Annotated in this window: 187 protein-coding genes and 8 pseudogenes (1 of these 195 cut by a window edge); 79 read left to right on the plus strand and 116 right to left on the minus strand. The window is 61.6% G+C overall.

All coding sequences use genetic code 11. The annotated features are described in order from the left end of the window. The 6 genes from KW062_RS13985 to KW062_RS14010 all read right to left on the minus strand — a co-directional run. Positions 1 to 79, minus strand: partial view of a hypothetical protein gene (locus KW062_RS13985; protein ID WP_218424846.1) — the start only. 425 nt of this gene lie to the left of the window's left edge; 79 of the gene's 504 nt are visible here — the first part of the coding sequence; its start codon is at positions 77 to 79; the stop codon falls past the left edge of the window. Between the two features lie 10 nt (positions 80 to 89). Continuing rightward, positions 90 to 734, minus strand: a complete 645-nt coding sequence (locus tag KW062_RS13990; protein ID WP_218424848.1) for an RHS repeat-associated core domain-containing protein — start codon at positions 732 to 734, stop codon at positions 90 to 92. A 66-nt stretch (positions 735 to 800) separates the two neighbouring features. Next, on the minus strand, positions 801 to 965 hold the full coding sequence (locus tag KW062_RS13995; protein ID WP_218424850.1) for a hypothetical protein: 165 nt from the start codon (positions 963 to 965) through the stop codon (positions 801 to 803). Beyond that, on the minus strand, positions 959 to 1,546 hold the full coding sequence (locus KW062_RS14000) for a hypothetical protein (RefSeq protein ID WP_218424866.1): 588 nt from the start codon (positions 1,544 to 1,546) through the stop codon (positions 959 to 961). The genes KW062_RS13995 and KW062_RS14000 overlap by 7 nt, the downstream gene beginning before the upstream one ends. Continuing rightward, positions 1,449 to 2,744 (minus strand): RHS repeat protein, encoded by a 1,296-nt coding sequence (locus tag KW062_RS14005; RefSeq protein ID WP_218424852.1) that lies wholly within the window; start codon positions 2,742 to 2,744, stop codon positions 1,449 to 1,451. Before KW062_RS14005 ends, KW062_RS14000 begins: the two co-directional genes overlap by 98 nt. After that, the gene (locus KW062_RS14010; protein WP_218424853.1) at positions 2,635 to 3,693 is read right to left on the minus strand and encodes a hypothetical protein; all 1,059 of its coding nucleotides are present in this window, start codon (positions 3,691 to 3,693) and stop codon (positions 2,635 to 2,637) included. Before KW062_RS14010 ends, KW062_RS14005 begins: the two co-directional genes overlap by 110 nt. Positions 3,694 to 3,706: 13 nt before the next feature. Between KW062_RS14010 and KW062_RS14015 the strand changes: the two genes are divergently transcribed. Next, complete coding sequence (locus tag KW062_RS14015; protein ID WP_218424855.1) at positions 3,707 to 4,186, plus strand: hypothetical protein; 480 nt, start codon at positions 3,707 to 3,709, stop codon at positions 4,184 to 4,186. Positions 4,187 to 4,566: 380 nt separating this feature from the next. Here the strand turns inward: KW062_RS14015 and KW062_RS14020 are convergent, their stop codons facing one another. Together KW062_RS14020 and KW062_RS14025 are read right to left on the minus strand one after the other, a co-directional pair. Continuing rightward, the gene (locus tag KW062_RS14020; protein WP_105756106.1) at positions 4,567 to 5,085 is read right to left on the minus strand and encodes a hypothetical protein; all 519 of its coding nucleotides are present in this window, start codon (positions 5,083 to 5,085) and stop codon (positions 4,567 to 4,569) included. A gap of 164 nt (positions 5,086 to 5,249) precedes the next feature. Next, positions 5,250 to 5,627, minus strand: a complete 378-nt coding sequence (locus tag KW062_RS14025) for a hypothetical protein (RefSeq protein ID WP_105756105.1) — start codon at positions 5,625 to 5,627, stop codon at positions 5,250 to 5,252. A 203-nt stretch (positions 5,628 to 5,830) separates the two neighbouring features. Between KW062_RS14025 and KW062_RS14030 the strand changes: the two genes are divergently transcribed. The 5 genes from KW062_RS14030 (at position 5,831) to KW062_RS29270 (ending at position 17,981) form a co-directional block, all read left to right on the plus strand. After that, entirely contained in the window at positions 5,831 to 7,636 is a 1,806-nt protein-coding gene (locus tag KW062_RS14030; RefSeq protein WP_105756104.1) for a hypothetical protein, read from the plus strand. Between the two features lie 101 nt (positions 7,637 to 7,737). Beyond that, positions 7,738 to 10,122 (plus strand): hypothetical protein, encoded by a 2,385-nt coding sequence (locus tag KW062_RS14035; RefSeq protein ID WP_105756103.1) that lies wholly within the window; start codon positions 7,738 to 7,740, stop codon positions 10,120 to 10,122. Positions 10,123 to 10,182: 60 nt separating this feature from the next. Beyond that, the gene (locus KW062_RS14040; RefSeq protein ID WP_105756102.1) at positions 10,183 to 13,071 is read left to right on the plus strand and encodes a hypothetical protein; all 2,889 of its coding nucleotides are present in this window, start codon (positions 10,183 to 10,185) and stop codon (positions 13,069 to 13,071) included. 90 nt (positions 13,072 to 13,161) lie between these two features. Beyond that, a complete protein-coding gene (locus KW062_RS14045; RefSeq protein ID WP_218424857.1) occupies positions 13,162 to 17,094 on the plus strand; it encodes an RHS repeat protein in 3,933 nt (1,310 codons plus the stop codon). Further along, entirely contained in the window at positions 17,094 to 17,981 is an 888-nt protein-coding gene (locus KW062_RS29270; protein ID WP_105756100.1) for an RHS repeat-associated core domain-containing protein, read from the plus strand. Before KW062_RS14045 ends, KW062_RS29270 begins: the two co-directional genes overlap by 1 nt. A 72-nt stretch (positions 17,982 to 18,053) precedes the next feature. On the opposite strand, the gene KW062_RS14055 is transcribed toward KW062_RS29270, so the two are convergent. The 10 genes from KW062_RS14055 to KW062_RS14100 form a co-directional block, all read right to left on the minus strand. Beyond that, positions 18,054 to 18,803, minus strand: a complete 750-nt coding sequence (locus tag KW062_RS14055) for a response regulator transcription factor (protein ID WP_105756099.1) — start codon at positions 18,801 to 18,803, stop codon at positions 18,054 to 18,056. Between the two features lie 51 nt (positions 18,804 to 18,854). After that, positions 18,855 to 19,139, minus strand: coding sequence for a helix-turn-helix domain-containing protein (locus KW062_RS14060; protein WP_105756101.1), 285 nt, complete (start codon positions 19,137 to 19,139; stop codon positions 18,855 to 18,857). 436 nt (positions 19,140 to 19,575) lie between these two features. Next, the gene (locus tag KW062_RS14065; protein WP_105756098.1) at positions 19,576 to 20,550 is read right to left on the minus strand and encodes an NAD(P)-dependent oxidoreductase; all 975 of its coding nucleotides are present in this window, start codon (positions 20,548 to 20,550) and stop codon (positions 19,576 to 19,578) included. A gap of 21 nt (positions 20,551 to 20,571) precedes the next feature. After that, the gene (locus tag KW062_RS14070; RefSeq protein ID WP_105756097.1) at positions 20,572 to 21,867 is read right to left on the minus strand and encodes an MFS transporter; all 1,296 of its coding nucleotides are present in this window, start codon (positions 21,865 to 21,867) and stop codon (positions 20,572 to 20,574) included. A gap of 65 nt (positions 21,868 to 21,932) precedes the next feature. Further along, on the minus strand, positions 21,933 to 22,904 hold the full coding sequence (locus KW062_RS14075; protein WP_105756096.1) for a sugar kinase: 972 nt from the start codon (positions 22,902 to 22,904) through the stop codon (positions 21,933 to 21,935). After that, on the minus strand, positions 22,897 to 23,679 hold the full coding sequence (locus tag KW062_RS14080) for a sugar phosphate isomerase/epimerase family protein (protein WP_105756095.1): 783 nt from the start codon (positions 23,677 to 23,679) through the stop codon (positions 22,897 to 22,899). Before KW062_RS14080 ends, KW062_RS14075 begins: the two co-directional genes overlap by 8 nt. Positions 23,680 to 23,778: 99 nt before the next feature. Then, on the minus strand, positions 23,779 to 24,804 hold the full coding sequence (locus KW062_RS14085) for a LacI family DNA-binding transcriptional regulator (protein ID WP_105756094.1): 1,026 nt from the start codon (positions 24,802 to 24,804) through the stop codon (positions 23,779 to 23,781). A 112-nt stretch (positions 24,805 to 24,916) separates the two neighbouring features. Beyond that, on the minus strand, positions 24,917 to 25,558 hold the full coding sequence (locus tag KW062_RS14090) for a DUF1345 domain-containing protein (RefSeq protein WP_218424859.1): 642 nt from the start codon (positions 25,556 to 25,558) through the stop codon (positions 24,917 to 24,919). Between the two features lie 144 nt (positions 25,559 to 25,702). Next, positions 25,703 to 28,792, minus strand: coding sequence for an efflux RND transporter permease subunit (locus KW062_RS14095; protein WP_105756051.1), 3,090 nt, complete (start codon positions 28,790 to 28,792; stop codon positions 25,703 to 25,705). A gap of 16 nt (positions 28,793 to 28,808) precedes the next feature. Then, a complete protein-coding gene (locus tag KW062_RS14100; protein WP_105756050.1) occupies positions 28,809 to 29,966 on the minus strand; it encodes an efflux RND transporter periplasmic adaptor subunit in 1,158 nt (385 codons plus the stop codon). A gap of 229 nt (positions 29,967 to 30,195) precedes the next feature. On the opposite strand from KW062_RS14100, the gene KW062_RS14105 reads away from it, so the two are divergent. Together KW062_RS14105 and KW062_RS14110 are read left to right on the plus strand one after the other, a co-directional pair. After that, complete coding sequence (locus tag KW062_RS14105) at positions 30,196 to 30,897, plus strand: response regulator transcription factor (protein WP_027620746.1); 702 nt, start codon at positions 30,196 to 30,198, stop codon at positions 30,895 to 30,897. Positions 30,898 to 30,901: 4 nt separating this feature from the next. After that, positions 30,902 to 32,203 carry an ATP-binding protein gene (locus KW062_RS14110; protein WP_105756049.1) on the plus strand — a complete coding sequence of 434 codons (1,302 nt, stop codon included), beginning with the start codon at positions 30,902 to 30,904 and terminating at the stop codon, positions 32,201 to 32,203. A 23-nt stretch (positions 32,204 to 32,226) separates the two neighbouring features. On the opposite strand, the gene KW062_RS14115 is transcribed toward KW062_RS14110, so the two are convergent. The 12 genes from KW062_RS14115 to KW062_RS14170 form a co-directional block, all read right to left on the minus strand. Beyond that, positions 32,227 to 32,997, minus strand: a complete 771-nt coding sequence (locus tag KW062_RS14115; protein ID WP_027620748.1) for an anti-sigma factor family protein — start codon at positions 32,995 to 32,997, stop codon at positions 32,227 to 32,229. After that, complete coding sequence (locus KW062_RS14120; RefSeq protein ID WP_177327290.1) at positions 32,994 to 33,491, minus strand: RNA polymerase sigma factor; 498 nt, start codon at positions 33,489 to 33,491, stop codon at positions 32,994 to 32,996. The genes KW062_RS14115 and KW062_RS14120 overlap by 4 nt, the downstream gene beginning before the upstream one ends. 60 nt (positions 33,492 to 33,551) lie before the next feature. Then, positions 33,552 to 34,094, minus strand: coding sequence for a tetratricopeptide repeat protein (locus KW062_RS14125; RefSeq protein ID WP_027620750.1), 543 nt, complete (start codon positions 34,092 to 34,094; stop codon positions 33,552 to 33,554). Positions 34,095 to 34,172: 78 nt separating this feature from the next. After that, entirely contained in the window at positions 34,173 to 35,564 is a 1,392-nt protein-coding gene (locus KW062_RS14130; protein ID WP_105756048.1) for an amidohydrolase family protein, read from the minus strand. Between the two features lie 27 nt (positions 35,565 to 35,591). Further along, the gene (locus tag KW062_RS14135) at positions 35,592 to 36,947 is read right to left on the minus strand and encodes a nucleobase:cation symporter-2 family protein (protein ID WP_105756047.1); all 1,356 of its coding nucleotides are present in this window, start codon (positions 36,945 to 36,947) and stop codon (positions 35,592 to 35,594) included. Positions 36,948 to 37,030: 83 nt separating this feature from the next. Beyond that, on the minus strand, positions 37,031 to 38,083 hold the full coding sequence (locus KW062_RS14140; RefSeq protein WP_027620753.1) for a CobW family GTP-binding protein: 1,053 nt from the start codon (positions 38,081 to 38,083) through the stop codon (positions 37,031 to 37,033). A gap of 64 nt (positions 38,084 to 38,147) precedes the next feature. Next, positions 38,148 to 38,834 (minus strand): UbiX family flavin prenyltransferase, encoded by a 687-nt coding sequence (locus KW062_RS14145; protein ID WP_027620754.1) that lies wholly within the window; start codon positions 38,832 to 38,834, stop codon positions 38,148 to 38,150. Then, positions 38,831 to 40,216 (minus strand): UbiD family decarboxylase, encoded by a 1,386-nt coding sequence (locus KW062_RS14150; RefSeq protein WP_105756046.1) that lies wholly within the window; start codon positions 40,214 to 40,216, stop codon positions 38,831 to 38,833. Before KW062_RS14150 ends, KW062_RS14145 begins: the two co-directional genes overlap by 4 nt. Positions 40,217 to 40,376: 160 nt before the next feature. Next, positions 40,377 to 41,282: an amidohydrolase family protein gene (locus KW062_RS14155; protein ID WP_027620756.1), complete on the minus strand. Its 906-nt coding sequence runs from the start codon at positions 41,280 to 41,282 to the stop codon at positions 40,377 to 40,379. A 4-nt stretch (positions 41,283 to 41,286) separates the two neighbouring features. After that, positions 41,287 to 42,216, minus strand: coding sequence for an amidohydrolase family protein (locus tag KW062_RS14160; RefSeq protein ID WP_027620757.1), 930 nt, complete (start codon positions 42,214 to 42,216; stop codon positions 41,287 to 41,289). 284 nt (positions 42,217 to 42,500) lie between these two features. Beyond that, positions 42,501 to 43,760, minus strand: a complete 1,260-nt coding sequence (locus KW062_RS14165) for an IS256 family transposase (protein ID WP_105756142.1) — start codon at positions 43,758 to 43,760, stop codon at positions 42,501 to 42,503. 142 nt (positions 43,761 to 43,902) lie between these two features. Beyond that, the gene (locus KW062_RS14170; RefSeq protein WP_105756045.1) at positions 43,903 to 44,790 is read right to left on the minus strand and encodes a LysR substrate-binding domain-containing protein; all 888 of its coding nucleotides are present in this window, start codon (positions 44,788 to 44,790) and stop codon (positions 43,903 to 43,905) included. Between the two features lie 119 nt (positions 44,791 to 44,909). Here KW062_RS14170 and KW062_RS14175 point away from each other — a divergent pair, with 119 nt between their 5' ends. From KW062_RS14175 to KW062_RS14200, 6 genes are all read left to right on the plus strand, one after another. Continuing rightward, on the plus strand, positions 44,910 to 45,374 hold the full coding sequence (locus tag KW062_RS14175; protein ID WP_027620759.1) for a (2Fe-2S)-binding protein: 465 nt from the start codon (positions 44,910 to 44,912) through the stop codon (positions 45,372 to 45,374). Then, on the plus strand, positions 45,374 to 47,578 hold the full coding sequence (locus KW062_RS14180) for a xanthine dehydrogenase family protein molybdopterin-binding subunit (protein ID WP_105756044.1): 2,205 nt from the start codon (positions 45,374 to 45,376) through the stop codon (positions 47,576 to 47,578). Before KW062_RS14175 ends, KW062_RS14180 begins: the two co-directional genes overlap by 1 nt. Before the next feature lie 6 nt (positions 47,579 to 47,584). Further along, on the plus strand, positions 47,585 to 48,493 hold the full coding sequence (locus tag KW062_RS14185) for a LysR substrate-binding domain-containing protein (protein WP_105756043.1): 909 nt from the start codon (positions 47,585 to 47,587) through the stop codon (positions 48,491 to 48,493). Between the two features lie 72 nt (positions 48,494 to 48,565). After that, positions 48,566 to 50,062: a helix-turn-helix transcriptional regulator gene (locus KW062_RS14190; protein WP_105756042.1), complete on the plus strand. Its 1,497-nt coding sequence runs from the start codon at positions 48,566 to 48,568 to the stop codon at positions 50,060 to 50,062. Between the two features lie 121 nt (positions 50,063 to 50,183). Beyond that, positions 50,184 to 50,444 carry a DUF1652 domain-containing protein gene (locus KW062_RS14195; protein WP_081786426.1) on the plus strand — a complete coding sequence of 87 codons (261 nt, stop codon included), beginning with the start codon at positions 50,184 to 50,186 and terminating at the stop codon, positions 50,442 to 50,444. 106 nt (positions 50,445 to 50,550) lie between these two features. After that, positions 50,551 to 50,751, plus strand: coding sequence for a hypothetical protein (locus KW062_RS14200; RefSeq protein WP_027620764.1), 201 nt, complete (start codon positions 50,551 to 50,553; stop codon positions 50,749 to 50,751). Here KW062_RS14200 and KW062_RS14205 read toward each other — a convergent pair. Both KW062_RS14205 and KW062_RS14210 read right to left on the minus strand, forming a co-directional pair. Next, a complete protein-coding gene (locus tag KW062_RS14205; protein ID WP_105756041.1) occupies positions 50,741 to 52,138 on the minus strand; it encodes a sensor histidine kinase in 1,398 nt (465 codons plus the stop codon). The genes KW062_RS14200 and KW062_RS14205 overlap by 11 nt on opposite strands. Then, the gene (locus KW062_RS14210) at positions 52,116 to 52,799 is read right to left on the minus strand and encodes a response regulator transcription factor (protein WP_027620766.1); all 684 of its coding nucleotides are present in this window, start codon (positions 52,797 to 52,799) and stop codon (positions 52,116 to 52,118) included. The genes KW062_RS14205 and KW062_RS14210 overlap by 23 nt, the downstream gene beginning before the upstream one ends. A 336-nt stretch (positions 52,800 to 53,135) precedes the next feature. On the opposite strand from KW062_RS14210, the gene KW062_RS14215 reads away from it, so the two are divergent. From KW062_RS14215 to nudC, 3 genes are all read left to right on the plus strand, one after another. Continuing rightward, positions 53,136 to 54,077 carry a hypothetical protein gene (locus tag KW062_RS14215; RefSeq protein WP_105756040.1) on the plus strand — a complete coding sequence of 314 codons (942 nt, stop codon included), beginning with the start codon at positions 53,136 to 53,138 and terminating at the stop codon, positions 54,075 to 54,077. A gap of 239 nt (positions 54,078 to 54,316) precedes the next feature. Continuing rightward, entirely contained in the window at positions 54,317 to 55,129 is an 813-nt protein-coding gene (locus tag KW062_RS14220) for a crotonase/enoyl-CoA hydratase family protein (protein WP_027620768.1), read from the plus strand. 6 nt (positions 55,130 to 55,135) lie between these two features. After that, the gene (gene nudC, locus KW062_RS14225) at positions 55,136 to 55,966 is read left to right on the plus strand and encodes an NAD(+) diphosphatase (protein WP_027620769.1); all 831 of its coding nucleotides are present in this window, start codon (positions 55,136 to 55,138) and stop codon (positions 55,964 to 55,966) included. Here nudC and KW062_RS14230 read toward each other — a convergent pair. The 12 genes from KW062_RS14230 to KW062_RS14285 all read right to left on the minus strand — a co-directional run bounded on the left by KW062_RS14230 (position 55,934) and on the right by KW062_RS14285 (position 69,649). Continuing rightward, positions 55,934 to 56,713, minus strand: coding sequence for a TSUP family transporter (locus tag KW062_RS14230; protein WP_027620770.1), 780 nt, complete (start codon positions 56,711 to 56,713; stop codon positions 55,934 to 55,936). The genes nudC and KW062_RS14230 overlap by 33 nt on opposite strands. Before the next feature lie 88 nt (positions 56,714 to 56,801). Continuing rightward, positions 56,802 to 57,740, minus strand: coding sequence for a helix-turn-helix domain-containing protein (locus tag KW062_RS14235; protein WP_105756039.1), 939 nt, complete (start codon positions 57,738 to 57,740; stop codon positions 56,802 to 56,804). Positions 57,741 to 57,827: 87 nt separating this feature from the next. Next, positions 57,828 to 58,328, minus strand: a complete 501-nt coding sequence (locus KW062_RS14240) for an outer membrane beta-barrel protein (protein ID WP_027620772.1) — start codon at positions 58,326 to 58,328, stop codon at positions 57,828 to 57,830. Between the two features lie 94 nt (positions 58,329 to 58,422). Beyond that, positions 58,423 to 58,902 carry an EAL domain-containing protein gene (locus KW062_RS14245; protein ID WP_105756038.1) on the minus strand — a complete coding sequence of 160 codons (480 nt, stop codon included), beginning with the start codon at positions 58,900 to 58,902 and terminating at the stop codon, positions 58,423 to 58,425. A gap of 245 nt (positions 58,903 to 59,147) precedes the next feature. Continuing rightward, on the minus strand, positions 59,148 to 59,630 hold the full coding sequence (locus KW062_RS14250) for a hypothetical protein (RefSeq protein ID WP_256351095.1): 483 nt from the start codon (positions 59,628 to 59,630) through the stop codon (positions 59,148 to 59,150). After that, positions 59,627 to 60,415, minus strand: coding sequence for a winged helix-turn-helix domain-containing protein (locus tag KW062_RS14255; protein WP_105756036.1), 789 nt, complete (start codon positions 60,413 to 60,415; stop codon positions 59,627 to 59,629). Before KW062_RS14255 ends, KW062_RS14250 begins: the two co-directional genes overlap by 4 nt. A 91-nt stretch (positions 60,416 to 60,506) precedes the next feature. Beyond that, on the minus strand, positions 60,507 to 61,187 hold the full coding sequence (locus KW062_RS14260) for a DUF3313 domain-containing protein (RefSeq protein ID WP_051550601.1): 681 nt from the start codon (positions 61,185 to 61,187) through the stop codon (positions 60,507 to 60,509). A 225-nt stretch (positions 61,188 to 61,412) separates the two neighbouring features. Continuing rightward, positions 61,413 to 62,312 carry a bestrophin family protein gene (locus KW062_RS14265; RefSeq protein ID WP_105755187.1) on the minus strand — a complete coding sequence of 300 codons (900 nt, stop codon included), beginning with the start codon at positions 62,310 to 62,312 and terminating at the stop codon, positions 61,413 to 61,415. A gap of 322 nt (positions 62,313 to 62,634) precedes the next feature. After that, positions 62,635 to 64,056 (minus strand): efflux transporter outer membrane subunit, encoded by a 1,422-nt coding sequence (locus KW062_RS14270; protein WP_027620778.1) that lies wholly within the window; start codon positions 64,054 to 64,056, stop codon positions 62,635 to 62,637. Continuing rightward, positions 64,053 to 67,232 carry an efflux RND transporter permease subunit gene (locus KW062_RS14275; RefSeq protein WP_027620779.1) on the minus strand — a complete coding sequence of 1,060 codons (3,180 nt, stop codon included), beginning with the start codon at positions 67,230 to 67,232 and terminating at the stop codon, positions 64,053 to 64,055. Before KW062_RS14275 ends, KW062_RS14270 begins: the two co-directional genes overlap by 4 nt. Before the next feature lie 15 nt (positions 67,233 to 67,247). Then, positions 67,248 to 68,501, minus strand: a complete 1,254-nt coding sequence (gene mexE / locus KW062_RS14280) for a multidrug efflux RND transporter periplasmic adaptor subunit MexE (RefSeq protein ID WP_027620780.1) — start codon at positions 68,499 to 68,501, stop codon at positions 67,248 to 67,250. A gap of 170 nt (positions 68,502 to 68,671) precedes the next feature. Next, positions 68,672 to 69,649, minus strand: a complete 978-nt coding sequence (locus tag KW062_RS14285) for a LysR family transcriptional regulator (RefSeq protein ID WP_027620781.1) — start codon at positions 69,647 to 69,649, stop codon at positions 68,672 to 68,674. A 158-nt stretch (positions 69,650 to 69,807) separates the two neighbouring features. Here KW062_RS14285 and KW062_RS14290 point away from each other — a divergent pair, with 158 nt between their 5' ends. From KW062_RS14290 to KW062_RS14310, 5 genes are all read left to right on the plus strand, one after another. After that, positions 69,808 to 71,118 (plus strand): MFS transporter, encoded by a 1,311-nt coding sequence (locus tag KW062_RS14290; protein WP_027620782.1) that lies wholly within the window; start codon positions 69,808 to 69,810, stop codon positions 71,116 to 71,118. Then, positions 71,118 to 71,870 carry a class II aldolase/adducin family protein gene (locus KW062_RS14295; protein ID WP_027620783.1) on the plus strand — a complete coding sequence of 251 codons (753 nt, stop codon included), beginning with the start codon at positions 71,118 to 71,120 and terminating at the stop codon, positions 71,868 to 71,870. The genes KW062_RS14290 and KW062_RS14295 overlap by 1 nt, the downstream gene beginning before the upstream one ends. Positions 71,871 to 71,872: 2 nt before the next feature. After that, complete coding sequence (locus KW062_RS14300) at positions 71,873 to 72,805, plus strand: 2-hydroxyacid dehydrogenase (protein ID WP_105755236.1); 933 nt, start codon at positions 71,873 to 71,875, stop codon at positions 72,803 to 72,805. Between the two features lie 72 nt (positions 72,806 to 72,877). Next, positions 72,878 to 73,900: a histone deacetylase family protein gene (locus KW062_RS14305; protein ID WP_105755188.1), complete on the plus strand. Its 1,023-nt coding sequence runs from the start codon at positions 72,878 to 72,880 to the stop codon at positions 73,898 to 73,900. 178 nt (positions 73,901 to 74,078) lie between these two features. Continuing rightward, positions 74,079 to 75,416, plus strand: coding sequence for an OprD family porin (locus tag KW062_RS14310; protein WP_051550602.1), 1,338 nt, complete (start codon positions 74,079 to 74,081; stop codon positions 75,414 to 75,416). 81 nt (positions 75,417 to 75,497) lie between these two features. Here KW062_RS14310 and KW062_RS14315 read toward each other — a convergent pair whose 3' ends face one another. Continuing rightward, a complete protein-coding gene (locus KW062_RS14315; RefSeq protein WP_105755189.1) occupies positions 75,498 to 76,538 on the minus strand; it encodes a LacI family DNA-binding transcriptional regulator in 1,041 nt (346 codons plus the stop codon). A 206-nt stretch (positions 76,539 to 76,744) separates the two neighbouring features. Between KW062_RS14315 and KW062_RS14320 the strand changes: the two genes are divergently transcribed. The 4 genes from KW062_RS14320 to KW062_RS14335 are packed head-to-tail and all read left to right on the plus strand — an operon-like array spanning position 76,745 to position 82,347. After that, positions 76,745 to 78,970: a TonB-dependent receptor gene (locus KW062_RS14320; RefSeq protein ID WP_105755190.1), complete on the plus strand. Its 2,226-nt coding sequence runs from the start codon at positions 76,745 to 76,747 to the stop codon at positions 78,968 to 78,970. 2 nt (positions 78,971 to 78,972) lie between these two features. Beyond that, a complete protein-coding gene (locus KW062_RS14325; protein ID WP_105755191.1) occupies positions 78,973 to 80,304 on the plus strand; it encodes an LLM class flavin-dependent oxidoreductase in 1,332 nt (443 codons plus the stop codon). Between the two features lie 19 nt (positions 80,305 to 80,323). Beyond that, positions 80,324 to 81,361 carry an L-glyceraldehyde 3-phosphate reductase gene (gene mgrA, locus KW062_RS14330; protein ID WP_105755192.1) on the plus strand — a complete coding sequence of 346 codons (1,038 nt, stop codon included), beginning with the start codon at positions 80,324 to 80,326 and terminating at the stop codon, positions 81,359 to 81,361. 47 nt (positions 81,362 to 81,408) lie between these two features. Further along, the gene (locus tag KW062_RS14335) at positions 81,409 to 82,347 is read left to right on the plus strand and encodes an aliphatic sulfonate ABC transporter substrate-binding protein (RefSeq protein WP_033866473.1); all 939 of its coding nucleotides are present in this window, start codon (positions 81,409 to 81,411) and stop codon (positions 82,345 to 82,347) included. Between the two features lie 16 nt (positions 82,348 to 82,363). Here the strand turns inward: KW062_RS14335 and ribBA are convergent, their stop codons facing one another. Continuing rightward, positions 82,364 to 83,473 carry a bifunctional 3,4-dihydroxy-2-butanone-4-phosphate synthase/GTP cyclohydrolase II gene (gene ribBA, locus KW062_RS14340; protein ID WP_027620792.1) on the minus strand — a complete coding sequence of 370 codons (1,110 nt, stop codon included), beginning with the start codon at positions 83,471 to 83,473 and terminating at the stop codon, positions 82,364 to 82,366. A gap of 69 nt (positions 83,474 to 83,542) precedes the next feature. On the opposite strand from ribBA, the gene KW062_RS14345 reads away from it, so the two are divergent. After that, positions 83,543 to 83,839 carry a DUF1330 domain-containing protein gene (locus KW062_RS14345; protein WP_027620793.1) on the plus strand — a complete coding sequence of 99 codons (297 nt, stop codon included), beginning with the start codon at positions 83,543 to 83,545 and terminating at the stop codon, positions 83,837 to 83,839. A 119-nt stretch (positions 83,840 to 83,958) separates the two neighbouring features. On the opposite strand, the gene KW062_RS14350 is transcribed toward KW062_RS14345, so the two are convergent. The 8 genes from KW062_RS14350 to KW062_RS14385 form a co-directional block, all read right to left on the minus strand. After that, positions 83,959 to 84,522 carry an NUDIX hydrolase gene (locus KW062_RS14350; protein ID WP_027620794.1) on the minus strand — a complete coding sequence of 188 codons (564 nt, stop codon included), beginning with the start codon at positions 84,520 to 84,522 and terminating at the stop codon, positions 83,959 to 83,961. Between the two features lie 2 nt (positions 84,523 to 84,524). Beyond that, entirely contained in the window at positions 84,525 to 85,277 is a 753-nt protein-coding gene (locus KW062_RS14355; RefSeq protein WP_027620795.1) for a GntR family transcriptional regulator, read from the minus strand. Between the two features lie 74 nt (positions 85,278 to 85,351). Continuing rightward, on the minus strand, positions 85,352 to 85,741 hold the full coding sequence (locus tag KW062_RS14360; RefSeq protein ID WP_027620796.1) for a carboxymuconolactone decarboxylase family protein: 390 nt from the start codon (positions 85,739 to 85,741) through the stop codon (positions 85,352 to 85,354). Between the two features lie 59 nt (positions 85,742 to 85,800). Further along, entirely contained in the window at positions 85,801 to 87,252 is a 1,452-nt protein-coding gene (locus KW062_RS14365) for an NAD-dependent succinate-semialdehyde dehydrogenase (RefSeq protein ID WP_027620797.1), read from the minus strand. 93 nt (positions 87,253 to 87,345) lie between these two features. Further along, entirely contained in the window at positions 87,346 to 87,831 is a 486-nt protein-coding gene (locus KW062_RS14370) for a flavin reductase family protein (RefSeq protein WP_027620798.1), read from the minus strand. Positions 87,832 to 87,843: 12 nt separating this feature from the next. Further along, positions 87,844 to 89,325 carry an aldehyde dehydrogenase gene (locus KW062_RS14375; RefSeq protein WP_105755193.1) on the minus strand — a complete coding sequence of 494 codons (1,482 nt, stop codon included), beginning with the start codon at positions 89,323 to 89,325 and terminating at the stop codon, positions 87,844 to 87,846. Then, a complete protein-coding gene (locus tag KW062_RS14380) occupies positions 89,322 to 90,155 on the minus strand; it encodes an alpha/beta fold hydrolase (protein WP_027620800.1) in 834 nt (277 codons plus the stop codon). Before KW062_RS14380 ends, KW062_RS14375 begins: the two co-directional genes overlap by 4 nt. A 42-nt stretch (positions 90,156 to 90,197) precedes the next feature. Further along, a complete protein-coding gene (locus tag KW062_RS14385) occupies positions 90,198 to 90,788 on the minus strand; it encodes an amino acid synthesis family protein (protein ID WP_027620801.1) in 591 nt (196 codons plus the stop codon). 312 nt (positions 90,789 to 91,100) lie between these two features. Here KW062_RS14385 and KW062_RS14390 point away from each other — a divergent pair, with 312 nt between their 5' ends. Then, positions 91,101 to 93,227, plus strand: coding sequence for a TonB-dependent siderophore receptor (locus KW062_RS14390; protein ID WP_177433268.1), 2,127 nt, complete (start codon positions 91,101 to 91,103; stop codon positions 93,225 to 93,227). A 141-nt stretch (positions 93,228 to 93,368) separates the two neighbouring features. On the opposite strand, the pseudogene KW062_RS28925 reads toward KW062_RS14390, so the two are convergent. Continuing rightward, positions 93,369 to 93,455, minus strand: a pseudogene (locus KW062_RS28925) (outer membrane lipoprotein carrier protein LolA); the annotation flags it as partial. Positions 93,456 to 93,990: 535 nt separating this feature from the next. On the opposite strand from KW062_RS28925, the gene KW062_RS14395 reads away from it, so the two are divergent. Then, positions 93,991 to 94,854, plus strand: a complete 864-nt coding sequence (locus KW062_RS14395; RefSeq protein WP_105755196.1) for a DMT family transporter — start codon at positions 93,991 to 93,993, stop codon at positions 94,852 to 94,854. Between the two features lie 49 nt (positions 94,855 to 94,903). Next, positions 94,904 to 95,446 (plus strand): DinB family protein, encoded by a 543-nt coding sequence (locus tag KW062_RS14400; protein WP_105755197.1) that lies wholly within the window; start codon positions 94,904 to 94,906, stop codon positions 95,444 to 95,446. Here the strand turns inward: KW062_RS14400 and KW062_RS14405 are convergent. Continuing rightward, the gene (locus tag KW062_RS14405) at positions 95,443 to 96,234 is read right to left on the minus strand and encodes an SDR family NAD(P)-dependent oxidoreductase (protein WP_105755198.1); all 792 of its coding nucleotides are present in this window, start codon (positions 96,232 to 96,234) and stop codon (positions 95,443 to 95,445) included. The genes KW062_RS14400 and KW062_RS14405 overlap by 4 nt on opposite strands. Before the next feature lie 314 nt (positions 96,235 to 96,548). On the opposite strand from KW062_RS14405, the gene KW062_RS14410 reads away from it, so the two are divergent. The 5 genes from KW062_RS14410 to KW062_RS14430 all read left to right on the plus strand — a co-directional run bounded on the left by KW062_RS14410 (position 96,549) and on the right by KW062_RS14430 (position 102,469). Further along, positions 96,549 to 97,799: an OprD family outer membrane porin gene (locus tag KW062_RS14410; RefSeq protein ID WP_027620806.1), complete on the plus strand. Its 1,251-nt coding sequence runs from the start codon at positions 96,549 to 96,551 to the stop codon at positions 97,797 to 97,799. A gap of 55 nt (positions 97,800 to 97,854) precedes the next feature. After that, a complete protein-coding gene (locus KW062_RS14415) occupies positions 97,855 to 99,210 on the plus strand; it encodes a spinster family MFS transporter (RefSeq protein ID WP_027620807.1) in 1,356 nt (451 codons plus the stop codon). An 83-nt stretch (positions 99,211 to 99,293) separates the two neighbouring features. Continuing rightward, a complete protein-coding gene (locus KW062_RS14420; protein ID WP_105755199.1) occupies positions 99,294 to 100,268 on the plus strand; it encodes an AraC family transcriptional regulator in 975 nt (324 codons plus the stop codon). 96 nt (positions 100,269 to 100,364) lie between these two features. Next, complete coding sequence (locus tag KW062_RS14425) at positions 100,365 to 101,474, plus strand: NAD/NADP-dependent octopine/nopaline dehydrogenase family protein (protein WP_105755200.1); 1,110 nt, start codon at positions 100,365 to 100,367, stop codon at positions 101,472 to 101,474. Next, positions 101,471 to 102,469 carry a 3-hydroxybutyryl-CoA dehydrogenase gene (locus KW062_RS14430; protein ID WP_105755201.1) on the plus strand — a complete coding sequence of 333 codons (999 nt, stop codon included), beginning with the start codon at positions 101,471 to 101,473 and terminating at the stop codon, positions 102,467 to 102,469. Before KW062_RS14425 ends, KW062_RS14430 begins: the two co-directional genes overlap by 4 nt. 190 nt (positions 102,470 to 102,659) lie before the next feature. Here the strand turns inward: KW062_RS14430 and KW062_RS14435 are convergent, their stop codons facing one another. Further along, positions 102,660 to 104,225, minus strand: coding sequence for an arylsulfatase (locus KW062_RS14435; protein WP_105755202.1), 1,566 nt, complete (start codon positions 104,223 to 104,225; stop codon positions 102,660 to 102,662). 336 nt (positions 104,226 to 104,561) lie between these two features. After that, positions 104,562 to 105,701, minus strand: coding sequence for a sensor histidine kinase (locus KW062_RS14440; protein ID WP_105755203.1), 1,140 nt, complete (start codon positions 105,699 to 105,701; stop codon positions 104,562 to 104,564). Positions 105,702 to 105,876: 175 nt separating this feature from the next. Between KW062_RS14440 and KW062_RS14445 the strand changes: the two genes are divergently transcribed. Further along, positions 105,877 to 106,254, plus strand: a complete 378-nt coding sequence (locus tag KW062_RS14445; protein ID WP_105755204.1) for a response regulator — start codon at positions 105,877 to 105,879, stop codon at positions 106,252 to 106,254. Positions 106,255 to 106,574: 320 nt separating this feature from the next. Here the strand turns inward: KW062_RS14445 and KW062_RS14450 are convergent, their stop codons facing one another. From KW062_RS14450 to KW062_RS14460, 3 genes are all read right to left on the minus strand, one after another. Then, the gene (locus tag KW062_RS14450) at positions 106,575 to 107,300 is read right to left on the minus strand and encodes a Crp/Fnr family transcriptional regulator (RefSeq protein ID WP_105755206.1); all 726 of its coding nucleotides are present in this window, start codon (positions 107,298 to 107,300) and stop codon (positions 106,575 to 106,577) included. 76 nt (positions 107,301 to 107,376) lie between these two features. After that, complete coding sequence (locus KW062_RS14455; RefSeq protein WP_105755207.1) at positions 107,377 to 116,031, minus strand: GH36-type glycosyl hydrolase domain-containing protein; 8,655 nt, start codon at positions 116,029 to 116,031, stop codon at positions 107,377 to 107,379. A gap of 245 nt (positions 116,032 to 116,276) precedes the next feature. Continuing rightward, entirely contained in the window at positions 116,277 to 117,122 is an 846-nt protein-coding gene (locus KW062_RS14460) for an SDR family NAD(P)-dependent oxidoreductase (RefSeq protein ID WP_105755208.1), read from the minus strand. 148 nt (positions 117,123 to 117,270) lie between these two features. Between KW062_RS14460 and KW062_RS14465 the strand changes: the two genes are divergently transcribed. Continuing rightward, positions 117,271 to 118,185, plus strand: coding sequence for a LysR family transcriptional regulator (locus KW062_RS14465; protein WP_105755209.1), 915 nt, complete (start codon positions 117,271 to 117,273; stop codon positions 118,183 to 118,185). Between the two features lie 3 nt (positions 118,186 to 118,188). On the opposite strand, the gene KW062_RS14470 is transcribed toward KW062_RS14465, so the two are convergent. Next, the gene (locus tag KW062_RS14470) at positions 118,189 to 118,356 is read right to left on the minus strand and encodes a DUF2986 domain-containing protein (protein WP_081786420.1); all 168 of its coding nucleotides are present in this window, start codon (positions 118,354 to 118,356) and stop codon (positions 118,189 to 118,191) included. A gap of 143 nt (positions 118,357 to 118,499) precedes the next feature. On the opposite strand from KW062_RS14470, the gene KW062_RS14475 reads away from it, so the two are divergent. From KW062_RS14475 to KW062_RS14520, 10 genes are all read left to right on the plus strand, one after another. After that, on the plus strand, positions 118,500 to 120,227 hold the full coding sequence (locus tag KW062_RS14475) for a sensor histidine kinase (RefSeq protein ID WP_027620814.1): 1,728 nt from the start codon (positions 118,500 to 118,502) through the stop codon (positions 120,225 to 120,227). 7 nt (positions 120,228 to 120,234) lie between these two features. After that, positions 120,235 to 121,581: a sigma-54-dependent transcriptional regulator gene (locus tag KW062_RS14480; protein ID WP_105755210.1), complete on the plus strand. Its 1,347-nt coding sequence runs from the start codon at positions 120,235 to 120,237 to the stop codon at positions 121,579 to 121,581. Positions 121,582 to 121,810: 229 nt separating this feature from the next. After that, positions 121,811 to 123,127 (plus strand): ABC transporter substrate-binding protein, encoded by a 1,317-nt coding sequence (locus KW062_RS14485; RefSeq protein ID WP_105755211.1) that lies wholly within the window; start codon positions 121,811 to 121,813, stop codon positions 123,125 to 123,127. A 27-nt stretch (positions 123,128 to 123,154) separates the two neighbouring features. Further along, on the plus strand, positions 123,155 to 124,489 hold the full coding sequence (locus KW062_RS14490; protein WP_105755212.1) for an ABC transporter substrate-binding protein: 1,335 nt from the start codon (positions 123,155 to 123,157) through the stop codon (positions 124,487 to 124,489). A gap of 67 nt (positions 124,490 to 124,556) precedes the next feature. Next, on the plus strand, positions 124,557 to 125,456 hold the full coding sequence (locus KW062_RS14495; protein ID WP_027620818.1) for a branched-chain amino acid ABC transporter permease: 900 nt from the start codon (positions 124,557 to 124,559) through the stop codon (positions 125,454 to 125,456). After that, entirely contained in the window at positions 125,456 to 126,415 is a 960-nt protein-coding gene (locus KW062_RS14500; protein WP_033866474.1) for a branched-chain amino acid ABC transporter permease, read from the plus strand. The genes KW062_RS14495 and KW062_RS14500 overlap by 1 nt, the downstream gene beginning before the upstream one ends. Next, positions 126,412 to 127,182 carry an ABC transporter ATP-binding protein gene (locus KW062_RS14505; RefSeq protein WP_105755213.1) on the plus strand — a complete coding sequence of 257 codons (771 nt, stop codon included), beginning with the start codon at positions 126,412 to 126,414 and terminating at the stop codon, positions 127,180 to 127,182. Before KW062_RS14500 ends, KW062_RS14505 begins: the two co-directional genes overlap by 4 nt. Next, on the plus strand, positions 127,179 to 127,826 hold the full coding sequence (locus KW062_RS14510; RefSeq protein ID WP_105755214.1) for an ATP-binding cassette domain-containing protein: 648 nt from the start codon (positions 127,179 to 127,181) through the stop codon (positions 127,824 to 127,826). Before KW062_RS14505 ends, KW062_RS14510 begins: the two co-directional genes overlap by 4 nt. Positions 127,827 to 127,831: 5 nt before the next feature. Continuing rightward, positions 127,832 to 128,986 (plus strand): iron-containing alcohol dehydrogenase, encoded by a 1,155-nt coding sequence (locus KW062_RS14515; RefSeq protein ID WP_105755215.1) that lies wholly within the window; start codon positions 127,832 to 127,834, stop codon positions 128,984 to 128,986. Between the two features lie 10 nt (positions 128,987 to 128,996). Next, a complete protein-coding gene (locus tag KW062_RS14520; protein ID WP_105755216.1) occupies positions 128,997 to 130,151 on the plus strand; it encodes an iron-containing alcohol dehydrogenase in 1,155 nt (384 codons plus the stop codon). A gap of 59 nt (positions 130,152 to 130,210) precedes the next feature. Here KW062_RS14520 and KW062_RS14525 read toward each other — a convergent pair whose 3' ends face one another. The 4 genes from KW062_RS14525 to KW062_RS14540 form a co-directional block, all read right to left on the minus strand. Further along, entirely contained in the window at positions 130,211 to 130,657 is a 447-nt protein-coding gene (locus tag KW062_RS14525) for an RES family NAD+ phosphorylase (RefSeq protein ID WP_105755217.1), read from the minus strand. Next, a complete protein-coding gene (locus tag KW062_RS14530) occupies positions 130,654 to 131,103 on the minus strand; it encodes an antitoxin Xre/MbcA/ParS toxin-binding domain-containing protein (protein ID WP_105755218.1) in 450 nt (149 codons plus the stop codon). The genes KW062_RS14525 and KW062_RS14530 overlap by 4 nt, the downstream gene beginning before the upstream one ends. Positions 131,104 to 131,209: 106 nt before the next feature. Beyond that, the gene (gfa, locus tag KW062_RS14535) at positions 131,210 to 131,788 is read right to left on the minus strand and encodes an S-(hydroxymethyl)glutathione synthase (protein WP_105755219.1); all 579 of its coding nucleotides are present in this window, start codon (positions 131,786 to 131,788) and stop codon (positions 131,210 to 131,212) included. Between the two features lie 106 nt (positions 131,789 to 131,894). Continuing rightward, a complete protein-coding gene (locus tag KW062_RS14540; protein WP_105755220.1) occupies positions 131,895 to 132,923 on the minus strand; it encodes an ABC transporter substrate-binding protein in 1,029 nt (342 codons plus the stop codon). 124 nt (positions 132,924 to 133,047) lie between these two features. Between KW062_RS14540 and KW062_RS14545 the strand changes: the two genes are divergently transcribed. Continuing rightward, the gene (locus KW062_RS14545; RefSeq protein ID WP_105755221.1) at positions 133,048 to 133,974 is read left to right on the plus strand and encodes a LysR substrate-binding domain-containing protein; all 927 of its coding nucleotides are present in this window, start codon (positions 133,048 to 133,050) and stop codon (positions 133,972 to 133,974) included. A gap of 84 nt (positions 133,975 to 134,058) precedes the next feature. Beyond that, entirely contained in the window at positions 134,059 to 135,255 is a 1,197-nt protein-coding gene (locus KW062_RS14550) for an alpha-hydroxy acid oxidase (RefSeq protein ID WP_105755222.1), read from the plus strand. Positions 135,256 to 135,626: 371 nt separating this feature from the next. Here the strand turns inward: KW062_RS14550 and KW062_RS28930 are convergent, their stop codons facing one another. After that, complete coding sequence (locus KW062_RS28930) at positions 135,627 to 135,842, minus strand: hypothetical protein (RefSeq protein ID WP_256350763.1); 216 nt, start codon at positions 135,840 to 135,842, stop codon at positions 135,627 to 135,629. 417 nt (positions 135,843 to 136,259) lie between these two features. On the opposite strand from KW062_RS28930, the gene KW062_RS14555 reads away from it, so the two are divergent. Together KW062_RS14555 and KW062_RS14560 are read left to right on the plus strand one after the other, a co-directional pair. Continuing rightward, the gene (locus KW062_RS14555) at positions 136,260 to 140,765 is read left to right on the plus strand and encodes a RecQ family ATP-dependent DNA helicase (protein WP_256350764.1); all 4,506 of its coding nucleotides are present in this window, start codon (positions 136,260 to 136,262) and stop codon (positions 140,763 to 140,765) included. Between the two features lie 155 nt (positions 140,766 to 140,920). Beyond that, positions 140,921 to 141,652 (plus strand): lytic transglycosylase domain-containing protein, encoded by a 732-nt coding sequence (locus KW062_RS14560; protein WP_105755224.1) that lies wholly within the window; start codon positions 140,921 to 140,923, stop codon positions 141,650 to 141,652. A 7-nt stretch (positions 141,653 to 141,659) separates the two neighbouring features. Here the strand turns inward: KW062_RS14560 and KW062_RS14565 are convergent, their stop codons facing one another. From KW062_RS14565 to KW062_RS14575, 3 genes are all read right to left on the minus strand, one after another. Beyond that, positions 141,660 to 142,121, minus strand: a complete 462-nt coding sequence (locus KW062_RS14565) for a hypothetical protein (protein WP_027620830.1) — start codon at positions 142,119 to 142,121, stop codon at positions 141,660 to 141,662. Between the two features lie 74 nt (positions 142,122 to 142,195). Further along, complete coding sequence (locus KW062_RS14570; RefSeq protein ID WP_027620831.1) at positions 142,196 to 142,759, minus strand: hypothetical protein; 564 nt, start codon at positions 142,757 to 142,759, stop codon at positions 142,196 to 142,198. Between the two features lie 219 nt (positions 142,760 to 142,978). After that, positions 142,979 to 144,205: an MFS transporter gene (locus tag KW062_RS14575; protein ID WP_105755237.1), complete on the minus strand. Its 1,227-nt coding sequence runs from the start codon at positions 144,203 to 144,205 to the stop codon at positions 142,979 to 142,981. A 240-nt stretch (positions 144,206 to 144,445) separates the two neighbouring features. On the opposite strand from KW062_RS14575, the gene KW062_RS14580 reads away from it, so the two are divergent. Next, on the plus strand, positions 144,446 to 145,162 hold the full coding sequence (locus KW062_RS14580) for an SAM-dependent methyltransferase (protein WP_105755225.1): 717 nt from the start codon (positions 144,446 to 144,448) through the stop codon (positions 145,160 to 145,162). A gap of 183 nt (positions 145,163 to 145,345) precedes the next feature. Here KW062_RS14580 and KW062_RS14585 read toward each other — a convergent pair whose 3' ends face one another. Together KW062_RS14585 and KW062_RS14590 are read right to left on the minus strand one after the other, a co-directional pair. Further along, positions 145,346 to 146,374, minus strand: coding sequence for an NADP-dependent oxidoreductase (locus KW062_RS14585; protein WP_105755238.1), 1,029 nt, complete (start codon positions 146,372 to 146,374; stop codon positions 145,346 to 145,348). A 64-nt stretch (positions 146,375 to 146,438) separates the two neighbouring features. Next, positions 146,439 to 147,227, minus strand: coding sequence for an SDR family NAD(P)-dependent oxidoreductase (locus KW062_RS14590; RefSeq protein WP_027620835.1), 789 nt, complete (start codon positions 147,225 to 147,227; stop codon positions 146,439 to 146,441). 157 nt (positions 147,228 to 147,384) lie between these two features. Between KW062_RS14590 and KW062_RS14595 the strand changes: the two genes are divergently transcribed. From KW062_RS14595 to KW062_RS14615, 5 genes and pseudogenes are all read left to right on the plus strand, one after another. After that, positions 147,385 to 147,960 (plus strand): TetR family transcriptional regulator, encoded by a 576-nt coding sequence (locus KW062_RS14595; RefSeq protein WP_027620836.1) that lies wholly within the window; start codon positions 147,385 to 147,387, stop codon positions 147,958 to 147,960. A gap of 146 nt (positions 147,961 to 148,106) precedes the next feature. Continuing rightward, positions 148,107 to 148,463: pseudogene (locus KW062_RS14600) on the plus strand (M20/M25/M40 family metallo-hydrolase); the annotation flags it as partial. 268 nt (positions 148,464 to 148,731) lie between these two features. Continuing rightward, positions 148,732 to 149,241 (plus strand): sigma-70 family RNA polymerase sigma factor, encoded by a 510-nt coding sequence (locus tag KW062_RS14605; protein WP_027620842.1) that lies wholly within the window; start codon positions 148,732 to 148,734, stop codon positions 149,239 to 149,241. A 16-nt stretch (positions 149,242 to 149,257) separates the two neighbouring features. Further along, a complete protein-coding gene (locus KW062_RS14610) occupies positions 149,258 to 150,193 on the plus strand; it encodes a FecR domain-containing protein (protein ID WP_105755226.1) in 936 nt (311 codons plus the stop codon). Positions 150,194 to 150,308: 115 nt separating this feature from the next. Continuing rightward, positions 150,309 to 152,795 (plus strand): TonB-dependent siderophore receptor, encoded by a 2,487-nt coding sequence (locus KW062_RS14615; RefSeq protein ID WP_105755227.1) that lies wholly within the window; start codon positions 150,309 to 150,311, stop codon positions 152,793 to 152,795. Positions 152,796 to 152,839: 44 nt separating this feature from the next. On the opposite strand, the gene KW062_RS14620 is transcribed toward KW062_RS14615, so the two are convergent. The 5 genes and pseudogenes from KW062_RS14620 to KW062_RS14640 form a co-directional block, all read right to left on the minus strand. Next, on the minus strand, positions 152,840 to 154,693 hold the full coding sequence (locus KW062_RS14620; RefSeq protein ID WP_105755228.1) for an ABC transporter ATP-binding protein: 1,854 nt from the start codon (positions 154,691 to 154,693) through the stop codon (positions 152,840 to 152,842). A gap of 214 nt (positions 154,694 to 154,907) precedes the next feature. Beyond that, the gene (locus KW062_RS14625; RefSeq protein WP_105755229.1) at positions 154,908 to 155,096 is read right to left on the minus strand and encodes a DUF1289 domain-containing protein; all 189 of its coding nucleotides are present in this window, start codon (positions 155,094 to 155,096) and stop codon (positions 154,908 to 154,910) included. Positions 155,097 to 155,098: 2 nt separating this feature from the next. Further along, on the minus strand, positions 155,099 to 155,455 hold the full coding sequence (locus KW062_RS14630) for a hypothetical protein (protein WP_105755230.1): 357 nt from the start codon (positions 155,453 to 155,455) through the stop codon (positions 155,099 to 155,101). 52 nt (positions 155,456 to 155,507) lie between these two features. Further along, a pseudogene (locus KW062_RS14635) lies at positions 155,508 to 155,627 on the minus strand (cation transporter); the annotation flags it as partial. 34 nt (positions 155,628 to 155,661) lie between these two features. Next, positions 155,662 to 156,174, minus strand: coding sequence for a PaaI family thioesterase (locus KW062_RS14640; RefSeq protein WP_105755231.1), 513 nt, complete (start codon positions 156,172 to 156,174; stop codon positions 155,662 to 155,664). Between the two features lie 171 nt (positions 156,175 to 156,345). Here KW062_RS14640 and KW062_RS14645 point away from each other — a divergent pair, with 171 nt between their 5' ends. Beyond that, positions 156,346 to 156,933, plus strand: a complete 588-nt coding sequence (locus KW062_RS14645) for a LysE family translocator (protein WP_105755232.1) — start codon at positions 156,346 to 156,348, stop codon at positions 156,931 to 156,933. A gap of 9 nt (positions 156,934 to 156,942) precedes the next feature. Here KW062_RS14645 and KW062_RS14650 read toward each other — a convergent pair whose 3' ends face one another. From KW062_RS14650 to KW062_RS14665, 4 genes are all read right to left on the minus strand, one after another. Beyond that, positions 156,943 to 157,782, minus strand: coding sequence for an AraC family transcriptional regulator (locus KW062_RS14650; RefSeq protein ID WP_105755233.1), 840 nt, complete (start codon positions 157,780 to 157,782; stop codon positions 156,943 to 156,945). A gap of 124 nt (positions 157,783 to 157,906) precedes the next feature. After that, positions 157,907 to 160,390, minus strand: a complete 2,484-nt coding sequence (locus tag KW062_RS14655; protein WP_177433269.1) for a TonB-dependent siderophore receptor — start codon at positions 160,388 to 160,390, stop codon at positions 157,907 to 157,909. A 114-nt stretch (positions 160,391 to 160,504) separates the two neighbouring features. Continuing rightward, on the minus strand, positions 160,505 to 161,491 hold the full coding sequence (locus tag KW062_RS14660) for a FecR domain-containing protein (RefSeq protein ID WP_105755234.1): 987 nt from the start codon (positions 161,489 to 161,491) through the stop codon (positions 160,505 to 160,507). Between the two features lie 6 nt (positions 161,492 to 161,497). Next, positions 161,498 to 162,022 carry a sigma-70 family RNA polymerase sigma factor gene (locus KW062_RS14665; protein ID WP_027620853.1) on the minus strand — a complete coding sequence of 175 codons (525 nt, stop codon included), beginning with the start codon at positions 162,020 to 162,022 and terminating at the stop codon, positions 161,498 to 161,500. 248 nt (positions 162,023 to 162,270) lie between these two features. On the opposite strand from KW062_RS14665, the gene KW062_RS14670 reads away from it, so the two are divergent. From KW062_RS14670 to KW062_RS14680, 3 genes and pseudogenes are all read left to right on the plus strand, one after another. After that, positions 162,271 to 162,732, plus strand: a complete 462-nt coding sequence (locus tag KW062_RS14670; protein WP_027620854.1) for a (2Fe-2S)-binding protein — start codon at positions 162,271 to 162,273, stop codon at positions 162,730 to 162,732. Positions 162,733 to 162,734: 2 nt separating this feature from the next. Beyond that, positions 162,735 to 164,903, plus strand: coding sequence for a xanthine dehydrogenase family protein molybdopterin-binding subunit (locus KW062_RS14675; protein ID WP_027620855.1), 2,169 nt, complete (start codon positions 162,735 to 162,737; stop codon positions 164,901 to 164,903). A gap of 1 nt (position 164,904) precedes the next feature. Next, positions 164,905 to 165,477, plus strand: a pseudogene (locus KW062_RS14680) (hypothetical protein); the annotation flags it as partial. An 85-nt stretch (positions 165,478 to 165,562) separates the two neighbouring features. On the opposite strand, the gene KW062_RS14685 reads toward KW062_RS14680, so the two are convergent. From KW062_RS14685 to KW062_RS14710, 6 genes and pseudogenes are all read right to left on the minus strand, one after another. Beyond that, a complete protein-coding gene (locus tag KW062_RS14685; protein ID WP_105754128.1) occupies positions 165,563 to 167,515 on the minus strand; it encodes a DNA topoisomerase III in 1,953 nt (650 codons plus the stop codon). Positions 167,516 to 167,581: 66 nt separating this feature from the next. Then, positions 167,582 to 167,854, minus strand: coding sequence for a hypothetical protein (locus tag KW062_RS14690; protein WP_105754129.1), 273 nt, complete (start codon positions 167,852 to 167,854; stop codon positions 167,582 to 167,584). A gap of 81 nt (positions 167,855 to 167,935) precedes the next feature. Then, on the minus strand, positions 167,936 to 170,650 hold the full coding sequence (gene mgtA, locus KW062_RS14695; protein ID WP_105754130.1) for a magnesium-translocating P-type ATPase: 2,715 nt from the start codon (positions 170,648 to 170,650) through the stop codon (positions 167,936 to 167,938). A 276-nt stretch (positions 170,651 to 170,926) separates the two neighbouring features. Next, positions 170,927 to 171,205 (minus strand): hypothetical protein, encoded by a 279-nt coding sequence (locus KW062_RS14700; RefSeq protein ID WP_081786423.1) that lies wholly within the window; start codon positions 171,203 to 171,205, stop codon positions 170,927 to 170,929. Positions 171,206 to 171,695: 490 nt separating this feature from the next. Next, positions 171,696 to 173,318, minus strand: a complete 1,623-nt coding sequence (locus KW062_RS14705) for an MFS transporter (protein WP_027620861.1) — start codon at positions 173,316 to 173,318, stop codon at positions 171,696 to 171,698. A 181-nt stretch (positions 173,319 to 173,499) separates the two neighbouring features. Further along, positions 173,500 to 175,095 (minus strand): annotated as a pseudogene (locus KW062_RS14710) (GMC family oxidoreductase); the annotation flags it as partial. 133 nt (positions 175,096 to 175,228) lie between these two features. Between KW062_RS14710 and KW062_RS14715 the strand changes: the two are divergent. Next, a complete protein-coding gene (locus KW062_RS14715) occupies positions 175,229 to 176,122 on the plus strand; it encodes a LysR family transcriptional regulator (RefSeq protein WP_027620862.1) in 894 nt (297 codons plus the stop codon). Here the strand turns inward: KW062_RS14715 and KW062_RS14720 are convergent. Together KW062_RS14720 and KW062_RS14725 are read right to left on the minus strand one after the other, a co-directional pair. Beyond that, complete coding sequence (locus KW062_RS14720; protein WP_105754131.1) at positions 176,119 to 177,219, minus strand: DNA alkylation repair protein; 1,101 nt, start codon at positions 177,217 to 177,219, stop codon at positions 176,119 to 176,121. The two genes, KW062_RS14715 and KW062_RS14720, sit on opposite strands and share 4 nt — an antisense overlap. Before the next feature lie 25 nt (positions 177,220 to 177,244). After that, positions 177,245 to 179,056 carry a monovalent cation:proton antiporter-2 (CPA2) family protein gene (locus KW062_RS14725; RefSeq protein WP_105754132.1) on the minus strand — a complete coding sequence of 604 codons (1,812 nt, stop codon included), beginning with the start codon at positions 179,054 to 179,056 and terminating at the stop codon, positions 177,245 to 177,247. A 148-nt stretch (positions 179,057 to 179,204) separates the two neighbouring features. Between KW062_RS14725 and KW062_RS14730 the strand changes: the two are divergent. Both KW062_RS14730 and KW062_RS14735 read left to right on the plus strand, forming a co-directional pair. Continuing rightward, positions 179,205 to 179,390: pseudogene (locus KW062_RS14730) on the plus strand (FKBP-type peptidyl-prolyl cis-trans isomerase); the annotation flags it as partial. Positions 179,391 to 179,955: 565 nt separating this feature from the next. Next, the gene (locus KW062_RS14735; RefSeq protein ID WP_146118209.1) at positions 179,956 to 180,540 is read left to right on the plus strand and encodes a hypothetical protein; all 585 of its coding nucleotides are present in this window, start codon (positions 179,956 to 179,958) and stop codon (positions 180,538 to 180,540) included. Positions 180,541 to 180,711: 171 nt separating this feature from the next. Here the strand turns inward: KW062_RS14735 and KW062_RS14740 are convergent, their stop codons facing one another. Both KW062_RS14740 and KW062_RS14745 read right to left on the minus strand, forming a co-directional pair. Beyond that, positions 180,712 to 181,482 carry a hypothetical protein gene (locus KW062_RS14740; protein ID WP_105754134.1) on the minus strand — a complete coding sequence of 257 codons (771 nt, stop codon included), beginning with the start codon at positions 181,480 to 181,482 and terminating at the stop codon, positions 180,712 to 180,714. 12 nt (positions 181,483 to 181,494) lie between these two features. Further along, positions 181,495 to 181,758, minus strand: a complete 264-nt coding sequence (locus tag KW062_RS14745) for a hypothetical protein (RefSeq protein ID WP_105754135.1) — start codon at positions 181,756 to 181,758, stop codon at positions 181,495 to 181,497. Positions 181,759 to 182,005: 247 nt separating this feature from the next. On the opposite strand from KW062_RS14745, the gene KW062_RS14750 reads away from it, so the two are divergent. The 3 genes and pseudogenes from KW062_RS14750 to KW062_RS14760 all read left to right on the plus strand — a co-directional run. Beyond that, positions 182,006 to 182,524 (plus strand): hypothetical protein, encoded by a 519-nt coding sequence (locus tag KW062_RS14750; RefSeq protein ID WP_146118210.1) that lies wholly within the window; start codon positions 182,006 to 182,008, stop codon positions 182,522 to 182,524. Between the two features lie 77 nt (positions 182,525 to 182,601). Then, positions 182,602 to 183,393 carry a metal-binding protein gene (locus KW062_RS14755; RefSeq protein WP_256350768.1) on the plus strand — a complete coding sequence of 264 codons (792 nt, stop codon included), beginning with the start codon at positions 182,602 to 182,604 and terminating at the stop codon, positions 183,391 to 183,393. 233 nt (positions 183,394 to 183,626) lie between these two features. Then, a pseudogene (locus KW062_RS14760) lies at positions 183,627 to 183,782 on the plus strand (FKBP-type peptidyl-prolyl cis-trans isomerase); the annotation flags it as partial. 16 nt (positions 183,783 to 183,798) lie between these two features. Here KW062_RS14760 and KW062_RS14765 read toward each other — a convergent pair. Next, positions 183,799 to 184,407 (minus strand): LysE family translocator, encoded by a 609-nt coding sequence (locus KW062_RS14765; protein WP_027620866.1) that lies wholly within the window; start codon positions 184,405 to 184,407, stop codon positions 183,799 to 183,801. Positions 184,408 to 184,511: 104 nt separating this feature from the next. Here KW062_RS14765 and KW062_RS14770 point away from each other — a divergent pair, with 104 nt between their 5' ends. After that, positions 184,512 to 185,432 carry a LysR substrate-binding domain-containing protein gene (locus tag KW062_RS14770; protein WP_105754138.1) on the plus strand — a complete coding sequence of 307 codons (921 nt, stop codon included), beginning with the start codon at positions 184,512 to 184,514 and terminating at the stop codon, positions 185,430 to 185,432. 56 nt (positions 185,433 to 185,488) lie between these two features. On the opposite strand, the gene KW062_RS14775 is transcribed toward KW062_RS14770, so the two are convergent. The 5 genes from KW062_RS14775 to KW062_RS14795 form a co-directional block, all read right to left on the minus strand. After that, positions 185,489 to 186,508 (minus strand): branched-chain amino acid aminotransferase, encoded by a 1,020-nt coding sequence (locus KW062_RS14775; protein WP_027620868.1) that lies wholly within the window; start codon positions 186,506 to 186,508, stop codon positions 185,489 to 185,491. Positions 186,509 to 186,751: 243 nt separating this feature from the next. Then, positions 186,752 to 188,134 (minus strand): dihydrolipoyl dehydrogenase, encoded by a 1,383-nt coding sequence (gene lpdA, locus KW062_RS14780; RefSeq protein ID WP_105754139.1) that lies wholly within the window; start codon positions 188,132 to 188,134, stop codon positions 186,752 to 186,754. 3 nt (positions 188,135 to 188,137) lie between these two features. Beyond that, entirely contained in the window at positions 188,138 to 189,421 is a 1,284-nt protein-coding gene (locus KW062_RS14785) for a dihydrolipoamide acetyltransferase family protein (RefSeq protein ID WP_027620870.1), read from the minus strand. Then, entirely contained in the window at positions 189,422 to 190,480 is a 1,059-nt protein-coding gene (locus tag KW062_RS14790) for an alpha-ketoacid dehydrogenase subunit beta (RefSeq protein ID WP_027620871.1), read from the minus strand. A gap of 1 nt (position 190,481) precedes the next feature. Continuing rightward, on the minus strand, positions 190,482 to 191,717 hold the full coding sequence (locus KW062_RS14795; RefSeq protein WP_105754140.1) for a 3-methyl-2-oxobutanoate dehydrogenase (2-methylpropanoyl-transferring) subunit alpha: 1,236 nt from the start codon (positions 191,715 to 191,717) through the stop codon (positions 190,482 to 190,484). Positions 191,718 to 191,903: 186 nt separating this feature from the next. Here KW062_RS14795 and bkdR point away from each other — a divergent pair, with 186 nt between their 5' ends. Beyond that, a complete protein-coding gene (gene bkdR, locus KW062_RS14800; RefSeq protein WP_027620873.1) occupies positions 191,904 to 192,392 on the plus strand; it encodes a Bkd operon transcriptional regulator BkdR in 489 nt (162 codons plus the stop codon). 12 nt (positions 192,393 to 192,404) lie between these two features. Here bkdR and KW062_RS14805 read toward each other — a convergent pair whose 3' ends face one another. Then, the gene (locus tag KW062_RS14805) at positions 192,405 to 193,262 is read right to left on the minus strand and encodes a tyrosinase family protein (RefSeq protein WP_027620874.1); all 858 of its coding nucleotides are present in this window, start codon (positions 193,260 to 193,262) and stop codon (positions 192,405 to 192,407) included. Between the two features lie 125 nt (positions 193,263 to 193,387). After that, entirely contained in the window at positions 193,388 to 194,251 is an 864-nt protein-coding gene (locus KW062_RS14810; protein ID WP_105754141.1) for an MBL fold metallo-hydrolase, read from the minus strand. A gap of 161 nt (positions 194,252 to 194,412) precedes the next feature. Between KW062_RS14810 and KW062_RS14815 the strand changes: the two genes are divergently transcribed. The 5 genes from KW062_RS14815 to KW062_RS14835 all read left to right on the plus strand — a co-directional run bounded on the left by KW062_RS14815 (position 194,413) and on the right by KW062_RS14835 (position 201,452). Continuing rightward, positions 194,413 to 195,219, plus strand: a complete 807-nt coding sequence (locus KW062_RS14815; RefSeq protein WP_027620876.1) for a sulfite exporter TauE/SafE family protein — start codon at positions 194,413 to 194,415, stop codon at positions 195,217 to 195,219. A 196-nt stretch (positions 195,220 to 195,415) separates the two neighbouring features. Next, positions 195,416 to 196,600 carry a porin gene (locus KW062_RS14820; protein ID WP_027620877.1) on the plus strand — a complete coding sequence of 395 codons (1,185 nt, stop codon included), beginning with the start codon at positions 195,416 to 195,418 and terminating at the stop codon, positions 196,598 to 196,600. Between the two features lie 270 nt (positions 196,601 to 196,870). Then, complete coding sequence (gene nosP, locus KW062_RS14825; protein ID WP_027620878.1) at positions 196,871 to 198,034, plus strand: nitric oxide-sensing protein NosP; 1,164 nt, start codon at positions 196,871 to 196,873, stop codon at positions 198,032 to 198,034. Further along, positions 197,964 to 200,597: a hybrid sensor histidine kinase/response regulator NahK/ErcS' gene (gene nahK / locus KW062_RS14830; RefSeq protein ID WP_081786424.1), complete on the plus strand. Its 2,634-nt coding sequence runs from the start codon at positions 197,964 to 197,966 to the stop codon at positions 200,595 to 200,597. The genes nosP and nahK overlap by 71 nt, the downstream gene beginning before the upstream one ends. Before the next feature lie 108 nt (positions 200,598 to 200,705). Beyond that, entirely contained in the window at positions 200,706 to 201,452 is a 747-nt protein-coding gene (locus KW062_RS14835) for an SDR family oxidoreductase (protein WP_027620880.1), read from the plus strand. Here the strand turns inward: KW062_RS14835 and mapR are convergent. The 3 genes from mapR to KW062_RS14850 form a co-directional block, all read right to left on the minus strand. Further along, positions 201,449 to 202,858: a GntR family transcriptional regulator MpaR gene (mapR, locus tag KW062_RS14840; RefSeq protein WP_105754142.1), complete on the minus strand. Its 1,410-nt coding sequence runs from the start codon at positions 202,856 to 202,858 to the stop codon at positions 201,449 to 201,451. The two genes, KW062_RS14835 and mapR, sit on opposite strands and share 4 nt — an antisense overlap. A gap of 120 nt (positions 202,859 to 202,978) precedes the next feature. Continuing rightward, on the minus strand, positions 202,979 to 204,391 hold the full coding sequence (ccoG, locus tag KW062_RS14845; protein ID WP_105754143.1) for a cytochrome c oxidase accessory protein CcoG: 1,413 nt from the start codon (positions 204,389 to 204,391) through the stop codon (positions 202,979 to 202,981). Between the two features lie 195 nt (positions 204,392 to 204,586). Next, positions 204,587 to 204,820, minus strand: a complete 234-nt coding sequence (locus KW062_RS14850; protein ID WP_027620883.1) for a DUF3203 family protein — start codon at positions 204,818 to 204,820, stop codon at positions 204,587 to 204,589. Positions 204,821 to 204,940: 120 nt separating this feature from the next. On the opposite strand from KW062_RS14850, the gene KW062_RS14855 reads away from it, so the two are divergent. Further along, positions 204,941 to 205,438, plus strand: a complete 498-nt coding sequence (locus tag KW062_RS14855; RefSeq protein ID WP_027620884.1) for an MgtC/SapB family protein — start codon at positions 204,941 to 204,943, stop codon at positions 205,436 to 205,438. Positions 205,439 to 205,482: 44 nt separating this feature from the next. Here the strand turns inward: KW062_RS14855 and KW062_RS14860 are convergent, their stop codons facing one another. Further along, complete coding sequence (locus tag KW062_RS14860) at positions 205,483 to 205,644, minus strand: hypothetical protein (RefSeq protein ID WP_177327291.1); 162 nt, start codon at positions 205,642 to 205,644, stop codon at positions 205,483 to 205,485. 188 nt (positions 205,645 to 205,832) lie between these two features. Here KW062_RS14860 and KW062_RS14865 point away from each other — a divergent pair, with 188 nt between their 5' ends. From KW062_RS14865 to glgB, 3 genes are all read left to right on the plus strand, one after another. Beyond that, positions 205,833 to 207,842, plus strand: a complete 2,010-nt coding sequence (locus tag KW062_RS14865; protein ID WP_105754144.1) for an alpha-1,4-glucan--maltose-1-phosphate maltosyltransferase — start codon at positions 205,833 to 205,835, stop codon at positions 207,840 to 207,842. Positions 207,843 to 208,060: 218 nt separating this feature from the next. Continuing rightward, complete coding sequence (gene treS / locus KW062_RS14870; protein WP_105754145.1) at positions 208,061 to 211,402, plus strand: maltose alpha-D-glucosyltransferase; 3,342 nt, start codon at positions 208,061 to 208,063, stop codon at positions 211,400 to 211,402. Continuing rightward, positions 211,399 to 213,615: a 1,4-alpha-glucan branching protein GlgB gene (gene glgB / locus KW062_RS14875; RefSeq protein WP_105754146.1), complete on the plus strand. Its 2,217-nt coding sequence runs from the start codon at positions 211,399 to 211,401 to the stop codon at positions 213,613 to 213,615. Before treS ends, glgB begins: the two co-directional genes overlap by 4 nt. 88 nt (positions 213,616 to 213,703) lie before the next feature. On the opposite strand, the gene KW062_RS14880 is transcribed toward glgB, so the two are convergent. The 11 genes and pseudogenes from KW062_RS14880 to KW062_RS14930 all read right to left on the minus strand — a co-directional run. Then, the gene (locus KW062_RS14880) at positions 213,704 to 214,774 is read right to left on the minus strand and encodes an autotransporter domain-containing protein (RefSeq protein WP_105754147.1); all 1,071 of its coding nucleotides are present in this window, start codon (positions 214,772 to 214,774) and stop codon (positions 213,704 to 213,706) included. Between the two features lie 329 nt (positions 214,775 to 215,103). After that, positions 215,104 to 215,904, minus strand: coding sequence for an endonuclease/exonuclease/phosphatase family protein (locus KW062_RS14885; RefSeq protein WP_177433244.1), 801 nt, complete (start codon positions 215,902 to 215,904; stop codon positions 215,104 to 215,106). A gap of 93 nt (positions 215,905 to 215,997) precedes the next feature. Then, entirely contained in the window at positions 215,998 to 218,160 is a 2,163-nt protein-coding gene (gene glgX / locus KW062_RS14890) for a glycogen debranching protein GlgX (protein ID WP_027620890.1), read from the minus strand. A gap of 60 nt (positions 218,161 to 218,220) precedes the next feature. Then, entirely contained in the window at positions 218,221 to 218,523 is a 303-nt protein-coding gene (locus tag KW062_RS14895) for a DUF2934 domain-containing protein (protein WP_027620891.1), read from the minus strand. 21 nt (positions 218,524 to 218,544) lie between these two features. Beyond that, a complete protein-coding gene (locus tag KW062_RS14900; RefSeq protein WP_105754148.1) occupies positions 218,545 to 221,319 on the minus strand; it encodes a malto-oligosyltrehalose synthase in 2,775 nt (924 codons plus the stop codon). Beyond that, the gene (gene malQ, locus KW062_RS14905; protein WP_105754149.1) at positions 221,316 to 223,397 is read right to left on the minus strand and encodes a 4-alpha-glucanotransferase; all 2,082 of its coding nucleotides are present in this window, start codon (positions 223,395 to 223,397) and stop codon (positions 221,316 to 221,318) included. The genes KW062_RS14900 and malQ overlap by 4 nt, the downstream gene beginning before the upstream one ends. Beyond that, positions 223,390 to 225,186: a malto-oligosyltrehalose trehalohydrolase gene (gene treZ / locus KW062_RS14910; protein WP_105754150.1), complete on the minus strand. Its 1,797-nt coding sequence runs from the start codon at positions 225,184 to 225,186 to the stop codon at positions 223,390 to 223,392. Before treZ ends, malQ begins: the two co-directional genes overlap by 8 nt. A gap of 10 nt (positions 225,187 to 225,196) precedes the next feature. Beyond that, positions 225,197 to 226,768: a glycogen synthase GlgA gene (gene glgA / locus KW062_RS14915; protein ID WP_105754151.1), complete on the minus strand. Its 1,572-nt coding sequence runs from the start codon at positions 226,766 to 226,768 to the stop codon at positions 225,197 to 225,199. Positions 226,769 to 227,228: 460 nt separating this feature from the next. Further along, a complete protein-coding gene (locus KW062_RS14920; RefSeq protein ID WP_105754152.1) occupies positions 227,229 to 227,663 on the minus strand; it encodes a YqaA family protein in 435 nt (144 codons plus the stop codon). Further along, complete coding sequence (locus KW062_RS14925; protein WP_105754153.1) at positions 227,663 to 228,112, minus strand: DUF411 domain-containing protein; 450 nt, start codon at positions 228,110 to 228,112, stop codon at positions 227,663 to 227,665. Before KW062_RS14925 ends, KW062_RS14920 begins: the two co-directional genes overlap by 1 nt. A gap of 42 nt (positions 228,113 to 228,154) precedes the next feature. After that, positions 228,155 to 228,562, minus strand: a pseudogene (locus KW062_RS14930) (copper resistance protein B); the annotation flags it as partial. Between the two features lie 88 nt (positions 228,563 to 228,650). Here KW062_RS14930 and KW062_RS14935 point away from each other — a divergent pair. Further along, entirely contained in the window at positions 228,651 to 228,839 is a 189-nt protein-coding gene (locus KW062_RS14935) for a hypothetical protein (protein ID WP_027620898.1), read from the plus strand. Positions 228,840 to 228,855: 16 nt separating this feature from the next. On the opposite strand, the gene KW062_RS14940 is transcribed toward KW062_RS14935, so the two are convergent. Both KW062_RS14940 and KW062_RS14945 read right to left on the minus strand, forming a co-directional pair. Further along, positions 228,856 to 229,236 carry a fe2+ zn2+ uptake regulation protein gene (locus tag KW062_RS14940; protein WP_027620899.1) on the minus strand — a complete coding sequence of 127 codons (381 nt, stop codon included), beginning with the start codon at positions 229,234 to 229,236 and terminating at the stop codon, positions 228,856 to 228,858. A gap of 363 nt (positions 229,237 to 229,599) precedes the next feature. After that, positions 229,600 to 230,586 carry a FecR family protein gene (locus KW062_RS14945; protein WP_105754155.1) on the minus strand — a complete coding sequence of 329 codons (987 nt, stop codon included), beginning with the start codon at positions 230,584 to 230,586 and terminating at the stop codon, positions 229,600 to 229,602. Positions 230,587 to 230,686 lie beyond the last annotated feature (100 nt).

Below are 230,686 nucleotides of genomic sequence, written 5' to 3' on the forward strand. Positions count from 1 at the left end.
TGGTGTTGAAGTGATTGTTGGTTGTATAAAATTTATTGGTTATTTTTGGGATTGCTTTAGGTTTTTTAATCAGTGACACAACCCCGGACCTACCGACGCCTGAAAGAAGGCCAATCATTGAAGCCCATACCGGCGACCTGCCCGAGGGCTTGTTTGTCCGAGTCGCTGTCGGTAGTCAACATTGCGAGACCGGCCGAAATCTGGGTTGTCCCGGCAAGTAATTGCACCGCGTTCCCGGTTGCCGCCCCGGATAGAGCTTCCACAAAGCCAAAAAATACATGGAACCACCCGGAATCAAAGAAGTGCCCGGTTGGGTCACTGAAGTTGATGGGGTCGCCGGCACAATACATGTAGGGATTGATCCCGCCAGCCCCGAACGGGCTGAGCGAATCGGGGCTGTGAAAGCGCATCAGGCAGGGGTTGTAGGCGCGATAGCCGCGGCCCAGCAAATACCACTGGGTAATGTCCTCGCACACTTCTCCATTGAACGCCATTCGGCTTCTCATCGTGCTGTTTGCATCGCGCTCACCATAGCCGCTGTAGGTCTCGGTTCGCAGCGTGGTTTGCTGGGTCTCGCCGATCACGCTGCTTTTGCCATCCGTCATCAGTAACAGGGTTTGTCCAGCGTCGTCGGGTTGCTGCTGCCCCAACGGTTGCCCCAGGCTGGCAAGGTACTGAGTGTGCGTCGGCCCTTGAACCGTGTCGCTAAGCCGATCGTTTTGATAGAAACGCAAGGTCTCGTTCTGCCCGGTGTTTTTTCACGCCGAACAAATGGTTGTGCGGGTCATAACGATAGTCGGTCAGGGCAACGCCATGTCTATCGCTGACAGCAACCAGGCGCGCCCCTGACTGTCATATTGCAGGCTGCGACCCTGTTCATCATTGAGCATGTTGCCGTTGGCGTCATACTCGAACTCTACGCTCTGCGGCAAGTAGGAAGGGTGAGTATGCGTGACCTTCAACAATTGGCAGGCATCATCGCTGCTGTAAGAAAACTCGGCCTCGTCGCGGCTGTCGTCCTTGAATGTCGTGCGGCACAGCGTGATGTTGTCCAGTGCATCGAACAGGAAAGTTGTTCGATGATTTCATTGCCATGGCGATCCCTGGGCAGTTCATCTCCCGAGCAGAGGTGCAGTTCCAAACGGCCACGCTGGTCATAACCGAACTCTTCCAGAAGCAGACTGCGTCCATCCGCTGTTTGCAGATGCCGGCTTTGCAAGCGATCGTCAGCTTGCCAGGTCTGGCGCAGAATGCGCGGCGGCTGGTCGTTTGGCGTGAGGGTGCGCAATGTCTCGCGGCCCAGATCGTCGTAGCCAAGTTCGGTGGTCAGGCTGGCCCCGGCCGACAAATCCCGACAAGTGGTACGCAGCAAGCGGCCTTGGGTGTCGTACTCGAATTGCGCCTGGATATACCCGTGGTCCAGGGTGTGGAGCCGGCCTGTGGTTTTTTCATAGAAGTATTGGCAATCGACATCGCCGACATCTTTGCGAATCAGCTGGCGACCGCCCCAACGAATGACGATAGTGATTGGTCCAGGTGTTGCCATCCACCCTCCATCGATGTTCTGTCACGTTGCCCGCACTGTCATAGTCAAAATCGTGCTGGCCCTGGCCATTGCTGGATGAACCCAGATAGGCCGTTTTCGGGTCGTAATGGAACCGCGATTGTTTATCTTCGATGGTTTCGATTCGGATCGGCTGTTCCGTCAGTTCAGGCACATAAAAATAATCGATGGCCTGGCCTGCGGGAGTCGTGCGTTTGCTGACCTGGAACTGGCTGCCACTGTATTCATAGGTTTCCACACGCGGGCCAACGTTGAGCTGAGTGAGTCGCTCAAGGCCGTCGAATGTTTGTGTTCCGACCCGGATGGGCTGCTGTCCGGCTTCGTTGGGAGTCACCTGGATCGTAATGGGTAACTCGCCAGTGCTATGGGGAGAATATTGTCGTGTCACCATCACGTCGTCTGGCAAGGTGCTCTTGATCATGCGATCGAACTCATCGTAGCCGTAACGGGTGGTACGGCTCAGGGCATCGGTTTCTTCGGTGCTGCGCCCCAGACCGTCGTAGCGGTAATGATGTTCGCTCAGTGGCTCGACGCGCGGGTCGTTCGGGTCATCACCCAAGGTATAACGCTTGACCCAGTCGGGCTTCTCGAACAGGTTATTCAGCGTGACAGTCTTGCCCATGCCCTCGATCCAAGTGGTGGTCACTTGCTTGACCGGGTCGGTGACTTCGTGTTCGAGCACACCGTCCGGGCGCAGCACGCTGCACTGCTCGCCCCACTGGTCGTAGGTGTAGCGACTGGTCAGGATCAGATCGTCGCGGGCCTGCGCACTGCACCAGTCGAGTTCGGTTTCCTCCTCCAATTGGCCGAGGGCGTTGTAGCGTGCGGAGTAGGTATCTCGAAACGCTTCGGCCTGGACGCCGCTGCGGTTGTCGGTGTCCTGGCGCTGCTCCTGGATCGCCCGGTTCAGGCCGTCGAACAGGGTGCGGGTCTGCACGCCCTTGACGTCGATGGCGATCTGGCTGGCCTGTTGCCCGTCGGCATTGGTCAAGGTGTAGCGGTAGTTGCGGGCGCCTTCATACAGGGCATCGCCAGGGGCCACGGTTTCGCTCAGCACCCGGTGCAAGCCATCATAGGTGTAGCGGATCCGCACGTCGTTGTCGTCTTGGGTCAGCAAGGGCTGACCATGCAGCAACGAATCTTCGCGGATGATGAACTTGCGCGTGTGTTTGCCACCCACGCCATGGTCGAAAAACGGTCAGGGTCTCGGTGGTCTGCAACACGGTTTCGCCCACTAAGGTGCTGTTGAGTTTTGCGTAGGCGTAGTCGGTAGTGGTAGTCAGGCCGTTGAGGGTCAGGGCCTGCTGCTGGCGCCGACCATGCAGTAACGGGTTGTCGGGCTGGTTGAAGGTCTGGTAGGCCAACTTTTGCAGCAGCTCTTCCCGGTTGCCGTTGACCTGATACAGAGCCTCTTCGGTCAACACCAGCCAGTCGTTGCTGACAGAGCCCCTGAGCGGTGGCATCAGGGGCGTAACGGTGACGGGGGTGCGCAACACCGGTGCACCGGCTTGTTGTCCAGTGGCCGGGGTCACGGTTTTCTCTCGCAGCGACCGCACGAAACCGCCCGGGTCGGGCGGGCATTCACCGGGCACTCCGCCAACTGGGAAGTAGCTGTAGGTTTCCTTGATGCCGTTGGCCTGCACCTGCTCGGTAAGGTTGCCGTGGGTGTCGAAACTGGTCAGCACCTTTTCCGAGCGCGCAGTGCTGCCAACACTCCAGCGGGTTTCCACGATTTTGGCCAACTGGCACTGCGGGCTTTGGTTGCTGAATGGCGCGTCAAGATTGTCATCGGCGTAGTAGGTGGTGAACACCTGATGCACCTTGTCACCCTGGGTGGTCTTTTCCTCGGTCAGCAGGTGAAAGCGGTTGAAGGTGCGCTCGATGCTGCGCACCGCCACACCGCCGGCGTAGTGGGTTTCGGTGGTGCCGTAGCGATAACGCTCGGTGATCTTGTAGAGGTTGTCCAGGCCGTCGTCGGTCCAACTGATGCTGGAGCCGTTGCCGATGAAGTTGAAGCTGCTGCCCGGCAGGTTGCTGTTGTCGTAGCTGTAGTGCACTTCCTGCGTCGGCTGGCCAAAGCCGGGGTGAATCGAATGTTTGAAGACCCTCGGCAAACGGCGCCCGCGCATTACCCGGAAAACCATGGCCGTTGCCGGCGTACTCGATGATTTCGTGGCCGCCGACTGGGGTCCACACCTCGGTGATGCAATGCAAGCCTTTCTCGGTTTGATACTTGAAGCGCCAGGACGCCTGTTCTTCGGTGGGCAACACCACTTCATACACTTCGTCGCCCGGCCCGCTGTTACGCAGCTTCATCACGAAGCGGGCCGCCGCGCCGCCGGGGGTGCCGTCTGGGCGCAGAAGCAATTCGATTTCGCTGTGACCGGGTTGCGGCAGATTGACTTGCACAAGCACCACGCCCTGGCCGTCGGTGACGGTGTGCAAGCGGCGCAGGCCGGAGCCGTAAGGCAGGTACGCCAGATTGATCTTGTAGCCTTCGGCGCTGTAAAGGGTTTCAGGCAGCGCCAGGCGACCCTCGAGCCGCAGCATTTCGGTCATGCCGGACTTGTGCACCACCCGATACAGCCCTGGGGCGTCCTCGTAAAAGAAGAAAACTTTTAATTTTCTGCTCTTGCATCTCCAGGCGGTTACCGACCATGTTGGTGACCTTGAAGGTCTCGCCGCTGGACAATGCCAGGACTTGGGTGCCGGGGTCGTATTGCGAGAGCTGGAGTTCCCAACCGAGACCGAAGCCGGTGTTCAAGGTATTGAGGGGGTTGAAGCCCAGTTTCAAGGGCAACACCGGGCCGCTGAGGTCGTTGCATTTTATTTCGGGTAAAGACAAGTTGACCGTATATTGCCCGGTGCGTGGATCAACCCCGGGTTGTACGAAACTGAGGAAGTTGAAAGCATTGGAATGCACAGCAGTGGACGCGGACATGAGAGGGGTCTCTAATTAAATTAATATTCGAGAGAGGGGTGAGCGGTCCTGAAGTGGAGGCTTATTCGTAGATGATCTCTACGCAGCTAAGTTTTTTGTTTACTCGGTCTTTTTCGGTAATGTCTTTCTTGATGAGTCTGATGCCAGGCTGGATGACGGTTCCTTCCGCCACATCAAAGAGTGCGTCCAGCCTGATGTCTCGTGTGGTAGTGGTGTTCTTTAGCGTTCTGAAAAAAAGTGTGAAGTTGTGAGTGTCATCAAAATGGCACCCTGAAGGCTCGCCGCTACGAAGATAACTCCAGAGTTTAATAGTGGCTGCTGATCGAACACCTTCAAGCCTGAGATAACTGATTTTATTGGGTTCGCAGGGGCGAATGCCTGGCCCGCCTGCGTAGTAACTGACCTCGAACATCTGTTGACGATCATCAGCGCGGCAATTGCTCTGGTTGTTGTCGTAAGTAAAGATGATTGATCCTGCGCTGTTGTTTATTTCATTGGGTGTGCCCGCTACTGAAGACGCGGTCTGCAACAGGCAGGCGAAAAAAAATAAAGCATGGAGAGTTGACTTGAAGGTTTCCATGGTGAGACCTCGTAAAGGAGAATTGAATGTTCTGTGTGAAGTCCAAATCAACGGGTTAATGGTTGTTTGTGCTCGCGGTCTGTTTCACTGCTGAGATTAAAAAAAGGCAGGCGTGTGGTGTTGTGAGTGTCGTAAAGTCGTGACTGAAGGTTGTTATACGTTGATTAGATACCCATTTGTATTGTTATGCGCGTTACCCATTTTACTTGGTGTGGCTTTCCTTCGGCGGCGGTGACACGAACTCCGGGCAATATGACAGTTCCTGGCGCGTGGGTTAATAGCGAGTGGACGGTAAATTTTTCAGTTGTAAAGGAGTTTTTGATGAGTCGGATTGTGACAGTGGCGCGAAAATCACCAGCGATCTCGAATGTAATCGTAACGGCTGAGCGGGCGCTTTCCAAGATGAGTGTATCATCCATGTTGATATTGCCCCGGGAGATGAAGTCAGACCATTCTTTTAACTCGTATTTATATTTGTTCGGGTCCTTGTCGAATACGATAAATCCGGAATTCATTGCTTTAGCTCCCGTATAAATGTGCATTGTTGGCACGCCTGAGTGGTCAGTTTTTTCAGTGGCAACTGTTCATTTAAAATAAGAATACCCCTGATTCCACTTCTGACAACCTAGCAGTTCTGATAGTGGGCAAGTCGATCAATCAGGCGTAAAAAATACTCCCAACACCTGTCATACGGTGCACACAAGAATCAGGGCGATGGCCCTACAATCAATGATGGAGCGTGGACATGACCGCGGCTAATCCAGCACCAAAAGTCCCCTTGAACGCGGATAACGCACTTGATCTTGATCAACTGGGAAGCAGGAATTTAGTCACCCACGTTTATTTTCCGGGTATCGATGCCGCCAAAGGAGGTTTTATTTATCCGAACTGGCGGGGGTGCACCGCGTCGGGTGATGCTGGCGATAATTTCGATAACGCCTGGCCAATCGACGACACCCTGGTGCCGGAAGGGTTACCGATAGAGTTCCCCAATGCCCTGTTGAAAGACCTGGATCAGGGCTGGGTGTTTTATTCGTATACAGTTCAATTGCCCGGCGAACCCTTGCCCAGTCCTGACGAGTCCAAACGTTTATTTTTCTATGTGGGCGTGCGAGCCTCGGCAACCACTCAGTTGCCGGTTCCGCAGATCAAGCAGTCCCACGGATTGGAACTGGACGCGGACCGCAATGTGCTGCCCAGCAACGGTGTATCGGTTTCAGTGCCGCCTTATGCAGCCATGGGCGAGGGTGACAAGGTCACGCTGAAATGGGTTGGCTTTACTGAAACCGGCGCGCGGCGCCCCTTGAGCCCGGTCTGGACAGTGACAAACGCCGATGTAGGGCGTCCTCTGACACGTCTGGTGGGTCGAACAGACGTCATGCTGCTCGAAAAAGGTCGTCTCGAGTTGCATTACGAAGTTGCCTACGCAGGTGGCGGCAACGTCACTATCTCGGCGCAGCAAAACTTCAGAATCGTCCCCCCGACTCAACCCTATTTGCCAGCCCCGGTCATTGATCGACATGGCGGTGGCCCGCTGGATCCGGAACTGTTTCCCGATGGCATCACGGTGCGAATCACGTTGTATCCGGGTGCCCTCAGTGGGGACGTTGTGACGCTCTACAGCAGTGTGGCGGCGGATATCGGCGCTCATGTGAGTATCAGAATCGATCCGTCGACGATCGACAGTGGTGTACTGACGTTCCACCTCGACCACGCCTGGCTATTGAGCAATAACGGCAAGAGTGCCGAACTACTCTATCAGTATGCCCGCTCCGGGCAGTCGTTGGCGGGCGACCCATTGTCCCTGCTGATTCGTAAACCCCTGGAACTGCCCCTACCGGAAATTGCCAACACCGCTCAGGAACCCGGTGACGATCCCAACGAGCGAATGATGGATGCTGGCGTCACCACGGCCGGCAGTCAGGCGAGCGTACCCGACGGCGCAGTGATTGGCGCAAATGATAGTGTGCATCTTCATTGGGGCAAGCCTGGCGAGCCAGGCCATGTGGCCATTCCCGTCGCGGCCGATCGAAAAACCTTCACCATCCCGAAAAACGCCATTGCGATGCACATGGGCGCAGGCGAGGGGGCCCGTGAGCGACTCAGCGTGTATTACCGCGTGGTGCCAAGCGGTGAACCTGCGGAAAACTATCAGGACTCCAAGTTTGTCTACCTGAAGGTCAAGCCGTTCCCGCAGAACCGCTTCCCGACCATCCAGTGTGAATTGGCACAGGGTACGGGCGGCAAACTATCTCTCGGATTGATCACGGATCCGCGAGGTGCAAAGTACAACCTTGCACAGTGGTCCTACCTGCACGAAGGACAGATTCTAAATATTAAAGTCATCAACAAGGATCATTACTTGCTGAAGGACTATGTCGTTACGGCTGCTGACGTTGGCAAGGTTAAAGAGTCGTGGTTGGCCAAGGACTTTCTTGTCAATCAAGTGGGGTTAAACAATAAGTTCAAAGTGTCTGTTACGGTGAGTTTTGACGGTGGACGAACCCACTTGTCATTTCCGGACTCTCCGGAGCTTACGTTGATCAATTGATTTGTACATCTATTGGCTGTGTTTTTTCTCGAGTACCTATTGATGGCGGCGGCTGCCGCGACCCTGGCGCACGGGAATACTACTTGAACGAGGGAAATGTCATGGCGACCTATACGAAGAAAGAACTGCTGGAATGGCTGGCAATCAAGCCTCGGACTGAAGGCTGGGGAGCGGTGGTCTCTTACAATCGCAATAAATGCAATCAATTGCTGGCGCAGGACTATATCAATAAGTTTACTTCCGACAGTTATATGGACCCGATCAACAAACCGGTGCCCACCGGCGATGCCAACTGGGAGCACCTGATCGATTGGGTCACGGATTGGCCGCGCCTGTCCTTTGAAGACAGTTCAAAGACCGCGGGCGGGGAAGTGCGCATGACGATGGCGGTCGTGGGCGGCGGCCAAGTGGCTATTGACAACGCGCTGGGCCATAAACGGGCTATTGCGATCAAGTCGCTGGATGCACTCGACCATCCCGAGTTGATTGCTGAAGAAGTGGCGCTTTCAAAAACCAGTGGCACGGTAGGCAAGGACACAGGCGAAGTCGTGTTGGACCTGGGCGATCCGGTAACAGCAAAGGGCAACTGGGAGTTGAGTTTTGCCAATACCCTGCATGAGCGGCGGCAAGGGGGGGCTTTCTTTAAAAAATACTATAGAGAAGCTGACCGGGAAAAACGGCTTTTCCGACTTGGCAAGATTGCTTATACCGATCAACAGTATTTGAAGCCGCAGTCTTTCATATTGCGGACCCTAACGGCACCGGGGGCTGCGTCACGGGGTTCCAGCAACTTTGGTGATGGGGTGGTGGAGCTGTTTGTTCGTATGGAGGGGGACGCAGAGGGTGGGATGCCACCCAGGGATGACTGGAAGAGTCTTATTCCGGATGATGGGGCAGGAGGGTATGACTGTGCTCTTTTACTCAGTAATAAATTACTGATGGAGAAGATTATTTACGCTGGGGTCCGTAGATCAGCGAACCCGATGCCGGCAGGTTCCGATTTTCTTCAGAGTGACACGTATTCACCAGGCTTTATCAAGTTGACCGCGAAGCCAGGGTTGTCCTTTATTCGCGTGCCCGGCGGGTTGTATGTTGGCGAAGACTATACTATTCAGGCCAATCCCGTTAATCCTGATCTTTTAATTGCATCAGTCAATCCATTGAGTGTTCGAACGTCTGCACATGAGGCAGAAAATGAATGCATTTTGCTAGAGTTTGCCGGTCGTGGACGTGATGTCAATCAATACCAGTATGTGCTCCGGAATATTGGAGGTTCGGGACCGCACCCGCAGAATGTTATTTTGCATTGGCGATATAAAACAAATATCAAGATAGGCATTAATCAACAGTCAGGTGCACTTGCGTTTGAACAGGCTGGGGAGCCTGAAGCTGATGCTGGCGTAGAAAATGCGGGCGTTACAGATGCCCGAGTTGTGCGGGAATTTGTGGCTATTAATAATGTAATTCGGCAAAGTATTTTGTTTGGTCTAAGACACCCAATACAAAGTGTGTTTTTTGCGTTAAAAGATATCGATGTATTTGTACTGAACAGCATTTTATTCAGTAACCACGAGTTGGTAAAACCCAAGGAAGTGAAAGTGCCGGGCGACCTTGCGCTATTCGGCCAAATCAGCTCTCCCTTCGCCATCACCCCCCAAGACCACCTGATGGGTCACGGCGCAACCCATACATTCAAAGTCGCACCCGAGTTCACCGGCACCGTGAAATGGAGCGTCAACGCCGTTCCTGGCAGCAAAGGCAGCTTCGGAGCGATCAACCCGGACACCGGCGTCTATACATCGCCGGCAATCGGCGCGATCGACGGCACTTTCGTGCGGGCCATTGTCACCGCCACCGATACGGCTTCCACATTCAGCAGTTCGAGCCTGGTGACGGTGGTTGTGCGCGATATTACCGTTAACCCGGTGGTGCAAATCTGCAACGCTTCCCCGGCTTCCGGAGCACCCATCACCCGGAGTCTGTCGGCCAATACCTTGGGCGAAGGTATTCTGGAATGGCGGGTCAAGAAAGGCGACGGCAGCATTCCGCTGCGGGCCGAGCCGGACGGCAAGAACACCTACACCGCCGGCCCGAAAAACAATGACGTTGACGGCACCTTTACGGTAGATGAAATCGAGGTGAAAAACGTCGCGACGGGTAAAACACAGACGGCCTATGTGGTGGTTAACCATTTTCCGCAGGATTTGAAAATGGTCGTCGATCTGGAGCAATCCTCGTTCCCTGCCGGCAAGGCCAAACTGAAAGTCACAGACAATCGTGATCGCCCGGTGACGGCTGAATTGGAAGTTGTCGCCGGCAACGGCAGTGTCGATAGTAGTTCAGGCATGTACACCAGTGATCCTTCTTCACCGCATCGATTTGCCTTGGTCAAGGCCACTCGAGACGACGACGACTGCTGGATTCTCCTGACCTATCCGTTGATCGAACTTCCTGATAAACCGGTTGATAATCTTTCTGACTATTGAGCGGCGGAACAGTTTGTTCTGCAGCAACATCGATATTGCTATTATTTTTGGAGAACTATCATGGCAGGCAATTCGCGCGCCTCTATTCTTGAAAAAATGAAAGCTGGTTCGATCACCCGTGGTTGGGGTGCAATTACCGTGTTCAACAGGACCCGACTGAACCGGATTCTTTTACAGCAGTGGATCGACAAGTATGACGGCAACGCGTATATGCCGCCTTTCTCGGGTACTGCCTTTACCCATGATGATAAAACTGAATATGCAGAGCTGTTCGACATTGTGTTGGGGGCGCCGCGACTTTCATTTGAAAGTGCCGATTTCAATAATTCGGCCGCCACGCTGACACTGAGTATTCTGTCCGGCACCTATACGTCGTACAGCACCGCTAACGCAATGACCACGCTGCTCAAATCATTTCCGATTACCGAGGCAATGAATTACACGGTAAAGGTTGAGGTTGATTTGGCGGTGGCAACCGGTGAAGTCGATTATTTGGGCCGAGTCATTCTCGATTTGTCCCGCGGGACAAAATTCGAGTGCGACCTGGCCGAATCCAGTGAAGCGCGACGGGCGCTCGGCAGGTATTTCGATGAACGCTTCAGAGCCCTTGATGCCCATCGACGGCAGTTCGTACTGGGATTGCTCGATCTCAACGGATACAACCCGCTGACGCCGAAGCGCTTCGAAATTCGTACTCAGGCCGCTCCGGGTGGCAATGACGTGAAATCCTCGACCTATCAGGACGGTGCGGTGGTGGTGTTCATCCAGGTCAAGGCCAGCGAGTTCGGGGGCGGCATGCCGCCCCCGGACTTCCCGTACCTGATCCCCGACGATCAGGACGCCCAGGGCGACATGTATTCGGCGACGGTGATTGTGGCCAAGGAGTTTGCTGCCCACGCCGACGAGGACAAGTTGGCGCTGATTTCCAGTCTGCTGTTTCCCGGCGAACAAAACGTATTCATCGAACGGGACCGGGATACACCGAATGACCTGGCGATTTTTGGCAACATTGACCCGTCCCGCACGGCGATTACCATCGACCCGCCGTTGCAGAGCCTGCAGGCTGGCAGCAGCCCCTTTCAATACCGCGCCCTTCGCGATGGCAAGCCGCTCAGTGGTGTGACCTGGAGCCTGCGCAGCCTGAACACCAATGGTTCTGCCGGGGAGATCGGGCGAACCAACGGGTTGTACATCCCGGTGGCTTTCGACCGTCTCGGTCGGGAAACGGTGCGCAACGTCATTACGGCGTCCTACACCGACCCGGCTACCGGCGTGCAGCATCGGGTCTCGGCCTTGCTGCTGGTGGTGACGGAGCCGATGTCGATTTCGCCGAGGTTCGTACCGATGTATTTACGCGGCACTCAGCAGCCGGTCACCCTGGTTGCTTCCACGGTGAGGGACGCCGCGTTGACCTGGAGTCAGCCTCAGCATGGCTCGTTGGTTGCCAGCGGTAATTCCGCTACCTATACGCCACCCGCACAGCCGTTGGCCGAGGACATCGTCGTGCAGCACATCGAGGCGCGAAATGGTGCAACCGGTGAGACGGTCAAGGCTTCGGTACTGTTGCTTAAATACGCCGTCGACTTTGATGTCACTCCAGGCTTTACACGGGGGCTCAACCGTTCGGCAACAATCCAGTTGGTGGAGAACGCCAGGCAACCCTCGCTCAAGCGTCGTTGGACGGTGTATGGCGAAGGGGCGGTGTCGGACGCCGGGTTGTATACCGCGCCTGCCACGTTCACTCACCCGGTGGCCGTTGTCGTCTGCGAACTGCTCGATACCGCGGGTCTGGTGCAGTATTACGGCTACAGCATCGTCGAATTGACCAATAGCCGCACAGAGGAGAGCTGGACGGGTCTGAAGACATTCAACATCAGGAAGATTGTCGACTCTGCCTATTCCAATGGCATGCAGCAGATGTCGGTGAAAATTCTCGTTGAAACATCGCCGGTGAGCGGAACTGTCTATGAATTGAACGAGGACGAAAAGGCCAGCATGAAGCTGGTGACCAAGGGTAACCGGGACGAATTGCCCTTCCTGGGGGTGGGTGAAGAAGGGATCGAAGCCGGCAGCCCGATCGTCTGGGCGACCAGTCTGGAGAGGAATCGATTCATCATGAGTTCGGCACCTCAATCCCAGGATGTGACACCGCCGGACAACGTGCTGGTTACGGATCTTGATCTATACGTGCATGTCCGGGGTCCAAGTCCGACTCAAGCGCCACCGATCGAACGATTCGTGGCGTCATTCACCGGCAGTAACGATCAGGGCACTTTTTATTCGGACCTTCATCCCAGCGAAAACAACAACGACGACGAGGGGCACGTGACGCTCAAGCCCGTAGTGCCGCCGGTGAAAGTGGCGAGCGATTACACCTTCAGGGACGACCGCGTGGCCGGGGGGGGCAAAGAGGGGCAAGGACGCCCCACCGGCCCTGGATGGGATCCGCTGCCAGCGGGCGAAAACGATTTCGACTACTTCCTCAAGACCACCGATTACTGGCGTGTGGGTTATAAACGCGAAGGCGCCCGGGACTTATTGTTTACCCGTTGTAATTTTGAAGGGCATCAGTCGCTGGTGCAGTGGGAAAGCGGGTACGGCAACGAGACAATGTTCAGTTATACCGGTTATGCGTTCCATACTTTTCCTCCCCAGCAGGAAAACAAACCAGAAAATCGCGTTATTTCGTTCGACGATATTCTTGGAAAGAGAGCGGTGCCTGTATTGAAGCCGGTTTATGAGAATGCAGAAGATCCGGTCTCCGGCCAGCTCATGCTGACATTGACGCGCGTTGATGATTTGCGTCGTTCGACGGCAACGGACTTGCTGGCGTTGAATGATATTTCGATAGTTGCAGCCTTGTTGGATCTGGAAGGCAATCGTCATCGGTTGAGCTTCAGGGTCGCGCCTGATAATCGTAATAAGTTGTTGTTGAATGTACTGACTTAATAGCAAGCGGCCGTGTGCGATGACTTCCTGTATCGCGCACGGCATCTTTTGAAAATGTGTTAACTATTCCACGTGTGAACGGTGATTTTCATGGCTGCGTCCACTGCTGTGCATTCCAATGCTTTCAACTTCCTCAGTTTCGTACAACCCGGGGTTGATCCACGCACCGGGCAATATACGGTCAACTTGTCTTTACCCGAAATAAAATGCAACGACCTCAGCGGCCCGGTGTTGCCCTTGAAACTGGGCTTCAACCCCCTCAATACCTTGAACACCGGCTTCGGTCTCGGTTGGGAACTCCAGCTCTCGCAATACGACCCCGGCACCCAAGTCCTGGCATTGTCCAGCGGCGAGACCTTCAAGGTCACCAACATGGTCGGTAACCGCCTGGAGATGCAAGAGCAGAAAATTAAAAGTTTCTTCTTTTACGAGGACGCCCCAGGGCTGTATCGGGTGGTGCACAAGTCCGGCATGACCGAAATGCTGCGGCTCGAGGGTCGCCTGGCGCTGCCTGAAACCCTTTACAGCGCCGAAGGCTACAAGATCAATCTGGCGTACCTGCCTTACGGCTCCGGCCTGCGCCGCTTGCACACCGTCACCGACGGCCAGGGCGTGGTGCTTGTGCAAGTCAATCTGCCGCAACCCGGTCACAGCGAAATCGAATTGCTTCTGCGCCCAGACGGCACCCCCGGCGGCGCGGCGGCCCGCTTCGTGATGAAGCTGCGTAACAGCGGGCCGGGCGACGAAGTGTATGAAGTGGTGTTGCCCACCGAAGAACAGGCGTCCTGGCGCTTCAAGTATCAAACCGAGAAAGGCTTGCATTGCATCACCGAGGTGTGGACCCCAGTCGGCGGCCACGAAATCATCGAGTACGCCGGCAACGGCCATGGTTTTCCGGGTAATGCGCGGGCGCCGTTGCCGAGGGTCTTCAAACATTCGATTCACCCCGGCTTTGGCCAGCCGACGCAGGAAGTGCACTACAGCTACGACAACAGCAACCTGCCGGGCAGCAGCTTCAACTTCATCGGCAACGGCTCCAGCATCAGTTGGACCGACGACGGCCTGGACAACCTCTACAAGATCACCGAGCGTTATCGCTACGGCACCACCGAAACCCACTACGCCGGCGGTGTGGCGGTGCGCAGCATCGAGCGCACCTTCAACCGCTTTCACCTGCTGACCGAGGAAAAGACCACCCAGGGTGACAAGGTGCATCAGGTGTTCACCACCTACTACGCCGATGACAATCTTGACGCGCCATTCAGCAACCAAAGCCCGCAGTGCCAGTTGGCCAAAATCGTGGAAACCCGCTGGAGTGTTGGCAGCACTGCGCGCTCGGAAAAGGTGCTGACCAGTTTCGACACCCACGGCAACCTTACCGAGCAGGTGCAGGCCAACGGCATCAAGGAAACCTACAGCTACTTCCCAGTTGGCGGAGTGCCCGGTGAATGCCCGCCCGACCCGGGCGGTTTCGTGCGGTCGCTGCGAGAGAAAACCGTGACCCCGGCCACTGGACAACAAGCCGGTGCACCGGTGTTGCGCACCCGTCACCGTTACGCCCTGATGCCACCGCTCAGGGGCTCTGTCAGCAACGACTGGCTGGTGCTGACCGAAGAGGCTCTGTATCAGGTCAACGGCAACCGGCAGAAGTTGCTGCAACAGCTGAAGTCCCAGACCTCCAACCGGCAGGAGGTGCTGCAACAACGGGTCGACCGGATCTTCAATCAGGAGGAGTTGCTGCAACAGCTGGTCTACCAGACCTTCAACCAGCCCGACAATCCGTTACTGCATGGTCGGCGCCAGCAGCAGGCCCTGACCCTCAACGGTCTGACTACCACTACCGACTACGCCTACGCAAAACTCAACAGCACCTTTGTGGGCGAAACCGTGTTGCAGACCACCGAGACCCTGACCGGTTTTGACCATGGCGTGGGCGGTAAACACACCCGCAAGATTGTCAACAGCGAAGATTCGTTGTTACACGGCCAGCCCTTGCTGACCCGCGACGACAACGGCGTGCAGATCCGCTACACCTATGATCGCTTGCACCGGGTGCTGAGCGAAACCGTGGCCCCTGGCGATGCCCTGTATGAAGGCGCCCGCAACTACCGCTACACCTTGACCAATGCCGACGGGCAACAGGCCAGCCAGATCGCCATCGACGTCAAGGGCGTGCAGACCCGCACCCTGTTCGACGGCCTTAACCGGGCGATCCAGGAGCAGCGCCAGGACACCGACAACCGCAGCGGCGTCCAGGCCGAAGCGTTTCGAGATACCTACTCCGCACGCTACAACGCCCTCGGCCAATTGGAGGAGGAAACCGAACTCGACTGGTGCAGTGCGCAGGCCCGCGACGATCTGATCCTGACCAGTCGCTACACCTACGACCAGTGGGGCGAGCAGTGCAGCGTGCTGCGCCCGGACGGTGTGCTCGAACACGAAGTCACCGACCCGGTCAAGCAAGTGACCACCACTTGGATCGAGGGCATGGGCAAGACTGTCACGCTGAACAACCTGTTCGAGAAGCCCGACTGGGTCAAGCGTTATGCCTTGGGTGATGACCCGAACGACCCGCGCGTCGAGCCACTGAGCGAACATCATCACCGCTACGACGGCCTCGGGCGCAGCACCGAAGAAACCGATGCCCTGAGCCGTACTACCCGTTATATCTACGATGCATTCGACCGGATGGTCAAAAGCACTTTGCCGGACGACGCGGTGGTGGAACGGCGTTATGCGCCACATAGCAGCGAGGACCTGCCTATCTGGATTGGCGTGAATGGCAAGGAGCTGGGCCAACAGCAGTTTGACGGTCTCGATCGCATGATTGAATCGATCACCGGCGGTCGCGTGACCACCTATGATTTCAATCCCGGGCTGACTCAACCTTACAAGGTCACCCGGCCCTCGAAGGAAGAGGTCGACTACACCTACTTGCCTGTTCTCGGTGAAGACCCGCTGGAGCGCTCCGCCAAGAACGGCGTCAAGGCTGAATTCAACTACGATGGGCAGAATGCCCGACTCAAGAGCTGTCAGGAAAACGGCCTGGCCCTTTCACGCGACTATTTTTCGACCGGGGAAATCAAGAGTGAAACCCGAACGGAAGCCGGCGGTGAAAGCTTCAGTATGTTCTATCACTACAGCCGCCAGGCCCGTTTGTTGAAGTACACCGATGTGCTGAACCAGGTTCAGCACCATGACTATGACAAGTCCACCGGCCTGCTTAAAAGTACGACGCTCGGCACCACCGTAGCCACCTTCACCTATAACGCCCAGGGACAAACCGAAACCATTCAAACCACCGACGGCGCGCAATCCCTGAAGATCAAGCTGACTTACGACGACCTCGGTCGCGAGGTATTGCGCGAGTTCGACTTTGGTGTGGCTCCGGCTCAGCAGTTGACCCAGGTCTATAACGCAGTTGACGGCTTGGTCGAGCGCATTCTGGAAGAGCAGGGCACAGGGGAAGTGCTGCGCCACGAGAGGTACGAATATGACGTTCGTGGGCGTCTTGAGTTGTACGAGTGCAGTGGAACTCAGCCACCGGTGGACCCTTATGGCAAGCCGATCGAACTGCAGCTTTTCATGTTCGATGAGATCGACAACATCGTGCTGGTGAAAACCTGGTCACCTGATAGCGATAATACTGCGGACTATGCATACGAAAACGAAAAAGACCCTGCCCAGTTAACGTCCGTGACCAACGATCATCCCGATTACCAGCCCCAGGTCATCGAGCTGCTATACAACGATAATGGCGAGTTGATCCGCGATGAAGAGGGGCGAACGCTCGGCTATGACATCCACGGTCGCTTGGAAACCATCAGTGCCTTAACCGATGAAGCACCTGACACCCATCTCTACGACCCGCTGGATATCCTTGCCAAAAAGAACGACGAGCAGCGCTTCTACCAGGATGGTCAGTTGAGCAACCTGATTCAGGGTGCCAATAGCAGCACTTTCATGCGTGGCAACAGCGAGGTGCTCGCAGAGCGCAAAGGCGGTGCTAACCCAAAGTCCTGATGCAGGCCCGCGACGACAAGAACAGCGTGTTGTGCGAGGTCAGCCGGGACAAACACGAAGACATCGCTTATTCGCCCTACGGTTATTCGACTGGCGGGGAGGGTGCGTTGGGGTACAACGGCGAACGGCGGGAGACACCGGGCGGCCGGTATCTGCTGGGCAATGGGTATCGAGCGTTCAGTCCGTTCCTAATGAGGTTTCATATTCCGGACAATAGGAGTCCGTTTGGCGACGGGGGGCTGAATGCTTATATGTATGTGATGGGGGATCCGGTGGGGTATGCCGATGAGACTGGGCATGTGCCTACTAAATTGGGTTTGTTGCTATCGGTTCTTATGAATGGCGATGATCTCGCCAAAGGAGGAAGAGGGCTCGCCAGCGGTGGGCGTACATTGTTTCGCGCTGCTGACGCGGTACCAGCAAACACAGTTGCATTCGCTCCAGATGACCTCCTTTCAGGATGGACAATGTCTACCGGTAGCAGGACAGCGCCAGCAAGTGCGAGCGGTGCAGTATCTTCGGGACGCTCCATTGCCAGCACTGGCAGGTCCGGGGCTGTGTCATCAACACCGGCCAGCCCTTTGGTGCGCGGCCCTGCCGTTGGAGCGAGCCGTGCACCGGATGCGCGCTCGGGCACTTTCTTTGATTCAAGGAGCGCGCCTGCGTCGCAAGTGCAAAAGACAGCGTCCAAGCCCCCCTCGGCACAGCCACCGGCACCGCGAGTACCAAAGCCAGTAACCAAAGAGCAATTCAAGAACATGTCATCCATTGCAAGGAACGATTACTTGAATAAAGGCGGGCTTGATCCGACAGGAGTCAAGTTTCATCAGGCACCACAACGTTCAGCGTTAGACGTGAGGCGCCCTGATAGAGATCGATTCCAGTAGTTCTGAGGTTGCTGAAGCGATCTGAGCGTATTCGCATTGTCGTGGGTACGCTTTCATTTCATTGCCCACGCATTAATCATTTAGCCCACTCACCCGAGCAAACTCCACCAACCCACCGTCATGGACCAGTCCCAACTTGTCCATGGCGGTTCTTTTTTGGCGGCTGATGGTTTTTTCGCTGCGGTTCAGTTGTGCGGCGATTTGCCGTCCGGACAGGCCCTGGACAAACAAGCGCACCACCTCCAGTTCCCGCTCCGAGAGGTGCACCGAAGGCGCTTGCAAACCCGACGTAGACAGGGTCTGCGTCTGCAGAATCTGCGCGAAGGTCGGGCAGAGGTACCGGCGTCCCTTGCTGACTGCGTTCACCGCGCGCTTGAGGTCAGCCAGCGGACTGCGTTTATCGAACAGTCCGCTGACGCCCACACTGAGCAACGCTTGCAGCAGCGAAGGGTTGCGCAGCATGGTCATCACGATCAAGGGCAGGTGACTGTAGTGCCGCCGCAGATAGCCCATTAGCGCCAGACCATCGGGAAAACGTCCGCAGGGCATCGAGTAGTCACTGATCAGCAGATCGCAAGAGGTCCGTTGCAGGTGGTCAATCAGTTCATCGGCGTTGTTGGCTTGGGCCACGATCGTTAAAGATGTACCTGGCGCTGCGCTCAGGGCTACCTCGGCGCCCACCAGTACCACCGGGTGGTCGTCGGCGATGATCACACGCAAAGGCGTATTTGAGCGTTGCCCATGCGACACCAGCCTGTCGTCACGGGCAATTGGACGGGCAAGGGTTGAGCATGAGGCGGGCGGTACATGTTCCGAATTCATGAAATGTCTCAACAGGGGTCGATGACACGCTGACCACTGCGTCCGGATGGTTCAGGGACTTGCAATCAAACCCAGTTCCATCGCCATGACCAGAGCGACCCAGCGTGACCTCACACCGAATTTTCGGCGGATGTTGCAAAAATGGTAATTCACACCCGCTTCGGTCCGACTGAGGATCCGGGCAATCTCCCAGGACGACTTGCCAGCGGCAGTCCACTGCAGGATTTCTTTTTCCCGAAGCGTCAGTTTGATGGGTTTCTCAGGGGCTTTCTCCTTGGGCAGCAAGGGTGGCGGAACGGGCAATGGATGAACTGCTACGGTGGCGGAACGGTGCATGGCTGAATCTCCCATTCATCATCAATGACGGCGTGGGCGCGGCGTAACTTTCCAACTGCAAAATGGCGTGCGCGGCCAACCTTCAGGCATCTGTAAAAGCTGCAGATACGGGATTCTTATAGCGTGATTCAGCTTGCTTGGAACCTGTCAAACCTGACAGGTAGCGCACTCTAATCGAGCGCGTGGGAAATGGCTGTCAGTCGTATCGCGTAGCGCTTGTAGGATCGATCTTGGAGTTCCCCCGTCCTACAGGATCTGCGGTAATTTCTTGAGTTATAAGCTTTTTATGCCCCCACAATTTCTCGGGCAGCCTTTGGGATAGGGCAAACGACGCCTCGATCAGCTAGCCGCCACAGGATCTGCAGCCAATGACCGTTCGTCGTTCGGGAGGCGCGGTCAGGTCTGCGCGCCTCGCCTGTTATGTTGGTCCCAGCCTTTAACGGACCGCCTGCGGATTGACCAGATTGGCCGGCCGTTGCCCCGCCATCGCCGCCAGCAAGTTGTCGACGGCACAGCGGGCCATGGCTTCGCGGGTCTCATGAGTGGCCGAGCCCATGTGCGGGGTGGCCACCACGTTGTCCAGACCCAGCAGTGGTGAGGCGGGATCCAGCGGCTCGCGCTCGAACACATCCAGGCCTGCTGCACGAATCTGCCGGGTTTGCAGGGCATGGATCATGGCCGCTTCATCGACCACCTTGCCCCTGGAGATATTGATGAAGATGGTCTCGGGACGCATCAACGCGAACTCCCGTGCACCGATCAGCCCTTCGGTCTCGGCGGTCAGCGGCAGCGTCAGGCAAACAAAATCGGCTTGCTGCAACAACGCGTCGAGGCTGCGGTATTGCGCGTCGAAGCGCTGCTCCACCGCCGGTTTCGGCGAGTGACTGTGGTACAGCACCGGCATGCCGAAGCCGAAGTGCCCGCGCTGGGCCAGGGCTTCGCCGATGCGCCCCATGCCGATGATGCCCAGGGTTTTGCCGTGCACGTCACTGCCGAAATGGGCGGGACCGATGTTACGGGTCCATTGACCGTCGCGCACCAGATTGGCCAGCTCCACCACCCGCCGTGCGCTGGCCAGGATCAGCGCGAAGCCGGTGTCGGCGGTGGTTTCGGTGAGCACATCCGGGGTGTTGCTGAGCAGGATACGCCGTTCGGTCAGGTAGTCGATGTCGTAGTTGTCGACGCCCACCGAGACGCTGGCGATGGCCTGCAGATTTGGCGCCAGGTCGAGCAATGCGGCGTCCAGTTTCAGGCTGGCGCCGAGCAGACCCTGGGCGCGGGGCAGGGCCTCGCGTAGCCGGGTCAAACCTTCGGCGTCGAGGCTGTCGATCAGCGTTACCTCGCACTGTTCGTGCAGGCGGGCCATCAATACCGGCGAGAGTTTTTTATATAAAACGACCTGCTTTTTCATGGGACTTGTCTCGTCATCAATTCAAGGGTGGGCGGCGCGGCGGCTCAGGGCAACGCCGGGCCGTTCACGGTCGCTGGTGCCGGTCTTCAGGCACAGGGTCAGTAGCACCGACAGCAGCAGCGAAGCGCTCATCAGCAAAAAGGACGCGCCAGGGGAGCCGGTGGCGCTGTTCAGGTAGCCCACCAGATAGGAGCCGCCGAACGAGCCGAGGGCGCCCATGCTATTGATCAGCGCCATGGCGCCGCCCGCGACGTTGGCCGGGAGGATTTCCGGGATGATCGCGAAGAACGGTCCGTAAGGTGCGTACATGCAGGCACCGGCCACGACCAGCAGGCCGTACGACCACCAGAAATGTTCGGCCCCCAGGGCGTAGGAGCCATAGAACGCCAAGGACGCGATCAGCAACGGCGGCCAGACAAAACGTTTACGTTTCTGCAGTTTGTCCGAGCCCCAGGACACCAGCAGCATGCCGATCACGGCCGCCAGATACGGTAAGGCCGACAGCCAGCCGGCCTCGATCATGTCCATCTGCGCGCCTTGCTTGAGGATCGACGGCAGCCACAGGACGAAGCCATAGACGCCGATGCTCCAGCAGAAAAACTGCAAGGCGAGGACGATGACTTTTGGCGAACGGAAGGCTTCGGCGTAGTTCTTCACCGCCTTGATCCCCACCTGCTCGGCCGCCAGGGCGCTTTCCAGATCGTGCTTTTCCTGGTCGTTGAGCCACTTCGCTTGCGCCGGACGATCATCCGCCAGGCGCCACCAGATAAAGGCCCAGAGCACTGCGGGCAAGCCTTCAACAATGAACATCCAGCGCCAGCTGTAGTGCTGCACCAGGTAGCCGGACACCACCGACATCCAGAGCATGGTCACCGGGTTGCCGAGGATCAGGAAGGTATTGGCGCGCGAGCGTTCGGCGCGGGTGAACCAGTGACACAAGTAAATCAGCATCGCCGGCATCACCGCGGCTTCGACCACCCCGAGCATGAAGCGGATGACGATCAGCCAGTAGGCGTTGGACACCACCCCGGTCAGGGTCGCCAGGCTGCCCCAAAGGATCAGGCTGACGAAGATCAGTTTCTTCACGCTGTTTTTCTGCGCGTAGATTGCCCCGGGAATCTGGAAGAAGAAGTAGCCGAGGAAAAACAGCGCGCCGAGCAACGACGACAGCCCCGGGGTGATCATCAGGTCGGCGGCCATGCCGGAGGCGGCCGCGAAGCCGTAGTTGGCGCGGTCCAGATACGCCAGGCTGTAGGTGATAAAGACAATCGGCATGATGTACCACCAGCGGCGGGTGGCGAGTTTCGGCGTTTGCATGGGTCGTGCTCCTGAGCTTGTTGTTTTTGTCGCAGCAGGTTGGGTGTTCAGATTTTCAGTGACTGTTAGGGCCTCATCGCGAGCCTGCTCGCGATAACGGTTTCAAATTCAACGACCATCTCAGCCCGAGTGGGCAGCCCCTCCATATCCCCCCGACTCTGCACCGCACGACTGCCAATCCAGTTCGCACGCTGCACCGCCTCGGTCAGGCTGCAGTTCTCCAGCAGGGCGCTGATCAGGCCCACGGCAAAGCCGTCGCCAGCACCGACGGTGTCGACAACCCGGGCCACCGGCACGGCGGCGACGAAGCCCTGCTCAGACTGGCTGCGGTAATAGGCGCCCTCAGCCCCCAGTTTGATCACCACGGCCTCGGCGCCCTGATCCAGGTAGAACCCGGCGATATCGGCCGGCGTGTCGAACCCGGTGAGCAACCGGCCTTCGCTCAAGCCAGGCAGCACCCACTGGGCGAGGGCGGCGAGGCGGTTGATCTCGCGGATCATCTGTTGCTCGCTGGACCACAGCGACGGCCGCAAATTGGGGTCGAACGAGACACTGCGGCCGGCGCCACGCATCTGCGTCATCAGCTCAAAAGACAGCGCCCGCGCACTGTCCGACAGCGCCGGCGGAATACCGGTGGCATGCAGGTGCCGCGCTTGCAGCAGGCTCGGCGCGATGTGGGCGGGTGACAGGCGACTGGCTGCCGAACCACGGCGGAAATACTCCACCTGCGGATCGGCGCCGTCGTCTTCGCGGGATTTGAACTGAAAGCCGGTGGGGTGCGCGGGATCGATTTCAACCTGCGCGCAATTCAGGCCTTCGCCTTGCAGGGTGTCGAGGACAAAGCGTCCAAGGGAATCGTTGCCGACCCGGCTCAACCACGCCACCTGGAACCCCAGGCGCGACAGACCGATGGCGACGTTACTGTCGGCCCCGGCGATGCGCTTGTGGAAGTTCATCACCTGGGCCAGGTCGCCGGTTTGCTCGGCGACCAGCATGGCCATGGTTTCGCCGAAAGACAGGATATCGATCTCAGACATGGGCGTGCTCCAGCCGCGCCTGGCCCAATTGGGCGAGGAGGGCGACGTGTTCACCGGTCAGGTGCTGCAGGTCATCGGCCTGCAACGGATATTCCACGGCACGGGCAAGGCCGTGGGGCATGTGCCGTAGCAACTGCTCCCACGTCTGCACATCGGCTGCCGTTGGCGGGATCGCCACCAGCTTGCTGTCGGCCCGACGGGTCACCGCCTTGCAATGCACGTAGCCAACATGCCGCCCGAGCAGACGCGCGGCGCTGGCGGCGCACTGGTCCTGCCACTGCCAGTTGCCAATGTCGAAGGTCATCTGCACCGGCAGTTGCTGTTGTTCGATCCCATCGAAAAAACGCTGGAAGGGTTCGATGCGCCCGCCGTGCAGGGTCTGGTCGTTTTCCACCAGCAACTGCACGGGGTGTTCGGCCAGCACTGCTGACAGGTGCGTGAGATCGTTGTTCTCGGTGAAGTAACCCAGGGAGACCTTCAGCCATTTCGCACCAAACGCCTGCGCCCGCTTCAGGGTGGCGGACAGCAGCGGATTGGCCTGCGAACGCCCGGCCACCCACAACTCCAGGGGCGAGGAATACACCGCCTCAAGCCCCCATTGCGCGACGGCCCGGGCCAGATCCCTTGGGTCTTCACTGGTCAGCAATTCTTCGCGCCATTCGATGCGTTGCGCCCCGGCTTTAGCCAGAATCTCAACAAACGCCAACTGCCCGCGCGCCCGCACAAGGTCGGCGCCGTAGCTGGAAAGGCTGATGGAAACAGCAGGTTTGTTCATTGTTCTATCCCTCTGAAACCGGTTTCATTTTTACCCAAAAAAAACAGCTCGCGCGCACCTACTGTGGGAGCGAGCCTGCTCGCGAAGAGGCCCTCACAATCACCCCAGAACCCCCCGCGTCGACCCCCGCACCACCAACCGTACCGAAAAATCCACACTCCTGATCGGCCCCTGATCGCCCCGCAAACGCTTGAGCAGGCAATCAAACGCACTGGCACCAATCGCTTCGGTCGGCTGGGCAAGCGCAGTGATGCCGCTGCCCACCAACGGGTACCAGTCCAGGTCATCAAGGGCGATCAGGCCAACCTCGCCGAACAGATCGCAACCCAGCTCACGCAACGCGCGGGTGGCGGCGAGCGCGGCTATGCCGTTGGCGCAGAACAAGGCTTTCGGGCCGTCTGCCGGGGCGGCGAGGAAGGTCTGGATACGGGATTGCAGGTCGTCGCCGGTCTCGATCGCCGCACCGCGCAGTAACGGGCGCTTGGCGATCTGCTGGTGAAAACTGTCGACCCGCTCGATCCGCGAACTGGTGCCGTCGTGGGGTTCGCTGACCAGCAGCACGTCGCGATAGCCCTGCTCCTGAAGATGACTCAGGGCAGTGTCGACGGCGCCCGGGTTATCCAGGCCGACCAGGTCGCTGTGCAACTGCTCGACCTTGCGATCCACCAGCACCATGGGCATTTCGCGGTGCAGTTCGCGGAGCAGGTCGGGGTGATGGCCGAGGGTGTTCACGATCAGGCCTTCGATGTTGTACGAGCGCAGGGCCGCCAGGTGCTGGCTTTCCTGCTCGTCATCGCGGTCGGTGTTGCACACCACCAGGCTGTAGCCGTGCTGGCGGCAGGCGGTTTCCACGCCATGCATCACGGCAATCGAATAGGGGTTGCGGATATCCGCCAGGAGCATGCCGATCAACCGCGTGCGCCCGCGTTTCAGGCCGCGAGCCATCTGGTTCGGGCGATAACCCAGCTCGCTAATTGCCTGCTCGATGCGCAAGGCCGTGGCCTCGGAGAGCAGGGCGCGATCCTCGCCGATAAAACGCGACACGCTGGCCTTGGAGACCCCGGCACGTTCGGCGACATCAAGCATGGTCACGCGGCTGCGTTGGGCGGCGGAAAAACTGTTCACGATGGACGACCTGTTTTTGGAATTATTAGGTCTCAGAGTCTGAAACCGGTTTCAGAAGACACCAAAAGCCATTGGCTCGTCAAGAGGGGGGATGAACATGGAGATAAAAGGCTCAGCCAAACAAGCCTGCGGCGATGTTGATCGAGAAGCCGAGAATCGCGGTGTTGAACACGAAACCGATCAGCGACTGGGCGAGGACGATCTTGCGGATGTCACGGGTGGCGACGCCGACATCAGCGGTTTGCACCGCCACGCCGATGGTGAAGGAGAAGTACAGGAAGTCCCAGTAATTGGGCTTTTTCAGTCCGTCGGCAAAGCGCAACGCCGGTTCCTTGCCGTCCCAGGTGTAGAACAGCCGGGCGTAGTGCACGCTGAAAATCATCCCGATCAGCAGCCACGAGCCGATCACCGTGACACCGGTAAACCCGTAGCGCAGCAACTTGTGCGAGGTGTCGAGGCTGCCGGTGCCGGCCAGCTCGACGGTGATCGCCACCAGACTGGCGATGGCCGCGATACAGACGATCAACAGCACCGCCCCGGCATTTTCATCCTCGACTTCGGCAATGCGCTCGACCTCTTCGGCGCGGGCGCGAATGGTCAGCCACAGCATCAACACCAGGTAAGTCCAGACCCCTGCATTCCAGCCAATGAGGATCTTGCTCACCAGGGCATCGGCGGGCGCCACAAGGCCTACTGCTATGCCCAGCAGTGCGGCGGCGGTGAGGCGGGGGTGGGTGCGTAGCGGGTGGGGCATGGGCGGGTAGCCTCCTGGGCGGCTCGGATCACCTGTAGGAGCCGGCTTGCCGGCGAAGGCGGTGTCCCATTCAACATAGACGTTGAATGGAGCACCATCTTCGCTGTGATGCGTCATCCAGACAAGCCAGCCCACAGGTGTTGGTCAACGCGATCTGCGCACCAGTTTCATCACCACCACAAAAAACACCGGCACGAACACCACCGCCAGGGTCGCAGTGATCATTCCGCCGATCACCCCGGTGCCGATCGCCTGCTGGCTGGCCGAGCTGGCACCGGTGGCAATCGCCAGGGGTACCACGCCGAGGATGAACGCCAGCGAGGTCATGACGATCGGCCGCAGGCGCAGGCGCGCGGCTTGCACCGTGGCGTCGATCAGGTCGTGGCCCTCGTCGTACAGGCTCTTGGCGAACTCGATGATCAGGATCGCGTTCTTCGCCGAAAGGCCGATGATGGTGATCAGACCGACCTTGAAGAACACATCGTTGGGCATGCCGCGCAGGGTCACTGCCAGCACCGCACCCAATACCCCCAGCGGCACCACCAGCAGCACCGAAGTGGGAATCGACCAGCTCTCGTACAAGGCTGCCAGGCACAGGAACACGATCAGCAGCGACAGCCCCAACAGGATCGGCGCCTGGCTGCCGGAGAGACGTTCCTGCAGCGACAACCCGGTCCATTCCTGACCCAGGCCCACCGGCCCCAGCGCCACCAGGCGCTCGATCTCCGCCATGGCTTCACCGGTGCTGTGGCCGGGCGCCGGCTCGCCGGAAATGCTCACCGCCGGGTAGCCGTTGTAGCGGGTCAACTGACTTGGCCCCTGGGTCCACTCGGCACGGACGAAGGCCGACAGCGGCACCATCTTGCCGTTGCTGTTGCGCACGTGGATCTTCAGCAAATCCTCGACCTGGCTGCGTTGGTCCCCTTCGGCCTGGACCACCACCCGCTGCATCCGGCCCTGGTTGGGGAAGTCATTGACGTAGGCCGAGCCGACCGCGGTGGACAGCACGTTGCCGATATCGGCGAACGACACCCCCAGCGCGTTGGCCTGCTTGCGGTCGACGATCAACTGCACCTGCGGCGCTTCGGCCAGGGCGCTTTCACGGACGTTGGCGAGGATCGGGCTTTTTTCCGCGGCATCCAGCAACGCGGTGCGCGCCGCCATCAGCGTGCTGTGGCCCAGACCTCCACGGTCCTGCAGACGAAACTCGAAGCCGCTGGAGGTGCCGAGGCCATCCACCGGCGGCGGCAGTACCGAATAGGCCACGGCGTCCTTGATCTGGCTGAAGGCGATGTTGGCGCGGTCGGCAATCGACGTCGCCGCGTCATCGCTGCCGCGCTCGGACCAGTCCTTCAGTGTGCTGAAGGCCAGGGCCGCGTTCTGTCCGCTGCCGGAGAAACTGAAACCGAGGATCACCGTGCTGTCGCCAATCCCCGGTTCGGTGGCGTTGTGCGCTTCGATCTGCTCCACCACCTGCACCGTGCGGTTCTTGCTCGCACCCGGTGGCAGCTGAATGTCGGTGATGGTGTAGCCCTGATCCTCAACCGGCAGGAACGAGGAGGGCAGGCGGGTGAACAGCACGCCGAGACCCACCAGCAGCACGCCATAGATCAGCAGGTAACGGCCGCTGCGTTTCAGCGCATAACTGACCCAGCCCTCATAACGCACCGTCAGCTGTTCGAAGCGCCGGTTGAACCAGCCGAAGAAACCGGTTTTTTCGTGGTGCTCGCCCTTGGCGATGGGCTTAAGCAGGGTGGCGCACAGGGCCGGGGTCAGGGTCAGGGCGAGGAAGGCCGAGAACAGGATCGAGGTGGCCATCGACAGCGAGAATTGCTGGTAGATCACCCCCACCGAGCCCTGCATGAAGGCCATCGGGATAAACACCGCCACCAGCACCAGGGTGATGCCGATGATCGCCCCGGTGATCTGCTGCATGGCCTTGCGCGTGGCTTCCTTGGGCGACAGGCCTTCGCTGACCATGATTCGCTCGACGTTCTCCACCACCACAATCGCATCGTCCACCAGAATGCCGATCGCCAGGACCATGCCGAACATGGTCAGCACGTTGATCGAGAAGCCCAGGGCTAGCATGGTCGCGAACGTACCCATCAGCGCCACCGGCACCACCAGGGTCGGGATCAGTGTGTAGCGGATGTTCTGCAGGAACAGGAACATCACCGCGAACACCAGCAGCATCGCTTCGCCGAGGGTGTAGACCACTTTGGTGATCGAGACCTTGACGAAGGGCGAGGTGTCGTAGGGTATCTTGTACTCGACGCCCGCAGGGAAATAGCGCGCCAGTTCGTCCATCTTCGCCCGCACCAGGGTCGCGGTGTTCAGCGCGTTGGCACCGGGTGCAAGTTGCACGCCGACGGCGGTGGACGGTTTGCCATTGAGACGGGTAGAGAACTGGTATTCCTGACTGCCGATTTCCACCCGCGCCACATCGCCGACGCGCACCGTGGAACCATCGGGGTTGGCCTTGAGGACGACATCGGCGAATTCTTCCGGACTCGACAGCTGCCCCTTGACCAGCACCGTGGCGGTAATTTGCTGCGTGCTGCGGGTCGGCAGGTCGCCGATGCTGCCGGCCGAGACCTGGGCGTTCTGCGCAACAATGGCGGCGTTGACGTCCGCCGGGGTCAGGTTGAAGGCAATCAGTTTCTGCGGGTCGATCCAGATCCGCATGGCCCGTTCGGCGCCGTACAACGAAGCCTTGCCGACCCCGTCCAGGCGCTTGATTTCGTTCATCACGTTGCGCGCCAGGTAGTCGCTGAGCGCCACGTCGTCGAGCTTGCCGTCGCTGGAGGTCAGGGTGATCAGCAGCAGAAAGCCGGCCGAGACTTTTTCCACCTGCAGGCCTTGCTGGATCACCGCCTGGGGCAGCCGCGACTCCACCACCTTGAGGCGGTTCTGCACATCGACCTGGGCCAGTTCGGGGTTGGTGCCGGGCTGGAAGGTCGCCTTGATGGTCGCCGAACCGAGGCTGCTCTGGGATTCGAAATACAGCAGGTGGTCGGCGCCGTTGAGTTCTTCCTCGATCAGGCTGACCACGCTTTCGTCGACGGTCTGCGCCGACGCGCCGGGGTACACCGCGTAGATCTCGATCTGCGGCGGCGCCACGTCCGGGTACTGGGCCACGGGCAGTTGCGGGATGGCCAGGGCACCGGCCAGCAGGATAAACAGCGCGACCACCCAGGCGAATACCGGGCGGTCGATAAAGAATTGCGGCATAAAGTCTGCGTCCTGCCTACTGCCCGATGACCAGGGCCTTGGAAAGAGGGGTGTCGTCGATCTCTACTTTTTCACCCGGGCGGGCGTGTTGCAGGCCTTCGATGACAATGCGGTCGCCGGGCTTGAGGCCCTCGGTGACAATCCAGCGGTCCTGTTGCGCCTGGCCCAGTTGCACCGGCTGCTGGCTGACCCGTGCCTCGCTGTCGAGCAGCAGCACCTGGGCGATGCCGGCGCTGTCCCGCAGGATCGCTCGTTGCGGCACGCTGATGCCTTGCTGGTTCACCGCCTGCTCGAGGCGCACGCGGATGAAACTGCCGGGCAGCAGGTCGAGGTCGGGGTTGGGGAACTCGCTGCGCAGGATGATCTGGCCGGTGCCTGGGTCGACGCTGATGTCGGCGAACAGCAGCTTGCCGGGCAGTGGGTAGAGGCTGCCGTCGTCCTGAATCAGCGTGGCCTTGGCCTGGCCCTGGCCGACCTGCTGCAACTGGCCGGCGCGGAAGGCGCGGCGCAGTTCGTTCAGTTCACGGGTCGACTGGGTGACGTCGGCGTGGATCGGGTCCAGTTGCTGGATCAGCGCCAGTGGCGTGCTTTCGTTATGCCCGACCAAGGCGCCTTCGGTGACCAGCGCGCGGCCGATGCGCCCGGAAATCGGCGCGGTGACGGTGGCGTAGCCCAGGTTCAGTTTGGCCCGCTGCACGGCGGCCTGATTGGCGGCGACGTCGGCGGAGGTCTGGCGTGAATTGGCGCGGGCGTTGTCGTATTCCTGGGCACTGACCGCCTTGTCGGCGATCAACTGGGCGTAGCGCTGCTCTTGCAGACGGGCCTGGAAGGCATTGGCTTCGGCCTTGCGCAAAGCGGCCTCGGCGCTGTCCAGATCGGCCTTGAACGGCGCCGGGTCGATGCGAAACAGCACCTGGCCCTGCTTGACGTCGCTGCCTTCGCGAAACGCCTGTTGCAAGACCACCCCGGCGACCCGGGCACGCACTTCGGCGATCCGTGGCGCGACGATTCGCCCGCTCAATTCGCTGCTGATCGACAGCGGTCGGGCTTCGATGGTTTCGATGCGCACGCTGGCCAGCGGCGCGCTTTCCTCGGCGGTGGAGGACTTGTCGCAGGCGCTCAGCAGCAGTGCCAGGGCAATCAGGCTGAGCGGCGCGAACAGGTGCTTGGACATGGAAATACCCCAATAATGACCCGAGCATGCTACGGGCAGCCGCACAGGGTAGCGGTGAAGTTTTGTACTGGCTGTGTGAAATTGTGTGAAGGTTTTGCTCAGGAGGCGTTGGGGGCGTATATCCTAGATTTCTTTATTGCGGGCAATCTCATGCCCCCTGTTGGAGCGAGCAGGCTCGCTCCAAGGGTTCGTCACCCCCCAGGCACTCCCCCATTTTTTCGGAACACCCATGCCCAACATCCTTCTGGTCGAAGACGACCCCGCGCTCGCTGAACTGATTGCCAGCTACCTGGAACGCAACAGTTATCACGTCAATGTGATCAGTCGTGGCGACCAGGTGCGTGAACGGGCGCGGCTCAGTCCGCCGGATCTGGTGATCCTCGACCTGATGCTGCCCGGTCTCGATGGTTTGCAGGTCTGCCGCCTGCTGCGCGCCGATTCGGCGAGCCTGCCGATCCTCATGCTCACCGCCCGTGACGACAGCCACGACCAGGTGCTGGGTCTGGAGATGGGCGCCGACGACTACGTCACCAAACCCTGCGAACCCCGAGTCCTGCTGGCCCGAGTGCGGACCTTGTTGCGCCGTAGCAGCCTCAACGAGCCGCAGACCGCCAGTGACCAGATTCTCATGGGCAACCTGTGCATCGACCTGTCCGAACGCACGGTGACCTGGCGCGCGCAGCCGGTGGAGTTGTCCAGCGGCGAGTACAACCTGCTGGTGGTGCTGGCGCGGCATGCCGGTGAAGTGCTCAGCCGTGACCAGATCCTGCAACGCCTGCGCGGCATCGAATTCAACGGCACCGACCGCTCGGTGGACGTGGCGATTTCCAAGCTGCGGCGCAAGTTCGACGACCATGCCGGCGAGGCGCGCAAGATCAAGACCGTGTGGGGCAAAGGCTATCTGTTCAGCCGCTCCGAATGGGAATGCTGAGGCCATGCTCCGTGCCCTGACGCGCCTGTACCTGATCACCATTGTCACCTTCAGTGCGGCGATTTACCTGGTGCCAGACCTGGTGGTGTCGGTGTTTCACGAGCGCTTTTCCAGCTACAACCTGGATCACTCCAGGGGTGTGCAGAACCTGCTGGTCAAGCAGTTCCACGATGTTCCGCACGAACAGTGGCCGGTGCTGGCAGCGCAGCTCGATGAGCAGTTCAAGCCGTTGCGCATTGCCGTGGTGCCCATCCGCGATGGCGATTTCAGCGAGCACGAACGCTCGCTGTTGCAGGGCGGCGAAATGGCCGTGCGCACGGGTGACTGGGGCTGGCGCACCATGGCCATGGCGCCGCTGGACGCTACCACCGCGCTCAAACTGATCGTGCCGCCGGACCCGCTGGACGTCGCCTTGCTGTACTGGGGCATCAACGTGCTGATCGGCGCGGCGCTGCTGGCCTGCCTGTTACTCTGGTTGCGCCCGCACTGGCGTGATCTGGAACGCCTGAAAAACACTGCCGAACGCTTCGGCAAGGGTCACCTTGGCGAGCGCACTCTGTTGCCGCCCACCTCCAACATCGGCAGCCTGGCAAAGGTGTTCGACACCATGGCGGGCGACATTGAAAACCTGCTGAATCAGCAGCGCGACTTGCTCAACGCGGTCTCCCACGAGCTGCGTACACCGCTGACCCGCCTCGATTTCGGCCTGGCCCTGGCACTCTCCGATGAGCTGCCGGCGGCCAGTCGCGAGCGTTTGCAGGGGCTGGTGGCGCATATTCGCGAACTGGATGAACTGGTGCTGGAACTGCTGTCCTACAGCCGCCTGCAGAATCCGGCGCGCTTGCCGGAGCAGGTCGAGGTGTCGCTGGACGAATTTATCGACAGCATCCTTGGCAGTGTCGATGAAGAGCTGGAGTCGCCGCAGATCGTTATCGATGTGCTGCTGCACGGTCATCTGGAACGCTTCAGCCTTGACCCTCGGCTGACCGCCCGGGCCATCCAGAACTTGCTGCGCAACGCCATGCGCTACTGCGAAAAACGCATTCAGATCGGCGTGCAGGTGACGCCTCAGGGCTGTGAAATCTGGGTCGATGACGACGGCATCGGCATCCCCGAGGACGAGCGCGAACGCATCTTCGAGCCTTTCTACCGCCTCGACCGCAGCCGCGACCGCGCCACCGGCGGCTTCGGCCTCGGCCTGGCCATCAGCCGCCGCGCCCTCGAAGCGCAGGGCGGCAGCCTCACAGTCGAGGCCTCACCCCTGGGCGGCGCGCGCTTCAGGTTGTGGTTGCCGACGTTGGCGTGAGCACCCCAGATCCCTGAAGCTCATCAGACATCCAACCGACTACGCAACAACACCGCCATTGCCTCCAACTCCTCCGGGGAGTTGCGGCCGATCACCAGGTAGGCGTGATTCTGCCCCGACCAATAAACAATATTCATCCCGTGCCGTACTTCGTGGGCCGGGGCCTGGGGGCCGTTGTTGGAGCGGGTGATGCACAGGGCGAAGGGGCCGTGCAGCGGGTCGAGGTAAGTGATCTGGGCGATGGGCACGCCATCGTATTCGAGCAACTGCGCGCGTTTGAAGCGCGGTTGGGTCAGCTCCAGCTGGGCGGGTGTCAGCGGCAGGCCGAGGCGCTGGTCGATGATCTGCAACTGCGCCAACTGCGCGGCCGGGTCGGCTGGCAGATGTTCCAGGGTCTGCGGGATGTACAGCGACATATAGTCCGCCACCAGCGCCCGCCAGTTGCTGGTCTTTTCCTCCTTGTCTTCCATCCAGTGCAGAAACAGCCGATCGACCGCGACCCCGGCCACCAGAAAACCGGCGGCAGTGGCGAGGAACAGCCGGCGATTGAGCGGCGTGGCCAGCAGTGGCGTGGGCAGCACCTCAAGCATGCGGCTCATGCGCTCCATGGGGGCTTGGTCGAGCAGGCTGGCATAGGCGCCCTGAAACGGCAGGTCGCTGTGCATCAGCCACTCCAGGCGCTGTTGCAGGGCCGGATCACGGGCGAGGTTGTCGTCGAACTGCCGGCGTTCTTCGCTGCTCAGTTGACCGTCGAGGTAAGCCACCAGCCGTTCATCACTGCAGGTCGTACTCATCGCCGTTCTCCACTGGGGTTGCTGGACACCGAGCGCAGCGGTGGGTGCTCAGCCAGCTTCAGGCGCGCCGCGGCCAGCCGGCTCATTACGGTGCCGATTGGAACGGCCAGCACCTCGGCCACTTCGCGATAGGACAAGCCCTCGACATACGCCAGGAACACCGTCTCGCGCTGGGCTTCGGGCAAGGCATCGACGCGCCGGATCACCTGCGCAGCCAGCACATGCAGGTGCGCGACCTGTTCGCCATCGAAAGCCAGCACCGCGTCCGCCGGCGAAAGCCCTTCGCCCTGACGCACCTTCTGCGCACGCACTTCATTGAGCCAGATCGAATGCAGGATGCGCAGCAGCCAGCGGTCCATGTGGGTGCCCGGGACAAACTGCCCGGCGCGCTCCAGCGCCCGCACACAGGTGGCTTGCACCAAGTCTTCGGCGACATGCCGCTGGCGCGACAACACCAGGCCATAGCGCCACAGACGTGCCAGGTGCTGGCTCAATTCGGCTTTTACCACTTGATCGCTGGCGATGGCGACCTCCGTGACCCGTGCTCGAGTCCGTCAGGTATTCGATGAATCGGCAATGGCCTCGGCCAGGTCCTGGTATTCCTCGCAGGTGGTGCTGCAAATCGCCTTGATCTGCTGTAACTGTTCCTGCGCCAGGTCGAGGCGGCCTTTGATCACATAGGCTTCACCCAGGTACTCACGCACTTTGGCGTAGCGTGGATCGAGCTTGACCGACTCCAGGTAGTACTGGATGCCTTCATCGGTACGGCCGAGCTTGCGAGTAGCATAGCCGCGATAATTCAGGGCGATCGCGGTGTTGGGTTGTTCGAGGGTGTCGAGCAGGGCCAGGGCTTCTTCGTAGCGACCGGACTTGGCCAGGCGATAGGCGTACGTAGTGCGGTCGGCATCCGGGACCAGGCGGCTTTGTTGGCTTAGACAGCGTTTGCTCTTGCTGTCCCAGACCTGACCTTTGGGGCAGTTGGGGGCTGGCGGTGCGTCTTCTTCGCCGTGGGCCAGGACCAGCGGGCTGCCGAGCAGCGCGATCAGGTAGCCGGCGATCAGCAGCGGAGCGCTGTGGGAAGGGGTACGGATAGTCATAAGGTTCTCCGAGTTGCGGCGCATATTAATGGGCAACACTCGGAGAACACTTCAAAGCGGCGTTTTATTCATTCGCGTTTAATCCATCGCCTCCTGCAGCAACTGCTGCACTCCTTCACGGGCTTGGGCACGCAGTTGCGCCAGATCAAGCCCCGGAATCACTCCGTCATCCACCACCAGGCGCCCGCCGACCAGGCTGTAGCGCACGGCAATCGGCTCGCCGGCCACCACTGGTGCCACGCCGATGTCGTGGAAACCGAGGAAGCGCGGGTGATCCAGACCATACAGCACCAGGTCCGCCGCTTGCCCGACTTGCAGGGTGCCGACCGCGCCCAGCCCTAAAACCTGGGCCCCACCGGCGGTGCCCCAGTGGATCACCTCTTCGGCGGTCGTCGCACTGGCGCCCTGGGCGGCACGGTGGATCAGCCACGCCGTGTGAGCCTCGCCGACCATGCTCCCGGATTCGTTCGAGGCCACGCCGTCGACCCCCAGGGAAATCGGCACGCCGGCGGCGGCCATGGCCGGCACCGGGGCGATGCCGCTGCCGAGCCGCGCATTGCTCACCGGGCAGTGGGAGATGCCGCTGCCGGTCTGCGCCAACAGGCGGATCTCGGACGGCTGTAGATGGACCATATGGGCGAACCAGACGTCCGGGCCCAGCCATTCATTTTCGGCGACGAATTCCACCGGCAGGCAGTTGTATTTCTCGCGGCAGAAATTCACGTAGTTCTGCGTCTCCGACAGGTGGGTGTGCAGGCGCAAACCCATGCCGCGCGCCGTGTGGGCCAGCTCGCGGAGTAGGGTGGGCGGCAGCGAGAAGGTCGGCGTGGTCGGCGCCACCACCACCCGGCGCATCGCGTCCGGGGCGTCCTGGTGGTAGCGCGACTTCAGCCGCTCGATGTCGCCGACCATTTGATCGAGGCTTTCCGGCTGCAGCGCGGTTTTCGAGAACCCGGGGTGAGCGCTGGCCGACTCCAGCGCGCCGCCCCGGCAGAGGACGAAGCGCAGGCCGAACTCATCGGCGATCTCGAACAACTGGTCGCCGCTCTCGGTGCTGCCGTTGGCGTGATACAGGTAATGATGGTCGGCGCAGGTGGTGACTCCCGACAACAGCAATTCGGCCATGCCCAGGCGCGCGGCGATGCGCGTCAGTTGCGGGGTAAAGCGATTCAGACGCGGGTAGGGCACGCTGGCCAGCCAGCCTTGCAGGTCCTGATTGATTCCGGCCGGCACCGCCTTGAGCAGATTCTGGAACAGGTGGTGGTGGGTGTTGACCCAGCCCGGGTACACCACGCAATGGCGGGCGTCGATTACCCGCTCGCCGGGCTGCGCTTGAAGGTTGGCCGCCATCTCGCTGATGCGTCCGTCTTTGATGCGAATGTCGACATTGCCGGCGCGAGCGCTCTGGCCACGGAGTCCGGTCATCACCGCCGCCGGGTTCTTGATCAGGATGTTTTGGGTGGATGTCATGGACTTCTCCAGGGCAGAAATAATCAGTCAGAGGCTGTGGGACGGGGCGCGCTTGCCGGCGCTTTCCGGGCGGGTGACGCCGTTCAGCGCGGCGTTGAGCAGCACCGAGACCAGGCAGGCGATCACCACGCTGCTGTGCAGGAACGGCTGGCTCCACTCGGGCAATTGCTTGAACAGCGCTGGGACGAGCACCGGCACCAGCGCGGCGGCGATGGTGAAGGCGACAATCAGCACGTTGTAGCGGTTGCGCTCGTAGTCGACTTTGGCCAGGGTCTGAATCCCCGCTGCCGCGACCACGCCGAACATGGCGATCCCGGCGCCGCCGAGGGCGGCGGTGGGCATCGAGGCAATGATCGCCCCGGCCTTGGGCACCAGCGCGATGGCGCACATCAGCAGGCCGCTGACGGCCACCACCCAGCGGCTGCGCACCCCGGTGAGGATCACCAGGCCGACGTTTTCCATGAAGGCAATGAACGGAAAGGCCGCGAACATGCCGGCGATGGTGCTCGCCAGACCGTTGGCGCGCAGGCCGTTGATCACCTGCTTGTCCTGCACCGGCTTGTCGACGATGTCGCCAATGGCCACGAACAACCCCATGGACTCGACCATCTGCACGATCATTACCACCACCATGGTCGCAATCGGAATGATGCTGAAAGTCGGCAGGCCGAAATAGAAGGGGTACGGCACGGTGACCCAGGGCGATTCCTGCACGCTGTGCAAGTCACCCATGCCCAGCCCGTAGGCCAGGCCGGCGCCCACCAGCATGCCGACCAGCACCGCCATGTTGCGCAGCAGCGGACTGCCAAAGCGGTTGACCAAGAGGATGGTCACCAGCACCACCAGCGCCACCGCGAGGTAGGCCGGTGCGCCGAAGTCGCTGGCGTGACGCCCGCCGCCGACCCACTCATAGGCAATCGGAAACAGCTGCAGGCCGATCACCGTGACAATGCAGCCGGTGACCACCGGCGGGAAAAACCGTCGTAATCGCCCGACGAAGGGTGCCGCCAGCAGGGTGAAAATCCCCGCGCCAATCACCGCCCCGCAGACCCCGGCGAAGCCGACCTCCGGATTACTGCCGATAGCGATCACTGGGCCGACGCTGCTGAAGGCCACCCCCTGGAGAATCGGCAGGCGCACGCCGAACTTCCAGAAGCCGACGGTTTGCAGGAGGGTGGCGATGCCCGAGCAGAACAACGTTGTACTGATTAGCACCACGGTATCGGCCTGGGACATCTTCAATGCACTGGCGACAATCAACGGCACGGCGATCGCACCGATGTACGAGACGGCCATGTGTTGCAGGCCTAGGGTGAGCATCTGACGGACCGGCAAAATCTGGTCCACGGGGTGAATGGCGGTTGTCACGGAATCTGCAGACATGGTCAAACCTCTGGCGTTTTGTTGTTGTTGAGAGGAACCCGTTCAGTCTGTCCGGAGCCGCCATCCACCGGCTCCAGCGTTGTTCAGCCGGCGAGGCAGGCGGCAAAACCCTGGTTCAGCGCCGCCCGATCCAGGTCGCGGCCGATGAACACAATCTTGCTGCTGCGCGGCTCATTGCCCCACAGGGTCGAGGCGCGGAACTCCACCAGGCTATGCACGCCCTGCAGTACGTAGCGCTGGTCCTGGTCCTTGACCGCCAGCACACCTTTCATGCGGTACAGGGTCTCGGCCTGGTCGTTGCGCAACTGGCTGATCCAGCGATGGAAGGCACCGAGATTGACCGCGCCGTCGACGCTGATACCCACCGAAGACACGCTGGGGTCGTGCTCGTGCTCAAGTTCATCGTGTTCATGCTCATGCCGGTGATCGTCGGCGTGGTGCTCGTGCTCGGCGCCGATCTCCATGAGTTTCTGGGTCGACTCGAAGGCGCCCACGCCGAGGATCCGCGACAGGTCGATCTGCGCGTAGTGGCTGGTGACCAGTTCTGCGGTGGCGTTGAGGCCACGGATTTTAGCGCTCAGGGCGGCGACTTCGGCTTCGCTGACCAGGTCGACCTTGTTGATCACAATGCGGTCGGCGCAGACAATCTGGTCCACCGCCTGGTTGTCGACGCCGTCCAGTTGCAGGTCTTCGAGATGCTGGGCTACGTGCTTGGCGTCGACCATGGTCACGATCGCATCGAGTTCCACTTCCTCGGCGATCGGGTCATTGATGAAGAAGCTTTGGGCCACCGGGTACGGGTCGGCCAGGCCGCTGGTCTCGATCAGGATATGGTCGAGGCGCACCGGGCGCGCCACCAGTTCGCGGACGATGCGCACCAGGTCCTCGCGGACTTCGGCGGTGCAGCACACGCAGCCGTTGACCATCTCGTAGATTTCTTCGGTTTCCGAACTGAGCACCAGGTCGCCGTCGATGCCGACCTCACCGAACTCGTTCTCGATCACCGCGATCTTGCGCCCGTGGTTCTCCTTGAGGATGTAATTGAGCAGAGTGGTTTTGCCGGCGCCGAGGAAGCCGGTGAGGATGGTGACGGGGATCTTGCGGTTGGGGGTTGGGGCGTTGAAGGGAGTGGTCATGTGAGGCTCCTTGACGGGTCAATGTGCGATGGGGCTTTGTGCAAATGGGCGATGTGGGATGGGGTTATGTGGGGTGAGCTTTTTGTAGGAGCGAGCCTGCTCGCGAAGAGGCCGTGTCAGTCACCGATGATGTGACTGACTCACCGCCTTCGCGAGCAGGCTCACTCCCACAGGGGAGGTGTGTGTCCGGTTCGCGCCAGCGCAGTGCCGTACCGCTGTCGAGGCCAAACAGGTCGAGGACTCGGCCCAGGCTGTGGTCGATCATCTGCGCCAGGTTCTCGGGGCGGGCGTAGAACGCCGGCACGGGCGGGGCGATGATTCCGCCCATTTCGGTGACGGCGGTCATGTTGCGCAGATGCGCCAGGGTCAACGGGGTTTCCCGGGCCATCAGCACCAGGGTGCGGCGTTCCTTGAGGGTGACGTCGGCAGCGCGGCTGATCAGGCTCGACGAAGTGCCTGTGGCTATTTCCCCGAGGGTGCGCATCGAACAGGGCGCGACCACCATGCCCAGGCAACGGAACGAACCGCTGGCGATGCCCGCCGCCACGTCATCGCTGCGGTGGTAGTGGCTGGCCAGGGCGGTCACATCGGCCAGCTTGTAGTCGGTCTCGTGGGCCATGGTCAGCAGCGCCGCGCGGCTGATCACCAGGTGGCTTTCGATGCGCAGTTCGGCGAGCAACTGCAGCAGGCGCACCCCGTAGATAAAGCCCGAGGCGCCGCTGATGCCCACCACCAGGCGCTGCGCGGTCATGACCGTAGCCCTGCGAGCAGATCCCGGGCCCTGGCTTGCACCTCTTCACTCAATTGCGCGCGAATGCCATCGAAGCTCGAACCGCGGGTGGCATCCAGGCCCATGCGCGAGGTGGTGCCATTGACCGAGGACGAAGGGTCGAGCGGACTGCCGGGCAGGCCGTCGATGACGAACAGGTCCTGATGCGGCTGGAAGTGCGTGGCCAGCGCCCACAGCACCTGGCTGTCGTCGCTGATGTCGATGTCGCTGTCCACCGCGATCACGCTTTTCAGGTAGGGATCCCAACCCAGCAATGCCAGCATGATTTGCCGGGCTTCGCCGTCGCGGCTCTGGTCGAGGGCGACGTAGCAATGAAAGTGGGTGCCGGAGTTGGGGTAGTGCACGGCGGTCACTGCCGGGAAGCGCGCCTTGAGCTTCTCGCTCATCTCCGCTTCACGGGGCAGGCGGGCCAAGGTCAGGTGCTCGGCGTAGCGCCCGCCGACCACGTCCACCAGCCAGGCGTCCTTGCGCCGCAGCAGGGTGTCGACCCGCAACACATTGTTGGTCGAGCGGTCGGAGGAGTAGCCGCTGAACTCGCCGAACGGCCCCTCTTCAGCGTAGGCCGTGGGGTCGATGGCGCCCTCGAGGACGAACTCGGCAAAGGCCGGCACGCCGATGCCATAACGCGGGGTCTTGACCAGTTCCAGCGGCGCGCCGAACAGACCACCGGCCACGGCGCGTTCGTCGCTGCCAAACGGCAGGCGCGCGGCGGCGGCGAGCATGAACAGCGGATGGGCGCCGATGACCATCGCCACCGGCAGTTCTTCACCGCGCTCACGGGCAGCCTGGAGCATGCGCCACAGGTGGCCGCGTGAGTGCAGGCTGGTGGCCAGGGCCTGGCGCGCATGCTTCATCGAGCGGTGATAGCTCATGTTGGCGATGCCGGTCACCGGGTCCTGGGCGATGATCACCGCATTGGTGATGTAGGGCCCGCGGTCACTGTCGAAATGCTTGAGCATTGGCAGCAGCGCAAGGTCCACGGCTTCGCCTTCATATATTTCGTCGAGCACCGGGCCGGTCTCGACGTAGCGTGGCGGGATTGGGTTGTTGGCGCGAGTCTGGAAGGTTTCGTGGAGCTGCGCCGCAGTGACGCCGAACAGACGGGCAATGCGAGTGCGCGAGGCGAACAGGTTGGTCGCCACCGGCACGCCCAGTGCGCCGACCTGCTCGCAGATCAACAGCGGCTCGTGGCCCTGGCCGGCGAGGGCATCGACCAGCGCAGTGACGTCCTGGTCGGCCGACAGTGGCTGGTTGATGGTCAGCACATCGTCGGGGAATTGCTGGCGATAGGCATCGATGAAAACGTGGAAATCCTGGGTGTCGCCAAGGGTGAAGAGGGTCATGGATGCACCTCGTATTAGCTATGTGCGCAGAGATCTCTGTGGAGATCCCTGTGGGAGCGAGCCTGCTCGCGAATGCGGTTTATCAGCCAGCATCAATGTTGGATGTGCCGGCCATTCGCGAGCAGGCTCGCTCGCACAGGTACCAGTACCGGTATTGCGCTTAGAGGTAGGTCGTGGTCAGGCGAATATCCGCCTCGATCAGGTCCTTGGGCGGCGGTGTCGGCTCGATGCCGCAGAGCCGGGCGATGTTGTTGCCCAGGTAATCCTCCAGGTGATCCTCATCGATCCCCAGGCCTTGCGGCGCCGGCGAACACAGGACTTCCAGCTCACGCAGCCACATCCCCGGTTCGTTCGGCGGCGAGTCGGTGCCGAAGACGATCTTGTTGCGCGGCAACTCCTTGGCGAACTCGACAATCCGCGACTGGAAGCACCAGCCCGATTCGCAGTACACGTTGGGGGTGTCCATCGCCATCCAGAACGCCTCGAACGAGTAGTTGCCGCCGGTCTGGATACCGAAGTGGCCGATGATGAAATTGACCATCGGGAACTCGCGGATGATCGGGTAGAACATGGTCGGGATGGTGTACGGCCCGTCACCGGTGTGGATCAGCACCACGATGTTGTACTTGGCGCAGACTTTCATGGCCGGGCGCAGCCAATCCAGCGCGCGGTCCGGGCGGTAGCCGTGCATGTTGGCGTGCAGCTTGAGCATCTTGAAACCGTATTCCTTGATGTGGAACTCCAGCTCCGCCGCACCGTTTTCCGGTCCCCAGCGCGGGTTGAAGTTGAAGTTGCCGATGAAGCGATCCGGGTACTTCACGCACAGTTCGGAAATGTACGACATGTAGTCGCGCACGCCTTCGCGGCCGCGGCGGTTGCCGTCACGGTAGCCGGTGTTGCCCGGTGGCGGCTGGATGAAACCCATGTCGATCCGGCGTGGCTTGCCGTTGATCATGTAGGGGCCGTCCATCAGCTTGAGCATGCGCTCGCCGGTGAAGGGTTCGCCGGTGTGGCGCCAGGCCTCGTCGACCAGGTTGGTGGGGTGCAGATGGGTGTCGATAATCATCGCTTCAGCTCCTGGCCAATTGGCTGGTGACGGGGCGCTTGAGCTGCGCCTCTGCTTCGCAAACGGTGCGCGGTGGCGGGGTGGGTTCGAGGCCGATCATCCGCGCGGTGTTGTTGCCCAGGTACTCTTCGAGGGTGTCCTCGTCGAGGTTCATGCCCTGCGGCGGCTCGTGGCACAGCACTTCCAGCAGGCGCAACCACATGCCCGGCTCGTTCGGCGGGGTGTCGGTGCCGAACAGGATCTTGTGGGTCGGCAGGACCTTGGCGAACTCGACGATCCGCGACTGCAGGCACCAGCCCGATTCGCAGTAGACGTTGGGCAGTTCCATGGCCCATTGCATCGGCTCGAACACGTAGACCCCGCCGGTCTGCACGCCGAAGTGCGCCATGATGAAATTGACGTTGGGGAATTCCTTGATCATCGGCACCCATTCCGACGGGATGCTGTAGGGCCCGTCGCCGGTGTGCAGCTTGACCGGGATGCCCAGCTCGGCGCATTTCTCGAAACACGGCCGCACCCAGTCGAGGGCGCGATCGGGGCGGTAGGCGTGCATGTTGGCCTGCATCTGGACCATCTTGAAGCCGTGCTGGGTGACGTAGCGCTCGATCGCCTCGACGCCGTTCTCGACGCCGCAGCGTGGGTTGTAGACGAAGCAGCCAATGAAGCGGTCGGGGTAGGTCTGGACCATCTTCAGGGTGTACGCCATGTAGGCGTCGATGGATTCGCGGCCCGACAGTTCACCGTCGGTCCAGGTGTAGATGGTGTTGCCCTGGGGTGGCTGGATGAAGCACTTGTCGATGCGCCGCGGTTTGCCGTTGACCATATAGGGGCCATCCATCATCTCCAGCAGACGCTCGCCGGTGAAGGGGTCACCGTCATGCCTCCAGGCGAGGTCCACCAGGTCGGTGGGATAGCAACTGATATCGATGATCATTGAAGTCGATCTCCTGATAGAGCGGGGAAGGGAACCTTGCGGTTCACAGCAGCCACGTCCCGGGCAATCGGCCGTTTCTATGGATGACGCATCACCCATTCCCTCGCCTGTGAGCATCCGGCTCGGGACGCTGTCTGCATGGGGGCGAGTATTGGGAGAGGGGGTTGGGTTCGTACAATATTAATTGGGCGAAGGGGTGATAGGCGGGGGATATGGTTGGGCGGGACTGTCAGATTTTTTGTGTGCGGGCCGGTAATGGCCTGCCGTCAGGCAGGCCCTGATTTTCACCAGGTCGGCCTGATGAACCGATCTCCGTACAGAATCGCAAATTGATTCATCGCACTTTTCCAGTCATGGGCCGCTGAGCCCCAGTTTGCCGTGATGTTTCGTAGCCCCAACCAGATCAGTTTGGTCGCTGCATCGTCGTTCGGGAAGTGGCCACGGGTCTTTATGATCTTACGTAGCTGAGCATTGATGCTCTCAATCGCGTTGGTGGTATAGATCACCTTCCGGATGGCGGGCGGGAAAACAAAGAATGGAATCACTCGATCCCAAGCGCGTCTCCAGGCGGCCACGACCGTTGGATACTGTTTGCCCCAAGGCCCGTTTTCAAACTCATCCAAGGCCTGCTCAGCCGCTTCTGCGTTGATGGCCTGATAAATCGGCTTCAGCGCCTTGGCCAGTGCTCGACGCTTGTCCCAAGCCGCGTAGTCCAGGCTGTTGCGAATCAGATGCACAATGCATGTCTGCAGTGTTGTTTCTGGAAACACTGCGCTGAGGGCCTCTGGCATGCCCTTGAGGCCATCGGTCACGGCAATCAGCACGTCCTCGACGCCTCGCGTTTTGAGGTCGTTGAACACCTTCATCCAGAACTTCGCACCCTCGGTGTTCTCGATCCAGATGCCCAGGATATCGCGCGTCCCGTCGGGTAAAACACCCAACGCCAGGTAAATGGCCTTGTTGCGTACCAAGCCTTCTTCGCGGATCTTCACCCGTAGCGCATCAAAGAAAATGACCGGGTACATCGGCTCCAGCGGGCGCTGTTGCCACGCGCCAATCTCTTCCATGACCTCGTCGGTCACAGAGCTGATGAAATCGGGCGAGACGTCCGTGCTGTACTGCTCAGAAAGAAACGCACGAATCTCTCTGACCGTCATTCCACGGGCGTACATGGCGATGATCTTGTCATCGAAACCGGTATAACGGCGCTCATGCTTGGGGATCAGAATCGGCGAGAAACTGCCGTTGCGGTCGCGCGGAATATCCAGGCGTATCGGGCCATCGCCGGTGAGCACCGTCTTGCCGCTCTTGCCGTTGCGCTGGTTGGTTTCGTCCTCCGGGCGCTGCGCGCCCGATGGATAACCCAAATGGTGGCCAAGCTCGGCATTTAGGGCGCGTTCAATCAGCGCTTTCTTGAAGGCCGCAGAAGCCTCTTCGATCGCCTCAGCGGTCATCAGTGTTTGAGGGAGTTGATCCAGCAGTTCCTTTGGAAGCTTCGGCAGCTCCCGCACCGGTTGGCGCTCAGATTTCTTTTTGGTTGGCATACATGCACCTCTTACTCATGTTATGCCCGAACACAAAATTTCTGACACCCCCGGTTGGGCCGCCTCATTGCAGCGGTGGCGTCTAGTTCCCACAGGATTGCGCTCGATCACAAAGGTTGAGCACAGCGCCCCCCCCCAATACCTAAACCGTAGCCGCCGCCATCCCCCGCACCACCTCCACCACCCCAGCGACCCGCTCGCCATGCCCCGGCGGCCACACCGCGTATAGGTTGTAATGCGCGGCAATCTGCGCATCGTTCAGCGCCACCAACCGCCCACTGCGCAACGCATCCGCCGCCAACAACCCCCGTACCAGCCCGGCGCCAACCCCGGCTTCGGCGGCGGCGATCAGGTTGGCGGCGTTGTCGAAGACCACGCGTGCGCGAGGCTCACGGGGTTCGAGGCCGGTGGCGTCGAGCCAGGGGATCCACGAGCGGCGGGTGTAGCCCAGCAGCGGCAGTTGCAAAACTTGCGCCGGGCTGATCGGCAGTTGCAGACCGTGGCGTTGCAGAAGCTCGGGGGAGGCGACGGCCAATACTCGGTCGCCGCAGATCTGGGTCATTTCGCAGTCTTCCCAATCGCCATAACCGTAACGCAGCGCCAGGTCGACCCGTTCGAAAGCGCTGCGGTCCGAGCGCGGCATCGACAGCAACACCACCTCGGTGTCCGGTAGCGCTGCCAGCAGTTGTGGCAGACGCGGGTTGAGCCAGCTCTGCGCCAGTTCGCTGTCGACATCCAGGGTCAGGCGTTGGCCGATGCTGCGATTTTTCACCGAGGACAGCGCCCGGTCGACCTGGGCCAGGCCATCGGAGAGCACGCTGGCGAACAGTTGTCCGGCATCGGTCAGGGTGCTGCCGCCGCCTTCGCGGACGAACAGCGGCTGGCCAATGAAGTCTTCCAGGGAGCGGATTTGCTGGCTGATCGCGCTGTGGGTGAGGTCGAGTTTGCGCGCCGCACTGGAAAAGCTGCCGCTGCGTGCCGCCTGAATGAACGCGTTCATCGACTGCACCGAGGGGTATCGCTTGTACATGCTGTTAGTCCTCCTTACAGCGCTTGGCAGAAAACGTCGCTGGCCCGATTTGCCACGGCCTTTCAATAATCCCGGCACCAGGCCCGCACAAAGACGGGCCGCTCTGCGGGAGCCTGACAATGATCGACCTTACGGTAAACGGCGTACGACACGAGCAGGTAGAGGCTGAGCCCTCCATGCCCTTGTTATGGGTATTGCGTGATCGCCTGCACCTCACCGGCAGCAAATTCGGTTGTGGGATGGGCCTGTGCGGTGCCTGTACCGTGCACCTCGATGGTGTCGCGGTGCGGGCGTGCCAGTTGCCGGTCAGTGCCGCCGTCGGCCATCAGATCACCACCATCGAAGGCTTGTCGCCGAGTAACAGCCACCCCTTGCAACTGGCCTGGGTCGCCGAAGATGTGCCGCAATGCGGCTACTGTCAATCCGGGCAGATCATGTCGGCAGCGGCCTTGCTCAACACCGGCGCGGCAGTGACCGACGATTCGATCCGCAACGCGATGTCCGGCAACTTGTGCCGTTGCGGCACTTACGGGCGCATCAACAAGGCCATCATCCGCGCGGCTGCCGCGACGAAGGAGGCCTGATGAACCGTCCTGAACTGCCGCGCCGCACCTTCCTCAAACAGGCCGCCACTGTCGCTTCGGGCCTGGCCATTGCGTTCTATCTGCCACCCAGCCTGGCCGGCGATGTCAAAGCACCGGCAGCGGCCAGCGAGTTCGAGCCCAACGCCTGGGTGCGGATCTTTGCCGATGGCACGGTCAAGCTGGTGGTGCACAAGCACGACTCCGGCACCGGCACTCACACCGCCCTGGCGGCCTGCGTCGCCGAAGAGCTGGACGTCGACCCGATGCGGGTCCAGGTGATTTCCCCCGAAGATCCATTCTTCGAGGCTTACATCCACCCGGTATGGAAAGTCTTTTCCACCGGCGGCAGCACCAGCGTGTCCCTCGAATACGAGCGTCTGCGCACGGCCGGCGCCACTGCGCGCGCTTTGCTGATTGCCGCGGCGGCCCAGCAATGGCAGGTCAACCCGGCCAGTTGCCGCACTGACAACGGCCGCGTGCTGCACGGCGACGGCCAGCGCAGCCTGGGCTACGGCGAACTGGTGGCGCTGGCGGCCAGCTTGCCGGCGCCCGCGCAGGTCAGTCTCAAGGATCCGGCTGAGTTCAAGTACATCGGCAAGCTGCGGCATAAGCGCGACGCCGCGGCCAAGGTCTGCGGCGGCTTCAAGTACAGCCTCGACGTACAATTGCCCGGCATGCTGGTGGCGGTGCTGCAACGCACCCCGGTGGTTGGCGCCAAGGTGCTGGACATCGATGCCCGTGCGGCGCTGAAAGTGCCGGGGGTGCGCAAGGTGCTGCAGATTCCGGGGCGCCCGGACGTACTGGGCGGCAATCAGGAAAGCGTCGCGGTGCTCGCTGATGATTACTGGGCGGCGCGCCAGGGTCGGGCGTTGCTCAAAGTGCAATGGAGCGAGTCGGCGCTCAAGGATTTCGCCAGCGCCGAATTGCCCGCCGCCCAGGCTGCGGCGATTGGCGACGGCAAGGCACTGCGGGTGCCGACCCTGAGCGCCGGTGACGTCGGTAGCCAATGGCCGCTGGCGAAACAACTGGTCGAAGCGGACTACGTCATGCCCTACAAGGTGCAGAACCCGCTGGAACCGCTGTGCATCACCGCTCAGGTCAAGGACGGCGCGATCACCTATTGGGGCGGTGTGCAGGTACCGTCGTCGGCGCTGGAAGCGGCCGAGGTGGTGTGCAAGATTCCCAAGCACAAGGTGACGATCAATGAAATGGTCTCCGGTGGCAGCTTCGGTGCGCGCGAATCCAAGTACTGGTTGTTCGAGGTCGCCTACCTGGCGCAACAGGTCGGAGTGCCGGTGAAGTTGATGAACAGCCGTGAAGACGAAATGCGCGCGTTGTTCGCTCATCCGGCGACCTTTCACCGCATGAAGGGCGCGCTGGATGCCGATGGCAGCTTGCGCGCCTTGCAGCTCAATGCGGTGTCGCCGGCCTCACCGGAGCAATGGGAACCGGGCTATTTCGAGCGCCCCGATCACATGGATTACAGCACCACCGAGGCCATTACCGCCTGGGATTTTGCCTACCGTGCTCCGCACCTGGACCTGGCCTGGGTCCGTCATGAACCCGGCGTGCCCAGCGGCTGGTATCGCTCGGTCAGCTTCATCCCCAACGTGTTTGCCGTGGAAAGCTTCATGGACGAACTGGCCTATGCCGCCGGCCGCGATCCATTGGCCTTTCGCCTGGCCCACATGCACGAGCGGCCACGCCACGTCAGCGTGCTCCAACAGGCCGCCGCCCGCGCCGGTTGGGGCCAGCCGCTGCCGGAAGGGGCGGCGCTGGGCATCGCCACCAATCAGGGCTACACGAGCTTTATCGCGGTGGTCGCGCGGCTGGTGAAACAGGCCGGCGAGATCCGCGTCGACAAGCTGACCTGTGTGGTCGATTGCGGCCTGGCGGTGTCGCCGGGCGGGGTCGAGGAGCAGATCTACGGCGGCCTGATGTGGGGCCTGGGCCATGGTTTGTTCGACCGCATGGAGATGAAAAGCGGTCAGGTCGTGCAGAGCAATTTCCACGACTACCGGGTGCCACGCATGTCGGACATGCCCGAAGTCGACATCCTGGTGCTCGACGGTGAACCCTCCAAACCGGGTGGCGTCGGTGAGCTGGGCAGCCCCTCGGTGGCGCCGGCGATTGCCAACGCGCTGTTCAGCCTGACCGGCATCCGCCAGCGTTCGACGCCGCTGGACCTGAGCGTGACGGGGTAATGGGCCATGGACCTGCGCCTGTTGCGTTACTTCATGGCCCTGGCCGAAGAGCTGCACTTCGGTCGCGCCGCCACCCGGCTGCACATCAGCCAGCCGCCCTTGAGCCAGCAGATTCGTCTGCTGGAAGAAGAGCTGGGCACGCCGTTGTTCGAGCGCAGCCACCATCGGGTCGAGTTGACGCCGGCCGGCGCGGTGCTCAAACAGCAGGCGCCGCTGGTGTTCGAACAGCTGGAGCGGGCGCTGGACCTGACCCGCCAGACCGGACGCGGGCAACTCGGCGAACTGGAAATCGGCATGATCAGCTCGGTGATGGTCGGCGTGCTGCCACGGGCCTTGCGTCGTTTTCGCGAGCGCTATCCGCAGGTGACCTGGCGCCTGCACGAAATGACCCCGGCGGCCCAGTTGACTGCGCTCAAGGAGAAGCGCATCGATGCCTGTGTGTTCCGGGTCGGCACCGATGATCCCGACCTGCGCAACGAATTGCTGATCTATGAGCCGATCCGCGTGGTACTGCCGATGGATCATCCGCTGGCGGCGCGTAGCACCCTGGCTCCGGCTGACCTGGCACTGGAGCCCTTTGTCGCGCTGGAGCTGAAGCAGTCGCGCTTCGCCAATTTTCTCTACGAGTGTTGTCTGAAGGCCGGCTTCACCCCGCAGATCAGCCAGCAGGTGATCGAGGTGCAGACCTTGCTCAGCCTGGTCCGCGCCGGCTTTGGCGTGGCCTTGTTGCCGGCCTCGATCGAGCAACTGGCGCCAGCCGGGGTGGTGTTTCGCAGCCTCAAGCCGGCCTTGCCCCAGGTGCCGCTGTACGCGACTTACCGCGCCGACGACAGCTCGCCGGTGCTCAAATTGTTCCTCGACACCCTGCGCGAATTGGTGCTGGAGGAGGGCGCGCTTGCCGCGCGCGTGCACTAGCGCTGCACTATCCTCAAGCGCTGCGGTCGTACCCTTCACAAGGGCTGCGGCCCAGCGAATCGGGGAGATGCAATGAGTCAGGATGTTCTGGTCGCCGAAACCAATCGCCGCCAAATGCAGCAGATCATCGCCGGCTTGTCCGACGGCGTGATCCTGCTGGATGCCGATAAAAGCCTACTGTGGGCCAACGATGCGGTGCTGTTGATGCACGGCGTCGAACGTATCAGCGACCTGGGCAGCAATGCCCGCGAGTACGCGAAACGTTTCCGCTTGCGCTATCGCAACAACCACCCGGTGGCGCTGAAAAACTACCCCATCAGTCGCGCGGCCAATGGCGAAACCTTCAGCGATGTGCTGGTGGAAGTCACGCCCACCGCCGACCTCGAACGCACCTGGGTGCACCGCGTGCGCAGCCTGGTCCTGACGGATGCGCAGGGCGCCGTGGATTCCATGGTGCTGATCTTGAGCGACGCCACCGAATGGGCCGGCGCCGAGCAGCGCTTCGAAAAAACGTTCAATGCCAACCCGGCGCCTGCGGTGATCTGCCGTCTCAGCGATTTGCGTTACATCAAGGTCAATCAGGGTTTCGTCGATATGACCGGTTTCACCCGTGAGCAGATCATCGGCCGTTCGCTGTATGAACGCGATGTGCTGGAGGATGCCGAGCGCCGCGAGCTGGCGATCGAGCGTCTGAGCCAGGGCATCACCATTCCGCAGATGCAGGCTGATCTGCGGGTCGCCGATGGCAGTCGCAAACTGGTGGTGGTGGCGGGGCAACCGCTGGAGCTCAATGAAGAGCCTTGCATGTTGTTTTCCTTCGTCGACCTGGAGTTGCGACGGCGCGCTGAAACTGCCCTGCGCCATAGCGAGGAGCGCTTCGCCAAGTCATTTCGCATGAGTCCGGTGCCGACCCTGGTGTGCAGCGCCGACACCCTGGAGATCGCCGAAATCAACGATGCGTTCATCCACACCAGCGGCTATTCGTCGGAGGAGCTGTTGGGCAGGACCCTGGCGGATATCGGCCTGACGGACAGCAAGGACGCCTCCAGCAAACTGTTCAGCGAACTGAAAAAGCACGGCCGGCTCGACAGCCTCGACCTCAAGGTCCACAGAAAAGGCGGTGAGCTGATCGATTGTGCGGTGTGGGCCGACACCGTGAGCATTCACGAGCACAGCTGTTACTTGCTGGTGCTGATGAACATCACTGAGCGCAAGCGCACCGAGACCGAGCTGGTGGTGGCCATTGAGGAAGTGATGCAGGACGCCTCCTGGTTCAGCCAGACCCTGATCGAAAAGCTCGCCAACGCCAAGAACCCGCAGCGGGCTCAGCAACCGGGGGTGACCTTCACCGAACTGACGGCCCGTGAGCGCGACGTGCTGGGGTTGATCTGCGAGGGCTTGGCTGACAAGGAAATCGCCGCGCGCCTGGGGCTGGCGCCCAATACCATCCGCAATCACGTATCCACGGTCTATTCGAAACTGGCGGTACACAGTCGCAGCGAAGCCATCGTCTGGGCGCGTGAACGCGGCTTGTTTGGCTCCGAGCATCGGGCAAAACGCCCGAAATGAAGGTGCAAATGCACTAGTGAAACCAGTGCAATTTCGGCTTCTGGTACAGGGCAGGGCTCCTTAGGCTGTCAGGGTGAGATGACGTCCGGTGGACGTCGGCATATCCCTTCCCAGCACACAGGTGCCTGCCTTGATCAGCCAAGCGCAACTGCGCAGTTACATTGAACGTGCCCTCTCGCCCCTGGCGTGCGAGTTGGCCGTGGACGGCGACGGCTCCCTGACTCTGCGGGTGTTCGAGCCCCTCAGCGGCCAGGTCAATCTGGTGGTGACCGGTATCAAGCCCGGCAAGTTGCACAATGACAGCGACCTGCAGCAAATGGTCGAAGAGTTGCGCTATGAGTTGGGCAGCAGTGGCCTGCGACGTCTGTGGTCGGGTGAGTAGAGTCGGTTGAACTATCGCCGGGTGGTGCCGCTCTACTGCTCAGGCGTGCCCGGTATCGAGCCGCTTCCCACTCATCAGAATCGCAGGCCACCTCATGCACCCATTAATGAGATCTGCCCTGGCTGCACTGCTGTTGGCGTTCGCCGCCCTCGGTGGTTGCGCCAGCCCGCCGCCACCGACGGTAGTGGTTCAGGCGCCTCCGGTAAAAACCTGCAACAGCAACGAAGACACCCAAGTGTTGGGCGACGCCCGTGCCGAAGGTGAGGTGACCCGAGTCACCACGACCACCCGTTGCATCACGCAGTAGGCGCCAGCAGGCGTTGCCGGCAATCGAGGGTCAGGCGTGCGCCGCCGCGTTCGCTGACCCCGACGTCGAGGCTGAAACCGTGCAACTGGACGATGGCGGCGACAATCGACAGACCGAGGCCAAAGCCGCCGTTCTGCGCGCTGTCGTCGACCCGATAGAAGCGCTGGAACACCGCTGCGCGTTTGTTGGCGGGAATTCCCGGGCCCGAGTCGGCGACCTCGATTCGCGTGCTGCCGGCCTGATCGCTGGCCCGCAGGATCACCTCGCCACCCGCCGGGGTGAACTTGATCGAGTTGCTCAACAGGTTCGACAGCGCCTCGAACAGCAGCGCGCGGTCGCCGGTTACCGGTGGCAAGCTTGAGGGCGCTTGCAGGCACAAGCTCAACTGGCCTTCCTCGGCAAGCGGCAGGTAGAAATCGTGCAGTTCCTGCAGCAGTGACAACGGGTCGAACAACACAAAGCCCGAGCGGCGCTGCTGGTCTTCCAGTTCGGAAATCCGCAGCAAGCCGCGAAAGCGCGCCATCAGGGTGTCGGTTTCGCCGATCACCTGGTCCAGTTGCGCGGCTTCGGCGGAGCCTTCCCCAGCCTGCTGCTGCATCCGGTACAACTGGGCGCGCAGGCGGGTCAGCGGGGTGCGCAGGTCATGGGCGATGTTGTCGCACACGCCCTTGACCTCGTTGACCAGGCGCTCGATGCGTTCGAGCATGGCGTTGACGATGGCGGCAAGCATGTCCAATTCGTCGCGGCGACTGGACAGCGGCAGGCGGTGATTGAGGTTGCCGGCGACTATGGCTTCGGCGCTGGCTTGCAGGGCGTGAATCCGTTGCAAGGGCCGGCGGCGCAGCAGGTACCAGCCGGCGACTCCCGGAATGATGGTCAGCGATACCCCCCACAACAGCGCGTGGAGGATGATCCGCGTCACCGCAAACAGCGAGCCGTTGTCGCGCACCAGCACCAACCAGCGTCCGTCGAGGGTCGGGGTGGCCACAGCGTCGCAACTGGCATGGGCCAGCAGGCTGTCGTCCGGGTCACCGCAGTTGTCGAGTTCATGCACCTGGCCGTCCAGCGGCAGGCCTTCGGGAATCTGCCGGATCAGACCGTGCAGCGGTCGTTGCAGCGCATCGAACAGGCCATAGGCATCGACTCCGCGCTGGTCGAAGGTGCGGCTGGCGAGCAGGGCTTCATCCAGTTGTCCGCCGTGAAAGCGCGAGAACAGGTGCTGACGCTGCATCATCGAATGCCGCGCCAGGTTGTCGAGGTAGCTCGACACTTCGTAGTACATCACGCCCAGCAACAGGCAGCTCCAGACCACGAACAGCGAGCTGTACAGCGCCAACAGGCGGCTGCTGGACGAGCGCCAGCCTTTAGACGGGTTCAGCAATGACATAACCCGAGCCTCGCACGGTGCGGATCAGCGGCAGCAGGCCCGGTGGGTCGACCTTCTTGCGCAGGCGGCCGATATGGACGTCGATCAGGTTGGTGCCGGGGTCGAAGTGGTAGCCCCAGACCTCTTCGAAAATCATCATCCGCGAGAGGATCTGCCCGCTGTTGCGCAGCAGGAATTCCAGCAGTTTGTATTCGGTGGGCAGCAGGGTCAGCACCTGGCCGGCGCGGGTGGCTTCGCGGCTGATCAGGTTGAGTTCGAGGTCGGCGACGCCGAGGGTGGTTTCGAAGTTCTTCACCGTGCTCTGGCGGCGCAGCAGGACTTCGACCCGGGCGGCCATTTCGTCGGTGGCAAAGGGTTTGGTCAAGTAGTCGTCGCCACCGGCACGCAGGCCGCGCACTCGTTCGTCGACGTCGGACAGGGCGCTGATCATCAGGATCGGCGTCGACACGCCCATGGTGCGCAGGGTGGTGACGATGGCCAGGCCGTCGAGCTCTGGCAGCATGCGATCGAGGGTGATCAGGTCATAGTCGCCACTGACCGCCCGCGCCAGACCTTCGCGACCATTGGCCACCCAGTCGACGTCGAGGCCATGGCTGCTCAGCTCGGCAACAATCTCCCGCGCGGTGACCGCGTCGTCTTCAATGGTCAGGATTCGGGTCATGGGGTTTGCCTGGGGTGAATGGATTACCGGCGTAGTGTGCCAAGAAATGGGCGTGGGGTTGCTAAATTAACTTTCATACAGGGTCGTAGGTGCTGGCTTGTCAGCGAAAGCGCCGGCAAGCCGGCTCTACAGTGTTTTTCGGATTTGGCACCTATTGCGTTTGACACAGTGCATTTAACCCGCCCTCAGACACAGATTGTTGCAAATTGCATGACCGCCGTTATCGAAGAATCTCATAACTAACTGAAATAAAAAGGTTTCCTCAATTCCGCCAACTGGCACGTCCACTGCAATTCTCCAGGTGAAGCGTTTTCCCATGCCTGGAGCACCACCACTATGAATAGATCCTCCGATATGTATCCCACCGACCTGCCGGCCTCGAGTGCCGTATCAGGTGTGTCCTGGGCGGCGATTTTTGCCGGGGCGGCTGCCGCTGCCGCGTTGTCGCTGATTCTCGTGGTGCTGGGTTTCGGCCTGGGCTTTTCGGCGGTGTCGCCGTGGGCCGACAGCGGGGTCAGTGCCAAGGGCCTGGGGATATCGACCATTGTCTGGTTGGCCTTCACGCAGATCGTCGCTTCCGCACTCGGTGGTTATATCGCCGGACGCCTGCGGGTGAAATGGGAAAACATGCATGGCGACGAGGTGTATTTCCGCGACACCGCCCATGGCTTCCTCGCCTGGGCAGTCGCCACCTTGGTGACCGCCACACTGGTGGTTGGCTCCATCAGCAGTGTCATCAGTGGGGGGGTGCAAGCCAGTGCCAGCGTTGCCGGTGGGGCGGCCAGTGCCATGACTCAGGTGGCCGGCACCGCTGCCAGCCAGGGCTCCAGCAATGATTACGGCTATTTCGTCGATACGCTGTTTCGCGATGACCGTCCTGCCGCCGTCAGCGATGATGCCGCCCACGCTGCCGTTGCACGGATCTTCGTGCAGACCATGGGCAACGACGGCCAACTGACCCCGGAAGACCGTACCTACCTCGCGCAACTGGTAGCCCAACGCACCAACCTCAGCCAGGCCGACGCCGAGCGCCGGGTCGATGAGGTGTTCGCCAAGGCGCGTCAGGCGATTGAACAAGCCAAGCAAACCGCCCAAGAGGCTGCCGACACCGCCAGCACCGTTGCCGCCTGGACCGCGTTGTGGACGTTCGTCGCGCTGCTCTGCGGTGCTTTCTTCGCCAGCCTCGCGGCTACCTTCGGCGGTCGTCGCCGGGACGCCGTGGTGTACCTGGAACCGGTCGGCTATATCCCTGCCACTTCGCCAACGCCACTTCGCTAATCAGAGGAGTATTCCCATGCGCTCACTTCTATTGTTCTTCCTCGGTGTGCCGATCCCGATCATTATTCTGATCGCGCTGTTCATGCACTGATCCCTTTACCGGCTGCAACCGACCGCGCCTGCCCCGAGCAGGCGCGGTTTTTTTCAGTCCTGCTTTTGGCCGATGCACTGCCTTCGACCGTCAACCCAGGCTTGCTATAGTCCGGGGCTCTTTTCCAGCTCCAGCAAGGATTACTGCCATGCCCGAATATCAAGCCTTTCGCGTCGAACTGGCGGACAACATCGCCCATGTGCAGATCAACCGCCCGGAAAAGATCAACGCCATGAATGCCGCGTTCTGGACCGAGATCATCGAGATTTTCCAATGGATTGACGACACCGATGAAGTCCGCGCTGTGGTGATCAGCGGTGCCGGCAAGCACTTTTCCTCGGGCATCGATCTGATGATGCTGGCCTCGGTGGCCACGGAAATGGGCAAGGACGTCGGGCGTAACGCACGTCTATTGCGCCGCAAGATTTTCGCCCTGCAGGCCTCGTTCAATGCCGTCGACAAATGCCGCAAGCCAGTGCTGGCAGCCATCCAGGGTTATTGCCTGGGCGGCGCGATCGACCTGATCAGCGCCTGCGACATGCGCTACGCCGCCGCTGACGGGCAATTCTCGATCAAGGAAATCGATATCGGCATGGCCGCCGACGTCGGGACCTTGCAACGCTTGCCGCGCATCATCGGTGACGGCATGCTGCGCGAACTGGCTTACACTGGTCGCACCTTTGGTGCCGAGGAAGCTCAGGCCATCGGCCTGGTCAACCGGGTTTACCCGGACGCCGCCAGCCTGCTGGAAGGGGTAATGGGCATTGCCCGCGAGATCGCTGCCAAGTCGCCGATCGCCATCGCCGGGACCAAGGAAATGATCAGCTATATGCGTGATCACAGCATCAACGATGGCCTGGAATACATCGCCACCTGGAACGCCGCCATGTTGCAATCCAACGATCTGCGCGTGGCCATGGCCGCCCATATGAGCAAACAGAAACCCGAATTTCTGGATTGAGTGCACATGACTTCACGCTGGACCACTGCAGTACTGGACACCGATACCCCTGGCGGCTGGGCCGTGGCCCGCAGCCCCGAGGGCTTTTTATTCGATGACAACGGCGCGTTGTTTCCCCGCGAATGGCTCAAGCGCCAGGAGTTGTCGGTCCTCGCCGAACACGGCATCGGCCACCTCGACGGCGAGCCGGTGTACCTGCTTGAACTCAAGGCCGCCAGTGAGGTGCCGGGCTGCAACTGGAAGGGCTTGCGAGCGTTCATGCTCGAAGGCGATCACACCCTGTACAAGGTGCTCGGCTATGCCGCGCAAATCGGCACTTGGGCCCGCGAGCATCGCTTTTGTGGCAACTGCGGCCAGGCCATGGTCCAGGTTCCGCGTGAGCGGGCGATGTACTGCGCGCCGTGCGAATTGCGCAGTTACCCGCGAATTTCACCGAGCATGATCGTGCTGATCACCCGTGGCGACGAAATCCTGCTGGCGCGTTCGCCGCGTTTTGTCAGTGGGGTCTACAGCACGCTGGCCGGGTTTGCCGAGCCGGGGGAGTCGGCCGAGGACTGTCTGATTCGTGAGGTGCGCGAAGAGGTGCAGATCGAGGTCAGGAACATTCAGTACATGGGCAGCCAGTGCTGGCCGTTCCCGCACTCGATGATGCTGGGTTTTCACGCCGAATACGCCAGCGGCGAGATCGTCCCGCAAGCCGACGAGATCGAAGACGCGCAGTGGTTCAACATTCACGCGCTGCCGCCGTTGCCGGCGTCGCGCTCGATTGCCCGTTACCTGATCGACGTCTACGTCGCGCGGCGCTTAGGCCACGCTGAACCAGTGCTGCCAGGCTAGGCGCACGGTCAGGCCGAGTACCACAGTGATGAACACCGGGCGAATGAACTTCGCCCCACCGCTGATGGCGGTGCGTGCGCCAAAGAAGGCGCCGACCATCACTGCCACGCCCATGCTTACGCCGATGATCCAATCCACCTGCCCGGAAAATATGAACACCGACAGCGCCGCCGCGTTGCTCACAAAGTTCATGCTGCGTGCTACGCCGCTCGCCTTGACCAGATCGATGGGGTAAAGCAGCAGGCTGCTGACCGTCCAGAACGCCCCGGTGCCCGGACCGGCCACGCCGTCATAGAAACCCAGGCTGAAGCCCTGGCTCGACTGCCATTTCTTTTTGATCGGCGCATCGCTGTCGGTCGGCGTCTTGGGCGTGCCGCCGAACAGCAGGTACAGGCCGCAGGCGAAGACAATCACCGGGAGCATCTTGTTCAGCCATTCGGCCGGCAGGTAGTGGGCGACGATCGCACCGGTCAAGGCGCCGACCAGGGTCCCGACGATGGCGTGCACCCACTGCCTTGGATGGAACAGCTTGCGCCGGTAGAAGGTCACGCTGGCAATGGCCGAGCCGAAGGTCGCGCTGAGCTTGTTGGTGCCCAGTACCAGATGGGGCGGCAGGCCGGCGGTGAGCAGGGCCGGGGTGGTCAGCAGGCCACCGCCGCCGGCAATGGCATCGATGAAACCGGCAATGAACGCGACAGCGACCAGAATGGCCAGGGTGGTGAGATCTACGCTGAGTTCGAAAGGCATGGGGTCGACTTATTCGGTGGGGCGGTGGGGGTAAGACAGGCCGCCATCTTACCCGTAACCTTTTGTCGCCGCGACCGTCGACGGGGTGTCAGGCGCTGTTGCGGCGGAACGTCTGTGACGGCGTTTCCCCGTAGATGCGCTGATAGTCCTGGGAGAAGCGCCCAAGATGGAAGAAATTCCACTGCATGGCGGTTTCGGTGACCGTGGCCCAGCGCTGGGTCAGCAGGTCGTGCCGGGCATTCGACAGGCGCAGTGTGCGCAGGTAAGCCATGGGCGTGGTGCCGAAGGTCTCGACAAAGCCCTGGTGCAAGGTGCGCCCCGGGGTGCCGAGGGTTTGGGTCAGTTGCTGCATGGTCACTGCGGTGTGGGCGTGAGCGTGCAAATAGTCGATGGCCTGGCTGGCGACTTTGCGCCGCAGCGGCGCCTCGCGGGTCGACTCGAGCGCAGGGCTGAGGGCCTGCAGCAGCGAACTGAGCAAGGTCGCTTCCCATTGCGCACCGGTCAAGGCATCGGGCGGATGGCGCTGGTTCAGCGAGACGCTGATGGTATTCACTGCCAATTTCAGCGAGCACAGGTCCGGTGCCTGATAGCGCTGGTCGCGACGCTGCTTGAGCACGTCGACAGCACCCTGGGCTTGGCGGCACTGCTCGTAGTGTTCGAGGGTGGTGGTGACGGTGAACAGCGCTTCATCCGGCTCCCCCAGGTAGTGCACTTCTTCGCCGCTGTACAACACCATCAGCTCGTTGGGGTGCAGCCGTTGCTGGTTCCAGGTCGGCCGGCCGGTGGCCGATTGCGACAGGGCCAGGGTGACGTGGCCTTCGGGCACGCTGCTGACGGCGCTGATCGAACAGCCGAGGTCGAAGCGGCTGTGGCGCAGGCGTGGGCCGCGGACGTGGCGCAGGCGCTGCACCCGTGCATCTTTTTCGATGGACGAGAAGTCGATGCGCCAGAAGTCATTGCCGACGGACAGTTGGTCCAGGGCTACGGATTCGAGGGTGAGCAGAGCGGGAGACGCAAGGGTAGTCATGCTGGACAGTGAGGGTGCCTGGAAAACGCAAAACGATGTCTGAAAGGATCAAACCGGGCGAACACGGTGCGCGCCCGGTGTGTGTAATCAGAACAGTATAAAGGCAGAGGCGGTGGTTTGATTCAGATCGATGTCACCGACTTGCAGCACTTCGTACTCGGCGCGGATGCCGATGTTGCGGAACACGTCCATTTCCACCCCGGCGCCGTAGGTCAGGTCGACCCCGGTGTCGTCGTCGGTGGCATTGCCGTCGGCGTCCCAGGCGTGGGCCCCGACGCTGCCGAACAGACGGAAGCGCTGGCCCAGGGGAAAGCCGACATGGGCGGCGACCTGCGCCGAATGGCCTTCGAAGTCCAGGTTATCTTCCTTGAACTTGCCCAGATCGACGATCGCGCCCTCGAACGCCAGGTAGCCATTGGCGCGGTAGCCGGCAAAGACCTTGTAGCTGTTGTCTTCATCGCTCAGGGAGCTGTTGTCGGTTTCGATCTGGGTCAGGCCCGCGCCCACATAGAAACCCTTGTCATCGGCCAATGCCGGCAACGACAGCAACGAAATCAGGGACGCGATGGCGAACTTACGAAATGGCATGTGCAGTGCAATCCTTAAACATGAAGGGGGTGAGGTGTTGAGCGGGACAATGCCCGGCAGGACGGCTTGATAAAAATCATTAATGCTTATTGGCTCAGCGCGGCACGGTTTGGGCTTCATTGGCGATGGAGAAATAGCGGCGGGCCAGGGCGGCGATCGACAGCGGCGGGGCATTGATCCGCGAGGCGCCCACTGGTTGGCGGCGACTCGAACTGCTACTGAGGCCGAACGTGATGGCCGGAGCAGGAATGCCATAGCGGGCGAGCAGCGAGTCGACCATTTCCGGAAAGTGTTGATTGAGAAGGGTCTGGGGGCTGAGTTCGAGGCGGATCGAAAAGTTTGTGCAGGCCCACAAATAGCCGCTGTAGTCCTCGGCGATCTGGCGCAGCACCGCCTCGGTGGATTCGGCTGCGCTGAGCGTGGCAGGCTTCACGATCATTCCGTCCAGACTCCAGCGTGGCAGTGCCAGGGCGCCGGTCAGCCGATCGTGGCGCCGGTCGATGATCGGCCGGTAGCTGATGTCCAGTTGCGGGGTAAAGGCGGCGTAGTGAAATTTGATTGCGCGCGACGTCATGGCGAGACCCTGATGAATGCGAGTCGACGGTTGCAAGAGGCAGCGGGGCGGGTGATTCAGATGTCCACCAGCCAGGCCAGAGTGACCCCGCAGAGATAGGCGAACAGGCAAAGCAGGACTTTTTGTTTGAGCGGTAGGGCGTTCAAGCGACGGCTGAGCATGCGGGTCTCCTGGGTCGGGAAAAGGCAGCAGGCTCGGCGTCCGGGGCGCTTAAAGCAAATCATTGATTGTCATTTGTCGCGCTTTCAGTGGTTCATGCAGCGCAGGCGATCCATCTCGTGCTGGAAGAAACACAGGGTGTTGTCGCTGGGAGTGGCGAGGAAGCTGTAGTTGAGGGTCGAGCCTTCCTGGACCACGTACTGGCGGCGAAAAAACAGGTCCGGGGTCTTGTCGATGGCGAACAGTTCGCTGTCCTGGCTGAGTTTCGCGCGCACCACTTTGACTTCAACGGCGTTGGGGCTGGCGTGGATGATATCGGCGGTCAGGGTGGCATTGCGCAGCTGCCCGTTGAGGCTTTCGATGGTCGAGTGGGTCATGCGATGTTCGCTGACGGTGAGGAATTCCTCGGTGTTCAATTGGCTCTGATCCTCCAGCCACTGCCGGCTCAGGGTGTGGAAGTTGCTGTTGCTGTTGAACGGTACCGGCGAGTAGAACAGGGCACCCAGGCAGCCAAGGTTGATCAGGGCCAGCAACAGCCATTGCCAGGGGGTTTTGCCGTGCAGGCTCACAGGCTGACCTCCAGGCATTGCGCCAGGACGTCGGCCAGTTGCCGTTGCTGGGGGTTGAACAGCAGGTTGCGGGTGGTCTGGTCGGTGCGAATGCATGAGATCGAGTAGTTGCTCTTGGATTGGTGAATCCACACCTGTCCGGCCAGATCCCTGGGCAGGTTGTGCAGTTGTTTGTCGACGGCGGAGCCGAGGGCCTGGGCTTGATCCTGGGTAGAGCCGAGGGTGCTGAGGGTCAGGTTGCCGCGTTGGGTACTGGCAACTTCGATGCTCGGGGTCTTCGACGACAGGCTGAAATGGGCCAGGGTCGCCAGGCACATGAGCAGGGTGAAGGCATAGCCCAATCGCAGCCAGTTCGGCGGCTCTTTGATCGGGGCGGCAGGCGCCGCGGCAACCGGTGCGGTGAGCGGTTCGGGCTCGATTGCCGTCGGCGCTGCCTCGGCGTCAGCACCGTTGCGGACATACAGCGGGTTGAAGCGGTAGCCGCGCCGCGGGATGGTCATCAGGATGTCGTGGTCGCGGCTGTCGTTGAGCAGGTTGCGCAGGGAGAACACCACCTGGTTCAGGCTGCCGGAGGCGACTACCCGATCATTCCAGGTGTGTTCGATGATCTGCTCGCGGGTCTTGATCACCCCCGGCTCGGCCAGCAGCAGATCGAGCAGGCGCGATTCGGCGCGTCCGAGGGTGCTGTGCTGGACTTCGCCCAGCGGTGTGGTGATCGACAGCGTCGAGTCATCGGGGTTGAACAGCGCCCTGGAGCCGTTTTTCAAGGTGAAAGAATGGCTCATGGTCGATCCTCTGGCGGCGCTGTTGTGCGTGAAGTTTTGCTCGTCAGCCACAGTCTAGCCAACCTGGATGAGCCTGATGCAAGGGGGTGGGTCAGTGGCTGCTGGCAGGCTTGGCGAAGGCCTGGTCAGCCCTTTCCCGTAGCTGTTTGGCCCAGGCATCAAGGGCCGGGTAGGTGTCCTCGATTTTGGTCACGGCCGATGGCGAGATGTTTTTGCCAGTGGTGGCGCTGACGGACTGGGCCAGCAGTTCGCGGCTCTTGGCGTCACGCATCTCGCCTTCGAAGAATATCCGTACGCTCTCGTCGCGGGTGCCGGTCAGGTGCATGGCGCCGCCGATGACGAAGCCGATCGGCAGGTATTCCGGGATCGACAGGTCACGCGGCGTACGCTCGCTGCCGGTGATAGCGGTGCGCAGCATCAAGGTGTTGGGCTCCGGGTGGCGGGTGACTTCATAACCGGCGGTGAGGAACTGATGCATCATCGCCTGGTTCAGGTATTTGAGCATCGCGCGGGTTTCGGCCGGGTTGCGCTTGAGATCCGTGTCGCTGGAGTACAGGCGTGGCGGCTCAATGTACACCCGCTTCTGATAGGACTGGCTCAGCTCGAGACCGGGCTTGACCCACACCTCGCTCTTGGGCCATTGCGGGTCCTTGGTCATGCGAGCGTAGTCGTCAAGGAAGCCGGAGTGATGGGTTTGCGCATCGGGCATGGTCGTACAACCGGTCACGGCGAGAAGCAGGACCACTGGAAGCAGGCGAGAAAGGCGTTTCACAGGATTATCCATGGGCTGTGGCGAATGGGGCCGCGCATGGTGCCGGGGGTGGGGTGGGGAGGTGGCGCTATCCGAAAACTGCGAGGGGGGGGAATTGGCTGCGGCGCTGTTGACTGTGTACATATTCATTTGCGCGGTGACGGATATGTACACCGGGAAAATGCCTTCGCCACAATGCGACAGAAATGGATATCAGACGAAACGCGGCGTTCAGTCAAACCCCAATCAATCCAGCACATACTCAATGGGCAGCAACGCCGGCGGCAGCTCTTCATTCCCCAACGCCGCCAGCACCTCGCGTTCGAGGGTGCGCAGGATGGCGTTGCACGGCAAATCGTTTTCATCAAATCCAAACGGATCTTCGAGGTCGTCGCCGATTTCGTCCAGGCCGAAGAAGGTGTAGCTGACGATGGCAGTGAACACCGGCGTCAGCCAGCCCAGGGGTTCGGCCATGGCGAAGGGCAGGAGGATGCAGAACAGGTAGATGGTGCGGTGCAGCAGCAGAGTGTATGGAAAGGGCAACGGCGTGCTCTTGATCCGCTCACATGAGGCCTGCACCTGGCTCAGGCTGACCAGCCGGGTTTCCAGTTGGGTGTAGCGCCATTCGCTGATCTGGCCATCCTCGGCCAGGCGCGAGCAGCGGGCGCCGATGCGTTGCAACAGACGGTCGCTGAGGTTGGGGTGCTGCAGGTCGTGGCTGACGTCGGTCCAGGCCGCAATGGCCCGCGCTTCGTCTTCGAGGCGCAGGCGGGCGATCAGGCCATGGGCGAAGCCGCATAACTCGCGCAGCAACCCCTCGCGTTCATTCGCGTCCTTGAGTACCTGGGTTTCGCGGATCAACGAGCGCACCTCGATAATCATCTGCCCCAACTGCTTGCGCCCCTCCCACCAGCGGTCGTAGCAGGCGTTGTTGCGAAAACTCATGAAGATCGACAGGGATAAGCCCAGCAGCGTAAAGGGTGTGGCGTTGACCTTGGAAAAGTACGCCGGGTGCAGGGTTTCAATCAGCACGATGACCGAGGCCAGCAAGGTCACCAACAGGCTGCGCAGGGCAATGCGCTTGGCAATCGAGCCCTTGAGGGAAAACAGGATGGCCAGCAGGTGCGGTTTGGGGCGGACGATCATGGGGTGGGTCTTCAGCTCATTGACTGGCGTTTGCGCAGTGATGGAAGGCTAGAAGGTGGGGGGCAGGGTGTCCAATTGTTCTGGCTGACGGGGTGATTGATGGGGTCTATGAATTGAACTCTGGTGATCAGCACCGGACCCTGTAGGAGCTAGCCTGCTAGCGATGAAGTTGATGCGGTGTCGCTGATGGCCCCATCGCCAGCAGGCTGGCTCCCACAAAAGCCTTATCTCCACTTGACACAACAAAAAAAGCCCCGCGACCGAATGAGACGCGGGGCTAAAAATTGGTTGGTTGCGGCCAACCAAAGGAGCACTGGTAAGTCTAGTTGCTGGCCACGATTTCGGGTTGCCATCCGCCACCGAGGGCTTTGTAGATGGCGACGATGCCACGGTACAGATCGACCTCGGCCTGGGCCTGGGAGTCTTCTGCGGCAAGGCGTTCGCGCTGGGCGTCGAGCAGCACCAGGAAGTCCACCGTGCCTTCGCGATAGCGAATTTGCGCAAGGTCGGCGGCGGCGCGACTTGACTCGCTCTGGCGGATCAGCGAAATCAGGCGCTGCTGCCGTTTACCGTAGTCAGAGAACGCGTTTTCCGATTCCTCCAATGCCAGCAGCACTTGCTGTTCGTAGGTCGCCAGGGCGCCATCGGCGTTGGCATCCGCGGCGCGCAAGCGAGCCCTTACGCTGCCCAGGTCGAAGGCCGCCCAGGTGATGCTCGGGCCCAGCGCCCAGGCGTTCGCGGCAGATGAGCCGATCTGCGAACCCCGCCCGGCGGTGAAACCGAGGAAGCCGCTGAGGCTGACTCGAGGGAACAGGTCGGCCTTGGCTACGCCAATGCGCGCGGTGGCGGCGGCCAGTTTGCGTTCGGCGCTCTGGATGTCTGGACGGCGTTGTAGCAGTTGCCCCGGATCACCAATCGGCAGGGCCTTGGCGATCGCCGGCAGACTCGCCGGGCTCAGGTCGACGCTGAGTTTGTCCGGGCGCTCGCCGAGCAGGGTGGCGATGCGGTTGCGTTGACGGATCTGCACTTCCTGCAATTGCGGCACGCTGGCTTCCACGGAAGCCAGGCGGGCGTCGGCGCGGACCACGTCGAGCTGATCGCCGACCCCGGCATCGCGCAGGCTGACGGTGATCTTGCTCGACTCCTGCTGGTTCTGCAGGTTGGCCAGGGCGATTTTCTCCCGCAGTTGCGCGCCACGCAGTTGCCCGTAGGCGTCCACCAGTTCGGCAATCATCGTCACCTGCAACTGATAGAGATCGGCCGCCGCCACCTGGGTGTCGGCGTCGGCCGCTTCCAGGTTGCGCTGGATCCGGCCGAACAGGTCGACCTCCCAGGCCATGTCCAGGCCCAGGTCATAGCGTTCGCTGTTGACCCGGTCGGTGGTCTGGCCGGGAATCTGCCCCTTGGCCAGGTCACTGCTGACCCGGCTGGTGATCACCGGCATGGCGTCGTTGCTGACGTCGTCGCGGAACGCCCGTGCCGCCCGCAGCCGGTCAAAGGCCACGCGCAACTCACGGTTGCCCTGCAACGAGGTGCTGACTAATTGGTTGAGGATCGGATCCTCGAATTGCTGCCACCAGATGCCTTCGAACCGCGAACGGTCGAAGTTTTTCTGGCCATTGGCGCCGTCAGTGGCCGCCGTGATGTTGGCGGCCTCGGTGGCTGGCGTCTGATAGTCCGGGCCGACGGCGCAGGCACTCAGGGCCAGCGCCAGCAGGCTCGGCAGAAAGGCTTTCAGGCTCATTGTTGCGCCTCCAGTTGCAGGGCCTTGTTGGCTTTGCGCGCTTCACCGCGCTCCACATAACGACGGATCAACAGGTAGAACACCGGCGTCAGCAGCAGGCCGAAGAAGGTTACCCCGAGCATCCCGGAGAACACTGCAACACCCATGGCATGGCGCATTTCGGCACCGGCGCCGCTGGAGAACACCAGGGGCACCACCCCCATGATGAAGGCGAACGAGGTCATCAGGATCGGCCGCAGACGCAGGCGGCAGGCTTCCAGCACCGCGCTCAGCGCATCCATGCCTTCCTCTTGCTTGTCCTTGGCAAACTCGACGATCAGGATCGCGTTCTTGCACGCCAACCCCACCAGTACGATCAAGCCGATCTGCGTGAAGATGTTGTTGTCACCGCCGGACAGAATCACCCCGGTGATGGCCGACAGCAGGGTCATCGGCACAATCAGGATTACTGCCAATGGCAGGCTCCAGCTTTCGTACTGCGCCGCGAGCACCAGGAACGCCAGCAATACGCAGAGCGGGAACACCAGCAGTGCGGTGTTGCCGGACAGAATCTGCTGGTAGGTCAAGTCGGTCCATTCGTAGGTCATGCCGTTGGGCAGTTCTTCCTTGAGTAGCTTCTCGATGGCCTTTTCCGCCTGGCCCGAGCTGTAGCCAGGTGCGGCGGCACCGTTGATTTCAGCGGTGATGAAGCCGTTGTAGTGCATCACGCGGTCCGGCCCCGAGGTGTCGCTGACCTTGATGAAGGTCGCCAGCGGGATCATCTCGCCCTTGTTGTTGCGCACTTTCAGCTGGCCGATCTGCTCCGGTTCGAGGCGGAACTGCTGCTCGGCCTGGACGTTGACCTGATAGGTGCGGCCGAAGCGGTTGAAGTCGTTGGCATACAGCGAACCCAGGTAGATCTGCAGGGTGTCGAAGATGTCGCTGACGGCCACGCCGTGGGTCTTGGCTTTTTCGCGGTCGATGGCAGCATCGACCTGCGGCACGTTCACCGTGTAGCTGGTGAACAGCCCGGCCAGTTCTGGCACGTTGTGGCTCTTGTTGATGATGTTCATGGTTTCTTTGTACAGCTCGTCGTAGCCCAGGTTGCCCCGGTCCTCGATCTGCAGGCGGAACCCGCCAATGGTGCCCAGGCCCTGTACCGGCGGCGGTGGGAAGATCGCCATGTAGGCTTCCTGAATATCCGCGAACTGGCCGTTCAAGGCACCGGCAATGGCCCCGGCGGACATGCTCGGATCCTTGCGCTCATCGAACGGCTTGAGGGTGACGAACACGATCCCGGCGTTGGGGCTGTTGGTGAAGCCGTTGATCGACAGGCCGGGGAAGGCTACGGCGCTTTCCACGCCCGGCTGTTTCAGCGCCAGGTCGGACATGCGCTTGATCACGTCTTCGGTGCGGTCCAGGCTGGCCGCGTCCGGCAGTTGGGCGAAGGCCACCAGGTACTGCTTATCCTGGCCGGGTACGAAACCGGTCGGGGTACTGGAGAAGCCGAAGAAGGTCAGCACCATCAGGCCTGCATACAGCACCAGGGCGATGCCGCTGCTGCGGATAACCCGGGCCACGGTGCTGACGTAACCATGGCTGGCGCGATCGAAGAAGCGGTTGAACGGACGGAACAGCCAGCCGCCGAACAGCTTGTCGAGGATCCGCGAGAAACGGTCCTTGGGCGCGTCATGGGGTTTGAGCAATACAGCGGCCAGGGCCGGCGACAGAGTCAGGGAGTTGAAGGCCGAGATCACGGTCGAGATGGCAATGGTCAAGGCGAACTGCTTGTAGAACTGCCCGGTCAGGCCGGAGATGAACGCCGCCGGGATAAACACCGCACAGAGCACCAGCGCCGTGGCAATGATCGGGCCGGTCACTTCGCCCATCGCCTTTTTGGTCGCATCGAAGGGGTTGAGTCCCAGTTCAATGTTCCGTTCGACGTTCTCTACCACCACGATGGCGTCGTCCACCACGATACCGATCGCCAGTACCAGGCCGAACAGCGACAGCGCGTTGAGCGAGAAGCCGAACAGGTGCATCACCGCAAACGTACCGATCAAGGATACCGGCACCGCCACCAACGGAATGATCGAGGCGCGCCAGGTCTGCAGGAACAGGATCACCACCAGCACCACCAGGATCAGCGCTTCGAACAGGGTGTGAACCACCGCTTCGATCGAGCCGCGGACGAAGATCGTCGGGTCATAGACGATGCTGAAGTCCATGCCTTCGGGGAAGTTCTGTTTCAGTTCGGCCATCTTCGCCCGGACTTCGTTGGAAATCTCGATGGCGTTGGAGCCTGGGCGCTGGAAGATCGGGATCGCCACCGCCGGCTGGTTGTTCAGCAGCGAACGCAGGGCGTACTGGCTGGAGCCCAGCTCGACCCGGGCGATGTCTTTCAGGCGAGTGATCTCACCGTTATCGCCGGAGCGAATAATGATGTTCTCGAATTCTTCCTCACTGACCAGACGGCCCTGAGTGTTGACCGACAGCTGGAAACTCTGGGCGTTGGGCGCGGGTGGCGCACCGAGGGCACCGGCAGCGACCTGGCGGTTCTGCTCACGAATCGCGTTGACCACGTCGGTAGCGGTCAGGTTGCGCGACGCGGTCTTGTTCGGATCCAGCCACACTCGCAGCGAGTAGTCGCCCATGCCGAACAACTGCACGTCACCGACGCCGCCGAGACGCGCCAGCTCATCCTTGATATTGAGGATCGCGTAGTTGGACAGGTAGAGCATGTCGTAGCGTTTGTCCGGCGAGGTCAGGTGCACAACCATGGTCAGGTCGGGCGAGGCCTTGTCGACGGTGATACCGATGCGCGTCACTTCCTCGGGAAGCTTGGGCTCGGTGCGGGTCACGCGGTTTTGCACCTGCACCTGAGCGTTGTCCAGGTCGGTGCCGAGGGCGAAGGTGATGGTCAGGGTGATCTTGCCGTCGGCGGTGGACTGCGAGGACATGTACAGCATGTTCTCGACCCCGGTGATCGCCTGCTCAAGCGGCGCGGCGACGGTTTCGCCGATGACCTTGGGGTTGGCACCCGGGAAGTTGGCGCGCACCACCACGGTCGGCGGCACCACTTCCGGGTATTCGCTGATTGGCAGCTGGAATAGCGAGATCGCCCCGGCGATCAGGATCAGCAGCGACAACACCGCGGCGAAGATCGGCCGGGAAATGAAGAACTGGGAAAAATTCATTGGAGTCTGTATCCCTTAACCGCGTGGAGTCGCAGCGGCGAGCTTCACAGCCGCACCCGGCGCAACCTTGGCAGGCGCGACTTGGGGCAGGTTGCTGGCTTCGAGCGCCTGGCGTTGTTGGGCGAGGGCGGCGAGGGTTTCCTGGCTGGCCATCTGCACCACTTCAGGGGTCACCGGCGAGCCTGGACGCACCCGCTGCAAGCCCTTGACGATGATCGTGTCGTCCTTGTTCAAGCCGCTGCGCACGATGCGCAGGCCTTCGATCTTCGGCCCCAGTTCCACCGAGCGGTAAACCGAGTTGTTATTGCCGTCCATCACCAGCACGAACTTCTTGCCGAGGTCGGTGCCCACCGCTTCGTCGGTGATCAGCACTGCCGAATAGGTGCCGCTGCCCACCAGTTTCAGGCGTGCATACAGGCCCGGGGTGTATTCGCCCTTGCTGTTGTCGAACACCGCGCGACCACGAATGGTGCCGGTCTTGGGATTGACCTGGTTGTCGAGGAAGTTCATCTGGCCCAGATGCGGGTTGCCGTCTTCGTTGGACAGACCGAGGTACACCGGGGTGCTCTGGCCGCGTTGACCCTGGCGGGCGAGCTGGCTGTACTTGAGGAACACCCGCTCATCGGCGTCGAAGTAGGCGTAGACCTTGTCGGTGGAAACCACGCTGGTCAGCGCGGTGACATCGGCGGTAACCAGGTTGCCGGCGGTGATTTCTGCACGGCTGACGCGGCCACTGATCGGCGCGGTGACCCGGGTGAAGCTCAGGTTGAGTTTAGCCAGATCCAGTTGTGCCTGAATCGCGCCGACTGCAGCCCGGGCTTCCTGGGCGGCGCTGGTGCGCGAGTCGGCCAACTCGGCGGAAATCGCATTGCTGGTACGCAGGCGCTCGCCGCGCTGGGCTTCGTTTTCACTGCGAGTGGCGTTGGCGCGACCCTGGGCCACCAGTGCTTCTAGGCGGCGGACTTCAGCCTGGAACGGCCGTGGGTCGATCTGGAACAGCAAATCACCCTTTTTCACCAGGGCGCCTTCGCTGAAGGCCACTTCATCAATCTGCCCGGAGACCCGTGGACGGATCTCCACGGTTTCCGGCGCTTCGAGGCGGCCGGTGAACTCATCCCACTCGTTGACCGGCTGCTCCAGCACCTTGGCCACACTGACCTTGGCCGGCGGCATCGAACCGGCTGTTTCCGGGGCTTTGCCGCAGGCGCTCATGACCAGCACGGCAAGGGCGGCCAAGGGCAAGCGCAAATGTTTGAGAGACTGTTCCATGGATAACTCCGCCACTGTATTGAGATGGGCGGATAATGCGTCGCGAGGCTCTATCTCACGAATCGAATGAGGCGAAGGTAACTATCATTCGGAATGATATAAGCGCGGGGGAGCCATCGCTAGCAGGCTAGCTCCCACACGGGCATAAATACATGGTCAACCCACCCTAACTAAAACCGCTCCGCCATATCCGTCACCATCAACATCTGCTCAAACCGCTCCAGAAACACCGACTCAGCCCGAGTCAGCTTCTGCTCACGGTTCCACAGCAAATACACGTTTACATCAATCACCCCCTCAGCCGGCGGCAGGCGCCAGACTTCGCCGGCCTGCACGTCATCCTCGACGATGTGCTCCGGCAGGCAACCGATGCCATAACCCGCACCCACCAAGCGGCGGATCTCGTCGAGGCTCGGGGTCGAGGCGACGATGCGTCCGGTGAACCCCTGCTGATCACGAAACACCGTCAGCGGAGACAGGTTGCCGCCAATCTGGTCGCTGGTAAAACTGACAAAATTCTCACTCTGCAAGTCCGCCAGGGTCAGGTTAGTGCGGCCAAACAAGCGGTGACGCTTGCCGCAGAAAAACGCATAGCGCTGCTGCAACAGTACCCGCTGCTCCAGTTTCGGCTGCGGCGTGCGGCACAGGCTCAGGCCGAACGAAGCGGTTTTCTGCAACAGCGCGCTGGCCACATCGGAGCTGCGCAGCACGTCCACTTCAAATTCCACCTGCGGGAACTCAAGGTGAAACTGGGCGAGGAATTCATCGTAGCAGCGCGACTGGATACGGCTGATGGTCAGCATGCGGATCTTGCCCACCACCGTCTCGGCGGGTGAATCCAGAGCCGGGCCGAGACGCGAGACCGTGCCGTACAGTTCGGCAGCGATCTGCATCACTTCTTCACCGGCCTTCGACAGGCTGATGCGCGGCCCGCGACGCACCACCAGCGCGCTGTCCAGTTGCTCTTCGAGGCGGCGCAGGGCCTGGCTGACGGCCGGCTGGCTCAGGTGCAGGCGGGCGGCGGCGCGGCTGATGCTGCCTTCCTGGCCAATCACCAGGAAGGTGCGCAACAGGTTCCAGTCGAGGCGGTCGTTGAGAAAACGCTTGGCGTCGGGAGCACGTAACACGGGGGAAGAGGGCGTGGTCATTATTGTGCTGGCTTATACTTGAGTATTTAGATTAGAAGCTTTTCCTAGAATAGGGCTTGGCGCAAGATCCAGCAACGCACCGCCAGAGTGCGAGCAACATGCCCAGGGCATGACCCGACTTTCCTCCTGCTTATAACAATGACGCCCAGGAGCCTCAGATGACGCATACCCCCTCAAGCCCGCGCCGTGCCGCGGCAGCGGCCTTTATCGGCACCACCATCGAATTCTACGACTTCTACATCTATGCCTTCGCGGCAGCGCTGGTTCTTGGCCAACTGTTCTTCCCCAGTGAAAACCCGATGCTCAGCACCATGGCGGCGTTCGGCAGCTTCGCCGTGGGCTTTATCGCCCGGCCGTTCGCCGGCATGGTCTTCGGTCACCTCGGTGATCGCCTCGGGCGCAAGAAAATGCTCCTGCTGACCATCGTCCTGATGGGCGTCGCCACTACCTGCATCGGCCTGTTGCCGACCTACGCCCAGGCCGGTATCTGGGCACCCATCGGCCTGGTGTTCCTGCGCTTGCTGCAAGGCATCTCGGTCGGTGGCGAGTGGGGCGGGGCGGTGTTGATGGCCAGCGAACACGCACCCAAGGGACGCAAAGTGTTCTTCGCCTCGTTCGCCCAGTGGGGCAGCCCGGCGGGCCTGTTGTTGGCGTTGATCGCCTTCCGTTGCATCAGCTCCATGGAGCAGGACGCGCTGATGAGTTGGGGCTGGCGGATTCCGTTCCTGATGAGCGGGGTGCTGATGATGGTCGGCCTGGCTATTCGTTTCGGCGTGCCGGAATCGCCGGAGTTCGCCGAGGTCAAGGACAGCGGCCAGACCGTCGCAAACCCAGTGCTGGAAGTGATCCGCAAGGACTGGAAAAGCATTCTGTTCGCAGCCCTGGCAGTGACCATTGGCTCCGGCGGTTTCTTCTTCACCAACACCTTCATGATCACCTACGTCACCCAGTATCAGGGCATCGCCAAGACCACCATCCTCGACTGCCTGTTCGTGGTCACCATCCTGCAGTTTCTCTCCCAACCCTGCTCGGCACTGCTCGCCGAACGCCTCGGCGAGGGGCGCTTTCTCAAGTGGGTGGCGAGCCTGTGCATCCTGGTGCCGTACCCGATGTTCCTGCTGGTGCAGACCGGCAATCTGTTCTACATGACCGCCGGCATCGCCTTGGCCGTACTGCTGTTGGCGGCGCTGTACGCGGTGATCGCCGGCTACATGGCCGAAGCCTTTCATGCCCGGGTGCGCTACTCCGGCATCTCGATCGCCTACCAGTTAGGCAGCGGCTTGACCGGTGGCCTGACCCCGCTGATCGGCACCTTCCTCGCCGGCTACTTCGCCGGGCAGTGGTGGCCGCTGGCAATTTTCTTCAGCGTGCTGGCTGTGATGTCGCTGGTTGGCGTACTCGGCCTGGCACATCTGCGTAGCGCCAATGCCAGGCCGCTGCCGCTGACTGTTTCCCAAGGAGCTGTTTAATGAGCAAGCCCACTGGCATGTCCGAGATCGAATGGCAGTCGCGCTGCGAACTGGCGGCGCTGTATCGGCTGATCGCCTACTACCGTATGACCGACCTGATCGACACCCACATCACCCTGCGGGTGCCGGGACCGCAGCGGCATTTCCTGATCAATCGCTACGGCGTGGCGTTCGAGAAAATGCGTGCCAGCGACCTGGTGCTGATCGACCTGGAAGGGAAGGTGGTCGACAGCCATGCCAGCGGCCACGTCAACGCAGCCGGCTTCGTCATCCATTCGGCGATCCATGAGGCGCGTCCGGACCTGCACTGCATCATCCATACCCACACCGCAGCGGGCATGGCGGTGGCGGCCCAGCGCGATGGTCTGTTGCCGCTGACCCAGCACGCGCTGAAGTTCTACGGCAACCTGGCGTACCACACCTACGAAGGCATCGCCCTGTCGATGGCCGAGCGCGAGCGACTGGTGGCGGATCTCGGTTCGCACAAGGCGATGATCCTGCGCAACCACGGCCTGCTGGCGGCCGGCGGTAGCGTGGCGGCGGCGTTCCACGAGATCTACTTCCTCGAACGTGCCTGCCAGGCACAGATCCAGGCGCTGTCCTGTGGCGTGGCGCTGAACATTCCCGATGAAGCCGTGTGTCGACACACTGCCGCGCAGTTTGGCCGTGACGGCATCGACGGGATTATCGACCTGGCCTGGCAGGCGGCGCTCAGTCTGATCGACGGGCAGCGTGCCGAGTGGTGCAGCTGACCATGGCCGCTATCGTCTTGTTATGCCAGAACCCGGCGCTGACCGATTGGCTGGCCACGCTTTTCGCCCGCCATGCACCAGAGTTGCCGGTGTTGCGCCCTGAAGATCCCGGTGCGGACCAGGCCGAGGTTGCGCTGTGCTGGTTTCCCCCGGCGGGCAGCCTCGGCGCCCTGGGCAACCTGCGCCTGGTCTATTCGATTGGCTCGGGGGTCGATCACCTGGCCCAGGACCCGTCGCGCGATCCGTCGGTGCCGGTGTGCCGCGTGGTCGATCCGGATCACACCCTGGGCATGAGCGAGTACGTGCACTGGGGCGTGCTGCACTTTCATCGCGGCTTCGACCAGGTCATCGCCGGCCACCCCCGGCAACACTGGCAGCGCCCAGTGCAGCGCAAGGCTGAGGATTTCAGGGTCGGGGTCATGGGCCTGGGGGCGATTGGCGCGCCGGTGGCCGTGCGTCTGGCCGAGGCCGGCTACGCTGTGCGCGGTTGGGCGCGGACGCCCCGGCTGATTGACGGCGTCAGCACCTTTGACGGCGCCGCCGCGCTGCCGGCATTTCTGGAAGAGCTGGATGTGCTGGTCAACCTGCTGCCGCTGACCGCCGCCACCGAAGGCGTGCTGGGCCGCGAGGTGTTCCGGCACATGGCAAAAGGCAGCGCGCTGATCAACTGCGGTCGTGGCCAACACCTGAATCACCCGGACCTGCAGCAGGCCCTGGCCAGTGGGCAGTTGCGCGGTGCCTTGCTCGATGTGTTCGAGCAGGAACCGTTGCCCGCGGATTCGCCGCTGTGGCGCACGCCGGGGGTCTGGGTGACGCCGCACATGGCGTCCGCCGCCTCGGACCTGTGCATCGCCCGGCAGGTGAGCGACAACGTGGCGCGGCTGAGTGCAGGGCTGACATTGAACAATCTGGTCGATCCCGAACAGGGTTATTGAACGGACAACGGATTAATCACTGCGCTCGCCAGTGGGGCTGGCGCGCAGTCTGAAACGGCATGAGGTTCATCTATGAAGACGTTTTTCCACCCGGCCCAGCGCCTGCACCATCCTCGTTCCTACCTGTCGCGCGGGCAGATGCGTGAGCCGCAGGAGATCCCTCAACGCATCGATCCGCTGCTGGCGGTGGTCGAGCAACTGGGTTACCCGCTGCTGGAACCGGCCGACCACGGCCAGGCGCCGCTCGCTGCGGTGCACAGCCCGGCCTACCTGGACTACCTGAGCAGCGCCTACCAGCAGTGGCACGAAGTGCCGGAGGATTGGGGCGACGAGGTGATGTCGAACATCTATATCCGCGAAGGCAATCCACTGCGCGGAATCCTCGGCAAGACCGCGCGTTACCTGGCCGATGGCAGTTGCCCGATTGGCCGGCACACCTGGCAGGCGGCCTACTGGTCGGCGCAGAGTGCAGTGGCCGCAGCCCACGCGATTATCGAAGGCGACCAGGCGGCTTACGCCCTGTGCCGTCCACCGGGGCACCATGCCCGGGCCGAGGGCGCAGGCGGTTTCTGCTTCCTCAACAACGCGGCGATTGCCGCTCAGGTGTTGCGCGGCAAGTTTGCCAAGGTCGCGGTGCTCGACACCGACATGCACCACGGCCAGGGCATCCAGGAGATCTTCTACGAGCGCGACGATGTGCTCTACGTGTCGATCCATGGCGATCCGACCAACTTCTACCCGGTGGTGGCCGGTTTCGACGATGAGATCGGCACAGGGCATGGCGAGGGCTTCAACCTCAATCTGCCCATGGCCCACGGCTCCAGCGAGGCGGATTTCTTCGCTTGCATGGATCAGGCAGAGACGGCACTGCGCGACTTTGCCCCGGACGTACTGGTGTTGTCCCTGGGCTTCGACATCTATGAAAACGATCCGCAGTCCAAAGTCGCTGTCACCCACGAAGGCTTCCGCATCCTCGGCCAGCGGATCAAGGCCCTCGGCCTGCCGTGCGTGGTGGTGCAGGAGGGCGGCTACGACATCGCCACCCTCGACGAAAACGCCAAGCGCTTCTTCGACGGTTTGACCGCTTCACGCTGATGGCTTTTCCCCGGGCTGCTGGCCGGCCCGGGCACTCCCTAAAACAACAAGGGTGCAACTTTCGCCTCGGCGCAAGTTAGCGGTCGGGCTTGCTGCTGCCTGATCCACAGACACCTGGTCAATAACAATAAAAATTCAACGCTGCCGTTATTCAACGTTGGCAATAAGGAACAACACCATGTGGTTCAAACTTTTTACCTTGATGGCCGGCGCCAGTGTCTGCCTGAACAGTGCAACCGTGAGCGCGGCTGAATCGGGCTTTATTGAAGACAGCAGCACTTCGGTGGGGCTGCGCAACTTCTACTGGAACGCCGATAACCGTAACGGCAGTTACCGCAATCCAGAGGGCGAGCGGCAAAGTTATCGCCAGGAGTGGGCACAAGGGGTGCTGGCCAAGTTCAACTCCGGTTTTACCCAGGGCTTGGTGGGGTTTGGCCTGGATGCGCATTACATGGGCGCCCTGAAACTCGATGGCGGCAATGGCCGGGTCGGTGATGGCATCGGTAATGGCGGCATTGTTTCGCGGGACAACGACGGCGAGCCGAAAAGCGGCTACTCCAAGGCCGGTGGCGCGGTGAAGATGCGTGTTGGTCAGACTGAACTGGCCTACGGCGACCTGTTCCCCGATTCGCCGGTGCTCAAGTACGGTGATATTCGTCTGCTGCCACAAACCCTCAGGGGTTGGAATGCCACGGACCGCTCAATTGAAGGCTTGACCCTGAGTGGCGGGCGGTTTGTTTCCAGCAGCGATCGGGCGCAACCGAATCACGGTGGGGATCTGGGCACGGCTTACAGCGGGCGTCAGCCGGACAGTGAGTTTGTCAGTTACTACGGCGGTATTTATAGCGGGATCAATAACGTCAAGATCAAACTCTTCGGTTCCGAACTGGACGATATCTGGAATCAGCAATTTGCCTCGATTGATTATCGCCTGCCATTAAATGTCGGCGGTGTGGTCAACACCGGGGTCAATTACTACCGCACCCGTAATACCGGCGCGGCGTTGTTGGGGGATATTCGCAACGATGCCTGGAGCACCCGGGTGGGGTATGCGCTGGCCGGGCACAAGTTTGAATTGGCGTATACGCAGATCGATGGCGACCAGCCCTTCGACTATGTCTGGAACAGTTTTGATATTGAACTGGATGCAGCGTCCCAGGGCAGTGACTTCAACAGCCCCAACGAAAAGGCCTGGAGTGCCCGCTATGACCTGGATGCCGCCGTGCTCGGCGTACCCGGCCTGACCTTCACCGCCCGCTACATTCGCGGTACCGACATCGACGGCCGCGATGCCGGCGGCGCCTATTCGCGCTACCAGGCGGTGCGCGACGGTTCGCAGTGGGAGCGTGATCTGTGGGTCAAGTACGTGGTGCAGTCAGGCCCGGCGAAAAACCTCTCGCTACGCCTGATGCTCGCCTCGATGCGCACCGGCGGGGATTACGGCGCGATTGCCAATGACCTCGACCAGACGCGGATCATCCTCGATTACCCGTTGGATCTGGGGTTTCTGAAGTAAGACCCGAAACAATTCAGCCCCTGTGGGAGCGGGCCCCACAGGTTTTGCATGCGCCCCAGGACCCTGTGGGAGTTGGCTTCCTCACGCACTTTTCCGCTCAATCACCTCGCACTGCAGCAGATTCAATCGCTGCACCTCGTCTTCAACCGGCAACACCCCCAGGCTCTGCAGAACCCGTGTCGCCGCCAGCACACCGATCTCCAGGGCAGGCGGGCGGATGCTGCTCAGGCTCGGCAGGAGCATTTCGGCGAAGGGGTAGTCGCCGAAGCCGAGCACTGCGCAGTCTTCGGGGATCTTCAGTCCGGCGCGTTGTCCAGCCAGCAAGCCACCGGCGGCGAGGTTGTCATTGGCAAAGATGATGGCGTCGGGTGGTGACGCACTGTTCATCAACGCCTCCATGGCCTGTTTGCCCGCGTCGAACGGCGGCCGTCCGGCATCCGGTGCGAACACCCAGGGCTGCAGACCCAGCTCTGCAAGGCAGGCGGCATAGCCGTCGCGCCGCTCCAGCGCGCTGAAGTCGCCGGCGGCGCTGTTCTGCACAAAGGCGATGCGCCGAAAACCCTTGCCATGCAAATAACGCGCGGCGCTGACACCGACTTCATAGTGGGAGAAACCGATCTGCAGCGGCTCGCGCTCGGGTTGGTAGTCCCAGGTCTCGATCACCGGAATGTCGGCCTCGCTGATCATCTTCTCGGTGCCGGCGCTGTGGAAGTGGCTGGTCAGCACCAGGGCCGCCGGCGACCAGCCGAGAAAGGCCCGTACCGCGCTCTCTTCCTGCTCGGCGCTGAAATAACTCGAGGCCAGCAGCAACTGGTAGCCGTGCTGGCTTAGGGTGTCGCTGAAACCCTGGATGGTGTTGGCGAAAATCGGTCCGGAGATGTTCGGAATCACCATGCCGACGATCTTGCCCCGCGCCGAGGCCAAACCGCCGGCGACCAGGTTGGGCACATAACCCAATTGCGCCACGACCGCGGCGATCCGCTCCCGGCGCTCAGGGGATACCTGCTCCGGCTGATTGAAGTAGCGCGACACAGTGATCGCCGAGACACCGGCCTGGCGGGCCACGGTATCGAGCGTGACGCGTCCGGCGCCACGGCGCTTGCGGGGTTTGTCCTGATCCAAGGCGTGCATCCTCGATAAAACTAAAAGGCATATAAAGCTAATTTATAAGTATTTGACGATCTATGAGCGGGTTGTCGATACTTGTGATGGTAGCGCTAACAAAGCGCGTTGTCTGCTACTCGCTCGAGCGAATGCCCAAGACATATTCAAGGCGCTGTCGTCGTCGAACGGCAGCGGATCAGGGCACATTTTCGAGTGGTCAGACCATGCACAAATTTCCTCGCCAACCCAAGCGCCTGGCGCAATCGATTCGCGCCGCCAGTTGGTTGTTTGCCGGCCTGGCAGCCTTGCCTGCACCCGCTGCATTCGCGGCAGGCACTGGCGAGCAGGAGGCCACGCTGCAAGCTGTGACGGTCACGGCCACCCGCCGTGAAGAGTCGCTGCAGAAAGTCCCGGTAGCGGTCTCGGTGATCGATGGCGAGCAACTGGAACGCGACAGCCGCAACAGTGTGGCGACGATCGTCCAGCAAGTGCCGTCGTTGAATTTCCGCACCGGTGCCTCAAACAAGGACACCTCATTGTTTGTCCGTGGCGTGGGCACCATTTCCACGTCGCCAGGGGTCGAGCCGACCGTGGCGACGGTGATCGATGGCGTGGTTTATGCCCGTCCCGGGCAGGCCACCCTCGACCTGATGGACCTGCAGCGGGTCGAAGTTCTGCGGGGTCCGCAGGGCACGTTGTTCGGCAAGAACGCCTCGGCCGGGGTGTTGAACATCACCAGCAAGGTGCCGACCGCCGAAACTCACGGTTACGTCGATCAGTCGTATTTCAGTGGCAACGAAAGCCGCACCCGCTTCGGCCTCGGCGGCAGCCTGATTCCCGAGACCCTGAAAGGCTCGATCACCACGCTGTTCGGCAGCTACGACGGCAACGTCGATAACCTGTACAACGGCCAGGAAGTTAACGGCTATAACCGCAAGGGCGCACGGGGCAAACTCGAATTCACACCTAACGATGAGCTGACGTTCACCTTCATCGCCGACTACATGCAGTCCCACGACGATGCGCCCAACGGGGTGGTCAGCCAGGCGCTGACTCCGGCCTTTGCCAGTGCCTTGAACCCGGTGCGGGCCAGCAGTGATAACCGCAAGATCAACACCAATACCCGCACCCACGTCGAGGACGTCAACAAGGGCCTGTCCGGCCAACTCGACTGGCAACTCGGCGACTACACCCTGACCTCGATCACCGCCTGGCGTGGCTGGGACAACACCCAGTACCAGGATGGCGACCGTCTGGGCACCATCACTGCCGCGTTCCCCGGCACCGCGGACAAAGGCGACCTGGCGTTCGATCAATACTCCCAGGAGCTGCGCCTGGCCTCGCCGAAAGGTGAGTTTCTCGAGTACGTTGGCGGCCTGTTCTATATGCACGGCAAGGACGACGAGACCTACCAGCGCACCCTGACCACACCCACCAGCAGCAACCGTGGGATTGCCGATTACAGCACCAGCAACGACAGTTATGCGGTATTTGGCGAAAGCACCCTGAACTTCAGGTCGGACTTTCGCGGGATCGCCGGCCTGCGCTTTACCCATGATGACCTGGAATACGATCACCGCCGGGTCTCGACTTCAGCCACCACCGTCAGCGGCATCCAGCCGGCCACCAGCAGTTCCGGTTCGGTGGACGAGGACGGGTGGTCCGGGCGCCTGGGCCTGCAGTACGACCTGAGCGATTCGGTCACCAGCTACCTGACCTACTCACGTGGCTACAAGGGACCGGCCTACAACGTGTTTTTCAACATGCAGCCGCGCGACACCGAAGCGCTCAAGCCGGAAACTTCCAATACCTGGGAGGCGGGGATCAAGGCCACGACCTGGAACAATCGCCTGACCACCAACCTGGCGGTGTTCCACAGTGAATACGACAACTACCAGGCGAACTTCTTCGATACCGTTGCCGGGCAAGTGGTCACGCGTCTGATCAACGCCGGCAGTGTCAGCACCGAAGGGGTAGAACTCGATTACGCCCTGCAGGCAACCCGCCAATTGAAGCTCTCCGGGGCGCTGGCCTACACCCATGCGCGCATCGATCAGTTCGCCTGCCCGGCGGGTGCGGCGGCCTCTTGCAATGTCGATGGCAAGCCACTGCCTTACACCCCGGACTGGAAGAGCTATGTACGGGCCGACTACAACATCCCGCTGGACAATGGCCTGGATATCGAACTGGGCACCGACTACAGCTGGCAGAGCGAAGTGCAGTACGACATCAGCCAGAACCCCGACACCAAACAGGGCGCCTACGGCCTATGGAATGCCAGTGTTGCCCTGGCCGATTACACCGACGGCTGGCGCGTCGCGCTGCTGGCGAAGAACCTCACCGACAAGTCGTACTCGCCGTTGCTCGCCAGCGGTGGCAGCTACATTTACCGCGCCGTACCCCGTGACGACGAGCGCTACTTCGGCGTGCAATTGCGCAAGGATTTCTAAGCATGAGTCGACAACTGAAACTGGGCGCCTTCCTCATGGCCACCGGGCACCACGTCGCGGCCTGGCGCCATCGCGATGTTCCGGCCAATGCCGGGCTGGATTTCGCCCATTACAAACGCCTGGCGCAACTGGCCGAGGCAGCAAAATTCGATGCCCTGTTCGTCGCCGACAGTGTGGCGGCGCCGACCCAGGACATCGCCAGTCGCATGGCCCGCTCCGATCACTTCGAACCGCTGACGCTGCTGTCGGCATTGAGCGCGGTGACCGAGCGCATCGGCCTGATTGCCACGGCCACCACCAGCTACAACGAGCCGTACCACGTGGCGCGCAAGTTTGCTTCGCTGGATCACTTGTCCGGTGGGCGGGCAGGGTGGAACCTGGTGACTTCGGACAATGCCGCCGAAGCGCTGAATTTTGGCCGCGATGAACACATAGGGCACGCTGAGCGCTACAGCCGTGCCCGGGAATTCCAGCACGTGGTGACAGGGCTGTGGGACAGTTGGGAAGACGATGCGTTTGTCCGCGACAAGGCCAGCGGCAGCTATTACCACCCGGACAAGTTGCACGTACTCAATCACGTCGGTGAGCACTTTCGCGTCAAGGGGCCGCTGAACGTGGCGCGCTCGCCACAAGGGCGACCGGTGATTGTCCAGGCCGGTTCCTCGCAAATCGGCCGCGAACTGGCGGCGCAAACCGCTGAGGTGGTCTTTACCGCGCAGACCTCACTGGCCAACGCACAGGCGTTTTATGCCGATATCAAGGGACGCTTGAGCACATACGGGCGCAGCGCCGATGCGCTGAAGATCATGCCCGGGGTGTTTGTCGTGGTCGGGGCCAGCGAAGCGCAGGCGCAGGAGAAGTTCCAGAGCTTCCAGCAATTGGTCGAACCGGAAGTCGGCGTCGCGCTATTGGGACGCATGCTCGGCAACTTCGACCTGTCGGGCTATCCGTTGGACGGGCCGCTGCCCGACTTGCCGCTGACGGACAGTGGTCAGCAAAGTCGGCAGAAACTGCTCACCGAGCTGGCCGGTCGCGATAACCTCAGCCTCGCCGAACTGGGGCGCAGGATTGCCGGCGGTCGCGGGCATTACAGTCTGGTGGGCACTGCCGAGCAGATTGCCGATCGATTGCAGGAGTGGTTCGAACAGGGCGCGGCGGACGGCTTCAACGTGCTGGTGCCGCACCTGCCTGGCGGCCTCGAGGATTTCGCCAGCCAGGTGGTGCCTGAACTGCAGCGCCGCGGATTGTTCAGAACACAATACGAAGGCCGGACCCTGCGCGAGAACCTCGGCCTGGTTCGCCCCGCCAACCGATTTACCCAACCGTCGAACTGACGCGAGCAGAGGATTCAACATGACCTACACCGCCGCCGCAAACCGCTACCAATCCATCCCTTACCGTCGCGTCGGCCGCAGCGGCCTGGTGCTGCCAGCGCTGTCCCTGGGCCTGTGGCACAACTTTGGCGACAGCACGCCAATCGACACCCAGCGCGCGTTGTTGCGTACCGCGTTCGACCTTGGCATCAACCATTTCGACCTGGCCAACAACTACGGTCCGCCCTACGGCAGCGCCGAGATCAATTTCGGCCGATTGCTGCGTGAAGATTTCAAGCAGTACCGTGATGAGCTGATTATCTCCAGCAAGGCCGGCTGGGACATGTGGCCCGGCCCCTACGGCCAGGGCGGTGGCTCGCGCAAATACGTGCTGGCCAGCCTCGACCAGAGCCTGCAACGGTTGGGTCTGGATTACGTCGATATTTTCTACTCGCACCGTTTTGATCCGGACACCCCGCTGGAAGAAACCGCCGGCGCCCTGGCGACGGCGGTGCAGCAGGGCAAGGCGCTGTACATCGGCATTTCGTCCTATTCGGGGGTAAAGACCCGGGAGATCGCTGCGCTGCTCAAGGAATGGAAGGTGCCGCTGCTGATCCATCAACCGGCGTACAACCTGCTCAATCGCTGGGTGGAAAAAGACTTGCTGGACACCACCGAGGAGCTCGGCAGCGGGGTGATTGCCTTCACCCCGCTGGCCCAGGGGCTGCTCACTGATAAATACCTCAACGGCGTGCCGGCAGATGCGCGGGTCAATCGTCCGGGGGGCGGTTCGTTGCAGTCGTCGCACTTGAGCGAGGCCAATCTGGCCCATGTGCGGGCACTGAATCAGATCGCCCAGCGTCGCGGCCAGAGCCTGGCACAACTGGCGCTGGCCTGGACACTGCGCGATCCACGGGTGACCTCGGCATTGATCGGCGCGAGCCGGCCGGAGCAGATCATCGAGAACGTCGGCGCCTTGGCCAATCTGACTTTCAGCGACGAGGAACTGGCCGAGATTGATCGGTTTGCCCTGGAGGGCGGGATCAATCTTTGGGAAAAGCCGTCGACGGCTGAATGATTTTTTTATCCAGGACCCGCGAGCGGTCGTTGAACAGTGAGACAGCAATGAGATTGCGCAAAGCGTTGTATACCGGCCTGGCCCTGTTCAGCCTGAGTGGTGTGGTGCTGGCGGCTGATCCCGCCAGTTTGCGGATCGGCTATCAGAAAGGCTCCATTGCCTTGATCCTGGCCAAGGAACACGGGCTGCTGGAGAAGCGTTTTCCCCAGACGACCGTGCAGTGGATCGAGTTTCCCGCGGGGCCACAGATGCTCGAAGCGATCAACGTCAATGCCCTGGACGTCGGCTCGACCGGAGACATTCCTCCCTTGTTCGCGCAAGCGGCGGGTGCCGATCTCGTTTACATCGGCGCCGAGCCGCCGAAACCCGAAGCGGAAACCATCCTGGTTCGTGCCGATAGCCCGCTCAAGGACATTGCCGACCTGAAAGGCAAGAAAGTCGCCTTCCAACGCGGCTCCAGTTCCCACAACCTGATCCTGCGGGCACTGAACAAGGCCGGCTTGAATTATCAGGATATCCAGCCGGTCAACCTGCCACCGGCGAATGCGCGGGCCGCCTTCGAGCAGGGCAGCGTCGATGCCTGGGCAATCTGGGAGCCCTATGCCTCGCTGGCCATGAGCCAGGGCAACGTGCGGGTGTTGGCCAACGGCGCGGGGCTCCAGCTGTCCGGCCCGGTGTACACCGCACGTCGTGACTACGCGCAATCCAACCGGGCATTCATAGACGCCCTGCTGGAACAACTGACCGCCGCCGAAGCCCTGACTCGCAGCGAGCGGCAAGCCAGCCTCGACGTGGTGAAGAAATACATGGGCCTGCCCGATGAGGTGATCGTCCGCTATTTCGACAACCGCCCAGCGTCACCGATCCTGCCCATCGACGACAGCATCGTCCAGGCGCAGCAAACCACGGCAGACCTGTTCTATCAGAACAAGCTGCTGCCCAAGCCGATCGATGTCAGCAAGGCGGTGTGGCACAAGACGGATTGATTGGGGGCATCTGCGCTCAGCCAGTAAACGCAATACTCTCCACCACCTCCAGGTCATACCCGGTCAACCCCGCATACTTCAGCGGCGGCCCCAGGTGGCGCAGCTTGCCCACGCCGAGGTTCTGCAGAATTTGCGCGCCGGTGCCGACTTCCGAGTAGATCCGCGACTGCGAGCGGCTGAACTGGCGGGGCGCCTGGGTCAGTTGCGGCACGCGCTCGAGCAGGGCCTGGGACGATTCGTGGTTGGCCAGCACCACCACCACGCCGCGACCTTCTTCGGCCACCCGTTGCAACGCGGCCCACAGCGTCCAGTTCGACGGGCCGCTGTATTCGGCGCCGACCAGGTCACGTAGCGGGTCGATCACATGCACCCGCACCAGGGTCGGCTCATCGTGGCGCAGCTCACCCATGACCATTGCCATGTGGACACCGCCTTCGATGCGATCCTCATAGGTGATCAGACGAAAGGTGCCATGCACGGTAGGCAGCTCTCGTTCGCCGATGCGTTCGACCGTGTGTTCGTTGCTCAGACGGTAGTGGATCAGGTCGGCAATGGTGCCGATCTTGATCCCGTGTTTTTGCGCGAAGATTTCCAGGTCGGGGCGGCGGGCCATGGTGCCGTCGTCGTTCATCACCTCGACAATCACCGAGGCCGGGGTGAAGCCGGCCAGGCGCGCCAGGTCGCAGCCGGCTTCGGTGTGGCCGGCGCGGGTCAGCACGCCACCTTCGCGGGCGCGCAGCGGGAAGATGTGGCCGGGCTGGACGATATCGGCGGCTGTCGCGCCGGGGGTAACGGCGGCGGCCACGGTGCGTGCGCGGTCGGCAGCGGAGATGCCGGTGGTGACCCCGGTGGCCGCTTCAATCGACACGGTGAAGGCGGTGCTGAACACGCTGCCATTGCTCGGCACCATCTGCTCCAGGCCGAGGCGCTGGCAGTGTTCGTCGGTCAGGGTCAGGCAGATCAGGCCCCGCGCCTCACGGGCCATGAAACTGATGGCAGCGGCGTCGCAGCAATCGGCGGCGAGCAGCAGGTCGCCTTCGTTTTCGCGGTCCTCGTCATCGACCAACAGGACCATTTTGCCGAGGCGGTAATCTTCGATGATTTCTTCGATGCTGTTGAAGGCCATGCTGGACTCCCGGTGTTTGTAGGAAATATAGTGTGGTATACCATAATACAAAATAACGAGGAGGTCACGATGAAGGCGTACTGGATTGCCCATGTGGATGTCAGCGACAGCGATCAATACAGCCAATACACCCAACGCGCGCCCAAGGCTTTTGCCGTCTATGGCGGACGCATGCTGGCCCGCGGCGGACGCAGTGAGGCCCTGGAAGGCCGGCCGACGCCGCAGCGCAGTGTGGTGATTGAATTTGACTCGTATGAACAGGCGCTGGCCTGTTATCACTCGGATTTGTATCAGGAGGCGAAGGGCCACCGGGAGGGTGTGGCGCGGGCGGAGGTGATTATTGTGGAGGGGGTTGCGCCGATTTGATAAGCACCATGCTGCGGCCCTCTGTAGGAGCGAGCCTGCTCGCGATGCGGTGTGACAGTCGACATTGATGTTGAATGTCAGTCAGCTATCGCGAGCAGGCTCGCTCCTACAGGAGACCGTCAGCGGATGAAATGAATCTTCCCGCTATCGTCATTGCCGATATAGATGCCGTAGACCCCTGCCTGGCGTTCGTCGATGTAACGTTCGAGGATCTGGCGGATGGCCGGGTAGTAGATGTCGTCCCAGGGAATATCCTCGGGGGCGAAGAATTGGTAGGCGAGGGTTTCCGGGCCGAACTGGCCGGTGATCTCCAGGGCGATGGCGCGGAAGATGATGTACACCTCGCTGATCTGCGGCACGCTGAAGATCGAGTAGGGCGAGAGGATTTCCCCGCGCACGCCGCTTTCTTCCCAGACCTCGCGCAACGCCGCCTGCTCGGTAGTTTCCCCGGCCTCCATGAAGCCCGCCGGCAGCGTCCAGGTGCCCGGACGTGGCGGTATGGCGCGTTGGCACAACAGGTATTTACCGTCCTGCTCGATGATGCAGCCGGCGATGATCTTCGGGTTGATGTAGTGGACGTAGCCGCAACCGCGGCACATCAGGCGCTCGTGCGTATCGCCCGGCGGTAACTGCGACTTGAGGTCAGGGCTACCGCATTTTGGGCAAAAGCTCGGGCTGAACATGATCAACGACCTATGCGAGGTTCTTTCAGGGCGATGGGTTGGGTGATCGCGGGAATCGCGCCGGTTTCTTCTTGCTTGCGCTTGAGGTATTCGAGGGCGACGTTGGCGGCGGCGCGAACGTGGTCGACACAGGCCTGGTGGGCGGCCAGGGCATCACCGCTCTTGATCGCCTCGACCATGCGTTCCATTTCCTGGTTGCTGGCGCCACGGCGGTTTTCCTGGGACACCGAGGTCGCCCGCAGGTAGCTGATGCGCGCCTGCAACTGACGCAACTGGGTGGCGGCGACGTGGTTGCCGGAGCCTTCCAGCAGCACGTCGTAGAAGCCCTGCACCGAGTCGATGACCTGCTGCAGCTCACCTTCCTTGAGCGCCTGGCGGTTTTCTTCCAGGGCTTTTTCCAGGGCCTTGATGTCCCGGGCCTTGGCACGCAGGGTGAATAGCTGGACGATCAGGCCTTCGAGCACGCAACGCAGCTCATAGATGTCGACGGCATCGGCCAGGGTGATGATCGCCACCCGTGGACCCTTGGCGTCGGCGAACTCTACCAGGCCTTCGGATTCCAGGTGACGCAAGGCTTCACGCACCGAAGTGCGGCTCACGCCCAGGCGATCGCACAGATCGCGCTCGACCAGGCGATCGCCTGGCAGAAGCTGGAAGTTCATGATGGCGCTTCGCAGTTTATCCAGCACGATTTCGCGCAGGGTAACGGGGTTGCGATTGACCTTGAAGCTGTCGTCGAGTGGCAGGCGTTTCATGGGGTACGCTCTAAAGTTGGCTGTCCCTGCACAACGGGCATCGTCCGTGGGCGTTTGGTTCAGACAGCCGAAGGTTAACTTGAGGCCTCGGCGTCGGCTTCGGCGAAGGCTTCACGGGCCAGCCGGAAACTGTCCACGGCCGCCGGGACGCCGCAATAAATGCCGACCTGAAGCAGAATTTCGCGTATTTGCTCACGACTCAGGCCGTTACGCAAGGCGCCGCGCACATGCAGCTTGAGTTCGTGCGGACGGTTGAGCGCCGAGATCATCGCCAGGTTGATCATGCTGCGCTCCTTGAGCGACAAGCCCTCGCGCCCCCAGACATGGCCCCAGCAGTACTCGGTGACCATTTCCTGCAGGGGACGGGTGAAGTCATCGGCGTTCTCGATGGAGCGATTGACATAGGCCTCGCCCAGTACCTGGGTGCGGATTTGCAGGCCTTTTTGGTATTTTTCGTTGCTCATTTCAATGTCTCCCATGAATTGCGGGGTGCAAACCCTTGTAGGCGCCGGCAAGCCAGCCCCTACAACCCACCCATCAAGGTGTATTTGATTTCCAGATAATCCTCGATCCCATACTTGGAACCTTCACGCCCCAGGCCCGAGGATTTGATCCCGCCAAACGGCGCGACTTCGGTTGAGATCAGCCCTTCGTTGATCCCGACCATGCCGTACTCCAGCGCTTCGCTCATGCGCCAGGCGCGGCCGAGGTCGCGGGTGTAACAGTAGGCGGCGAGGCCGAATTCGGTGTCGTTGGCCATCTGCACGGCCTCGGCTTCGCTGCCGAAACGGAACACCGCCGCCAGTGGGCCGAAGGTTTCCTGGGTGGCGACCTGCATCCGCGCGGTCACGCCTGACAGCACCGTCGGCTGGAAGAAACCATGGCCGAGTGCATGCCGTTCGCCGCCACAAAGCAGCTCGGCGCCATGGGCGAGGGCGTCCTGCACGTGCTCCTCGACCTTGGCCACCGCGCGCTCGTTGATCAGCGGACCTTGAGTCACGCCGCTATCGAAACCGCTGCCGACCTGCAGTTGCGCGACCCGTTCCGCCAGCCGTGCTACGAACGCATCGTGGATGCCGTCCTGCACCAGGAAGCGGTTGACGCAGACGCAGGTCTGCCCGGCGTTGCGGAACTTGGCGATCAACGCGCCTTCCACCGCACGCTCGAGATCGGCATCGTCGAAGACGATAAAGGGCGCGTTACCACCCAACTCCAGCGAGACCTTTTTCAGGGTCGGTGCGCACTGCGCCATGAGCAGTTTGCCAATCGCCGTCGAACCGGTGAACGACAGCTTGCGCACCTTCGAGCTGGCGGTGAGTTCGCCGCCGATGGCAACGGCGTCGCCGGTGATCACGTTGAAAATCCCCGGCGCAATCCCTGCCTGTTCGGCCAGCGCCGCCATGGCCAGGGCCGAGAACGGGGTTTCCGGCGCCGGCTTGACGATGCACGGGCAACCGGCGGCGAGGGCCGGGCCAGCCTTGCGGGTGATCATCGCGGCAGGGAAGTTCCACGGGGTGATCGCCGCCACGACGCCGATCGGCTCCTTGCTGACGACGATGCGCGCATCGCCCTTGTGGCTGGGAATGGTGTCGCCATAGATGCGCTTGGCTTCTTCGGCGAACCACTCGATAAAACTCGCGGCGTAGAGGATTTCGCCCTTGGCCTCGGCCAGTGGCTTGCCTTGTTCGAGGGTGAGGATCGCGGCCAGGGCGTCGGCGTTTTCCAGCATCAGCCCGTGCCAGCGCTTGAGAATGTTGCTGCGTTCCTTGGCGGTCAGCCCACGCCAGGCCGGCCATGCCTTATTGGCCGCGTCGATGGCCAGGCGCGCGTGTTCGGCGCCGAGGTTGGGCACCCGGCCGATGAGTTCACCGTTGGCCGGATTGAAGATGTCCTGCTGCGCACCGTCGGGGGCGTCGAGCCATTGGCCGTTGATATAGGCCTGCTGGCGGAACAGGGGGGAGGCGGCTGGGTTCATGCGGGCTCCTGGCAAAAATAGTGAAATCTGCACGAGTCCCTGTGGGAGCGGCCCGGGCGGCGTTCCGCTCCCACAGGAGGTGGCGGGGCCGTGTCAGGCCAACGTGGGCAGCGGCCCGAGCTTGCCTTTGTGGTAGATCATCGGGGTCACCGGTTGCGCGGGCAGGATCAGGTTTTTCACCGCGCCGACGATGATCGCGTGATCGCCGCCGTCGTATTCGCGCCACAATTCGCATTCGATGATCGCCGTCGCCTTGCCGAGCAGCGGATTGCCCAGCTCGCTCAGGTGCCAGTCGATGCCGGCGGCCTTGTCCTTGCCCTTGCCGGCGAACGCATAGGCCTCGGCGGTCTGGTCGGCGGACAGCAGGTGAATCGCGAACTGCTTGCTGTCACGCAGGATCGGGTAGGTGTCGGAGCCGTAGTTGGGGCAGAACAGCACCAGCGCCGGGTCGATCGACAGGGCACTGAAGGCGCTGGCGGTGATGCCGACGATGGCGCCATCCGGGTCGAGGGTGGTGACCACCGTGACGCCGGACGGGAAGGAGCTCATGACGTCTTTGTAAATGCCGGGTTCGATCATTTTTATGGACTCCTAGCGCATGACAAACGGATCAGGCATCGGTGCCTGGGACAGGTTGATCCACACCGTTTTCAGCTCGGTGTAGGCCAGCACCGAATCGATGCCGCTTTCGCGTCCATAGCCGCTGTTCTTGAAACCGCCGATCGGCGCCATGGCCGAGACCGCGCGGTAGGTGTTGACCCAGATGATCCCCGAACGCACGTCACGGGCCAGGCGGTGGGCGCGGCCCAGGTCGCGGGTCCAGATGCCGGCGGCGAGGCCGAACTGCGAGTCGTTGGCGATTGCCAGGGCTTCGGCTTCGTCCTTGAAACGGATCACCGACGCCACCGGGCCGAAGACTTCTTCCTGCATGATCTTCATCGAGTTGCGGTCGCACTCGAACAGCGTCGGCTCGTAGAACCAGCCATCGCCGAGGCCCGCCGGACGCTTGCCGCCCAGGCGCAAGCGCGCACCTTCGGCTATCGCGTCGGCCACCAGGCCTTCGACCACCGCCAGTTGCTGCGCGGTGGCCATCGGGCCCATTTCGCTGCTGTCGTCCTGCGGGTTGCCGATGCGGATGCGCTCGGCGCGCTGCACCAGGCGGCTGACGAATTCGTCGTAAATCTCGTCTTGCACCAGCAGTCGCGAACCGGACACGCAGCTCTGTCCGGAGGCAGCGTAGATCCCGGCGATGGCGCCGTTGATCGCGCTGTCCAGGTCGGCGTCGGCGAAGATGATGTTCGGCGACTTGCCGCCCAGTTCCAGCGACAGCTTGGCGAAGTTCTCAGCGCTGCTGCGCACCACATGGCGAGCAGTGGCGGCGCCGCCGGTGAAGGCGATCTTGCGCACCAGCGGGTGACGGGTCAGGGCGGCACCGGTGCTCGGGCCGTAACCGGTGACCACGTTGACTACCCCTGGCGGGATCCCGGCTTCCAGCGCCAGGCGCGCCAGTTCAAGGATGGTTGCCGAGGCGTGCTCGGACGGCTTGATCACGATGGTGTTGCCCGCCGCGAGGGCTGGAGCCAGTTTGATCGCGGTCAGGTACAGCGGGCTGTTCCAGGGGATGATCGCGGCGACCACACCCATGGCTTCGTGCACGGTGTAGGCAAACAGGTCCGGCTTGTCCAGCGGCAGGGTGCCGCCTTCGAGCTTATCGGCAAGGCCGGCGGTGTAGTGGAAAAATTCCGGCAAATAGCTGACCTGGCCACGGGTCTCGCGGATCAGCTTGCCGTTGTCGCGGCTTTCCAGCTGCGCCAGGTGTTCCTTGTTCTCGGCGATCAGATCACCGAGGCGGCGCAGCAACTTGCCCCGGGCGGTGGCGGTGAGCCCGCGCCAGGCCGGGCTGTCGAAGGCAGTCTGCGCAGCCTGCACGGCGCGCTCGACATCGGCTTCGTCGGCGTCGGGCAACTGCGCCCAGGGCTCGGCCAGCGCCGGGTTGAGGCTGTCGAAAGTCTTGCCGGAGAGGGCATCGACCCATTCACCGCCGATGCACATGTGGAAGCGTGCGAGTGTCATGCAACAATCCCCTTTATATGGTTTTGTCGGGAGTAGGCAAGGTCGAGGAACTCCAGCAGCATCTGGTTGACCAGGCGCGGCGACTCTACCGGCATCATATGCCGTTGCTCGTGCAGCACCGCAACCTTCGCGCCGGGTATGCAGCGAGCCAGTTGCTCGGCCATTTCCGGGGTCGAACCGGGGTCCAGTTCGCCGGTGGCGATCAGCGTCGGCACCTGGATACTCGCCAGGTCGTCGGCGCGGTACATGTCCTGGGTGGCGAACAGCTCGTAGGTGGTCAGGTAACCCTGGGGGTCGTTCTGCGCCAGGGTCTGGCGCAACGCGGCGATCTGCGCCGGATTGGCGGCCTGGTATTCGCGACTGAACCAGCGCGACAGTGCCGCTTCGGCGTTGGCATCCGGACCGTGTTCGGCGGCCTGAGCGGTGCGAGCAATCACCCCGGCGCGTTGTTCAGCGGTGCGATTGAACACGCTATTGAGCACCACCAGGCTCTGCAGGCGTTGCGGGTAATGCAGGGCGAAGGCCCGCGCCACCAGGCCGCCCATGGAAAAGCCGATCACCGTGGCCGCCGGCAATTGCAGGTGATCGAGCAGCTCCAGCAACTGCTCGGCATAACCGAGCAGGGGCGTGCCACTGGCCGGGCGCGGGCTGGCGCCGTGACCGAGCATGTCGTAGGCGATCACCCGGTATTTGGACGCCAGGCCAACGACCTGGCCGCCCCACATTTCTTTATTCAGGCCCACGCCGTGGATCAAAACCACGGGCTGGCCTTGGCCGGTCGCCAGGTAACTGGTTCCAGCCGGGGTGAGTTCAGCGGTGAGCCGAATCATGGAGCGCTCCTGCAGACCTTTTTGTTGGAGTGAACGACCGGCTTACTGGGCTTTTTCGGCGGCCAGTTCTTCCAGGTCGATGTAGCGGTTACCGATACGCGGATGCAGGCGGCCACCGTCGGCACAGCCGAGGACGACGACGATTTCGTCGGCACGTGGCGCGTCTTCGATTTGCATTTCCAGGGTGATGTAGTGCGAGCGCAGGCCTTCGTCGTCCTTGTGCATCATCGGGATCTGGATCGAAGTGCCCGGACCACCGCGCTTGTTGGTGAAGCTCAGATAGCTCTTGGCCTTGACCGCTTCGCGATAGTGGTTGCCGAAGCGCAGGGTGTGGATCACCGCCGAGGCGTGTTCGATCTCGCCGTCAGCACCGACCACTGCTGCCTTGCCGTAAGCCTCGATTTTCTCGGCACCACCGATAATCCCCACCAGGCGCTCCACCATCAGCGCGCCGAGGTCTGAGCAGTTGGCACGGATCTGCGGCTTGAGGTCTTCGACAAAACCGTTGCCCAGCCATGGGTTCTTCATCACCACGGCGAGGCCGACCATGGTCACCGGCTTGTCGGTGGGCTTGCCGCCCTCGATGAAGGTTTCTTCGACATAGCTGACGATCTTGCGGATTTCGAAACTCATGAGCTGCTCCATACGAGAAGAAAAGTGTCTGTGCGTCTGATGGTATACCATAATACCAATCGTGCAAGCGCTTAATCGGGTTTCTCGTCGGGAGGCGATGAAAAGCAGGGGGGGGGAGGGATGACGCGGTTTGAACTGTGGGAGCGGGCTTGCTCCTGCAGGGGGTATGGCGGCAATCCCAGGAAGATCGGAGGCAGAAGATCAAAGGCTTAACTGAGAATACGTATCAAAAACAAATGAGGTGCTATACCATGCGCCGCAATTTTCTGGCAGGTATGCCACCCCATTTGGCTATTCAGCAAGGTTATCTCGATGCGTCGTACGCTGCTGTCGATCTGTGTGCTCCAGGCAATCTCTGCGTCATCCTGGGCCGACCAGGCCACAAACGATGAAAACGTCCTGCAACTGCAAGCGACCGACATCGTCGGCACCGCGGAGTATGAAAGCCCGCTGGGCCCGGTGGACGGCTACCGCGCCACTCGCTCGGCCAGCGCCACCCGCACCGACACCGCGCTCCATGAAACGCCGCAGTCGATCAGCGTAGTGGGCAAGGACGTGGTCCAGGACCTCAGTGCCACGCGCCTGCAGGACGCCCTCGACTACGCCGGCGGCGTTGGCCGGGCCAATAATTTTGGCGGCCAGGGCCTGACCACCTTTACTGTGCGCGGTTTCACCACCGGTGAGTTCTATCGCAACGGCTTTCCGATTAACCGCGGTTATCCGAACATGCCGGATGCCAACACCATCGAACGCCTGGAAGTGCTGCGCGGGCCGGCGACCACGCTCTACGGTCGCGGCGATCCGGGTGGCACCTTCAACGTCGTCTCCAAGCAGCCGCTGGCCGAACCGACGGTGACCCTGGGCAGCCAGTTCGATGATCAGGGCATGCAGCGCGGTACCCTGGATGCCTCCGGTCCGCTCGATGAAGAAGGCCGTTTGGCTTATCGCCTGAATGTGGTGGGCGAGGGCGGCGACACCTTCCGCGACCATGTCGAGACCGAACGCTACGGCGTGACCCCGGTGCTGAGCTGGCAGGTCAACGATGAGACCAAGCTGATCTTCGAGGGGGACTTCATGCGCAACAATCACCCGCTCGATCGCGGCGTGACGCGCTACCCGAATCAGATCGGCACCGCCTCGCGCGAGACCTTCTTCGGCGAAAAAGACGTCGGCAAGTTGCACAACGACAACAGCATGGCGCAGTTGCGTTTCGAGCACATGTTGAGCGACGACTGGACCTTGGGCGGCGGCTTCCAGTGGCTGGACGGCAGCCTGCAGGGCAACGCGGTGGAAGCCAATGGCGTCGCGGCAGACGGCCGCACCCTGGGCCGCAACTTCAACTACCGCAAGCTGGAATGGACCGACAAGGACAGCCAACTCAACCTCACCGGTCATTTCAGCGCGGGCGGTTTCGATCACACCTTGCTGACCGGCGTCGAGTACGAGGATTACGACTACCAGTCGATCATCCAGCGCTCCAGCGGCGCGGTGAGCGCCTACCCGATCGACATCTTCAATCCGGTCTACGGCCAGCCACGCCCCGCCTTGACCCGCACCCCGACCGACGATCAGGAAAACCTCAAGACCTACGCCGCCTTCGTCCAGGACCAGGTAGCCCTGACCGAGCGCCTCAAAGTCCTGGCCGGGGCGCGTTTCGAGCGCTTCGAACACGACTACCAGACCTTCGTGCCAGGCGGGCGCAGTTGGCAGGCCAGCGACAACGCGGTGACCCCGCGCCTGGGCGTCACCTACGACCTGACCGAAAGCGTGGCGCTCTACGCCAACACTGCGCGCTCGTTCAAGCCCAACGCCGGCGCCAGCCGCGAGGGTGGCGGATTCGATCCGGAGAAGGGCAAGTCCTATGAGCTGGGCTTGAAGTGGGAGGCGCTGGACAATCAGTTGAGTGTCGACGCCGCGATCTACCAGATCGAAAAGCGCAACGTGCTGACCACCGACCCCGTGGACTCGACCTACAGCGTGGCCGCGGGCGAGGTGCGCAGCCGTGGCTTCGACCTGAACATCGCCGGCAACCTGACCCCGCAATGGCGGGTGATTGGCGGCTATGCCTACGTCGATGCCGAGGTGACCAAGGACAACGTCATCGATTCCGGCACCCGCCTGATGAACATTCCGCAGAACAGCTTCAGCCTGCTCAACGTCTACGAATTCCAGGACGGCGCGCTCAAAGGCCTGGGCCTTGGCACCGGCCTCAAGTACGTCGACGAGCGCGCCGGGCAGACCGCCAACACCGCGTTCTCCATGGCCAGCTACACCGTCGTCGATCTGCTCGGCTACTACAAGGTCAACGACAGGATCCGCCTCAACCTGGATGTGAAGAACCTGACCGATGAAGACTACGAAGAGGGCGCGTTCGGCAACGTCTACGCCTATCCGGGGGCACCGAGGACGGTACAGGTTGGGATTGCGTATACCCTTTGAACACTCCTGTAGGAGCGAGCCTGCTCGCGAAAAACCTGAGGGCGCCGCGTGCATTCAGGCAGCCCGCGTCATCGTTGACGACCATCGCGAGCAGGCTCGCTCCTACAGAAACTGCGGCCGATCACACGATCTGCGGACACTGCAAATCACTGTGGGAGCAAGCCTGCTCGCGAAAAACCTGAGGGCGCCGCGTGCATTCAGGCAGCCCGCGTCATCGTTGACGACCATCGCGAGCAGGCTCGCTCCTACAGAAACTGGGGCCGATCACACGATCTGCGGACACTGCAAATCACTGTAGGAGCGAGCCTGCTCGCGAAAAACCCGAGGGCGCCGCGTACATTCAGGCAGCCCGCGTCATCGTTGACGACCATCGCGAGCAGGCTCGCTCCTACAGTTTGATCTGCTGAACACAGAGCCTGCATCCACCGCAAATCTCTGTGGGACCGAGCCTGCTCGGGATGAGGCCGGCGCTGCCGGTACATGAATCGCCTGACACATCGCCTTCGCGAGCAGGCTCGCTCCTACAGTTTGATCTGCTGAACACAGAGCCTGCATCCACCGCGAAACCCTGTGGGACCGAGCCTGCTCGGGATGAGGCCGGCACGTCCGGCACACCCGTCGCCTGACACGCCGCCTTCGTCAGCAAACTAGCTCCCACAATGTCCTACACCTTGAGTAGTAGGCCCTCTGGCTCATTGCACGCCGGCTGTTTGTTCGTAGACACTGGACAACCCTCCATCTCCGCTGCCCATCCGAGCGCGCAATGACCGAAAACCGCGATTCACCGCAGTGGCTGTTGCTGGGCGGCACGCTGTTCAGCCTGGTGGCCTTTGCCGCCAACTCGATCTTCTGTCGCCTGGCCCTGAAAAGCGCCGCCATCAACCCCGAGTCCTTCACCGCCATTCGCCTGATCGGCGGCGCGCTGTTCTTGATGCTGCTGTTGCGCCTCGGCAACAAGGGTGAGGCGGCGGGCAGTTGGCGCGGCGGGCTCTATCTGTTTGTCTACGCCTACCTGTTTTCCCTGGCCTACATCCATCTCGACGCCGGGGTCGGCGCGTTGATTCTGTTCGGCGCCGTGCAAATCACCATGTTCGCCTTGGGCTGGAAAAACGGCGAGAAAGTGCGGCCGAAAACCGCTGTCGGGATGCTGCTGGCGTTCGGCGGCTTGATCGTCCTGCTTGCTCCCGGCGGCAACGCGCCGCCACTGCTCAGCGCCGTGGCCATGACCATTGCCGGAATTGCCTGGGGTATCTATTCGATCCTCGGCAGGCGCTCGATCAACCCCCTCAAGGACACCGCCGGCAATTTCCTGCGCAGCGTGCCGCTGGTGGTTCTCGCCGCCCTCGCGACCCTGGCGCAAGGCGCCATCTCCATCACCCCAACCGGCGCGCTCTATGCGGCCGCGTCCGGCGTGCTGGCCTCGGGCGCCGGCTATGCGGTGTGGTACGCGGTGCTCGGCAAAATGCGTGCGCAGACGGCAGCTACCTTGCAGTTGAGCGTGCCGGTGTTGGCGTCGGTGGCGGGGGTGGTGTTTTTGGGGGAGAGGTTGTCGACGCGGCTAATGATTGCTTCGGTGATAGTGCTGGGGGGGATTGGGTTGGCATTGCGAGGTGCCACGCGGCAGTGATAAAAGCCTTACAAGATCCGCTTGGCCCACCCGCAAGGACCACCCCCGCATGAACCGCACCCAGCACATCCACCTCATGGCAACCTACAACCAGTGGATGAACGCCAAGCTTTACCAGGCCGCGAGCAGCCTGCCCGATGAGGAACTCGCCGCCGACCGCAAGGCCTTCTTCGGTTCCATTCTCGGCACCCTGAATCACCTGGCGCTAGGCGACCGGGTCTGGCTGCAGCGTTTCGCCAGGCACCCGGCGAACTATCCGCTACTGGAGCCGATTCGCCAGCTGCCGGCCCCGAGCAATCTCAAGGCATTGCAGTTCACCAACATCCGCGAGCTGTCCGCCCATCGCGCGTGGCTCGATCAGCTGATTATCGAGTGGGCCGGCTCGATTACCGAGGCTGAGCTGGACCATCCTCTCGAGTACGCCAACATGAAAGGCGTACCGGCCCAGAAGGATTTCTTCGGCCTGATCATGCATTTCTTCAACCACCAGACCCATCACCGTGGCCAGGTGACGACCTTGCTCTCGCAGGCCGGTGTCGACCCGGGTGATACCGACCTGGTGATCCTGATTCCCTCCGAGCCTGTGGCCTAGAACGCGCTCTTGATCACTCCGCCATCGGCGCGCAACGCCGCCCCGGTGGTCGCCGACGACAGTGGACTGGCAACATAGGCGACCAGGGAGGCGATTTCCTGCGGTGAGCTGAAGCGCTTGATCAGCGAGGTGGGCCGGACCTTCTCGAAGAACTCCTTCTCGAAACCTTCAAAGGATTGGCCCTGCGCCTTGGCCAGGGTCTCGACGAACTCGCCGACGCCACGGGATTTGGTCGGCCCCGGCAGCACGCTGTTGACGGTGATACCGGTGCCGGCCACGGCTTCCGCCAGGCCACGGGCGACGGCAAGCTGGGCGGTTTTGGTCACCCCGTAGTGGATCATTTCGACCGGAATCTGCACCCCGCTTTCGCTGGAAATAAAAATGATGCGGCCCCAGTTGGCCTGCTTCATCGCCGGCAGGAACAGCCGGGCCAGGCGTACGCCACTGAGCACGTTGACGTCGAAGAAGCGTTGCCAGTCTTCGTCGGGGATCTCTTCGAAGGGCTTGGGCTCGAAGATGCCGAGGTTATTCACCAGGATCTCCACCCCCGGAAAGCGTCGCGCGACCTCGTCGGCGGCGGCCGCCGTGCTCAGGTCGCCGGCAAATCCATGCACTTGAGCGCCGGTCTGCGCCTGCAGTTGCGCTACCACGCTGTCCACCGACGCCTGGGAGCGACCATTGACGATCACGCGAGCGCCTTCCTCGGCCAGGGTAGTGACGATCGCCAGGCCGATGCCGGCGGTGCTGCCGCTGACCAGGGCGAGTTTGCCTTGCAGGTTCAGGTCCATGAGCGAGTGCCTTCTTCGTGGGTGGAAAAAGCAGGCGACGGGGCCGCCAAGGGTGAGGAGTCAGTCTAGTGCGGTTTTCCCGATTGAACGCCACGTTCGTCGTGTTCTGCGCGGCCACCGCGCTAAGGAAATCCCGTAGGCGCACTGGAGTTTTCCCCGCCCTCGATGCTGTTCGTCTCGATACCACCCCGGCCGCTACTGACTTACCTTGCACAAGCCTTATGCAGGCCGCCGGCGTTCGGCTGCCACTGCGTCTGGCTTGAATGCGCTCCTATAACAACAGTGCCAAGCACGTACAGAGGTGGAGAGGGTTGATGTCCAGGGATAAGCAAGCGTGCCGCGGGCTCGCAATTGCCAGCGTGATGGGGATGGTCTGTGCGCCATGGGTCGCCCAGGCGGATGTGATGGATGACAGTCACTTCAAGGTCGATACCCGCAACTTCTATTTGCACCGCAACTACACCAATACCAACGCACCGGTGTCCGAAGTGCACAGTTGGTCCCAGGGCTTCGATGCCCAGTTCACCTCCGGCTATACCGACACCGCATTGGCAGTTGGGCTGGATGTGGACGCACAGTACGCGCTGCGCCTGGACTCGTCGGGCAATGACGGTTCGTTACCCTTCAGCGTGCATGACCAGCAGACCGCCAACGACTACAGCCGTGCCGGCGCGACCCTGAAAATGCGCTACAGCAAGACCGAGCTCAAGGTCGGCGACCTGCGTCCGCAGTATCCGGTGGCTTTCGATGACCCCAGCCGGCAGCTGGATACCCTCTACCAGGGCGCGGTGGTTGAGTCGAAAGAGGTCGATGGTCTGACGCTCACCGGCGGGCGTTTCTGGTCGGCGGTGACTCGTGAATCGTCGAACCACGAGAAGCTCTACAAATTCGGTTCCACCGACAACCTCGACAGCGACGGCCTGGATTTTGGCGGCGCCACCTACGACATCACCAAGAACCTGCAAGCCAGTTATTTCTACGGCGTTCTCCACGACATCTACCAGCAGCACTACTTCGGCCTGATGCACATGGCCGAGCTGGGCAATGGCTACAAGCTCAAGACCGACCTGCGTTACTTCAACAACAACGAGGATGGCAACGCGCTCAACGGTGAAATCGACAACCGTTCCTGGGGCACGCTGTTCAGCCTGTTCAAGGGCGCGCACATGGTCGGCCTCAGCTACCAGCGCATGCTCGGTGACAGCGTGTTCCCGACCATGAACGGCTACATCCCGCAACCTTATCTGGTGCACTGGTCGTCCCTGGGCTTCGTGCGCCCGGGCGAACGCTCTTGGGCTGCACGCTACAGCTATGACTTTGCCGGGATGGGCCTGCCGGGGCTGAAGTTCGTCACCCGCTACACCAAGGGTACCCAATGGGACCGGGGCGCCAACCTCAGCGATAACCAGGAGAGCGAACGCTTCCTCGGCGTCAACTACGTGGTGCAAAGCGGGGCGCTGCAAGGCCTCGGTTTTGACCTGCGCAACATCGATGTGAAGCAGAAGTACGGCTACGACTACAACGAATTCCGCGTCGCCACGACCTACACCTGGAAGTTCTGGTAAGCCCCGTCGACCAGCGCCTTGCGTGCCCGGGCGCCCTCCAAGAGAAATAAAACCAATGAATACTCAAGTCGATACCGCGCTGTTGCAGAAGAAAAAGACCTACCTCTATGAGTGGTATGTGGTGGGTCTGTGCATGGTCGCCTACATCTTTTCCTTCGTGGACCGGCAGATCCTCGCGCTGATGATCGAGCCGATCAAGGCCGACCTGCAGCTCAGCGACACCCAGTTCAGCCTGCTGCACGGCCTGGCGTTCTCCCTGTTCTATGCGTTCATGGGCATGCCCATCGCCTACCTGGCGGACCGTTTTTCACGACCGAAAATCATCGCCGTCGGCGTGGTGTTCTGGAGCCTGACCACAGCGGCCTGCGGTCTGAGCAAGAACTTTCTGCACATGTTCCTCGCGCGGATTGGCGTCGGCGTGGGCGAGGCGGCCTTGTCGCCGTCGGCCTACTCGATGTTCAGCGACATGTTCCCCAAGGAAAAGCTCGGGCGCGCGGTGGGCATCTACTCCATCGGCTCGTTCATCGGCGGCGGTTTGGCGTTCCTGGTGGGCGGCTATGTGATTGCTCTGCTCAAGGACATGAACACCATCGAAGTCGCGGTGCTCGGTGCGGTCAAGGCCTGGCAGCTGGCGTTCTTTATTGTCGGTCTGCCGGGGATTCTTGTCGGCCTGCTGATCTGGCTGACCGTGCGTGACCCGGCGCGCAAGGGCCTGCAACTGGATGCCGAAGGCAAGCCACGCAAGGTCGGGCTGGGTGACGGTTTGCGCTTCCTCGGTCGCCATCGCGCCACCTTCAGCTTCCACTACCTGGGCTTTTCCTTCTACGCCATGGTGCTGTTCTGCATGATGAGCTGGAGCCCGGCGCTGTACATCCGCAAGTTCGGCCTGTCGCCGGTGGAGGCGGGCTACATGCTCGGCACCGTGCTGTTGCTGGCCAACACCGCCGGGGTGCTGTTTGGCGGCTGGCTCACCGACTACCTGGCCAAGCGCGGCCATCAGGATGCGGCGATGCGCACCGGGGTGATTGGCGCCCTGGGGATGATCGTGCCGGCGGTGCTGTTCCCGCAGGTCGATCAGCTGTGGCTGTCGGTGACCCTGCTGGTGCCGGCGATGTTCTTCGCCTCGTTCCCGATGCCGGCGTCCACCGCGGCCATGCAGATCCTCGCGCCGAACCAGGTGCGCGCCCAGGTCTCGGCGGTGTTCCTGCTGATCAGCAACCTGCTGGGCCTGGGGCTGGGTACAACGCTGGTGGCGCTGTTGACCGACCGTTACTTCGGCTCGCCGGCTGCTGTGGGTTCTTCGATGTCGCTGGTGATGATTGGCGCCTCGGCCCTCACCGTGCTGTTGCTGTGGCGCGGTTGCAAGTGCTTTCGCGAGAGCTATGCGCGGGAGTATCCGAATCGGCCGTGATACTTGAACTCGATGATTGACCCCTCGGCCTCGCCCCGTCTTACGGTGCGGGGCCTTGGCGTTGCAGAACCGGAGAAGTTTCTATGTTGAATGACATCCATCTGCTCGAGCGGCACAGCCTCCTGAGTTCCGCCGATCAACGCGAGATCCAGGCCAGGGTCAGCCATTACCTGTGCCCGCATCGCTTCACCGTGCTGCGCGACGCGCCGATCCACACCCGGCTCAACGGTGTGTTCTTCGGCGACTCGGCACTGCTCGACCTGCGTTACGGCGCACCGGTGGAAATCAGCATCGGCGACATCGCCGACCAGTACCTGTTTCGCATCACCTTGCAAGGCCACTGCGAGGTAGCTCACGGTCGGCGCAGTGCGGCGATGCAGGCCGGCTGCCTGAGCGTGTCGTCGCCATTCGCCAGGAGCCGGATCGTCACCGATGGCGAATGCCGCAACCTGATCCTGCGGGTCGACCGCGATGCCCTCGAAACCCAGTTGCAACACCTGCTCGGGCGCAGCTTGCGGCAGCCGGTGATCTTCGAGGTCAGCGTCGACCGGCAGGGCGCCGGCGTTGTCAGCCTGTACCACACCCTCGATTACATCTGCCGGTTGTACGGCAGCGGCGTCGAGGGCCCGCCTATCGCCGTCGGTCTCTCGGACTACCTGATGCAGCTGCTGCTGACCCAGTTGCCCCACAACTATTGCGCCGATTTGCTGCGCGATCCCCGCGCGCCGTTGCCCCACCATGTGCGCAAGGCGCGGGACTATATAGAAGAACATCTCGATCAAAGCATCAGCCTCAGCACCCTCAGCGAGCTGTGCGGCGTGTCGATCCGCACCCTGCAAAACGGCTTTCGGCAGTTCCTCCAGCAGCCACCGCTGGACTACATCCGCGACCGGCGTCTGGCGCTGATCCACGAGGCTTTGAAGCAGGCCAGGGACAACGACAGCGTGACCAGCATCCTGTTGCGCCACGGCATCAACAGCCTCGGGCATTTCTCCAGTCTCTATCGCCAGCGCTATGGCTGCCTGCCGTCGGACACGCTGCGCCGGCGGATGCATTGACGCGGCTGCGTGATCGGTCGCTTCGCTGCGCAATCGGATAAGCCTGTGGCGGCGCGCCTCGCTAGCATCGAGTCTCTAACAAGAGGAGTGTCTTAGATGAAGATCAGTGTGCTCGGTGGTGGTCATGGCTGTTACGCGGCGGCGGTGGAAATGGCCGAGAAGGGCCATCAGGTGCGCCTGTGGCGGCGGGACGGTGCGGCGCTCAAGGCGCTGCTGGAAATCGGCAGCCTGACGGTCCGCGATTACCGTGGTACGCGCCAGGTGTCGGTGGGTCAGCCGGGTGATCTGCTGACCCTGACCGACAATCTGGCCGAAGCCCTCGGCGATGCGCAACTGGTGATCGTGCCGCTGCCGTCGACCTCACACGACGACCTGGCCCAGCAGGTCGCACCGCACCTGCATGACGGCCAGGTGCTGTTCCTGCCACCGGGGACCTTTGGCAGCTATGTGTTCGCCAGGGCCATGGCGGATGCCGGCAATCACAGTCGGGTAGCCTTCGCTGAAACCGGCACCCTGCCGTATCTGGTACGCAAGCACGGTGCCAACCAACTGGTGATCAGTTGCTACGCGACCCGGCTGCCGACCGGGGTGTTTCCCGCCGAGTTGTCCGGGTCGGCCTTTGCGGTATTGCGCGAGGCTTATCCGAGTGTCGAGCCGATCGAAGACGCCCTCAGTGGTGCGCTGATGAATGCCGGGCCGATCATTCACCCGCCGTTGATCATGATGAACGCCGGGCCCCTGGAGCACTTCGAGACCTGGGACATTCACAACGAGGGTACTCAGCCGTCGATTCGCCGGGTGACCAACCAGCTCGACGCCGAGCGCATGGCCGTGCGTGAGGCATTGGGCTACGGCGCGCCGCACTTTCCATTGGCCGATCACTACAACAGCACGGAAGGCGAGGAGTGGATGTACGGCCGTGGCGCCCACGGCAAGTTGACCGACAGTGGCGACTGGCGTGAAGACATCAATCTGCAGACCCACCGTTACATGCTCGAAGACACGCGCCTTGGCCTGTCATTGCTGGTGTCTGTGGGGCGCTGGGCGGGTGTGTCGACCCCGGTCGCGCAAGGCCTGCTGAGCATCGCTTCGGCAGTGTCCGGGCGCAATCTCTACGCCGAAGGCCGGACCCTGGAAAACCTCGGTCTGGCCGGGCTCGACCGGGCACAGATGAGCGCGCTGCTGACCCAGGGTTGCCCACGATGAACGCTGTGCTGCCGAAGGTCTGCGTGGTCGGCGCCGGGCGGATGGGCGAGGGCATTGCCCTGGCGTTCATCCATGCCGGTCTGCCGGTGAGCCTGATCGATATCAAGGAGCGCGCCGAGGACCAGCGCCGGGATTACTTCGAAAAGGTGCGCAACAACCTGCGCAGTGAATTGCAGATGCTGGTGCGCCTGGGGTTGCTTGAGGACGCGCAGGCGGACATTGCCCTGGCGCGCCTGACTCTGCAATCGCGGACCCAGGCAGCGGCAACCTTGGGCGAGTGCGACCTGGTTTTCGAGGCGGTGCCGGAAGTCATCGAGTTGAAGCAGGCGACTTTTGCCTGGGTCAGCCAGCAGGTGCCGGCAACGACCATTATTGCCTCGACCACCTCGACCTTCCTGGTTACCGAGCTGGCGGGGATGGTCGACGCGCCGCAGCGTTTCGTCAACGCCCATTGGCTCAATCCCGCCTACCTGATGCCGCTGGTGGAAGTCAGCCGCAGTGAGACGACGTGTGCGCAGGTGGTCCAGCGCCTGCTGCAGTTGCTCAAACGCATCGGCAAGGTGCCGGTGGTGTGCAACCCGGTGGCCGGCTACATCGTGCCGCGCATCCAGGCGCTGGCGATGAACGAGGCGGCGAGGATGGTCGAGGAGGGCGTGGCCAGCGCCGAGGATATCGACACGGCGGTTCGGGTCGGCTTTGGCTTGCGGTTTTCGGTGTTGGGGCTGCTGGAGTTTATCGATTGGGGCGGCGGTGACATTCTCTACTACGCCTCGCGCTACCTGAGCCGCGAACTGGCCCCGCGCTTCGAGTCGCCGCAGGTCATTGCCGACAACATGCAGGGCGGTCGCAATGGCTTGCGCGATGGGCAGGGGTTCTACGATTACCGGGAACGGGATGTGGAGGCCTACAAGCAGCAACGGCTCGGGGAGTTTGTGCGCAAGTTGCAACTGAGCGGGCTGACGCCGGCGTTTGAGGGGGCCTTGCGGCAGGGTTGATGACCCGGGCCTGCCGCTTGGCTTTGATGCGATTGCTGTTGCTGTTGATTTTGTGGGAGCGAGCCTGCTCGCGAAAGAACGTTAGGGCGCCGCGTACATTCAGGATGCCCGAGTCATCGTTCTTCGCGAGCAGGCTCGCTCCCACAGGTTCATCACACAGGTTTCAGTCTCACAGGTTTTTTTGCAGCTGTTACTGCTGCTTCATTTTCTCCGCAATTTTCTTGTCTACATCCGCACGGATCTGGTCGATGCTGAAGCTCGCCGGACGCTGGCTAGGCGGGTAGTCGACAAAGGTCTGCAGGAACGCGGCGGACCGGCGGACACCATCGAATATCAGGTAGTCGTTCTTGGTCAGCCAGTCATAGTATTGGTCGGATACCACGTCGGCACGCTCGTACGGGTCCATGCGCAGGTTGAACATTTTGGGTACGCGCAGGCAGGTGAAAGGTTCGCTCCAGACCTTGAGGCCACCTGGCGCACGTTGCTCACAGAACACCAGTTTCCAGTCGTTAAAGCGCATGCTCACCAGATCGCCATCGTCGCTGAAATAGTAGAACTCGGTGCGCGCGCTCTTGTCGGTCTTGCCGGTCAGATAGTCCAGCTGGTTGTAGCCGTCCAGATGCACCTTGAAGTTCTTCCCGCCGATGTCGGCACCCTTGAGCAGGCGGTCCTTGATGTCGGTATCGCCAACGGCGGCCAACAGGGTCGGGAACCAGTCCAGTCCGGAGAACATTTGCGTGGACACTTCACCCGGTTTGACCTTGCCCGGCCAGCGGATCATCGCCGGTACCCGGTAAGCGCCTTCCCAGTTGGAGTTTTTCTCGTTGCGGAACGGTGTGGTCGCCGCGTCCGGCCAGGACCACTGGTTCGGACCGTTGTCGGTGGTGTAGACGACGATGGTGTTGTCGGTCAGCTTGAGGTCGTCGAGGGTCTTCAACAACTTGCCGACATCACCATCGTGTTCGAGCATGCCATCGGCGTATTCATTGCCGATCATGCCGCTTTGCCCCTTCATCGACTCGCGCACGTGGGTGAAGGCGTGCATGCGGGTGGTGTTCATCCAGACGAAGAATGGCTTGTCAGCCTTGGCCTGCTTCTCGATGAACGCCTGGGCGGCAGCGGTGGTTTCGTCGTCGATGGTCTCCATGCGTTTTTTGTTCAGTGCGCCGGTGTCTTCGATCTTGCCGTCGGCGAAGCTGTGGATCACCCCGCGTGGCGAGGCGGCCTTGACGAACTCGGCATCATCCTTCGGCCAGTACGGACGTTCGGGCTCTTCTTCGGCGTTGAGGTGATAGAGGTTGCCGAAGAACTCGTCGAAGCCGTGATTGGTCGGCAGGTATTCGTCCTTGTCCCCCAGGTGGTTCTTGCCGAACTGACCGGTGGCATAACCCTTGGCCTTGAGTGCCTGGGCGATGGTCACGTCGCGGGCCTGCAGGCCAACCGGTACGCCGGGCATGCCGACTTTCGACAGGCCCGTACGCAATGGGGTCTGGCCAGTAATGAAGCTCGAGCGTCCCGCGGTGCAACTGTTCTCCGCGTAATAGTCGGTGAATATCATGCCCTCTTTGGCGATACGGTCGATGTTCGGTGTCTTGTAGCCAACCACGCCCATGGAATAAGCGCTGATATTGGTCTGGCCGATGTCATCGCCGAAAATCACCAGGATGTTCGGTTTGTCGGCGGCTGTGGCCGACAGCGCCAGTACGGAGGACGCCGCGAAGGCGACCCTGGGTAACCACTTGCCTATGCGAGTCATTCGACTTGCTCCCTTGCCGGTGGATCGCTCATTGCGACAGATTGTTGTGCAGTCCGGCACCACGCATCGAGAGATGCACCACATGGGAGCGGACAAATCGACAACCTTATCGACGATAGACCAGCTCAGAGATTTTGCTCTACCAAGGGATTAATCAGGTGAGAAATTTCTGTAGGGCGTTGGTTGCTTCACACTGTGGGGTGGGGGGGACGGTGCACATATCCATTAAACAGCCATCCATCAGCGTCAGGGGGCCGCTGGAGTCAGTGGCGAACGGGTCATCATGAGCTGGCCACTATCAATGACGGCGGATATGAGGAGGCGCCTTATAAAGACTCACGACTCTGGCCATCCACGATCCGGCAGATTTACACGAAAAATCGTACCCTGCTCCAGTTTGGACTCGACCTCTATAGAACCGCCATGCCCTTCTACAATTTGAGCAGCTATGAATAAACCGAGGCCAAGACCAGAGGATGCGCCTGGTTTACCCTCTGAATATCTGGAATAGCGTCCCTCCGGATTAAAGAGCGTAGGCAAGAAGTTGGCTGGAATTGGCTCTCCGTGATTTTGCACGTGAAAGCAAGCACCGGTGCCATTTCTGGTCAGCATGACATTGATAGGACGCTTTGGATCTCCGTGCCGCACGGCGTTGCCAATAAGGTTTGAGAACACCTGTGCCATGCGTGGCGGGTCGTACTGGCCGGTTACTTTTCCCTCAACGCTGGTAATGATCTTCGATTTCGGGTGGGCCGCAGTGAGTTCATTCACGACTGATGTACAAACAGCCGTTAGATCAACAACTTCTCGCCTCACCGGTATTCCTGTACCCAGGTTACAACGGGCCAAGTCTAGAAGGTCGGCAACCATCTGGTTCGCGCTTAAAACACTGGCGGAAATCTGAGAAATTATTTTTTTTCCACGGGGGCCTAATTCTTCCGTTTGTTTCAGCAAATCGGCACCCAGCGTTACAGCGCTCAATGGCGTGCGAAGATCGTGGCCCAATACGCCCAGTACCATTTTTCGGGTCGCCTCCACCGCTTGCCCGTAGGACGCAATCGATTCGATAAGCGCTTGGTCTATCGCTTCGTTGAATCGGATCACATCTTCCATTTGATGATCTTCCCCGGCGTATCCTTGGGCAAGCCACAGTCTGAGCACGCTTGACCTAAGCGCACGATACTCGGCAACCATCTGATCCATTGTGAAGCCCGCCATCAGGCGCGTTAATGCGTGGGTTACAGCCGCCGATTCGTCTTGCGTGCTAGGCCCGAGCCCCTGGGATTTGTCGATCTGTTGCTGCTCGGTTTGAGAGGTGCGCAAATCGCGAGCAACAGCCTGCAAAATATATTCAGAATGGTTTCTCAGACCTCGGGAATCCATGGTTGGCATCGGAGTGTTCACCGACCTGGCGAACGCTTCCCAAGCTTGCAAAATAGGCTCCATATTTTCGTCGATGAAATCTGAAAGCCTCATGGCGTCCCCATTAAAACGTTGTACGTTACGAAAGTGCCCATCGACGGAAGTTTTACCCTTGAGTCAGTTTAGTTGAATGAAGGACATAATTCCTCTGCCAGTGACCGTTCGTCAGTTGACCTAAACGGTTATAACTTTCGGAGCCCTAAACTTAAATAACTTAATGGATAGCATAATGCCTACCACCGTACTGGTCATCGATGATGATGAAACCTTACGCTCCTTGATGGCAGATGCGATTTCGCTTCTGGGGGTCCTCGTGATTGAATGCGCGTCTGCCGATGAGGCTCTGCCCAAGCTCGAAAACCCTCCACCGATCGTTCTCGTGGTTACAGATATCTGCATGCCGGGCAGCATAGATGGATTGGAGCTGGCGCGAGTCATTTGGTCACGCTGGCCTAACCTCCCAGTTATCCTCACCTCGGGCAATGCCTTGATTCCAGAGGGTTTGCTGCCTGCCAACGCAACCTTCCTGCGCAAACCCTGGTCGCTATTGACTCTGCATCAAACGGTCAAAGCGTATCTCCCTATGTTAAGCATCAGCCGGTTCTAAAATGTCTTATCGTGAATTTTCCTTTCGATAATTGAGCTCAATTCTCTAAAAGGAAATTGGGCATAAATTCGTATGAATTTACAGTTGCGCTCATGACTGAACGCTGTGGCGTCGGCGAAATGCTGGACAAGTCCACAGTATCGGCAGCTCACCAACGGCCCCTCAAACCGCCAATACTTGTTCCAGATCTGCAGTGGAAAGTAGATCGTCGGCATTGCGATGTCCGCCTGTGAATGAGTAGCACATTCCCTGTGTAGGAGCTCGGTAGACCGAACCTGTAATCTGGGACTTCCTAAAGTTCTTAATGATTTATTTGGGGTTCATTTAGTGTGGCTGCAGGTGTAACGCAACAATCGGTCTGTCTCGGTCTTGACTACCAAGTAGCACTCACAGCTGAGCCGTTCGAGGCAAGGCCTATCCAGTACCGTTATCTGTCCTCGGCTGTATTCGATGACACCTAGGCGCTGCAGTTTTCCTGCTGCCTCGGTGACGCCTTCGCGACGTACGCCGAGCATGTTTGCAATCAGCTCCTGGGTCATATTTAGACGGTTGCCGTGCAGTCGGTCCAGCGACAACAGCAGCCATCGACATAACTGCTGATCGATCGAATGATGGCGATTGCACAGGGCAGTCTGTGACATTTGCGTGATCAGTGCCTGGGTGTAGCGCAGCATTAGAATGAGCAAATCACCGTGACGGTTGAACTCTTTCTTGAGCTTTTGCCCGGGCAGACGAAACGCAACGCCGGCACTCTGCACCACTGCTCGGCTGGAGGTACTTTCGCCTCCCATGAACAAAGCGATGCCGATCAAACCTTCGTTGCCGACTACAGCGATTTCCGCGGATGAGCCGTTTTCCGTGACATGTAGCAGCGAGATGATCGCATCCGTAGGGAAGTAAACGTGCCGTAGCGTATCCCCCGGTTCATACAATACATCCCCCAGCCCCAGGCTGACCTGTTCGAGATACGGAACAAGGCGCTGGAGGTCCTCAGCTGGCAAGGTCGCAAGCAGGTGATTGTCGGTTGGCTGGGGAATGACAGACATGGGTGGAGCACCGTTGCGCAGGAGGGGGGGAGCGTCTCAGGTTACTCCCATGCGCGTTAAGACGGCTTATCAATATCTACTCATCGACGGTCTCTGCGAATCCTGGCGTCTGAGGCATGGGAAATCGGGCGCGGCAATCTACTCGAATCCAACGCTGCAGGCCGTCGTCATTTAGAGTCAGGGCCATACCACTCAACGGCTCTCCGTCGAGAGTCATCAAGGTGAGGGGCGAACTGCCTTGATGCACATCGAAGTGGTAAAGCGTTTTACCGTAGCGGTAGTGCAGCTTGAAACCCGGCCAGTCGACGGGGATCAGCGGATCGATACTCAGCGTTCGACCGTTGCGTTGTACGCCGAGCAATGACTCGACAATCAGCCGATACATCCAGCCGGCCGAACCGGTGTACCAGGTCCAGCCGCCTCGCCCAGCATGGGGCGGGGCGCCATAGACGTCGGCGGCCATGACATACGGCTCGACCTTGTAGGTGTCGATGCGAGCAAGGTTGCCAGGGTCGGCAGGGTTGATCAGTTTGAGCAGCTCCCACGCTTTGTCGGCATCGCCCAATTGCGCGAATGCCATGCCGGCCCAGACGGCAGCATGGGTGTATTGCCCGCCATTCTCGCGCACGCCGGGCACATAGCCCTTGATGTAGCCGGGGTCAAGCACCCCCTTGTCAAAGGGCGGGTCAAGCAGCAGTACGGCGCGGATGTCTCGCCTGATCAAATGTTCATCCAGCGCCTGCATGGCCTTGGTCTGACGCCGGGTAGACCCGGCCCCGGAAAGCACCGACCAGCTTTGGGCGATAGAATCAATGCGACATTCTTGATTGCTTGCCGAGCCGAGCGGTTGCCCATCATCGAACCAGGCACGGCGATACCAGCCGCCGTCCCACGCATTTTGTTCGAGGTTGCGTTGCAGTGTCGCTGCAATGTCGCTGCAGCGTTTGGCGAAGGCGTGATCACCGTGCCAGCGCGCTGTCACGGCAAACTGCACCAACACCTGATAGCTGAAGAAGCCCAGCCAGACACTTTCACCTTCACCCAGATGGCCGACACGATTCATGCCGTCGTTCCAGTCGCCGGAGCCCATCAGCGGTAAATCGTGGCGACCGCGGCGCAGGCTATGTTCGATGGCACGCACGCAGTGTTGATATAGGGGCTCTTGTAGTGACGAGACCACCGGCAGGTCATAGTAAGACTCTTCGCCAGCCGCCAATAGGCGTCCTTCCAGATACCCGATCGGTTCTTCCAGCACCGCCACGTCCCCGGTCATTTCGACATAGCGGTTGGTGGCAGCCACCAGCCACAGAAAGTCATCCGAACAGGCCGTACGAACCCCCCGATTCATCGGCGGATGCCACCAGTGCTGCACATCACCCTCCACATACTGATGGCCGGCACACAGGAGCAGATGCCTGCGTACGGCCGCAGGATCGGCATGGATCAGGGCCATGCTGTCCTGCAACTGATCGCGAAAACCGATGGCGCCACCCGATTGGTAATAGCCGCTGCGGGCCTGGAATCGGCAGGCGATGACCTGATACATCAACCAGCCGTTGACCATGACATCTACCGCCGGCACGCCGGTTTCGATACGAATGACCCCGAGCAGTGAGCGCCAGTGTTCCCGAACCTGTTGCAACTGCTCGGCCGCGGCGATGCTACCGCGATATCGTTGTACCAGCCGGGTAGCGTCGTTGCTCGAGGCGGCTGCCCCCAGACGCAGGATGACCTCCTTGCTCTGGCCATCGGCGAGCTCGACCGACACTTGCAGGGCGGCACAAGGGTCCAGGCCGCCACCCATCCGTCCGGACAATCCGGCGTGCTGCATCGCTGCCGGCGAGGCCAGGGTGCCACTGCGGCCTATGAACTCGGTTCGATCCGCGCTGACACCGTGATCGACGGTATCGGTGTCGAAGAACGCCACCCGCTCGGAAAACTCCAGCGAGTAGGCATTACGGGCGAAAAGGGCGCCGGTGGCCGGGTCGGACTGGGTGACTACATGCATCGCCGATTTGCTGCGCAGATCGCCTAGCACCCATTCCACATAGCCGGTGACCGACAGTGAGCGACTGCGCCCCGAGCGGTTGCTCAGCAATAGTCGGGAGAATTTGATCGGTGCATCCTGCGCCACATAAATCCATAGCTCGCTGTAAATGCCGTCTTCCTCATGTTCGAATACGCTGTAACCGAAGCCGTGGCGGGTCTGGTAGGGGCCTTTTCCAGGGCAGGGGTGCGGGGCGGGAGACCAAAAGTGCCCGGTCTCTTCATCACGCAGATAAATCGCTTCGCCGCCGCGATCGGTGACCGGGTCGTTGTGCCAGGGCGTCAGGCGAAACTCATGGGCGTTTTCGGCCCAGGTATAGGCACTGCTGGTTTCCGAGACCACCGTGCCGAATTGCCCGTTGGCGATCACATTGACCCACGGCGCGGGCGTCGGTTGGGTCGCCAGCCCGCTGATGATGTACTCATTGCCATCGGCGCTGAAGCCTCCATACGCGTTGCCCAGCAGCAGTGCCGAAGGTTTCGGTCGAACCGCTCCGGCCCCGGCCTGATAGGGCCTTGTTGCAACGAATGGCGCCTGCACCGGCGATACCCCGCGCCGATGAATCTGTTCGGCGAGGCTGCCCGACCCTTCGTTCAGTACGAGCCTGGCCACCGAGAGCACCAGCACGCGATCTTCGTTGGACAGCTGTTGTACCGCGCGAACGAAAATACCGCCCGGACGATCCAGCAGCGTGGCCTCGCTGCCCGAGGTAATCAGGCCCATGATTGCATCCTGCAGTTGTTGGCGATAACCGGCCTGGTCTTCGTTCCAGATCAACAGGTCGACCACCAGACCTTTTTGCCGCCAGTAGGCGTGGGCCTGAATCAACTGCCGCACCAGAGCGATGTTGTCCAGGCTTTGGATTTGCAGCAGAACCACCGGCAGGTCGCCGGAGATGGCCTGCCCCCAGAGCCCCGACTGATTGCGCCGGTTGGCCATTAGTACGGCGTTGTCGGCGCGCAACGAGGCGTTCGCATACAGCAGCGACGAGGCCATCTGTTCGAACAGACGGGCGTCGGACAGTGAGATATTGAGCTGGCGCAGCAGCACCTGGCTGTGGGTCCAGGACAGGTCGAAAACTCGGTCGGCCAGGTGCCGGTCGCGATATTTGTTGATCAGGTTGAGGCAGTCATCACGGGTATCGGCGACACCGCTGGCCAGATCGATGGTGGCCTGTTGGCCCGGTTGCAGGGTAATCCTGCAGCGTATCGCGACCACCGGGTCGAGCACCGGACCGGCACTGCCTGACAATGTCAGGCACCCGGCATCGAGGGCGGCCGGTGCCACGAGGCTGCGGCCCCGGCCGATGAAGCGGGCGCGATCGGTTTCGTACGAGATCGCATCGATGTCGACGCCGTGCGCCGCCAGCAAATGGCACATCCACGGCGTCGGTTCATCGCTGGCCCGGGGACGGCGGCTGCAGACAATGGCCTGGAGCGCCGGCAGCAGTTCGGTTTGCACGAACAGTTTGCTGAACGCCGGGTGCATGGCATCGCTCGCCGGGGACGTCAGCACCACTTCGGCATAGGTGGTGATTTCCAGCGTCTTGGCCGATGACGCGAGGTTGGTGATACGCAGGCGGCGCAGTTCGACGTCGTCTTCGGGCGAGACCACAATCTCCATGTGGGTGTCAAAATCCAGGTTGCGCGCGCGGAACTCGGCCCGCGAATCGCTGAAGATCGCCTCATGGCTGTCGGGCTGTTGCAGCGTGGGCTGATGCGCAGCCGACCAGACCGTATTGGTCTGGACATCGCGCAGGTAGCAGAACGTGCCCCAGTTGTCTTGGGAAATGTCCTCCTGCCAGCGGGTCACGGCCATGTCATGGCGGCGGCTGTAACCACCGCCGCCGCTGGTGAGCATGACGTGGTAGCGACCGTTGGACAGCAATTGCACGGCCGGCCGTTTGTGGCCTGGGTCAGCGAATACCCGAAGCCCGGCATCGTGGCCCAGGCCTCCATCGCCGAGTGCTGGCGGCTGTGCAGTCTGCAGGTACGGCGCGGTGGATTTGGGCACCCGTTCCTGCAACAACAGCAAGGCCGATTGCAGCGCTGGGTCGGCCTCGAACCGGCGCTGCATGGGTTGATTGAGCAAGTGGCTGGTCAAGGCCAGCAGGCTCATGCCCTGGTGGTGCGCCATGAACGAGCGGACCACCGCGTGGGTCTGGCCGCGCGGCAAGCGGGCCTCGGTGTAGTCCACCGCCTCATACAAACCGAAGCGCCCGGTAGAGCCTTGCTGGGCAAGCCGCTGCAGGTTTTCACAGGCCGCCTCGGCATCGACCAGCAACGCCAGGGCGCTGGCGTAGGGCGCGATCACTACATCATTGCTCAGTCCGCGTTGCAGCCCAAGGGCCTGGACACCGAAGGCGCGATATTGATAGTTGAAATGGGCGTCGAGGGCGTAATAGCCCGATTCCGAAACACCCCAGGGAATGTCCAGCAGGTTGCCGTGTTCAATCTGCACCGCCACGGCGGCGCGGCACGTCTTGTCCAGCAGGCTGCCGTCATAGTTGGGCATCACCAGCATGGGCATCAGGTATTCAAACATCGAGCCCGACCAGGACAGCAAGGTCGGTACCCCAGCGTTTTCGCCCAGCAGCCTTCCCAGTGTAAACCAGGCGCGTTGGGGGATTTGTCCCTGGGCGATGGCCAGGTAATTGGTCAGTCGCACCTCGGAGGCCAGCAGATCGTAGTAGCCGCTGTCGAGCCTCCGGTCTTCGGCGTTGTAACCGATGACGAACAGGTCTCGCTGCGGGTCGAACAACAACGAGAAATCCATCTGCGCCAGTGATCTGGATAACCGGGTCAGACGCTCCAGGGTTTGCAGGCTGTTGCTGGCAGCACGGCGCACGCGTTCGACCTGAGGTTGATGCTGCGCGGCCCAGTCGGCGAGGTTCAGGCCGGCCAGTTGACGCAAGCTGCATGCGGTCGATGGCTGGCTGAGCAAGGGCGCGGGGAGTCGATAGCGCTGCAGTTCGTCTGACCAGTCGCGGCATTGACGGTTGAACAGGTCGCGCCAGTAGAGGCTTTCATCATCAAGTCCCACGGGGCTGTCCGCAAGCTGCTTGCCAGCGGCGTGAAACAGTTCTGCCAGCGCCTCGGGGGACATCGCTGGTGGGGCCTGCTCAAGCATAGTTCGCAGTTCGTCGAGCGCCCGGTCATCTGCGCCCGCAGCACGTCGGGCCTGTGCAAGGACTTCCAGGGTGTCGCGCAGGCCCTTGATCAGTGCAGGACCGAACATCGGCGCGTCCGCCAGTTGCGTCAGGCCGGCACTCAGGGTCAGCAGCAGCCCGGCCAGGTTGCCGCTGTCTACGGTGGACACGTAATGCGGGTGTAGCGGCTCCCGGGTCTGCGTGTCGTACCAGTTGTAGAAGTGCTGCCGATAACGCTCCAGGCCGTCCATGCTGTCCAACGACGCGGCCAGCCGTGTCAGCAGCCGTTCGGTGCTCAAGTAGGCGAAGTCATGTGCGGCCAGGTGGGCGAGCAAGGACATGCCCATATTGGTGGGCGAGGTGCGATGGGCAATGGCTGGCCGGGGTTGCTCCTGCACGTTGTCCGGTGGCAACCAGTGATCCTCGGGTCCGACGTATTGATCGAAGAACGCCCAGGTCTTGCGCGTCAGCAACCGCAGGAAGCGCAATTGCTCGGCCGAGGGTTCGAACACCGACTGTTTAGGGGCTGCACTGAGTCGCCAAGCGATCCACGGACCGGCGAGCCACGACAGCAGCAGGGGCGTGGCAATGGCCAGTGTCTGCGGGTGGTTCACCAGCAAGGCCAGCGAGACCAGGGCCGATACCGGCTCGATCCACATCTGGCGATAGAGGCCGGACAGACAGTTTTGCGTGTTGCGCTCGACCTCGCGCGAGGGCTGCCATTGCAGCAGCCGGCGGCGGCTGAAGCCGATTCGCCAGAGCGAGCGCAAGATGGCATCGGCGCTGTAATACATCTCGAAGGGCAGCCAGGCCAGCGTCAGGCAAGCCCGGGCCAGGTCCTGCCCGAGATCGCCGAGCAGCACTCGCACGTACTGCCCATAGGGCACATCGGCGAGGGGCTGCAGTAGGTCGGTCAGGGTGCGCAACAACGGTTGAATCACCATCAAGCTAATGACGGTGAGCGTCCACCCGAGGGGCGCACTACTGGCAAACCACCCCCATGCAAGCATCAGCAACAGCGCCAGCGGTTCGAGGCTGCGGCGCAGGTTGTCGAGGATCTTCCATCGCGCCATGACGCTCAGCCGATTGCGCCACCAACGGCCATCGGCGTTGCGCACCCAGGGCAAGATCCACGGCAGCAATTGCCAGTCGCCGCGTATCCATCGATGTCGGCGTTTCACATCGGCACCGAAGCGCGAGGGGTATTGCTCGTAGAGCTGCACATCGCTGAGCAGTCCGGATCGCGCATAACAGCCTTCGATAAGGTCGTGGCTGAGGATCTGGTTATCCGGCAAGCAGCCCTCCAGCGCGCAGGTGAACGCATCCACGTCGTAGATGCCCTTGCCGATGAACGAGCCTTGCTGGAACAGATCCTGGTACACGTCCGACACCGCCCGGGTGTAGGGATCGACCCCGGCATCACTCCCGAACAGCCGCGCGTAGACCGAGCGCGTGGCACTGGTCAGGCTAATGCCCACCCGTGGCTGCAGCACCGCATAACCGCAAATGATCTGTTCGCCCGTGCTGTCGAACAGCGGGCGATTGAGCGGGTGCATCATGGTCGCCACGCATTGGCGGGCGACGTCGCGCGGCAGCAGGGTGTCGGTGTCCAGGGTGATCACATAACGCACCTCGCGCAACGGCGCGATGTCGCCGACGATGGTATCGAAACGGTCTAGCCCCTGGCCGCGCAACAGGGCGTTGAGCTCGATCAGCTTGCCGCGTTTTCGCTCATGGCCCATCCACACCTTTTCGCTTGGGTTCCAGCGACGCGGCCGGTGCAGCAGGAAGAAGCGGTCGCCCAGGCCGTCCGCATACTTTTGGTTGAGCAGGCTGATTGCACGGCAAGCCTGGGTCAGCAGATCGGCGTCCTCGGGCTGGGACGCTTGCGCGGCATCGAGGAAATCACTGAGCAGGGCGAAATACAGGTTGCTGTCGCGGTTGGCCAGAAAGCGGACTTCCAGGCCTTCCACCAGTTCGTCAACATCGGCCAGGCTGGCGATCAGCGTCGGGATCACCACCAGGCTTTTCGCGTTATCGGGAATACCGCTGGCGTAATCCATTTTCGGCAACACCGCCGGTACCAGGCTGAAGGTCACCAACCAGTTGATCAGGCCGATTGCCAAGCGACTGGTCATGATCAGGCAAGGGATCGCCAGCACGAGCAGCGCCGCAGCCGCCATGCCGTCGCGATGTGCGGAGGCCAGCAGCGGCCAGGCGAAGATGAACGTGAGAAACGCCACCGGTGACAGATAAAAAATCAGCGGCGATTGTTGCAGTAAACGTTTCCAACGTGCATGGAATGGAACCCGGACCTCGAGTCGGCGCTCCAGCATCGGCAGGCCGGCACTGATCAGGTAATACCCGACATGACGGGCCAGCACTGGGCACGAGATAGTCGCCGTTGCGCTGCTGGCGAGATTGATTGCGGTGCGGGCGACCAGGACTTCCGAGAGTTGCGGGCTGCTCCGGGCAAGGCGTTCAATGACATGCCGGTAGCTGTCGCGAGTGCTGAAGTCCATCGCTGGATAAATGCCCGCCGGGTCTTCCCGAAGCAACTGGTCGACATGGCTCATCGACTCGACGAACTCGCGCCAGTCCGTGGCGGACAACAGGCGCAAGCTGCCAATACTGTTGCTGATGGACACCTGATCGGCGGTCTGTTGTTGCGCATCGAGCTGCACTTGGCGCTCGATGCTCGAACCACTCTCACCAAGCAATTGTTCGACCCAGTTCAGCGGCAGGGCCAGGGCCGCGCTCTGCCCCTGTAGGCGGCGAGTGAATTCCGCAACAAAGGCCGGGGTCATCGGCGGCGTGGAGCGGGCCATGTCGGCCACGGTCAACACCACATTCTTGATGTCACGCTCCGAAGTTTCGATCAGACGCTCGGCCCAGTCATTGGCCAGATTGCGATCATCCGCGTTGGCCATGACCCGCGAGGCCACTCGCCGTAGGTTTTCGATAAGTGCCAGACGCAACATGATCGGGATCGCCCACAGTTCCCCCAGCGCCAGCGGCATCACGGTCTGATAGGAAAAAATGAAGCGGCTCAGGCTTTGCTCATCGACTCGCCCGTCGCCATGGGAGATGGTCTCCAGCGCAATGTCATATACCCGTGGCAGTCCTGCGGACGGTCCGTTGATCAGGCGTGGCAATTCACGGCTGTAGCCTTTGGGCAGGTGGGTCTTGGCGGTGCGGATGTGATCCTCGATCAGATAAAAGTTGTCGAGCAACCATTCGGCTGCCGGCGTCACCCGTCTGCTGGACATCTGCGCCTTGGTCAGCGCCGTGCAACTGCGCTTTAAAAGTTGCTCGTTGTCATCGAGCCTGCCCAGCATCGAGTCACGTGCGGACAATGCGGTAAGCCGGTGCTGCCGTGCTAGGGCAATACCGTGAGTGGCCATCTGGTCGGCACTGTAAAGCTCTGAGCGCAAGATGGGTTCGTAGGCGAATCGCGGGGGCGAAAATGGCCCGACTCGCCAAAAGCCGGGCGAGCGAGTGATCACCTCTCTTATGCGTGTCCATATGCTATTCATAAGGTCCTGTGCCTTCAGCGCATGACTGATATCGCGCGCATTCTGAAAGATGCTCCGACGCATCGTGCCAGCGAGTTGGGACTTTTAGACCTGGCTGTTCAGCCTAGAGTGTGGGACTAGGCGCTGTTCGTCTGTTCGCTGGCGAACATAGTGGGGGGTTTGCAGTGAGCACCAAACGGGTGAGCGACATGAAATCTGTGTGCCAGCCTACCGGCGATGAAGGTGATGCGGTGTGGCCGATGGCCTCAACACTCCCGAATCCAGTCCCAACGCTGGGCAATCTGTTCGGGGCTGTTGGCCTGCACACGGGTGAGGTCGACGGGGTAGTCAACGTCCGGGTGTTCGGTAAAACGGGTGGCGGTAAATTGGCCGTTGCTGGCGCGCAGGATATAGCCACTGTGACGACATTGCGGCGAGGCCAGGAAGACTACCCCCGGCACCACCCACTCAGGCTTGAGGTTCTGCGGTTCGCCGGTCTCGCCCCACATCCGCGTCCTGGCCACCGGCGAAATGGCGTTGACCATGATGTTGTCCGCCGCACCTTCCATGCTCAGCGCATTCATGATCCCCAGTTGCGCCATCTTGCCCGCGGAATAGGCCACCAGCCCCGCCTGCGCATACTGCTGGTACATCGCCCGGTCCGAGGTGGTGAGGATCACCCGCGCGTCGCTGGCCTGGCGCAGATAGGGCCATGCATGTTTGCACAACCATATGGGGGCATGGACATTGATCTCCAGCGCGCGCCCGAGAAACGCTGCGTCAGTGCTTTCAATCCCTTGATAACCCACCCAGCCGGCATTGTGGATCAGGATATCCAACTGCCCGAACGCTTCGATGGCGGTCTCGATCAACTGCCGGCAGCCGGCTTCGCTGGACAGGTCGCCGTGATGGCCGACCACTTTGCAACCCTCGGCCTCCAGCATCTGCGCCGCCTGTAAGGCGATCGAGGTGTCGCTGCCGGCGCCGAGCGGATCGGCGCCGATATCGCTGATCACCACATTGGCCCCACGCCTGGCCAACTCCCGTGCGTAGCTCAAGCCCAGGCCGCGGCCCGCGCCGGTGACAATGGCGGTTTTTCCTGTGAAGTTCATTGCATGCCCCAGCCGAATATTTCCCCACCATAACAATGGCTATTCGGCTTGTTTAATACTAATCAGCGACGCACTTGATACCCTATGCATATCAGAGGCTTGTCTGCCGACCCAAGCCTCGACCCGCACAGCCGAAGGACCCCCAGCAATGATCGAAACCCGTCTGCTCCGGCAGTTTGTCGCCGTGGCCGAGGAGCTGCACTTCCACAAGGCCGCGCAGCGCCTGCACATGGCTCAGCCGCCGCTGAGCCAGGCCATCAGCCGCCTGGAAGGCAAGCTGGGTTTCAGCCTGTTCATCCGTGACAAGCGTGAGGTCAAGCTGACGCCGGCGGGCAACGCCTTCCTCAGCGCCGCCTACCGCACCCTCAAGGAACTGCAGCAGGGCGTCGAGCATGCGCGTCAGGTGGCGGCGGGTGTTGCCGGCAAGTTGACGATCACCTCGGTGTCGATTTCCGGCTATCCCTCATTGCTCAACAGCCTCAGGCAGTTCCGCCAGGAACTGCCCCAGGTGCAGTTGGTGATCAGGGAAATGCCCTCGGCCAAGCAGGCCGATGCGATTGTCGCGGGGGAGGCCGATATCGCGTTTCGCCGCCGCCTGCCGATGACCGCGGCGAATATCGAAACGCGCCTGGTGCTCGACGAGCAGATCGTCATTGCGCTGCCCGCTGATCATCCGAGGGCCGGGGGCGGGCTGGTGCAGTTGGCGGATTTCGCTGAGGATGACTTCGTGTTCACCCCACCGGGCCTGGGCATCGGCTATTACAGCCAGTTGATCGCCCTGTGCGACGCCGCAGGGTTTTTTCCGAAAGTGGTACAGGAGGCGGCGCAGATGCAGACCCTGGTGGGGCTGGTGGCCTGCGGATTTGGCGTGGCCCTGGTGCCGGAATCCATCGCCAACACGGTGGCGGGGGACAAGGTGGTGTTTCGCGCACTGGCCCCGGTCAGCGCCGCCGGCAACCCCGCCGTGGGCCTGTACATGAGCTGGCATGCGCACAACCCTTCACCGCTGATCGAGCGCTTCATGGCGCTGCTCGACTTCAGTCACGAGCCGCACATCGAGTGAGGCTCAGCTGTCGACGCTGACGCTGATGCCGGCGTCGTCGACCGTCTCGGCCGCCAACTTCAGGCGGTCGGCCTTGCTGATGTACTTGGGCTTGTTCTTCGGCGCCAGCTTGGCACTGGCCTTCTTGGCGTGGCTTTCGAGTAACTGCTTGATTTTCTTGCGACGGTTCATGGTCTGCGGCTCGGCGGGTGAAGGGACGAATGATATCAGCTTTGTGGCGTTCGGCAGATGGCGCGGGCAACGGCGCCATGGACAACTGCGACCCGCGGTCCTTATGCTCCCCCGACATCACATGAACAACAATTACAAAGCCCATGGATATCCAACTCTCCGCGCGCCCGTTCTGGCGACGCCTGGCCCGGCCGCGCCGCAGTCTGGTGGCGCGCTATACCCTGCTGTCGATCGTGGTCATGGGCCTGGCGCTGATTGGCCTGGCGGTGCTCTATGAGCAACTGGCCAAGGACCTGCTCAACCGCCTGACCGGTGAACGCCTGGATGCCCAGGCGCTGTCCACGGCGAATCGCCTGTCGTCGTTTCTCGACGACCGTTTCTACCAGCTCTCGGCCTTGTCCAATCACCCCAACATGCCGGACTTCATCGCCGACCCGACGCACCCGGCCGGTGATGTCGATGCCTTGCTCAAGCTCGAAGGCGAGCTGCCGTTTCTCTACGGCGTGCTGTTTTTCGACGAGCAGGATCGCCTGCTCAAGGTCTTGCCCGGGCAGGCCGCATCGGGCGCGCCGTACTGGGGCCGCGAAGCCTGGTCGCTGGACGGCCTGGCGCGCCAGCGGGTCGGCGATGTCGAGGTGATCGGCCCGCTGCTGCCCCAGGCTGGGCGCTCGGGCTGGCTGCTGATCCGCAAGACTGTCCGTAACGGCCGCCAGGATCACCGCGTGAGCATCGGCCTGCATTTGCGGCTGGCTTCCCTCAGTGAACTGCTGGTCAGCAGCGGCCTGAACGGAGTGGTCACACCGCTGCTGCGGGTGCCGGGCGGGGCGTTTATCGATGCCACCGGACGCCAGGTCAAGGCACCTGGCGATTGGCGCGAAGGCCCGGTGATCCTGCCCGGCTGGCAAGTGGTGTTCAGCGTGCAACCGGGGGCGATCCTCAAGCCGCTGGACGATGCGCGCGGCTGGTTGTACCTGGTGGCCGTGGGTTTTATCGGCTTTATCCTGATTGTCTTCTTCACCCTGTCGCGGCAATTGCGTACGCGGGTCGGCTCGCTGGTGGAAGGGGCGCATCAGTTGTCTTCGGGGGATCTGCGCTATCGCCTGGCGGAACAGGCCCATGACGACGAAATCGGCCGGGTCACCCGCGCCTTCAATGTCATGGCCGGGCGTTTGGCGGATGTCATGGAGCGCACCGTGCGCGCGGAAAAACTCGCGGTGCTCGGCACCTTCGCCACCGGCGTCGCCCACGAGGTGCGCAACCCGCTGGCGACCATGAAAACCACGGTGCAGGCCTTGCTCCGCCGCGAACAGGAAAGCCAGCGCCGCGAACTGCTCAGCGACCTGTGCCAGGAAATCGACCGGCTGTCCCATGTCACCAGCGACCTGCTGGAATACGGCCGGCCTCACCCGGCAATTCCCCAGGCGCTGGACCTTGAAACCCTGATGGCGCGCACCGTGCGCCTGGTTACGCCCGAGGCCGAGGCCAAGGGCGTTGAGTTTTCCAGCCGCTGTCAGGCTGGCCTGCAACTGTGGGTCGACCCGGATCAGGCCCAGCAAGTCCTCCTCAACCTGTGCCTCAACGCCGTGGAAGCCAGCGAAGCCGGGCAGGCGGTAGTGCTCGCCGGCCAGGCCTGGGGCGAGCGGGTTTGGGTGACCGTGGTCGATCAGGGCTGCGGCATTCCCGCGACCGCGCTGGACCAGGTGCGGCAACCGTTTTTTACGCTCAAGGCCCGTGGCACCGGGTTGGGCCTGAGCATCTGCCAGCAATTGCTGGAAGCCAACGCCGCGCGCATGGAACTGGCAAGCACCCCGGGCGCCGGCACCGTGGTGACCCTGGATTTCCCCGCGCCCGCCGCGACTTATCTGAAGTGAGCGACCGATGTCCGAAACACATGTACTGATCGTCGATGACGAAGCGGCGCTGGTGCGCTCGCTGAGCTACGCCCTGAGCAGCGAAGGCATGTTGCCCCGCGCGGTGTACAGCGGCGAGGCGGCCCTGGAGCTGCTGGCCGACAGTAAGGTCGAGGTGGATATCGTCCTGCTCGACCTCGGCCTGCCGGGCATCGACGGCATCGCCACCCTCGACGGCCTGCGCAAATTGCGGCCAGATCTGCCGGTGATTATGATCTCGGCCCATGGCGACACCCGCGCCGCCGTGCAGGCAGTCAAGGGCGGCGCCACCGACTACCTGACCAAACCCTTCGAACTCGACGACCTGCTGGAGACCATTGGCGCGGCCCTCGAGCGGCCCGGCGCCGTCGCCAGCAGCACGGCAGAGCAGGGTGCCTTGCTCGGCCAGAGCCTGGTCATGGCCAACCTCAATGCGGCGCTGCAACGGATCGCCCGCAGCTCGGCGACGCGGATCCTGCTGCTCGGTGAATCCGGCACCGGCAAGACCCTGGTGGCCCAGGCACTGCACGCCAACAGCTCGCGGGCCGGCCAGGCGTTTATCGAAGTCAACTGCGCGGCGCTGCCGGAGCAATTGATCGAAGCCGAACTGTTCGGCTCGGAGAAGGGCTCCTACACCGGCGCTCACCAGAAGCGCATCGGCCTGGTGACTCAAGCGCACCAGGGCACGTTGTTCCTCGATGAAATCGGCGAGCTACCGCTGGCCTTGCAAGCCAAGCTGCTGCACTTCCTCGAGAACGGCAGCTACCGTGCGGTCGGTGCCGGCCAGGCCAGCAGTGCCGATGTGCGGGTAGTGGCGGCGACCAACCGTGACCTCGCCGAGGATGTGCGCCAGGGGCGTTTTCGTGAAGACCTGTTCTACCGCCTCAACGTCATCACCCTGGACATTCCGGCGCTGCGCGAGCGCGGCGACGACATCCTGCTGCTGGCCAGGCATTTCGCCGCGCATCAGGGCCGCGAGGAAAAAGTCGCGCCGATCGTCTTTGCCGCCGACAGCGCCGCCGCCCTGGTCCGCCATCGCTGGCCAGGCAACGTGCGCGAGCTGAAAAACCTGATCGAACGCCTGACTATCCTGCTGCCCGGGCAAATCATTGGCAGCGCCCAGTTGCCGGCCCATCTGCAATCCGCCGAGCCGGCGCCGGCCTCGCTGGCGGCGCTGGATCACCAACTGGAGCGGGCCGAGCGCGAGCTGGTCAGCGATGCCCTCAGCCGCAGCGCCGGGCACAAGGGCCTGGCCGCCGATCTGCTGGGGATTTCCCGGCATGCGCTGAAACGTCGCCTGCAGCGCCTGGGCATCGAGCGCGGCGATGAGCGCTAACCGCTCAACCGCGCGCGCGGCTTGAGCGCCAGCCGCTCAACACTGCTCGCCATACGCCGCGTCGGTCATCGTCGCGGCGCCTCCCGATACTCGCCAAGTACCACGCAAAGCCTCGTCGCAGAGCGCTTTCGTGGTATTTCAGGGTGCCTGATGCAAAGGCTGGCACAGCCTTTGCGATAACCCTTTCGCTAACCGACAAGAGGCGTCCCCGAACGCCCCAAGGGATTTTATGCAACTGCCGTTTTCCCACCTGCCGATCGTTGTCGCCCTGAGCGGCCTGCTGCTGGCTTACGCCGGAGCGGTGCAGGCCGGTCGCGTCGAATTGGGCGCGCCTGCCGCGCAGGCCGAGCTGACCCTCGGTTGCCTGTACCCGATGACCGAGCGCGCAGCGATCTACGGCCAGGACAGCATCGCCGGGATCCAGGTAGCCCTGAGTGAATTGCAGGCCCAGCGCGACGCCGGTGAGGCGATTGCGCAGATGCGTGTGATCATCGACGACGACCAGTCCAAGGCGTCCTACGGTGTCAGCCTGGCCCGCTCCTTCATTCGCAAGGACGGCGTGCAGGTGCTGTGCGGCATGGTCTCTTCGGGTGTGGCGCTGGCGGTCAGCCAACTGGCCCGGGACGAAAAAGTGCTGATGATCGGCACCGACCACGCCTCGTCGCGCATGACCCTGGAAAGCGGCCATCGCTATTACTTTCGGGTGACCAACGACACCTGGACGTCGATGGCCGCCGGCGCTCATTACCTCAAGGCGCTGCAGGCGAAAACCGGCTGGAAGCGCCTGGCCTTTATCGGCCCCGACTACGAATACGGCCACGTTTCGCGGGACGACCTGCACGAAGCGTTGCGCCAACTCGGCGTACAGTTCGACGATGTCACCGAACTCTGGCCACGCCTGTACGAGCCGGATTACTCGGCCTACATCGCGGCCCTCGAGCAGGCGCGTCCGGACATCATCGTCTCGGCCCTGTGGGGCGGCGACTTCCACGCCTTCGTCAAGCAGGCGGCGGGCACACGGCTGTTCGAGACCTCGCGCCTGGCCAACTTCGATACCGGCGGCAACTACGACTTCCTGGTCTCCTTGGGCGATAAGGCGCCGCCGGGGCTGATCCTTTCCGCGCGCCACCACAACAACTGGCCGCAGACCGCGCGCAATCGCTCCTTCGTCGAGCGCTTCCACAGCCTGACCGGGCGCTACCCAACCTACGCCGCCGAAGGCGCCTACACCGGAGTGATGGTGCTGGCCGCCGCCAGCCAGAAGGCCGGCGCCACTGACACCGAATCCCTGGTCACAGCCCTCGAAGGGCTGGAGATCGCCTTGCCGGAAGACCCGCCGGGCTTCGTCTCGCGGATCGATCCGCTGACCCACCAGATCCTGCAGACCCAGGCCGTCGGCACCCCGGTGCGCAACAGCGATTACCCGCCAGCGCAACTGATGCTCGGCGAGTGGTCGGTGTATTCCGCCCAAGACCTGCTGCCCGATCCGGCCGTGCGCGCGCGTCGCCAGGCCGGGCCAACCCATCCCGAGGGGCACGCCCCTTAGCTTCAGTAACCCGTAATGGAAATGACCATGAACAACTATAAGAAAAGCGTCCCGCACACCCGCAAGGCACTGACCCTGGCCCTGGCATTGGCCACGGCAGGTCTCGCCACTGGTCTCAGCGGCAGCGCCGTGGCCGCCGAAAATGGCAAGTTCCGCATTGGCGTGGTGACCTTCCTTTCAGGTCCCGCCGCCGGCCCGTTCGGCGAGCCATCGGCGAATGCCGCCAGGCTGCTGGTGGAAAACCTCAACCAGGGCAAGCTGCCCGCACCCTACGACAAGCTGGGGATCAACGGCGCCGAGATCGAGATGGTGATCATCGATGAGGCCGGCGGTGCCGCCAAGCAGGTCGAAGAATTCCGCAACCTGGTGCAGCGCCAGAAGGTCGATGCGGTGGTCGGCTACATCTCCTCCGGCGATTGCCTGGCCATCGCGCCAGTGGCCGAGGAGTTGGGGGCAATGACCGTGTTCTATGACTGCGGCACCTCGCAACTGTTCAGCGAAGACAAGACTCCGCAATTCGTGTTCCGCACCAGCCTCGACGCTGCCGTCGACAACATCGGCGCCGCCCGTTACCTGGCCAAGACCCGTCCGGAGGCCGTGCGCGTCGGCGGCATCCAGCAGAACTACGCCTGGGGCCAGGACAGTTGGAGCGACTTCACCCTGTCGATGGCCCAGGTCATGCCCAAGACCCAGGTGGTCGAATCGCAAATGCCCAAAGTGTTCCAGGGCCAATATGGCGCGGAAATCTCGGCGCTGTCGGTCAAGCGTCCGGACATCATCCACTCCAGCTTCTGGGGCGGTGACATGGAGGCCCTGGTGCTGCAGGCCAACGCCCGCGGCCTGCTGGAAGAAGCCACTGCGGTGCTGACCTGCGGCGAATCGGCCCTGGCGCGCTACAAGGACCAGGCGCCCAACGGCATGATCATCGGCGGTCGCGGCCCGTTCGGCGCCTTTGCCCCGCAGAATCCGCTGAACAACTGGTTCACCGACGCCTATCAAGCGGCGTACAAAGCCGCGCCGACCTACCCGGCGAGCAAGATGGCGCAAGCCATCCTCGGCCTGAAATTCGCCGCGGAAAACGCCAAGGCCGAGGCCGGCAAGGTGCCGGCGCCGCTGGAAATGGCCAAGGCGTTCAAGGGCGCGACCTTCGAATCGGTGTCCGGCACCGTGCAGATGGCCCGCGCCGGCGGCCACCAGGCGATGCAGGGCATTGCCTACGGCGAGTACCACTACGACAAGGCCAGCAAGCAGGGCAGCGTGCAGAACGTCATCGCCTTCGCCGGCGAGTGCGTGACTCCGCCGGACGGCACCAGCGCCCACGACTGGATCAAGGCCGGTTTCCCGGGCGCGCAGTGCAACTGATCGTCTTGCACAGCTGACTGATCGTGGCGGCCGCCCATGGCCGCCACTCTTGCCAAGGTAGAACCTTATGCTGAGTCTTTATGCGGTGCTGATCGACGGCGCCATCTATGCCTCGTGGCTGTTTCTGGTCGCGGCGGGGCTCACCGTGATCTACGGTGTCATGCGCATTCTCAACATGGCCCATGGCAGTTTTTATGCCATTGGCGCCTATGCCGCCGCCTCGCTGGTGGGCTGGTATTTCAATAACGGTGTGGGCCCGGTGTGGGTCGGCTACCTGATGATGCTCGGTTGTGCGCTGGCCGCCGGGTTGGTGGTCGGGCTGCTGATCGAGCGCGGCCTGCTGCGTTTCATGTACGGCCGCGACGAAGTGCTGATGGTGATCATCACTTACGCCTTGCTGCTGATCCTCGAAGACGCGATGAAGATGATCTGGGGCGTCAACCCGTACTTTGCCTATCAGCCTTACGCCGAAATGGGGCGCAGTGTGCTCGCGGGGCTGAAAGTCTCCAACTACGACCTGATGCTGGTGGGGGTGTCGCTGGTGCTTGGCTTCGGTCTCTGGCTGTGGCTCGAGCGCACCCATCAGGGCAAGGTCCTGCGTGCGGTGATCCATGACCGCGAAGTGGCCCAGGCCATGGGCGTCAACGTGCGCAAGGTGTTCACCCTGGTGTTCGTCCTTGGCACCGTGCTCGGCACCCTGGCCGGGGCACTGACTGCGCCGGCGATTTCGGTGGCGCCGGGCATCGGCGTGGAAATCATCGTGCTGGCGTTCGCCGTGGTGGTGATCGGCGGCATGGGCAGCATCGAAGGCGCGGCCCTTGGCGCCTTGCTGGTGGGTCTGAGTCGCGCGGCTGCGGTGCACTACGCGCCGCAATTCGAACTCTTTGTGATCTATGGCGTGATGGCGCTGGTCCTCGCGGTGCGTCCGCAAGGCCTGTTCGGTCGCGTGCTTGCGAGGAAAATCTGATGCGCCTGGATAAAACCGAACTGATTCTGCTCGGCGTCGCCGTGCTGCTGGCCGCCGCCGGCCTGATCGCCCCGCAATGGCTGGTGTTCCTGCTGACCATGGCGCTGGCCAAGTCGATGGTGGTGCAAGGCGTGGTGATGCAAATGCGCGCCGGCCTGGTGACCTTCGGCCAGGGCCTGTACTTCTGCATCGGCGGCTACGCCGTGGGCATGAGCGGGCACTTTCTGTCCATCAGCGATCTGCCGACCCTGCTGCTGATCGGCGTGGGGGCAGCGGTCGCCTTGGCCATGCTTCTCGGCCTGCTGATGACCCGCTACCGCGAGATTTTCTTCGCCATGCTGTCGCTGGCGTTCTCGATGATCCTCTACGGCATGTTGGTGAAAAGCCCGGCCCTGGGCAGCACCGACGGCTTCAACGTCAAGCCCTGGACCCTGTTCGGCTGGAGCCCGGCTGCCGGCCAGGCTCCGCTGGCCTTGTTCGTCATCATCGTCGCGGTCACCGCGGTGCTCGCGGTGTTGCTGCACCGCTATGGGCGCAGCAGCGCCGGGGCGATGTGCGAGGCGATCCGCGAGAACGAAGTGCGGGTCGAGTACCTCGGCCAGTCGCCGCGCTGGGTGCTGTACATGAACTACGTCGCCGCAGCCGGGGTATCGGCGCTGGGCGGTGGCTTCATGGCCCTGGCCGCCGGGCATATCGACCCGGAAATGGCTTACTGGATCACCTCCGGCGAGTTCGTCTTCATCGCCTTGCTCGGCGGCACCGCTCACGTCGCAGCGCCGATCATCGCGGCAATCCTGTTCGCCGTGGTGCGCACCTACGCCATCGAACTGGTGCCCCACAGCTGGCAGATGATCCTCGGGATCACCTTGCTGGCAATCATCATCTTTCTGCCCAAGGGCCTGTGGAGCCTGTTCAGTGGTCAGGCCCGTGCGGCCAAGGCCGTGGAGGCCAAAGTATGAATTGCATTCTGGAAACCCGTGGACTGTACAAGGAGTTCGGCGCGGTGACTGCCGCCAAGGACGTCAACGTGCGCATCAGCAAGGGCGAAGTGGTGGGGGTGATCGGCTCCAACGGCGCCGGCAAGACCACCTTCATCAACATGGTCACCGGCTACCTCAAGCCCAGCCGAGGTGAAATCCTCTTCAACGGCCAGTCGATCATCGGCCGCACGCCACGGGCGATCACCCGTGCTGGCATGGCCCGTTCGTTCCAGGTCGCGCAGTTGTTCCCCGAACTGACCGTGCTCGACAACCTGCTGATTGCCCTGGCCGGCGCCGAGTCGCCGTTTCCCTCGCTGCTGCGGCCGTTGCGCAATGACGCGCGGATCGCCCGCGCTGAGGCAATTCTCGGCGAGTTCAGCATCCTCGCCTGGCGCGACAACAAGGTCACCGCCGTACCGCAAGGCGTGCGCAAGCTGATCGACATCGCCATGGCGCTGATCGGCGATCCGCAAATGCTACTGCTCGACGAGCCCACCAGTGGCGTCAGCGCCGAAGAGAAAACCCAACTGATGGACACCGTGATGCAAGTGGTGACCCGGCATCAGGTGACGGTGCTGTTCGTCGAACATGATATGGATGTGGTGCGCCGCTACGTTTCGCGGATCCTCGCGTTCTACAGTGGAGAGGTGTTGGCTGACGGTCCGCCGCAAACCGTATTGGCCAACGCCCGGGTCCAGGAACTGGTGACCGGCGGCCAACGGGCCCACAAGGAGGCAACCGCATGAGCCTGGACATTCGCAACCTCAACGTCGCCATCGAATCGGTGCCGATCCTGCACAACGTCTCGCTGAGCGTCGGGGCCGGGCAGATGGTCGGTTTGATCGGCCACAACGGCGCCGGCAAGACCACCCTGATTCGCACCCTGATGGGCCTGCTCGATGCCAGCTCCGGCTCGATCCACTTCGCCGGCAACGACCTGCGCGCCCAGCCCGGTTATCAGCGCGCAGCGACTGGCATCAGTTACCTGCCGGAAGACCGCCGGCTGATTCCGGCGCTGACGGTGCAGGAGAACATTCTGCTGCCGGTGTGGGCCAACAAGCTGCCGGGAAGCGCCGAGCGCCTGGAGTGGGTGTACAGCCTGATCCCGGAAATCGCCCAGTTCCGCGATCGCCGCGCCATGCAACTGTCCGGCGGCCAGCAAAAACTGGTGGCCCTGGCCCGGGCGTTGATGCCGGGTAACCGGCTGTTGATCCTCGACGAACCGTTCGAGGGCGTGGCGCCGGTGCTGTCGCGGCGGCTCTCCGAAGTAATCGCCCAGCTCGGACAGGAAGGCCTGTGCGTGCTGATCTCCGAATCCGATGACACCCATTCCGCTGACCTGGTTGATGCGCTGTACCGCATCGAGCGCGGCAGCGTGCGAGCAGGATAATCCGCATGTCGAACTTTACTTTTGAAACCACCCCACGGGTGATCTGCGAAATCGACGGCGCCTTGCGCCTTGGCGCGCTGTGCCGTGAACTCGGCGCCACCCGAGTGCTGCTGGTCAGCGACCCGGGGCTGCAACGCGCCGGCCTGCTCGATGCACCGCTGCAGGCGCTGCGCGATGCCGGGGTCGACGTCACGCTGTACAGCGACGTACAGGCCGATCCGCCGCAAGACTCGGTGCTCGACGCGGTGGCGGCTGGGCGCAACTGCCAGGCCCAGGCGGTGATCGGCCTGGGTGGCGGCAGCTCGCTGGACACCGCCAAACTGGTGGCGCTGCTCTGCGGCCATGAGCAGGTACTCAGCGATATCTACGGCATCAACCTGGCCAAGGGGCCGCGCCTGCCGCTGATCCAGGTGCCGACCACCGCTGGCACCGGTTCCGAAGTCACGGCCGTGGCCATCGTCACCACCCCCAGCCACGAGAAGAAGGGGGTCGTCAGCCCCTTGCTGTACCCGGATATCGCCTTGCTCGATGCCCGTCTGACTGTCGGCCTGCCGCCGGCGGTCAGTGCGATGACCGGGGTGGATGCGATGGTCCATGCAATCGAGGCCTACACCAGCCAGCACAAGAAAAACGTGCTGTCCGACGGCCTCGCAGTGCAGGCCCTGCGCCTGTTGGGGGGCAACCTCGATCGGGTGCTGGCGCAGCCGGATGACCTCGAGGCGCGTTCCGCCATGCTCCTTGGTTCGATGCTCGCCGGCATGGCGTTCGCCAACGCGCCGGTGGCGGCGGTGCATGCGCTGGCCTATCCGTTGGGCGGGCATTTCCATGTGCCCCATGGTCTGAGCAATGCGCTGGTGCTGGTGCCGGTGCTGAACTTCAACCGCAGCGCGGCGCAGGCGCTGTACGCCGAACTGGCGGCAAGCGTGCTGCCTGGCCAGCGTTTCGACGATCCGGCGCAAGCCTGCGAGGCCTTTATCGGCTTCATGACCGCACTGGTGCAGCGCATGCCGTTTGCCCAGCGCCTGGCCGAGGTCGGGGTCAGCGAGGCCGACCTCGATCGCCTGAGCGACGACGCGATGAAAGTCGAACGTCTGCTGATCAACAACCCGCGCCCGGTCAGCCGGGAAGACGCCCGGGCCATTTACGCTTCGGTGCTGTGAGGAGATGGCGATGAATCATGAGTTCAGAAGCGTGCCGCGGATCGTCTGCGCGGCGGGTGCTTTGCAAGGGATTGGCCAGGTGTTCGCCGGGCTGGCGGTGCGGCGGGTGCTGTTGGTGTGCGACCCGGGCATCGTCAAGCTCGGCTTCGCCGCCCAGGCCAGTGCGGCGCTGGAAGCGGCCGGTTGCAGCGTGGCAGTGTTCGATCAGGTCGTTGCCGACCCGCCGGCAGCGGTGGTCGAACAGGCGGTCAGCCAGGGCAGGGCATTTGCCGCCGATGGCGTGCTTGGCCTGGGTGGCGGCAGCTCGCTGGATGCGGCCAAGCTGGTGGCGTTGCTGATCAACAGCGAGCAAACGCTGCCGGAGCTGTACGGCAGCGACAAGGCTCACGGCCAGCGCCTGCCACTGGTACTGGTGCCGACCACGGCGGGCACCGGTTCGGAGGTGACCTGGGTTTCGGTGATCACCGACGCAGAGCAGCGCAAGCAGGCGGTGTATTCGGCGCAACTGATGCCCGATGTGGCGGTCCTCGATCCACTGCTGACCCTCGGCCTGCCCGCTGGCGTCACCGCCGCCACCGGCCTCGACGCCATGGTCCACGCGATCGAGGCCTACACCAGCCGCACCCGCAAGAACTCGATCGCCGATGGCCTCGCCACCACCGCCCTGCGCCTGCTTGGCGGCAACCTGCGCAAAGTGCTGGCCGACGGCAGCGACGTCGCCGCGCGTTCGGCCATGCTCCAGGGCTCGCTGATGGCCGGCATGGCCTTCGTCAACGCCTCGGTGGCGGCGATTCACGGCCTGGCCTATCCACTGGGCGCCCGCTTTCACATCCCTCACGGCCACGCCAACGCACTGGTGATGGCGCCGATGATTCGCTTCAACCTGCCAGCGGCGCAACGGCAGTACGCCGAACTGGCCGCGCACCTGCTGCCCGAAGCCCGCTTCGCCGACGAAGCCAGCGCCGCCCAGGCCTTTGTCGAGGCCATCGAGGCGTTGGTACGCGACAGCGGACTGGAAACCCGGTTGTCGCGGTTGGGTATCGATGAGGACTCGATTGCGCTGATGGCGAAGGATGTGGTGACGGGGTTGCAGCGCCTGATCGCCAGTAATCCGAGGGACATGGACGAGGCGCAGGTGCAGGCGATTTATCGCGGGATTTACTGAGAGTCGGGGGGCAGCCAGCCGGGGTGGGTGGCTGCGCCTGAGGGTCAGTGACCGCTCTTTCAGGTTTTCTTGAACAGTCGATTATCGAACCTGAACGGTTCCGAGCGCAGCGTGACCTTGGCCGCGTCCGGGTGCAATGGGTTGTACAGGTAGTTGAGCGAGTAGGGCATGATCGCGCTCGGCACTGGCAGCAGCAGGGCAGGACCCTCCACCAGAAACGAATCACCCAGTGCCCGGCTGTGCCGCTGATCGGCGTCCCAGTCGGCCTTCAATGTGGGCGCCGGGGCCATGCTGACATCGTCGGGCAGCTCAACCGTCAGCAACTGAAATGTCTCAGGCAGGTCCTCCTGATCAATCTCCATGTGCACCAGAATCTCCAGCATCGCCCCGGGCGGGGTGCCCGCCAGATAAACCACCGGCCGCCCGGCCGTGTGCCATCGCCCGCTGGCGAGGACGCCGCCACGCCCGGACAGGTCGGCGTACCCACTGATACGCCAGAGGATCAAAAGGCAAATCCCTCTGCCAGTTGAATCAGCATTTCTTCCACCTGCCGCGTGCCCTGGACCGTCGACAACATGGCCATGGGGGCAATGCCCTGGAACCGTTCCTTGGGTTTCGAGAGCCAGCGCTTGGCCTTTTCGTTGTTGCCAAACACAGCGTCTGCCATGGCGGTAATGTGGGCGGTGCGATACAAACGATCGCTCTCGTCGACCGTGAGTCGCTGGTCTTTGGCAATCCGCGTCTTCAGGGTTTTCAGCGGGATGATCAGATCGCGCTCAAACGGGGTCACCTCACCCAATTCAACCAGCTTCATCACGGTGTTGGCTGCAAAGCCGCCCTGGATAAGGATGTGAATCTCCAGATCGGAGGCATCGTCAGGGATCTGCAACAGGTCCTGTAACCGTGCGCGGTAGGCACCGTAGGCGGGTTCACGCATGATTTCGGCGAGCATGGCCATCTCCTGAGTGATTCGGCATATGCCGTATAATGAGCGGCATATGCCGAGTTTGCCAGCCCTTATCGACCACCGGTTGTTTCCGGACAGGCAGCCAACTCAATCAGGCGCCGGGAAGCAGACCTTTCTGTTTGGCGACATGGGTCGCCAGCGCGTCCATTAAATCCGGCGACAGGCAGTCATAAGGTTCCAGGCCAAGCGAGCGCAGGCGCTTGCGGATGGCCGCCATCTGCGCGGGCGGGGTGCCGGTCTCGATGATCGAGGAGACGAACGCCGCGAACCCCGGCGCCGCCCATCCGCTTTGCGGCGACAGCTCGGTGTGAACGAAGTCCAAGCCATAAAACGCGTGGTCCTTGTTCTCGATGCGTCCGAAAAGATGGGCGTGACACCGCGTGCAGGCGTGGCGCTGAATGGTTGCAGCTGGATCGACAATCGCCAGTTTTTCGCCGTGGGCAATCACGCTGACCTTATCTCGCGGCACCACGGCGATGACCGCGAACGTCGCGTTCTGCGGCTTCCAGCATTTGCTGCAACCGCAGGCGTGGTTATGCAGGGTTTGCGCATCGATTCGGACCTCGACCTTGTCGGTTGCACACAGGCATTGCAGGGTGCCACCGCTGAAGTTCGCGGCGGCGGGCTGGATTTCGTTGTCCAGGGTTGGGTGGAGGGGAAAGGTGCTCATGCTGGCGTCTCCTTTCGGGTGGGTAGGGGAGTAAGGATAGTTGGTGCGTGGGGTTTAGTGAGGGGCGGGGAGTGGGGGGAGAAGGGCAGCTTAGACCTGGGCACACTCAATGTGCCGCCCAAGCATTGAAGCGCTCCTCTAGCTCGTCGCCGTAGTCGATCCAGAACTGGCTATCAACTTTCAGGGCTTGCGCCATATTGGTCTCAGCGGTTGGGAAGTTACGTTGCGCTTCGGGGGCGATCAGCTCCATCGTGTGTTTTTGGGCCGGACCGTTATGCATCTGCTCTGCAAACAGTTTCTGTTGGCTTGGCAGACTGGCGAAGGCAATGAACTTCAAAGCGGCCGGCACGTTCGGACTGCCCCTCACAATGGCCCAGCTGTCCATGTCAGACAGGTTGCCTTTCCATACCAACGGAAAATCATAGCCGTCCCGCTGGGCGCTGACCGCACGGGCCGTGTACACCGAGCTCATGCCGACATCTCCCGCTGCCAGCCATTGCATGGGCTGAGCCCCGGCTTCCCACCACTGGATCTGCGATTTGATCTGATCCAGTTTGCGAAACGCACGATCAACGCCTTCAGGCTGCCGCAGCTCGCGGTAAACCTGATCAGTGGGTACACCATCGGCCATCAGTGCAATTTCCAGGGTGAGCTTTGCACTTTTTCGCAGGGCACGTTTTCCTGGAAACGCGTCCAGATTCCAAAAGTCAGCCCATTGCGTCGGAGCACTGGTGAACAGTTTGGGGTTGTAGACAAAAGCGGTTGACCAGATAAAGATACCCACCCCGCACTCGTTCAATGCCCCTTCGACAAAATTCGCCGACGTGACACCGGCGATTTCCGGCAATCGTTCGAACAGACCTTCCTCACAGCCGCGCTGTACCTGTTCATGATCAACTTCAACCACATCCCAGCTGACGCTGCCGGTGTCGACCATTGCTTTAATCTTGCCCATCTCGCCATTGTATTCACCGGCTCGTACGGCGATGCCGGAGGCTTTCTCGAAGGGGGTGTAGAACGCTTGTTGTTGAGCGTCCTTGTTCAGCCCGCCGACCGAGATGACGGTCAATGCTTCGGCCTGCGCGTAGGTGCAGAGTGTTGCCAGGGTGAAACTGGTCATGATGGTTTTAAACATGGCAGGTTTCCTTTTTCTTGTTCTTTAAGGGCGTGCCGAGGATGCTAGCGAACTCCTCAAAGTGAGATCGGGAATAAAAAGCGCGAACCTCGGGAATTTGTCTCCCGCCAGTCAGGAATCTGCAATGAAACGTTTTACCGACTATCGTTTACCTTCGATTGATGCGCTGTTGGCATTCGATACTGCGGCGCGGTTGAAGAGTTTCGAACTCACTGCCCAAGCGCTGTCTCTGACGGGCAGTGCCTTACGCAAACGTATCGCCAGCCTTGAACAACTGCTTGGATTGAAGCTGTTCGATCGACAACATGGCACGTTGATGCTCACCGCGCAGGGGCAGGTGTACCTGGAGCAAATCAGGCCGGTGCTGGTGCAATTGGTGTCTATCACCGCACACCAGCGTCCCGCGCAGAGAAAACAACGGTTGACGATCAGTTGCCCACCCACCTTTGCCCGGCAGATTCTGATACCGCGCCTCCAGGAGCACAGCCATGCCTTCCCCGACATCGACCTGCAGATCGAGTTGAGCGCGCCACTGGCCAGGGCCGAAAGTTGCGCCAGCGATTTGCACATCTGTGGAGGCGCCACTGATGTGGAAGTCTCCCAGCGCCTGTTGGATGAGCGTCTGCAGCCCATGGCTGCGCCGGCGTTGCTCGCTCGCTACGGTGAACTGAAATCGCTGCGCAATTTTCCCAGCCTGCCATTGCTGCGCTCTCCCATGGAGCCTTGGCAGCCATGGTTTGCCCAGGCCAGCCTCAACCTGCAAGAGCCGGATGAGGGGCCGGCGCTGCTCGATCTGGGCATGATGCTTGAAGCCGCCGTCCAGGCTCAGGGTGTGGTACTGGCGCGGCCTTCGCTTGCGCTGGCGTGGTTGGCCGATGGGCGCCTGGTCCCGGTGGGGGAGGTGCGCAGCGTGCCGACCTACCACTACCGTTTACTGGTCAACGAGGCATCATCGGCAACCCAGGCATTCAGTCATTGGCTGATTGAAGTCTGCAGCGATACGGTGCAAACGGCGGAGCGTCACCTGAGTCGTGTGTCACAGGGAAAATAACACCCGGACAACGAGAAATCATTTCCCGATCCTCAGCGCGTGGGGCAGTTAGTCTTGTGCTTACCAAGACTATGGAGTGGAACAATGCCTACCATCACCTGCATCGAAGACCTGCGTCTAATGGCTGAACGACGTGTGCCACGCATGTTCTACGACTATGTTGACGGCGGCTCATGGACTGAGAGTACCTACCGTGCCAACCAGGCCGAATTCGCCGACATCAAACTGCGCCAGCGTGTCGCTCGAAACATCGAAAACCGCTCGCTGAAAATCAATAGCCTGGGAATCGACATGGCGATGCCATTGGCTATCGCGCCTACCGGGCTGGCCGGGATGGTCCATGCAGACGGAGAAATCCTGGCGGCGCGCGCGGCCACTGCCGCCGGCATTCGCTATACGTTGTCGACGGTCAGCATTTGCTCGATCGAAGACATAGCCGATGCGATCGCGTCACCCTTCTGGTTTCAACTGTACGTCATGCGTGACCGTGAGTTCATTGGCCGCTTGATCGACCGGGCCAAGGCGGCCGGGTGCGATGCGCTGGTGCTGACGCTGGATCTGCAGTTGAGCGGCCAGCGCCACAAGGATCTGAAAAATGGCCTCTCGACACCACCCCGCCTGACCCCTGCCAATGTGCTGAACCTGCTGAGCAAGCCACGCTGGCTCAAAGGCATGATGTGCACTCGTCGCCACTACTTTGGCAACATCATGGGGCATGTCAAAGGCGTCGATGACCTTCGGCAACTTGCAAACTGGACCTACGATCAATTCGATCCGCGTCTGAATTGGGACGATATCCAGTGGATCAAGGAGCGCTGGGGAGGAACCTTGATCCTCAAAGGTATTCTCGACGTCGAGGACGCATGTATGGCATTGGCCAGTGGCGCCGATGCGATCGTCGTCAGCAATCATGGCGGTCGCCAACTCGATGGTGCCGCCTCAAGCATCAGTATGTTGCCCGCCATCGCCGAAGCGATCGGAAACCGTATGGAAGTCTGGTTCGACAGTGGCATACGCAGTGGCCAGGATGTGATCAAGGCCCTGGCACTCGGTGCGAAAGGGGCCATGCTCGGCCGAGCGCACCTGTACGGCTTGGGTGCCATGGGCCAAGCGGGAGTAGCCAAAGCCCTGGAAATCATCGCCACGGAAATGGACCTGACGTTGGCGCTATGTGGGCATACCAATGTGCAAGACATTGATCGCAGTATCCTGCTGCCCGGTACCTATTCTCAGGCCGATTGGACATGCTCGGAACTGCGGCGCGAAAAGACGCTCGCCTGAAACAGAAGTAAGGTGACAAGTAAGTCGGCTTCTTATGGGCAAGTAATGCCCATAAACCGTTGAGCTTTAACACGTGTTATTTCTGCTGAAAGTTCGCTAACAGTCCGAGCGGTACAAATAGCTTGGGCAGGAATGCCAGATCAAACAAGGTCAGCCTTCAGATATTTCATACAACACCCGAAGTCCCGATCCCCGGCAATGAAAGTCATTGTCCTATCTGTCAGTATTAATTTCGCTCTTAACTGCCGACACTTATCCCGAACCCGAATAACTTCATCCCAGCCCAGATCTATACAACTATCACTACTGGCTATTCGAAGCTAAAGTGATACCAGTCATGTAATTTCCGCAAGGATGTTATTCGAATGGTTTCACTGACGCGACCCAACAGCCTGGTGCTCGACCTGGAAGTCGTCCCCGGCAAAGCCAATCAGCCCGACCGTATCTTTATGGTTGGCGCGTTGCGTCCTGACACCGAAGAACAACTCGAACGCAAAGTCGATAAGGATCTGCCCGTTGTCCTTGAGGCGCTGGATCGGTTGGGGGCGGGTGCCAGTTTCGTGCTGGGGCATAACGTCATTGGCCATGATTTGGCGATTCTGCAACAGCAAGCCGCGCACTTGACCTTACTCAAACTGCCGGTCATCGACACGCTGCTTTTGTCTCCTTTGGCGTTTCCGCAAAACCCGTATCACCGCCTGGTCAAAGATTACAAACTGATTCGTGACAGTCTCAATTCACCGCTGTCCGATTGCCGTTCCACCCTGACCCTGTTCGACGACCAGCGCGAAGCATTCGCCACGCTGAACAGTCAGCACCCGGCGGAACTGCTCTGCTACCAGGCGCTGCTTGCATCAACACCCAAAAGCGATCTGGGGTCGTTTTTCGGCGGGATTACCGAGCAGGCGCCAGGACATCTCGCTGAACTACGCAGTTTGATTCCCGGACTGCTTGAGGAAACCGACCCGACCCTGACCCGTACGCTCAAGGTCTGCAGTACCCGTTTGAAGGCGTTGCTGGACGCCGACCTCATGGACGCGAGTTTGCATTGGCCCATCGCCTATGCATTGGCGTGGCTGCGGGTGTCGGGCGGTAACTCGGTGGTGGCGCCCTGGGTACGCCATCAATTTCCTGCGGTCAGTCGCTTGATCACCGAGCTGCGCGATATGCCCTGCGGCGAGCGCCATTGCGGCTATTGCAGTACCACCCATGATCCGCGCCACGAACTCCGGCGCTATTTCGCGCCCATTGAGGACTTCCGCACCGAGCCGGACGGGCGCTCGCTGCAGCACGATGTGGTGCTTGCCGGTATGCAGGGCAAGCATGTCCTTGCGATCCTGGCGACCGGGGGCGGTAAATCGCTGTGCTATCAATTGCCTGCCCTGAATAGGTTCCACCGCAACGGCAGCCTGACCATCATCATTTCGCCGTTGCAGTCGCTGATGAAGGATCAGGTCGACGGGCTGCTGGCGCGCAACGTGCAAAGTGCGGCGACCTTGAACGGTCTGTTGACCATGCCGGAGCGGGCCGAGGTGCTGGAGAAGATCCAGATGGGAGATGTCGGCATTCTGCTGGTCTCGCCCGAGCAGTTTCGCAACAACGCCTTCCGCCGTGCGATCAGTCATCGCCAGGTCGGCGCCTGGATTTTCGATGAGGCGCATTGCTTGTCGAAATGGGGCGCAGATTTTCGTCCTGATTACCTCTACGTCTCGCGTTTCATCAAGCAGTTCACCGGCGACGGTCAGCTCGCTGCGATCGGTTGCTTTACCGCGACCGCCAAACCGGACGTGCTTGATGACATCGAACAACACTTCGAAGAGCAGTTGGGCATCCGCTTCGAGCGTTTCATCGGTACCCATGAACGGACCAATCTGCACTTCGAGGTGTTGCCGTGTGCCCGCTCAGAGAAGCGCCACCATACTCAGGCGTTGCTTGAGGAGGAGCTGAGCGGCAACGAGGGCGGGGCGGTGATCTTCGTCTCCAGCCGCAAGGGTGCGGAAGAGCTTGCGGATTTTTTGCTCGGTCACGGCTGGGCCTGCAAGCACTTTCACGCTGGGCTGGCGCCCCATGAGAAGAAGGACATTCAAGACGCCTTCAAGGCGGGGGAACTGAAGATCATCGTCGCCACCAACGCCTTTGGCATGGGCGTCGACAAATCCGATATTCGTCTGGTGGTGCATGCGGATATTCCAGGGTCGCTGGAGAACTATTTGCAGGAGGCCGGCCGCGCCGGGCGCGATCAACTGCAGGCACGCTGCGTGCTGCTGTATGACTCGCAGGACATCGAGAACCAGTTCGGGATGTGCGAAGGGTCGAAACTGACCCTGCGTGATATTCAGCAGATCTTGCGAAAGTTGCGCAAGGAGTGCGACCGACGCAAGGGCGGCAGGCTGGTGATCACCGCCGGCGAAGTGTTGATGGATGAACAGGTCGAGACCAGTTTCGAGGCCGGCGAGCGCGATGCTGAAACCAAGGTCGCCACCGCCGTGTCCTGGCTTGAGCGCGGACAGTTCTTGAAGCGAGAGGAGAATCAGACCCAGATCTTTCCGGCCAGCCTGAAGCTGAGCAAGGAAGACGCCGTAAAGCGTCTGAGCGGCGCCAAACTGCCAGCTCGGCGCCTGGAAGAGTTCAAGGCGATTCTGAACTATCTGTATGAGGCGAGTGCCGATCAGCGCATCAACACCGACGCCCTGATGACCCTGACCAGTCTCACTTCCGAAGAGGTCGCCGCGACGCTGCGGCAAATGGAGGAACTGGGACTTTTAGTCAACGACTCCAAGCTCACGTTGTACGTCCGCCATGGCGTGGTGTTCCCCTCCATCCAGCGTCTGCAAGTCACCTTGACGCTTGAGACGGCTTTGTTCGAGCTGCTGCAGGAACTGGCGCCGGATGCCGAGAACGGGACGTGGCAGGACCTTAATGTGCCGCTGTTAACCTCGGCGCTTAAAACAGCCACCGCCAGCAAGGATCTGCTTCCGCTGCACGTTCTGCGACTGTTACGCAGCTTGGCGCAGGATCACGACAGCGAGAGTCAGCTGCGCAGTTGCTTCGAACTGCGGCAGATCAGTCAGGATTTCCTCAAGTTGCGCATCCGTGGTGGCTATAACTGGAGAGGTATTCAAGGATTGGGCGACCGCCGGCGGGCTGTCGCTGCCGTGGTTCTGCCGTTCCTGATTGGCAAATTGCCGCCGGGCTCAAGGAACAAGGATCTGTTAGTCGATACCACGTTCGGCGAACTCACCGGCCTGATTGATCAGGATCTTGAGCTACGTTCCAGAATCCCCGAAGCGCAGCGCCGTAAGGCGATTGAGCATGTGCTGCTGTACCTGCACAAGCAGGATGTACTCACGTTGAACCACGGCATGACCGTCATGCGGCGTGCCATGACGATCCATATCGATACGCAAAAACGTAGCGGATACCTCAAGGATGACTACCAGCGCCTCGATGAGCATTACCGGGAGAAACGTATCCAGGTGCACGTCATGCGCGAGTATGCGCAGGTCGGAATTGACTCGATGCCGCAAGCCCTTGATCTGGTCCAACACTATTTCACGCTGACCAAGCAGGAGTTCATTGAGCGCTACTTTGCCAATCGCCAAGAGGTGCTCAAGCTCGCCACCAGCGAAGAGTCCTGGCGCAGCATCGTCGAACGGCTCAGCGCTGCCCAGCGGATTATCGTCTCCGATGACGATGATATGAACCGACTGATCCTGGCGGGCCCCGGTTCAGGCAAGACGCGGGTGATCGTGCACCGCATCGCTTATCTGTTACGCGTTCGACGGGTACCGGCGCGCTGCATCGTGGCGCTGACGTTCAACCGTCACGCCGCCAACGAAATCAAGCAGCGCTTGCTAAAACTGGTCGGTCCCGATGCTTTTGGGGTCAATGTGATGACCTATCACCGCATGGCGATGCGCCTGACGGGCACTCGCTTCGAGCAGGGAGAGACGCTTGAGGAAGGGCGCCTGGTCCAGGTGATGGAAGAGGCGGTCGAGTTGCTCGAGGGCAAGCGTCAGGTCGAAGGCGAAGATGACTTACGCGAACAGCTGATGCGCGGCTACCGCTACATTCTGGTGGATGAATATCAGGACATTGACGACCTGCAATATCGTCTCGTCAGCGCACTGGCTGGGCGCAAGTCCGAGGAAGAAGGGCGTTTGTGCATCTTGGCGGTGGGTGACGATGACCAGAACATCTATGCCTGGCGTGACACCAACAATCGCTACATCGAGCGCTTTCGCGAGGACTACTCGGCAACCCAAAACTATCTGGTCGACAACTATCGCTCCAGCCGTTACATCATCGATGCGGCTAACCGTGTCATTGCGCATAACTTTGATCGACTCAAGCAGGATCACCCGATTCAGATTGACGCGGCTCGGCGCACATGGCCGCAGGGCGGGGATTGGCAGACGCTGGATCGACAGCGCGCAGGGCGCGTGGTTCGCCTGAGGGTCGAGGCCGAAGCTGGCGCACGGGCCAACCTGCAAGCGCAGGCGGCGATGGCGGAGCTGGAACGTTTGCTGAGTCTGGAAAGCGAGGGTTGGCAGGGCTGCGCGGTGTTGGCGCGCACCCACCACTACCTGCTGCCGCTTCAGGCATGGTGTGAAGCGCGTGGCGTTGCCTATTGCCTTGCATCCGACAAGGACGGCGCCTTGCCCCTGACCGCTCAACGCGGCTTTGTGCAGGCTGTCGAAATACTCGACGGGATAACCGAGGCGGTGAGTGCCGCGCAGGCGTGGACCTTCATGAGCCAGCGGCAGCTTTCGCCGGATTGGCATGACCTGTTGCAGACCGCTTTTGAACAGCTCACCGCGGAGTTTGGGCAATGTCCCTTGGTCGCTCGGACGTTGGTTGATTGGCTCTATGACTATTTCCGCGAGCTGCGCCAGCAACCCAGGAAAGGGCTCTACCTGGGCACGGTCCATTCCGCCAAGGGATTGGAGTTCCGTCACGTGGTGCTGCTCGATGGCGGCTGGTCTGCTCAAGCAGAAACCCTTGGCGATGAACGCCGGCTCTACTACGTGGGCATGACCCGTGCCGAGCAGACGCTGACCCTGTGTGAGTTTTCCGGGGGAAACCCGTTCAGCCGGCATGTCACGGAAGACGTCATGTACGACACCTTCCAGGGTGAAAGCCTCCCAGCGCTGGAGAAACGCTACCTGCAGCTTTCGTTGAAGGATATCGATCTCGACTTTGCTGGGCGTCAGCCCCCTGGGGCGGCAATCCACCAGACATTGGCGGCGCTTGAAGCTGGCGACCCGCTGTCGCTTGTGGCGCATGAAGGTAGATATTTGATCCAGGACGCGCAGGGTCGGGTTGTCGGCCGTACAGCGAAGTCATTCAATCTGGAACTGGAGGTTGAGGCGTGTGAAGTGGCCGCGGTGTTAGTGCGTCATTCTGATCGGTGCGAGGAGGCTTTCCGAACCTGGCATCGTACCCAAGTGTGGGAATTGATCGTGCCAAGAGTGGCCGGCCGGATCGTATTGGGCAGTGGGAAAACCTGAAGCAACCCAACGCCTCCCGAAGGTCGGTTACAAGGAGAATGCCAAGGGGTATAACGGGCTGAGAAAGAGGCGGCCCACATGCAACAGGCCTCCACAGGCAGCGCCCGGGCCAGGCGCCCCAGGCTGGATCGGCGCCGGCGGCGCGGAGCGATGTGATGAGTTGCAGAGCGTGGCGATGGGCTCGCAAGGGCCTTCCTGGCTGCATCGCGCTGGCCTTGCTGGTCGCTCCGCTGTGCGCTCGCTGCACTCAGGTCAATGGCGCGGCGGATGCCGGTGCGAATCCCATGGCCGTGCCACAGCTTGTGCGGCCAGGCGACGCTGGTGCCATGCGGATTCGGGTGTATACGTTCCTCCACAAGGGCGTTCGGCAATACGTCAGCCGGCGCCCCGAAGGCATCTCCGCGCGGGTCGATGTGCTGGAACTCTATTACATCAAGGGCTGTTACCTGTGCATGGCGCCGAAGGATTTCAAGGTCGCCTCACTGAGGCTGGACACCCAATCCTATCGTCGCGAGATCGAAGCCGCTGCCGGTCAATACGGTGTCGACAGGGCGCTGGTCCGCGCCGTGATCCATGCCGAATCGGCGTTTCGCCCCAACGCCATTTCCATCGCCGGTGCCCAGGGCCTGATGCAATTGATGCCCGCCACCGCCGAGCGCTTCGCCGTGGACAATCCGTTCGACCCTCGACAGAACATTCGCGGTGGCGTGCGCTATCTGGCCTGGCTGCTCAGGCGCTTCAACGGCAACGAGACGCTGGCGTTAGCGGGTTACAACGCTGGCGAAGCCTCGGTGGTCGAACACAACGGGGTGCCTCCGTACGCGGAGACCCAGTCCTACGTCACCCTTGTGCGGTCGTTGACCGAACGCTATCGCAGGCAGCGGTAGGGCTGAATCAAATGACGGAAAACTGCTTTGATGCGCTAATCAGGCGCTGGTACTGACGCAGCTGTCGGTTGGCGCTGCGGATGTCCAGAAAGAATATCTCGGCGCTGCGCCAAAGCAGCATCCACGCGGTGACGGTAACGACGCCCACGGGGATAGTGCCTTCGATACCCAGCGCCGTGCCTGCCAGCACCAAGGCCAGTGCCAGACCCAGGAGCGTCAGCGCTACCAGCCGCTGGGCACGAATATCCCCTTTGAGTTGTTCGCTCTTCTGCGCAAAGGTATTGCCGATGGCCTGCTGCAGGCGCTCTCGCTCAGCTTCCGGACAGCGAATCTGCAGCGTCAACTCAGGGTGGTACCAGGCGCTCTCCATGAGGTAATCCACCAGTTCGGCGCTCAGCTTGGGGGTGTCTGGCGAGGCGAACGGATTGAGGTAGTCAGCGCTGATGGTCAGATCGATTTTTTGACTCATAACGACCCTTTGGCTGTTGAGTGGTGGACGCAGGCTGCAGAGTTCGAAACAAGGCTACGTGGGACGTGTGATTGCTAGGTCAGCTTCAGTCGTTCAGCGGCATAATCCTTGCCCGCTGCAGTCAGCTCAAAGGTGGTGGAGCCGAACGTCCCGCGTGTCACATTCTGATTGAGCAGCCGCTTGGCCTGGAGTTGTTTGAGACCGAGTTCCACTTCTTGCGTACTGAGGGAAACCAGTTTGCAGACCGAGTGCAGGTTGGCGATTTTTCGGCAGTGCGCGTGATAGGCCAGCGCTTCGAGCAGCAGCGTTTGATTATCGGTCAGTTGCAGAGGTTGTGGGGCGGTGGCTTTCCTGGCTCTACGCGCTGTCCCATGGGGCTCGCCGTTCAAGGCGTAGGTGCTTCGAGCCTGGAAAATCGCTATGCAGAGCAGGCTGGTCAGGACCGCGATAATCAACAACAGCAACCAGTTCGGCACCGAGGTTTTCAACACCAGCCAATCGGCAAAACCTGCGAGCCAGCCCGTGGTCAGTTCGAAGTAATCGGCGAGCAGCATGACCGCCACCCCAGCCATCAGGAAAACTCCCGACGAGGCAATGGCCTTGAACCTGAGCGAGGAGTGCTTGCCTTGGGCTGCCATGGTGAGGGTCTCTGCTGCGCGAACAGAATCAAGCAAGCATAGCAGCGCAACAGCGGACTTCGAGCGCAGGAGGTGCCGACTCGAGGGCGCTTGCTTTGTTGTTGAGACGTTATGTCTCTGGCGACCAGGGTGCTTGGGCAAGGCTTACGGGACTGCGTACAGTCCCGTAAGCGGCATCGGGAGCATCCATCGCCTTTACAGCGGCAAGGAGCTCATGGCTCAGGCCGGCTGCACCGCCAGCCGGTTGCTGACATTGCGCCCCAGCACCAGCACCGTGACAAAGCCGCAGCCCACCAGGGCGGTGGCCAGGCTCAACAACACCGAGCTGCCCATCTGGTCGACGATCTGCCCGCCGAAGAACGAGCCGAGGGCGATGATCACCTGGAACAGCGCGACGAACAGCGGCATGCCGCGCTCGACGTCCTTGGGTGCGACGACGAACATCCAGATGCTGGCGCAGGCCGGGAAGGCGCCGAAGGCAAAACCCCAGAGGCCGATCAGCAGCGCGGCGCCGGTCATGCCGGTGGCGAAGTGCGGGAACAGCGCGGTGCTGACGCCGAGCATAATCGCGACCAGCATCAGGGTGTGACGCACGCTGCGGTTGGCGGCGAAGCCGGCGAAGATGTTGCCCAGCACCCCGGCCACGCCGTAGAGCAACAGCAGCGAGCCAATGGTCGGGCCGTCGAAGCCGGCGTTCTGTTTGAAGAACGGCGCGACGTAGGTGTAGGCGGCAAAGTGTGCGAGGCCGATCAGCAACACGGCAATCAAGCCGACCCGCGCTTGCGGATTGATAAACAGCGCCGGCAGGTCACTGATGCGAATCGCCTTGTCCGGCGCCAGCCGTGGCAGCAGGAACACCTGCGCCAGCAGCACTGGCACGCCCACCAGCGCGGTGACCAGGAAGGTCATGCGCCAGCCCATCAGGCCGCTGAGCCAGGTACCGACCGGCACGCCGAGCACGGTGGCCAGGGTCACACCGACCATGATGATCGAAGTCGCCTGCGCCACCCCCACGCCCTTGGGCGCCAGTCGGCTACTGAGGGCAATGGCCGTGGCCCAGAATCCGCCGATGCTGATGCCCAGCAGGACGCGGCCGAACAGCAGCACGTTGAAGTCGCTGGCATAGGCCACCATGGCGTTGGCGATGATCATGATCAGCGTCAGGCCGATCAGCAGGTAGCGTCGGTCCATGGCACCGATGCCCACCGACAGCAAAGGCGCGGCGAGGGCGGCCATGATCCCCGGCAGGGTCACCATCAGCCCGGCCTGACCGGCAGTGATGCCCAGGTCGCTGGCGACATCGTTGAGCACGCCGACCGGCAGGAACTCGCTGGTCACCAGTGCGAAGGCGCCGACGGCGACCGAGAGAATCGCCAGCCACTGCTGTTTGACGCTCTGTTGATTATGTTCGGGGACCTCGTGAGAGGTAGGGCTGATGCTGGGCATGGGCTTGATTTCCAAGGGGGATGGCGCCTGGAACAGGCGAAGGAGCGGGGGGGAATTGCCGGCGATTATAGGGACCGATTCTGACATGTCGACAGGCGGCGCTCTCGATATTAATCATCACTGGGATTGATTAGACGCGGGTCACCTCGCATTCCCGACGGGAATGCACTGGATAAAATGATTGAATTTTTCATGGCGCCGGGTCTGGCGTAGGGTGGTTGGAGGACATGGAGAACTGCCTTGAACACACCCACAGTCAACGCTGCAGAAAAGTTTGATCGCTCGCGTGCCGACGAGTACGGACGCCAGAGTCGTATTGCCCTGGCCGGTTACGACGCCTGCCAGGATTTGGCGGCCTGCATGTTGGCCGCCAGCCTTGGGCCGGGTGGCGCGGCCAGGGTCTTGGTGGTCGGCGCAGGCGGCACGGCTCAGGAAATCATTGCCATGGCCCGGCTTGAGCCGGGTTGGCGCTTCACCGCCGTCGACCCCTCCGAGCCGATGCTCGACGCCGCCCGGCAGCAGCTGCAGGCCAACGAGTTGCTCGACAGAGTCGACCTGCACCTGGGCCAGGTCGAGGACCTGCCGGCGGATCAGCCATACGACGCGGCGACCTTGATCGGCGTGTTGCATCATCTTCCGGGCGACGCTGCCAAACAGCAAATATTGCGCGCCATCCAACTCCGTCTCAAACCCGGCGCCCCCTTGGTGGTGGCCGGTAATCAATACGCCTATGCCAGCCAACCGCTGTTGCTGGCCGCCTGGGGACAGCGCTGGCGGCAACAGGGTGCGAGCGCGGATGAGGTCAAGGCCAAGCTCGGGAAAATCCTTCAGGGCGCTGATCCCCCGCATTCCGAAGCAGCGGTGCACAAGCTCATGCACGAGGCCGGCTTCGGCGATGCCACGCGGTTTTTCAGCAGCTTGTTTTGGAGTGCGTGGTTGACCTGCAAAACCCTTTGACACCCCCAGTAGGAGCCGGCTTGCCGGCGAAGGCGTCGGTTGTGGCGATGCAAGGCTTGTGGCCGCCTTCGTTGGCAAGCTGCCCGCGATCAGGCTGGCCCACAGTGGATTGCATCGAACTTCGCGAAAGGGCCTCGCAGGGCGACGGCAGCAACGATGCGCAAACAATGGTCGCGGATGTGGTCAAGACGCTGGCGCAGTTGACCCGTGTTCCTGGCTGAGGGTCACCACGACCTTGCCTTTGGCCCGGCCCTGTTCGACATAGCTCAGTGCGTCCGTTGTCCGTTCGAAAGGGAAGGTCTGATCGATGATCGGCTTGATCACGCCTGCTTCGATCAGTGAAGTGATCTCCCGCAGTTGCGCGCCATCGGCGCGCATGAACAGAAACCTGTAGCTGACCCCTTGCTTGCGCGCCTTGCGCCGAATCCCGCTGCTCAACAGGCGCATCACTTGCCGTAGCCCCCAGGACAAACCTTGCTCCTGGGCGAACTCTGCAGTCGGCGGTCCGGAGATAGAGATCAGCTGTCCGCCAGGCTTGAGCACCTTGATCGATTGTTCCAGGACGTCGGCGCCAAGGCTGTTCAGGACCACGTCATAGTCGCGCAACTCGCTGGCAAAATCCTCTCGCGTGTAATCGATCACCCGGTCCGCACCCAGTGCCTTCAGCCACAAGACGTTGGCGCTGCTGGTGGTGGTCGCGACGAAGGCGCCGAGGTGTTTGGCCAGTTGGATAGCCAGCGTGCCGACGCCGCCAGAGCCGGCATGGATCAACACCTTCTGGCCAGGCTTGAGTTGCGCGCTAGTCACCAGCACTTGCCAGGCCGTCAAGGCGCTCAAGGGAATGGACGCGGCTTCGGTCATGTCGAGGTTGGCGGGTTTCAGCGCCAGGGCGTCCTGGTGCACGGCAATCCGCTCGGCGAAGCTGCCGATGCGACTCTCGGGAGGGCGTGCGTAGACCTCATCGCCGGCCTTGAACCGCGTCACCGCCGCGCCAACCCGCAGGACGATCCCGGCGAGGTCATTGCCCAATACCAAGGGCAGCGTGTAGGGCAGAATCGGTTTGAAGGCGCCGCTGCGGATCTTCGAATCCAGCGGATTGACGCTGGCGGCGTGCACCTGGATCAACACGTCATGGGCGCCAACCGTAGGCTCGGGCACCTCGCCAATGGCTCCGGTTTGCTTACCGTACCGCTCGATAAAAAATGCTTTCATGCCAAGGCTGCTCTGGTCGGTTGCACCGGGAACAGGGCCGTTCGCCGGCCCCATACCGTTTCATTCACTCGGGCGACTGGTATCGTTGCGCAACGCTGGACTGTTTGATCTGCGACATCAGCCCCAGACGCGCCGCTTGCAAAGCGTGCCAGCGCTCACCTTCCTGCAGCGGCGGGATGGTCACCGACTCACGGCGGTCGAAGCCGATCAGCGCGGCATCCACCAGATCACCCACTTCCATGATCTCAGGCAGGCTATTGATGTCGATCCCGGCGCGATCCCAGATTTCCGTACGCGTGGCGGCAGGCAGTACCGCCTGCACATAGACGCCCTTGGGGCCCAGCTCCAGGCTCAGGCCCTGGGAAAGGAACAGCGCAAACGCCTTGGTCGCACCATAGACCGACATGCCGAGCTCCGGCGCCAGGCCGACCACCGAGCCAATGTTGACGATAGCTCCGTTGCCCGCCGTGGCCAGGCGTGGCGCGATCGCACTGGCCAGACGCACCAGGGCCGTGGTGTTGAGCGCGACCAAGTGGGCCACGCTGTCGGTGCTCTGCTCGATGAAGCTGCCGGACTGCGCCGCGCCGGCGTTGTTGATCAGGATGCCGATGCTGGCGTCTTCCCGCAGGCGCGCCTCAACGATGGCCAGGTCGCCGAGTTGGGTCAGGTCGGCCTGCAGCACATCAATCGCAACCCCATGCTCGCCGCTCAACCGGGCGGCGAGGGTGTGCAGGCGCGCCAGGTCGCGGGCGACCAGCACCAGGTCATGCCCACGTTGGGCGAAACGCTCGGCGTAGGCAGCGCCGATGCCGCTGGAGGCGCCAGTGATCAGAACAGTAGGGCGAGTGGTCATGGTCTTGTCTCTTGATCAGGGATGTCGGGAAGTTGGGTGACTGCGGTGTTGTGGGTTTATGATGATGATCATAATCTAAGCTGTCAACATCATTTGATTACGATCGACATCTATGTATCATCGACCAACGATTCAACGCTTACGCAAGGTGATGCACATGAGAGTGACCAAGGCCCAGGCCGAGGCAAACCGGCAGCACATCGTCGAAACCGCCTCAGCGGTGTTTCGCCAACGCGGCTTTGACGGGGTCGGAGTGGCCGACTTGATGGCGGCCGCCGGGTTCACTCACGGCGGCTTCTACAAGCATTTCGGCTCCAAGGCCGACCTGATGGCCGAAGCCTCAGCCAATAGCCTGTGCCGATCGCTGGCCAGCGCCGAGAACCTGGATGTGCAGGGCTTCATCGATGTCTACGTGTCGCGGGATCACCGCGACCGCCGGGACAGCGGCTGCACCATGGCCGCCTTGTCGGGCGACGCGGCGCGCCAGTCCGACGAGGTCAAGGCGAGTTTTGCCAACGGCATCGAGGGCTTGCTGCAGACCCTGGGTCAAAAATTTCCGAGCGCCGCAGAGGCGCCGGCTGGGGAAGGGCGCGAGAAAATGCTTGCCCTGCTGGCACAGGCGGTGGGAGCGATCCTGTTGTCCCGTGCCTGTCCGGACGATTCGCCGCTTGCCGACGAAATCCTCGAGGTCTGCCACCGGCAGATGACGGCAGCGCTGGCTGCGCAGTCGTAGCGGTTCGAGCGGTCTGAATCAGATCAGCATTTGCAGGGTATCGAACAACCGGCGGTCGTCGGCCTTCGACGAGCGCGAGCGGCGTCGGACCACCTGCAGGATGCACTCGATAAAGCACTGCGCGGCGCTGAACAGTGCCGACGAGCATCGCCAGCGCCTATGAGGTCAAGGCCGATCTTGAGGTGATGCACTACGCACCGGTCACCACCAACAACCCCGGCTTGACCGAGGCCATGGTCCCGGCGTTGGAGTTGGCGGCGCCAGGCAAAGTCGAACGCCTGCCGGCATCGTTGTCGCCGAGTGAAGACTTTTCGCTGTACGCGGAAAAAGTCCCGGGGCTGTTCGTGTTCCTTGGCGCGACGCCTGAAGGGCAGGACATGAACAAGGCGGCACCCAACCACAGCCCGTATTTCACGGTGGACGATCAGACCCTGGCCACTGGGGTCAAGGCTCATGTGCAGTTTGTGCTGAACTATGCGGGGCGGGTTGCGGGTAAATCCTGAGGGGTTTCCTCCCTTGCGGGAGCGGGCTTGTCCGCGATGAGGCCATCAGCTACACCGCATCAACTTCATCGCCAGCAGGCTGGTTCCCGCAGGTTCTGTGTCCGATCACAAGATCTGCATCCACCGCAAACCCTGTGGGTGGCCTGCCCGCGATGAGGCCTTCAGTCACACCACATAAACATCATCACCATCCCACCTATTGCCAAATCCCCATGCGCTGGAAGAAAATGAGAGTCATTATCAAATATCTGCGTGTCGAGCCGTCTCCATGTCCTCTGTCGATCTCTCTCACCAACATGCCGTGCAGACGCTCTACGAAGACCATCACAGTTGGCTGTGCAGTTGGTTGCGTCGGCGCCTGGGTTGCAGCGACCACTCGGCGGACTTGGCCCAGGACACCTTCATCCGCGTCCTGACGCAACGCAAAACCCTTGAGCTGCGGGAACCTCGGGCCTACCTGAGCACCATCGCCCGCAGTCTGATGATCGACAGTTTCCGTCGCCGCTCCCTCGAGCAGGCCTACCTGGAAACACTGGCGCTCAGCCCTGAGCCGTTGGCGGTTTCGCCGGAAACCCGCGCGCTGATTCTCGAAACCCTGTTTGAAATCGACCGCCTGCTCGACGGCCTGGGCGAGCGCACCCGGGAAATTTTCCTGCTGGCCCAGCTCGACGGCCTGAGTTACGTAGAGATCGGCCGCCGTCTGAACGTCTCGGTCAACACCGTGAAGAAACACGCAGTGCGTGCGCTGACCCATTGCCTGCTGCTGGCGGAGGACTGAGGTGCGTCCGCCCGCCATGGACCACGCGACCCTGGAAGCCGCTGCGCGCTGGTACGTCGACTTGCGCACTGACACGCCCGACGCGGCGCTGCGTGAGGCGCACCGGCACTGGCTGGAGTGTGACCCGCGGCATGTCCAGGCCTGGGAGCGGCTGACGCGCCTGCAGGACAAATTCGGCCAGCTCGCACCGGGCATCGCCCGGCCGACCTTGACCAGCGCCCGGGCCAAGCGCCGTGATGTGCTCAAGGTGTTGTCGGTGTTGCTCGCAGCGGGCGGCGCCGGCACCCTGGCTTGGACCCGCACGCCCTTGCCAACCCTGATGGCCGACCAACGCACCGCCACCGGCGAACGCCGTCGGCTGCAACTGGACGACGGCAGCCTGCTGCAACTCAATACCGCCACCGCCGTGGACATTCGCTACAGTGCCAGCGTGCGGGAAATTCGCCTGCTGAGCGGCGAGATACAGATCCAGACTGCCGCCGATCAGCAGGCCCGGCCCTTTATCGTGCATACCCCCTCTGGCAGCGTCCGCGCCCTCGGCACCCGTTTTGTGGTGCGCCATGACAGCGATCACAGCCAGGTCAGCGTGCAGGAACATGCGGTCGAAGTGCGCAGTGCCAGCGGTGTGGGTCCGGCGGTGCGCGTGGAAACCGGGCAGCAACTGAGTTTCTCCACGGATCAACTGGGGCCGGTGCAGCGGGCCAATCCGCAGGTCGACGCCTGGACCCGCGACATGCTGGTGATCGACAACTGGCGCCTGGCCGACTTCATCGCCGAGTTGCAGCGATATCGTCCGGGTCATCTGGGCTGTGCGCCGGCGGTGGCCAACCTGCGGATTTCCGGGGCCTTTCACCTGGGCAGCAGCGACGCCATCCTCGACAACCTGACCTCGACCTTGCCCGTCCGCCTGAGGCGTTTCAGTCGTTACTGGACCCGCGTCGAGGCCGCCTGAGGTTTTTTTCAGATAATTATTCGAGGGTGTTGTCGATTTTGATTCTCGTTCGACTTTGTAGATAGAGGCGCACACAGACGCCGTCATTTACTGCCATCGGGCGCAAGGAAACAGCATGACCCCCCGTAACCTTCAATCGCAAAGACCCTTGAGCAAACCTGCAATCAAACCCCTGAGCCGTGCCGTGCATGTCGCGCTGCTGGGGATGGCGTTGGCCTTGCCGCTGGGCCTGGTGCTGCCCGCACAACCTGCCTGGGCCCAGACCAGCAACGAAAGCAGTTTCGACATCCCGGCCGGGCCCCTGGGGGCGGCGCTGACTCAGTTCGCCGCCACCGCCGGCGTCACCGTTTCGTTCGACCCGGCCAACGCCGCCGGGCAGACCACCACCGGCTTGCAGGGTCGCTACAGCACCGATGCCGGCCTGCAAAAACTGCTCGCCGGCAGCAGCCTGCAAGCGGTGCGCCTGGCCAGCGGCAGCTACTCGCTGTTGCCAAGGGTGGAGGGCGCCGCGCTGCAATTGGGCGCCACGACTATTTCCGGGCAGGCTGTCGAGTCGGCCTATGGTCCGGTCGACGGCTATGTCGCCTCGCGCAGTGCCAGCGCGACCAAGACCGACACGCCGATCCTCGAAATTCCCCAGGCAATCAACGTGGTCACGGCCGATCAGGTGGCGGTGCAGGGCGCCCGCAACCTGACCCAGGCCCTGCGCTACACCCCGGGCCTGAGCACCGGCGGTTTCACCGACCGCAACGTGATCGCCGACGAAATCACCAGCCGTGGTTTTGCCCCGACCCCGTTGTACCTGGATGGCGCCTACATGCCCTATGCCGGCAGCCTCGGCGGCGCGCCGCAGATTGATCCTTACACCCTGGAGCGCATCGAGGTGCTCAAGGGGCCGTCGTCGGTGCTGTTCGGGCAGAACCAGCCGGGCGGCCTGATCAACATGGTGTCCAAGCGCCCCACCAGCGAACAGCGCAGCCAGGTCAAGCTGGGTGCCGGCAGCTACAACCGGGTCAATGGCGCCTTCGACACCAGCGGTCCGCTCGACGAGCAAAAAGCGTTCAGCTACCGCCTGGTGGGCCTGGCCAAGAAAGGCAATGAGCAGGTCGCCCACACCAACACCGAGCGCACGCTGCTGGCGCCGAGCCTGACCTGGACCGCCAACGACAGCACCTCCCTGACCCTGCTGGCGCAGATCCAGCGCGACGACGGCCTGGCCGATTACCAGGCGCTGCCACGGGTCGGCTCGCTGGATCGCGGGCCGAACGGGCAGCACATCAAGCGCGACTTTTTCACCGGTGACTCGCGCTACAACGACTACAAGCGCGACCAGTACATCCTCGGCTATGACTTTCGCCACGACTTCAGCGACGACCTGAGCTACCGCTCCACCGCGCGTTACACCGACGTGCGCGACCAGTACAAGGGTTTCTACCTGCGCAGCTTCGTCAGTGACGATGCCGGGGTGGTCGATCAAACCCGGGCCAATCGGGTCAAGCTCGACTGGCGCCAGCACAACACTGCCTACACCGTCGATAACAACCTCGAGTACAGGTTCAACACCGGCGCCCTGCAGCACACCACCCTGGCCGGCGTCGACTACCGGCATTTCAGCCGCAAGTACGACGGCTACAACGCCTATAACGTGTTGCCGATCGACCTGTATGGCAAGAACAACTACGACACCTCCAGCGTGACCCCGGTGCTCGACACCAAGTGGGACAACACCATTCGCCAGACCGGCGTTTACCTGCAAGACCAGATCCGGCTGGACCAGTGGATCCTCACCATCGGCGGCCGCCAGGACTGGGCCGAGATCGACAACAAGGACCTGCTGGCCCATACCGTCAGCTCGCAACGGGACAACCAGTTCACCGGGCGCGTGGGCCTGACCTACGTCACCGACTTCGGCCTGGCGCCTTATGTCAGCTACTCCGAATCCTTCCTGCCGACCCTCGGCACCGCAGCGCCCGAGCGCGGTGGCAAGGCCTTCGATCCAACCGAAGGCGAGCAGTACGAAGTGGGGGTCAAGTACCAGCCGTTCGACAAGACCCTGATCACCGCTTCGGTGTTCCAGATCAAGCAGAAAAACGTCCTCGCCGGCGACACCGAATACCCGCAGTACTCGGCGCAAAATGGCGAAGTGCGCTCGCGCGGCATCGAGCTGGAAGCCAAGTCCAGTCTGGATAACATCGACGTTTTGGCGGCGGCTACCTATATCGACTCGATCTACACCAAGAGCACCTACGGCGACCAGGGCAACCGCAGCGAAGCCACCGCCCCAGTGTCGGCGTCGCTGTGGGTCGACTATCACTTTACCCAGGCGACCATCGATGGCCTGACCTTCGGCGTCGGCGCCCGCTACACCGGACGCAAGCCAGGCGACTCGGCCAACTCCTTCGACGTACCGGCCTTCGTGGTCTATGACACCACCGTCAGCTATGACCTGGGCAAACTCGACAGCGGCCTGCGCGGTCTGCGCACCAGCCTCAACGTGCAGAACCTGTTCGACCGCGAGTACGTCTCCGACTGCAACTATTCGTTCGGTTGCTACTACGGCCAGGAGCGCGTGGCCTCGGTGGAAATGACTTACGACTGGTGATAACCGGCGGCACCTGGCGCGGGGCGCGCCAGGTGCCGCACGGCTTATTCCACTTCCTCAACCACCCCCTGATCCTCCCCCAGAAACCCGCCACTCTGGTGCTGCCACAACCGCGCATAAGTACCGTTTTTCGCCAGCAACTCGGCGTGGGTGCCTTGCTCGATGATCTGCCCGTTATCCATGACGATCAGCCGATCCATCGCGGCGATGGTGGACAGGCGGTGGGCGATGGCGATCACGGTCTTGCCCTGCATCATCTCGTCGAGGCTTTCCTGGATCGCCACTTCGACTTCCGAGTCGAGGGCGCTGGTGGCTTCGTCGAGCAGCAGGATCGGCGCGTTTTTCAGCATCACTCGGGCGATAGCAATGCGTTGCCGCTGGCCGCCGGACAGCTTGATCCCGCGTTCGCCCACCAGAGTGTCGTAACCGCTGTGGCCCTGGCGGTCGCTGAGCTGGCTGATGAAGCCGTCGGCCTGGGCGTTGGCGGCGGCGCGCTGGATCTGCTCATCGGTGGCATCCGGGCGACCGTAGGCGATGTTGTCGCGGATCGAACGGTGCAGCAGCGAGGTGTCCTGGGTGACCATGCCGATCGCACTGCGCAGGCTGTCCTGGGTCACGTTGGCAACGTTCTGCCCATCGATGCGAATCTCCCCGGCGTCGACATCGTAGAAGCGCAGTAGCAGGTTGATCAGGGTCGACTTGCCGGCACCGGAGCGACCCACCAGGCCGATTTTCTCTCCCGGACGGATGTCCAGGCTCAGGCCATCGAGCACCTGGCGCTCACCGTTATAGTTGAAGCTGACGTTGTCGAAACTCACCGCGCCGCCAATCGGTACCAGGGTTCCGGCATTCGGTGCGTCCTGGACCTTGGGGCCCAGGGTCAGGGTCGCCATGCCGTCCTGCACGGTGCCGAAGCTTTCGAACAGCGAAGTCATCTGCCACATGATCCAGTGCGACATGCCATTGATGCGCAAGGCCATGGCGGTGATCGCCGCCACCGCGCCAGTGCCGACTTGCCCCTGATGCCAGAGCCACAACGCGTAACCGCCAGCGCCCATGATCAGGCCGACCACCAGTGCCTGGTTGACGATCTCGAACTGGCTGACCAGGCGCATCTGGCGAAAGCCGGTGACCTTGAAATCTTCCATCGCCGCACGGGCAAAATGTGCCTCGCGCTTGGAGTGGGAGAACAGTTTGACCGTGGTGATGTTGGTGTAGGCATCGGAGACCCGACCGGTCATCGACGAGCGGGCGTGGGCCTGTTCCTGGCCGACCTTGCCCAGGCGCGGCACGAAGTACAGCATCGCCAGGCCGAACAACAGGAGCCATAGCACAAAGGGCAGCATCAGTTTTGGGGCGAAGCCGCCGGCGAGGGCGATGATCGCGATGAAGTAGACGCCGATCCCCGGCAGGATTTCGATCAGGGTGAACAACACCTCGCGCACCGCCAATGCGGTCTGCATGACCTTGGTGGTGACCCGCCCAGAGAACTCATCGGAAAAGAACGACAGGCTCTGGCGCAGCATCAGCCGGTGGAAATCCCAGCGCAGGCGCAGCGGCAGATTGATCGCCAACACCTGGTGCTGAACCATGGTGCGCAACGCCACCAGGCCGATACTGGTCACCAGCACGATGCCAATCCCCCACAACACCCGACGTTCCTCACCCGGCGCCGCGCCGCCGGCCTGCCAGCTGGCGAGCAGGTCGACCACCTGGCCAAGAAAGGCGAACAGCCAGGCTTCGTAGATCGACACCGCGGCACTTAGCAACGCCAGCGCCAGAATGTAACCGCGAGCGCCTCGGGTGCAGGCCCACAGAAAACGCACCATGCCCATCGGCGGTGGCGGCGCCTCGTCGGGCGGGAAGGGGTCGAGTCGGCGTTCGAATGCTCCGAGCATGGTGGTCTCCGTAGGGGTGAATTGAGGGAAGTCTGCCATCTAACGGATGTTTTGCGGGATTTGTCGGCGGCGGTCTCAGGTCTTTCGCTGCGATGCGGCGTCCCGACAAGCCAGCTCCTGCAGGTTTGCGCTGTTCACAGATTTGTGTGATTGGCCGCAACCCTTGTAGGAGCGAGCCCGCTCGCGATGGCGGTGTGACGGGTTCGCAGTGTTTTCAGGATTTGCGCGCGCTCGTCTTCAAGCTTTTCAAGCGCTGGGTCGCCCGTGCCACCGCAGCCATTTTTTCCGGGCGCTTCATGCGTTTCCACTGACGGATGTCGGCTTTGCTGCGCCCGCAACTGATGCACAGGTCTCCACTGAGTTGGCACACGGCGATGCAGGGGTTTTCGATTTCCTTGGCCATGCTCAACTACTCCTGGCCAGGCGCTTGCGCCAGTCGCCGGCGTGGCTGCGTTGGCATTCTTCTTCTGAGTCCAGGCGCAGGTTGCGTGAGGACAGCGCCAAGTCGATGTCGGCCTCGTGCAAGGCGATGGCGGTGAGTTCGACGATGCGTGCCTTGGCGCTGGCTTCGGCGGCTTGGCGGTCGACCTGGGTGTCGAACACCCAGGTGATCCGCAAAGTGTCAGTCAGGGCGTTGAGATTGACTGTATGGGTAAGCCAGGCAAAGCCGTGGATTTCAGCTTTGGCCGTTTCGCAGGCGTCGGTGAGGGTGGCGATCAACCGGCGCTCGATCCGTGCCAGTTCGCGTTTGCCTGGAGGCATGAAGGGTTCCTTGCAAAAAAATGGTCAATCAGGCCGGGCGAAATTCGACCGTCACATAGCGCCCGGCGAGGAGGGCGGCGATCGCCAGCACCGAGGTCAGCGCGTCAGCGATCACGTGGGCGTAGGCCGATTTCAGGTTGTTGTCGTGGCCATGATGGGGGTGGTCATGGTCATCAACCAACCCCCCGCAGCAAAAGCCCCCAACCTCACGACCCCTGCGTCGCCTCCCGCCCATGAGCCGCTGCTGCCAACCTTCCGGTATCCACCCGCACAAACACCGAATCCCCCACCGCCGTCAGCACATCCCCCGCATAAATCTCGCAGATCACCCGGGTCTTGCGTCCGACTTCGCCTTCAACCCGCGCCTTCAAGGTCAGCTTTACGCCCATCGGGGTCGGTTTGATGAATTTGATGCCGAGGTTGCCAGTGACGCAGTCGATGCGCGGCAGGCTGCCGGCTTCGCGTTGTTCGGCGCGGTAGTGGTAGGCCATGACCGTCCAGTTGGAGTGGCAATCCACCAGCATGGCGATCAGCCCGCCGTAGACCAGGTCCGGCCAGCCGCAGTACTTTTCGTCCGGCAGATGCTCGGCGACCACCTGCGAGCCATCGTCATCCCAGCGGCTCTTGATGTGCAGGCCATGGGGGTTGCGGCCGCCACAGCCGTAGCAGACGCCTTCAGGGGCAGCGAGGTCTTGCAGGGGGGTGTCGAGCATGGGCATTTCCTGGGTCCTTCCTGGGTAAGAAAAATCCGAGATTAACGGATTTAAGGATTTATCAGAACCCGTGAAAGGGTTGTTGTCATACGGCTGCAGGGCGTTTTTCTTCAATACAGCAGGAACCCATCCCCCTACCTTGGGCGCCGGGATGTCCCCAAGTGTCTGGAGTACGCAATGAACCTGATGATTTCCATGGCCGCCTTTGCTTTGGTCGCTTCGATTACCCCAGGGCCGGTGAACATCGTCGCCCTCGGTTCGGGGGCGCAATACGGTTTTCGCTCCAGCCAGCGGCACGTCGCGGGGGCGACCCTGGGCTTTGTGCTGTTACTGGTGTTGATGGGGCTGGGACTGCATGAGTTGCTGCAAGCCTGGCCGGTGCTGACCCGTGTCGTGCAGTGGGCCGGGGTGGCGTTTCTTTTATTCATGGCCTGGAAGCTGGCCGCTGATGACGGTCGACTGGGCGGCGCCACTGAGGGCAAGGCGCCGAGTTTTTTGTATGGCGCCTTGATGCAGTGGCTCAATCCGAAAGCCTGGCTGGCCTGTGTCGCCGGAATGGGGGCCTTCGTCGCGGACGGCGAGGCACGATTGGTCTGGCAGTTCGCGGCGATCTACCTGGTGATCTGCTACCTGTCGGTGGCGTGCTGGGCCTATGCCGGCACGTTCCTGCAGCACTACCTGAGCAACGCCGCCGGCATGCGCCTGTTCAATCGCCTGATGGCCGCCTTGCTGGCAGCGAGCGCCGGTTATCTGCTGTTGCCCTGAGGTCGCAACTCAGCCGCGATACTGCCCGGGTGTCGCCGCCAGGTGCTGCTTGAACGCCCGTTGGAAATGCGCCTGGTCGGCAAACCCGGCCTCCAGCGCGACCTCGGCAATCAGCCGACCCTGGCGCAGTTGCTGGCGGGCGAACTGAATGCGCCGATTGACCAAATAGGCGTGGGGCGTCATGCCGTAGCGCAGCTTGAAGGCACGGATCAGGTATGAGGCCGAGAGCTGCGCCGCCGCACAGATGTCCTCGAGTTTCAGCGCCTGGGTGCAGTGCTCCCGGATGTATTCGGCGGCCCGCTCCAGCTTGAAGTTGGGCTCGGCGACCTCGACCTCGACTTCGGCCGGATTGAGGCGGATCTGCACGTCGCTGAAAAAGGCCACCGCTGTGCTGTATTTGTGCAGGGTGCTGGCCTGTTCATCCACCAGCACCTCGTACAACTGATTGAGGCCTTTGAACAGCTCGATATCGGTGCTGTGGGTGCTACTGAAGGGGCGAAAATCCAGGTCAGCGGCAAAACCCAGTTGGTGCTGCAGATCGATCAGCCACGGCGTCTCGACATACAGCATGCGATAGGACCAGGGTTGATCCTCGATCGGATTGCAGGCGTGCACGTCGCCCGGATTCATCAGCACCACGGTGCCGGCAGACACTTCGAAGGACGACTGCTCGTGCAGATAGGTACTGCGCCCGGCGGTGATGGCACCGATGGAAAAATGCTCGTGGGAGTGGCGTGAGTAGCAGACTTCGCGACCATCGGCGATGGCCCGGGCCTCGATGAAAGGCAGGGCGTCGTCACGCCAGAAACGTGGGGCCTGATCGGCATTCCGGGGGCTGGCGTGGTTCATCGGTAGCGGTCCTTGAGCAGTGCAGAGGGGCAGTGTATGCGCTCTGGTGGCTAAAGGCTCGCGGCAACGCGCAGGAAAATCGCACGCCGCCCGGGGGAGTGGACGGCGTGCGGGTGTTACTGGTTTAGAAGTCCCACTTGGTGGTGAGCGTCAGGTTGCGTGGCTCGCCGTAGAAGGTGGTGTCGAAGTTGCCGAGGCCCGACAGGTACTTCTTGTCGAAGACGTTGTTGGCATTGGCGGTGAAGCTCAGGTGCTCGTTGAACTGATAGCGGGTCATCAGGTCGACCAGGGTGAAGCCGCCTTGCTTGATCCGCGTGTAGTCGCCCACGGTGGGGCTGTAGATGTTGCCATAGAACGCGCTCTGCCAGCTGACGCCGCCACCGACGGTGACCTTGTCCAGCGCGCCCGGCAGGCGGTAGGTGGTGAAGGTGCGGATCACGTGTTCCGGTTTCGAGGTGGTCAGCGGGTAGCCGAAGATCCGCTGCTCATCCTGGTCGCGGGTGCGGGCATAGGTGTAGCCGGCCATCAGGTTCCAGCCGTCCTGCAGTTCTCCGGCCAGTTCCAGTTCGATGCCCTGGGTGGTCGCGCCATCGATGGCCTTGTAGATGCCTTCGTTGGTCACCGGGTTGGTGCCGATCGACTCGGCGACGTTGTCCTGCTCGATGCGGAACAGCGCCAGGCTGGCGTTCAAGCGGCCATCAAGGTACGCGGCCTTGAGGCCGGTTTCGTAGCTGTCACCCTCGACCGGCGCCAGGGTCTTGCCGTCGATGTCCTTGTAGGTCTGCGGCTGGTAGATCGAGGTGTAGCTGGCGTAGACCGAGTAGGTATCGTCCAGGTCATAGACCACCCCGGCGTACGGCGTGACCACCCCGTGTTCCTTGTAGCTGGCGTGGGTCGGATCGAGGCCGGCGCCCGAGTAGTAGCTGTAGTCTTCGTTGTATTTGAAGGTACTGACGCGACCGCCGAGGATGAACGACAGGTCATCGGTAGGGCGCAGGCGCGTAGCCAGGTACACACCGTTCTGGCTCTGGGTGCGCTCGTACTTGCCGTTTTTCGGGAAGTTCTGATAAGGCAGGTCGCCGTCCCAGTCGTAGATGCTCCCCGGCACCTGGGCGAAGGCGCTGGTGTCGTAGGTGGCGCCGGTCTGGCGCGAGTGCGAGGTCATCACGCCGGCCACCAGGTCATGCTCGCGACCGCCGAGGCTAAAGGGGCCCGAGACGTTCACGTCCGCGGTGTTCTGCACCCGATGACCTTCCCAGCGGCCCCAATACAGGAACATCCCTTCGCCGGTGGAGCGGTCCGGGTTGCCACCGCTGGCGGAGGCCAGGCGGGTGTCGTGGTCGGTGGTTTTCTGGTCGAGACTGACCTTGAGTTTCCAGTCGTTGGCCAGTGCCTGCTCCAGGGAGGTGAAGTAGGTGATGTCGTCGAAGTCGCGACGGCTCCAGTCGGCGCCCGGGTTGAAGTGCCGTGGGAAATCGGTGCGCCCGCCGTCGGCGAAATAGGTCGGGTTGCCGGTCCAGGAGGTGCCGCGCGGTGTGACGCTGGACTTGTCGATGCCGAAGGTCAGCATTGTGTCGGGCGTCAGGTCGGCTTCGAGGATGCCGTAGAACAGGTCCTTCTTCTGGCTGTAGTGGTCCAGGTAGGAATTCTTGTCCTGATAGGCGCCGACAAAGCGCCCGCGCACGCTGCCGCTGTCGTTCAACGAACCGGAGATATCGCCTTCGGTGCGGTAGGCATCCCAGGAACCGACGGTGCCGCTGACCGAAGCCTTGAATTCCTTGGTCGGCTTTTTGCGCACCAGGTTGACCGTGGCGGACGGGTCGCCGGAACCGGTCATCAGGCCGGTGGCGCCCTTGATCACTTCGACGCGATCGAGGGTCGCAGCGTCGACGTTGGTCGCCGCTTCGCCGTAGACCCCGTCGTACGGACGGTTGATGCCGTCGTACTGGTAGTTGGTGATGGCGAAGCCGCGGGAGGAAAACTCCATGCGGTCGCTGTCATAGGCCTGCTGGGTGATACCCGGGGTATTGCGCAGCAGATCGCCGACGTCCTGGGCGCCACGGTCGTCCATTTGTTGACGGGTAATCACGGTGACCGATTGCGGCGTCTCGCGCAGCGACAGCGGCAGGCCGGTGGCCGACGAGGTCGAGCCGGTGGTGTAGGAGTGGGTGTCTTCGGTGGTCGCGCCGAGGGCCTGGCTGCCAGAGATAGTCGTGGCGCCCAGCTCCAGGGTGCCGTCGCCCTTGGGCGCCGGTTGCAGGATGTAGCCGCCGCTGTCCAGCGCCTGCGCCTGCAGGCCGCTGCCCTGTAGCAAGCGTTGCAGGGCTTCCTGGGCAGTGAAGTTGCCGTTCAGCCCGGCACTGCGTTTGCCGCTGGCCAGGTCGTTGTGCCCGGCGAGAAACACACCGCTTTGTTCGGCAAAGCTGTTCAGCGCCGTCACCAGCGAGCCGGCCGCGATGGCGTACTGGTGCTTGCTGCTGGACTGTTCGCTGGCAGGGGTGTCAGCGGCGTGGGCGGCTGCCGGGGCGAGGCTCAGCAGAGCGGCCGGCAAGGCCAGGGCCAGGGGGCGCAAGGCAAATCGAAAACGGGCGGCGACGTGGTGCGGCATGGAGGTCCCTTTGGATCAAGTCGTTCGGCAATTGAAGTGCTTCTGTGGGGTTAACCGAACGAACGACGGAAAAGGGAACCACCTGCGGAAAAATAATGTGGTCAGGCTCGATGTTCAGCTTTTGGCACCGACATTGACCCACCACGGCAGCGGTGTTTCAACGCGAATCGGCAACGCTGCCGCCAGCAGTCGCAGGGCCTGGTCAGTGTCCTTGAGGGGGAAGGAGCCCATCACCGGCATTTGCGCCACGGCCGGGTCGCAGCCAAGGTGGCCATGGCGGTGGCGACCGAGTTCTTCGAGCAATTGGCCCAAAGGCAGGTTGTCCGCCAGCAGCACGCCACGGCGCCAGGCTTCGCGGGCGGGGGAGACGGGTTGCAGCGGGCCGAAGGCGTTTTGCGCGAAACTCAACTGCTGGCCAGCGTTTGCCACCTGCACCTGATCGTTGGCCAAACGCACTTCAACGGCACCGGCAAACACACTGAGCAAGGTTTGCCCGTGGCTTTCGCGGACGCCGAAGCGGGTGCCCAGGGCGCGCAGACGGCCTTGTGGGGTGTCCAGCAGAAACGGCCGCAGCGAATCGCGGGCGGTGTCCACCAGCACTTCGCCGAGGCGCAGTTCGAGCAGTCGCTGATGGCTGTCGAAGCGCACATCCACCGCGCTCAGGGCGTTGAGCCAAAGGCGGCTGCCATCACTGAGCCGATTTTCGCGGACCTCGGCGGTGCCGGTGGAAAGGTCGGCGGTCCAGCGGTTCAGGGTGTCCGGCAGCGGCGTCTGGCGCCACGCGCTCCAGCCCAGCAGGCTACCGCCGCTGAGTACCAGCAACGACTTCAGGGTCTGGCGCCGTGACACGCGGCTGCGCCCACCACCGCGCAAAGCCATGCTCGCCGCCTGTGATTCGCCGTCGCCGTGCAGCGGTGCGAAACGCTCGCCGACCCGTTGCACATAGCGCCAAGCGTCCTGATGTTCGCCACTCTGGTCCAGCCAGGCTTGCCAACGCAGGCGCTCCTGTTCGCCGACCTGCTGGTCGTGCAACTGCACGTACCAATGGGCCGCCTGTTGCAGGCTGGCGTGACTGAGTTTGTTCAAGGCGGCGGCAGGCATGGGCGCTTACTCGATCAGCAGGCCGTCGAGTTCGGCCTCGAGCAGGGCGCAGTGCAGCAGGGCCTGGGCCAGGTATTTCTTGATCATCCGTTCGGACACGCCGATTTCCACGGCGATGTCCTTGTAAGGCATGCCATGCAGTTGCGCGAGGATGAACGCATCGCTGACCCGTTGCGGCAGGCGCTGCAGCATCGCGTCCACTTCGTTCAGGGTCTCGACGATGATCGCCCGTTGCTCGGGGGAGGGCTGCAAGGCCTGGGGTTGTTGGCTCAGGGCCTGCAACCAGGCCTGTTCCAGTTGCCGCCGGCGCCAGTGATCGATGCACAGGCCACGGGCAATGGTCGCCAGATAGGAACGGGCGTGCACTTCACAGTCGAACTGCTGTGGACGCTTGAGCACACGAATAAAGGTGTCATGGGCCAGGTCGGCCGCATCGAAGGCATTGCTCAGGCGACGACGCAACAATTCATACAGCCAGCGATGGTGGCTGGTGTAGAGGTGCTGCACGGGTGAGGTTTCGACGACCATCATAAAGAGCGCATGTCCATACGGCTGGGGCGGTGCAAATGGGAATTGGTCGCGATTAAAGCAAATGGCCGCTATTGGTGCAAATGATATTGGTTTGCTTTTAGGTGGTCGGCTGCAATACGGCTGGCTTGACCGGTGGTCGCGCCACCCCGGATGTGGGGGGAAAGTGCGCTTGACTCAACACACCAGACGAAGCGCGCGTAGGCCCTTGGCCACAGCGTCGCTCACCCGTGACCCTGCAGGAGATTGCTGTGCTGACCTTCAATATCAATGGCAACGATCAACCCCTGGATGTCCCCGGCGACATGCCGTTGTTGTGGGTACTGCGCGACGTTGCGCAACTGACCGGGACCAAGTTCGGCTGCGGCATGGCGCAATGTGGTGCCTGCACCGTGCATGTCGATGGCCGGCCGTTGCGCTCGTGTATCACCCCGGCCGCTGCGGTGGCCAGCGGACAGAAAATCCGCACCATCGAAGGCCTGTCCAGCGACGGCTCGCACCCGGTGCAGCGCGCCTGGGCCGAACTCGACGTGGTGCAGTGCGGCTACTGCCAGTCCGGGCAGATCATGGCCACGGTGGCCCTGCTGGAGAAAATTCCCTCGCCCAGCGACAGCGATATCGATCAGGCGCTGTCGGGCAATATCTGTCGCTGCGGCACCTACGTGCGGATTCGCGCGGCCGTGAAACGCGCCGCGCAGTTGCGGGAGGCCTGATCATGAAGGACCCCATCGACAGCTCAAGGCGCGCCTTTGTCAAAGGCGGTGCAGTGCTCGGCGCCGGCCTGGTGGTGGCGTTTGTCATCCCCGGCGGCAATCGATTTGCCCGGGCGGCCAGCACGGCGGACGGCATCTTCGCCCCCAACGCCTTTCTGCGCATTGCCCCTGACAGTAGTGTGACCATCCTGCTGGGGCACTCGGAAATGGGCCAGGGCATCTGGACCGGCCTGAGCATGCTGGTGGCCGAGGAATTGGATGCCGACTGGGCCAGTATTCGCGTCGAGCATGGCCCCGCGTCGGCGGCGGATTACGGCTTGCCGGGGTTTGGTGGGATGCAGATCACCGGTGGCTCGACCTCGACCTGGATGGAGTTCGATCGCTATCGCCTGGCCGGTGCCGCCGCACGGCTGATGTTGATCGAGGCGGCGGCCAAGCGCTTCAATGTCGCGCCGTCGCAAATCCGTACCGAGCCTGGTGTGGTGATTGCCGGCGAACAACGTGCCACCTACGGCGAGTTGGCCAACGATGCCGGGCAACTGCCTATGCCGGATGCGGCGACAATCACCCTCAAGCAGCCCAAGGACTGGACCCTGATCGGCAAGCCGACCCCACGCCTCGACACCCCGGAGAAAATCACCGGCCAGGCGCGCTTCGGCATCGATGTGCAATTCGACGGCTTGCTCACGGCCATGGTCGCCCGGCCGCCGATGTTCGGTGGCAGCGTCGCTTCGTTCGACGCCCAGCCCGCGCTGGCGATCCCAGGAGTGCGCAAGGTGCTGCAGGTCCCGACGGGTGTGGCCGTGGTGGCAGACCATTACTGGGCGGCCAAACTGGGCCGTGACGCGCTGAAAATCGACTGGAATCCCGGACCCAACGCCGGGCTCGACAGCGTCAGCTTGCTCCAGCGTTTCCGCCAGTTGGCGACCACTCCCGGTACACCGGCGAGCCAGGCTGGTGATGTCGACGCCGGATTGGCCAAGGCGAGCAAAACCATCGACGTCGAGTACAGCGTGCCGTACCTGGCCCACGCGCCGATGGAACCGCTCAATTGCACGGTGAAAATCAGCGCCGAGCAGTGCGAGATCTGGACCGGCACCCAGTTCCAGACCCTCGATCAGATGGTCGCGGCGAAGATCACCGGGCTCAAGCCCGAGCAAGTGGTGATCCACACCGAGTTCCTCGGTGGTGGCTTCGGTCGCCGCGCCAATCCCACCTCGGACTTTGTCAGCGAGGCGGTACAGGTGGCCCACGCCGCTGGCGCTGCGGTGAAGACCATGTGGGCACGCGAGGACGACATTCGCGGCGGCTATTACCGTTCGGCCTTCCTCCATCATGCGCGGATTGGCCTCGGTGACGATGGCATGCCGGTGGCCTGGAAGCAGGTGATGGTCGGCCAGTCGATCATGGCCGGTACCTCGCTGGCGGCGACCATGGTCAAGGATGGCATCGACAAAACCTCGGTCGAGGGCGTGGTGGACAGTCCGTACCTGACGGGTCTGGCCGATCACCAGGTGCAACTGCATTCACCGCAGACCGGCATCAGCGTGCTGTGGCTGCGCTCGGTGGGGCACAGCCATACGGCTTTTGTCATGGAATCGTTGGTCGATGAATTGGCTGCAGCCGCTGGCAAGGATCCGGTGGAGTATCGCCGAACTCTGCTCAAGGACCAGCCACGGCATCTCGGAGTGCTGAACCTGGCGGTGGAAAAGGCCAACTGGAAAGCGCCGTTACCGGCTGGGCATGCGTTGGGGGTGGCCGTGCATGAGTCTTTTGGCAGCTACGTGGCCCAGGTCAGCGAAGTGTCCCAGGACAACCTGAAGATTCGCGTGCACCGGGTGGTCTGCGCGGTGGATTGCGGGATTGCGGTGAACCCGCTGAGCATCGTTGCGCAGATGGAGTCGTGCATCACCTTCGGCCTCGGCTTCACCCTGCACAGTAAGTTGACGATCAAGGAGGGTCAGGTCGAGCAGTCCAACTACCACGACTATCAGGTGCTGCGGCTCAACGAGATGCCGCGGGTCGAAGTGCACATCCTGCCCAGCAGTGAAAAGCCCGGCGGGATTGGCGAGGCCGGTGTGCCGCCGACCGCGCCGGCCGTCGCCAATGCGGTCTATGCCCTGACCGGGCAGCGCCTGCGCGAGTTGCCGCTGCAATTGGAAGGAGTCTGAGATGAGCCGTCATCTGGTGTTGGGCACCTTGTTGTTGCTGGGGGTAGGCGGTTATCACTCTGAGCTGTTCGCTCAAGACCAGGCGGCGCTGGACGCCTTTGCCACGGTGCAGAAAGTGTTTCAGAGCCCGCGTTGTCAGAACTGTCATATTCCCGGTGATGCGCCCTTGCAGTTCGACGCCGGGCTGCCCCATGGAATGAACGTGGTTCGTGGTCCGGACGGCAAGGGGGCGGTTGGTTTGCCGTGCGCCAGTTGTCATGCGCAGAGCAATCCGCCGGCCAGCTACGGTCCCCATGCGCCTCCGGGAGCACCGCACTGGAGCCTGCCGACGCCCGCGCACAAGATGGCCTGGATCGGGTTACCGGCCGATCAGCTGTGCCAAATGATCAAGGACCGGACGAGCAACGGCGACCGCGACTTCGCCGCGCTGATCAAGCACATCAGCGACGACAAACTGGTGCTCTGGGGGTGGAATCCGGGCGGCGATCGTGCGCCGGTGCCGGTGCCCCATGATGAGTTTGTCAGCCAGTTCAAGCGCTGGGCGGGGGCGGGTGGGCCTTGTCCGGTGGTGGGGGGGGTAGGGCAGTCCCTCTGTAGGAGCCAGCTTGCTGGCGAAGAAGTTGATGCGGTGTGGCGGATGGCCTCACCGCTATCAGGCATCACTTAGCCGGTTTTGCCGCCCTGGGCTTGCCCTTGGCCGTCGGTGCCGCCTTGCCCCTGGTTGTTTTGCGTTTTTTCTTCCACGGCGTCGCACCTTTACCCGCTGGGCTCGCCGGCCCGCTGATGGTCAGGCGCAGACCGCTGCAGCGGCCGACCTGTTTGCTCATCCACGCCGCCTGTTTGGCGACGAATTCTTCCAGGCTCATTTCTCCGCTTTGCACCATGTCCAGTGCCTGCTCCCAGATCGCCGTGGTGCCAGGGTCGGCGATGGCCCGGGGTACGGCGTCGATCAGGCTGAAGGCCGCCGGGGTGGCAGCCAGGGCCTTGCCGTTCTTGATCAGGTAACCGCGATCAATCAAACCCTGGATGATCCCGGCACGGGTAGCCTCGGTGCCGATCCCAGTGGTGTCCTTGAGCTTCTGTTTGAGCAGCGGGTCTTGCACCAGTTTGGCGACGTTCTTCATCGCCTTGATCAGGTCACCCTCGGTGAAGGGTTTGGGTGGTTGGGTCCAGAGGTCCTTGAGGTTGACCCCGGCCACCGCATAGTCGCAGCCCTGGGTCAGCGGCGGCAGGTTTTGCGGGGCCGGGGCTTCGCGGCCCTTGGCTGGTGCCAAGGCTTCCGGCAAGGCGCGTTTCCAGCCCGGCTCCACCACTTGTTTACCCACGGCGCGCAAGGCCTGGCCGGCGCAGTCGAAGTCGGCCTGGGTGCGGTCGTATTCGTGGTTGGGCAGGAACTGCGCCAGATAACGCGCGCGGATCAGGGTATAGACCGCACGATGCTTGCCGCTCAAACGCTCGAAGTTTTGCGCAGCGGCAGTGGGAATAATGCCGTGGTGGGCGCTGACCTTGGCGTCGTTCCAGGCTCGCGAGCGGCGTTGTGGTTCCAGGTGCTTGAGCAGGGGCGCGAGGCTCGGGTCAGCACGACCCAACGCATCGAGAATCGCCGGCGCTTCTGCGTGCTGGCTCAGCGGCAGGAAGCCGCAATCACTGCGCGGGTAGGTGATGACTTTGTAGGTTTCGTATAGCGCCTGGGCAACGTCGAGGGTTTCCTGAGCGCCAAGACCGAGTTTCTTCGAGCAGATCTCCTGCAGGGTGCCGAGGTCGAACGGCAACGGCGCCACTTCACGAACTCGCTCGGTGCGCAGTTTGACCAAACGTGCGCTGGCGGCGCTACGCATGGCCTCGGCAGCTTGCCGGGCGAGTTCCTGGTTCAGGCAGCGGTCCTGTTCATCGCAGGCATCCGCTGCGGCCCGCCATTGCGCGGTGAACGGCGTGCCGTCGTGGAGCAGTTGCACATCGATCGCCCAGTACGGCACCGGCACGAAGTCGGCAATGCTGCGATCCCGGTCGACCACCAGGCGCAAGGTCGGGGTCTGCACCCGACCCACCGGCAATACCCCTTGATAACCGGACTGACGCCCGAGCAGGGTGAACAGACGACTCATGTTCATACCGATCAACCAGTCGGCCCGTGAGCGCCCCAGTGCCGAGTGATACAGGCTGAAGGTCTCGGCACCCGGCTTGAGCGCCGCCAGGGCCTTGCGGATTGACGCGTCGTCCAGCGCCGACAGCCACAGCCGCTGGATCGGCCCGCGATAGCGACAGTGTTCCACCAACTCGCGGGCAATCATTTCGCCCTCGCGGTCGGCGTCGGTGGCGATCACCAGCTCCTTGGCCTCGCCCAGCAGTCGCTTGACCGCCTTGAACTGGCTGGCGGTCTTGGGCTTGACCAGCATCTTCCATTGCTCGGGAATGATCGGCAGGTCTTCCAGCACCCAGCGTTTATAGCGCGCGTCGTAGGCATCCGGCGGCGCGGTTTCCAGCAGGTGGCCAATGCACCAGGTGACGGTGATCCCCGTGCCCAGCCAGCAACCGTCGCCACGCCGGCTGGCGCCGAGCACTGCGGCAATGTCCTTGGCCTGGGAGGGTTTTTCACACAGATACAGCCGCATAACCACCATCAGTCATAAGGGTCGGAAGGTGCACAGCATGCGCGGTCTGGCACTATCGATCAATGATTATCTGTATGTATGTACAGTGCCGGTGTTACCGGTGATTGCAACGGCCTGGACCGGGGCAGCCGCATCGTCGCCGACATGTTGTTCCGCGCCCAGGTCAGCCACCACGTAGGCATCGACCGCAGCATGGGCCCTGGAGATCAGTGTCAGGCAGCCGATGATGGTCAGGGTCAGTCCGGTGAACAGCAGGTTGCGCCGCAGACGGCGGCCATGGGTGGCGGGCAGGTCGCGGGTCAAGGCGTGCAGGTGGCGACTGAAATCGAACTTTGGCATATAGGGTCTTCCATGTTCTTGAGCGACGCAGCCACCACGCCCGAGCGTGGCGGCCTCGCATTGCAGGGTGGGCTCAGGCACTCAGTACCATTGCTTGAAGCGGCGGATGTACAGGGTCTTCATCAGTTGCGCGACCACGCAGTAGCTGAGCAGGGTGCCCACCAGCCATGGAAAGTAGGTCCATGGCAGCGGCTCCAGGCCGACCAGGTTGCCCAGTGGCGAGAACGGGATGTAAATCCCCACGGCCATCACCAGGCCGGTCATCAGAATCACCGGCAAGGCTGCGGTGCTCTGGAAGAACGGGATCTTTTGGGTACGCAGCATGTGCACCACCAGGGTCTGCGACAGCAGCCCTTCGATAAACCAACCAGACTGGAACAGGGTCTGCATTTCCACGCTGTTGGCGGCAAACACGTACCACATCAGGGCAAAGGTGGTGATGTCGAAGATCGACGAGGTCGGGCCGATCCACAGCATGAAACGCCCGATGTTCTTCGCATCCCACTTGCGTGGTTTGCTCAGGTACTCCTTGTCCATCCGGTCCCACGGCAGGGCCAGTTGGGAGATGTCGTACATCAGGTTCTGCAGCAGCAGGTGGATCGCCAGCATCGGCAGGAACGGGATGAAGGCGCTGGCCACCAGTACCGAGAACACGTTGCCGAAGTTGGAACTGGCGGTCATGTTCAGGTACTTCATGATGTTGCCGAAGGTTTCGCGGCCTTTCAGCACGCCTTCTTCGAGCACCATCAGGCTCTTTTCCAGGAGGATGATATCCGCCGATTCCTTAGCGATATCGGTGCCGCTGTCCACCGAGATACCCACGTCGGCATCGCGCAGGGCCGGGGCATCGTTGATCCCGTCGCCGAGGAAACCGACGGTGTGACCATTGGCTTGCAGTGCCTTGAGCACCCGCGACTTCTGCAGCGGGGTGAGTTTGGCGAACACGCTGCGTTCTTCGACCTGCTGGCGCAGCGTCTGCTCGTCCATGACCTCGATTTCCGGGCCCAGCAGGGGCGCGCCGGGCTCCAGGCCGACTTCACGGCAGATCTTGCTGGTGACCACGGCGTTGTCGCCGGTCAGCACCTTGACCTTGACTCCCATCTCACGCAGCGCGGCAATGGCCGGCCCGGCGGTTTCCTTCGGTGGATCAAGGAACGTCAGGAAGCCGCGGATGACCAGGTCATGCTCGTCGCTGGCGGTGTATTGCGCCTTGCTCTGGTTGCGTGGAATTTTGCGGGTGGCCACCAGCAACACGCGGAAGCCGTCTTCGTTGTATTGGCTGGCCAGGGTCAGCAGTTCGGCTCGGCGCTGCTCGTCGAGGGTCACGACCACGCCGTCCTCATAGATGTGGCTGGCAATGCCGAGCATCTCCTCGACCGCCCCCTTGCACACCAGCAAGTGGTCGTCGTGGCTGTCCTTGACGATGATCGACAAGCGCCGGCGGATGAAATCAAATGGCAACTCATCGACTTTGCTGTAGGCGAAGGGTTTCTTGAAGGTGCGGTTTTGCTCGGCAAACTGCACCACTGCCTGGTCCATCAGGTTTTTCATGCCGCTTTGGTGATAGCTGTTGAGCCAGGCCAGTTCGAGGACGCCCGCATCGCGCTTGCCGTCGACATCGATGTGATGTTCGAGAATGATTTTGTCCTGGGTCAGGGTGCCGGTCTTGTCGGTGCACAGCACATCCATCGAACCGAAGTTCTGGATCGCGTTCAGGCGTTTGACCACCACTTTGCGCTTGGCCATTGCTACCGCGCCTTTGGCCAGGTTGGCGCTGACGATCATCGGCAGCATTTCCGGGGTCAGGCCGACGGCTACCGCGAGGGCAAACATAAAGGCATCGCCCCAATCACCCTTGGTGAACCCGTTGATCAGCAGCACCACCGGCACCATCACCAGCATGAAGCGGATCAGCAACCAGCTGACGCTGTTGACCCCACGGTCGAAGGCGGTTTGCGTGCGTGAGCCGACGATCGCCTTGGCCAGCGAACCGAAGTAGGTCCGTGGGCCGGTGGCGACGACCACGGCACGCGCGGTGCCGCTGACCACGTTGGTGCCCATGAAGCAGATGTTGGAGAGGTCGAGCAGGTTCGACTGGTCGGCCGCCGCCGTGGACGCGGATTTCTGCGCGACATTGCCCAGGGTGTCGTACTTCTCAATCGGCAGCGCTTCGCCGGTGAGCACCGCCTGGCTGATGAACAGGTCGCGGGACTCGATCAGGCGAATATCGGCCGGGATCATGTCACCGGCGGACAGTTGCACGATGTCGCCGGCTACCAGTTCGCGCATCGGCACTTCGCGCAAGGTCGGGGTGCTGCCCGGTTGCTCGCGGCGCAGTACGGTGGCGGTAGTTCGAACCATAGTCTTCAGGGCTTCGGCGGATTTGCCGGAGCGGTATTCCTGCCAGAAACGCATCAGGCCGCTGGCCAGGACCATGACCAGCACAATGATCACGCCGGTGAGGTCGGTTTCTTCGCCTTTTTGCAGGGGCAACCAGAAGTCGGTGACGAAGCTGATTAGGGTCAGGGTCATCAGCACATAGATGAACGGGTTGTTGAAGGCTTTGAGTACCTGCACCAGGGCGTGCGGCGGCTTGTCATGCGCCACCTCGTTGGCGCCCTCGCGCAGCAGGCGACCTTCGGCATCGAGTTCGGTCAGGCCGTCGGTGGTGGCCTGGACGTTGGCCAGGGTTGCAGCCAGGCCATTGCGGGCTTCACGGGCAGCGCGCATCGACAGTTTGTGCTCGTCGGTGCTGGCGTCCTGCAGTGGTTTTTGGCGGTTTTTTACAGTGCTCATGCTGTGTGCTCCTGCCGCAGGCTTGCGGCACGACACAGCGACCACTCAGCTATTTAAAGGCGAGCGAAAGCATGTCGAAGCGCAAACCGACGATCGATAACGGAAGTTGTTGTTTTTTGGCGTTTAACGTTCGCTGCAACTCCACGGAAACAGGAGATGCAGCGAACCGTCTACTTGGGTCATCCATAGTGTTTCTCGCTTTTTACAGGCAATAAAAAGTTGTCGAATTCCTTAATAAGGAAAACGCTGGTTAAAATATTGAATATAACTTTCAGATCAACTGAAAGTGCGCGCCCCACGGCCCAGGCCCGGCGGTTGCAGCAGGCGCGCGAAGTAGCGACTCGGGGGCTCAAGGCTGGCGGCATAGCCCCAGCGTTGCTGGCGTTGCCCGCTGACCGGGCAGACACGCCAATGGCCACGCAGACGAGGCTGCAGGCGCAAGGGAGAAGGGGGGCACAGTGGGCGCGCGATAAGCGTAGGCTCGCGGCATGGCTTGATCCGCAGCGCCTTGATAAAAGCGCGGGAACCAGGGATGAGTGTGCTGATAAGGTTCATGACATGCCTCGCGACCGGACAGACACCGGCGCGGCATGCCACGTTGGAGCTCAGGCTCTAGCGCAGCTTGCCTGACCGGGGCTGTCGAGTCCCGTCAGTTGCATTGTTGAATGCCCGGCCTTGCACATTGGCAATAGCCGGGCAGCGTCTAGATACTGTGTCCATTGAATTCTTTGTTGAGTTGAAAAAAGGTTGGGCTGGCCAACCCGCGCAATGTACTCAGGCGAGTTTGCCGAGTCAAACCATTAATGGGCTTTGTTTGGCTTTTAGACAGGTAACAACAGATTTCTGAAAGTTGTTCCGTACATATGACTGATATATGACGGATATATGACAGTGGTGGAGGTTAATTGTAAGAGCGAGCCTGCTCGCGGCGAACGTCAATGATAACGCGCGCAACCTGAAAGCCCACGGCGGTCTCAGGTCTTTCGCGAGCAGACGGATCGCCGCCCGGCTGCTCCTACAGTTCAGGCAACCTCAGTCAACGCGATCAGTTTTTTTCCAGATCGACATCCTTGGTTTCACGCAGGCACAACATGCCCACCACCAGGCTCACTGCCGTAATCAGCACCGGGTACCACAGGCCGTAGAAGATATCGCCGGTGTACACCACCAGGGCAAAGGACACGGTGGGCAGGAAGCCGCCGAACCAGCCGTTGCCGATGTGGTAAGGCAGGGACATTGAGGTGTAGCGGATGCGCGTCGGGAACAGTTCGACCATCAGCGCCGCCAGCGGGCCGTAGCACATGGCGGAAATGATGATCAGGGCGACGATCAGGGCGACGATCATTCCTTTGTTCACTTGCTGGGCGTCAGCCGCCTGCGGGTAGCCGGCCAGGGTTACCGCACCGCGCAAGGCGGCTTCGTCATAGCCATCGATTTTGATCTCGCCGATGCTCACTTGCACGCCGCTGCCAGCTGGCGCGGCAACGCTGCTGTAAGGCAGGCCCTGCTTGACCAGGAAGGTCTTGACCTTGTCGCAAGGGCTATCGAAGCGCGCCTTGCCCACCGGGTCGAACTGGAAGGTGCAGGTGGCCGGATCGGCCAGTACGGTGATTGGCGCCTGTTGGCTGGCCCGGTCGATGGCCGGGTTGGCGTAGTGGGCCAGGGATTTGAAGATCGGGAAGTACAGCACGGTGGCCAGCAGCAGGCCGAGCATCAGGATCGGCTTGCGCCCGACCCGGTCGGACAGCCAGCCGAAGAAGATGAAAAATGGCGCGCCGATCACCACGCTGATAATCAGCAAGGTATTGGCAAGTGCCGGGTCCATCTTGAGGAACTGGGTCAGGAAAAACAGCACGTAGAACTGCGCCGCATAGAAGGTCACGGCTTGCCCGGCATTGATGCTGAACAGGGCAATCAGCACCACCTTGAGGTTCTGCCAGTTGCCGAACGACTCGCGGATCGGTGCCTTGCAGGACTTGCCTTCCTCTTTCATTTTCAGGAAGGCCGGCGACTCATGCAGGCTCAGGCGAATCCAGGTAGAAATGCCCAGCAGCACGATCGACAGCAGGAACGGGATGCGCCAGCCCCAGACTTCGAACTGGTCACCGGTGAAGTAACGGCAGCCGAGCACCACCAGCAATGACAGCAACAGCCCCAGGGTCGCGGTGGATTGAATCCAGCTGGTATGGAAACCGCGTTTGCCGATCGGTGCATGTTCGGCGACGTAGGTTGCGGCGCCGCCGTATTCGCCGCCCAGGGCCAAGCCCTGGAGCATGCGCAGCACCACCAGGATGATCGGTGCAGCGATGCCGATGCTGGCGTAGGTAGGGAGCAGACCGACGGCAAAGGTCGCCACGCCCATCAGGATGATGGTGGCGAGGAAGGTGTATTTACGCCCGATCATGTCGCCGAGACGGCCGAACACCAGCGCGCCGAAGGGGCGCACGACAAAGCCGGCGGCGAACGCCATCAGCGCGAAGATGAAGGCCGTGGTGTCGTTGACCCCGGCAAAGAACTGCTTGCTGATCACCGCCGCGAGGGCGCCGTAGAGAAAGAAGTCATACCACTCGAACACCGTCCCCAGGGACGAGGCGAAGATGACTTTCTGGGTTTCCTTGCTGGTGCCGGTACTGAGCGTGCCGGCGACTGCTTGCGCTTGCTCTGACATATCGATCCCTCACAGTGTGTATTTATTGTTGTTTCACTGGTGTTGCGTGCTCTTTTTTTGTGGGAGCGAGCCTGCTCGCGAAGAACTCAAGGGCGCTGCGTTCCTTCAGAATGGCCGCGTTATCGTTGACGTTTTTCGCGAGCAGGCTCGCTCCTACAGAGGTGGTGGTTGCAGTCGATGTGGCGAGGATCAGTTGGGCAGCTTTTTCGGCGATCATCAGCGTCGGTGAGCAGGTGTTGCCCGAGGTGATGCGCGGCATGATCGAGGCGTCGGCGATGCGCAGGCCGGGAATCCCGTGCACTCGCAACTCGGCATCGACCACGGCATCGGCGTCCTGGCCCATGCGGCAGGTGCCCACTGGATGGAAGATAGTCGTGCCTATTCGTGCGGCGGCTTCGTGCAGTTGTTCCTCGGTCTGCAAGGCAGCGCCCGGCAGGTACTCCACCGGTTTGAACGGCTGTAGCGCGGGGGCGGCGACAATGCGCCGGGTCAGGCGGATGGCGTCGGCGGCGACACGCAGGTCCTCGGGATGGCTCAGGTAGTTGGGCTGGATCAGCGGCGCCTGCTGCGGGTCGGCCGAGCGGATGTCGATACGTCCACGGCTTTGCGGGCGCAGGTCGCAGACCGAGGCGGTGAACGCCGGGAAGGCATGCAAGGGCTCGCCAAAGCGCTCCAGGGACAGCGGTTGCACGTGGTATTCAAGGTTCGCCGATGTTTGTTCAGGGCCGGAGCGGGCAAAGGCGCCGAGTTGGCTGGGGGCCATCGACAGCGGACCGCTGCGGTTGTACAGGTAGCGCAAGCCCATGCCCATCTTGCCCCACAAACTGCCAGCGATCTGGTTCAGGGTGCGGGCATTTTCCAACTGGTAGATCAGCCGCAGTTGCAGGTGATCCTGCAGGTTGCCACCGACGCCGTTGAGTGGGTGTACGACATTGATCCCCAGGCGTTTGAGCAGGTCGACAGGGCCGATGCCGGAGCGCTGGAGAATCCCTGGCGAGCCGACGGAGCCAGCACTGAGAATGATTTCCCGGCGTGCGCTGAAGCTTTTCGACTGGCCCTGCCAGCGCGCAACCACCTTGCTCGCCCGGCCGTTTTCCAGCAGCACCCGATCCACCTCGACCCCGGTCAGCACCGTCAGGTTGGGACGCTGGGCCGCCGGTTTGAGAAAGGCCTTGGCGGCATTCCAGCGCACCCCGGCTTTCTGGTTGACCTGGAAGTAGCCGCAGCCTTCATTGTCGCCCCGGTTGAAATCGTCGATGCTGGCGATGCCGGTCTGTTCGGCGGCCGTGCGGAAAGCATCGAGGATCGGCCATGACAGGCGCTGGCGTTCGACTCGCCACTCGCCGCCGGCGCTGTGAAACTCCGAGTCACCGGCAAAATGGTTTTCGCTCTGGCGGAACAGTGGCAGTACCTCGTTCCAGCTCCAGCCCGGGTTGCCGTCAGCGGCCCAGCGATCATAGTCGCCGGCCTGGCCGCGCATGTAGATCATGCCGTTGATCGATGAGCTGCCACCGAGCACCTTGCCCCGAGGGTAGCTCAGGCTGCGGCCCTGCAGGCCGTCCTGCGCCTCGGTCTTGAAACACCAGTCGGTGCGCGGATTGCCGATGCAGAACAAGTAGCCGACCGGAATGTGAATCCACGGATAGTTATCGCGGCCACCGGCCTCGAGCAACAGGACCCGGTGCTGCGGGTTGGCGCTGAGCCGGTTGGCCAACAGGCAACCGGCGGGACCGGCGCCGACCACGATGTAATCGTATCCATCAACGGCAGGTTGCATCCCTGACCTCACTGCTTGTTGTTCTTATTGCGCTTGATCCTAGTTGTTAGCTTTCGACAAAAGAATGTTAGTTTTTACGCAGCTGCTGTGCGTTTATAAACAATCACCCTCAGACGTGACACAAGGACGGTCCATGTTCGACTGGAATGACTTACGGTTTTTTCTCGAATTGCAGCGCAGCGGGCGGCTGCTGACGGCGGCCAAGCGCCTGAAAACCACCCACGCCACGGTGGCACGGCACATCGAAGCGATCGAACAGAGCCTCGGTACCGCGTTGTTCGTCCAGCACGCCCAGGGTTACCAACTGACGCCGGCCGGCGAAGCCCTGCTTAAACACGCCGAGGCCATGGAAAACGTGGCCTTACAGGCCCAAGAGGAAATCACCCAGTCGAGCGCGCCCCTGGGCAAGATTCGCCTGGGGGTGACCGAAGGCCTGGGCATCATGTTCCTCGCCAGCCGCATGCAAGGACTGTTCGAACGTTACCCGGGGCTTGAGGTGGAGTTGGTGGCGGTGCCGCGCTTTGTCAGCATTCTCAACCGCGAAGCCGAGATCAGCATCCATCTGGAGCGCCCGGCGGCGGACATGCTGGTGACCCGCAAACTCACCGATTACCGTCTGGCGCTGTACGCCAGTCAAGACTATCTCGACCGTGCGCCGCCGCTGCGCAGTCGCGAAGACCTAGGCCAGCATGCCTGGATCGGTTATGTCGACGACCTGCTGTATAGCCAGGAATTGATGTTCCTCAACAGCTTCTGTCGCAACCCCAGGGTGGTGTTCCACAGCACCAGCGTGATCGCCCAACAACAGGCGGCACGCGCCGGCCTGGGCATCGCGGTGCTGCCGTGCTATCTGGCCAGCGGCGACCCGCAGTTGGTAGCGTTACTCCCTGCCGAGCGCATCCAGCGCAGTTACTGGATGAGTACCCGGCGCGAGTTGCACAAATCGGTACGCCTGCGCCTGCTCTGGGATTACGTCGTGCAACTGTGTGACTCGGAACAGGGCCTGTTGCTCGGGCCGGATCTTTAGTCGCGGATTTCGAAGGCGGTGCTCGCCAGTCGCTCACCATTGACCATGATGTGCACCGCGTGGCTGCCGGCATAGTGCTTGCGGGTGGTCATGTCGCGAATCTGCTGGGCGCGGCTCAAAGTCTGGCGGGCGTGAGCGGGCAGGGCCAGGCCCTTGAGCTTGAACACCTTGGCCGAGGTCGCGCCGGAAGCCTTGACGTACTCGATGGCGTAATCCACCACCAGGCGCTGGTCCTGGTCGGCGGTGGATTGCAGTTCGAGCGACAGGGTGATGCCCTCGCCGAGGCTGATCACTGCTGGCTCGACCTTGAGCCTGTGAATCTTCACTTGCGGCTTGGCCCCGGCACCGATGACCGTCAGCGCCCGCAAATCACCCTGTTTGATCAGGCTGCGCAGGGCGTGTTTGGCGATCCAGGCGGTGCGTGGGTCTTCCAGTGACCAGCCTTCAATAACGTCGAGGGCCCAGGCCGGATGGTCCTTGGTGATGTCGTTGAGGTGGTTGGCCACCGATTTGCGCACGTACAGGCTGCTGTCGCGCTTGAGGTTGTCGAGAATCGACGCCGCCAGCGACGGATCAGCCTGCACCGCTTCGAGGCGAAACGACCAGGGCAGGCGTGGCCGGCTGCCTTCGCTGGCGAGGCGACGGACATGCTCGTTATTGTCCAGCGACCATTCATGCATTAGCGCCAAGCCGCGCTGCAAATCACTGCGCAGAAAATGCCGAACGGCAAACTCTGAAGAACCAAAACGGGTGAAATACTTCAGCGCCTCCATGGAGCGGGCGAAGTCATGGGCGCCGTAGGTTGCCACGTAGTCGGCGAGGAACATGCTGACGAAACCGCTGTTGAGTCGTGGAGCCAGCGCCTCGAGCACCTCCAGGGCCTGCTCGTAGTCCAGGCCCAGCACGGCATGCAGGCACTCGCTGGTGCGCGCCATGCGCTGCATCACCGAACGTTGCGCCAGACCGTCGTTGGCCATGTCGAGGAACGCTTTACGATCGAAACGCGGATACACGGCGCGCACTTCGTCGGCGATATGGGCGAAACGTTCGGCGTTGAAGATTTCCTTCAGCGCCGGTGCGGATTGGCTATCACTCATGTGGAGCTCCCTGGCAAATGGCGGATCACAGGCGTTTTCCGGCATCGTCCTGGATCTGGTCGGCCTCGAACAAGCGCGCCAACTCGGCGCGTGACTCCTGGGCGGTTTGCAGCACCTTGGCCGCGTCGTCGTAGATCGCGTGCTGGGCTTCCAGGACCTGTTCATCGTGATGGCTGAACAGCTTGATCCGCGCGTCGGCCTGGGCCTGGCTCAAACCCAGGCCGCGCAGGGTGCGGCGGCTCATTTCCAGGCTGGAGTAGTAGGTTTCGCGCACGGCGTCGGCACCGAGGTCCATCAAACGGTGCACGTGCTGGCGGTTGCGGGCGCGGGCGATGATTTTCATGTGCGGGTAGAGCTTGCGCACCAGTTCGGCGGTCTTGATGTTGGTTTGCGGATCGTCGGTGGCGATGATGAAGAACTCCGCTTCGCCGACCTTGGCCGCGCTGAGGATTTCCGGGCGCATCGGGTCGCCGTAGAACACCGGCACGCCACCGAAGCTGCGCGACAACTCGATGGTCTCCACCGACGTGTCGAGGGCGACGAATTCGATTTTCTGCGCCCGCAGGATCCGCGCGACGATCTGCCCCATACGGCCCATGCCGGCAATCACCACCCGCGGCGCGTCGGTGTCGATCTCGCGCAGGTGCGGCGGCACGGCCACCGGTTCGACCTTGGTTTTCGCCAGACGGGCGCACATCAGCATCAACAGCGGGGTGATCGCCATCGACAGGGTAATCGTCAGCACCTGCATGTCATACAGCCTTGCATCGAACAGATTATGGTCGCGGCCCATCTTGAACACCACGAAGGCGAACTCGCCGCCGGCAGCCAGCACCACCCCCAGGCGTATCGCGCTCAAGCGGTTGAGGCCGCCGGCGAGGCTGCCGACCAGGTACAGCAGCGGCAGTTTTACCGAAATCAGCAGCAGGGTCATGCCCAGCACGGCGAGCGGCGCGCTGAACAGCAAATCGAGGTTGGCACCCATGCCCACACTCATGAAGAACAGCCCGAGCAGCAGGCCCTTGAACGGCTCGATCTGCGCTTCCAGTTCGTGACGGTACTCTGAGTCGGCCAGCAGCAAGCCGGCGAGAAATGCGCCGAGGGCCATCGACACGCCTACCTCGTCCATCAGCCAGGCGGTGCCGATCACCACCAGCAAGGCGGTGGCGGTAGAAACCTCCGGCAAGCCGCTTTTGGCGACGATGCGAAACACTGGGCGCAACAGGTAGCGCCCGCCGACCACCACCACGGCAATGCTGCCGAACACTTGCAGGGCATGGTTGATTTCTTCGGCGGTGGTCGTGGTGTCGCTGCGGCCGGCCAGGGCCGGGACCATGGCGATCAGCGGGATTGCCGCGATGTCCTGGAACAGCAGGATGGCAAAGGCCAGGCGCCCGTGGGGGCTGGTCAGCTCCTTGCGTTCGGCCAGGCTTTGCAGGCCCAGGGCCGTAGACGACAACGCCAGACCAAGACCGAGCACGATGGCACTGTTGAGTTTCTGGCCAAACACGTAGAACGCCAGTACGCCGATCAACGAGGCGGTCAGCAGCACCTGGGCCAGGCCGACGCCGAACACCGCCTTACGCATCACCCACAGACGTCGTGGCGACAACTCCAGGCCAATGATGAACAACAGCAACACCACGCCCAGCTCGGAAATGTGCATCACGCTTTGCGGGTTGCCGATCAAGCCGAGCACCGACGGCCCGATGATCAGACCGGCCAGAAGGTAACCGAGCACAGCGCCCAGTTGCAGGCGTTTGGCCAGCGGTACCGTGAGTACGGCGGCAAACAGAAAAACCACGGCGGCCTGCAACAGGCTTCCTTCCTCGTGCATCGATCACTCCTGGGGGGGCTTGTATAGGCTGAGCACGGAACGGATTCCGTGTACTTCGAAGCGCAGTGTAACGGCGTGTTGCATTCACTGCATGGGTCGGTAAGTATCGCGGCTGATTAATTAAGGCGTATGACAGGCGAGAGCGGCAATGAACGAAGAATTACAGATCATCGACCTGGTAGTGGGTGAGGGTAAAAAGGCTGTCAAAGGCGCGTTGATCACCACCCAGTACCGCGGTTGGCTGGAGGACGGCAGCGAGTTCGATTCCTCCTGGAGTCGCGGCAAGCCGTTCCAGTGTGTGATCGGCACCGGACGGGTGATCAAGGGCTGGGAGTCACGCGTTGTAATGGAAGAACTTCGCTCTAATAACCTTGTGTTGGCTAGAAAGGCCAAGCAAGAGAAATCTCCACAGAATGCGAACAGTCCAAAGGTGCGGGGCCGTCAGGTCAAGTTGGCACCTCATGTGCTCGCTGCTCTCTACAAGGGGCGTCTACGCTTCAGGCTCTCGCTGATGTACTGAATGCTCAAGCACTCTTCGCTAGTCGTGGTGGTGAGTGGAGTCCTACAACTGTTCGTCGCTCGATGTTGGCACTTGTTGTGACGTTCAAGAAGGTATGAGGGTGAACACCAATAGTGCCTAGTGTTCTTTTTCAGATTAAGAACAATTCCCATTGGGTAGTCGTTTGTGGCTTGATATCTCTCGCTCAAAACCTAGTTTCCCAAACAGTACTGCATTCACCTGTTCCATGCCAGAAACAATCCCTCCGTGCAAGAGGTCGTCTCCCACGGCGGGCGGGCAGGGCTTTCAGTGCCAGTGCATTGCGTGATGTCATTTTGATGTTGGTGGTTTCTGGTTGTGATAGAGTGTTTTCACCTTAAGCTTAGGAGGTTGTTTTGACATGAAGTTGAGTATAGGTATCGCTGTTGTGGCATCGGCTATTTTTGCAGGCGGTTGTTTTGCTGCGAGTAAAAGTTCAGCACCTCCTAAGTGGCAGCAAGAACCTACTGCTTTCATGGGAATTAATCTTGAAGGAAACCTCAAGTACGATGTGAGGCAATGCCCCTCTGGTTATCAGCTTCCGACAGAGCTTTGCTGGAAGTCTCTTTCTGAGGAACTATACGACGTATGGGGGCTGCCGGAAGTTGGCATTGATAACCTGAGAATGTCCGTCAAGATTGTTGATTCCAGCATCCAATACATGCGACTCACAACTTATGCGGATCAGTTTGCAAAATTTCGTGATTTGTTAATTCAGAAGTACGGTAAGCCTAGTATGGCTCGCAAAGAGGTTGTTAAGACAAAGGCTGGGGCCACATTTGATAATGACAAGCTCTACTGGCAGGGCGTCAATATTACTATGGTGCTCAGCAGGTACAGCGATGATATTGATACCAGCTCTCTGACTATATTTAGTGAAAAGGCAGCCGCCAAGGCTACTACAGAGGGTCAAAAAGGTATCAAGGAGGCCGCCTCCAAGCTTTGAGGCGCTCTTGGCTGGTTTGCAAAGCTCTGAGCAAGCCTTTGAGCGATCTATCTGTATCTTTTCGGATTGCAGGGGTATCCCTGCTTTCCTGATTTGTCTCAGCTCAACATCCAAATGTGCCCCGTACCCCGTACCCCGCACCAGCGGGCGGGGATAGCTATAAATTTCGCCCTAGCCATGTTCAAGGAACTGTCGGGCGCCAAAGTACCTCTGATTAATATGTTTGAAATCAATGATGTCTTTAATGGAATCCAATTCATCTTGATCATCACTTTGCCAGCTTGCAAATGTATAAATGACGTAGACAGAAGTCTTTTCTATCGGCTCCTGGCCTTTACCTTCCTTCCCGCGTGCCCAATCCATTTCACAGAAGTATGATGGCTGCATTGTCTCTGGATGTATGTCAGGGTTCAGAATGGTGCTGAATTTTGAGCGAATCAACTTTTCTGCTGCTTTATACGTGTATCGCATGCTATCGCTTCTGATCTTCTCAGCTAGATTCTGTGCGATGACGATCAGTCGTGCAGACTCCAGCCAAGCAATCCTATTTTTGTACAAGCCACCATCAGGGGATAAAAGTTTTTTGTATGCTTCGTTCAAGCACTCAAGAGATTGTTTGCTGTACACCTCATCGTCTCGAATTTCCTTTTCCTGAGCGATGCCAGAGAGCTGTGTAGAAATGGTTTCTGATTGAGTTTTGATGGTGGCTATGATGCCAATGAATCCAAGAGCAGAGATTACAGTTGATAGCACGCCCCCGAAGTAGTCACCAAACACACCCCAATCACTAGTGCTACTACTCAAGCCGGATGCAGAGAATTGCCAGAGCCAAGGGGCAGCCACTGCCGTTGTGCAGGTGATCAATGCAATGATAGCGATAGGTGCCCAGTTCTTGACTGTGTTCTGCTGCTTGGTGCTAGCTTCCACTGCTACACGCCTCATCTGTTGATTCCCTTAAAGTTTGTCCGCACGCAGGTCTAGGCTGATTAGCAGCCCTTTCACAATTTCGTGGCAATCCTTCTCTGGCATATCTGTTGTAATGCTAATCAAGCCAACGCTGTTCCTTTTCACTGTGCAGCCTACATCCTCAAAGTTAGTTAAAATATCTGCATAGAATGCATCAAGTCTCTGCTCTTGTTCATCATCAGATAGTTCATCCCGCATTGGGTTGGTTGGGGTTGGCCCTTGGTAGAAGGGTTTATAGCTGTAAGTTTTCATGTTTCACCGTTGATGGTCAGATTTAGGCCGAGTCTATCTAAGGGCTTTAGTTGCTGCAATTATATTCATCTGCTCGGAGCACTTTCTGCTCGAAAGGGCATTCGCACATACAGAAGCTGCTACGAACATCAAGAAGAGCCTCGTCCGTGCTGCCTGGAGCCTCCAGCTGCATGATACAATGGCCGTTTGCCATGCTTGGGGATAGCTGATGGACGTGAGGGGTAGCTTAGGGAGGGTGCGAACTTGGGTGTGGCTGGGTCTTCTCGGTGCTGCGGGTACGCTCGGCAATTACCTCATCGAAAATGGCAAGCTGCCTGATTGGCTCTCTGGTGATGCAGGCACATTCACAGCAAAGGTGCTGGCAGCTCTAGCTAGCTTTGGCAGCTGGTTCACTGCTGAGGTTGGTATCTTCCGGTGGCAGTTGATCCTGCTCTGTGTCGTCTTGTTTCTTGTGGTTTCGGTGCTCTGCTTTGCTTTTTGGAACCACTTCAAGAATGCTAATAACGATGATCGAGATACAAGCGGCTTATCGTCAGCTGAGTTAAAGCTGTTCTCCCTAGTTGGAAGAGGGGCAAACTTAGGTCATTCGATAGATTGGGATTCTTTTCTGTCGTTAGGTATGCCTCGTATAGCTACAGAACATGCTCTAGAGCAACTATATAATCGTGGCTTGATTGATAATGATCGCTTGACTAGGAATTTCTTCCATCTAACCCCACGAGGTAGGGCGTATTATCTGCACTTGGAAAGCCTTGGTAAAATCTGATCGGTCCACTAGGTTAGTCTTTCGCACATGGAGAAGTGGTTATGGGAGATTTTACTAAGAGGTTGACTGAGCGACGCATGCACACTGAGATTGTCCAAGGCTACTGTTTGATATGTGGTAGCTACGGCAGGCTCAGTTGGGATCATGTACCGCCACAGGGTAGCATTTCAATCAATAAGGTTGAGCAAGTGCATTTGACTGAAATAATGGGGGTTGATCCGGTCCCAGTCAAAGGCGTGAAGTCGCCAAATGGCAGCAAATTCAAAACCATTTGCAAGAGTTGCAATAGCAATCATCTAGGTGCAAATGACCAAGAAGTGGCAAGGGTCTACAAGGAGCTTACCAAGCTTGTGGCTCATTACTTCACCTACGCTAATAGCCCTCTTAGCTACGTCACGCTTCCATTTGATGCTGTGCGCTTTTGTCGTGCAATGATTGGCCACGTTCTCTCGGCCACCACGGTTGATGAGTGTAAAAGAGAACCGGTGGATGCGCCATATTTCACACCGCTGCAAAAGTTTGTTATGGGTGATGATGCTGCAATAGAAAACACTCACGATTTGTATTGTTGGTTTTATCCTCATCGCCATCACTTGAGTGCCAAGATGTTTGGTTGCTGGAATCATGGGAATCTATGCATGATCAGTGTGCTTTCATTCTTCCCGCTTGCATTTTCCATTACCGAAAAGGGCAAAGGAATTTACCCATCTGGTGCCACTAAAGTAGAGCTTACTGACGACCGACTTTTTGTGAACCTGTCTTCAGGGCATTTCCCATATTCGGGCTTCCCACTCATTGGCTTGTCAGGCAACCAGATGATGGCGATGTCTAGTGCTCAGGCCATTGTTAGCTATCCAATCAAAGGATGACGGATTGTGTTGTATGCCGTTTGGCTACATGGTCTAAGGCGTCACCAAGCGGCATACATGACAACGATCCCGGTAACTGGGACGAATGGGGCTACGACCCGAACAAGGTGATGAGCCGATGTCTGAGGAAGATGCAGACGATTGAAGGCCATGAGCCTGTTACACCCCAAGCCCAGCCTAGCTCGCTGGGTTTTCGTCTCATTAAATCGAGATGTAACAAACAAAATACCTGCGACCAGGGCATCATCGGGATGCAGGTCGGTGGCAAGCGCGAGCTGCGGGTGCCGGCGCACCTGGGTTATGGCGAACGCAGCGTGGGCAGCATCCCGCCCAACTCGAACCTGAGGTTCGAGATTGAACTGCTGGAAGTGCTGACCCGCGACGATTGAGATTTACGCGGCGGGCTCAGCGACTGGCCGAGGCCATCAACAGACCAAATCCGGTGAAGGTCACGCCCGAGACTTTCGCCGCGATCCAGGCACCTTTTTCGCTCGACAGCCAGCCTTTGGCGGCATTCGCCAGCAGGGCGTAGCCGCTGTGTACCAGAATCACCACCACCGCGTATGAACCGACCAGGGCCAGGAACTGCGGGCGAAACGCCAGGCCCGGGTCGATGAATTGCGGAAACACGGCGAGGAAAAAGAAAATCGCCTTGGGATTGAGAAACTGGATCGACGCGGCTTCGAGGAACCGATAGCCCGGCCGGGAGGGGCGGGCATGCAGGCGCGCACTGAAGTTGCCGCCACGCCAGCTTTTGATACCCAGGTACAGCAGGTAAGCGGCGCCGGCGTACTTCAATACGGTAAAGGCCTGGGCCGAAGTGCTGAGGACCAGGCCGACGCTGGTGGCACTGATGGCCGCGACGACAAAGGCGCCTGAGGCAATGCCGAGGATTCCCGGCAACGCGCCCCAGAAACCATGGCGCAGGGCATTCGACAGGGTCAGCAGCACGCCTGGTCCCGGGCTGAGGACCGTCAGGGTGGCGAACAACAGAAACAATCCGTAGCTGTGCATGATGAGCTCCTTGATAAACGGCGAGTGGACGCAGGCACAGTGGCGTTACCCGCAAACGCTGACAAACGCTTTAAATGCACGGCATAGGTGACTAAATTAGACGCATGAATCCATTACCCCCCTTAAATGCCGTTCGTGCCTTCGCCGTTGCCGCACGTCACCAGAGCTTCAGCCTGGCGGCCGAGGAGCTGCATGTCAGCCACAGCGCAGTCAGCCGTCATATCAAATTGCTGGAAGCGCACCTCGGTGTGCTGCTGTTCGAACGGCGCGTGCGTCAATCGCTGCTGACGCCCGCCGGCCAGCGCTTTTATGAGCAGGTCAGCGCCGGTCTTGAACAAATTGCCCAGGGGGCGGCTGCGTTGAAGCAGCAGGCCGCGAGGCCGACGGTGAAGATCAACGTCCGCCCATCCTTTGCCTTGCTGTGGCTGGAGCCCCGGTTGCACGACTTCACTGCACGCCATCCGCATATCACCCCGCAGGTCATTACCCAGACACTGGCCCCGGATCAGGCGCGCGATGAGTTTGACGTGGTGATTCGCCGCGGTCGCGATGACTGGGCCCCCGGGCTGGATGCCCAACCCTTGTTTACCGACGAACTGGTGCTGGTGGCAGCGCCTTCGCTGCTGGCCCGCCAGGGCCTGGCGGATTTCCATGCGCTGGCGCAGCACAGTTTGCTCACGGCCAAGGCGCGTCGTGAGGATTGGCACAACTGGGCGATGTACCTGGGGCAGGCCCGTCCGATCGGCCAACAAACGCGCCAGTTCGAGCACATGCACCGGGTGCTGGAAGCCACGGTCGAGGGGCAGGGCGTGGCCTTGTGTCCGACCTCATTGCTCGGCAGCCATCTGGCCAGCGGTCGCCTGGTCTGCCCGCTGCCGGCGTTGCGCATGCCGCTGCCGGACTATTACTTCGCGGTTGCCGGGTCGGGGTCGGCGCAGGCGCGGCTGTTTGTCGACTGGCTGGTGGCCCAGCCGGTCTGCCTGGAGCAGGTTGGGCAAGGGTCAACGCAACCAGCGCAGCCATAAAAAAGCCCGCCCGACGCAAGCGCGAGGGGCGGGCTTTTCAGCGTTTCAAGCGTTGCTTAGACCTTGACGATCCAGCCCGCTGGCGCTTCGACGTCGCCGGTCTGCACACCAGTCAGCTCTTTGTAGAGCTTCTGGGTGATCGGGCCGACTTCGGTTTCGCTATGGAACACGTGCAGGTGGTCTTTGTAGCTGATACCGCCGATTGGCGTGATCACCGCAGCAGTACCGCAGGCGCCGGCTTCCTTGAAGTCCGACAGCTTGTCGATCAGCACGTCGCCTTCGACCACTTCCAGGCCCAGGCGCGATTTCGCCAGCTCGATCAACGACAGGCGGGTGATGCCCGGCAGGACCGATGGCGACTTCGGCGTCACGAACTTGTCGTCGTGGGTGATACCGAAGAAGTTGGCCGAACCGACTTCCTCGATTTTCGAGTGGGTCATCGGGTCGAGGTAGATGGCGTCGGCGAATTTCGCCTTCTTCGCTTCCGAACCTGGCATCAGGCTGGCGGCGTAGTTGCCACCGACCTTGGCCGCGCCGGTGCCCTGGGGAGCGGCACGGTCGAAGCTGGAGATCAGGAAGTTGTGCGGGGTCAGGCCGCCCTTGAAGTAGGCACCGACCGGGATGGCGAAGATCGAGAAGATGAACTCGGGTGCAGTGCGCACGCCGATGTTGTCACCGACGCCGATCACGAACGGACGCAGGTACAGCGCGCCGCCAGTGCCGTAAGGCGGAATGAAACGCTCGTTGGCGCGAACCACGGCCTTGCAGGCTTCGATGAACTGTTCGGTTTCGACGAACGGCATCAGCAGGCGCGCACAGCTGCGTTGCATGCGCTGGGCGTTCTGGTCCGGGCGGAACAGGTTGATCGAGCCGTCTTTGCAACGATAGGCCTTCAGGCCTTCGAAGCATTGCTGGCCGTAGTGCAGAGCGGTGGAGCCTTCGCTGATGTGCAGCACATTGTCGTCGGTCAGGCTGCCTTTGTCCCACTCGCCATTGCGAAAGTGCGACAGATAGCGCTTGTCAGTCTTGATGTAGTCAAAACCCAGCGTGTCCCAATTGATGCTCTCGTTACCCATGACACCCTCTATCACTTAACAATCGCCTGAGTGGCTCAAGCTTCTGACGTTTTTCTGGATGGGCACAACAATACTTCATTCCGGGCCGGTTTCGCAGCCCGTACGATCGGATGACGGGCAGATAAATCGAGTTGCCTTCGAGAATTCGCGAGCGGGCTCGCTCCCACATTTGAAATGCATTCCTCCTGTGGGAGCGAGCCTGCTCGCGAAGAGGTCATCTCTGCCGCCATCAATCACCCTGAATTACAGGTGCAGTGCGTGGCCAAGTGCCCGCAACGCCGCTTCCTGCACCGCCTCACCTAGTGTCGGGTGGGCATGGATGGTGCCGGCGATGTCTTCCAGGCGTGCGCCCATTTCCAGGCTCTGGCCGAAGGCGGTGGACAACTCCGAAACCCCGACGCCTACCGCCTGCCAGCCGACAATCAGGTGATTGTCGCGGCGGGCGACCACGCGCACGAAGCCGCTTTTCGATTCCAGGGTCATCGCCCGGCCATTGGCGGCGAACGGGAAGTTCGCGACGATGCAGTCCAGGCCGGCGGCCTTGGCGTCGTCCGGGGTCTTGCCGACCACCACCAGTTCCGGATCGGTGAAGCACACCGCGGCAATCGCCGTCGGGTTGAACTCCCGGGATTTGCCGCTGATCAGCTCCGCGACCATCTCACCCTGAGCCATGGCGCGGTGCGCGAGCATCGGTTCGCCACTCAGGTCGCCAATGGCGTAGACATTGCGCATGCTGGTCTGGCAACGGTTATCGATCAGGATCGCCGCGCCATTCATTTGCAGGTTCAGCGCTTCCAGATTCCAGCCCTGGGTGTTGGGCTTGCGGCCCACCGCCACCAGCACCTGGTCGGTCTCCAGGTTCAAGGTGTGGCCATTCTGATCCAGAACTTGCAAGGTATTGTCTTTTGAATCAAAGCCTTGAACGCTATGTTTCAAGTAAAGCTTCACACCGAGCTTTTTCAGCTCTTCCTGTACCGGCTGGGTCAGTTCAGCGTCGTAAGCCGGCAGGATGCGCTCCTGGGCTTCGACCACGCTGACCTCGGCGCCCAGCTTGCGATAGGCAATTCCCAGCTCCAGGCCGATGTAGCCGCCGCCGACCACGATCAGGCGTTTTGGCAGGCTTTTGGGCGCCAGGGCTTCGGTAGAAGAGATGATCGGTCCACCGATTGGCAGCATCGGCAGATTGACAGATTTCGAGCCGGTAGCCAGCAGCAGGTGTTCGCACTGGATCCGCGTGTCGCCGACGTCGACGGTCTTGCCATCAACGATTTTGGCCCAGCCATGAATCACCTGGACCTTGTGTTTTTTCAGCAGGGCGGCGACGCCGGTGGTCAGGCGATCAACGATGCCGTCCTTCCACTCGACGCTCTTGCTGATGTCGAGGCTCGGCGCAGCGACAGTGATGCCCAGCGCCGAATACTGATTGTGCTTTTGAGTCTGGTGAAACTGTTCGGCGACATGGATCAGCGCTTTCGAGGGAATGCAGCCGATGTTCAGGCAAGTGCCGCCCAGCGCCTGGCCTTCGACCAGGATGGTGTTGATCCCCAACTGGCCGGCGCGAATCGCCGCCACGTAACCGCCGGGACCGCCGCCGATGATCAGCAGCGTGGTGTTCAGAGTCTGCATGCCTTACTCCACAAACAGCGTAGCGGGTTGTTCGAGCAGGCCACGCAGGGCCTGGATGAAGAGCGCCGCGTCCATGCCATCGACCACCCGGTGATCGAAGGAGCTGGAGAGGTTCATCATCTTGCGAATGACGATCTGGCCTTTGATGACCATCGGCCGCTCGACAATCTTGTTGACCCCGATGATTGCCACTTCCGGCAGGTTCAGCACCGGCGTGCTGACGATGCCGCCGAGGGCGCCAAGGCTGGTCAGGGTGATGCTCGAACCCGACAGCTCGTCGCGGCTGGCTTTGCCGTTGCGCGCGGCGGTGGCCAGGCGGGTGATTTCCGCGGCGCTGTCCCACAGGCTGCGGGCTTCGGCGTGACGCACCACCGGCACCATCAGGCCGATGTCGGCTTGGGTGGCGATGCCCACGTGCACCGCGCCAAGGCGAGTGATGACTTGGGCTTCGTCGTCGTAGCGGGCGTTGATCTGCGGGAAGTCGCGCAGGGCGACGACCATGGCGCGCACCAGGAACGGCAGCAAGGTCAGCTTGCCGCGACTCGCACCGTGTTTTTCGTTGAGGTGCGCACGCAACTCTTCCACGGCAGTCACGTCGATTTCCTCGACATAACTGAAATGCGCCGCGCGCTGGGTAGCGTCCTGCATGCGCTGGGCAATCTTGCGGCGCATGCCGATCACCGGGATTTGCTCTTCGTCATGCCGTGCGCTGTAACTCGCACCGCCTGTCGAAGCGCTCACCGGGCCCTGTGCCAGATAGGCGTCGAGGTCTTCGTGAAGGATGCGACCAGCCGGGCCGCTGCCCTGTACCAGACGCAACTGGATACCGGCATCCAGGGCGTGCTTGCGCACCGCCGGGGAGGCCAGCGGACGTTCGTTGGCTTCCCGCGCCACCGGCGCCTGGGGCGCTGGGCGGCAGGCGGCAGCCGGCTTGCTGACGGCTGGCTCGACCTTGGGCGCCGGAGCGGCTTTAGGAGCCTCGACTTCGGCCTTGGCCGCTGGTGCTGCCACAGCCGGTTGCGCGGACTCCTTATAGTTGCCCGCACCTTCGACTTCGATGCTGATCAGGATGCTGCCCACGGCCATGACTTCACCGGGCACACCGCCCAGGGCGATCACCTTGCCATGCACCGGCGAGGGAATATCCACCATCGCCTTGTCGGTCATGACATCGGCCAGCACCTGGTCTTCCACCACCATGTCGCCGACCTTGACGTGCCAGACCGACAGTTCCACTTCTGCAATGCCTTCGCCAATGTCCGGCATTTTAATAACGTGCGTGCCCATTCAGACCTCCATGACCCGTTTCAACGCCGCGCCCACTCGGGACGGCCCTGGGAAATACGCCCACTCCTGCGCGTGCGGGTAGGGGGTGTCCCAACCGGTGACGCGCTCGATCGGCGCTTCCAGGTAGTGGAAGCAATGCTCCTGCACCAGTGCCACCAGCTCGGCACCGAAACCGCAGGTGCGGGTCGCTTCGTGGACGACTACGCAGCGGCCGGTCTTTTTCACCGACTTGACGATGGTCTCCAGGTCCAGCGGCCACAGGCTGCGCAGGTCGATGACTTCGGCATCGATGCCGGCTTCCTCGGCGGCCACTTGCGAGACATAAACGGTGGTGCCGTAGGTCAGGATGGTCACGGCCTTGCCCGGACGGGTAATCGCGGCCACGTCCAGCGGCACCGTGTAGTAACCGTCAGGGACCTGTGCGGCCGGGTGTTTCGACCACGGCGTTACCGGGCGGTCGTGGTGACCGTCGAACGGGCCGTTGTACAGGCGCTTGGGCTCAAGGAAGATCACCGGGTCATCGTTTTCGATGGAGGCGATCAGCAGGCCCTTGGCGTCATAGGGGTTGGACGGCATCACGGTGCGCAGGCCGCAGACCTGGGTGAACATCGCCTCGATGCTCTGGCTGTGGGTCTGGCCACCGTAGATGCCGCCGCCGCATGGCATGCGCAAGGTCATGGGCGCGGTGAATTCGCCGGCCGAGCGATAACGCAGGCGCGCGGCTTCGGAAATGATCTGGTCGGAAGCCGGGTAGACGTAGTCGGCGAACTGGATTTCCGCCACCGGACGCAGGCCGTAGGCACCCATGCCGACAGCAACGCCGACGATGCCGCTTTCCGAGATTGGCGCATCAAACACCCGCGAGGTGCCGTACTTATTCTGCAGGCCTTCGGTGCAGCGGAACACGCCACCGAAATAGCCGACATCCTGGCCGAACACCACGACGTTATCGTCTCGCTCAAGCATCACATCCATGGCCGAGCGCAGGGCCTGGATCATGGTCATGGTAGTGGTGGTCATGGCGGTTTCCAGCTCGATATGGTTGTTGTGATCGTTCATCTCAGATCCCCAACTCTTGACGCTGGCGCTTCAAGTGCTCCGGCATCTCTTTATAGACGTCCTCGAACATGGTCGCGGCGCTCGGAATCTGCCCGCCGGCGAGGGTGCCGTACTGCTCGGCCTGTTTCTGCGCGGCGATCACTTCGGCTTCCAGTTCGGCGCTGACGGCGCTGTGTTCCTCTTCGGACCACTGGCCGATTTTCACCAGGTGCTGCTTCAGGCGGGCAATCGGGTCACCCAGCGGGAAGTGGCTCCAGTCATCGGCCGGACGGTATTTCGAGGGATCGTCGGAGGTCGAGTGCGGACCAGCGCGGTAGGTGACCCATTCGATCATGGTCGGGCCGAGGTTGCGCCGTGCGCGCTCTGCCGCCCAGGCGGAAGCGGCATACACCGCGACAAAGTCGTTGCCGTCGACCCGCAGCGAGGCGATGCCGCAACCCACGCCACGTCCGGCAAAGGTGGTGGCTTCACCGCCAGCAATCGCCTGGAAGGTGGAAATGGCCCACTGGTTGTTGACCACGTTGAGGATCACCGGCGCGCGGTACACGTGGGCAAAGGTCAGGGCGGTGTGGAAGTCCGACTCGGCGGTGGCACCGTCGCCGATCCAGGCCGAGGCGATTTTGGTGTCGCCCTTGATCGCCGAGGCCATGCCCCAGCCCACGCCCTGGATGAATTGGGTGGCGAGGTTGCCGGAAATGGTAAAGAAGCCGAAGTCCTTGACCGAGTACATGATCGGCAACTGGCGACCCTTGAGCGGATCGCGCTCGTTGGACAGCAGTTGGCAGATCAGGTCCACCAGCGGCACCTCTCGGGCCATCAGGATGCTTTGCTGGCGATAGGTCGGGAAGCACATGTCATCGATGTTCAGGGCCAGGGCCTGAGCGCTGCCGATGGCTTCTTCGCCAAGGCTCTGCATATAGAACGACATTTTTTTCTGACGCTGGGCGACCACCATGCGGTTGTCGTAGATCCGCGTCTTGAGCATGGCGCGCATGCCCTTGCGAAGGATCTCGGACGGCACCCCTTCAGCCCACGGGCCCAGGGCGTTGCCCTGGTCATCGAGCACACGGATCAGGCCACGGGCCAGGTCGGCGGTGTCAGCCGGTTCTACGTCGATGGGGGGCTTGCGCACCGTGCCGGCATCGGTCAGGTGCAGGTAGGAGAAGTCGGTTTTGCATCCAGGACGGCCCGAGGGTTCAGGCACGTGAAGACGCAGCGGTTCATACGCTTGGGTCATGGCTTCTACGCTCGATCTTGTGAATTTCTTGTAGTGAGCTGACAGTTTTCGTCCGGGTCGGATGAATCTTGTCCTACAACAATCATAGGCCCGCCGCAGAAGAATATTTATCTCTGTTTCGTTGCATGAAAGATCATTTGAGGATAAAAAAACTGCATAAACATAAAAAACAGGTGATTTCGTCTCATGCGTAAACTGGACCGTACCGATATCGGCATTCTCAACAGCCTTCAGGAGAACGCACGCATCACCAATGCCGACCTGGCCCGCTCGGTCAACCTGTCGCCCACCCCCTGTTTCAACCGGGTCAAGGCCATGGAAGAACTGGGGCTGATTCGCGAGCAGGTGACTCTGCTGGATGCCGACCTGCTGGGTCTGCACGTTAATGTGTTCATCCACGTCAGCCTGGAAAAGCAGGTGGAAGAGGCGTTGCAGCACTTTGAAGAAGCCATCGCCGACCGCCCGGAGGTGATGGAGTGTTACCTGATGGCCGGCGACCCGGACTACCTGATCCGGGTGCTGGTGCCGACCATTCAGTCGCTGGAACGATTCATGATGGACTTCCTGACCAAGGTGCCGGGTGTGGCCAACATCCGTTCCAGTTTTGCCCTCAAGCAGGTGCGCTACAAGACCGCACTGCCGTTGCCGGCCAATGGCATGACCCTGGGCAATTGAGCGGCATGCCGATCAGATATCGACATAGCGGTAGTCAAGATTTTCAGTGAACAACGTCTGGCGCACGGTGTAGGTCTGCACCCAGGGCGCCGGTTCGTTGACAGGATTAAATACCAGCAGGGTTTCGTTCATATCCGCTTCGTCAGGTCGCTGTGGGAAAGACTCAACGTTGGGGTGTTGCAGTCTCCAGCGTTCCCACAGCAGGTCGAGGTAACAGTGGTGCAGGAAAAATATCGGATCGTTGGGCGAGGAGGCTGTTGCCATGTCGCCACCTATCCAGGCATGCACCGGATTATGAAGATCGGTCTCGGAAAAGTTTTCCCAGCCGTTCTCCAGGCTCCAATAAGGCGTCCGGTTCAGCGTTGCAATAATTTGCTCCGGCGACGGCAAACTGCCTGTCGCGCCGAGATCGCGGCGTATCCCCGTATTGCCGACGCCGTTGTCCCAGACAGCCACGATGAACTGCGAATGCTCCCTGGAAAAAGGCCCGCCGGTTACCCGCTGTTCCTGGGAGTTGTCACCGTTGCCGCCCAGGAATGCCTGGGTAAAGGGATTTTCCTTGCCGGTGAGTTGCCAGTTCCAATAGGGCAGGGTAATGCCGGGATTGCCCGCAGCGGTTTGCAAGGCCACCTCAAACTGGCGCAGGAACACGCGGTGCCACGGGTAGAACAAGGGGCTGCGATGGGGGTTGGGTACCAGTGGGTTACCAGCTCCCATTGAGTTCTTGTGGATCTGCACAAAGTCATCGTAGCGACTCTGCAGGCCCGGACGGAGCACGCTGCCCACGTTGTTTTTCAGCAGCAGGATGGCATTGATGAAGTCGCTTTTCTGTTGCGGCGTCATGTCACTGTGATTACGACGAAAATCCATTCCGGTAAAGCTCCATTGATTGATTGGCCAATGGAGTGTGTGCGCATGTGTCCTTGATTCCAAGTTCATCACTGTCGTCGGAGATGATAGGAATTGTTACCTATCAGTGAGTTAGAAGACGTTTCTCATATTGAATCGAGAGGAATCTTCAAGTACCTCACACCATTGCCTTCCGCGGTTGGCAAATTCCCGGCCCGCACATTGACCTGAATGGCTGGCAGTAAAAGCGTCGGCATACCCAACCCGGCATCCCGTTGGGTGCGCATCTCGACGAAAGCCGCTTCATCGATGCCGTCGTGCACATGAATATTGTGCGCCCGTTGTTCGGCCACGCTGCTCTGGCACTGCAGCTCGCGGCCGGTCGGTGGATAGTCGTGGCAAACGTACAGGCGGGTGGCGGGCGGGTAGGCCAGCAGGCGCTGGATCGAGGCGTATAGCTGCCGGGCATCACCGCCGGGGAAGTCGCAGCGGGCGGTGCCGACGTCGGGCATGAACAGCGTGTCGCCGACCAGGATCGAGTCATTGTCGATCAGGTAGGCCATGTCCGCCGGGGTATGGCCGGGTACATGCAGGGCTTTGGCTGTCATGTTGCCGATGGCGAATGGTTCATCGGCGGCGAACAGGTGATCGAACTGTGAGCCATCCACCGAAAACTCGGCTTCGAGGTTGAACAGCTGCTTGAACACCTTCTGCACCGTGCCGATGTGCTGGCCAATACCGATTCGTCCACCCAGTTCGCGGCGCAGGTATGGCGCCGCGGACAGGTGATCGGCATGGGCGTGGGTCTCCAGCAGCCATTGCACCTGCAAGCGATGTGCGTGCACGAAGCGGATCACTCGGTCAGCCTCGCCGGTACCCGTACGGCCCGAGGCCGGGTCGTAGTCGAGCACCGGATCGACGATCGCGCAGGCACCACCTTCCTGTTCGTAGACCACGTAGGTGCAGGTCTTGGAGGCGTCGTCGAAAAAAGCTTGGAACAAGGCGGGCATAAGGTCCGCTCCGGTCAGGTCAAGCCCAGAGGTTAGTAGGATTTTTACTCGATTGACCAGTTCGACGGCATATCCGCAGGTAAAACAGCAGTGCGGGATTTAGACTGTCGTGCATCGATACCGGGCGCTCCCGGCTTTTGTCCCTGAAAGACGAGTGTTTTATGTTGCTGGCAAGTCTGTTTGGCGTGGTGATGGGGTTGGTCCTGGGCTTGACCGGGGCCGGTGGCGGCATCCTCGCGGTGCCGGCGCTGGTGCTCGGCCTTGGTTGGAGCATGACCGACGCAGCCCCGGTGGCGTTGTTCGCAGTGGGCAGCGCGGCGGCGGTGGGCGCCATCGACGGCCTGCGCCACGGCCTGGTGCGTTACCGCGCGGCGCTGTTGATTGCCCTGTTGGGCGCGCTGTTTTCGCCATTGGGCATCTATTTCGCGCATCAACTCTCGGAAAAGATCCTGATGATCCTGTTCAGTCTGCTGATGCTCCTGGTGGCCGCACGCATGCTCCGCCGTGAGCGGCTGGACGCCGGGCCGAACGATCATGGCCATGCCAACTGGGGCCAGAAGAACTGCATGCTCGACCAACACACCGGGCGCTTTTCCTGGACCGCCAAGTGCACCGCGACCCTGGCTACCCTGGGCGCGGTGACGGGCGTGGTCTCCGGATTGCTGGGGGTGGGAGGGGGCTTTCTGATTGTCCCGGCGTTCAAGCAACTGACCGATGTACAGATGCGCGGCATCGTCGCCACTTCGTTGATGGTGATCAGCCTGATCTCTGCGATTGGGGTGATCGGCGCCTTGCATGCCGGCGTACGTATCGACCGGCTGGGGGTGGCCTTTATTGTCGCCAGCATCGTCGGCATGGTGCTGGGTCGCAGGCTTTGCGCCCGGGTTCCGGCCCGCGCCCTGCAACTGGGCTTTGCCAGCGTCTGTGTACTGGTGGCGGGGTACATGGCCTTCAAGGCCGCTTACTGAGTCGTGGGTCGCTGCCTTCCAGCGGCCTAAGCCCAAAGTCCCGGGCCCAGGCCCGGCCCGGTCTTGGGCCTAAGTTGCCGCGCACCACCGGCCCGTCCAAAGCACCCGCAAACTCCCTCCAAGGCAGCGTAGGCCGCCGTCTGTCCGCTTTCGATAATCGCCTCCGACATCAAGTCCCCCCGTCGCGGAGCGCGCCATGCACAACAATAAGAATTTCCAGCACCGTTTCTTGCCAGCCTTTATCGCCACCTTGTCCACCCTGGGCCTGAGCTCCGTCGTACAGGCCGAGATCATGCTGTACGACAAGGACCAGACCACATTCTCCACCGACGGTTACATCAACGCCTTCTATGTGAACAGCGACGTCGACCGTGAGGGTGACCAGTACGATCGCCGCCAATCGCGGGTGAAGATGGGCTTTTTGCCCAACTACCTGGGTTTCAACATGGGCAAGCAGGTCGACGACCTCAAACTGGGGGCACGGGCTTCGTTCTGGGTGACCATCAACGACAGCGAAACCAACGGCACCGACACCGCTATCGATGTGCGGCAGTTCTACGGCACGGTGGCCAATCCGGAGTGGGGCGAGGTGCTGATTGGTAAGGACTTTGGGTTGTTTGCCCGCTCCAACATCCTCCTCGATGAGTTGCTGGCTGGGTATGGCCAGGTCAGCGACACCCTGGGCCTGGTGGATGGTGGCGGCGTGTCGTTCGGCAACATCGGCACCGGCTATCCGTACCCGTTCCCGACGTCGCAGATCACTTACCGCACCCCGGTGCTGGACGGCTTGCGCGTGGCGGTGGGGATCATGGACCCGGTGGACACCAACGACAGCAGCCCGACCGGCAAGGCCTACCAGGAAAATCCACGGACCGAGACCGAGATCACCTATCAGTTCGACCTGGCCGGAGCGCAGATCTACAGCTGGGTCAACGGCAGCTACCAGACTTCAGACAATACCGATTCAACGGTCGATACCGTGACCTCCAAGGGGGTCGGTTATGGCGTGCAAGCCAAGATCGGCGGCCTGTCGCTGACGGGTTCCGGGTTCCAGGCCAAGGGCATCAATCCGTTTTACACCAACAACGCCGGCGAACCGACCCTGCGCAATGTCGACAGCGATGGTTATCTGCTGCAGGGCTCATATAAAGTCGGCAAGAACCGCGTAGCGCTGTCCTACGGCAAGACTAAGGATGACGGCAACGGCGTGGTTGGCAGCGGCGCGGACTACGAGACCCGCGGCATCGCGTTGTTCCATGACGTCAATGACAACCTCAAGCTGGTCGCCGAGTACAACCAGTTCGAACTCACCGGCCACGACTCCAGCGCGCAGAACGAAGACACCGATACCTTCGCCGTCGGCGCGGTACTGACCTGGTAAACCCTGCACAGCCCCCCGGATGGCGGTCGCGCATCGGCCGTTGTCTGGGGAGTGCTGTTCGGTCAGAGGGTGGATACAGATTGGCGACATACCACAGAACCTGAGGGAGCTAGCAGGCTAGCTCCCTCAGGTTCTGTGTTCAGTTTCCAGTGGCCTTGTATTGGCTTTTCATCCCATCGAAGCCCCCGACCGCTACCCAAGTAGCATAGGTCCAGCCTCGGCGCCTTCGTACACTTCACCCTCAATCATGCGCACCTGCCGGAGGCGACCATGCAGCAGGTTCCCAATGAAGGCGTTGTCAGCGCCATGTCCCAGGCCGGCGATGCCCAACAGGCCGCCCAGGAACTGGCGGGGCAGTTGTTGCATCCGCACCTGGGCTTCGTACTGTTCTTCTGTTCGGCCGAGTACGACCTGCAGGCGCTGGGCCAGGCCTTGCAGGAAAGTTTCGGCGGGATTCGCCTGGTGGGCTGCACCAGCGCCGGCGAAATCACCCCTCAGGGCTATGGCCGCAACTGCGTCAGCGCGGTGGGCTTTGACCATCGGCACTTCTCCATCTCGACCGAATTAATCGACGAAATGGAGCACTTCAGCCTGATCGACGCCCAGCAGATGGTCGAACGCCTGGTCAGTGGCTGTCGCAGCAACACACTGGCGCCGATCAAGGGCAACAGCTTCGCCCTGACCCTGCTCGATGGCCTGTCGAGCCGAGAGGAAATGGTTCTCGCGGCCCTCAGCGCGGCCCTCGGTGACATCCCGCATTTCGGCGGTTCAGCCGGCGACGACAACTACCTGACCCACACCCACGTCTATTTTGGTGGCGAATTCCACAGTGGTGCGGCGGTGGTGGTACTGGTCAACACTTGGCTGGACTTCGAAGTTTTCACCACCCACCACATCCTCCCGCGAGAGGAAAAACTGGTGGTGACCGGTGCCGACAGTGCCTCCCGGCGGGTGTTTGAGCTTAACGCAGAGCCCGCCGCCGAGGAGTACGCGCGGCACATCGGCGTGCCGGTGAGCGAGCTGGATCACCGGATCTTCGCCGCGCATCCGTTGGCGGTGCGGATCAACCAGCAATATTACGTGCGCGCAATCCAGCAGGTGCATGCCGACCTGAGCCTGAGTTTTTACTGCGCCGTGGAAAACGGCATTGTCCTCACCGCCATGACCCCCGGGCCCATGCTGCCGAACCTGGAACAACTGTTCGATGGCCTGCAGGAACGCCTCGGCGAGCTGCTGCTGACCATTGGCTGCGACTGTTTTCTGCGCCGCCTGGAGTTGCAGGATGCGGGCAGCCTGGAACAGATCGGTGGCTTCCTGCGCGAGCAGCGGGTGATGGGCTTCAACACCTACGGAGAACAGTTCAATGGCATGCATATCAACCAGACGTTCACCGGGGTTGCCATTGCCCGTGGCCGCGCTCCCGGACACCGCTGAGCTGCAGGCGCAGATTGCCGAGCTGCAGCGTGACAAGGCGAAACTGCAACGGATCAACAGTGCGCTGATCGAGCGCATCGAATCCGGCAGCACCCGTGGCAACGACCCCTACGCGGCGTTCCAGCATTCAGTGGTGCTGGCCGAACAGGTGCGTGAGCGAACCGATGCGCTGAACCAGGCGATGGCCGAGCTCAAGGCCGGCAACCACCTGCTCAGCGAAGCACGCCTGCGTGCCGAGACCGCGCACCAGCACCTGATCGATGCCATCGAAAGCATTTCCGACGCCTTTGTGCTGTTCGACTCGGACCAACGCATCGTGTTGTGCAACAGTCGCTTCAAGGCGTTCTGGAGCAACTGCCGGGTGCGTATTATTGCCGGCATGCGCCTGAGCGAGGTCAAGCGGTTGATGGCCGGCACTGGGCTGTTTACCGAGGAACCGCGCGGGCACGCCGACGAAAATCTTCTGTATCGCCTGCAAAATGGCCGCTGGCTGCAGGTCAGCGAGCGCCCGACCCAAGAGGGCGGGCGGGTGATCCTGTTCACCGACATTACCGACGTCAAACTCAATGAAACCCTGCGCCGCGAGCAGGCGGTGGCGCAGAAGTCCCACCTGTTACAGCGGGCGGTGGACAATCTCTCGCAAGGGGTGGCGATGGTCAATGCCGAGGGCATCCTCGAGCTGTGGAACCGGCGCTTTCTGGAACTCAGCGGGCTGGCGCCGGTAGCGGCCCATCGACCGTTCGCCGAGGTGATTGGCGACAGCGAGCTGCAACTGCTAACCCCGGCCAGCCGCGACCACAACGGCCGTCCGGTGCAGGAATGCGAACAGCGCCTGTACGATGGCCGGGTTCTGGAAATCCGCACCCATCCGTTGCCTACCGGCGGCTTCGTCAACACCTTTACCGACATCACCGAGCGCTACCAGCACGCCGAAGCCCTGGCTGAAAGCGAACGCTGGATCCGCCTGATCACCGACCATGTGCCGGCGCTGATTGCCTACCTCAACGCCGATCTGGTCTACGAGTTCACCAACAAGGTCTACGAGCAGTGGTACTGCTGGCCACGGGGCGTGATGCTCGGCCAGAGTCTGCGCGAAGTGCACAGCGAGCAGCACTACCAGCGCCTGGAGTCCTACGTGGCGCGGGCGCTGGCCGGGGAGAGTGTGACCTTCGAGTTCGCCGAGACCAACATCAACAACCAGGAGCGCTACATGCTGCGTTCCTACGTGCCCAATCGCCTGGCCACCGGCGAAGTGGTGGGGATTTTCGTCCTGATTCGCGACATCACCGAGCGTCGGCGCACCGCCGAGGCGCTGCACCAGGCCTATCAAAGCCTGGAGTTGCGGGTACGTGAACGCACGGCGGAACTGACCACCCTCAACGACCAACTGCGCAGCGAGATCGATGAGCGTCGCCGTGTCGAGTCGCGCCTGCGCGAGGCTAAGCTGGACGCCGAACGGGCCAATCTGTCGAAAACCAAATTTCTTGCGGCAGTCAGCCACGACTTGCTGCAACCGCTGAATGCCGCACGTCTGTTCACCAGCGCCTTGCTTGAACGCCGCGAGCCACTGGCCAATGAGAATCTGGTGCGCAATGTCAGCAATTCGCTGGAGGACGTGGAGAATCTGTTGGGCACCCTGGTGGATATTTCCAAGCTGGATGCCGGCGTGATCACCCCGGACATCGCACCCTTCGCCTTGAGCGAGCTGCTGGAGAACCTTGCCGCCGAGTACACCCAGGTCGCCCGCAGCGAAGGCCTGGCCCTGCATTTTGTCGGTTGCTCGGCGCTGGTGCGCAGCGACATCCAGTTACTGGCGCGGATCCTGCGCAATCTGCTGAGCAATGCCATCCGCTACACCTATAGTGGGCGTGTGGTGCTGGGCTGCCGGCGCAAGCACCAGCGTTTGTCGATCGAGGTCTGGGACAGCGGCATGGGCATCGCTGAGGATCGCCTGGAAGAAATTTTCCAGGAGTTCAAGCGCGGTGATGTACAGCGTCCCCATCAGGATCGGGGGCTGGGGTTGGGCCTGGCGATTGTCGAGAAAATCGCCGGGATTCTTGGCCACCGGATCCACGTGCGCTCGTGGCCGGGCAAGGGTTCGATGTTCGCCATCGAAGTCCCCCTCAGCGCGACCGCGCCCAAAGCTTTACCCAACCTGGTCATGAGCGAACCGATGCTCGAGCGTTTGCGCGGGGCACGGGTCTGGGTGCTGGATAACGACGCGGCGATTTGCGCCGGCATGCGCACCTTGCTCGAAGGCTGGGGCTGTCGGGTGGTGACCGCGCTGTCGGAACAGGACTTGGCACGGCAGGTCGATAACTACCACGCCGAAGCCGATTTGCTGATTGCCGACTATCATCTGGACGATGAGCAAAACGGGGTCGATGCCGTGGCCCGGATCAACGCCCGGCGCGGTTCGGCGATTCCGGCGATGATGATAACGGCCAATTACAGCAACGAACTCAAACAGCAGATCCGCGAGCTGGGCCATACCCTGATGCACAAACCGGTGCGGCCGATGAAGTTGAAGACGGCGATGAGTCATCTGTTGGGTAGGCCGTGAGGCGAAGCCATGCAAAACCTGGCGGTGGCGGGTATTCTTGCTCCTTGGTTCAGGCCTGACATAGAAACCTGTAGGCGGTATTGCGGAATTGGGGGGAGAGGTTCGAACATGGAAAAAGTCATCATCATCACCGGAGGCGGTCGCGGGATTGGCGCGGCCACGGCGCTGCTGGCCGCAGAGCAAGGCTATCGCATCTGCATCAACTATCAGGCCGATGAAGACTCCGCGCACAAGGTCCTGGAGCAAGTCCTGGCCCTCGGTGCCCAGGCGATCGCGGTGCGTGCCGATGTCAGCATCGAGGATGAAGTCATCAGCCTGTTCCAGCGCGTCGACCACGAACTGGGCCGGGTCACCGCGCTGGTGAACAATGCCGGCACGGTCGGGCACAAATCCCGGGTCGAGGAGATGTCCGAGCTCCGTATCCTCAAGATCATGAAAACCAATGTCCTGGGTCCGATCCTCTGTGCCAAGCATGCCGTGCTGCGCATGTCGCCCAAGCACGGCGGGCAGGGCGGCAGCATCGTCAACGTCTCGTCGGTGGCCGCACGTCTCGGCTCGCCGGGCGAATACGTCGACTACGCCGCCTCCAAGGGCGCGCTGGATACCTTCACCATCGGTCTATCCAAGGAAGTCGCCGGCGAAGGCATTCGCGTCAACGCCGTGCGCCCGGGCTATATCTACACCGACTTCCACGCCCTGAGCGGCGATGCCGATCGGGTCAGCAAACTCGAATCGGCGATTCCCATGGCCCGTGGCGGACGCCCGGAAGAAGTGGCCGAGGCAATCATCTGGCTGCTGTCGGACAAGGCGTCGTACTCCACCGGGACTTTCATCGAACTCGGCGGCGGCCGCTAGAACGACCGCACGATGCGGCCGAGGGTTTCCATGGCCTTTTCGCTGTCCTCGGTCCACGGGCTGCCGTAGTTCAGGCGGATGCAGTTGCGAAAGCGCTGGGTCGGCGAAAAGATCGGCCCCGGCGCGATGCTGATGCCCTGGGCCAGGGCCATCTGGAACAACTTCAACGAATCCATCTGCGCCGGCAACTCCAGCCACAGGAAGTAGCCGCCGGCCGGCTGGCTGACCCGGGTCTGCGCTGGAAAGTAACGGGCAATCGCCGCCAACATCGCACTCTGTTGTTCTTCCAGGGCGTAGCGCAGCTTGCGCAGGTGGCGGTCGTAGCCGCCGTGTTGCAGGTAGTCGGCAATCGCCGCCTGGGCCGGCATCGAGGCGCAGAGCGAGGTCATCAGTTTCAGCCGTTCGATTTTCTGCGCATAACGACCGGCCGCCACCCAGCCGATCCGATAGCCGGGCGCCAGGCTCTTGGCGAACGAACCGCAATGCATTACCAGCCCTTCGGTGTCGAACGCCTTGGCCGGCTTGGGCGCCTGTTGCCCGTAATAGAGCTCAGCGTACACGTCGTCTTCAATCAGCGGCACCTGATGGCGACGCAGCAACTCCACCAGTTCCTGCTTCTTCGCCTCGGGCATGGTCGCGCCCATCGGGTTCTGGAAGCTGGTCATGCACCAGCAGGCCTTGATCGGATGGCGCTCTAGGGTTTGCGCCAGCACCCCGAGGTCGATGCCATCGCGCGAGTGCACGGGGATTTCCACGGCCTTGAGTTTCAGCCGTTCCAGCACTTGCAGGCTGGCATAGAACGCTGGGGCCTCAATGGCCACCAGGTCGCCGGGTTCGGTGACCGCCTGCAGGCACAGGTTCAGGGCTTCCAGCGCGCCGTTGGTGATCAGCAGTTCTTCCATGGGCAACATCAGCCCGCCGACCATGTAGCGCAGGGCGATTTGCCGGCGCAATTGTGGGTTGCCTGGCGACAGGTCGGTGACCACCATCCGTGGGTCCATCTCGCGGCTGGCACTGGCCAGCGAGCGTGCCAGGCGTTGCAGCGGAAACAGGGCCGGGCTGGGGAATGCCGAGCCGAAGGGCACGGTGTGCGGGTCCTTGATCGAGTCGAGTACCGAGAACACCAGTTCGCTGACGTCGACTTCGGTGGACTCGTTGACCTCGCTGCTGATCACCGGCTCCGAGAACGGGCTGGGCGCGTGGGTGTTGACGAAGTAGCCGGAGCGCGGCCGGGCGCGGATCAGCCCACGGCGCTCCAACAGGTAATAGGCCTGGAACACCGTGGACGGGCTGACCCCGTAAGTCTGGCTGGCGTAGCGCACCGACGGCACGCGCTGGCCGGGGCCAAGCACACCGGAGCGGATCAGTTCGGCAATGTCGTCAGCGAATTTTTCGTAGCGTTTCATTGAGGGCCCGATGGGTGTCATTCAGGAAGATCGCGGTGCTTGTTTCGCCGAGCGGCGGAGTGCCGCCCGGTCAATGTGGGAGCGAGCCTGCTCGCGAATGCAGCACCGCAGTGTAATGGCTCAACGGTTGGTCGGCGCAACAAACCGGCTTTTCGCCACGCTGTTGACCTCGGGCTCGTCGCTGTCGGTCACCTTGAAGTACAGGGTCTGCGAGCTGCGGTCGGCCTTGTCGGCCAGCATCGCTACTGACACCGGCACATCGAGGATCTCGCCGGGAGCCAGGCTCAACTCGGTCTTGCCCTGGAGCTGGAAGCCGTCGGCGTCCACCAGCGACAATTGATAGTCCTGGCGTTGCTGGGTCTTGTTGATGACCTTGAGACTGTAGATGTTCTCGATCTGGCCCTGACTGTTTTCGCGGAACAGGCCGCGGTCCTTGCTGACGTCCAGCGACACCATCGGCCGTTCCATCAGCGCCAGCACCAGCGCGCCGATCATCACCACCAGCACCAGGGTGTAACCCACCAGTCGCGGGCGCAGCAGGTGGGTCTTGCCGCCCTGCAACTGGTGCTCCGAGGTGTAGCTGATCAGGCCACGGGCGTAGCCCATCTTGTCCATGATCGAGTCGCAGGCATCGATGCACGCCGCGCAGCCAATGCATTCCATCTGCAGGCCGTCGCGGATGTCGATACCGGTGGGGCAGACCTGCACGCACAGCTGGCAGTCGATGCAATCGCCGAGGCCGACAGCCGCCGGTTTCACCTCGCGTTTGCGCGGGCCGCGATTTTCGCCACGGGCACTGTCGTAGGAGATGGTCAGGGTGTCCTTGTCGAACATCACGCTTTGGAACCGGGCGTACGGGCACATGTGCATGCAAACCGCTTCGCGCAGCCAGCCGGCGTTGATGTAGGTCGCGGCAGTGAAGAACAGCACCCAGAAAAGGCTGACGCCGGCCATTTGCAGGGTCAGCAGCTCTTCGGCCAACGGCCGGATCGGGGTGAAGTAGCCGACGAAGGTCAGGCCGGTCATGACGCTGATCGCCAGCCACATCGTGTGCTTGGCCGAACGCCGCAGCAGCTTGTTCAGGGTCCACGGCGCCGCTTGCAGCTTGATCCGCTGGTTGCGTTCGCCCTCGGTGACCTTTTCGCACCACATGAACAGCCAGGTGAACGAGCTTTGCGGGCAGGTGTAGCCACACCAGACCCGCCCGGCAAACACAGTGATAGCGAACAGGCCGAAGGCGCAGATGATCAGCAGCGCCGATAACAGGATGAAATCCTGAGGCCAGAAGGTGGCGCCGAAGATGTGGAATTTGCTTTCCGAGAGGTCCCAGAGCACGGCCTGGCGCCCACCCCAGTTCAGCCACACGGTGCCGAAGAAGGCTAAAAACAGAAAGCCCGCGCCGGCGACGCGCAGGTTGCGGAACAAACCGGTGAAGCTCCGGGTGTGGATCTGGTTGTCGCTGGATTTGGCCTTCATCTTTGGACGCGAAGGCTCGAATGTTTCTACTAATCGGACGGGGATTTTTTCGCTCATGGTCTTTCGCTCATCAGCCTCCATCAGGCCGATGCACTATGAGCGCGCAACTGTTTGCATAACAGACTCAGGTATTGGATAAAAAAGCGGATCAGATGCGTTGCACAAGCGCCCCTGCGACAACTTGATGCACCCCGCCAGGCGTGCCGCGAGCGCCTGACACAGGGCGTTCGCGGCGGTTGTGATCTGTATCAGTTAAATCACCGAATCACTGTCGGTGACCCGCAGGTGTCGGCGTCCATCGGTGGCGCCTGCTACGGTCAATGCGTCGGCTTCTGCTTCGGTGATGAACACGCGCCGGCCGTCGAGGTCGACCGCCGACATGGATTTCTCGCCGTCAGTGATCACCGTTACGTCGGCCGCCAGGCGAATTTCTTCGCCGTTCTCGGTGATGAAAAAACAGGTCTGGTTTTCGATGCGTACAGGCATGGGATTCTCCAGTTGGGCGGATCTATTCTTTAGGGGGCAGGCCGCGCGCATCGTTCGCTGCAACCGATTAGCGGTCAGTGCTGTCCATCGACTATCCCTGCACCTTTCGAGGACTCCCCGATGGACGCCTGGTGGCACCAAGTCTGGATCACTCTGCAAGCCGAATTCGCCGATATCGGCGACGCCGCACAACTGACCCGCATCACCGTGCGCCTGCTGATCGCCGCGTTGCTGGGGGCGATCCTCGGCTTCGAACGGGAGCAGAAAGGCAAGGCCGCCGGCGTGCGTACCCACATGCTGGTGGCCATGGGTGCGGCGCTGTTCGTGTTGGTGCCGCAAGTTGCAGGCGCAGAGTCCGACGCCATGAGCCGGGTGGTCCAGGGCGTGATCGCCGGTATCGGCTTCCTCGGCGCCGGGACCATCCTGAAAAACAAGGACGGCGACGAAAGCCACGTCAAAGGCCTGACCACCGCCGCCGGGCTGTGGATGACCGCCGCCATCGGCGTCGCCGCCGGACTGGGGCGAGAGTCGACGGCGGTGCTGAGTACGTTGCTGGCGTTGGCGGTGTTCAGTGTGATGCCGGTCATTGTGCGGTGGCTGGATAAAGACGAGCAGTGACGACCGTCATGGGATCGTCAACTGGCTCGCGCAGGATCAGTGGTTTACACCCGAATCGGCGGTTCCTCCGGCGGTGGATCACCCACCGGCGGCATGGTGCCGGGTGGTACCGGGTCTTTTTCCGGGACGGGCTCGGGGTCGGTGGGCGGCAGGATCGGTTGGTCGATGTTTGGATCCGGCGTTTCTGGTGGGGTCGGTATGCTCATCGTGGTGGCCTCTTTTGTGCTTGGCTTAGTGCGATGGACCGCAGGCACGGTGAATTGATTCCACCGTCTGGCGGATTGCAGATCCGGCTGAACTTTTCCCGGGTCCTGGTGCTCGGAAACTTAAGTGGGTCACACAGGCACTGAAATCAGGCACAAGAGCGTCCATGGGGCGTAAGGGGTGATGCTCGATGACGACCGAACAACCGATCCAACTGCACGATGATTTGCAAAATTACCAACCACATTTGCCCCTGGCGCAGGCCTTGCTGCTGCCGCGCATTGCCATTGAGAGCACCCAGCCGGTGCTCGATGGTGGGCAGTTTGCGGTCAAGGCCGTTGCCGGGCAGACGGTGACGGTGCATAGCAAGGTGTTTGCCGACGGTCACGACAAGCTGGCCGTGCGGGTGCGTTGGTGTAACGAGGCGACCTCGATCTGGCACACCGACGTCATGAAAGATCTGGGCAACAACGCCTGGCAGGGCCAGTTCAAGGTTCTCGCGCCGGGTCGCTACCGCTATTGCATCGAGGCCTGGATCGATCAGTTCGCCAGCTTCTGTTATGAGCTGGAGAAAAAACACGGCGCCGGGGTGCCGGTGAGTCTCGAGTTGCAGGAGGGACGTCAGCAGGTCCAGCACGCCGCCGAGCGCAGCGACGGGGCCTTGAGTGAGGAACTGGCGGCGCTGCGGCATCAGCTTGAGGGACTGCTGGAAACCGAACAGGTGGCGTTGTTCCTGCACCCCCACAGCCGCTGGCTGATGGCGGCGGCCGATCACCGGCCTTATCTGAGCCTGAGTCCCGAGTATCCGCTGGATGTGGAGCGCGAACTGGCGCAGTTCGCCAGTTGGTACGAGCTGTTTCCCCGCTCGATCACCGACGATCCAGCGCGCCACGGCACCTTTAACGATGTCCATTCACGACTGGCGATGATCCAGGACATGGGTTTTGACGTGCTGTATTTCCCGCCGATCCACCCCATCGGCCGCAGCCACCGCAAAGGCCCGAACAATTCCCTGACCGCCGGCCCCGATGATCCGGGCAGTCCCTATGCGATTGGCAGCGAGGAGGGCGGGCACGAAGCGATTCACTCGCAACTGGGCACGCGCGAAGACTTTCGCCGCCTGGTGGCGGCGGCCAACGACCATGGCCTGGAAATCGCCCTTGACTTCGCCATCCAGTGCTCCCAGGACCACCCCTGGCTTGAACAGCATCCCGGCTGGTTCAACTGGCGGCCGGACGGCACGATCAAGTACGCGGAGAATCCACCGAAAAAGTACCAGGATATTGTCAACGTCGACTTCTACGCCGCCGACGCCATCCCCAGTCTCTGGCTGGAGTTGCGCGACATTGTGGTTGGCTGGGTCGAGGAAGGGGTGAAGATCTTCCGTGTCGACAACCCCCACACCAAACCCTTGCCGTTCTGGCAGTGGCTGATCGGCGACGTGCGCGCCAAGCACCCCGAAGTGATCTTCCTCGCCGAGGCCTTTACGACCCCGGCGATGATGGCGCGCCTGGGCAAGGTCGGTTATTCCCAGAGCTACACCTATTTCACCTGGCGCAACACCAAGCACGAGCTGGCGACCTACCTGACCGAACTGAACCAGTCGCCCTGGCGCGAGTGCTACCGGCCGAACTTTTTCGTCAACACCCCGGACATCAACCCGGGCTTCCTGCACCAGTCCGGCCGCGCCGGCTTCCTCATCCGCGCCGCGCTGGCGACCATGGGGTCGGGGCTATGGGGCATGTATTCGGGATTCGAGCTGTGCGAGTCGGCACCGGTGCCGGGCAAGGAGGAATACCTGGATTCGGAGAAATACCAGATCCGCATCCGCGACTTCACCGCACCGGGCAACATCATCGCCGAAATCGCCCAACTCAACCGAATTCGCCGACAAAACCCGGCACTGCATACCCACTTGGGCTTGCAGGTCTACAACGCCTGGAACGACAACATCCTGTACTTCGGCAAACGCACCGCCGATGGCAAAAACTTCATCCTGGTCGCCGTCAGCCTCGACCCCTTCAACGCCCAGGAGGCGCACTTCGAGTTGCCATTGTGGGAACTGGGCCTGCCCGATGACGCCGCGACCCAGGGCGAAGACTTAATGAACGGCCACCGTTGGACCTGGTATGGCAAAACCCAGTGGATGCGGATCGAGCCCTGGCATCAGCCGTTCGGGATATGGCGGATATCGGTTTGAGGGGGGCGCACCAGTCCCAAGTCAGAGAGGAGGTGTTAGCGAAGCCAACCGGAGGCGATGAGCCGCGGATGGATGCCGTAGCGAAGGTACGCCGAGCCTAGGCGAGTGTTTCGCCAGGGAGGGATATGTGCACCGTCAGGCAGCCTTCGCGAGCAGGCTCGCTCCCCCAAAGGACACTAGCAACACCGCTCCACCCCCAATTCGAGCAGGAGATTTTCATGGCGAAGAAACCCAGGTCAGCCACCTTCAACAACGACCCGCTCTGGTACAAGGACGCGGTGATTTATCAGGTTCACGTCAAATCCTATTTCGACTCCAACAACGACGGCATCGGCGACTTTCCCGGCCTGATCAGCAAACTCGATTACATCGCCGACCTCGGCGTCAACACCATCTGGCTACTGCCGTTCTACCCCTCGCCACGGCGTGACGACGGCTATGACATCGCCGAGTACCGTGGCGTTCACAGCGACTACGGGACCATGGCCGACGCCCGACGGTTTATCGCCGAAGCGCACAAGCGCGGGCTGCGGGTGATCACCGAGCTGGTGATCAATCACACCTCCGACCAACACCCCTGGTTCCAGCGTGCGCGCAAAGCCAAGCCCGGTTCGGCAGCGCGGGACTTCTACGTATGGTCCGATGACGACCAGAAGTACGACGGCACACGAATCATCTTCCTCGACACCGAAAAATCCAACTGGACCTGGGACCCGCTGGCCGGCCAATACTTCTGGCACCGGTTCTACTCGCACCAGCCCGACCTCAATTTCGACAACCCGCAGGTCATGAAGGCGGTGCTGTCGGTGATGCGCTACTGGCTCGACATGGGCATCGACGGCCTGCGCCTTGACGCCATTCCGTATTTGATCGAGCGCGACGGCACCAACAACGAAAACCTGCCCGAAACCCATGACGTGCTCAAGCAGATTCGCGCCGAGATCGACGCCAACTACCCGGATCGGATGCTGCTGGCCGAGGCCAATCAATGGCCGGAAGACACCCAGCTGTACTTCGGCGATACCCATGGCGACAACGGTGACGAATGCCACATGGCCTTCCACTTCCCGCTGATGCCGCGCATGTACATGGCGCTGGCCCAGGAAGACCGCTTTCCGATCACCGACATCCTGCGTCAGACCCCGGAGATTCCGGCGAACTGCCAATGGGCGATTTTCCTGCGCAATCACGATGAGCTGACCCTGGAAATGGTCACCGACCGCGAGCGCGATTACCTGTGGAACTACTACGCCGCTGACCGCCGGGCGCGGATCAACCTGGGTATTCGCCGGCGCCTGGCGCCATTGATGGAGCGCGACCGGCGACGGGTCGAACTGCTGAACAGCCTGCTGCTGTCGATGCCCGGCACGCCGACCCTGTACTACGGGGACGAGATCGGCATGGGCGATAACATTTACCTGGGTGACCGCGATGGCGTACGCACACCGATGCAGTGGTCGATCGACCGTAACGGCGGCTTCTCCCGCGCCGATCCGGCCAGTCTGGTGTTGCCACCGATCATGGACCCGCAATACGGCTATCAGTCGGTCAATGTCGAAACCCAGGCCGGCGACCCGCATTCGCTGCTCAACTGGACTCGACGCATGCTCGCCGTGCGCAAACAATCCAAGGCGTTCGGCCGGGGCACCCTGAAAATGCTGTCGCCGAGCAATCGGCGGATCCTGGCCTACACCCGTGAGTTCACCGGTGAGGACGGCCGTCAGGAAATCATCCTGTGTGTGGCCAACGTCTCGCGCAGTGCCCAGGCCGCCGAACTGGACCTCTCGGCATTCGTCGGCATGGTCCCGGTGGAAATGCTCGGCGGCAATGCCTTCCCGCCCATCGGCCAGCTGAATTTCCTGCTGACCCTGGCGCCTTACGGTTTCTACTGGTTCGTCCTCGCTGCCGAAAACCAGATGCCGAGCTGGCATGCCGAGCCGGCGCAAAGCCTGCCGGACTTCATCACCCTGGTCCTGAAAAAGCGTATGGAGGAGCTGCTTGAGGCACCTTCGCGCACCTTGTTGGAGCAGACCGTGCTGCCGAGTTGGCTGACGAACCGTCGTTGGTTTGCCGGCAAGGACGCAGGCATCGATTCGGTGCACATGGCCTACGGCGTGCGCTTTGGTGATGCACAACACCCGGTGTTGCTCAGTGAGATCGAGGTCAGCAGCCAAGGCCAAGTCAGTCGCTATCAATTGCCGTTGGGTTTTCTGGCAGAAGACCAGGTGAGTGCGGCGCTGCCCCAGCAGCTTGCATTGTCCAGAGTGCGGCGTGGCCGGCAGGTCGGCCTGGTCACTGATGCCTTCAGTCTGGAAAGCTTTATCCGCGCGGTGTTACAGGGATTGCAGGCGCAAACCGTGCTCAGTTCCAGCGACGGCGACATCCGCTTCGAACCCACACCGCGCCTGGCCGAACTGGGCCTGGGCGCCGAGTCCGAAGTGCGTTACCTGTCGGCGGAGCAGTCCAACAGTTCGGTGGTGATCGGTGGCAGCCTGGTGTTGAAGTTGATCCGTAAGGTCGCCAGCGGCGTGCACCCGGAACTGGAAATGGGCGCCTACCTGACGGCCGCCGGCTTCGAGCACATCTCGCCTCTGCTCGGCTCGGTGGTGCGGCGCGATGCCCAGGGTGATGACAATCTGCTGATGATCGCCCAAGGCTATCTGAGCAATCAGGGCGATGCCTGGGAGTGGACCCAGAACAACCTCGAACGGGCGATTCGCGACGAACTGGCCGATGCCATGTCGGAACAGGACCAGCACTACAACGCCCTCGGCGAACTGCAGGATTTCGCCGCCATGCTCGGCCAGCGTCTGGCCGAAATGCACCAGTTGTTGGCGTTGCCCAGCGACGATCCGGCGTTCGGTTGCGAGGTCACCACAGCCAAGGATCAAAAGGCCGCGGGCAAGGCCATCGGCGCCCAGGTGGAGCATGCCTTGTTGCTGCTGGAGCAGCACCAGCAGCAACTGACTGCTGCCGATCAGGCACTGGTCACGCAATTAGTGAAACAACGCAAGTCCATACTCACCCAGGTGCAAGCCTTGGCCGAGGCCGCCACCGGTGATTTGCGCATGCGCGTTCACGGTGATTTACACCTCGGCCAGGTGCTGGTGATCAAGGGCGATGCCTACTTGATCGACTTCGAAGGTGAACCGGCGCGACCGTTGCATGAGCGTCGTGGCAAGCACAGTCCGTATAAGGATGTCAGTGGCGTGTTGCGTTCGTTCGATTACGCGGCGGCCATGGCTCGCAGTGGCCAGGGTGTCGACAGTACAGGACAAGGCGATGCGGCGCGGCAACGGGTCACCGAGCGCTATTTGCGTGAAGCCAGCCAGGCGTTTGTCCAGGCGTATCGGCTGGCAACGGCTAATCTTGGCCATGCGTGGCAGGAACCCGGGGCTGAAGACGCCGCGCTGATGTTGTTCAGTCTGGAGAAGGCGGCCTATGAAGTGGCGTACGAAGCCGAAAATCGTCCGGCCTGGTTACCGGTGCCATTGCATGGTTTGCACCGCTTGTTAAGCGAACTCAAACCCTTTTCCGAGTCAAGTGGAGAGCAGTCATGAAGGAACGGGGATTACAGGAGGCGCTGCTACCGGCAGCGCGTGATATCGAGGCGCTGGTACGCGCCGAACACCAGGATCCATTTGCGCTACTTGGCCCGCACGCCGATGGCGCGGGCGGCCAGTTCATCCGCGCTTTCCTGCCGGATGCCTTGAGCGTGCAGGTGATTGATCGCGACAGCGGCGAAGCACTCGGCAATCTCGAGAGCAGCGAGGTGCCGGGCCTGTTCGTCGGACATTTTTCGCGCACTGGGGCATACCTCTTGCGCACGCAGTGGGCCGGCGGCGAACAACTGAGCGAGGACCCCTACAGCTTTGGCCAATTGCTTGGGGAGATGGATTTATACCTGTTCGCCGAAGGCAATCACCGCGACCTCAGTGCCTGCCTCGGCGCGCAACTGCTCAACGTCGAAGGCGTCGATGGCGTGCGCTTTGCCGTGTGGGCGCCGAATGCCCGACGGGTATCGGTGGTGGGCGACTTCAACAATTGGGACGGACGTCGCCACCCCATGCGCCTGCGCCATCCTTCAGGCGTGTGGGAGCTGTTCATTCCGCGCCTGCAAGCCGGCGAGGCCTATAAGTACGAAATCCTTGGCGAGCACGGGATTTTGCCGCTCAAGGCTGATCCCATGGCCTTGGCCACTCAATTGCCACCGGACACCGCGTCGAAAGTTGCCGCGCCCTTGAGCATCGATTGGCAGGACCAGGACTGGATGCAAGCTCGCGGCGAGCGCCAGGATCCGCAGGCCGCCTTGTCGATCTATGAATTGCACGCCGGCTCCTGGCGCTGTGAAGTCGACGATGCGGGAGAGGTCGCACGTCAATACAGCTGGGCCGAGCTGGCCGAGCATCTGATTCCCTACGTCAAGGAATTGGGCTTCACCCATATCGAACTGATGCCGATCATGGAACACCCCTTTGGTGGCTCCTGGGGTTATCAACCGCTTTCGCAGTTTGCTCCTAGCGCACGTTACGGATCGCCATCCGACTTCGCCGCCTTCGTCAACGCCTGCCACCTGGCTGAAATTGGCGTGATCCTCGACTGGGTGCCGGCGCATTTCCCTACCGATGCCCACGGTCTGGCGCAGTTCGATGGCACTGCGTTGTACGAGTACGGTAATCCACTGGAAGGTTTTCATCAGGACTGGGACACACTGATCTACAACCTCGGGCGTACCGAAGTGCACGGCTTCATGCTGGCCTCGGCATTACACTGGCTCAAGCATTTCCATGTCGACGGGCTGCGGGTGGACGCGGTGGCCTCGATGCTCTATCGCGACTATTCGCGCAAGGCTGGCGAGTGGGTGCCCAATCGGCATGGCGGGCGGGAGAACCTTGAAGCCATCGACTTCGTCCGCCACCTCAATGACGTGGTCGACCTCGAAGCTCCCGGCGCACTGGTGATTGCCGAAGAGTCCACGGCCTGGCCGGGCGTCAGCCAGGGCACTCAGCAAGGCGGCCTGGGTTTCGACTACAAATGGAACATGGGCTGGATGCACGACTCGCTGCATTACATCCAGCAGGATCCGGTGTACCGCGCCCATCACCACAACGAGCTGAGTTTCGGCCTGGTCTACGCCTGGTCCGAGCGCTTCATCCTGCCGATCTCCCACGATGAAGTGGTGCACGGCAAACACTCGCTGATCGACAAGATGCCCGGTGACCGCTGGCAAAAATTCGCCAACCTGCGCGCCTATTTGAGTTTCATGTGGGCCCACCCGGGCAAGAAGCTGCTGTTCATGGGCTGTGAGTTCGGCCAGTGGCGCGAATGGAACCATGACCAGCAGCTTGATTGGTATCTCTTGCAGTACCCGGAACACCGGGGCGTGCAAAAACTGGTGGGCGATTTGAACCGGCTCTACCGCGACGAGCCGGCGTTGCACGATCAGGACCATGTACCCCAGGGCTTCCAGTGGCTGATCGGTGACGATGCGATCAACAGCGTCTACGCCTGGCTGCGCTGGAGCAAGGACGGTAAACCGGTGCTGGTGGTGGCCAACTTCACTCCGGTGCCACGCGAGGCGTATCGCGTCGGCGTGCCCTTTGCCGGACAGTGGGAGGAGGTGCTCAATAGCGATTCGTCGATCTATGCTGGCTCCAACTACGGCAACAGTGGCGGGGTACTCGCCGAGGAAACGCCCAGCCACGGCCAGGCATTGTCGCTCTCGCTGAACCTGCCGCCGTTGGCGGTGCTTATATTGCGTCCGCAGGGCTAGGGGGCATGGCTCGGCGGGCTGGCGGGGAGTTGCCTCGCTCAGTCCGGCGAGCCTGTTGGCGGCCACCAGCCCCCTGAATGCCGGGCGTTCACCAGCGCATGCGAACGCCGAGGCTGCCGATCAAGCCATTCAGGTCATTGTCATCGACATCACTGCTGTAGTCGGCGCTGACGTACAGGCTCACGGCCGGGGTGACTTTGGCCACCAGACCGAGACCCAGTTCGACGGTGGATGAGCTGCGGCTGCTGCTGATCTTGTCGACCTGGTCGAGGCTGACGGTAGCGCTGCTGTTGACGGTGTGCCACAGGTTGGTACGCACGTAGGGTTCGACCGGTAAGCCGTTGATGTCGTAACTGCCTTTCAGACGTGCACCGACACGCCCACTCCAGGAACTCATGTCGCTGGACTGGGCATTGCCGCTACTGGCGTTGGAGCTGTCCAGGGTGATGCGCTGATTGATCAATTGTGCCTGGGGCTCAATCACCCAGTTCTTGCTGATGCCAATGGGGAAACCGCCCTCGACCGACAGGGTCACGGCGTTGCCTTCGGCCGCTTGCCTTTCGCCCTGGTCGTTGCGGCTGTAACCGCTGACCCGGCCGCCGCTGGCGCTGAGGTCGACGTGCCATCCGGTGGCGCCGGTCAGGCTCCAGTAGGCGCCGAGGCTCTCACCCTGGACATTCAGATTGTCGCTGCCTGGGTCGGCCAGTGCCCGGCCGACCAGCACGCCGTTGCTGTTGCCCTGGATTTGCTGGCTGCCGCCTATCAAGCCGAGTCGCTGGGTGCTGCCGCCATTGCCGTGCACGGTCAGTAGGGCGGGGCCTTTGAAGGCTGGGGCGGCGACAGCGGCGAAGGGGGAATTGAGGATGTCGTGTTCGGCCTGGGCAGCAGGTTGGCCGTAGACACGCTGCCAGGCCGAGGGCGCGGCTTGCTCGATGCTCAGCAGTTGATTGTCGAGGGCCGGTTGGCTGAGGAAACGGCCGGTTTGTAGCGGCTGCGGGGCAGGAAAGGTGAACGAAGGCACGTCTTGTCGAAACCAGGGTATGGCCTCCTCATCGGCGTCAGCGGCCAGGACCTCCATGGATGTGCACAGCACCAGCAGTGTGGTCGAAACGGTGTAGAGGGTGAGGCTCATCTCGTGGTGGAAAAGGGAGGTGTTCATGGCGGTTTACCTTACAAGCGGTGCACGTGTTGGCGTCTCTCCTACCCCGATTGAGGGGCGACCGATTTCATCGAGGCAAACCCCGGCGGCCCGCTGCGACGGGTATTCGAGGCCTGCCCCAGGTGTGTATGCGGGGGGTAGTAAGCTGTAGCTAAGAAGACCACAGGCATTGCGTCAAGAAATTGAACGATGAGCGGTATGCCAAAATCAGAGGGCGTAAATGACTGAAAATTGGCGATTCTCCAAGGTGTTGTTTCTGCGTGAAATCAATCGCGGATGACTCGCCACAACTGAGCATCATCAGCGACTGACACACCCTCAGGACTCGCTTACAAATGCACCTCAACCGCCAGCGGCAGGTGGTCGGAGAGGTGGGTCCAGGGTTTGTTGGCGAGGATTTTCGGTTCGTGGCTGCTGGCGTTGCGCAGGTAGACGCGGTCCAGGCGCAGCAGGGGGAAGCGGGCGGGGTAGGTTTTTGCCAGTTGGCCGTGGTGACGCTCAAATGCTTCGTGCAGGTCGTTGCGGCGGCCGAGGGTGAGGTTGCCGTGCATCTGCCAGTCGTTGAAGTCGCCGGCGATGATCACCGGCGCGTCCTCGGGCAGCGACTCGATCAATTGGCACAGCAGCGCCAGCTGCAACTGCCGATGGCTTTCCAGCAGGCTCAAGTGCACACAGATGGCGTGTACCTCGGCATGCCCGGGCACATCCAGCACGCAATGCAACAAGCCACGGCGCTCGGGACCGGTGATCGAGACATCCAGATTGCGATGATGGCGAATCGGGTACTTGGACAGCAGGGCATTGCCGTGATGCCCGTCGGGATACACCGCGTTTCGCCCGTAGGCAAAATCACTCCACATGCTGTCGGCAAGGAATTCGTATTGCGAAGTGCTGGGCCAGTTACTGTGGCGGGTGGCGTGGCGGTCATGCTCGCCGAGCACTTCCTGGAGGAACACCAGGTCCGCCGAAGTACTGCGCACCGCCTCGCGTAACTCGGGGAGTATGAAGCGTCGATTGAGCGCGGTAAAACCCTTGTGGGTGTTGACCGTCAAGATCCGCAGACGATGCACATGCGGCGCAGCGCCGACGGTGGTCGGCGCGGCCGGTTGGCGTTCTGAGTCGGGGTTCACAGTCTCTCCTCGAAAGTCGCAACGGGTTATTCATGCGACTCACGGGGTGTCCGGCAGTTCAGCCCGGTTTGGAATTTTCCGAGCGCGAAGACGTCATTCTTCCTCCACATGCTGCAACTCGAACAGCAACAGCGAGCGTCCGGTCACCGAGTACGTGTGATTGAAGTCAAAGCGTTCCTGATCCCGAATGGTCGGCTGATTCGTGTCGATCATGCAGGTCCAGAAGCCGCCGTCAGGAACCTCGGGCAACTGGAAATTGACGATGTCATGGTGGGCATTGACCACCAGCAACAAGGTTGCATCGGCACCCTTGCGGCGGATCCCGGTTTCCTGGGCGCGGCCGTCGAGCAGCATGCCCAGGCACCGCCCATGACTGTCCTGCCATTGCTCGGTGGACATCTCGTTGCCATCGGGCGCCAGCCAGGTGACGTCCTTGACCCCGATATCTTCGTTGTAGCTGCCGACCAGGAAGCGCCCACGGCGCAGGATCGGATACGCCAGGCGCAGCTTGATCAGGCGCTTGACGAATTTCAGCAGGGCCTTGCCGTCTTCGCTCAGGTCCCAGTTGACCCAGCCGATCTCGCTGTCCTGGCAGTAGGCATTGTTGTTGCCGTGCTGGGTGCGGGCGAACTCGTCGCCAGCGACCAGCATCGGCGTGCCCTGGGCCAGCAGCAGGGTGGCGAAGAAATTGCGCATCTGCCGATGGCGCAACGCGTTGATCTCCGGGTCGTCGGTCGGACCTTCGACGCCATGGTTCCACGACAGGTTGTTGTTGCTGCCGTCCTGGTTGCCTTCGTCGTTGGCCTCGTTGTGCTTGTCGTTGTAGGACACCAGGTCATTGAGGGTGAAACCGTCATGGGCGGTGATGAAATTCACCGACGTATAGGGCCGGCGGCCACGCTGGTTGAACATTTCACCGGAGGCCGTCATGCGTCCGGCGAAGTCCGCCAGTTGTCCGTCATCACCTTTCCAGAACGCCCGCACGGTGTCGCGGAAACGATCGTTCCACTCCATCCAGCCCGGCGGGAAACCACCCACCTGATAGCCACCGGGACCGCAGTCCCAGGGTTCGGCGATCAACTTGACCTGACGCAGCACCGGGTCCTGGCGGCAGGCCACGAGGAAGCTGTGGCGCTCGTCGAAGCCGTCGTGATAGCGGCCAAGGATGGTTGCCAGGTCGAAGCGAAAACCGTCGACGTGCATCTCGCTGGCCCAGTAGCGCAACGAGTCGGTGACCATCTGCAGCACGCAGGGATGGCTCAGGTCGAGGGTATTACCGGTTCCGGAGTCGTTGATGTAGAAGCGCTTGTCGTCGGGCATCAGCCGATAGTAAGAAGCGTTGTCGATGCCGCGCATGGACAGGGTTGGCCCTTGTTCATTGCCTTCGGCGGTGTGGTTGTAGACCACGTCGAGGATGACTTCGAGGTTGGCTTCGTGCAGGTGCGCAACCATTTCCTTGAACTCGGCGATCTTGCCGCTGGCCAGGTAGCGCGGGTCGGGGGCGAAGAAAGCGATGCTGTTGTAGCCCCAGTAGTTGGTCATGCCTTTGTGCAGCAGGTGCTGGTCATTGACGAAGGCATGGATCGGCAGCAGCTCCACCGAGGACACCCCGAGCTTGCGGATGTGCTCCAGCAGGTCATCGACCATCAGCCCGGCAAAGGTCCCGCGTAACGCCTCGGGCACGGCCGGGTGGCGCATGCTGATGCCGCGCACGTGAGTCTCATAAATGATCGTCTTGTCCCAGGGCACATTGACCCGATGGTCGTGTCCCCAGGTGTGCGCCGGGTCGATCACTTTGCATTTGGGGACGAAGGGCGCACTGTCGCGCTCATCGAAGCTGAGGTCGCCGTCCGGGTGGCCGATGGTGTAGCCAAACAGCGCCTCGGACCACTTCAGTTCCCCCACCAGTTGCTTGGCGTAGGGGTCGATCAGCAGTTTGTGGTGATTGAAGCGATGACCGTTCTGCGGATCGTAAGGCCCATACACCCGATACCCGTAAATCAGCCCCGGATGGGCATCGGGTAAATAACCGTGGAAAATTTCATCGGTGTATTCGGGCAGTTCGATACGCTCCAGTTCGACCTCGCCGGCGGCGTCGAACAGGCACAACTCAATTTTGGTGGCGTGGGCCGAGAAAATCGCGAAGTTGACCCCCAGCCCATCCCAGGTAGCGCCCAGCGGGAAGGGCAAGCCTTCGCGGATCCGGGTCGGGTCCGCGGCGTGGGGCTCTGCTGCAGTTTGCTTAAGCGTGGGCATGGAAACTCCTGTCGCGGAACATCGGTGTCAGTCGCCATCAGTGCCAGGGCAGTTCGCCGGTCAACTGCTCGGTTTGCGTGGGGCGCGAGGTTTTTTCACCGCGCTGCTTTGCTCGCCGGGCGGGGTAATCACCTGGGTGGCAGGGCTTTTGGTTTTGCTGGCGGGCTTGGCAGCGGGTTTCGCTGCGCTCGGTTTGGCGCTGGCCGCTTTGGTGGCCTTGGGCGGTTTGCTCGGGGCCAGGGCCTCGGCTTCCGCGAGTTTGCGTGCCATCTCCCAATGACGGGATTCCTGGCCTTCGGGTTTGCCCTCGGATTCCCAGATCTGGTAGGCGAATTCACGAATGCGTTTGTCGTCGTTGCTCATGGTAATGCTCCTGGGTTGAACTCAAGCCTGGATAAACACATTGACCGTAAAGTCTCCCAGCGCGGCGCTGATTGGCAGCTCTGTTGGGTGTGTGACTTCGACGGTGGAAAAAAGTCCCTTCAGTTTTTGATTGCGTGGGTTGAACGGCAAAACCACTCGCGTATCGCCCCAGCGCAGGGCAGGAACCTGGGGCTGGGCACTGCTTTCCAGCAGGCTGGCGACCCGCACCGGCACCAGCACCAGCGCCCATTGCCCCTGATATTCGCGGGCAAAGGCCAGGACCTTGTCGGCCTGGCTGCCAAGTACCGGCAGCGGCAGATAACGGCCGTGGCGGAACAATTCCGGGTGCGCGCCGCGCACCGCCAGGGTGCGGGCAATCAGTGCCTGCTTGATGCGTCCGTTCTGCCACCGTCCGAGCATTTGCCCTGCCTCTGCAACCTCTTGCAGTGCCTGTTTGCGTGCCGGGTAGTCCACCGCTCGGCGGTTATCCGGGTCCACCAGGCTGAAGTCCCAGAACTCGTTGCCCTGGTACAGGTCGGGTACGCCCGGCACCGTCATGCGCAGCAAAGTTTGCGCCAAACCGTTGAGTGCGCCGCCACAGGCAATCGCCTGGGCCGTCTCGGCAATCCGACTGCGCAAGGCCAGACCTTCGGGCGCGAGCAACAAGCGCTCGGTGAATGTCCGACTGGCGTGCTCATAGGCTTCATTGGCGGCGCTCCAGCTGGTGTTGAGCTTGGCTTCGCGCAGGGCCTTTTGCTGCCACTGCCAGACACGCTCGAAATAATCCGCCATCGCCGCAGGATCATCACTGCACAGGCCCAGCGGCCAACTGCCGATCAGGCTTTGGTAGAGGATCAGTTCGTCTCCCGTAGAGGGTGCCTGAGGGTCGTCGCGCAAGGCCTCGGCCAGCGTGCGCCAGGTATCCACCTGTTCGGCATACCAGGCGCTGCGTTCGCTGAGCAGCGCCAGGCGCGCACGGCTGTCTTCGCCGCGCTTGTGGTCATGGGTGGCGCTCGCCAGCAGGTTGTCCGGGAAGTGGGCCTGGCGCTGGATATTGGCGTTATGGAAATCATCGAGGGGCGCACTGAAGCGTTCGGTGTTGAAGCCCACGTCATTGCGCGACAGCAGCACCCCGTGGCGATAGAACGCGGTGTCTTCGACGGCCTTGGCGGCGGCCGGCGACGTCAGTTGCTGGAAGCGCACACAGGCATGCTTGAGGATCTTGCGCGGGCGGCCCAGAGGACGCTGGCGCCACGGCTGGCCGCCGAGCCACAGGGCGATACTGTCCAGCACCGGCCAGTCGGCTTCGTTCAGGGTCAGGCGAGCACCCTGCAGTGCCTGCTGAAAAAACACCTCGTCAGCACGCGAACGGCCGCGGGCGCTGATGTACGTGCGGTACACCGAAAAGTTCACGATCAGCGCCTGCAACGCCCGGCGGATCGCGCCGAAGGTCAGGTCGCGGGTCATTACGTCGTCACGCGCCACCTGCAACAGGGCCTGGGCCACGCTTTCGAAATCGCTGCCCAGCGAGCCTTGCAGAATCTGCTCGCGGGCCAGCCGCGCCTCTTCGATGAACATCGGGCTGCGGCCGCTGTGGCGCTGCCAGAGTTCGGCCAATGCCGTTTGCCCTTTCGGGTCCTGTTGCAGCAGCGACAGTTGGTTCATGAATTCGTAGCCGGTGCTGCCATCGACCTGCCAGTCGCGGCGCAGGCTTTCGCCTTCACCGAGGATTTTCTCGACGTAAATCGGCAGGTGCCTGCCGGGCATCAGGGCATCTACCCGACGGCGCAGTTTGCGGCAGTAACCCCGGGGATCGGCAAGGCCGTCGACGTGGTCGACGCGCAAGCCATCCACCAGGCCAGCGGCAATCAGCTGAAAAATTTTCCGGTGGGTGGCCTCGAACACCGCAGGACGCTCGACCCGCAGCCCCCCCAATTCGTTGACATCGAAAAAGCGCCGCCAGTTGATGTCGTCGGCTGCCGTGCGCCAACTGGCCAGGCGATAGCTCTGCCGCTCCAGGAGGCTGTGCAGGCGGGCAAAACCTTCGGGCTGGCGGCCGTCGTGACGGGCCAGGTTGGCCACGATGCAACGGCCGATTGCCGGGTTCTCGGCCAGGGCTTTCAGGGCCAGTTTCAAGGCCCCGGCCCGAGCGTAGGCGTCGCTTTGATCGGGCAGGGTGGTGAACTGATCGGCCAGGGCCTTGAGTGCTGCGGCCGAAGTGCTATCCAGCAGGTCGTCGCCCTGCAGCAGTAGCCCATAGTCGTTGGGGCAGATCGGAAAGTGATGCTCGTAATGCTCGGCGAAAAACACCCCGCGTCGAGCATCGAACTTGAGTGCCAGGCTGCCTTCCTGCAGCGCGGTGCCGTAGTCACTGCCAAGGAACGGCAGCAGTAACTGGCCTTCCAGCAGTGGGTCCGGCGAGTGCCACTGGATATCAAAGAATTCGCTGTAGGGACTCAGGCGACCCCACTCCAACAAATCGAGCCACCAGGGGTTATCGCTGCCACCGACGGCCATGTGATTGGACACGATATCCAGAATCAGGCCCATGCCTCTGGCGCGCAAGGCCTCCACCAGACGGCGCAAGGCCGGCTCGCCACCCAGTTCGGGATTGACCTGGCTGGGGTCGACCACATCGTAGCCATGCATCGAGCCGCGCCGGGCGCTGAGCAGCGGCGAGGCGTACAGGTGGCTGATGCCCAGTTCGGCGAAGTACGGCACCAGTGGCACCGCATCGTCCAGCGTGAAGCCCTGATGAAACTGCAACCTCAGGGTTGCGCGCAGCGTCTCGATCATCGGTCACGCTCGACCGCCTGCAGGCGCGCGCAGGCGAGCATTTCCAGGCGCCGCGCCGCATCCTCGTCATCCAGCAGTTTGTCGCTGCTCATCGGCAGGCGTCGGCTCCAGTTGGGGTGACTGTCAATGGTGCCGGGCAGGTTGGCCTGTTCGTCCAGGCCCAGTGCATCCTCCAGCGGCAGCAACACCAGGGGCGCGCGGGTGTGGCCGAGGAAGCGCACGCTGGCATCGAGTATCTGGTCGGTTTCGTGGCGTTCCTCGCGGAAGTTCTGCGGGTCATGGCTCAGGGCATGGCGCAGCCCGTCGCGCTCGCGCTGGCGGTGCTCGCGCCAGTGTTGTTCGCCTTGTTCGTCGATCAGTTGCAGGCGCACGTTCCATTCGATGTCGCGGCCGTGCCACCAGCCGTTGAGCGTCGGCAGATCGTGGGTGCTGGTCGTGGCCAGGGCGTTGTCCGGCCAATCGAGAATCGGCCGGAAGCGGGTGTTGTGGTCCTGCTCGAAGAGCAACACACGCATGCCGAGGATCGAGCGCGCCACCAGCTTGTCGCGCAATCCGTCCGGGACAGTGCCGAGGTCTTCGCCGAGGACAATTGCCTGATGCCGATGGGATTCGAGGGTGAGCAGGCGCAGCAAGTCGTCGACCGGGTAGTACAGGTAGGCGCCATCGCTCGGCGGGGCGCCCAGGGGGATCACCCACAGGCGTTGCAGGCCCATCACATGATCGATGCGCAAGCCGCCGGCATGGGCGAAGTTGGCCCGAAGCATTTCGATGAACGCGCGGAAACCGTTGCGTATCAGGCCCTCCGGGGAGAACGCCGAAATGCCCCAGCCCTGGCCGCTGCGGTTGAGAATGTCCGGCGGCGCGCCGACCGTCAGTTCGGCAAGCAATTCGTCCTGGCGACTCCAGGCCTGGCTGCCGCCACCGTCCGCGCCCACTGCCAGGTCAGCTATCAGGCCGATGCCCATGCCGCTTGAGCGGGCGACGTTTTGCGCGCGTTGCAGGCAGCGTGCGATCAGCCACTGGCAAAAGGCGTAGTAACCAATGCGCCCACTGTTTTCCTCGGCGAAGGCCGCCAGTTCAGGGCTGCGCGGATTGCGCCAGTGTTCCGGCCAGTGGCGCCAGTCGAGGCTTTCGCCACGGGCGGCGCGGGCCTCCTGCAGGGCCTCGAATCGACAATGGTTTTCCAGGGCTTCACCGCCGCTGTGGCGAAAGCTGCTGAAATCGACATGCAGCGGATGGTCGCCCTGACTGAAGCTTTCATATAACGCCTCGAATATCCGCTGTTTGGTCCTGGCGGCCGTTGGCCAATCCACCAGTGGCTGGTCTTCAAGGCGCTGCAATTCGTCGCCCAGTTCACACGCTTCGATCGCCAGGCGCAGGGCGCGTTCACCGAGAATTTCCCCGGGGGCGGCATACAGGTAATTGAGGAACAGCCGGCTGGACGGCGAATAGGGGCTGTAGCGTTGCGGATCGTTGCTGAACATCGCGTGCATCGGGCTGATTGCTAACGCCTCGGCGCCTCGCTCACCGGCCACCCGGGCCAGGGTTTCGAGGGCCTGGGTGTCACCGAAACCGCCATCGCCAGCGCGGCGCAAAGCATAGAGTTGCACGCTGAGGCCCCAGGCCCGAGGCACTTCACTGTCGACCGCCGCAGCGACGCTGTGACATTGCAGGGGCGCGACGGCCAGGGTGAAGTATTGGCCGACGATGCTGACTTCCTGATAGCCCACCGGCAGTAGCCCGGGCAGGACCGCGTCATCGTCGAGTTTCAGGTTGAGGATCGCGCCGTCCTCGAGTTGGATTTCGCACGGCGTGTGTGCAGCGAAGTAGCGGCTCAGGTTCAGTCCGCTGCCGACATCCACGGTCAGCAGGGGCGGCAGCGGGTTGAGGGCCCGGCGCTGCTGCAATTCCAACAGGCTGGCGTCGATTTCCTGGGCGCTGCCGGCCGGGTGACCGAGACCGGTGAGGATTGCGCGTAAAACAGCGGGTTGAACTTTTTGCGGCCGTCCGTTGGCATCGATCCAGTCCACCGCCAGGCCAGCCTGGCTGGCGAGTATTTCCAGTTGCGCATCACTCATTGGCACTCTCCGGCAGGGGTTGGGAGGACTTCGCGGGGGTCAGGCTGACAATTGCGCTATAGGCCGTCAGGCGGCCCTGATGCAATTGCGTACAGGCGTGCTGTGGGTATTCGACTAGCAGCCGCGACCCGGCTTGAGGTTTATGGGCAACGGCACCGGGGCCGAGGTTCAATTCAATGCATAACACGCTGCCATCGCCCAGTTGCCAGCGCGCACTCAGCGCCTGGGGCCCGAGGACGGTGGCGCCCAGGGCGCGGGTGCCGGGCAGGCGTTCGCTGAGTTCGCGCTGGCGCACCTGCAGCAGTTGCCGGTAAAGCGCGTGGGTGGGGTTTTCCTCGTCCCGCCATTGCGGACGCGAGGCTTCGAAGGTGACTCGGGCGTTGGGGTCGGGTATGCGCTGGCGCACGTGGGTATCGGCAAACGCCTTGAACGAGGCGAATTCATTGCGTCGACCTTCGCGCACGGCTTGCGCCAACTCGCCCTGGTGGCTGGTGAAAAATAGAAAGGGTTCGCTCGCGGCCACTTCGTCGCCCATGAACATCAAGGGGATCATCGGCGATAGCAGCAACAGCACTGTGGCGGCGTGCAAGGCTGCTGGCGGACACAATTTCTGCAGTCGCTCGCCAAAGGCCCGATTGCCGATCTGGTCATGGTTCTGCAGAAACAGGATGAAGGCCGTGGGCGGCAGATGCCCACTGGGTTCGCCGCGGGCTTTGCCATGGCGATCGGGATGCCCCTGGTAGACAAAACCCTGGCTCAGGCAGCGGGCCAGCAGGGCGCAGGGCTGTTGGCTGAAATCAGCGTAATAGGCTTCGGTCTCACCGGTCAGCAGCACATGCAAGGCATTGTGCCCGTCGTCATTCCATTGGCCATCGTAGCCCTGCTGCAGCAGGCTGGCCTGGTTGTGTTCGTTCTCCACGGTGAGCCAGACATGGCGGCCCGGATCCACCTGCTGGCGGACCCGTTTGGCCAGGTCCTGGAGAAAATCCTGGTCCTGGATGGCGTGGACGGCATCCAGGCGCAGGCCGTCGAAGCGGTATTCGAGCAACCACATCAGCGCATTGTCGATAAAAAAGTCACGGACCTCGCGCCGGCGAAAGTCGATGGCCGCCCCCCAGGGCGTCTGGTGGTCCTGACGAAAAAATGGACTGGCGTACTGGTGCTGGTAACTGCCGTCCGGGCCGAAGTGGTTGTAGACCACGTCGAGGATCACCGCCAGCCCCAGGCCATGGGCCGCGTCAATCAACTGCTTGAGCTCGTCGGGTGAGCCATAGGAGGACTGCGGTGCATAGGGCAGGACGCCGTCGTAGCCCCAATTGCGTTCGCCGGGGAACTGCGCCAGTGGCATCAGTTCGATTGCCGTGATCCCCAGCTCCACCAGGCGTGGCAGGTGGCCGCGAACTGCGCTGAAGCCCCCCAGCAAGCCAACGTGCAGCTCGTAGATCACCGCCTGATGCCAGGGCCGGCCTTGCCATGCGCTGTGTTGCCAGTGGTAGGTCAGTGGATCGACCACCATGCTGGCCGAATCGGGCCCCTCGACCTGGGCGCGGGACGCCGGGTCGGGGACATTGTGCTCGCCATCAATGCTGAAGCGGTAGCGGGTGCCGGCCGGACATCGAGCCTTGATTACAAACCAGCCATCGGGCCGGGGCAGCATCGGCAGCGACTGCCCATCGACCAATTCCAGACTGACGTAAAAGGCGTCGGGCGCCCACAACGCGAAGCGGGTGTGCTGTGCATCCAGCATGACGGCGCCATGCGTCCAGGTTTCCAGCGTCCGTATCGGCATTCAGGCCTCCTTATTGATGCTTGATCGACCTGCCCAGTGCCTTGGCCACCAGTTGTTCGTAGAGTTCCGCGTAGGGTTCGACCGCCTTGCACCAGTTGAAGGGTGCGGCCATGGCCCGGCAGCGCATGGCGTTGAGCAGGTCGGGGTAGGCGAATACCTTGAAGGCCCGGCTCAGCGCTTCCTCATAGCTGGGCACGGTGGACTCGTCGAAGAGGAAACCGGTCACGCCATTTTCGATGGTGTCGGCCAGACCGCCGGTATTGCGGGCCACCGGCAGCGAGCCGAAACGCTGGGCGTACATCTGGCTCAGGCCGCAAGGTTCATAACGCGATGGCATCAGCAAAAAGTCGCTGCCAGCAAACATGCGCCGGGCATCGGTCTCGTTGAAACCGATCCGCACGCCGATCTGCCCGGGGAAACGCAGGGCCAGGTCGCGCATGGCCTGTTCTTCTTCCGGTTCGCCACGACCGATGATTGCAATCTGCCCACCCGATTTGACGATGTACTCGGCCACCCCTTGGGTGAGGTCCAGGCCTTTCTGGTAGACCAGCCGCGAGACGACCGCAAACAACGGGCCGCTGCTGTCGGCCAGGCCGAACAGAGTGCGCACCTGGGCGGCGTTGGCGGCCTTGCCGTCCCAGTCGCCAATGCTGAATGGGCACGACAGGTGCGGATCGGTGGCCGCATCCCAGCTTTCATCGATGCCATTGGGAATGCCGCTGAGCAGGCCTTGCTGGGTCTTGCTCGCGAGAAAGCCATCAAGGCCGCAACCGAACGCCGGGGTGGTGATTTCCTGGGCGTAGGTCGCGCTAACCGTGGTGATATGGCTGGAATACGCCATGCCGGCCTTCAGGAACGACAGCTTGCCGTAGAACTCCATGCCTTCCTGCTGCAGGGCGTGTTCCGGAATCCCCAGCTCCGGGCACGAGGCCAGGCTGACCACGCCCTGGTAAGCGAGGTTGTGGATGGTGAACAAGGTCGGGGTGCGCTGGCCACGCCAGTGCATGTAGGCCGGTGCCAGGCCCGCAGGCCAGTCGTGGGCGTGCACCAGATCCGGGCACCAGTGGATTTGTGCCAGGTTGGCGGCGATGTCGGCGGCGGCCAGGCCGAGGCGGGCGAAGCGAATATGGTTATCAGGCCAGTCGCGACCGTTGTTGGCGCCGTAGGGCGAACCTTCGCGCTCGTACAGTTCCGGGCAGATCAACACATAGATCACCAGCCCGTCGGGCATGTCCATGCGGCCGATCTTGCACGGGGGCAGGGCGGCATGCCCGCCCAGTTCACCAATAATGTGGATCGGGTTGTCGCTGTGTATCACTTGCGGGTAGCCCGGGATCAACACCCGGACGTCGTGGAGATGGGCCATGGCCCTGGGCAGCGCAGCGGAAACGTCCCCCAGGCCGCCGGTCTTGACCAGATCGGCGATCTCCGACGTCACAAACAGAACTTTTTTCTTGTTCGGATTCTGACGTGGGGTAGGCAGTACCGTCTTTGCACCCGGGGCCAGGATGGCCATGGACGTCGATTCGTCCCTGACCGGGTGGCTCAGCTCTCCCTGGATTTCTAAGGCGGCACTGTTCATGTGTTTCTCCCGTTTTATTGATCTGATTCAGGCATCTCATCGGAACTGCGGGTGGTCATTCCCTGTGACCGGGCGCTAAATCGCCACACGCCGCTGCGCAAAGGCGCCGCGACGTGGTGAACTACCCAGGCTGTGGTGAACTATTGCAAGGATTGCACCAGTGACTCTGACCCCTCCTGTCACCTGACCTGTCACGGTTACGGAAAGTTTCGATTATTTCCTCGCAATATGACTGATCGGTCGCACCGTGCGAAAAGCAGTCTAGGCCAGAAGCTAGAGCGGGGTACGGCGGTTTTTGGATTGTTCGACAATCGGTTTTGTTTCACTGAACTCAACCGGATATTTGTGACAATTGCACCGACGAAGGGCAGTTTTTCAGGGCGCCGTGAGCAAAAAAAGGCAGGCGCATGCCAGCGCGGGGAGCGCGTCAGAAGGGGGTGTGCACCGAATCAGTGCTTGCTCAGGGCTGCCAGCCCAGGGTGGCCCAGGCCAGCACGGCATAGCGCGCACCCTTGGCCAGGGTCACGATCAGGAGAAAACGGGCGAGGGGTTCACGCATCACGCCGGCGACCAGGGTCAGGGGGTCCCCAACGATCGGCAGCCAGCTCAGCAGCAACGACCAGTGGCCGTAGCGCCGGTAGTGCTGGCCGGCCTGCTCCAGGCGCGCAGGGCTGACTGGAAACCAACGTCGATCCTTGAAGCGTTCAATGCGCCGTCCCAGCCACCAGTTGACCAGCGAGCCGAGCACATTGCCTACGGTGGCCACGGCCAACAGCAGCCACATCCCGTACTGGCCATTGAGCAATAACCCTACCAGCACGGCCTCGGACTGCAGGGGCAGCAGCGTCGCGGCGCCAAAGGCGGCGATAAACAGCCCGAAGTAACCGACCGGCATTATTGGGCAGGGTAGTCAGCGATCACTTCATCGCTGCCGCTTTGACTCACGCCAATGACTTGATAGGCATCGACCCGGTCGCCCATTTCCATGCCGGGCGAGCCGGTGACCATGCCCGGCACCGCCATGCCTTTGAGGTCGGCGCGTTTGCTCAATGCCAGCACCTGCTCGGCAGGGACGTGGCCCTCGACGAATTTGCCGTCGATCACGGCGGTATGGCAGGACGCCATGCGTGGCTCAACGCCCAGCCGTTGCTTGACTGCACTCATGTCGGTCTCGACATGGTCAGTGACCTTGAAGCCGTTTTGCTCCATATGGCTGATCCAGGCTTTGCAGCATCCGCAATTGGCATCGCGGTGGACGTCGATGGGAATCAGTTCGGCGGCGAGGGCCTGGGAACCGATGAGCAGCGCGCCGAGGGCGGCCAGACGCAGGGAGGAAGTGAGCATAGCGGGTCTCTTTGTCGATTCAGCGTTCAGGGAGGCTCAGAACTACAGTCGCACGCCGGTGACGAAGCGCGCTTCACTGCGCGGATCACCGTCCGCGCCAGTGTAGTCGGCGGTAGTGCCGTAGGCATTGCTCCAGGTCACGCCAAGGTAGGGGGCGAATTCAGGGACGATTTCGTAACGCAAACGCAGGCCGGCTTCAAGGTTGGCCAGGCCTGATCCAATGCGCCGCCCGGGATCGTTTCGGCTGTAGAAATTGGCCTCGGCGCTGGGCTGCAGAATCAAGCGGTTGGTCAGCAAAATGTCGTATTCGCCCTCAAGGCGGAGGGCATTCTGACCGTTTTCGCCGAAGAACGCCGTGGCTTGTGTTTCAAAGTTATACAGCGCCAGACCCTGCTGGCCGAAGGCGGCGCGGCGGTCGGCATCGGTCGGCCTGCACAGTGTGCGCGAGCCAAATGCCACTGTGGCCTGTACCATGTGCGCGCGCCGTGCATTGCACTGCGCACTCCACCGGATTCAACTTTTGGTTCAGGAACCCGCAATGACCCAGTCGCAACGCTTGAAATACTCGATTCTGATTTCCCTGGTGGTCCTGGCGACCATGTTCGGGCTGTCGTATCTGCAGAACGCCGGGATGATCAGCGAGAAGACATTCCAGTACATCGCCATCGCCGTGGCGGTGACGGTGGTGGTGATCAACGGCGTGATGCGTCGCAAGGTCAAGCCCTGAGCGACGCCTCCGGCGTTCAGTCGAAGCGCTGCAGCGTGCCAATGGCCTCGGGGTGCAGGCTGTAGCTCTTGTCCGTATTGAGGACGATGACGCCCTCGCTGCACAGGCGCTTGAGTACTTCGCGCACGCTGAGAAAGGACAGCGGAATGTCCAGCTCCAGCAGGTGACTGTGAATCCCGCGGACACCGACCGGATGTCCGCTATCGGCGGCAGCCAGCAGAGCGTCTATGACTTTCAGGCGAATCAGGCTGGTGCGCAGGCCGAAGTGCTTGAGCAACTGTCGAATTCGCTCATTGCCGTGACGCTCGGTGCTTTTACCGAATACCGCCATGTCCTGACCCAGGGAAACACCTTGCGGCATTGATTTACCGTCCGTTGGTAATTGCGAGTTGTACATGCAAAAACTCCTTTTCAGAGCCTGATCAGGAAGAGGTGATGAGTGCTCTCTGTCATTAAGACGAATGAGCTGCACGAATCATGAAGGCTTGAATGTAGAAATTTTGTCGAAAGTACGTGAGCGCAGGGTTAGGCGCCGGTATTTCGGGCCGATGGCAGGCCATTTATTTTCCGCTGATTCGTTTCCATGGCAAGCCTCATGGCGACAAAACCTGTAATCGGAGCGAGCCTGCTCGCGAAAGACGTGAAGGATGGCAACGCGGCGCTCTCCGGTTTTTCGCGGGCAAGCCCGCTCCCACAGTGGTTTAGTGGTCGATCACAGAGGCTGTGGCGCGCATAAAATCTGTAGGAGCGAGCAACGCTCCTACAACGGCCGCGAGTTGAGGATCGGATTGCCCTCGGCATTGCGGCTCAGGTAAACCGGCAGCACCTGGGGCAGCGAGGGCACCAGGCTGTCGATCTGACTGATGTTGTAGACACCACCGATTCGGATCATTCCGGTTTCGTGATCAGCCAGCATCACCGGGGTTTTCAAGTAGCGATTGATCAGCGGCAGGGCATCGCTGAGGGTCAGATTGTCCAGCACCAGCCGGCCGTCGCGCCAAGCCAGGGAGCTGTCATTGGCGTAGGTCTGATTGATCTGTGGCTGGTAGTCGCCGCCCTTGTAACGCGCCTGCATGCCCGGCGCCAGGCGTAAGCCGTCGCCGCGCAGGGCGTCATTGCTGGTGACCAGCACCGACCCCTGCACCAGGGTGACGCGTACCTGATCCTGGTATTTCCAGACGTTGAATTGCGTGCCGGTGACGCGAATCTGGCCTTCGGCCGCCTTGACCACAAAAGGGTGCGTGGCGTCATGGCTGACCTGGAAGAAGGCTTCGCCCTGTTTCAGGGTGACCCGCCGCTGATCCTTGTAATTGCGGTAGGTCAGCACCGTGCCGATGTTCAGTTCGACCTGGCTGCCATCGGCCAGGGTCACCTGACGCAGCGCCCCCTGTGCTTCGAAACGCTCGTAGGAATCCGGCAGCCAGCCCATTTGCCAGCCGCTGTAGGCGGCCAGCGGCAAGGCCATGGCGCAGATCGCCGCGGCGATTGCCAAGCGCTGCCAGCTTGGGCGCGCCAGGGGTTTGCCAACAGCGGACGGCGGCGTCGGATGCGGCAAGTACTCGCTGACCTCCCAGATCTCCAGCATTGCCTCATATTCGGCAGCATGCTGCGGGTGAGCATCGCGCCATTGGCTGAACGCCAGGCGCTCGGCATCCGTGCAGTCACTGGCATGCAAACGCATGCACCAATGCGCGGCGGCGGTGGTTACGGCGTCGAACTCTGCGGGCGTTAGGGGGTTTTGGCTCATTGACTCTTCCTGATTTCCTGCATTCTAACCTTCGCGCCGAGCTCGCGAGAACCGCCATCATGGCGTTTACATATCAGTGAACGCTTTTTTCGTTAATCGC

It is taken from the genome of Pseudomonas fluorescens, from assembly GCF_019212185.1.
GTDB lineage: Bacteria > Pseudomonadota > Gammaproteobacteria > Pseudomonadales > Pseudomonadaceae > Aquipseudomonas.

What these genes read in the sequence shown, in the direction of transcription:
- KW062_RS14490 (WP_105755212.1), top strand. Translation starts at nt 123,155, where the DNA reads ATGAACAACTATAAGAAAAGCGTCCCGCACACCCGCAAGGCACTGACC.
- KW062_RS14545 (WP_105755221.1), top strand. Translation starts at nt 133,048, where the DNA reads ATGAAACGTTTTACCGACTATCGTTTACCTTCGATTGATGCGCTGTTG.
- KW062_RS14440 (WP_105755203.1), bottom strand. Translation starts at nt 105,701, where the DNA reads ATGAGGCTTTCAGATTTCATCGACGAAAATATGGAGCCTATTTTGCAA.
- KW062_RS14425 (WP_105755200.1), top strand. Translation starts at nt 100,365, where the DNA reads ATGAAGATCAGTGTGCTCGGTGGTGGTCATGGCTGTTACGCGGCGGCG.
- KW062_RS14075 (WP_105756096.1), bottom strand. Translation starts at nt 22,904, where the DNA reads ATGTCTGAGATCGATATCCTGTCTTTCGGCGAAACCATGGCCATGCTG.
- mgrA (WP_105755192.1), top strand. Translation starts at nt 80,324, where the DNA reads ATGACCTACACCGCCGCCGCAAACCGCTACCAATCCATCCCTTACCGT.
- KW062_RS14735 (WP_146118209.1), top strand. Translation starts at nt 179,956, where the DNA reads ATGAAGTTGAGTATAGGTATCGCTGTTGTGGCATCGGCTATTTTTGCA.
- KW062_RS14920 (WP_105754152.1), bottom strand. Translation starts at nt 227,663, where the DNA reads ATGCCGGTCGGTTACTTCGGGCTGTTTATCGCCGCCTTTGGCGCCGCG.
- KW062_RS14700 (WP_081786423.1), bottom strand. Translation starts at nt 171,205, where the DNA reads ATGAACCTTATCAGCACACTCATCCCTGGTTCCCGCGCTTTTATCAAG.
- KW062_RS14030 (WP_105756104.1), top strand. Translation starts at nt 5,831, where the DNA reads ATGACCGCGGCTAATCCAGCACCAAAAGTCCCCTTGAACGCGGATAAC.
- KW062_RS14365 (WP_027620797.1), bottom strand. Translation starts at nt 87,252, where the DNA reads ATGAACCCAGCCGCCTCCCCCCTGTTCCGCCAGCAGGCCTATATCAAC.
- KW062_RS14935 (WP_027620898.1), top strand. Translation starts at nt 228,651, where the DNA reads ATGACCCAGTCGCAACGCTTGAAATACTCGATTCTGATTTCCCTGGTG.
- KW062_RS14660 (WP_105755234.1), bottom strand. Translation starts at nt 161,491, where the DNA reads ATGCCTGCCGCCGCCTTGAACAAACTCAGTCACGCCAGCCTGCAACAG.
- KW062_RS14095 (WP_105756051.1), bottom strand. Translation starts at nt 28,792, where the DNA reads ATGCCGCAATTCTTTATCGACCGCCCGGTATTCGCCTGGGTGGTCGCG.
- KW062_RS14705 (WP_027620861.1), bottom strand. Translation starts at nt 173,318, where the DNA reads ATGTCAGAGCAAGCGCAAGCAGTCGCCGGCACGCTCAGTACCGGCACC.
- KW062_RS14625 (WP_105755229.1), bottom strand. Translation starts at nt 155,096, where the DNA reads ATGGCCAAGGAAATCGAAAACCCCTGCATCGCCGTGTGCCAACTCAGT.
- KW062_RS14080 (WP_105756095.1), bottom strand. Translation starts at nt 23,679, where the DNA reads ATGAACAAACCTGCTGTTTCCATCAGCCTTTCCAGCTACGGCGCCGAC.
- KW062_RS14390 (WP_177433268.1), top strand. Translation starts at nt 91,101, where the DNA reads ATGCGTCGTACGCTGCTGTCGATCTGTGTGCTCCAGGCAATCTCTGCG.
- KW062_RS14770 (WP_105754138.1), top strand. Translation starts at nt 184,512, where the DNA reads ATGAATCCATTACCCCCCTTAAATGCCGTTCGTGCCTTCGCCGTTGCC.
- mgtA (WP_105754130.1), bottom strand. Translation starts at nt 170,650, where the DNA reads ATGAGCACTGTAAAAAACCGCCAAAAACCACTGCAGGACGCCAGCACC.
- KW062_RS14740 (WP_105754134.1), bottom strand. Translation starts at nt 181,482, where the DNA reads ATGAGGCGTGTAGCAGTGGAAGCTAGCACCAAGCAGCAGAACACAGTC.
- KW062_RS14065 (WP_105756098.1), bottom strand. Translation starts at nt 20,550, where the DNA reads ATGAAAAAGCAGGTCGTTTTATATAAAAAACTCTCGCCGGTATTGATG.
- KW062_RS14185 (WP_105756043.1), top strand. Translation starts at nt 47,585, where the DNA reads ATGGACCTGCGCCTGTTGCGTTACTTCATGGCCCTGGCCGAAGAGCTG.
- gfa (WP_105755219.1), bottom strand. Translation starts at nt 131,788, where the DNA reads ATGAGCACCTTTCCCCTCCACCCAACCCTGGACAACGAAATCCAGCCC.
- KW062_RS14255 (WP_105756036.1), bottom strand. Translation starts at nt 60,415, where the DNA reads ATGAGCCATTCTTTCACCTTGAAAAACGGCTCCAGGGCGCTGTTCAAC.
- KW062_RS14565 (WP_027620830.1), bottom strand. Translation starts at nt 142,121, where the DNA reads ATGAGTCAAAAAATCGATCTGACCATCAGCGCTGACTACCTCAATCCG.
- KW062_RS14815 (WP_027620876.1), top strand. Translation starts at nt 194,413, where the DNA reads ATGTTGCTGGCAAGTCTGTTTGGCGTGGTGATGGGGTTGGTCCTGGGC.
- KW062_RS14300 (WP_105755236.1), top strand. Translation starts at nt 71,873, where the DNA reads ATGGCCGCTATCGTCTTGTTATGCCAGAACCCGGCGCTGACCGATTGG.
- KW062_RS14145 (WP_027620754.1), bottom strand. Translation starts at nt 38,834, where the DNA reads ATGACCGCGCAGCGCCTGGTGGTGGGCATCAGCGGCGCCTCGGGCTTT.
- KW062_RS14505 (WP_105755213.1), top strand. Translation starts at nt 126,412, where the DNA reads ATGAATTGCATTCTGGAAACCCGTGGACTGTACAAGGAGTTCGGCGCG.
- KW062_RS14640 (WP_105755231.1), bottom strand. Translation starts at nt 156,174, where the DNA reads ATGCCCATGCTCGACACCCCCCTGCAAGACCTCGCTGCCCCTGAAGGC.
- KW062_RS14585 (WP_105755238.1), bottom strand. Translation starts at nt 146,374, where the DNA reads ATGAAAGCATTTTTTATCGAGCGGTACGGTAAGCAAACCGGAGCCATT.
- KW062_RS14000 (WP_218424866.1), bottom strand. Translation starts at nt 1,546, where the DNA reads ATGGCAACACCTGGACCAATCACTATCGTCATTCGTTGGGGCGGTCGC.
- KW062_RS14675 (WP_027620855.1), top strand. Translation starts at nt 162,735, where the DNA reads ATGAAGGACCCCATCGACAGCTCAAGGCGCGCCTTTGTCAAAGGCGGT.
- KW062_RS14375 (WP_105755193.1), bottom strand. Translation starts at nt 89,325, where the DNA reads ATGACACTCGCACGCTTCCACATGTGCATCGGCGGTGAATGGGTCGAT.
- KW062_RS14125 (WP_027620750.1), bottom strand. Translation starts at nt 34,094, where the DNA reads ATGACTATCCGTACCCCTTCCCACAGCGCTCCGCTGCTGATCGCCGGC.
- KW062_RS14690 (WP_105754129.1), bottom strand. Translation starts at nt 167,854, where the DNA reads ATGCCAAAGTTCGATTTCAGTCGCCACCTGCACGCCTTGACCCGCGAC.
- KW062_RS14430 (WP_105755201.1), top strand. Translation starts at nt 101,471, where the DNA reads ATGAACGCTGTGCTGCCGAAGGTCTGCGTGGTCGGCGCCGGGCGGATG.
- KW062_RS14560 (WP_105755224.1), top strand. Translation starts at nt 140,921, where the DNA reads ATGAGTTGCAGAGCGTGGCGATGGGCTCGCAAGGGCCTTCCTGGCTGC.
- KW062_RS14865 (WP_105754144.1), top strand. Translation starts at nt 205,833, where the DNA reads ATGACGACCGAACAACCGATCCAACTGCACGATGATTTGCAAAATTAC.
- KW062_RS14420 (WP_105755199.1), top strand. Translation starts at nt 99,294, where the DNA reads ATGTTGAATGACATCCATCTGCTCGAGCGGCACAGCCTCCTGAGTTCC.
- KW062_RS14575 (WP_105755237.1), bottom strand. Translation starts at nt 144,205, where the DNA reads ATGCCCAGCATCAGCCCTACCTCTCACGAGGTCCCCGAACATAATCAA.
- KW062_RS14310 (WP_051550602.1), top strand. Translation starts at nt 74,079, where the DNA reads ATGTGGTTCAAACTTTTTACCTTGATGGCCGGCGCCAGTGTCTGCCTG.
- KW062_RS14540 (WP_105755220.1), bottom strand. Translation starts at nt 132,923, where the DNA reads ATGTTTAAAACCATCATGACCAGTTTCACCCTGGCAACACTCTGCACC.
- KW062_RS28930 (WP_256350763.1), bottom strand. Translation starts at nt 135,842, where the DNA reads ATGGCCAATGACGTTATGCCCCAGCACGAAACTGGCACCCGCCCCCAA.
- KW062_RS14335 (WP_033866473.1), top strand. Translation starts at nt 81,409, where the DNA reads ATGAGATTGCGCAAAGCGTTGTATACCGGCCTGGCCCTGTTCAGCCTG.
- KW062_RS14045 (WP_218424857.1), top strand. Translation starts at nt 13,162, where the DNA reads ATGGCTGCGTCCACTGCTGTGCATTCCAATGCTTTCAACTTCCTCAGT.
- KW062_RS14775 (WP_027620868.1), bottom strand. Translation starts at nt 186,508, where the DNA reads ATGGGTAACGAGAGCATCAATTGGGACACGCTGGGTTTTGACTACATC.
- KW062_RS14240 (WP_027620772.1), bottom strand. Translation starts at nt 58,328, where the DNA reads ATGCCATTTCGTAAGTTCGCCATCGCGTCCCTGATTTCGTTGCTGTCG.
- KW062_RS14070 (WP_105756097.1), bottom strand. Translation starts at nt 21,867, where the DNA reads ATGCAAACGCCGAAACTCGCCACCCGCCGCTGGTGGTACATCATGCCG.
- KW062_RS14355 (WP_027620795.1), bottom strand. Translation starts at nt 85,277, where the DNA reads ATGAAACGCCTGCCACTCGACGACAGCTTCAAGGTCAATCGCAACCCC.
- KW062_RS14370 (WP_027620798.1), bottom strand. Translation starts at nt 87,831, where the DNA reads ATGATCGAACCCGGCATTTACAAAGACGTCATGAGCTCCTTCCCGTCC.
- KW062_RS14175 (WP_027620759.1), top strand. Translation starts at nt 44,910, where the DNA reads ATGATCGACCTTACGGTAAACGGCGTACGACACGAGCAGGTAGAGGCT.
- nahK (WP_081786424.1), top strand. Translation starts at nt 197,964, where the DNA reads ATGGCATGCATATCAACCAGACGTTCACCGGGGTTGCCATTGCCCGTG.
- nosP (WP_027620878.1), top strand. Translation starts at nt 196,871, where the DNA reads ATGCAGCAGGTTCCCAATGAAGGCGTTGTCAGCGCCATGTCCCAGGCC.
- KW062_RS14820 (WP_027620877.1), top strand. Translation starts at nt 195,416, where the DNA reads ATGCACAACAATAAGAATTTCCAGCACCGTTTCTTGCCAGCCTTTATC.
- KW062_RS14060 (WP_105756101.1), bottom strand. Translation starts at nt 19,139, where the DNA reads ATGCACCGTTCCGCCACCGTAGCAGTTCATCCATTGCCCGTTCCGCCA.
- KW062_RS14795 (WP_105754140.1), bottom strand. Translation starts at nt 191,717, where the DNA reads ATGACCCAAGCGTATGAACCGCTGCGTCTTCACGTGCCTGAACCCTCG.
- KW062_RS14325 (WP_105755191.1), top strand. Translation starts at nt 78,973, where the DNA reads ATGAGTCGACAACTGAAACTGGGCGCCTTCCTCATGGCCACCGGGCAC.
- KW062_RS14275 (WP_027620779.1), bottom strand. Translation starts at nt 67,232, where the DNA reads ATGAATTTTTCCCAGTTCTTCATTTCCCGGCCGATCTTCGCCGCGGTG.
- KW062_RS14835 (WP_027620880.1), top strand. Translation starts at nt 200,706, where the DNA reads ATGGAAAAAGTCATCATCATCACCGGAGGCGGTCGCGGGATTGGCGCG.
- KW062_RS14645 (WP_105755232.1), top strand. Translation starts at nt 156,346, where the DNA reads ATGAACCTGATGATTTCCATGGCCGCCTTTGCTTTGGTCGCTTCGATT.
- KW062_RS14105 (WP_027620746.1), top strand. Translation starts at nt 30,196, where the DNA reads ATGCCCAACATCCTTCTGGTCGAAGACGACCCCGCGCTCGCTGAACTG.
- KW062_RS14270 (WP_027620778.1), bottom strand. Translation starts at nt 64,056, where the DNA reads ATGAGCCTGAAAGCCTTTCTGCCGAGCCTGCTGGCGCTGGCCCTGAGT.
- KW062_RS14210 (WP_027620766.1), bottom strand. Translation starts at nt 52,799, where the DNA reads ATGACCCGAATCCTGACCATTGAAGACGACGCGGTCACCGCGCGGGAG.
- KW062_RS14850 (WP_027620883.1), bottom strand. Translation starts at nt 204,820, where the DNA reads ATGCCTGTACGCATCGAAAACCAGACCTGTTTTTTCATCACCGAGAAC.
- KW062_RS14245 (WP_105756038.1), bottom strand. Translation starts at nt 58,902, where the DNA reads ATGACGTCGCGCGCAATCAAATTTCACTACGCCGCCTTTACCCCGCAA.
- KW062_RS14475 (WP_027620814.1), top strand. Translation starts at nt 118,500, where the DNA reads ATGGATATCCAACTCTCCGCGCGCCCGTTCTGGCGACGCCTGGCCCGG.
- KW062_RS14360 (WP_027620796.1), bottom strand. Translation starts at nt 85,741, where the DNA reads ATGAGCAACGAAAAATACCAAAAAGGCCTGCAAATCCGCACCCAGGTA.
- KW062_RS14685 (WP_105754128.1), bottom strand. Translation starts at nt 167,515, where the DNA reads ATGCGGCTGTATCTGTGTGAAAAACCCTCCCAGGCCAAGGACATTGCC.
- KW062_RS14880 (WP_105754147.1), bottom strand. Translation starts at nt 214,774, where the DNA reads ATGAACACCTCCCTTTTCCACCACGAGATGAGCCTCACCCTCTACACC.
- glgX (WP_027620890.1), bottom strand. Translation starts at nt 218,160, where the DNA reads ATGCCCACGCTTAAGCAAACTGCAGCAGAGCCCCACGCCGCGGACCCG.
- KW062_RS14410 (WP_027620806.1), top strand. Translation starts at nt 96,549, where the DNA reads ATGTCCAGGGATAAGCAAGCGTGCCGCGGGCTCGCAATTGCCAGCGTG.
- KW062_RS14200 (WP_027620764.1), top strand. Translation starts at nt 50,551, where the DNA reads ATGAGATCTGCCCTGGCTGCACTGCTGTTGGCGTTCGCCGCCCTCGGT.
- KW062_RS14305 (WP_105755188.1), top strand. Translation starts at nt 72,878, where the DNA reads ATGAAGACGTTTTTCCACCCGGCCCAGCGCCTGCACCATCCTCGTTCC.
- KW062_RS14515 (WP_105755215.1), top strand. Translation starts at nt 127,832, where the DNA reads ATGTCGAACTTTACTTTTGAAACCACCCCACGGGTGATCTGCGAAATC.
- KW062_RS14470 (WP_081786420.1), bottom strand. Translation starts at nt 118,356, where the DNA reads ATGAACCGTCGCAAGAAAATCAAGCAGTTACTCGAAAGCCACGCCAAG.
- KW062_RS14040 (WP_105756102.1), top strand. Translation starts at nt 10,183, where the DNA reads ATGGCAGGCAATTCGCGCGCCTCTATTCTTGAAAAAATGAAAGCTGGT.
- glgA (WP_105754151.1), bottom strand. Translation starts at nt 226,768, where the DNA reads ATGAACAGTGCCGCCTTAGAAATCCAGGGAGAGCTGAGCCACCCGGTC.
- KW062_RS14020 (WP_105756106.1), bottom strand. Translation starts at nt 5,085, where the DNA reads ATGGAAACCTTCAAGTCAACTCTCCATGCTTTATTTTTTTTCGCCTGC.
- KW062_RS14015 (WP_218424855.1), top strand. Translation starts at nt 3,707, where the DNA reads ATGGCCGTTGCCGGCGTACTCGATGATTTCGTGGCCGCCGACTGGGGT.
- KW062_RS14110 (WP_105756049.1), top strand. Translation starts at nt 30,902, where the DNA reads ATGCTCCGTGCCCTGACGCGCCTGTACCTGATCACCATTGTCACCTTC.
- mexE (WP_027620780.1), bottom strand. Translation starts at nt 68,501, where the DNA reads ATGGAACAGTCTCTCAAACATTTGCGCTTGCCCTTGGCCGCCCTTGCC.
- KW062_RS14345 (WP_027620793.1), top strand. Translation starts at nt 83,543, where the DNA reads ATGAAGGCGTACTGGATTGCCCATGTGGATGTCAGCGACAGCGATCAA.
- KW062_RS14550 (WP_105755222.1), top strand. Translation starts at nt 134,059, where the DNA reads ATGCCTACCATCACCTGCATCGAAGACCTGCGTCTAATGGCTGAACGA.
- KW062_RS14400 (WP_105755197.1), top strand. Translation starts at nt 94,904, where the DNA reads ATGAACCGCACCCAGCACATCCACCTCATGGCAACCTACAACCAGTGG.
- KW062_RS14510 (WP_105755214.1), top strand. Translation starts at nt 127,179, where the DNA reads ATGAGCCTGGACATTCGCAACCTCAACGTCGCCATCGAATCGGTGCCG.
- KW062_RS14165 (WP_105756142.1), bottom strand. Translation starts at nt 43,760, where the DNA reads ATGCCAACCAAAAAGAAATCTGAGCGCCAACCGGTGCGGGAGCTGCCG.
- KW062_RS14860 (WP_177327291.1), bottom strand. Translation starts at nt 205,644, where the DNA reads ATGAGCATACCGACCCCACCAGAAACGCCGGATCCAAACATCGACCAA.
- malQ (WP_105754149.1), bottom strand. Translation starts at nt 223,397, where the DNA reads ATGAGTGATGCGCAACTGGAAATACTCGCCAGCCAGGCTGGCCTGGCG.
- KW062_RS14135 (WP_105756047.1), bottom strand. Translation starts at nt 36,947, where the DNA reads ATGTCTGCAGATTCCGTGACAACCGCCATTCACCCCGTGGACCAGATT.
- KW062_RS14590 (WP_027620835.1), bottom strand. Translation starts at nt 147,227, where the DNA reads ATGACCACTCGCCCTACTGTTCTGATCACTGGCGCCTCCAGCGGCATC.
- KW062_RS14380 (WP_027620800.1), bottom strand. Translation starts at nt 90,155, where the DNA reads ATGATTCGGCTCACCGCTGAACTCACCCCGGCTGGAACCAGTTACCTG.
- KW062_RS14025 (WP_105756105.1), bottom strand. Translation starts at nt 5,627, where the DNA reads ATGCACATTTATACGGGAGCTAAAGCAATGAATTCCGGATTTATCGTA.
- KW062_RS14450 (WP_105755206.1), bottom strand. Translation starts at nt 107,300, where the DNA reads ATGTCTGTCATTCCCCAGCCAACCGACAATCACCTGCTTGCGACCTTG.
- KW062_RS14155 (WP_027620756.1), bottom strand. Translation starts at nt 41,282, where the DNA reads ATGATTATCGACACCCATCTGCACCCCACCAACCTGGTCGACGAGGCC.
- KW062_RS14215 (WP_105756040.1), top strand. Translation starts at nt 53,136, where the DNA reads ATGAATAGATCCTCCGATATGTATCCCACCGACCTGCCGGCCTCGAGT.
- KW062_RS14455 (WP_105755207.1), bottom strand. Translation starts at nt 116,031, where the DNA reads ATGAATAGCATATGGACACGCATAAGAGAGGTGATCACTCGCTCGCCC.
- glgB (WP_105754146.1), top strand. Translation starts at nt 211,399, where the DNA reads ATGAAGGAACGGGGATTACAGGAGGCGCTGCTACCGGCAGCGCGTGAT.
- KW062_RS14520 (WP_105755216.1), top strand. Translation starts at nt 128,997, where the DNA reads ATGAATCATGAGTTCAGAAGCGTGCCGCGGATCGTCTGCGCGGCGGGT.
- KW062_RS14715 (WP_027620862.1), top strand. Translation starts at nt 175,229, where the DNA reads ATGTTCGACTGGAATGACTTACGGTTTTTTCTCGAATTGCAGCGCAGC.
- KW062_RS14395 (WP_105755196.1), top strand. Translation starts at nt 93,991, where the DNA reads ATGACCGAAAACCGCGATTCACCGCAGTGGCTGTTGCTGGGCGGCACG.
- KW062_RS14570 (WP_027620831.1), bottom strand. Translation starts at nt 142,759, where the DNA reads ATGGCAGCCCAAGGCAAGCACTCCTCGCTCAGGTTCAAGGCCATTGCC.
- ccoG (WP_105754143.1), bottom strand. Translation starts at nt 204,391, where the DNA reads ATGAGCGAAAAAATCCCCGTCCGATTAGTAGAAACATTCGAGCCTTCG.
- KW062_RS14465 (WP_105755209.1), top strand. Translation starts at nt 117,271, where the DNA reads ATGATCGAAACCCGTCTGCTCCGGCAGTTTGTCGCCGTGGCCGAGGAG.
- KW062_RS14480 (WP_105755210.1), top strand. Translation starts at nt 120,235, where the DNA reads ATGTCCGAAACACATGTACTGATCGTCGATGACGAAGCGGCGCTGGTG.
- KW062_RS14180 (WP_105756044.1), top strand. Translation starts at nt 45,374, where the DNA reads ATGAACCGTCCTGAACTGCCGCGCCGCACCTTCCTCAAACAGGCCGCC.
- KW062_RS14530 (WP_105755218.1), bottom strand. Translation starts at nt 131,103, where the DNA reads ATGCTCGCCGAAATCATGCGTGAACCCGCCTACGGTGCCTACCGCGCA.
- KW062_RS14500 (WP_033866474.1), top strand. Translation starts at nt 125,456, where the DNA reads ATGCGCCTGGATAAAACCGAACTGATTCTGCTCGGCGTCGCCGTGCTG.
- KW062_RS14265 (WP_105755187.1), bottom strand. Translation starts at nt 62,312, where the DNA reads ATGATCGTCCGCCCCAAACCGCACCTGCTGGCCATCCTGTTTTCCCTC.
- KW062_RS14945 (WP_105754155.1), bottom strand. Translation starts at nt 230,586, where the DNA reads ATGAGCCAAAACCCCCTAACGCCCGCAGAGTTCGACGCCGTAACCACC.
- KW062_RS14220 (WP_027620768.1), top strand. Translation starts at nt 54,317, where the DNA reads ATGCCCGAATATCAAGCCTTTCGCGTCGAACTGGCGGACAACATCGCC.
- KW062_RS14785 (WP_027620870.1), bottom strand. Translation starts at nt 189,421, where the DNA reads ATGGGCACGCACGTTATTAAAATGCCGGACATTGGCGAAGGCATTGCA.
- KW062_RS14115 (WP_027620748.1), bottom strand. Translation starts at nt 32,997, where the DNA reads ATGAGTACGACCTGCAGTGATGAACGGCTGGTGGCTTACCTCGACGGT.
- KW062_RS14805 (WP_027620874.1), bottom strand. Translation starts at nt 193,262, where the DNA reads ATGGATTTTCGTCGTAATCACAGTGACATGACGCCGCAACAGAAAAGC.
- KW062_RS14055 (WP_105756099.1), bottom strand. Translation starts at nt 18,803, where the DNA reads ATGAATTCGGAACATGTACCGCCCGCCTCATGCTCAACCCTTGCCCGT.
- KW062_RS14130 (WP_105756048.1), bottom strand. Translation starts at nt 35,564, where the DNA reads ATGACATCCACCCAAAACATCCTGATCAAGAACCCGGCGGCGGTGATG.
- KW062_RS14205 (WP_105756041.1), bottom strand. Translation starts at nt 52,138, where the DNA reads ATGTCATTGCTGAACCCGTCTAAAGGCTGGCGCTCGTCCAGCAGCCGC.
- KW062_RS14290 (WP_027620782.1), top strand. Translation starts at nt 69,808, where the DNA reads ATGACGCATACCCCCTCAAGCCCGCGCCGTGCCGCGGCAGCGGCCTTT.
- KW062_RS14235 (WP_105756039.1), bottom strand. Translation starts at nt 57,740, where the DNA reads ATGACTACCCTTGCGTCTCCCGCTCTGCTCACCCTCGAATCCGTAGCC.
- KW062_RS14620 (WP_105755228.1), bottom strand. Translation starts at nt 154,693, where the DNA reads ATGCTCGGAGCATTCGAACGCCGACTCGACCCCTTCCCGCCCGACGAG.
- KW062_RS14900 (WP_105754148.1), bottom strand. Translation starts at nt 221,319, where the DNA reads ATGATCGAGACGCTGCGCGCAACCCTGAGGTTGCAGTTTCATCAGGGC.
- KW062_RS14190 (WP_105756042.1), top strand. Translation starts at nt 48,566, where the DNA reads ATGAGTCAGGATGTTCTGGTCGCCGAAACCAATCGCCGCCAAATGCAG.
- KW062_RS14035 (WP_105756103.1), top strand. Translation starts at nt 7,738, where the DNA reads ATGGCGACCTATACGAAGAAAGAACTGCTGGAATGGCTGGCAATCAAG.
- KW062_RS14150 (WP_105756046.1), bottom strand. Translation starts at nt 40,216, where the DNA reads ATGACCCTCTTCACCCTTGGCGACACCCAGGATTTCCACGTTTTCATC.
- KW062_RS14895 (WP_027620891.1), bottom strand. Translation starts at nt 218,523, where the DNA reads ATGAGCAACGACGACAAACGCATTCGTGAATTCGCCTACCAGATCTGG.
- KW062_RS14615 (WP_105755227.1), top strand. Translation starts at nt 150,309, where the DNA reads ATGACCCCCCGTAACCTTCAATCGCAAAGACCCTTGAGCAAACCTGCA.
- KW062_RS14940 (WP_027620899.1), bottom strand. Translation starts at nt 229,236, where the DNA reads ATGTACAACTCGCAATTACCAACGGACGGTAAATCAATGCCGCAAGGT.
- KW062_RS29270 (WP_105756100.1), top strand. Translation starts at nt 17,094, where the DNA reads ATGCAGGCCCGCGACGACAAGAACAGCGTGTTGTGCGAGGTCAGCCGG.
- KW062_RS14295 (WP_027620783.1), top strand. Translation starts at nt 71,118, where the DNA reads ATGAGCAAGCCCACTGGCATGTCCGAGATCGAATGGCAGTCGCGCTGC.
- KW062_RS14010 (WP_218424853.1), bottom strand. Translation starts at nt 3,693, where the DNA reads ATGCGCGGGCGCCGTTTGCCGAGGGTCTTCAAACATTCGATTCACCCC.
- KW062_RS14230 (WP_027620770.1), bottom strand. Translation starts at nt 56,713, where the DNA reads ATGCCTTTCGAACTCAGCGTAGATCTCACCACCCTGGCCATTCTGGTC.
- KW062_RS14320 (WP_105755190.1), top strand. Translation starts at nt 76,745, where the DNA reads ATGCACAAATTTCCTCGCCAACCCAAGCGCCTGGCGCAATCGATTCGC.
- KW062_RS14720 (WP_105754131.1), bottom strand. Translation starts at nt 177,219, where the DNA reads ATGAGTGATAGCCAATCCGCACCGGCGCTGAAGGAAATCTTCAACGCC.
- KW062_RS14090 (WP_218424859.1), bottom strand. Translation starts at nt 25,558, where the DNA reads ATGCCCCACCCGCTACGCACCCACCCCCGCCTCACCGCCGCCGCACTG.
- KW062_RS14650 (WP_105755233.1), bottom strand. Translation starts at nt 157,782, where the DNA reads ATGAACCACGCCAGCCCCCGGAATGCCGATCAGGCCCCACGTTTCTGG.
- KW062_RS14405 (WP_105755198.1), bottom strand. Translation starts at nt 96,234, where the DNA reads ATGGACCTGAACCTGCAAGGCAAACTCGCCCTGGTCAGCGGCAGCACC.
- KW062_RS14605 (WP_027620842.1), top strand. Translation starts at nt 148,732, where the DNA reads ATGTCCTCTGTCGATCTCTCTCACCAACATGCCGTGCAGACGCTCTAC.
- KW062_RS14285 (WP_027620781.1), bottom strand. Translation starts at nt 69,649, where the DNA reads ATGACCACGCCCTCTTCCCCCGTGTTACGTGCTCCCGACGCCAAGCGT.
- KW062_RS14665 (WP_027620853.1), bottom strand. Translation starts at nt 162,022, where the DNA reads ATGATGGTCGTCGAAACCTCACCCGTGCAGCACCTCTACACCAGCCAC.
- KW062_RS14460 (WP_105755208.1), bottom strand. Translation starts at nt 117,122, where the DNA reads ATGAACTTCACAGGAAAAACCGCCATTGTCACCGGCGCGGGCCGCGGC.
- KW062_RS14610 (WP_105755226.1), top strand. Translation starts at nt 149,258, where the DNA reads ATGGACCACGCGACCCTGGAAGCCGCTGCGCGCTGGTACGTCGACTTG.
- KW062_RS14925 (WP_105754153.1), bottom strand. Translation starts at nt 228,112, where the DNA reads ATGCTCACTTCCTCCCTGCGTCTGGCCGCCCTCGGCGCGCTGCTCATC.
- KW062_RS14810 (WP_105754141.1), bottom strand. Translation starts at nt 194,251, where the DNA reads ATGCCCGCCTTGTTCCAAGCTTTTTTCGACGACGCCTCCAAGACCTGC.
- KW062_RS14630 (WP_105755230.1), bottom strand. Translation starts at nt 155,455, where the DNA reads ATGCCTCCAGGCAAACGCGAACTGGCACGGATCGAGCGCCGGTTGATC.
- ribBA (WP_027620792.1), bottom strand. Translation starts at nt 83,473, where the DNA reads ATGGCCTTCAACAGCATCGAAGAAATCATCGAAGATTACCGCCTCGGC.
- KW062_RS14745 (WP_105754135.1), bottom strand. Translation starts at nt 181,758, where the DNA reads ATGAAAACTTACAGCTATAAACCCTTCTACCAAGGGCCAACCCCAACC.
- KW062_RS14445 (WP_105755204.1), top strand. Translation starts at nt 105,877, where the DNA reads ATGCCTACCACCGTACTGGTCATCGATGATGATGAAACCTTACGCTCC.
- KW062_RS14855 (WP_027620884.1), top strand. Translation starts at nt 204,941, where the DNA reads ATGGACGCCTGGTGGCACCAAGTCTGGATCACTCTGCAAGCCGAATTC.
- KW062_RS14485 (WP_105755211.1), top strand. Translation starts at nt 121,811, where the DNA reads ATGCAACTGCCGTTTTCCCACCTGCCGATCGTTGTCGCCCTGAGCGGC.
- KW062_RS14350 (WP_027620794.1), bottom strand. Translation starts at nt 84,522, where the DNA reads ATGTTCAGCCCGAGCTTTTGCCCAAAATGCGGTAGCCCTGACCTCAAG.
- bkdR (WP_027620873.1), top strand. Translation starts at nt 191,904, where the DNA reads ATGCGTAAACTGGACCGTACCGATATCGGCATTCTCAACAGCCTTCAG.
- KW062_RS14435 (WP_105755202.1), bottom strand. Translation starts at nt 104,225, where the DNA reads ATGACTCGCATAGGCAAGTGGTTACCCAGGGTCGCCTTCGCGGCGTCC.
- nudC (WP_027620769.1), top strand. Translation starts at nt 55,136, where the DNA reads ATGACTTCACGCTGGACCACTGCAGTACTGGACACCGATACCCCTGGC.
- KW062_RS14415 (WP_027620807.1), top strand. Translation starts at nt 97,855, where the DNA reads ATGAATACTCAAGTCGATACCGCGCTGTTGCAGAAGAAAAAGACCTAC.
- KW062_RS14725 (WP_105754132.1), bottom strand. Translation starts at nt 179,056, where the DNA reads ATGCACGAGGAAGGAAGCCTGTTGCAGGCCGCCGTGGTTTTTCTGTTT.
- KW062_RS14790 (WP_027620871.1), bottom strand. Translation starts at nt 190,480, where the DNA reads ATGAACGATCACAACAACCATATCGAGCTGGAAACCGCCATGACCACC.
- KW062_RS14385 (WP_027620801.1), bottom strand. Translation starts at nt 90,788, where the DNA reads ATGAGTTTCGAAATCCGCAAGATCGTCAGCTATGTCGAAGAAACCTTC.
- KW062_RS14160 (WP_027620757.1), bottom strand. Translation starts at nt 42,216, where the DNA reads ATGATCATCGATATCAGTTGCTATCCCACCGACCTGGTGGACCTCGCC.
- KW062_RS14765 (WP_027620866.1), bottom strand. Translation starts at nt 184,407, where the DNA reads ATGCACAGCTACGGATTGTTTCTGTTGTTCGCCACCCTGACGGTCCTC.
- treS (WP_105754145.1), top strand. Translation starts at nt 208,061, where the DNA reads ATGGCGAAGAAACCCAGGTCAGCCACCTTCAACAACGACCCGCTCTGG.
- KW062_RS14100 (WP_105756050.1), bottom strand. Translation starts at nt 29,966, where the DNA reads ATGTCCAAGCACCTGTTCGCGCCGCTCAGCCTGATTGCCCTGGCACTG.
- KW062_RS14595 (WP_027620836.1), top strand. Translation starts at nt 147,385, where the DNA reads ATGAGAGTGACCAAGGCCCAGGCCGAGGCAAACCGGCAGCACATCGTC.
- KW062_RS14755 (WP_256350768.1), top strand. Translation starts at nt 182,602, where the DNA reads ATGCACACTGAGATTGTCCAAGGCTACTGTTTGATATGTGGTAGCTAC.
- treZ (WP_105754150.1), bottom strand. Translation starts at nt 225,186, where the DNA reads ATGCCGATACGGACGCTGGAAACCTGGACGCATGGCGCCGTCATGCTG.
- mapR (WP_105754142.1), bottom strand. Translation starts at nt 202,858, where the DNA reads ATGAAACGCTACGAAAAATTCGCTGACGACATTGCCGAACTGATCCGC.
- lpdA (WP_105754139.1), bottom strand. Translation starts at nt 188,134, where the DNA reads ATGCAGACTCTGAACACCACGCTGCTGATCATCGGCGGCGGTCCCGGC.
- KW062_RS14140 (WP_027620753.1), bottom strand. Translation starts at nt 38,083, where the DNA reads ATGACCACTCCCTTCAACGCCCCAACCCCCAACCGCAAGATCCCCGTC.
- KW062_RS14655 (WP_177433269.1), bottom strand. Translation starts at nt 160,390, where the DNA reads ATGCCGCACCACGTCGCCGCCCGTTTTCGATTTGCCTTGCGCCCCCTG.
- KW062_RS14170 (WP_105756045.1), bottom strand. Translation starts at nt 44,790, where the DNA reads ATGTACAAGCGATACCCCTCGGTGCAGTCGATGAACGCGTTCATTCAG.
- KW062_RS14495 (WP_027620818.1), top strand. Translation starts at nt 124,557, where the DNA reads ATGCTGAGTCTTTATGCGGTGCTGATCGACGGCGCCATCTATGCCTCG.